Annotated in this window: 193 protein-coding genes and 3 tRNA genes (2 of these 196 cut by a window edge); 74 read left to right on the top strand and 122 right to left on the bottom strand. The window is 64.0% G+C overall.

Annotation, left to right across the window (positions count from 1 at the left end; all coding sequences use genetic code 11):
- Both O3299_RS06340 and O3299_RS06335 read right to left on the bottom strand, forming a co-directional pair.
- On the bottom strand, positions 1-1,081 hold the 5' portion of the coding sequence (locus O3299_RS06340) for a pyridoxal-dependent decarboxylase, exosortase A system-associated (protein WP_305061808.1). The gene continues 176 nt to the left of window position 1, outside the view; the window shows 1,081 of its 1,257 coding nt (coding positions 1-1,081); it begins with the start codon at positions 1,079-1,081; the stop codon falls past the left edge of the window.
- Positions 1,078-2,697, bottom strand: a complete 1,620-nt coding sequence (locus tag O3299_RS06335) for an acyl-CoA ligase (AMP-forming), exosortase A system-associated (protein WP_305061807.1) — start codon at positions 2,695-2,697, stop codon at positions 1,078-1,080. The genes O3299_RS06340 and O3299_RS06335 overlap by 4 nt, the downstream gene beginning before the upstream one ends.
- Before the next feature lie 186 nt (positions 2,698-2,883).
- Between O3299_RS06335 and O3299_RS06330 the strand changes: the two genes are divergently transcribed.
- The 6 genes from O3299_RS06330 to O3299_RS06305 are packed head-to-tail and all read left to right on the top strand — an operon-like array spanning position 2,884 to position 7,570.
- Positions 2,884-3,639, top strand: a complete 756-nt coding sequence (locus O3299_RS06330) for a GNAT family N-acetyltransferase (RefSeq protein ID WP_305061806.1) — start codon at positions 2,884-2,886, stop codon at positions 3,637-3,639.
- On the top strand, positions 3,618-3,863 hold the full coding sequence (locus O3299_RS06325) for an acyl carrier protein (RefSeq protein ID WP_099668090.1): 246 nt from the start codon (positions 3,618-3,620) through the stop codon (positions 3,861-3,863). Before O3299_RS06330 ends, O3299_RS06325 begins: the two co-directional genes overlap by 22 nt.
- Complete coding sequence (locus O3299_RS06320) at positions 3,860-4,720, top strand: hydrolase 2, exosortase A system-associated (RefSeq protein WP_305061805.1); 861 nt, start codon at positions 3,860-3,862, stop codon at positions 4,718-4,720. Before O3299_RS06325 ends, O3299_RS06320 begins: the two co-directional genes overlap by 4 nt.
- Positions 4,717-5,604, top strand: a complete 888-nt coding sequence (locus tag O3299_RS06315) for a hydrolase 1, exosortase A system-associated (protein ID WP_305061804.1) — start codon at positions 4,717-4,719, stop codon at positions 5,602-5,604. The genes O3299_RS06320 and O3299_RS06315 overlap by 4 nt, the downstream gene beginning before the upstream one ends.
- Positions 5,598-6,875, top strand: coding sequence for a glycosyltransferase (locus O3299_RS06310; protein ID WP_305061803.1), 1,278 nt, complete (start codon positions 5,598-5,600; stop codon positions 6,873-6,875). Before O3299_RS06315 ends, O3299_RS06310 begins: the two co-directional genes overlap by 7 nt.
- Complete coding sequence (locus tag O3299_RS06305; protein ID WP_289909814.1) at positions 6,872-7,570, top strand: tetratricopeptide repeat protein; 699 nt, start codon at positions 6,872-6,874, stop codon at positions 7,568-7,570. Before O3299_RS06310 ends, O3299_RS06305 begins: the two co-directional genes overlap by 4 nt.
- Here the strand turns inward: O3299_RS06305 and O3299_RS06300 are convergent.
- Genes O3299_RS06300 through purT form a run of 4 tightly spaced genes read right to left on the bottom strand, consistent with a single transcriptional unit; the run spans position 7,557 to position 10,748 of the window.
- On the bottom strand, positions 7,557-8,300 hold the full coding sequence (locus O3299_RS06300) for a hypothetical protein (RefSeq protein ID WP_305061802.1): 744 nt from the start codon (positions 8,298-8,300) through the stop codon (positions 7,557-7,559). The genes O3299_RS06305 and O3299_RS06300 overlap by 14 nt on opposite strands.
- Before the next feature lie 15 nt (positions 8,301-8,315).
- Positions 8,316-8,762: a DUF6678 family protein gene (locus O3299_RS06295; protein WP_305061801.1), complete on the bottom strand. Its 447-nt coding sequence runs from the start codon at positions 8,760-8,762 to the stop codon at positions 8,316-8,318.
- Complete coding sequence (locus tag O3299_RS06290; RefSeq protein WP_305061800.1) at positions 8,759-9,472, bottom strand: DUF6058 family natural product biosynthesis protein; 714 nt, start codon at positions 9,470-9,472, stop codon at positions 8,759-8,761. The genes O3299_RS06295 and O3299_RS06290 overlap by 4 nt, the downstream gene beginning before the upstream one ends.
- A 43-nt stretch (positions 9,473-9,515) precedes the next feature.
- Positions 9,516-10,748: a formate-dependent phosphoribosylglycinamide formyltransferase gene (gene purT, locus O3299_RS06285; protein ID WP_305061799.1), complete on the bottom strand. Its 1,233-nt coding sequence runs from the start codon at positions 10,746-10,748 to the stop codon at positions 9,516-9,518.
- 175 nt (positions 10,749-10,923) lie between these two features.
- On the opposite strand from purT, the gene O3299_RS06280 reads away from it, so the two are divergent.
- From O3299_RS06280 to O3299_RS06270, 3 genes are all read left to right on the top strand, one after another.
- Positions 10,924-11,430: a sigma-70 family RNA polymerase sigma factor gene (locus O3299_RS06280; RefSeq protein ID WP_289909806.1), complete on the top strand. Its 507-nt coding sequence runs from the start codon at positions 10,924-10,926 to the stop codon at positions 11,428-11,430.
- The gene (locus O3299_RS06275; protein ID WP_305061798.1) at positions 11,427-12,374 is read left to right on the top strand and encodes a FecR domain-containing protein; all 948 of its coding nucleotides are present in this window, start codon (positions 11,427-11,429) and stop codon (positions 12,372-12,374) included. Before O3299_RS06280 ends, O3299_RS06275 begins: the two co-directional genes overlap by 4 nt.
- Positions 12,375-12,440: 66 nt before the next feature.
- The gene (locus tag O3299_RS06270; RefSeq protein WP_305061797.1) at positions 12,441-14,936 is read left to right on the top strand and encodes a TonB-dependent siderophore receptor; all 2,496 of its coding nucleotides are present in this window, start codon (positions 12,441-12,443) and stop codon (positions 14,934-14,936) included.
- Here O3299_RS06270 and O3299_RS06265 read toward each other — a convergent pair.
- From O3299_RS06265 to O3299_RS06240, 6 genes are all read right to left on the bottom strand, one after another.
- Positions 14,933-15,430, bottom strand: a complete 498-nt coding sequence (locus O3299_RS06265; RefSeq protein ID WP_369812256.1) for a VOC family protein — start codon at positions 15,428-15,430, stop codon at positions 14,933-14,935. The genes O3299_RS06270 and O3299_RS06265 overlap by 4 nt on opposite strands.
- A 67-nt stretch (positions 15,431-15,497) precedes the next feature.
- The gene (locus O3299_RS06260; RefSeq protein WP_305061796.1) at positions 15,498-16,937 is read right to left on the bottom strand and encodes a TolC family protein; all 1,440 of its coding nucleotides are present in this window, start codon (positions 16,935-16,937) and stop codon (positions 15,498-15,500) included.
- Positions 16,927-18,270: an HlyD family type I secretion periplasmic adaptor subunit gene (locus O3299_RS06255; protein WP_305061795.1), complete on the bottom strand. Its 1,344-nt coding sequence runs from the start codon at positions 18,268-18,270 to the stop codon at positions 16,927-16,929. The genes O3299_RS06260 and O3299_RS06255 overlap by 11 nt, the downstream gene beginning before the upstream one ends.
- Positions 18,267-20,453, bottom strand: coding sequence for a type I secretion system permease/ATPase (locus tag O3299_RS06250; protein WP_305061794.1), 2,187 nt, complete (start codon positions 20,451-20,453; stop codon positions 18,267-18,269). Before O3299_RS06250 ends, O3299_RS06255 begins: the two co-directional genes overlap by 4 nt.
- Before the next feature lie 89 nt (positions 20,454-20,542).
- The gene (locus O3299_RS06245; RefSeq protein ID WP_305061793.1) at positions 20,543-23,581 is read right to left on the bottom strand and encodes a calcium-binding protein; all 3,039 of its coding nucleotides are present in this window, start codon (positions 23,579-23,581) and stop codon (positions 20,543-20,545) included.
- A 291-nt stretch (positions 23,582-23,872) separates the two neighbouring features.
- Positions 23,873-24,793, bottom strand: a complete 921-nt coding sequence (locus tag O3299_RS06240; RefSeq protein WP_305061792.1) for a LysR family transcriptional regulator — start codon at positions 24,791-24,793, stop codon at positions 23,873-23,875.
- 109 nt (positions 24,794-24,902) lie between these two features.
- On the opposite strand from O3299_RS06240, the gene O3299_RS06235 reads away from it, so the two are divergent.
- Entirely contained in the window at positions 24,903-26,396 is a 1,494-nt protein-coding gene (locus tag O3299_RS06235; RefSeq protein WP_305061791.1) for an MFS transporter, read from the top strand.
- 111 nt (positions 26,397-26,507) lie between these two features.
- Here O3299_RS06235 and O3299_RS06230 read toward each other — a convergent pair whose 3' ends face one another.
- From O3299_RS06230 to O3299_RS06220, 3 genes are all read right to left on the bottom strand, one after another.
- On the bottom strand, positions 26,508-27,044 hold the full coding sequence (locus O3299_RS06230) for a hypothetical protein (protein ID WP_305061790.1): 537 nt from the start codon (positions 27,042-27,044) through the stop codon (positions 26,508-26,510).
- Positions 27,045-27,151: 107 nt separating this feature from the next.
- Positions 27,152-28,732, bottom strand: a complete 1,581-nt coding sequence (locus tag O3299_RS06225) for a methyl-accepting chemotaxis protein (protein WP_305061789.1) — start codon at positions 28,730-28,732, stop codon at positions 27,152-27,154.
- A 266-nt stretch (positions 28,733-28,998) separates the two neighbouring features.
- Positions 28,999-29,433, bottom strand: a complete 435-nt coding sequence (locus O3299_RS06220; protein ID WP_289905097.1) for a hotdog fold thioesterase — start codon at positions 29,431-29,433, stop codon at positions 28,999-29,001.
- Positions 29,434-29,576: 143 nt separating this feature from the next.
- On the opposite strand from O3299_RS06220, the gene lpxO reads away from it, so the two are divergent.
- From lpxO to fdx, 4 genes are all read left to right on the top strand, one after another.
- Positions 29,577-30,476, top strand: coding sequence for a lipid A hydroxylase LpxO (gene lpxO / locus O3299_RS06215; RefSeq protein ID WP_099664101.1), 900 nt, complete (start codon positions 29,577-29,579; stop codon positions 30,474-30,476).
- Between the two features lie 83 nt (positions 30,477-30,559).
- Positions 30,560-30,973, top strand: a complete 414-nt coding sequence (locus O3299_RS06210; protein ID WP_305061788.1) for a DUF6331 family protein — start codon at positions 30,560-30,562, stop codon at positions 30,971-30,973.
- Between the two features lie 43 nt (positions 30,974-31,016).
- Complete coding sequence (locus tag O3299_RS06205; protein WP_099664103.1) at positions 31,017-31,649, top strand: carbonic anhydrase; 633 nt, start codon at positions 31,017-31,019, stop codon at positions 31,647-31,649.
- Between the two features lie 89 nt (positions 31,650-31,738).
- The gene (fdx, locus tag O3299_RS06200) at positions 31,739-32,071 is read left to right on the top strand and encodes an ISC system 2Fe-2S type ferredoxin (RefSeq protein WP_289905099.1); all 333 of its coding nucleotides are present in this window, start codon (positions 31,739-31,741) and stop codon (positions 32,069-32,071) included.
- A 32-nt stretch (positions 32,072-32,103) separates the two neighbouring features.
- On the opposite strand, the gene O3299_RS06195 is transcribed toward fdx, so the two are convergent.
- Positions 32,104-34,152 carry a M13 family metallopeptidase gene (locus O3299_RS06195; protein ID WP_305061787.1) on the bottom strand — a complete coding sequence of 683 codons (2,049 nt, stop codon included), beginning with the start codon at positions 34,150-34,152 and terminating at the stop codon, positions 32,104-32,106.
- A gap of 241 nt (positions 34,153-34,393) precedes the next feature.
- Here O3299_RS06195 and O3299_RS06190 point away from each other — a divergent pair, with 241 nt between their 5' ends.
- A complete protein-coding gene (locus O3299_RS06190) occupies positions 34,394-34,630 on the top strand; it encodes a hypothetical protein (protein WP_305061786.1) in 237 nt (78 codons plus the stop codon).
- Between the two features lie 8 nt (positions 34,631-34,638).
- Here the strand turns inward: O3299_RS06190 and O3299_RS06185 are convergent, their stop codons facing one another.
- From O3299_RS06185 to O3299_RS06160, 6 genes are all read right to left on the bottom strand, one after another.
- Positions 34,639-35,208, bottom strand: a complete 570-nt coding sequence (locus O3299_RS06185; RefSeq protein ID WP_305061785.1) for a DUF1439 domain-containing protein — start codon at positions 35,206-35,208, stop codon at positions 34,639-34,641.
- A gap of 218 nt (positions 35,209-35,426) precedes the next feature.
- Entirely contained in the window at positions 35,427-36,338 is a 912-nt protein-coding gene (locus tag O3299_RS06180) for a hypothetical protein (protein WP_305061784.1), read from the bottom strand.
- A 35-nt stretch (positions 36,339-36,373) separates the two neighbouring features.
- Positions 36,374-36,817: a hemerythrin domain-containing protein gene (locus O3299_RS06175; protein ID WP_289898046.1), complete on the bottom strand. Its 444-nt coding sequence runs from the start codon at positions 36,815-36,817 to the stop codon at positions 36,374-36,376.
- Between the two features lie 94 nt (positions 36,818-36,911).
- Positions 36,912-38,267 carry a PEP-CTERM-box response regulator transcription factor gene (gene prsR / locus O3299_RS06170; RefSeq protein ID WP_305061783.1) on the bottom strand — a complete coding sequence of 452 codons (1,356 nt, stop codon included), beginning with the start codon at positions 38,265-38,267 and terminating at the stop codon, positions 36,912-36,914.
- 12 nt (positions 38,268-38,279) lie between these two features.
- Positions 38,280-40,331, bottom strand: coding sequence for an XrtA/PEP-CTERM system histidine kinase PrsK (prsK, locus tag O3299_RS06165; RefSeq protein ID WP_305061782.1), 2,052 nt, complete (start codon positions 40,329-40,331; stop codon positions 38,280-38,282).
- Positions 40,328-41,716 (bottom strand): TIGR03013 family XrtA/PEP-CTERM system glycosyltransferase, encoded by a 1,389-nt coding sequence (locus tag O3299_RS06160; protein ID WP_289909780.1) that lies wholly within the window; start codon positions 41,714-41,716, stop codon positions 40,328-40,330. The genes prsK and O3299_RS06160 overlap by 4 nt, the downstream gene beginning before the upstream one ends.
- Before the next feature lie 203 nt (positions 41,717-41,919).
- Here O3299_RS06160 and nadB point away from each other — a divergent pair, with 203 nt between their 5' ends.
- The gene (gene nadB, locus O3299_RS06155; RefSeq protein WP_034748527.1) at positions 41,920-43,533 is read left to right on the top strand and encodes an L-aspartate oxidase; all 1,614 of its coding nucleotides are present in this window, start codon (positions 41,920-41,922) and stop codon (positions 43,531-43,533) included.
- 39 nt (positions 43,534-43,572) lie between these two features.
- Here nadB and O3299_RS06150 read toward each other — a convergent pair whose 3' ends face one another.
- The 6 genes from O3299_RS06150 to O3299_RS06125 are packed head-to-tail and all read right to left on the bottom strand — an operon-like array spanning position 43,573 to position 51,362.
- Positions 43,573-44,937: a toxin-antitoxin system YwqK family antitoxin gene (locus O3299_RS06150; protein WP_305061781.1), complete on the bottom strand. Its 1,365-nt coding sequence runs from the start codon at positions 44,935-44,937 to the stop codon at positions 43,573-43,575.
- An 11-nt stretch (positions 44,938-44,948) separates the two neighbouring features.
- Positions 44,949-46,202, bottom strand: a complete 1,254-nt coding sequence (locus O3299_RS06145; RefSeq protein WP_305061780.1) for a toxin-antitoxin system YwqK family antitoxin — start codon at positions 46,200-46,202, stop codon at positions 44,949-44,951.
- Positions 46,187-47,533, bottom strand: coding sequence for a toxin-antitoxin system YwqK family antitoxin (locus O3299_RS06140; protein WP_305061779.1), 1,347 nt, complete (start codon positions 47,531-47,533; stop codon positions 46,187-46,189). Before O3299_RS06140 ends, O3299_RS06145 begins: the two co-directional genes overlap by 16 nt.
- 9 nt (positions 47,534-47,542) lie before the next feature.
- Positions 47,543-49,909 (bottom strand): hypothetical protein, encoded by a 2,367-nt coding sequence (locus O3299_RS06135; protein WP_305061778.1) that lies wholly within the window; start codon positions 49,907-49,909, stop codon positions 47,543-47,545.
- Positions 49,906-50,664, bottom strand: a complete 759-nt coding sequence (locus O3299_RS06130) for a PP2C family serine/threonine-protein phosphatase (protein WP_305061777.1) — start codon at positions 50,662-50,664, stop codon at positions 49,906-49,908. The genes O3299_RS06135 and O3299_RS06130 overlap by 4 nt, the downstream gene beginning before the upstream one ends.
- A gap of 14 nt (positions 50,665-50,678) precedes the next feature.
- On the bottom strand, positions 50,679-51,362 hold the full coding sequence (locus O3299_RS06125) for a VWA domain-containing protein (RefSeq protein WP_077404035.1): 684 nt from the start codon (positions 51,360-51,362) through the stop codon (positions 50,679-50,681).
- A gap of 227 nt (positions 51,363-51,589) precedes the next feature.
- Between O3299_RS06125 and O3299_RS06120 the strand changes: the two genes are divergently transcribed.
- Positions 51,590-52,072 (top strand): hypothetical protein, encoded by a 483-nt coding sequence (locus tag O3299_RS06120; RefSeq protein ID WP_305061776.1) that lies wholly within the window; start codon positions 51,590-51,592, stop codon positions 52,070-52,072.
- A gap of 5 nt (positions 52,073-52,077) precedes the next feature.
- On the opposite strand, the gene O3299_RS06115 is transcribed toward O3299_RS06120, so the two are convergent.
- From O3299_RS06115 to O3299_RS06105, 3 genes are all read right to left on the bottom strand, one after another.
- The gene (locus O3299_RS06115; RefSeq protein ID WP_305061775.1) at positions 52,078-52,575 is read right to left on the bottom strand and encodes a DUF3304 domain-containing protein; all 498 of its coding nucleotides are present in this window, start codon (positions 52,573-52,575) and stop codon (positions 52,078-52,080) included.
- A gap of 68 nt (positions 52,576-52,643) precedes the next feature.
- Positions 52,644-53,147, bottom strand: coding sequence for a DUF3304 domain-containing protein (locus O3299_RS06110; RefSeq protein WP_305061774.1), 504 nt, complete (start codon positions 53,145-53,147; stop codon positions 52,644-52,646).
- Between the two features lie 34 nt (positions 53,148-53,181).
- Entirely contained in the window at positions 53,182-53,520 is a 339-nt protein-coding gene (locus O3299_RS06105; protein ID WP_305061773.1) for a hypothetical protein, read from the bottom strand.
- 290 nt (positions 53,521-53,810) lie between these two features.
- On the opposite strand from O3299_RS06105, the gene O3299_RS06100 reads away from it, so the two are divergent.
- The 4 genes from O3299_RS06100 (at position 53,811) to O3299_RS06085 (ending at position 56,192) form a co-directional block, all read left to right on the top strand.
- Positions 53,811-54,545, top strand: a complete 735-nt coding sequence (locus tag O3299_RS06100; protein WP_305061772.1) for a LuxR family transcriptional regulator — start codon at positions 53,811-53,813, stop codon at positions 54,543-54,545.
- 187 nt (positions 54,546-54,732) lie between these two features.
- Positions 54,733-55,182 (top strand): hypothetical protein, encoded by a 450-nt coding sequence (locus O3299_RS06095; RefSeq protein WP_143451315.1) that lies wholly within the window; start codon positions 54,733-54,735, stop codon positions 55,180-55,182.
- 26 nt (positions 55,183-55,208) lie between these two features.
- Positions 55,209-55,601, top strand: coding sequence for a hypothetical protein (locus tag O3299_RS06090; RefSeq protein ID WP_099664124.1), 393 nt, complete (start codon positions 55,209-55,211; stop codon positions 55,599-55,601).
- A gap of 63 nt (positions 55,602-55,664) precedes the next feature.
- Entirely contained in the window at positions 55,665-56,192 is a 528-nt protein-coding gene (locus O3299_RS06085; protein WP_305061771.1) for a hypothetical protein, read from the top strand.
- Positions 56,193-56,228: 36 nt separating this feature from the next.
- Here O3299_RS06085 and O3299_RS06080 read toward each other — a convergent pair whose 3' ends face one another.
- The gene (locus O3299_RS06080) at positions 56,229-56,684 is read right to left on the bottom strand and encodes a tellurite resistance TerB family protein (RefSeq protein WP_305061770.1); all 456 of its coding nucleotides are present in this window, start codon (positions 56,682-56,684) and stop codon (positions 56,229-56,231) included.
- 269 nt (positions 56,685-56,953) lie between these two features.
- Here O3299_RS06080 and O3299_RS06075 point away from each other — a divergent pair, with 269 nt between their 5' ends.
- The 3 genes from O3299_RS06075 to O3299_RS06065 all read left to right on the top strand — a co-directional run bounded on the left by O3299_RS06075 (position 56,954) and on the right by O3299_RS06065 (position 59,711).
- Complete coding sequence (locus O3299_RS06075; protein WP_305061769.1) at positions 56,954-57,760, top strand: lipid II flippase Amj family protein; 807 nt, start codon at positions 56,954-56,956, stop codon at positions 57,758-57,760.
- Positions 57,761-57,861: 101 nt separating this feature from the next.
- Positions 57,862-58,872, top strand: a complete 1,011-nt coding sequence (locus tag O3299_RS06070; RefSeq protein WP_305061768.1) for a ParA family protein — start codon at positions 57,862-57,864, stop codon at positions 58,870-58,872.
- Positions 58,869-59,711, top strand: coding sequence for an SIR2 family protein (locus O3299_RS06065; protein WP_305061767.1), 843 nt, complete (start codon positions 58,869-58,871; stop codon positions 59,709-59,711). Before O3299_RS06070 ends, O3299_RS06065 begins: the two co-directional genes overlap by 4 nt.
- A gap of 149 nt (positions 59,712-59,860) precedes the next feature.
- Here the strand turns inward: O3299_RS06065 and purL are convergent, their stop codons facing one another.
- On the bottom strand, positions 59,861-63,919 hold the full coding sequence (purL, locus tag O3299_RS06060; protein ID WP_305061766.1) for a phosphoribosylformylglycinamidine synthase: 4,059 nt from the start codon (positions 63,917-63,919) through the stop codon (positions 59,861-59,863).
- Between the two features lie 193 nt (positions 63,920-64,112).
- Complete coding sequence (locus tag O3299_RS06055; protein ID WP_305061765.1) at positions 64,113-65,177, bottom strand: diguanylate cyclase; 1,065 nt, start codon at positions 65,175-65,177, stop codon at positions 64,113-64,115.
- A gap of 348 nt (positions 65,178-65,525) precedes the next feature.
- On the opposite strand from O3299_RS06055, the gene O3299_RS06050 reads away from it, so the two are divergent.
- On the top strand, positions 65,526-67,151 hold the full coding sequence (locus O3299_RS06050; protein ID WP_099664131.1) for a response regulator: 1,626 nt from the start codon (positions 65,526-65,528) through the stop codon (positions 67,149-67,151).
- A 207-nt stretch (positions 67,152-67,358) separates the two neighbouring features.
- Here the strand turns inward: O3299_RS06050 and O3299_RS06045 are convergent, their stop codons facing one another.
- The 7 genes from O3299_RS06045 to O3299_RS06015 form a co-directional block, all read right to left on the bottom strand.
- The gene (locus tag O3299_RS06045; protein WP_305061764.1) at positions 67,359-68,453 is read right to left on the bottom strand and encodes a S41 family peptidase; all 1,095 of its coding nucleotides are present in this window, start codon (positions 68,451-68,453) and stop codon (positions 67,359-67,361) included.
- A gap of 105 nt (positions 68,454-68,558) precedes the next feature.
- The gene (locus O3299_RS06040; RefSeq protein ID WP_305061763.1) at positions 68,559-69,092 is read right to left on the bottom strand and encodes a MarR family winged helix-turn-helix transcriptional regulator; all 534 of its coding nucleotides are present in this window, start codon (positions 69,090-69,092) and stop codon (positions 68,559-68,561) included.
- 296 nt (positions 69,093-69,388) lie between these two features.
- A complete protein-coding gene (locus O3299_RS06035) occupies positions 69,389-69,691 on the bottom strand; it encodes an HNH endonuclease (RefSeq protein WP_289909750.1) in 303 nt (100 codons plus the stop codon).
- Between the two features lie 172 nt (positions 69,692-69,863).
- On the bottom strand, positions 69,864-70,571 hold the full coding sequence (locus tag O3299_RS06030) for a hypothetical protein (protein ID WP_305061762.1): 708 nt from the start codon (positions 70,569-70,571) through the stop codon (positions 69,864-69,866).
- Between the two features lie 263 nt (positions 70,572-70,834).
- The gene (locus O3299_RS06025; protein ID WP_305061760.1) at positions 70,835-71,485 is read right to left on the bottom strand and encodes a TetR/AcrR family transcriptional regulator; all 651 of its coding nucleotides are present in this window, start codon (positions 71,483-71,485) and stop codon (positions 70,835-70,837) included.
- Between the two features lie 11 nt (positions 71,486-71,496).
- Positions 71,497-73,923 carry a membrane-bound PQQ-dependent dehydrogenase, glucose/quinate/shikimate family gene (locus tag O3299_RS06020; RefSeq protein ID WP_305061759.1) on the bottom strand — a complete coding sequence of 809 codons (2,427 nt, stop codon included), beginning with the start codon at positions 73,921-73,923 and terminating at the stop codon, positions 71,497-71,499.
- 310 nt (positions 73,924-74,233) lie between these two features.
- On the bottom strand, positions 74,234-75,280 hold the full coding sequence (locus O3299_RS06015) for an NAD(P)-dependent alcohol dehydrogenase (protein WP_305051824.1): 1,047 nt from the start codon (positions 75,278-75,280) through the stop codon (positions 74,234-74,236).
- A 179-nt stretch (positions 75,281-75,459) separates the two neighbouring features.
- Between O3299_RS06015 and O3299_RS06010 the strand changes: the two genes are divergently transcribed.
- Positions 75,460-76,422: an AraC family transcriptional regulator gene (locus O3299_RS06010; RefSeq protein WP_305061758.1), complete on the top strand. Its 963-nt coding sequence runs from the start codon at positions 75,460-75,462 to the stop codon at positions 76,420-76,422.
- Here O3299_RS06010 and O3299_RS06005 read toward each other — a convergent pair.
- Complete coding sequence (locus O3299_RS06005; protein ID WP_305061757.1) at positions 76,404-79,976, bottom strand: hydantoinase B/oxoprolinase family protein; 3,573 nt, start codon at positions 79,974-79,976, stop codon at positions 76,404-76,406. The genes O3299_RS06010 and O3299_RS06005 overlap by 19 nt on opposite strands.
- Positions 79,977-80,108: 132 nt before the next feature.
- Here O3299_RS06005 and O3299_RS06000 point away from each other — a divergent pair, with 132 nt between their 5' ends.
- A complete protein-coding gene (locus O3299_RS06000) occupies positions 80,109-81,653 on the top strand; it encodes an NAD(P)H-hydrate dehydratase (RefSeq protein WP_305061756.1) in 1,545 nt (514 codons plus the stop codon).
- Between the two features lie 91 nt (positions 81,654-81,744).
- Here the strand turns inward: O3299_RS06000 and O3299_RS05995 are convergent, their stop codons facing one another.
- Positions 81,745-82,506, bottom strand: coding sequence for an ABC transporter ATP-binding protein (locus O3299_RS05995; protein ID WP_370385265.1), 762 nt, complete (start codon positions 82,504-82,506; stop codon positions 81,745-81,747).
- Here O3299_RS05995 and O3299_RS05990 point away from each other — a divergent pair.
- Entirely contained in the window at positions 82,505-83,194 is a 690-nt protein-coding gene (locus tag O3299_RS05990; protein ID WP_099664141.1) for an arylesterase, read from the top strand. The genes O3299_RS05995 and O3299_RS05990 overlap by 2 nt on opposite strands.
- 169 nt (positions 83,195-83,363) lie before the next feature.
- Here O3299_RS05990 and O3299_RS05985 read toward each other — a convergent pair whose 3' ends face one another.
- From O3299_RS05985 to O3299_RS05935, 11 genes are all read right to left on the bottom strand, one after another.
- Positions 83,364-85,289 carry a SurA N-terminal domain-containing protein gene (locus O3299_RS05985; protein ID WP_305061755.1) on the bottom strand — a complete coding sequence of 642 codons (1,926 nt, stop codon included), beginning with the start codon at positions 85,287-85,289 and terminating at the stop codon, positions 83,364-83,366.
- 411 nt (positions 85,290-85,700) lie between these two features.
- Positions 85,701-85,777, bottom strand: a tRNA-Asp gene (locus tag O3299_RS05980).
- Positions 85,778-85,794: 17 nt separating this feature from the next.
- Positions 85,795-85,871: transfer RNA gene (locus O3299_RS05975), tRNA-Asp, on the bottom strand.
- A 124-nt stretch (positions 85,872-85,995) separates the two neighbouring features.
- Complete coding sequence (locus O3299_RS05970) at positions 85,996-86,268, bottom strand: HU family DNA-binding protein (RefSeq protein ID WP_010398442.1); 273 nt, start codon at positions 86,266-86,268, stop codon at positions 85,996-85,998.
- A gap of 204 nt (positions 86,269-86,472) precedes the next feature.
- Complete coding sequence (gene lon / locus O3299_RS05965; protein ID WP_034787304.1) at positions 86,473-88,884, bottom strand: endopeptidase La; 2,412 nt, start codon at positions 88,882-88,884, stop codon at positions 86,473-86,475.
- 276 nt (positions 88,885-89,160) lie between these two features.
- On the bottom strand, positions 89,161-90,429 hold the full coding sequence (gene clpX / locus O3299_RS05960; RefSeq protein ID WP_010398446.1) for an ATP-dependent Clp protease ATP-binding subunit ClpX: 1,269 nt from the start codon (positions 90,427-90,429) through the stop codon (positions 89,161-89,163).
- A 200-nt stretch (positions 90,430-90,629) separates the two neighbouring features.
- Entirely contained in the window at positions 90,630-91,247 is a 618-nt protein-coding gene (gene clpP, locus O3299_RS05955) for an ATP-dependent Clp endopeptidase proteolytic subunit ClpP (RefSeq protein ID WP_369811567.1), read from the bottom strand.
- 207 nt (positions 91,248-91,454) lie between these two features.
- Complete coding sequence (gene tig, locus O3299_RS05950; RefSeq protein WP_077409110.1) at positions 91,455-92,795, bottom strand: trigger factor; 1,341 nt, start codon at positions 92,793-92,795, stop codon at positions 91,455-91,457.
- Between the two features lie 724 nt (positions 92,796-93,519).
- A tRNA-Leu gene (locus O3299_RS05945) sits at positions 93,520-93,602 on the bottom strand.
- A 189-nt stretch (positions 93,603-93,791) separates the two neighbouring features.
- Positions 93,792-96,890: an efflux RND transporter permease subunit gene (locus O3299_RS05940; RefSeq protein ID WP_099664143.1), complete on the bottom strand. Its 3,099-nt coding sequence runs from the start codon at positions 96,888-96,890 to the stop codon at positions 93,792-93,794.
- Complete coding sequence (locus O3299_RS05935; protein WP_099664144.1) at positions 96,887-98,050, bottom strand: efflux RND transporter periplasmic adaptor subunit; 1,164 nt, start codon at positions 98,048-98,050, stop codon at positions 96,887-96,889. The genes O3299_RS05940 and O3299_RS05935 overlap by 4 nt, the downstream gene beginning before the upstream one ends.
- 289 nt (positions 98,051-98,339) lie before the next feature.
- Between O3299_RS05935 and hpnC the strand changes: the two genes are divergently transcribed.
- The 6 genes from hpnC to O3299_RS05905 all read left to right on the top strand — a co-directional run bounded on the left by hpnC (position 98,340) and on the right by O3299_RS05905 (position 103,405).
- Positions 98,340-99,221 (top strand): squalene synthase HpnC, encoded by an 882-nt coding sequence (gene hpnC, locus O3299_RS05930; RefSeq protein ID WP_305061754.1) that lies wholly within the window; start codon positions 98,340-98,342, stop codon positions 99,219-99,221.
- A gap of 46 nt (positions 99,222-99,267) precedes the next feature.
- On the top strand, positions 99,268-100,101 hold the full coding sequence (gene hpnD, locus O3299_RS05925) for a presqualene diphosphate synthase HpnD (RefSeq protein WP_077403957.1): 834 nt from the start codon (positions 99,268-99,270) through the stop codon (positions 100,099-100,101).
- Positions 100,094-101,494: a hydroxysqualene dehydroxylase HpnE gene (hpnE, locus tag O3299_RS05920; RefSeq protein ID WP_305061753.1), complete on the top strand. Its 1,401-nt coding sequence runs from the start codon at positions 100,094-100,096 to the stop codon at positions 101,492-101,494. Before hpnD ends, hpnE begins: the two co-directional genes overlap by 8 nt.
- A 130-nt stretch (positions 101,495-101,624) precedes the next feature.
- A complete protein-coding gene (locus tag O3299_RS05915; protein WP_171985016.1) occupies positions 101,625-101,780 on the top strand; it encodes a hypothetical protein in 156 nt (51 codons plus the stop codon).
- A gap of 19 nt (positions 101,781-101,799) precedes the next feature.
- A complete protein-coding gene (locus O3299_RS05910) occupies positions 101,800-102,588 on the top strand; it encodes a DUF1700 domain-containing protein (RefSeq protein ID WP_251348914.1) in 789 nt (262 codons plus the stop codon).
- A 10-nt stretch (positions 102,589-102,598) separates the two neighbouring features.
- Positions 102,599-103,405: a head GIN domain-containing protein gene (locus tag O3299_RS05905; RefSeq protein WP_251348915.1), complete on the top strand. Its 807-nt coding sequence runs from the start codon at positions 102,599-102,601 to the stop codon at positions 103,403-103,405.
- On the opposite strand, the gene O3299_RS05900 is transcribed toward O3299_RS05905, so the two are convergent.
- Positions 103,392-104,642 (bottom strand): TIGR03862 family flavoprotein, encoded by a 1,251-nt coding sequence (locus O3299_RS05900; protein ID WP_305061752.1) that lies wholly within the window; start codon positions 104,640-104,642, stop codon positions 103,392-103,394. The two genes, O3299_RS05905 and O3299_RS05900, sit on opposite strands and share 14 nt — an antisense overlap.
- A 155-nt stretch (positions 104,643-104,797) precedes the next feature.
- Between O3299_RS05900 and O3299_RS05895 the strand changes: the two genes are divergently transcribed.
- Positions 104,798-105,040 carry a hypothetical protein gene (locus O3299_RS05895; RefSeq protein ID WP_099664150.1) on the top strand — a complete coding sequence of 81 codons (243 nt, stop codon included), beginning with the start codon at positions 104,798-104,800 and terminating at the stop codon, positions 105,038-105,040.
- A gap of 47 nt (positions 105,041-105,087) precedes the next feature.
- Here O3299_RS05895 and moaD read toward each other — a convergent pair whose 3' ends face one another.
- Genes moaD through thrC form a run of 3 tightly spaced genes read right to left on the bottom strand, consistent with a single transcriptional unit; the run spans position 105,088 to position 108,060 of the window.
- Positions 105,088-105,342, bottom strand: a complete 255-nt coding sequence (gene moaD, locus O3299_RS05890) for a molybdopterin converting factor subunit 1 (protein ID WP_305061751.1) — start codon at positions 105,340-105,342, stop codon at positions 105,088-105,090.
- 10 nt (positions 105,343-105,352) lie between these two features.
- On the bottom strand, positions 105,353-106,579 hold the full coding sequence (gene glp, locus O3299_RS05885) for a gephyrin-like molybdotransferase Glp (protein WP_305061750.1): 1,227 nt from the start codon (positions 106,577-106,579) through the stop codon (positions 105,353-105,355).
- Positions 106,579-108,060, bottom strand: a complete 1,482-nt coding sequence (thrC, locus tag O3299_RS05880; RefSeq protein WP_305061749.1) for a threonine synthase — start codon at positions 108,058-108,060, stop codon at positions 106,579-106,581. The genes glp and thrC overlap by 1 nt, the downstream gene beginning before the upstream one ends.
- 268 nt (positions 108,061-108,328) lie before the next feature.
- Here thrC and O3299_RS05875 point away from each other — a divergent pair, with 268 nt between their 5' ends.
- Entirely contained in the window at positions 108,329-109,069 is a 741-nt protein-coding gene (locus O3299_RS05875; protein WP_305061748.1) for an AAA family ATPase, read from the top strand.
- Positions 109,070-109,194: 125 nt separating this feature from the next.
- On the opposite strand, the gene O3299_RS05870 is transcribed toward O3299_RS05875, so the two are convergent.
- From O3299_RS05870 to kbl, 3 genes are read right to left on the bottom strand one after another with little or no spacing between them, the layout of a single operon-like run.
- A complete protein-coding gene (locus O3299_RS05870) occupies positions 109,195-110,595 on the bottom strand; it encodes an L-serine ammonia-lyase (protein ID WP_251348921.1) in 1,401 nt (466 codons plus the stop codon).
- Between the two features lie 48 nt (positions 110,596-110,643).
- Complete coding sequence (locus tag O3299_RS05865) at positions 110,644-111,609, bottom strand: NAD-dependent epimerase/dehydratase family protein (RefSeq protein WP_099664155.1); 966 nt, start codon at positions 111,607-111,609, stop codon at positions 110,644-110,646.
- Positions 111,610-111,629: 20 nt separating this feature from the next.
- Positions 111,630-112,856 carry a glycine C-acetyltransferase gene (gene kbl, locus O3299_RS05860; protein WP_305061747.1) on the bottom strand — a complete coding sequence of 409 codons (1,227 nt, stop codon included), beginning with the start codon at positions 112,854-112,856 and terminating at the stop codon, positions 111,630-111,632.
- A 221-nt stretch (positions 112,857-113,077) separates the two neighbouring features.
- Between kbl and O3299_RS05855 the strand changes: the two genes are divergently transcribed.
- On the top strand, positions 113,078-113,653 hold the full coding sequence (locus tag O3299_RS05855; RefSeq protein ID WP_077403922.1) for a helix-turn-helix domain-containing protein: 576 nt from the start codon (positions 113,078-113,080) through the stop codon (positions 113,651-113,653).
- A gap of 33 nt (positions 113,654-113,686) precedes the next feature.
- Here O3299_RS05855 and O3299_RS05850 read toward each other — a convergent pair whose 3' ends face one another.
- Positions 113,687-114,793 (bottom strand): PEP-CTERM sorting domain-containing protein, encoded by a 1,107-nt coding sequence (locus tag O3299_RS05850; RefSeq protein ID WP_305061746.1) that lies wholly within the window; start codon positions 114,791-114,793, stop codon positions 113,687-113,689.
- Between the two features lie 190 nt (positions 114,794-114,983).
- On the opposite strand from O3299_RS05850, the gene O3299_RS05845 reads away from it, so the two are divergent.
- The 5 genes from O3299_RS05845 to O3299_RS05825 are packed head-to-tail and all read left to right on the top strand — an operon-like array spanning position 114,984 to position 120,115.
- Positions 114,984-115,910: an STM4015 family protein gene (locus O3299_RS05845; RefSeq protein WP_305061745.1), complete on the top strand. Its 927-nt coding sequence runs from the start codon at positions 114,984-114,986 to the stop codon at positions 115,908-115,910.
- 15 nt (positions 115,911-115,925) lie between these two features.
- Positions 115,926-117,023: an STM4014 family protein gene (locus O3299_RS05840; RefSeq protein ID WP_305061744.1), complete on the top strand. Its 1,098-nt coding sequence runs from the start codon at positions 115,926-115,928 to the stop codon at positions 117,021-117,023.
- Positions 117,016-117,867: an STM4013/SEN3800 family hydrolase gene (locus O3299_RS05835; RefSeq protein ID WP_305061743.1), complete on the top strand. Its 852-nt coding sequence runs from the start codon at positions 117,016-117,018 to the stop codon at positions 117,865-117,867. The genes O3299_RS05840 and O3299_RS05835 overlap by 8 nt, the downstream gene beginning before the upstream one ends.
- Complete coding sequence (locus O3299_RS05830) at positions 117,864-119,243, top strand: STM4012 family radical SAM protein (protein WP_305061742.1); 1,380 nt, start codon at positions 117,864-117,866, stop codon at positions 119,241-119,243. Before O3299_RS05835 ends, O3299_RS05830 begins: the two co-directional genes overlap by 4 nt.
- Positions 119,237-120,115 carry an STM4011 family radical SAM protein gene (locus tag O3299_RS05825; RefSeq protein WP_305061741.1) on the top strand — a complete coding sequence of 293 codons (879 nt, stop codon included), beginning with the start codon at positions 119,237-119,239 and terminating at the stop codon, positions 120,113-120,115. Before O3299_RS05830 ends, O3299_RS05825 begins: the two co-directional genes overlap by 7 nt.
- A gap of 49 nt (positions 120,116-120,164) precedes the next feature.
- On the opposite strand, the gene O3299_RS05820 is transcribed toward O3299_RS05825, so the two are convergent.
- Complete coding sequence (locus tag O3299_RS05820) at positions 120,165-122,360, bottom strand: prolyl oligopeptidase family protein (protein WP_289909705.1); 2,196 nt, start codon at positions 122,358-122,360, stop codon at positions 120,165-120,167.
- A 412-nt stretch (positions 122,361-122,772) separates the two neighbouring features.
- Here O3299_RS05820 and O3299_RS05815 point away from each other — a divergent pair, with 412 nt between their 5' ends.
- Positions 122,773-124,560, top strand: a complete 1,788-nt coding sequence (locus tag O3299_RS05815) for a GGDEF domain-containing protein (RefSeq protein WP_289911435.1) — start codon at positions 122,773-122,775, stop codon at positions 124,558-124,560.
- Between the two features lie 44 nt (positions 124,561-124,604).
- Here O3299_RS05815 and O3299_RS05810 read toward each other — a convergent pair whose 3' ends face one another.
- The 5 genes from O3299_RS05810 to O3299_RS05790 form a co-directional block, all read right to left on the bottom strand.
- The gene (locus tag O3299_RS05810; RefSeq protein ID WP_305061740.1) at positions 124,605-125,048 is read right to left on the bottom strand and encodes a DUF6386 family protein; all 444 of its coding nucleotides are present in this window, start codon (positions 125,046-125,048) and stop codon (positions 124,605-124,607) included.
- On the bottom strand, positions 125,045-125,521 hold the full coding sequence (locus tag O3299_RS05805; RefSeq protein ID WP_251348931.1) for a DUF4262 domain-containing protein: 477 nt from the start codon (positions 125,519-125,521) through the stop codon (positions 125,045-125,047). Before O3299_RS05805 ends, O3299_RS05810 begins: the two co-directional genes overlap by 4 nt.
- 90 nt (positions 125,522-125,611) lie before the next feature.
- Entirely contained in the window at positions 125,612-127,009 is a 1,398-nt protein-coding gene (locus O3299_RS05800) for a tetratricopeptide repeat protein (protein WP_305061739.1), read from the bottom strand.
- Positions 127,010-127,184: 175 nt separating this feature from the next.
- On the bottom strand, positions 127,185-127,814 hold the full coding sequence (locus O3299_RS05795) for a PolC-type DNA polymerase III (RefSeq protein WP_171985014.1): 630 nt from the start codon (positions 127,812-127,814) through the stop codon (positions 127,185-127,187).
- 119 nt (positions 127,815-127,933) lie between these two features.
- Complete coding sequence (locus tag O3299_RS05790; protein ID WP_034781446.1) at positions 127,934-129,184, bottom strand: Hsp70 family protein; 1,251 nt, start codon at positions 129,182-129,184, stop codon at positions 127,934-127,936.
- Positions 129,185-129,363: 179 nt separating this feature from the next.
- Here O3299_RS05790 and O3299_RS05785 point away from each other — a divergent pair, with 179 nt between their 5' ends.
- Both O3299_RS05785 and O3299_RS05780 read left to right on the top strand, forming a co-directional pair.
- Positions 129,364-131,466, top strand: a complete 2,103-nt coding sequence (locus O3299_RS05785; protein WP_305061738.1) for an Ig-like domain-containing protein — start codon at positions 129,364-129,366, stop codon at positions 131,464-131,466.
- Positions 131,467-131,705: 239 nt separating this feature from the next.
- Positions 131,706-132,743 carry a LacI family DNA-binding transcriptional regulator gene (locus O3299_RS05780; RefSeq protein ID WP_257218619.1) on the top strand — a complete coding sequence of 346 codons (1,038 nt, stop codon included), beginning with the start codon at positions 131,706-131,708 and terminating at the stop codon, positions 132,741-132,743.
- A gap of 178 nt (positions 132,744-132,921) precedes the next feature.
- Here O3299_RS05780 and O3299_RS05775 read toward each other — a convergent pair whose 3' ends face one another.
- Complete coding sequence (locus tag O3299_RS05775; RefSeq protein WP_034751100.1) at positions 132,922-133,341, bottom strand: YidB family protein; 420 nt, start codon at positions 133,339-133,341, stop codon at positions 132,922-132,924.
- Between the two features lie 260 nt (positions 133,342-133,601).
- Here O3299_RS05775 and O3299_RS05770 point away from each other — a divergent pair, with 260 nt between their 5' ends.
- From O3299_RS05770 to O3299_RS05760, 3 genes are all read left to right on the top strand, one after another.
- On the top strand, positions 133,602-133,814 hold the full coding sequence (locus O3299_RS05770; protein WP_034751103.1) for a hypothetical protein: 213 nt from the start codon (positions 133,602-133,604) through the stop codon (positions 133,812-133,814).
- Positions 133,815-133,923: 109 nt separating this feature from the next.
- Positions 133,924-134,631 (top strand): hypothetical protein, encoded by a 708-nt coding sequence (locus O3299_RS05765; protein WP_305061737.1) that lies wholly within the window; start codon positions 133,924-133,926, stop codon positions 134,629-134,631.
- Between the two features lie 88 nt (positions 134,632-134,719).
- A complete protein-coding gene (locus tag O3299_RS05760; protein ID WP_305051803.1) occupies positions 134,720-135,193 on the top strand; it encodes a DUF6328 family protein in 474 nt (157 codons plus the stop codon).
- Here O3299_RS05760 and O3299_RS05755 read toward each other — a convergent pair.
- A complete protein-coding gene (locus tag O3299_RS05755) occupies positions 135,190-136,092 on the bottom strand; it encodes a LysR family transcriptional regulator (RefSeq protein ID WP_305061736.1) in 903 nt (300 codons plus the stop codon). The genes O3299_RS05760 and O3299_RS05755 overlap by 4 nt on opposite strands.
- A gap of 102 nt (positions 136,093-136,194) precedes the next feature.
- On the opposite strand from O3299_RS05755, the gene O3299_RS05750 reads away from it, so the two are divergent.
- The 3 genes from O3299_RS05750 to O3299_RS05740 all read left to right on the top strand — a co-directional run bounded on the left by O3299_RS05750 (position 136,195) and on the right by O3299_RS05740 (position 139,156).
- Positions 136,195-137,211, top strand: coding sequence for an aldo/keto reductase (locus tag O3299_RS05750; protein WP_289898103.1), 1,017 nt, complete (start codon positions 136,195-136,197; stop codon positions 137,209-137,211).
- A 16-nt stretch (positions 137,212-137,227) separates the two neighbouring features.
- Positions 137,228-137,644: an SRPBCC family protein gene (locus tag O3299_RS05745; protein WP_099664170.1), complete on the top strand. Its 417-nt coding sequence runs from the start codon at positions 137,228-137,230 to the stop codon at positions 137,642-137,644.
- Between the two features lie 294 nt (positions 137,645-137,938).
- The gene (locus O3299_RS05740; protein WP_083299622.1) at positions 137,939-139,156 is read left to right on the top strand and encodes an MFS transporter; all 1,218 of its coding nucleotides are present in this window, start codon (positions 137,939-137,941) and stop codon (positions 139,154-139,156) included.
- A 49-nt stretch (positions 139,157-139,205) separates the two neighbouring features.
- On the opposite strand, the gene O3299_RS05735 is transcribed toward O3299_RS05740, so the two are convergent.
- The 7 genes from O3299_RS05735 to O3299_RS05705 form a co-directional block, all read right to left on the bottom strand.
- Positions 139,206-139,904, bottom strand: coding sequence for an aspartate/glutamate racemase family protein (locus tag O3299_RS05735; RefSeq protein WP_305061735.1), 699 nt, complete (start codon positions 139,902-139,904; stop codon positions 139,206-139,208).
- Positions 139,905-139,971: 67 nt separating this feature from the next.
- Entirely contained in the window at positions 139,972-140,376 is a 405-nt protein-coding gene (locus O3299_RS05730) for a hypothetical protein (RefSeq protein ID WP_305061734.1), read from the bottom strand.
- 20 nt (positions 140,377-140,396) lie between these two features.
- Positions 140,397-140,567: a hypothetical protein gene (locus O3299_RS05725; RefSeq protein WP_305061733.1), complete on the bottom strand. Its 171-nt coding sequence runs from the start codon at positions 140,565-140,567 to the stop codon at positions 140,397-140,399.
- Complete coding sequence (locus tag O3299_RS05720; RefSeq protein WP_305061732.1) at positions 140,561-140,917, bottom strand: hypothetical protein; 357 nt, start codon at positions 140,915-140,917, stop codon at positions 140,561-140,563. Before O3299_RS05720 ends, O3299_RS05725 begins: the two co-directional genes overlap by 7 nt.
- Positions 140,918-141,277: 360 nt before the next feature.
- Positions 141,278-141,631 (bottom strand): hypothetical protein, encoded by a 354-nt coding sequence (locus tag O3299_RS05715; RefSeq protein ID WP_251348942.1) that lies wholly within the window; start codon positions 141,629-141,631, stop codon positions 141,278-141,280.
- Between the two features lie 524 nt (positions 141,632-142,155).
- Positions 142,156-143,691 carry an ATP-binding protein gene (locus O3299_RS05710; protein ID WP_305061731.1) on the bottom strand — a complete coding sequence of 512 codons (1,536 nt, stop codon included), beginning with the start codon at positions 143,689-143,691 and terminating at the stop codon, positions 142,156-142,158.
- Between the two features lie 11 nt (positions 143,692-143,702).
- Positions 143,703-144,533 (bottom strand): alpha/beta fold hydrolase, encoded by an 831-nt coding sequence (locus tag O3299_RS05705; RefSeq protein ID WP_305061730.1) that lies wholly within the window; start codon positions 144,531-144,533, stop codon positions 143,703-143,705.
- Between the two features lie 238 nt (positions 144,534-144,771).
- Here O3299_RS05705 and O3299_RS05700 point away from each other — a divergent pair, with 238 nt between their 5' ends.
- Together O3299_RS05700 and O3299_RS05695 are read left to right on the top strand one after the other, a co-directional pair.
- Positions 144,772-146,031 carry a PepSY domain-containing protein gene (locus tag O3299_RS05700; RefSeq protein ID WP_305051794.1) on the top strand — a complete coding sequence of 420 codons (1,260 nt, stop codon included), beginning with the start codon at positions 144,772-144,774 and terminating at the stop codon, positions 146,029-146,031.
- A gap of 322 nt (positions 146,032-146,353) precedes the next feature.
- Positions 146,354-148,657, top strand: a complete 2,304-nt coding sequence (locus tag O3299_RS05695) for a TonB-dependent receptor (RefSeq protein WP_305061729.1) — start codon at positions 146,354-146,356, stop codon at positions 148,655-148,657.
- Here O3299_RS05695 and mdcH read toward each other — a convergent pair.
- Genes mdcH through mdcA form a run of 9 tightly spaced genes read right to left on the bottom strand, consistent with a single transcriptional unit; the run spans position 148,654 to position 155,964 of the window.
- The gene (gene mdcH / locus O3299_RS05690; RefSeq protein ID WP_305061728.1) at positions 148,654-149,592 is read right to left on the bottom strand and encodes a malonate decarboxylase subunit epsilon; all 939 of its coding nucleotides are present in this window, start codon (positions 149,590-149,592) and stop codon (positions 148,654-148,656) included. The two genes, O3299_RS05695 and mdcH, sit on opposite strands and share 4 nt — an antisense overlap.
- Positions 149,589-150,206 (bottom strand): malonate decarboxylase holo-ACP synthase, encoded by a 618-nt coding sequence (locus O3299_RS05685; protein ID WP_305061727.1) that lies wholly within the window; start codon positions 150,204-150,206, stop codon positions 149,589-149,591. The genes mdcH and O3299_RS05685 overlap by 4 nt, the downstream gene beginning before the upstream one ends.
- Positions 150,206-150,970, bottom strand: coding sequence for a malonate transporter subunit MadM (gene madM / locus O3299_RS05680; RefSeq protein ID WP_305051790.1), 765 nt, complete (start codon positions 150,968-150,970; stop codon positions 150,206-150,208). The genes O3299_RS05685 and madM overlap by 1 nt, the downstream gene beginning before the upstream one ends.
- Positions 150,963-151,391 carry a malonate transporter subunit MadL gene (gene madL, locus O3299_RS05675; RefSeq protein WP_070288196.1) on the bottom strand — a complete coding sequence of 143 codons (429 nt, stop codon included), beginning with the start codon at positions 151,389-151,391 and terminating at the stop codon, positions 150,963-150,965. Before madL ends, madM begins: the two co-directional genes overlap by 8 nt.
- Before the next feature lie 54 nt (positions 151,392-151,445).
- The gene (gene mdcE, locus O3299_RS05670) at positions 151,446-152,258 is read right to left on the bottom strand and encodes a biotin-independent malonate decarboxylase subunit gamma (protein WP_305051788.1); all 813 of its coding nucleotides are present in this window, start codon (positions 152,256-152,258) and stop codon (positions 151,446-151,448) included.
- Positions 152,255-153,109, bottom strand: coding sequence for a biotin-independent malonate decarboxylase subunit beta (locus O3299_RS05665; RefSeq protein ID WP_305051787.1), 855 nt, complete (start codon positions 153,107-153,109; stop codon positions 152,255-152,257). The genes mdcE and O3299_RS05665 overlap by 4 nt, the downstream gene beginning before the upstream one ends.
- Positions 153,106-153,414: a malonate decarboxylase subunit delta gene (locus O3299_RS05660; RefSeq protein WP_305051786.1), complete on the bottom strand. Its 309-nt coding sequence runs from the start codon at positions 153,412-153,414 to the stop codon at positions 153,106-153,108. Before O3299_RS05660 ends, O3299_RS05665 begins: the two co-directional genes overlap by 4 nt.
- Positions 153,401-154,270, bottom strand: a complete 870-nt coding sequence (locus tag O3299_RS05655) for a triphosphoribosyl-dephospho-CoA synthase (RefSeq protein ID WP_305053120.1) — start codon at positions 154,268-154,270, stop codon at positions 153,401-153,403. The genes O3299_RS05660 and O3299_RS05655 overlap by 14 nt, the downstream gene beginning before the upstream one ends.
- Before the next feature lie 20 nt (positions 154,271-154,290).
- On the bottom strand, positions 154,291-155,964 hold the full coding sequence (mdcA, locus tag O3299_RS05650; RefSeq protein ID WP_099664183.1) for a malonate decarboxylase subunit alpha: 1,674 nt from the start codon (positions 155,962-155,964) through the stop codon (positions 154,291-154,293).
- Between the two features lie 119 nt (positions 155,965-156,083).
- Here mdcA and O3299_RS05645 point away from each other — a divergent pair, with 119 nt between their 5' ends.
- Entirely contained in the window at positions 156,084-157,004 is a 921-nt protein-coding gene (locus O3299_RS05645) for a LysR family transcriptional regulator (protein WP_305061726.1), read from the top strand.
- Positions 157,005-157,083: 79 nt separating this feature from the next.
- The gene (locus tag O3299_RS05640; RefSeq protein WP_251348955.1) at positions 157,084-157,797 is read left to right on the top strand and encodes a hypothetical protein; all 714 of its coding nucleotides are present in this window, start codon (positions 157,084-157,086) and stop codon (positions 157,795-157,797) included.
- Positions 157,798-157,924: 127 nt separating this feature from the next.
- Here the strand turns inward: O3299_RS05640 and O3299_RS05635 are convergent, their stop codons facing one another.
- Genes O3299_RS05635 through O3299_RS05625 form a run of 3 tightly spaced genes read right to left on the bottom strand, consistent with a single transcriptional unit; the run spans position 157,925 to position 162,795 of the window.
- Entirely contained in the window at positions 157,925-159,754 is a 1,830-nt protein-coding gene (locus tag O3299_RS05635) for a glycoside hydrolase family 15 protein (protein ID WP_305061725.1), read from the bottom strand.
- Positions 159,755-159,757: 3 nt separating this feature from the next.
- Positions 159,758-160,519 (bottom strand): trehalose-phosphatase, encoded by a 762-nt coding sequence (gene otsB / locus O3299_RS05630; RefSeq protein ID WP_305061724.1) that lies wholly within the window; start codon positions 160,517-160,519, stop codon positions 159,758-159,760.
- Positions 160,519-162,795: a trehalose-6-phosphate synthase gene (locus O3299_RS05625; protein ID WP_305061723.1), complete on the bottom strand. Its 2,277-nt coding sequence runs from the start codon at positions 162,793-162,795 to the stop codon at positions 160,519-160,521. Before O3299_RS05625 ends, otsB begins: the two co-directional genes overlap by 1 nt.
- Before the next feature lie 258 nt (positions 162,796-163,053).
- On the opposite strand from O3299_RS05625, the gene O3299_RS05620 reads away from it, so the two are divergent.
- The 3 genes from O3299_RS05620 (at position 163,054) to O3299_RS05610 (ending at position 166,826) form a co-directional block, all read left to right on the top strand.
- Positions 163,054-164,181 carry a mechanosensitive ion channel family protein gene (locus tag O3299_RS05620; protein WP_305051779.1) on the top strand — a complete coding sequence of 376 codons (1,128 nt, stop codon included), beginning with the start codon at positions 163,054-163,056 and terminating at the stop codon, positions 164,179-164,181.
- Between the two features lie 49 nt (positions 164,182-164,230).
- Positions 164,231-165,526 carry a sodium:proton antiporter gene (locus O3299_RS05615; protein WP_305061722.1) on the top strand — a complete coding sequence of 432 codons (1,296 nt, stop codon included), beginning with the start codon at positions 164,231-164,233 and terminating at the stop codon, positions 165,524-165,526.
- Positions 165,527-165,635: 109 nt separating this feature from the next.
- Complete coding sequence (locus tag O3299_RS05610; RefSeq protein WP_305061721.1) at positions 165,636-166,826, top strand: serine hydrolase; 1,191 nt, start codon at positions 165,636-165,638, stop codon at positions 166,824-166,826.
- Here the strand turns inward: O3299_RS05610 and O3299_RS05605 are convergent.
- Positions 166,823-167,206 (bottom strand): YkvA family protein, encoded by a 384-nt coding sequence (locus tag O3299_RS05605; protein ID WP_305051776.1) that lies wholly within the window; start codon positions 167,204-167,206, stop codon positions 166,823-166,825. The genes O3299_RS05610 and O3299_RS05605 overlap by 4 nt on opposite strands.
- 92 nt (positions 167,207-167,298) lie before the next feature.
- Between O3299_RS05605 and O3299_RS05600 the strand changes: the two genes are divergently transcribed.
- The gene (locus O3299_RS05600) at positions 167,299-168,348 is read left to right on the top strand and encodes a DNA topoisomerase IB (protein WP_305061720.1); all 1,050 of its coding nucleotides are present in this window, start codon (positions 167,299-167,301) and stop codon (positions 168,346-168,348) included.
- A 5-nt stretch (positions 168,349-168,353) separates the two neighbouring features.
- On the opposite strand, the gene O3299_RS05595 is transcribed toward O3299_RS05600, so the two are convergent.
- Positions 168,354-168,584, bottom strand: coding sequence for a hypothetical protein (locus tag O3299_RS05595; protein ID WP_305051774.1), 231 nt, complete (start codon positions 168,582-168,584; stop codon positions 168,354-168,356).
- Between the two features lie 264 nt (positions 168,585-168,848).
- Here O3299_RS05595 and O3299_RS05590 point away from each other — a divergent pair, with 264 nt between their 5' ends.
- Positions 168,849-172,265 (top strand): hypothetical protein, encoded by a 3,417-nt coding sequence (locus O3299_RS05590; RefSeq protein ID WP_305061719.1) that lies wholly within the window; start codon positions 168,849-168,851, stop codon positions 172,263-172,265.
- Between the two features lie 26 nt (positions 172,266-172,291).
- Here the strand turns inward: O3299_RS05590 and O3299_RS05585 are convergent, their stop codons facing one another.
- The 10 genes from O3299_RS05585 to O3299_RS05540 form a co-directional block, all read right to left on the bottom strand.
- On the bottom strand, positions 172,292-173,104 hold the full coding sequence (locus tag O3299_RS05585; protein ID WP_305061718.1) for a ferritin-like domain-containing protein: 813 nt from the start codon (positions 173,102-173,104) through the stop codon (positions 172,292-172,294).
- 43 nt (positions 173,105-173,147) lie between these two features.
- Positions 173,148-174,083, bottom strand: a complete 936-nt coding sequence (gene dsdC, locus O3299_RS05580; protein WP_305061717.1) for a DNA-binding transcriptional regulator DsdC — start codon at positions 174,081-174,083, stop codon at positions 173,148-173,150.
- Positions 174,083-175,414, bottom strand: a complete 1,332-nt coding sequence (locus tag O3299_RS05575; protein ID WP_305061716.1) for a D-serine ammonia-lyase — start codon at positions 175,412-175,414, stop codon at positions 174,083-174,085. Before O3299_RS05575 ends, dsdC begins: the two co-directional genes overlap by 1 nt.
- 120 nt (positions 175,415-175,534) lie before the next feature.
- Entirely contained in the window at positions 175,535-175,966 is a 432-nt protein-coding gene (locus O3299_RS05570) for a hypothetical protein (RefSeq protein WP_305061715.1), read from the bottom strand.
- 284 nt (positions 175,967-176,250) lie between these two features.
- The gene (locus O3299_RS05565; protein WP_305061714.1) at positions 176,251-178,338 is read right to left on the bottom strand and encodes a TonB-dependent receptor; all 2,088 of its coding nucleotides are present in this window, start codon (positions 178,336-178,338) and stop codon (positions 176,251-176,253) included.
- Positions 178,339-178,426: 88 nt separating this feature from the next.
- A complete protein-coding gene (locus tag O3299_RS05560) occupies positions 178,427-178,822 on the bottom strand; it encodes a DUF2946 domain-containing protein (protein ID WP_143451320.1) in 396 nt (131 codons plus the stop codon).
- 55 nt (positions 178,823-178,877) lie between these two features.
- Positions 178,878-179,885, bottom strand: a complete 1,008-nt coding sequence (locus tag O3299_RS05555; protein WP_305061713.1) for a PstS family phosphate ABC transporter substrate-binding protein — start codon at positions 179,883-179,885, stop codon at positions 178,878-178,880.
- Positions 179,882-180,907: a PstS family phosphate ABC transporter substrate-binding protein gene (locus O3299_RS05550; protein ID WP_305061712.1), complete on the bottom strand. Its 1,026-nt coding sequence runs from the start codon at positions 180,905-180,907 to the stop codon at positions 179,882-179,884. Before O3299_RS05550 ends, O3299_RS05555 begins: the two co-directional genes overlap by 4 nt.
- Entirely contained in the window at positions 180,897-181,592 is a 696-nt protein-coding gene (locus tag O3299_RS05545) for a hypothetical protein (RefSeq protein ID WP_305061711.1), read from the bottom strand. The genes O3299_RS05550 and O3299_RS05545 overlap by 11 nt, the downstream gene beginning before the upstream one ends.
- Entirely contained in the window at positions 181,592-183,736 is a 2,145-nt protein-coding gene (locus O3299_RS05540; protein WP_305061710.1) for a TonB-dependent siderophore receptor, read from the bottom strand. Before O3299_RS05540 ends, O3299_RS05545 begins: the two co-directional genes overlap by 1 nt.
- Before the next feature lie 255 nt (positions 183,737-183,991).
- Here O3299_RS05540 and O3299_RS05535 point away from each other — a divergent pair, with 255 nt between their 5' ends.
- The gene (locus O3299_RS05535; RefSeq protein WP_305061709.1) at positions 183,992-187,450 is read left to right on the top strand and encodes a DUF748 domain-containing protein; all 3,459 of its coding nucleotides are present in this window, start codon (positions 183,992-183,994) and stop codon (positions 187,448-187,450) included.
- A 21-nt stretch (positions 187,451-187,471) separates the two neighbouring features.
- Positions 187,472-188,563, top strand: a complete 1,092-nt coding sequence (locus O3299_RS05530; RefSeq protein ID WP_305061708.1) for a hypothetical protein — start codon at positions 187,472-187,474, stop codon at positions 188,561-188,563.
- 64 nt (positions 188,564-188,627) lie between these two features.
- Here O3299_RS05530 and O3299_RS05525 read toward each other — a convergent pair whose 3' ends face one another.
- Entirely contained in the window at positions 188,628-191,078 is a 2,451-nt protein-coding gene (locus tag O3299_RS05525; protein ID WP_305061707.1) for a membrane-bound PQQ-dependent dehydrogenase, glucose/quinate/shikimate family, read from the bottom strand.
- A 312-nt stretch (positions 191,079-191,390) separates the two neighbouring features.
- Here O3299_RS05525 and O3299_RS05520 point away from each other — a divergent pair, with 312 nt between their 5' ends.
- The 7 genes from O3299_RS05520 (at position 191,391) to O3299_RS05490 (ending at position 200,081) form a co-directional block, all read left to right on the top strand.
- On the top strand, positions 191,391-193,070 hold the full coding sequence (locus tag O3299_RS05520) for a methyl-accepting chemotaxis protein (protein WP_305061706.1): 1,680 nt from the start codon (positions 191,391-191,393) through the stop codon (positions 193,068-193,070).
- Positions 193,071-193,119: 49 nt separating this feature from the next.
- A complete protein-coding gene (locus O3299_RS05515; RefSeq protein WP_305061705.1) occupies positions 193,120-193,764 on the top strand; it encodes a hypothetical protein in 645 nt (214 codons plus the stop codon).
- Between the two features lie 139 nt (positions 193,765-193,903).
- The gene (locus O3299_RS05510; RefSeq protein WP_251348981.1) at positions 193,904-194,530 is read left to right on the top strand and encodes a response regulator; all 627 of its coding nucleotides are present in this window, start codon (positions 193,904-193,906) and stop codon (positions 194,528-194,530) included.
- 34 nt (positions 194,531-194,564) lie between these two features.
- On the top strand, positions 194,565-194,927 hold the full coding sequence (locus O3299_RS05505; protein ID WP_305061704.1) for an Hpt domain-containing protein: 363 nt from the start codon (positions 194,565-194,567) through the stop codon (positions 194,925-194,927).
- The gene (locus O3299_RS05500) at positions 194,924-196,381 is read left to right on the top strand and encodes a response regulator (protein ID WP_305061703.1); all 1,458 of its coding nucleotides are present in this window, start codon (positions 194,924-194,926) and stop codon (positions 196,379-196,381) included. The genes O3299_RS05505 and O3299_RS05500 overlap by 4 nt, the downstream gene beginning before the upstream one ends.
- Positions 196,382-196,478: 97 nt before the next feature.
- On the top strand, positions 196,479-199,922 hold the full coding sequence (locus tag O3299_RS05495) for a response regulator (protein WP_305061702.1): 3,444 nt from the start codon (positions 196,479-196,481) through the stop codon (positions 199,920-199,922).
- 33 nt (positions 199,923-199,955) lie between these two features.
- Complete coding sequence (locus O3299_RS05490; RefSeq protein WP_257218626.1) at positions 199,956-200,081, top strand: hypothetical protein; 126 nt, start codon at positions 199,956-199,958, stop codon at positions 200,079-200,081.
- Positions 200,082-200,084: 3 nt separating this feature from the next.
- On the opposite strand, the gene O3299_RS05485 is transcribed toward O3299_RS05490, so the two are convergent.
- The 9 genes from O3299_RS05485 to O3299_RS05445 all read right to left on the bottom strand — a co-directional run bounded on the left by O3299_RS05485 (position 200,085) and on the right by O3299_RS05445 (position 212,508).
- Positions 200,085-201,296, bottom strand: a complete 1,212-nt coding sequence (locus tag O3299_RS05485) for an NnrS family protein (RefSeq protein WP_305061701.1) — start codon at positions 201,294-201,296, stop codon at positions 200,085-200,087.
- 110 nt (positions 201,297-201,406) lie between these two features.
- Positions 201,407-202,069 carry a response regulator gene (locus O3299_RS05480; RefSeq protein WP_034781594.1) on the bottom strand — a complete coding sequence of 221 codons (663 nt, stop codon included), beginning with the start codon at positions 202,067-202,069 and terminating at the stop codon, positions 201,407-201,409.
- Between the two features lie 24 nt (positions 202,070-202,093).
- Positions 202,094-203,995 (bottom strand): type IV pili methyl-accepting chemotaxis transducer N-terminal domain-containing protein, encoded by a 1,902-nt coding sequence (locus O3299_RS05475; RefSeq protein WP_305061700.1) that lies wholly within the window; start codon positions 203,993-203,995, stop codon positions 202,094-202,096.
- A gap of 26 nt (positions 203,996-204,021) precedes the next feature.
- Complete coding sequence (gene moaA, locus O3299_RS05470; RefSeq protein ID WP_099664215.1) at positions 204,022-205,008, bottom strand: GTP 3',8-cyclase MoaA; 987 nt, start codon at positions 205,006-205,008, stop codon at positions 204,022-204,024.
- A gap of 88 nt (positions 205,009-205,096) precedes the next feature.
- A complete protein-coding gene (locus O3299_RS05465) occupies positions 205,097-205,843 on the bottom strand; it encodes a peptidylprolyl isomerase (RefSeq protein ID WP_305061699.1) in 747 nt (248 codons plus the stop codon).
- Between the two features lie 15 nt (positions 205,844-205,858).
- Positions 205,859-206,545: a respiratory nitrate reductase subunit gamma gene (gene narI / locus O3299_RS05460; RefSeq protein ID WP_070256335.1), complete on the bottom strand. Its 687-nt coding sequence runs from the start codon at positions 206,543-206,545 to the stop codon at positions 205,859-205,861.
- 34 nt (positions 206,546-206,579) lie between these two features.
- A complete protein-coding gene (narJ, locus tag O3299_RS05455) occupies positions 206,580-207,236 on the bottom strand; it encodes a nitrate reductase molybdenum cofactor assembly chaperone (RefSeq protein ID WP_370385297.1) in 657 nt (218 codons plus the stop codon).
- Between the two features lie 21 nt (positions 207,237-207,257).
- A complete protein-coding gene (gene narH / locus O3299_RS05450; RefSeq protein WP_305061697.1) occupies positions 207,258-208,808 on the bottom strand; it encodes a nitrate reductase subunit beta in 1,551 nt (516 codons plus the stop codon).
- A 1-nt stretch (position 208,809) separates the two neighbouring features.
- On the bottom strand, positions 208,810-212,508 hold the full coding sequence (locus O3299_RS05445; protein WP_305061696.1) for a nitrate reductase subunit alpha: 3,699 nt from the start codon (positions 212,506-212,508) through the stop codon (positions 208,810-208,812).
- A 233-nt stretch (positions 212,509-212,741) separates the two neighbouring features.
- Here O3299_RS05445 and O3299_RS05440 point away from each other — a divergent pair, with 233 nt between their 5' ends.
- Positions 212,742-213,113, top strand: a complete 372-nt coding sequence (locus O3299_RS05440) for a ribonucleotide reductase subunit alpha (protein ID WP_099393481.1) — start codon at positions 212,742-212,744, stop codon at positions 213,111-213,113.
- Here the strand turns inward: O3299_RS05440 and O3299_RS05435 are convergent.
- From O3299_RS05435 to O3299_RS05425, 3 genes are all read right to left on the bottom strand, one after another.
- Positions 213,099-213,794 (bottom strand): carbonic anhydrase, encoded by a 696-nt coding sequence (locus O3299_RS05435; protein ID WP_099664221.1) that lies wholly within the window; start codon positions 213,792-213,794, stop codon positions 213,099-213,101. The genes O3299_RS05440 and O3299_RS05435 overlap by 15 nt on opposite strands.
- A gap of 61 nt (positions 213,795-213,855) precedes the next feature.
- On the bottom strand, positions 213,856-215,241 hold the full coding sequence (locus tag O3299_RS05430; protein ID WP_305061695.1) for a NarK family nitrate/nitrite MFS transporter: 1,386 nt from the start codon (positions 215,239-215,241) through the stop codon (positions 213,856-213,858).
- Positions 215,238-216,482: a nitrate/nitrite transporter gene (locus O3299_RS05425; protein WP_305062947.1), complete on the bottom strand. Its 1,245-nt coding sequence runs from the start codon at positions 216,480-216,482 to the stop codon at positions 215,238-215,240. Before O3299_RS05425 ends, O3299_RS05430 begins: the two co-directional genes overlap by 4 nt.
- A gap of 426 nt (positions 216,483-216,908) precedes the next feature.
- On the opposite strand from O3299_RS05425, the gene O3299_RS05420 reads away from it, so the two are divergent.
- The 3 genes from O3299_RS05420 (at position 216,909) to O3299_RS05410 (ending at position 219,051) form a co-directional block, all read left to right on the top strand.
- On the top strand, positions 216,909-217,925 hold the full coding sequence (locus tag O3299_RS05420; protein ID WP_305061694.1) for a depolymerase: 1,017 nt from the start codon (positions 216,909-216,911) through the stop codon (positions 217,923-217,925).
- A 192-nt stretch (positions 217,926-218,117) separates the two neighbouring features.
- Positions 218,118-218,582, top strand: coding sequence for a GNAT family N-acetyltransferase (locus tag O3299_RS05415; protein WP_305061693.1), 465 nt, complete (start codon positions 218,118-218,120; stop codon positions 218,580-218,582).
- 91 nt (positions 218,583-218,673) lie between these two features.
- Entirely contained in the window at positions 218,674-219,051 is a 378-nt protein-coding gene (locus tag O3299_RS05410; protein ID WP_035818381.1) for a SirB2 family protein, read from the top strand.
- A gap of 4 nt (positions 219,052-219,055) precedes the next feature.
- Here O3299_RS05410 and O3299_RS05405 read toward each other — a convergent pair whose 3' ends face one another.
- From O3299_RS05405 to O3299_RS05390, 4 genes are all read right to left on the bottom strand, one after another.
- Positions 219,056-221,518 carry a TonB-dependent receptor gene (locus O3299_RS05405; RefSeq protein ID WP_305061692.1) on the bottom strand — a complete coding sequence of 821 codons (2,463 nt, stop codon included), beginning with the start codon at positions 221,516-221,518 and terminating at the stop codon, positions 219,056-219,058.
- A gap of 85 nt (positions 221,519-221,603) precedes the next feature.
- The gene (locus O3299_RS05400; protein WP_305061691.1) at positions 221,604-222,578 is read right to left on the bottom strand and encodes a FecR domain-containing protein; all 975 of its coding nucleotides are present in this window, start codon (positions 222,576-222,578) and stop codon (positions 221,604-221,606) included.
- Positions 222,578-223,090, bottom strand: a complete 513-nt coding sequence (locus O3299_RS05395) for a sigma-70 family RNA polymerase sigma factor (RefSeq protein WP_305051745.1) — start codon at positions 223,088-223,090, stop codon at positions 222,578-222,580. Before O3299_RS05395 ends, O3299_RS05400 begins: the two co-directional genes overlap by 1 nt.
- A gap of 253 nt (positions 223,091-223,343) precedes the next feature.
- Entirely contained in the window at positions 223,344-223,469 is a 126-nt protein-coding gene (locus tag O3299_RS05390) for a hypothetical protein (RefSeq protein WP_305061690.1), read from the bottom strand.
- A 9-nt stretch (positions 223,470-223,478) separates the two neighbouring features.
- Here O3299_RS05390 and O3299_RS05385 point away from each other — a divergent pair, with 9 nt between their 5' ends.
- Positions 223,479-223,850, top strand: a complete 372-nt coding sequence (locus tag O3299_RS05385; protein ID WP_305061689.1) for a hypothetical protein — start codon at positions 223,479-223,481, stop codon at positions 223,848-223,850.
- A gap of 10 nt (positions 223,851-223,860) precedes the next feature.
- Here O3299_RS05385 and O3299_RS05380 read toward each other — a convergent pair whose 3' ends face one another.
- From O3299_RS05380 to O3299_RS05365, 4 genes are all read right to left on the bottom strand, one after another.
- Positions 223,861-225,177: a DUF3472 domain-containing protein gene (locus O3299_RS05380; protein ID WP_305061688.1), complete on the bottom strand. Its 1,317-nt coding sequence runs from the start codon at positions 225,175-225,177 to the stop codon at positions 223,861-223,863.
- A gap of 127 nt (positions 225,178-225,304) precedes the next feature.
- Positions 225,305-226,696: a Gfo/Idh/MocA family protein gene (locus O3299_RS05375; protein WP_305061687.1), complete on the bottom strand. Its 1,392-nt coding sequence runs from the start codon at positions 226,694-226,696 to the stop codon at positions 225,305-225,307.
- Between the two features lie 66 nt (positions 226,697-226,762).
- Complete coding sequence (locus O3299_RS05370) at positions 226,763-229,810, bottom strand: TonB-dependent receptor (protein ID WP_305061686.1); 3,048 nt, start codon at positions 229,808-229,810, stop codon at positions 226,763-226,765.
- Between the two features lie 503 nt (positions 229,811-230,313).
- Positions 230,314-230,686 carry the 3' portion of a TonB-dependent siderophore receptor gene (locus tag O3299_RS05365; RefSeq protein WP_305061685.1) on the bottom strand. Its footprint extends 2,573 nt past the window's final position, so 373 of the gene's 2,946 nt are visible here — the last part of the coding sequence; the start codon falls outside the window, past its right edge; the stop codon is at positions 230,314-230,316.

Genomic DNA, 230,686 nt, shown 5'->3' with positions numbered 1-230,686 from the left:
CTTCGCGCGGCCCGCCCAGCAGCCGGTTGCCGATGGCGACCGGATAATTCTTGCGGATCAGCTGGCCAAAATTGCCGGACGCGGCCAGGTGATGGTGCAAGCCGCCATCCGTCACGAGAAATACCTGTCCATGCGACACCTTGCGCTCAAGCACCTTGCACACATACACGCCCGCCTCGGCCACCAGATAGCGGCCCAGTTCCAGGTTCAGGCGCGCGCCGGGCGCTTCCTGGGCCAGGATGGCGAGCTGCCGCTGCAAGCCTTCGGCCACGGGCGCCAGGTCCAGCGCCAGGTCGCCGGGAAAATACGGCACGCCGAAGCCGCCGCCGATATTCAGGGTGCGCAAGGGCGACGGCGCGCTGTCGGCCAGTTGCAGGGCCAGTTGCACGCTGAGCGCCTGCGCCTCGGCCAAGGCTGGCGCCGACAGGCTTTGCGAACCCGCGTACAGGTGGAAGCCGTGAAAATCCAGTCCCAACTGGCCGATGCGGCCCAGCAGCGCCGGCACCAGGGCCGCATCGACGCCGAACGGCTGCGCCCCGCCGCCCATGCGCATGCCCGTGCGGCGCAAGGCGAAATCGGGATTCACGCGCACGGCCACCCTGGCAGTCAGGCCCAGCCGTTCGCTGGCCAGCGCCAGGCGTTCCAGCTGGGCGCCCGATTCCACGTTGACCAGCACGCCAGCGGCCACGGCCCGCGCCAGTTCCCCATCGCTCTTGCCCGGTCCCGCAAAACTGATGCGTTCGGCCGGCATGGGCGTATCGAGCGCGGTGGCCAGTTCGCCGCCGGACGCCACGTCGATGCCGTCGACCAGCCCCGCCAGCGACTGCACCACGGCCGGCATGGGGTTGGCCTTCATGGCGTAATGCACGTGCACGCCGGCGGGCAAGGCGGCGCGCAAATCCGCCACGCGCCGCGCGATGTGCGCCCGCTCATAGGCATAGAACGGCGTGCTGCCCACCCGCTGGGCCAGCCGGCGCAGGGAAACACCGCCGATCTGCAGCATGTCGTTTTCCACTGCGAACTGGCGCAGCGGTTGGTGCGATGGCAATTCCGTATTGTTCGAGCGTATCAAGTCCTTCATGCCGCATCTCCTGATTGGACCGCATATGCATGCGCCAGTTCCCTGGCCAGCAAGGGGCGGTCGATCTTGCCGTTCGGATTGCGCGGCAACACGCCGTCGCGGATATCCACCCACAGCGGCACCATATAGCTGGGCAGGCGCGCGCGGCAGGCGGCCAGCACGCTGTCGCGCAGCAAGACGACGCCCGGCGCGGGCGTGACGAGCAAGGCGATGGCCTGGCCCAGCACGGCATGGGGCAAGCCCAGCGCGGCCGCCTCGCCCACCAGTCCGCTCGCATACACGACTTCCTCGATCTCGGCCGGGCTGACCCGGTAGCCGGAGGTCTTGATCATGTCATCGCTGCGGCCCACGAAATACAGGTAGCCGTCCGCATCGCGGCGCACCGTGTCGCCAGACCAGACGGCCAGTTCCGGCAGCACCAGGCCGCTCGTCTGGGGCGGCAGCGGCTTGAAGCGCTCGGCCGTGCGCGCCGCATCGTTCCAGTAGCCGAGCGCCACCAGCGCGCCGCGGTGCACGAGTTCGCCCGGCTCGTCCGTGTCGCACGCGCTGCCGTCCGGGCGCAGCACCAGCACTTCCGCGTTGGGGATCGCTTGCCCGATGGAATCGGGGCGCCGCTCCAGCTGTTCCGGCGCCAGATAGGTGGAGCGGAACGCTTCCGTCAAGCCATACATCAGGTACACCTGCACGCGCGGCAGCGACTGGCGCAGCCGGTCGAGCGTGGCGCGCTGCATCACGCCGCCCGAATTGGTGATGTAGCGCAAGGGCGTGGACAAGGGCCAGCTCAGCTGCGACAGCTGCACCCACAGGGGCGGCACGGCGGCCAGTCCCGTGATGGCTTCCTGCTCCACGGCTTCGACGATATCGCGCAGCAGCAGATAATTCATCAGCACGGCGCAGGCGCCGCTGGCAAACGCCGTCGTCAGCTGGCTCAGGCCGTAATCAAAACTGAGCGGCAAGACGCACAGGATGCGGTCTTGCGGCGTATTGCGCAAATAGCCCGACACGCTGAGCGCGCCCGCCAGCATGTTGCGGTGCGACAGCACCACGCCTTTCGGCCGCCCCGTGCTGCCCGAGGTATATAGAATGGCGGCCATGTCCGCGTCGATCGCCGCATGCGGCCGGGGCGCGGACGCGCCGGCGGGCACGTTGGCGGGCACATTTGCGGAAACGACGGTCCACGCCAGCACGCGCACCTTGCCCAGGCGCGATTCCGGCAGCGCTTCGCCCGTCAGCAGCACCGTGCGCAAGTCCGGGCAGCCGGCCAGCGCAGGGCCCAGCTGCGCCAGGCGTTCGCGCGACGTGACGAGGATATCCACGTTGCAATCGGCCAGGATATACGCCACCTGCTCCGGCCTGAGCAGCGGGTTGACGGGCACGAACACGCCGCCGGCCGCCGCCGCGCCAAACATGGCGCTGACGTTTTCCGGGCGTTTTTCCAGGTACACGGCCACGCGCGCGCCACGCTGCAAGCCCAGGGCCAGCAGGGTGCAGGCCGCCTTGCGCACGGATTGCGCCAGCGCGGCATAGTGCATTTCTTCTCCCTGCCACGACAGGGCCGGCGCCTGCGGCGCGCGCTGCGCCGTTTCAAAGATCAGATCGTGTATCAGTGTCGCCATCGTGTCATCCCCGGGTTGCCATGATTGCCATGCATTCCCCTATGATTCAGACAAACGGCCACAGCGGTCTTGATTTTGATCAATTAACAGTTTCAGCAACACAGCTTGAGCCGGCGCAAGACCGCCGCTGGCCGCTGCGCTCTAATGGACAGCGTTGGCTGCATAGCCGCCCCATCCATTACCGCCATGGCCCTGTCCCCGCAATTTCCCCTGCTGCAACGACTGGCCGCCAGCCTCGATCAACTGGGCTGGCGCGACAGCGCCTGGCTGGCCGTGGCGCGCTTGCTGGCGATGGCGCCGGGCGGACGCTTCACCCTGTACCGCTATCAATTCGTCGCGCAGGCCGTGGCGCCCGGCTCGCTGTGCCGCGGGCGCGGCCAGTCGATCAAGGTGACGCCCTGCCTGGCGGAAGCGGACTTGCCGCCCGGTCCAGAGCGCCGGCCCGGCGCGTTGCGCGAGCGCTACCGGCAAGGCGCGCAATGCCTGGTGGCGCGCGACGCGTCGGGCATGCTGGGCTGGATCTGGCTGCTGCGCCACGGCTGCCAGGAAGACGAGGTGCGCGCCCGCTATGCGCTGGCGTCGCAGCAGTCGTCGTGGGACCTGGACGTGTGGGTGCACCCCGAACGGCGCGGCGGCCTCGTCTTCGCGCGCCTGTGGGAAGAAGCCAACGCCGTGCTGCACGCGCAGGGCGTGCGCTGGACGTGCAGCCGCATCTCGCGCTTCAACCGCGCCTCGCTGGGCGCCCATGCGCGCCTGGGCACGCACGCGCTGGGCACTGCCACCTTTCTTCGCTGCGGGCGCTGGCAAGCGATGGCCGCCAGCCTGCCGCCGTATCTGCACCTGTCGCGCCGTCCCGACGATATTCCCTGCCTGGCCTTCGATACGTCTTCCCTGCCGCACTACCCTTCCCTGGAGCTGACATGCCGCATCTTGAAGCAGTAAAGCACATCCTCGACACGACGCTGGGCTTGAACGGGCGCGTGCTGGAAGCCCACACGCCGCTGCTGGGCAGCGTGCCGGAACTCGACTCGATGGCCGTGATCGGCGTGATCGCCGCGCTGGAAGACCATTTCGGCATCGCGGTCGCCGACGACGACATCCATGCGCGCCACTTCGCCACCGTGGGCACCCTGCACGATTTCGTGTTTGCAAAGCTGCGAGCATGAACCGCGCCGCCCTCGACGCCCTGCCGCTGCTGCCCTTCTTCCTGCCCGCCAGCGGCGGCCAGCGCTACTGCCTGCTGCACCTGCCGCCGCCGGGCCAGGCCGCGCGCGGCGGCATCCTCTACGTGCATCCGTTCGCGGAAGAGCTGAACAAGAGCCGCCACGTGGCCGCCGCGCAGGCGCGCGCCTTCGCCGCGGCCGGCTACAGCGTGCTGCAGATCGACCTGTTCGGCTGCGGCGACAGCAGCGGCGACTTTGGCGAAGCGCGCTGGGACATCTGGCACAACGACCTGCACCTGGCTTGCGCGTGGCTGGCGCAGCGCGTCGACGGCCCGTTGAGCGTATGGGGCTTGCGCCTGGGCGCCCTGCTGGCCCTCGATTTCGCCAGCCGCGCGCCGCTGCCCCTGGCGCGCTTGCTGCTGTGGCAACCGGAACTCGACGGGCGGCGCAGCATCGACCGCTTCCTGCGCCTGCGCCTGGCGTCCCACATGCTGGCCGGGGCCTCGCAGGAAGCGCCCGGCCAGGCGCGCGCCGCGCTGGCGGAAGATGAACCTGTGGAAGTGGCCGGCTACCTGCTGGCGCCCGAACTGGCGCAGGCCATCGACGGTGTCAACGCGTCGACGCTGCTGCCTTGCGTGCCCGTCTACTGGCTCGATTACCGCGCGGCGGAGCAAAAGGACGCCTGGTCGCCGCCGCTGCTGGCGCGGCAATGGCGCAAACGCGGCGCCGCCGTGCACGTGGCCAGCTTCGATGACGGCCCGTTCTGGCACAGCGGCGAGCTGCTCGCGTGCCCGCAACTGCTGTACGCCACGCGGGAACTGTGCCGCGACTGGCTCGACGAGGAAAGGTCCCCGCCATGAAGCGCGACGACAGCCGGCAGCACCCCGCGGCGCACGCCGTGCGCGAACTGGCCCTGCGCTTTCGCAGCGCAGCCGAAGACGAGGAGGCGCAGGCGCGCCTGGCCGGCATCCTCAGCCTGCCCGACGCGCCTGGCCCGCGCGGCGTCCTGATCGTCACGGGCGGGCCGCAGTACCGGATCGGCAGCCACCGCCAGTTCGTCTTGCTGGCGCGCGCGCTGGCCGCGCAAGGCTGGCCCGTGCTGCGCTTCGACTTGCGCGGCATGGGCGACAGCGAGGGCGGCGCGCGCGATTACCGCGCCGCCGGTCCCGACATCGCCGGGGCGCTGGCGCAATTCTTCGACGCCGTGCCGGCCTTGCGCGAAGTGGCGCTGTGGGGCTTGTGCGACGGCGCCACGGCCGCCGCCTGCCATGCGCCGCGCGACGCGCGCGTCAAGGCGCTGGTCTTGCTCAACCCGTGGGTGCGCAGCAGCGCCGGCCTGGCGCGCGCCACCTTGCGCCATTACTATTTGGCGCGCCTGCTGCAAGGCGATTTCTGGCGCAAGCTGGCCAAAGGCGGATTGCGGCTGGGCGCCAGCCTGGCGTCGCTGCGCCAGGTGGCGGCCGCCACGCGGGCAGCGCCAACGGGGGAAGACGACGCGCCCGCACCGGCCCTGCTGCGGGCGCTGGCGCAATTCCAGGGCAAGGTCTTGCTGATCATCAGCGGCGACGACCTGGGCGCGCGCGAGTGGCAAGCGCTGCTCGATGGCGACGCGGCGTGGCGCGCCGTGGCCGCCCGCGCGCAATGGACGCAGGCGCAGGTCGACGGCGCCAACCACACGTTTGCCAGCGCCGCCTGGCGCGGCGCGGTCGAACAGCTGTGCGCACGGTGGCTGCAGTCATGGTAACGGCCCGACCGAAACGGGTGCTGATGGTCGCCTACCATTTTCCGCCGCTGGCCGGCGGCAGCGGCATCCTGCGCACCCTGGGCTTTGCGCGCCATTTGCCCGACTGCGGCTGGCAGCCGCTCGTGCTCAGCCCCAGCGCCAGCGCGTATGCGCAACGGGGCGATACGCAGCTGGCGCAGGCCGCCACGCAAGCCACCGTGCGGCGCACCCTGGCGCTGGACGCGGCGCGCCATTTCGCCGTCGCTGGGCGCTATCCGCGCTGCCTGGCGCTGCCAGACCGCTGGAGTTCCTGGTGGCTGAGCGCCGTGCCGGCCGGCCTGCGCATGATCCGCGCCTACCGTCCCGACGCCATCTGGTCGACATACCCGATCGCCACGGCGCATTTGATCGCGCTGACCCTGCAAAAACTCAGCGGCCTGCCGTGGATCGCCGACCAGCGCGACCCGATGCTGGACGACAGCGACCCGCAGGCGCCGTATCCGCCCGAGCCGCGCCTGCACCGCATGCATGCGTGGATCGAACAGCGCATCGCGGCGCGCAGCGCGGCCATCGTCTGCACCACGCCGGGCGCCATCGCGGCGCACCAGCGGCGCCTGGCGCAGGTGGCGCGCGAGCGTTTCCACCTGATCGAGAACGGTTACGATGAAGACGGTTATGCGCATGACGGCGGCCATGAGCGCGCGGGCCGGCGCGGCCGCTTCCTGCTGCTGCACAGCGGCGTGATCTACCCGTCCGAGCGCGATCCGCAAGCGCTGTTCGAGGCCCTGGCCCGGCTGCGCCGCGACGGCGTGCTGCATGCGCGCAATTTCCAGCTGGTGCTGCGCGCCACGGGCCACGATGCGTGGCTGGCGGGCCTGCTGGCGAAATACGCCATCCTCGACCTGGTGCGCCTGGAACCCTTGCAACCGCACGGCGCGGCGCTGCAGGAAATGCAGGCCGCGGACGGCTTGCTGCTGCTGCAGGCGGCCAATTGCAACGGGCAGATTCCCGCCAAGCTGTATGAATACCTGCGCTGCCGCCGGCCCATCCTCGCGCTGACCGACGCGGCGGGCGACAGCGCGGCCAAGCTGCGCCACTGCGGCATCGACACCATCGGCCAGCTGGCCGCCAGCGGCGATTGCGCGCGCGCCCTGCTGCGCTTCCTGGAACTGGCGCGCCAAGGCCAGGCGCCGCTGGCCAGCCCCGCCGCCATCGCCCTGCAATCGCGGCAAGCCCGCAGCAACGCCCTGGCCGCCTTGCTGGACCAGGTCAGTCACAGGAGCCCGACATGAAGCATCGCCTGCTTGCCTGCACCCTCGCCGCCTGCTGCGCCCATGCCGGCGCGGCCGAATGCCCGCCCTACGTCAAACACACGCCGGGCGGCGACTACACGAGCGAGGAAGACCGTTCCGGCCTGTCCGTGGTCGAGAAATTCCATTTTTCGCGCGCCGTGGAAACGCTCACGCAAGGCATGACGACCAGCCTGGGCGGCGACATCAGCTACACGCTCGAGCACTTCCCGAATCACCACCGGGCGCTGGCGTCGATGGCAAAACTCGGCTTGCGGCTGAAAAGCGCGCAACCCGTCGGCGCCCGCTACACGGTCAACTGCTACTTCGAACGGGCGATCGCCTTCGCGCCGCACGACGTGACGGCGCGCATGGTGTATGGCAGCTACCTGCTGGCCACGGGACAGGACGCGGCGGCGCTGGAACAGCTGGACGCTGCCAGCCGCCTGGCGCCCGACCAGGCCACCATCCAGTACAACCTGGGCTTGATGTACGTGAAAAAGAAGGAGTACGACAAGGCCAGCGCGCACGCGCAAAAAGCCTACGCGCTGGGCTTTCCCTTGCCGGGCCTGAAGAACAAGCTGAAGGCGGCGGGCAAGTGGAAAGAACCGCCGCCGGCCGTCATGGAAGCCAAGGAAGCAGCGACGGCAGCGACAGAACCGGCCGTGCCGCCGGTCGAACAGCCTAGCGGGGAATGACGGCGGGCCGCCCGGCCACGCTCGCATGTCCGGTCGGCGACGCGGCCAGCGCGGCGGCCAGGTCGCGCCGCGACTGCGCCTTGTCGGCGGCATTGCCGATGTGCGCCAGTTCCGCCGGCTGCAGCACGGTGGCGGTGAGCAGCATCACTTCGCCGTACGGCGTGTCGAAGGATGGGGGAATGGTGGCCACGCCCTGGGCCAGCAGCACGCCCACCTGTTCGTTTTCGTCTTCCAGTCCCTTGGGCGCATCCTGCACGTCCAGCACCATCGACACGCTGCCGTGGCGCTGCACCAGCAAATCGATGGAACCGTGGTCGGCCACGTTCTGGCTGACCTGGTAAATCACGTCGAACAGCCACGATTGCGCCACTTCCTGGTCGTCGAAGGCGGACAGCGGCGCTTCGATGCACACTTCCAGCAGGTGGCCGCGCGGGACGAACACGTCGTCGTCATCCTCGAACGGATCGCTCAAGCCATCGCTGGCGAGAATGATCGACTCGGCGCGGCGGATCACGCGCCACGCCTGGCGCAACGATGGCCAGCGCGGGCCTCCCATGAAGGCGGGATTGACGAGGGGCGCTAGCACGTCGGCATCTACAGTGCCCAGGGTGGCGTAAAACGCGTCGCGCGCGGCGCAGGCCGCAGCCAGCATCCGCGCGCCCGCTTCCTTGCCGACGACGGCGTCGTCCGGTTGCGCTACCTGGGGAATATCGTGTTCGTTTTGAGACATGGGAATACTCTTGAATTAGTCGGCAGGTGGAAAGTCTTGGTAATTGCGGGGCAGATAACCCCAGATGCGCGCCACCCGGTCGCGCACCTCGAAATCGAAGCCGATGCGTGCCAGTTCCGGCACGATCCACACGCCATGGTCGATGATTTTCTTGGGCAGCAGCATGCCCACGTGTTCTTCCGAGTACAGGCTGATGTCGAACCATTCCACGCCCATGAACGGGAACGGCGGGTGGTAATCCCATTCCGTATCCCAGCGCGACACGTAGCCGGTGACGGAGCCGTAGCGGTAAGACGGCGCCCAATCGGGCTGCCCGCGCATGAAGGCCAGCAACGCGTTCCACTTGCAGTCGTTGGCGGCGCCGGCCAGGTTGCGCCGCGCGATGTGGCCGCGCAGCTTGCGCTTGACGTCGTCGCCGCCCGCATCGGCCTGCGGCAGGCCGTGCGTCGCTGATGCCGTCATGCGGGCGTCTCCTGCGCGTCGCTCACGCGGAGGTTCGCCCGCAAATCCTCGACCAGGCGCTTGCGGCTGCTCAAGGCGTATTCGATGGGCGAAAAAGGCATGGCGGCCGTGGCATAGGCATCGATCAGCGCATGCATCTGCTGCGCCTGCGCTAGCGAGAACAGCGTCTTGCTGCCATTCCCGCTTTGCTGCGCGAGCTTTTCCTGCAACACTTCCTTCCAGGCGATGTGCGCCTCGGACATGGGATTGGCCACGCACAGGGAAAACGTGCCGTTCAAGAAATACGTCCAGGCGCTGTCGGTGCGGGCGCGCAAGCCCTCCGCGATCGGCGCGCCCCTGTCGTCGAAACTGTCGCGCAGGCGCCAGGTCGTCAGGTTCAGGGTCGCCAGCGCGGCCCCGTAACGCGACGCAAATTGCGCCTGCAGGCGCGCTTGCGCCGTTTCCGCATCGCCGGCAACAGCTTCACGCGCCACGGCGATCCAGGCCAGCTGGGATGGCGGAAAATAGCGGCCGGCCCTGGACCCGGGCGCCGCCATGGCGCCAAAGACGAACGAGCACAGATTGCCACTGGCATCGACCACGTATGCCGGCGCGGGAACCAGGCGGGCCTGGATCAGGGCGTCGATTTCTTCCATGGTCATGGCGGCGGCGGCCGCCAGCTGCCTCTCGTCCAGATAGTGCTGCGCGAGATAATGATCGAGTTCCGTCATGCGCCGGCTTCCATGTTGATGACTGTTGTATCGGCCAACACGCTTACGGCGCCACCGGCTTGACCTTGGACGCGGCCAGCACGGCGCGCGCGCGGGCCGTGTCGATGTCGTCGGCCGTGGCCAGCGCCACGCCCATGCGGCGGCGGGCGAACGATTCCGGCTTGCCGAACAGGCGCAAGTCCGCGCCCGGCACGCTCAAGGCGTCGGCCACGCCTTCGAAGGCGATGCCTTTCGCTTCCAGCTGGCCGTAGATGACGGCCGAGGCGCCGGGCGAACGCAGCGCCACGTTGACGGGCAAGCCGAGGATGGCTTTCGCGTGCAGCTCGAATTCGCTCTGCACCTGGCTGGCCATGGTGACCATGCCCGTGTCGTGCGGACGGGGGCTCACTTCCGAGAACCACACCATGTCATCCTTGACGAACAGCTCCACGCCGAACAGGCCCAGGCCGCCCAGGTTGTCCGTCACCTTGCGCGCGATCTCGCGCGCGCGTTCGAGGGCCAGCGGCGCCATGCGGGCCGGCTGCCACGATTCCACGTAGTCGCCGTGCACCTGCAGGTGGCCGATCGGCTCGCAAAACTGCGTCTCGACCTGCCCCGAAGCACCCACGGCGCGCACCGTCAGCAGGGTGATTTCGTAATCGAAGTCGATGAAACCCTCGACGATGACCCGGCCCGTATCGACCCGGCTGCCGCTGGCCGCATACGCCCACGCCGCGTCCACCTCGGCGGCGCCATCGAGCTTGGACTGGCCCTTGCCCGACGACGACATCACGGGTTTCACCACGCACGGGAAGCCGATTTCCCGGCAGGCATCCTGCAACTCCTGCAGGCTGCTGGCGAAGCGGTACGGCGACGTCGCCACGCCCAGGGTTTCGGCGGCCAGGGTGCGGATGCCTTCGCGGTTCATCGTCAGCACGGCCGCGCGCGCGTTCGGAATGCACGTGATTTGCCCGGCCGCTTCCAGCGCCGCCAGGGTATCGGTGGCGATGGCTTCGATTTCCGGCACGATCAGATCCGGCTTTTCCAGGGCTATCAAGGCGGCCAGCGCCACGCCGTCGCTCATGTCGATCACGTGCGAGCGGTGCGCCACCGGATGGCCCGGCGCGTCCGGATAGCGGTCGACGGCGATCACTTCCACGCCCAGGCGCTGCAGCGAGATGATCACTTCCTTGCCCAGCTCACCGGAACCGAGCAGCATGACTTTGATGGCGGTGGGCGACAGCGGTGTGCCGAAGGTGCGGGGCGCGATGGTGCTGCTGGTGGTGCTAGTGGTCATGGCAGGGTCTGTAGGCGGATGGAAAGATGGCTGGGACTATAACAAATGCCGGCCCGCTTGGACAGGGTGCGCCAACCGTGCAGGCGCTGGCGGCGGCACTTGCCAGCGCCCGCAGTCAATGCAATAATTGAGAATGATTCTCAATTAACTATCGCCGACCATCGTCCCAGCCGCCATGAACCCTGCCGCACCGCCCGACCTTGCCACCCTGTACCGCGCCCACCACGGCTGGCTGCAGGGCTGGCTGCGGCATAAGCTGGGCTGCGGCGCCGATGCGGCCGACGTGGCGCACGACACCTTCCTGCGCCTGCTGCAGCGGCGCGAACGGCCGCAGCCGGCCCTGCGCGAACCGCGCGCCTACCTGACGCGCATCGCGCAAGGCCTGGTGATCGACCATTACCGGCGCCGCGACGTGGAATACGCCTACCTGCAGGCGCTGGCCGCCCTGCCCGAACAGACGGCGCCGTCGCCCGAAACGCGGTTGCTGATCATCGACACCCTGGTGCGCCTCGATACGGCGCTCGATGCCCTCAAGCCGCGCGCCAGGCAGGCCTTTTTGCTGGCCCAGCTGGACGGCTTGACGGGTCCCGCCATCGCCGCCAGGCTCGAAGTCTCGCTGGCCACCGTCGAGCGCGACCTGGCCAGCGCCTGGCGCGCCTGCTACCGCGTGTATTTCCAGTGACGGCCGCCTTGCAGGATGACCCCGTCGAACAAGCGATCGCCTGGGCCGTGCGCCTGCAGATGCACGGCGCCACGCCGGACGCCCTGCAGTCGCTGCAGCGCTGGCGCGATGCCGATCCCGGCCACGAACAGGCGTGGCAGCGCCTGGCCGCCATCGGCCATCAATTCTCGGGCTTGCCGCCGGAAGCGAGCCGCGCCACCCTCGACGCCAGCCTGGCGCGCCGCCGCCAGCGCCGCCAGGCCTTGAAAGTGCTGGCCGGCATCGGCTTTGCCGGCACGGCCGCCTGGTTCGCCATCGACACGCAGGCCGACTATCGCACGGGCACGGGGCAACGCCTGGCCGCGCGCCTGCCGGACGGCAGCTTGCTGCACCTGAATGCGGGAACGGCCGTCAGGCTGCGCTTTGACGGCAAGCAACGGCTGCTGACCTTGCTGCATGGCGAGCTGGCCGTCACCACGCAAGCCGACCCGCAGCGCCGGCCGTTTCTCGTCGACACGGGCGAAGCGCGCATGCTGGCGCTGGGCACGCGCTTCACGGTGCGCCGTCTCGGCGGCGCCGACGGCATGCTGACGCGCCTTGCCGTACAGGAACACGCGGTGCAGCTGCAGGCAGGTACAGGCGTGGCCAGTCCCGTGCTGGTGCGCGCCGGCGACAGCGTCGTGACGGATGGCGCGCGCACCTGGCGCGAGCCGGTCCATGACGATCCGGCCGCCTGGCTCGACGGCGTGATTGCCGCGCGCGACATGCCCCTGGGCCAGCTGGTGACCGAACTGGCGCGCCACCGGCACGGCTTGCTGCTGTGCGACGCCGATATCGCCAGCTTGCCCGTCTCCGGCGTCTTCCAGCTGGACGACCCCGAGCGGGCCCTGCGCGTGCTGCTGCAGACGCAGCCCATCGTGGCCGTGTACCGCACGCGCTTCTGGGTCACGCTGAAAAAAGCGTAAAAAAGATGAGGGGATCGGGCTGGCCGCACGGCATACAGCTTGATACCCCCCAACTTGATAGCGATTATGAACCACTCTTTCCTGCCCCGCCCCCAGCCATTCCCCCCGCTTCCCGCGCGATTTCCAGCCCGTTCCCGCCTGGCCGGCGCCGTCGCCAGCGCCCTGCTGCTGCTCGGCGCGCCGCCCGTCCTGGCCCAGCACAATCCGCCGCAGGCCAGCAGCGCCAGCGCCACGTACACCCTGCAGATCGCCGCCGGCCCGCTCGATGCGGCGCTGGAACAGCTGGCGCGCAAGGCGGGCCTGACGCTCACCTACCAGGCGGCCGAGGTGCGCGGCTTGCGCACGGCCGGCCTGGCCGGCAATTACAGCGCGGCGGCCGGCCTCGATGCGCTGCTGGCCGGCAGCGGCCTGGCGGCGCTGCGGCTGGCGCCCAACGATTTCGTCCTGCGCCCCCTGCCCAGGTCGGCGAACGCGGCGGCCGATGGCGCGCAGCAACTGGCCGAAATCACGGTCACGGCCGGCGGCGAGCCGGCGCTGGAAACGGAAGGCAGCGGCGCCTATGCGGCGGCGCTGGCCGGCACGGCCACGCGTTTTACCCTGTCGCCGCGCGAAACGCCGCAATCGCTGACCGTCATCACGCGCCAGCAGATGGATGACCAGGGCGTCCTGAGCCTGGCCGACGTGCTGCAGCAGACGCCGGGCGTGACCGTTTCGCACGACGATACGGAGCGCTATAACTACTATGCGCGCGGCTTCAGCCTGAACAGCTTCCAGTATGACGGCGTGCCCACCTTCGATTTCAGCACCAATTCGAACGGCCTGGGCATCCGCGACATGGCCATCTACGACCGGGTGGAAGTGGTGCGCGGCGCGAATGGCCTGATGAGCGGCGCCGGCAGCCCGGCCGGCGCCGTCAACCTGGTGCGCAAGAAACCCACGCGCCAGTTCCAGGCGTATGCGCAGGCGGGCATCGGCAGCTGGGACCGCTACCGCGCGGAAGCCGATGTCTCCGGCCCCTTGAATGCGGACGGTTCCGTGCGCGCGCGCCTGGTGGCCGCGCACCAGCAGCACGGCTCCTACATCGACTATTACCAGCAGGACAAGAGCGTGGTGTACGGCGTCATCGAGGCCGATGTGACGCCGCGCACGCGCGTGCTGGCCGGCATCGATTACCAGAAAATCGATTCGAAGGGGTCGTCGTTCGGCCAGAATCCCCTGTTTTACGCCGATGGCAGCCGCACGCGGTTCGCGCGCGCCTTCAACCCCGCCGCGCGCTGGACGGACGCGGGCAGCGCCAGCACGCGCGTGTTCGCCGCCGCCGAGCACCTGTTCGACAACGGCTGGCAAGTCAAGGCGGAAGCGAGCCACTGGAAAGGCGATACGGACCAGTTGCAGGCGAACATCATCAGCTGGGGACCGTATCCAAACCCGGCCACGGGCCTGGCCACCGTGCAGCGCGGCGCGAAAACCTATGTCATCGACAGCAATTCGCTCGATGCATATGCGACGGGACCATTCCAGTGGCTGGGCCGCCAGCATGAACTGGTGCTGGGCGTCAACGCCAGTCACCGCACGTCCGACTACCTGGCGTATGGCGGCGGCAATGTGGAAATCGATTACCGCCACTGGAACAACAACGTGCCGCTGCCGGCGAGCATGGCCGTCAGCCTGACGCAAAAATACAGCTTCAAGGAGTATGCGGCGTACGGCGCGGCCCGCTTCAAGCCGGCCGATGACCTGTCGCTGATCGTCGGCAGCCGCCTGAACAGCTACGAGCGCACGGGCGCCCTGATCTACGGCTGGGGCGGCACGGGCCGCGACGACGCGAAGGAAAAACACCGGCTGGTGCCGTATGCGGGCGCCGTCTACGACTTGAACGGCACGTATTCCGCGTATCTCAGCTATGCCAGCATCTTCGAGCCGCAATCGGTCAGCGACGCGAATGCCAGGGCGCTGCCGCCCACCACGGGGAAATCCTGGGAAAGCGGCATCAAGGGCGAGTTTTTCGAGCGCAAGCTGAACGCCAGCGTGGCCATCTTTCACATCCAGCAAGACAACCTGGCCGATTACGTGGGCACGGACGCCAACGAACGGGAAGTCTACCGGCCCATCGACGGCACCACCACGCGCGGCGTGGAGCTGGAAGTGGCGGGCCAGTTGTTGCCGGGCTGGCAAGTGCAGGCGGGCGCGACGTTCAGCCGCCCGCGCGACAAGGATGGCCAGCGCATCGATACGACGCGCCCCGAACGCAGCGTCAAGCTGGCGACCAGCTACCGCCTGGGCGGCGACTGGCGCCGCTTGAGCGTGGGCGGCAATATCAACTGGCAAGGCCGGACCTATTACCACACCGTCCTGACGGGCGACGTGCCGGCGCGCGCCGACGAAGGCAGCTTTGGCGTGGCGGGACTGATGGCGCGCTACGAGTTCGGCAAGGGGCTCAGCGCCGTGCTGAATATCAATAATGTCTTCGACAAGCGTTACTACAGTGGCTATGGCCTGTACGGCAGCGGCTACTATGGCGACCCGCGCAACGCGCAGCTGACCTTGCGGGCCAGCTTCTAACCGGCGTACGCCCGCTTGATCTCGTCAATGTCGATCTTTTTCATGCCCATCATGGCCTTCATCACCCGTCCGGCCTTGACGGGATCGGGATCGGTCAGCAGCTTGATCATGAGGGTGGGCACGATTTGCCAGGACACGCCGAACTGATCCTTGAGCCAGCTGCATTGCTGCGCTTCCGGCGGCCCCCCTTCGGACAGCAGGCGCCAGTAATGGTCGACCTCGTCCTGGGTTTCGCAGTTGACCTGGAACGAGATCGCCTCGGAAAACTGGAACAAAGGGCCGCCATTCAAGCCCGTGAACGTCTGGCCGTCCAGCTCGAAGGCCACCGTCAGCACGCTGCCCGGCTCCTGGCCGTGGATTTCCCTGCCCTCTTCGCCGTAGCGCAGGATCTGGCCGATCTTTGAATTGGGAAAGATGCCCGTATAAAACCGGGCCGCCGCCTCGGCGTTGCCGTTGAACCATAAACATGGGGTAATCTTTTGTACGCTGTGCATGATGTCTCCCTTGGCCGAAGTAGAAACACCTTCCCTGTGCGGGAAGGCCAGTGCTCCATCATAGTCACTATCGCGCCGTCGAGGCGCGCAATTTGCCGCCGCCTGTGCCGCCGCTTGCGCCCCCGTCTTGCGCGATATCGGCGCGTCCCAGCATGCCGGCGCTGGCCAGCAGGCGCAGCCGGGCCGAGCGCCATTCCGCCTGGCAACGAATGCGTTCCTGCTGCGCTTCCAGCAGCGCCGACTGCGTATTGAGCATTTCCAGGATGTCCGCCGCGCCCAGGACGAACTTGCGCTGCACGCTGGCCAGCGCGTCCTGCGCCGCGTCCAGCCACGTCTGCGCCGCGGCCAGGTTGGCCAGGGCCGTGCTCGCCTCCGCATGCGTCCTGACCAGGTCCATCAGGGTCTGCTGCTGTACTTCCTGCGCCTCCGCTTCCCTTTGCTCGGCCTGCGCCTGCGCGCCGCGCACCTTGTAGTGGCGCGCAAAACCGTCGAACAGGGGGATGTTGAGCGAGATGCCCACCAGCGTTTCGCGCGTGGAAGCGGGCGACAAGCCCTGGTTGGGGCGGCCGTTCTGGTACAGATTCGCCGTCAGGTCGATGCTGGGCCGGCCTTCCGAACGGGCCACGGCCACCCGCTCGCGCGCGGCCGCCAGCTGCGCCTGCGCCGCCACGATGGCCGGATGCCGTTCCCTGGCCAGCGCCAGCCAGGCGCTCAAGTCGTCGCGCAAGCCCCCGTTCAAGCCCGCCCCTGCGCCATCCCCGTCGTCGTCCACGAGCACCGCCGTGTCGGCCGGCAAGCCCAGCGTGTACACCAGCACGGCGCGGGCCTTGCGCTCGTCGCCGTCGGCGCGGCTGGCGCCCAGGGCCGCCTTGGCTAGCGCGCTCGTCGCCTGCAGGGTGTCGCTGTGCGAGCCCAGGCCCCGCTGCGCGCGCCGCTGCGTCGCCTGCACCGTTTCCCGAGCCAGCGCCTCGTACGCCTGCCGCATCTGCACGCTGGCGCGCGCCGTCTGCGCGTCGAAATACGCGCTGACCGTCGCCGCCAGGGTCTTTTGCAGCACGGCGTCGCGGTTGGCCAGGGCCGCATCGAGCAAGGCCTGGGCCGAACGCTGGCCCGCCGCGCGGCCACCAAAGTCGAACAGACGCCAGGACAGGCTGAGCGAACCCGTATTGCTGTCCAAGCTGCTGGAAGCCGTTCTGGCGCCGGGATAGGCCGTGCGGTCATGCACGCGGCTCAGGCTGCCATTCAGGGTGGGCAGATAGGCGGCCCTCGCCTCGCCCACGCCGGCCGCCTGCAGCCGGATGCCGGCCCAGGCGCCGTGCACCTGCGCGTTGCGGCACAGGGCCAGGTCGACGGCCGCCGGCAAGCTCAGCGGCACGCTCAATGGTACCTCGGCCTCCCAGCTGGACGGACATGGCGCGGTATTGAACTCCATCGGCTGTTGCGCCTGCGCGGGCAAGGCTCCCAGCAAGGCGGCGGCCAACAAGGCGGCGCGGCATCTAGCGTTCATGCAGCGCCTCCTTCTGGTGCTGCACCAGCGGCGAGAGCACGTATTCGATCACCCGTCGCGTGCCCGTACGGATTTCCGCGCGCACGGCCATGCCGGCCGACAGCGGCACCAATCTGCCGTCGATGACGATGGCCGGCTGCTGCAGCGTGATCCTGACGGCATAGACGAGGCCCTTCTTCTCATCCTCGATGGCGTCGCGCGACACGCTGCTGACGACGGCGGGCACGGTGCCATACTTTGTGTAGTCGAAGGCGTCGACCTTGATGGCGACCGCCTGCCCTTCCTGCACGAAGCCGGCGTCGCGGTTTTCCAGCATGGCGTCGATTTCCAGCCTGCCCTGGCGCGGCACGATCTGCATCAGCGCCTGCGCGGCCGGCACCACGCCGCCCACCGTGTGCAGCTTGAGCTGCTGCACCGTGCCGTCGACGGGGGCCGTCAAGCGCAGCAGGCTGCCGCGGGCGCCGGCGCGGCGCGCATCCTGGCCGCTGGCGGCCGCCACCCTGGCCCCTTCCGCCAGCGCGTCGTACGCATCCTTGCGCGTCTGCGCGACCAGGGCCGCCCGTTCGCTGCGGGCCGACGCCAGCTGGCCGGCCAGGTCGATGCGCGCCTGCTCCTTTTCCAGCCACGCGTGTTCGGCCACGTCGCGCGTGGCCGCCAGCGCCCGGTAGTCGCCGGCGCGCTGCACCGCCAGCGGCAGCGCCTGCGCATAGCGGGCGATTTCGCCGTCGAAATGGGCCAGCCTGGCGCGGAAACTCGCGTACTGGCCGTCCACATGCGCTTGCGCGGCGGCGACGTCGGCGGCGGAAGCCTCCGCGGGCGGCGCCAGCTTCGGCGCGCGCACGGCGTCGACGGCGGCGATCAGCGCGCGCGAGCGGGCCATTTGCAGCGCGGCCGCCACGGCGTCGCCGGCAGCCTTGTCGCGCTCCGCGTCGGGGCCGCGGCTGTCGAGCTCCACCAGCAGCTCGCCCGCTGCGACGGCTTGTCCCTCCCGCACGTGCAGGGCGCGCACGGCGGCCACGTCGACGGAAGCGATGGTCTTGGTATTGCCGGAGGGAATGATCTTGCCCGCCGCATTGACGATGATGTCGACCTTGCCGAAGACGGCCCACAGCACCACGCAGCCGACGAGCAGCATCAGCACGCGCGCCGTGAAGCGCAGCGACGGCGACACGGGCCGCTCCTGCAGCGCCAGCGCGGCCGGCAGGAAGGCTGCCTCGTCCTCGCTCAGCACGGGGCCGCCCAGGGTGGCGCGGCTGCGCCAGCTGTGCCGCAGCACCTGGCCATAGCGGGCCAGCAGTTCGCCATACGCGGCCAGGCGGTGGCCGGCGCTCATGCGGCGCTCCCGGTCGTTCCCTGCTGCAAGCCGTACAGGTGGGCATAGATGCCGTTCGGCCTGGCCAGCAGCGCCTTATGCGTGCCCAGTTCGGCCACCTGGCCCCGCTCCATGACGACGATACGGTGCGCCTCGCGCACGGCCGACAGGCGGTGCGCGATGATCAGCACGGTGCGCCCCGCGCAGATGCCGCGCATATTGTCCTGGATGATTTTTTCCGACTCGTAGTCGAGCGCGCTTGTCGCCTCGTCGAAAATCAGGATGCGGGGATTGCCGACGAGGGCGCGGGCGATGGCGATGCGCTGGCGCTGGCCGCCCGACAGGCCCGTGCCGTGCTCGCCCACCATGGTGTCGTAGCCTTCTGGCAACTCGCAGATAAAATCGTGGGCGCCTGCCAGTTTCGCCACGGCAATGACGGCGTCGATGGGCAGCGCCGGGTCGCTCAGCGCGATATTGTCGCGCACGGAACGGTTGAACAGGATGTTTTCCTGCAACACCACGCCGATCTGGCGCCGCAGCGAGGCCGTGTCGATGACGGCGATATCCTGCCCGTCGATCAGCACCCTGCCCCGTTCGGGGATGTACAGGCGCTGCGCCAGCCGCGTCAGGGTGCTCTTGCCGGAGCCGGAACGCCCGACGATGCCGATCACTTCGCCGGGCGCGATGACGATCGACACGTCGCGCAGCACCTCGGCCGCGTCGGGCCGGTAGCGGAAACCCACCTGCTGGAATTCGATGGCGCCCGCGATACGCGGCATGCGCGCCTTCTGACTGCCGCCCAGGCCGCCGGATTCCGTGCGGGCATTCAGGATATCGCCCAGCCGGCTCATGGAAATGCCCACTTGCTGGAAATCGTTCCACAGCTGCGCCAGGCGCAGGATGGGCGAAGCCACCTGCCCCGCCAGCATATTGAAGGCCACCAGCTCGCCCACCGTCATCTTTCCGTCGATGACGAGGGTGGCGCCCCACCACATGATGGCGGCCGTCACCAGCTTGCTGACGAGGGTGACGCCGCCGCTGGCCAGCATGCCGATGTTGTTCGCCGACAAGCCCGCCGACACGTAGCCGGCCAGCTGCTTTTCCCACTGCTGCTGCCAGCGGGGCTCGACGGCCATGGCCTTGACCGTGTCGACGCCGCTGATCGTTTCGACCAGGAAAGACTGGTTTTCCGCGCTGCGGTTGAATTTGTCGTTCAAGCGCCCCCGCAGCACGGGCGTGAGCAGCATCGACAGGGCCGCATACACGGGAATCGAAGCCAGCACGATCACGCTCAGCGCGGCGCTGTACCACAGCATGGCGGCGATGAAGATGAAAGAAAACAGCACGTCGAGCACCAGGGTCATGGCGTTGCCGGTAAGAAAGGAGCGTATGCTTTCCAGTTCATGGATGCGGGCCACGGAATCGCCCACGCGGCGGGCCTGGAAATACGCGATCGGCAAGGCCAGCAGGTGGCGGAACAGGCGCGCGCCCAGTTCCACGTCGATCTTGCTGCTGGTGCGCGCAAAGACATAGGTGCGTATCTGGCCCAGCACGGCCTCGAAGACGATGGCGCAGACGAGGCCGATGGCCACCACGTTCAGGGTCTGCATGGCGTGGTTGACCAGCACCTTGTCCATCACCACCTGGAAAAACAGGGGCGTGGCCAGGCCGATCAGCTGCAGCGCGAAGGAAATCAGCAATACTTCGCCCAGCAGCCGGCGGTATTTGACGATGGCGGGGATGAACCAGCTGAAGTCGAAGCGGGCCGTCTCGCCCGCGTAGCTGGCCTTGCTGGTGAAAAAGATCAGTTCGCCCGACCAGATGGCGAGGAAATCGTCGCGGCCCAGGATTTGCGGCGGCTGGCCCGGATGCTGGACGAGCACCTTGCTCACGCCGCCGTCGCCCGTGTCGACCTTGCCGAGGACAAAGAAACTGCCGTCGTGGCCGATGGCGATGGCCGGCAGCGGCGCCTGCGCCAGCCGTTCAGGCGCTTGCTGCACCAGCTTGGCCGTCAAACCCAGCTGTTTTGCGGCCAGCAGGACGGTTTGCCGCGTGAACACGGACTGGCCGAATGCGTGCTTGAGCTGGGCGCCGTCGGCAGCGATGCCATGCAGGCTGGCCATCAGCAGCAGCGACAGCAAGCCCGTGTCGGGCGCGGCAGGTTCCAGGGGGGACGTATCGTGGCGATATGAAAATGCGGTCATCGGATCATGTCAGAAATTCAATGGCGCAGCCAGGCCGGCACGTGCAAAGCCGGCCTGGCTGCGTAAGTGGTGATACGGCTAGCTAGCCGTTAGTGGGCCGCCGCCAGCTGGATCTGCGACGCCGGGCCGCCATGGGCCGACCACGGCGCCGATGCGGCCGCCGGCACGGCAAAGCCGGCCATCGCTTGCACCAGCTGCGCGGCATCCGCTTGCCAGCCGCTGAAGCCGCCCGCACTGGCTGCCTGGGTTTGTTGCGCAGCGCGCCAGTTCTGCGCCAGTACGGGCGCCAGGGTCGCGGCCGTGCCGGCAGGTAGAGTGAGCTGGCCGGCTGGCGGCGGCGTCAGGCTGGCCATCGCCTGCACCAGGTTTTGCACCTGACTGCCCAGCAAGACCCGGCCATCGGCCATGCGGAATTCCTCGATGCGCCGCTCCGCGCTCTCGTACCAGCCGGTGACGGTGATCTTGTCGCTGGTGCCGATGGTGCTCACTTCCAGAGCCGTGCCCACCTGGCGGAACCACAGCTGCTCGGCGCTGACGCCGGCCAGGAAGGACACCACGTCGCGGCTGCCCGCCTCGTTGGCCTCGTTGATCATGTCGGCGCCGTCGCCGCGGGCGAAGATATAGGTATCGTTGCCCAGCGTGCCGGCCAGGACGTCGTCGCCCTTGCCGCCCTGCAAGATATCGTTGCCCAGGGCGCCCAGCAGGGTGTTCTTCAGTTCATTGCCGATCAGCACATCATCGAACTTGCTGCCGACGACCGCGTTGAAATTGGCCACCACATCCACGCCCGGACGCGCGGCCAGTGCCGTGCCTACGGCTGCGAAGGCAACCGTCGCGCCAGCGCTTGCGTTGACGTAATTGAGCGCGTTGCCCGCACCGCCGCCGTCGAGCACGTTGCCGCCGGGGGTAGTGACGAAAAAGATGTTGTTGGTGAAGGAGCTGCCCGTCACGGTCAGGCCAGAGCCCCCGAGGCGCACATTCTCGACGTTGTCGGCCACCGTGTAGTTGACCGTGGTAAACACGGTATCGTTGCCGCCGTTGTCCCGTTCGTCGATGAAATCGCCGCCGTGGTTGACGTAATACGTGTCGTCGCCGCCCAGGCCCTGCAGCAGGTCGGCGCCGGCCGTGCCATACATGACGTCGGCATTTGCCGTGCCTGTGAAGGTTTGCCCCGTCGGCTGCGTGGGGCCGTTGAAGTGCCAGGCCTGGGCCAGCGCGGGCGCCAGGGCGGCGGCCGTGGCGGCAGGCAAGGTCAGCTGGCCCAGCGCCGGTGGCGCCAGGTACGCCATCGCCTGCACCAGCGATTGCACGTCGGCGCCGCGCAGGACGTGGCCGGCGGCCGTGCGAAATTCCTCGATGTTCGGCGCGGCCGCGTTCCAGGCGCGGATGGTGATCTTGTCCGTCGTGCCGATGGTGCTCACTTCCAGGTCCGCGCCCACCTGGCGGAACCACAGCTGGTCGATGTTCACGCCGGCCAGGAAGGCGATGGCGTCGTAGCCGGCGTCGGCGGAAAGCTCGGTGATGACGTCGGCGCCGTCGCCGCGGGCAAAGACGTAGGTATCGTCGCCCAGGCCGCCGGCCAGCGTGTCGGCACCCTGGCCGCCTTGCAAGGTGTCGTTGCCGAGGCCGCCGGACAGGCTGTTGGCCAGTTCATTGCCGATCAGCACGTCGTCATAGGCGCTGCCTGTCACGCTGGAAATATTGACCAGCACATCGCTGCCAGGCAGGAACGCGGTACTGCCGCCGATGGGAGCGATGGTCGCCGTGGCGCCCGCCCTGGAACCGGCATAGGTGGCGGAATTATTGCTGCCGATGCCATACAACAAGTTGCCGCCGGCTACGTCGACGTGAAAGACGTTACCGCTGCCGTTACCCGTCACACCCAGGCCCGCTGCGGCCAGGTGCAGTTCTTCGATGTTGGCGCCCATGGTGTAGTTGACGGTCGTGTAGACAGTGTCGCGGCCGCCACCAGGCTGTTCAGTTACCACGTCGTTGCCATGGTTGACGTAATAAATATCGTCGCCGCCCAGGCCCGCCATCACGTCGGCGCCCGCCGTGCCCTTGATGATGTCGGGGTTCGCCGTGCCGGTGAAAACGCCATTGCCGGGCTGGTTTGGTCCCTCGATGCGCCAGTTCTGCGCCAGCACGGGCGCCAGGACGGTGGCTTCGTAGACAGGCAAAGTCAGCTGGCCAGCCGGCGGCGGCGTCAGGCCCACCATCGCCTGCACCAGGTTTTGCACGTCGCCGCCCAGCAGCACGCGGCCGTCGGCCGTGCGGAATTCCTGGATGCGGGGCACGATGCCGCCGCTGAACCAGCCATTGACGGTAACCTTGTCCGTCGTGCCGATGGTGCTCACTTCCAGGTTCACGCCCACCTGGCGGAACCACAGCTGGTCGGCGCTGACGCCGGCCAGGAAGGAGACGACGTTGTGGCTGCCCCCTTCCACCATCTCGGTGATGCCGTCGGCGCCGTCGCCGCGGGCAAAGATATAGGTATCGTCCCCCTGCATGCCGACGAGCAGATCGTCGCCCTTGCCACCGCGTAAGGTATCGTTGCCCAAGCCGCCAATCAGGCCGTTCTTGAGCTCGTTGCCGGTGAGGACATCGTCGAACTTGCTGCCGGAGATGCTCATCAGGTTGACCAGCACGTCGCTGCCCGCAGGCGCCGTCAGAGGGTCATTCGCGCCCAGCAGCGTTGCCGTCACGCCCGTGCGGGAACCGACATACACGACAGAGTTGCCCGTGCCGCCGCCATCGATCCTGTTGCCACCGGCCGTATCGACGTAAAAGATATTATTGGTATTGGCGGTGCCCGTGACGGTCAGCCCGGCGGCGGTCAGGTAGACTTTCTCCACGTTCTCGGCCACCGTGTAATTGACGCTGGTGTACACGCTGTCGTTGCCGCCGTTGGCCAGTTCGACGATCACGTCGCCGCTGTCGTTGACGTAATACGTGTCGTCGCCGGCCAGGCCTTCGAGCACGTCCGCGCCCGTGGTGCCGGTCAGCACATCCGCGTTCGCCGTGCCGATGAAGCGCTGCGGTGCCGCCGCGACACTGTTCAGGTATGCCTCGATGGCGGACATGCCGTCGGCGGAGGTGGAAGTTTGCGATGCAAATTTTTCAGTCATGTTGCAGTTTCCTGTCATTAAACGTCAAAACCAAGAGTGAATATGTCGGCGCAAGCTGACATGCAAGGCAAAAGTTCCGGCCGCCTCCACTTGCAGTTCAGCGTGCACCTTCAACGGTCCGGCACTTTCGGCGCAGGGACGGCGCGCGATTGAACGCCGCCTCGCATGCACGCCGTATTGACGTTCAAGCGGGTGTAGCACTGTTATTTGTCATGCAAATGTCACACTGCATGCTGGAAGGGAGGCGGGGAAGGAAGCGCGCGGGCGCGCCCGCTGCGATGGCGTCTGGTTTCAGGCGGCTGGGGGAGAGCTCTCGCTTGACGGCCGGGCGCCGAACGTCTGGTCCTGCAGTTGCGCCACCAGGAAATCGATGAACACGCGCAAGCGCGGCGGCAAATGGCTGCTGGCCGGCCACAGCAGCCAGAATGCCGTGCGCGCCTGCGTATGCGCGTCCAGCAGCGAAACCAGTTGCCCCGCCGCCAGCTCGCGCTGCACGGCGAACGCGGGCAGGTAGGCGATGCCCTGCCCTTGCAAGGCCAGGAAGACGCGCATTTCCACGCTGTTGCACACCATGCCGGACGCCGGCTGGGCCAGCGCGTCCATCAGCGGCCACGGCTCCAGGCGGCCCGTGGCGGGAAAACGGTAGTCCAGGCGGGCGTGCCGCAGCAGCGCGGCGCCATCGGCGGGCCAGCCATGGCGCGCCAGGTAGGCAGGCGACGCCACCAGCAAGCGGCGGAACGTGCATAGTTTGCGCCGCATCAAGCTTGAATCGGCCAGCTCGCCCGTGCGCACGACGGCGTCGAAGCCGTCGCTGACGAGGTTGACCATGGCGTCGGAAAAATCGAGATCGAGTTCGATGGCGGGATAGGCTTGCATGAAAGCGCCGATGGCCGGCTCGAACAAGCCGCTGTAGCGTGGCAGGCTGATACGCAGGCGGCCGCTGGGGCCGCTGCTGGCCTCGCTCAATTCCCGCTCGGCCGCTTCCACCTCGGCCAGGATGCGCTTGCAGCGCTCGAGGAACTTTTCCCCTTCCGCCGTCAGCGCCAGGTGCCGCGTGCTGCGCTGGAACAGGCGCGCGCCCAGCCGCGCTTCCATGCGCGCCACGCTCTTGCCCACGGCCGACGAAGACAGGCCCAGCAGCCGGCCCGTGGCCGAGAAACTGCCGCTGTCGGCCACCTGTACGAACATGGCGATGCCGCCGAGACTATCCATGCGCTCCCCATTAAAGACAAATGTGTCCGATATGTTGATCAGTTTAGCCCATTTTTCTTCAATGACGGGCGCGCCATACTTGCCGCTCCTTCTATCCGAGCCCACTTCCATGCCCTCTTCCCCACGTTTGACGCTTGCCCTGCAAGTGCTGGCCGCCTGCCTGACAGGCTTGCTGATTCCTTTGTGCTTCACGGGCCCGGCCGTCGCGCTGCCCGCCCTCGGCGCCGAATTGCGCGGCAGCGCCGCCGCCCTGAACTGGGTCATCAATGCATACATCCTCAGCTATGGCAGCGCCATGATGGTGGCCGGCAGCCTGACGGACGTGCTGGGCCGGCGCCGCGTCTGGCTGGCGGGCCTGGCCCTGTTTTGCGCGGCCACCCTGGCCATCGCCATGGCCCCGTCCGTCGCGCTGGTCGCCGCGCTGCGCTTCGTGCAGGGCCTGGGCGGCGCGGCCGCGTTCGCCGCCGCCATGTCGTCGCTGGCGCCCCTGTTCCACGGCGCGGCGCGCAGCCGGGTGATGAGCGTGCTGGGCACGACGTTCGGCCTGGGCCTGGCCTTCGGCCCGCTGGCGGCCGGCGCCATGCTGGAACTGGCCCGCTGGCCCGCCATCTTTTACGCCACGGCCGCGCTGGGCGCCATCGGCGCGCTGCTGGTGCTGGCCAGCGTGCCGGCCGATGCGCCCCGTGCCCAGGGCCGGCTGGACTGGCCCGGCGCCCTCAGCTTCAGCGGCGCGCTGTCCCTGTTGACCCTGGGCATGCTGCTGGCACCCGAACATGGCTGGCGCAACGGCGCCGTGCAACTGTCCATCGCCTCGTCCGCGCTGCTGTTTTGCGTGTTTGTCGCGGTCGAACGCAGGACGGCGCGGCCCATGCTGGACTTGACCCTGTTCCGCCAGCGCCGCTTTGTCGCCGTGCAAGTGCTGGCCGCCTCGCCCGCCTTTTTGTTCATCGTGCTGATCGTCATGCTGCCGGGGCGCTTCATCGGCATCGACGGCGTGTCGCCGCTGGCGGCGGGCCGCCTGATGATCGCCCTGGCCGCGCCCCTGCTGGTCGTGCCCATGCTGGCGGCGCTGCTATTGCGCTGGTTCAAGGCCGGCACCGTGTGCGCGGCGGGATTGCTGCTGGCGGCCGCCGGACTGGCCTGGCTGGCGCAAGTGCTGGGCAACGGCGGCACCGCCGCGCTGGCGGGACCGCTGCTGCTGGTGGGCGCCGGCATCGGCTTGCCGTGGGGCTTGATGGATGGCATGGCCCTGAACGTGGTGGACACGCCGCGGGCCGGCATGGCGACGGGCATCTTCAATACCGTGCGCATCAGTGCCGATGGCGTGGCGCTGGCCCTGGCGGGCGCCGTGCTGGCCAGCCTGATCGGCGCCGCGCTGCAGCACCAGCTGCCCGCCGGCCTGCCCGTGCTGGCCGCCGCCAGCCGCGCCGCGCTCGGCGATATCCAACAGGCAACACAACTGCTGGGCGGCCACGAAGCGCTGCTGCGCGCCAGCTATGACGCGGCCTTCCGCCAGTTGCTCAATGGCCTGGCCGTGCTGGCCGTGGCGCTGGCGGCGCTGGTGCCGTATTTACTCAAGAAAAGAGAACTTCACGACGCTTGACAAAACCGTCGCGAGCGGAAGGTAGAGGTGGTCGAGAAGCGCAACCGTACTCAGGTACGGTGAGCATCGCAGGCCATCTATACCGACGCGCAGCAGGTTTGGGCAGGCGTCCTAGGCGTCCAGGCCGTAAAACACGGCAACGAGGATGGCGATATTGTTGCAGGCGCGGGAAAAAGTCGTTGTGGCGTAGGCCACGGCCACACTGGGGCCGCGGTAGCGCAGGTAGACAAAGCTGAACATGGCGCCCGACCCCAGCGCGACGATGGCGTGCAGCAAGCCGCCGCTGATGAAATGCACGATGGCCCACAGGACGGCGCCGATAAAAATGCTCAGCTGGCGGCTGGCGCCCAGGCGCCGGAGGATTTCCAGCGGCAGCAGCTGGCCGAGGAAGGTTTCCAGGATGGGGGAATAGATGACGACCCAGAACACCAGCAGGGGCAGCGACATTTCGCGCTTGAACTTGGACAAGCCCGTGTGCGCGCCCCAGTATTCAGGCGGCAACAGCCATTTGGTGAGGAACAGGATGGCAAAGCACAGCATGCAGGTGAGTAACCCCCAGCCGAGGCCGGCAAGGGCCAGCTGCAGCACGGGAGGCGCCGGGCCGTCGTCGTCCGGGCTGGAGAGATCATGGCTGCTGCGCACTTGCATGAGTAGTCCTGGCGGTGATCCAGCGCTCATTGTAGCGCGGAATACGACTGTTCGCGCATGGCTGTGGAGCGCGGCGCATGGCGCGCCGCGCTGCCGCGCTATCGGCGTCAGGCCGCCAGGCGCAACGGACCGTTGGCCGGCTTGGCCAGTTTGAAGATGCCCACTTCCTGTTCCAGCTGCGCCGCCTGCTGCTGCAATTCATGCGCGGCGGCGGCCGCCTGCTCGACCAGGGCCGCGTTTTGCTGGGTCACGCGGTCCATGTCGACGATGGCGCGGTTGACTTGCTCGATGCCGGCGCCCTGCTCCTGCGTGGCGTGGCTGATCTCGGCCATGATGCCCGTCACCCTGCCAATGCCGGCCACCACGTCATGCATGGTGACGCCGGCCTGCTCGACGAGCAAGGTTCCCGTGCCCACCTTGCTGACGGAATCGTCGATCAGCAGCTTGATTTCGCGCGCGGCGGCGCTTGACCTCTGCGCCAGGTTGCGCACTTCCGTGGCGACGACGGCAAAGCCGCGTCCCTGCTCGCCCGCGCGCGCCGCTTCCACGGCCGCGTTCAAGGCCAGGATATTCGTCTGGAAGGCGATGCTGTCGATCACGCCGATGATGTCGACGATCTTGTTCGACGAGGCATTGATCAGGCTCATGGTGTGCACGACTTCGGCCACCGCCTTGCCGCCCTGCTCCGACACCTTCGACGCTTCGCGCGCCAGGTGGTTGGCCTGCTGCGCATTGTCCGCATTCTGGCGCACGGTGGAAATCAGTTCTTCCATCGATGAGGCGACCTCTTCCAGCGAGCCGGCCTGCTGCTCCGTGCGCTGCGACAGGTCGCGGTTGCCCGAGGCGATCTCGGTCGAAGCCGTGGCGATGCTTTCCGTACCGTGGCGCACCTTGCCGACGATGGCGGCCAGGTTGTCGCGCATGGTCTTGATCGCAAACAGCAGGCTGCTGTCGTCGCCGTGGCGCGTGTGCACGTCGATGGCCAGTTCGCCGAGCGCGATGCGCCCCGCGATCGAGGCCGCATACCCCGGTTCGCCGCCCAGCTGGCGCAGCAATCCCCGCGTGATGACGGTGGCAACAAAGATGCAAATGAGCACGCTGAGGGCGGCCAGCACGCCGATCCAGCGCAGCGACTGGCCGTAGATGGCGCGCGCGGCCACGCTGGCCAGCTCCGATTCGCGCTGCACGTTTTTCAGCACGGTATCGATGTCGGCGACGATCTGGCGCCGCAGGGGGCTGCACTCCTCGACGAGGAAGGTGCCGTACTGTTCCATCTGCCCCGTGGCGCGGAACTGGCGCGGACGCTGCAATTGCTGCGCCATGGTGTTCAAGCCCGCGCTGACTTTTTCGAATTGCGGATCGCCGGCGAACCGCGGCGCCAGGCGCGCCAGCGCTTCCAGGTACAGCGCCTTCTGGCTGTCGAGGATGGCCAGCTCTTTTTCGGCGGCGGCCTGGTCATGGAAGATATACGCGTTGCGGGCGGCCAGGCCCGTCTGGTCGAGCGCTTCGCGCGCCACGTACAGCGGTTCGAGTTTTTCCAGCTGGACTTTGTCTTGCGCGTCCATGGCGCCGGAGATGGCGCCGATGCGCAGCAGCGCGAAAGCCGCCAGCACCAGCATGAATACCACCAGCAGCCCGAAGCCTGCGCTCAGGCGCGCGCCTATCGTCAAACGATTGAATGACATCATTGTTGTTATTGCCCTGTAAATAAAGTTGATTGTTGCTGGTTATTTAAAAACCAGCGATCTGCTCGCCGTCGTGTTGCCTTTCCTGCATGGCGCAGGATGGGTCTCTAACTGGCGTTTTTTGGGCAGTCAGCTTCTAATTTCGGGCAATGCAGGCGCGCGGGACATACCCTGCGCCATACAACAGCACACTGAATTATAAGCGAACAGCGTTATGGATGATTCCACGCGCTCACTTTTAATGCCTTGACGCATATCAAAAAAGACAATTAACGCTGGCCTGGCGTATCGATGACGGCCATGGTGATGCGCGAGATGCAGCACAGCTTGCCGTCGTCGTCGGTGATGCGGATTTCCCAGACCTGGCTGGTGCGGCCCCGGTGGATCGGCGTGGCGCGCCCCGTCACCTGGCCGCCGCGCACGCCGCGCACGTGGTTGGCATTGATTTCCTGGCCCACGCTCACTTGCCGGCTGGAATCGAGGCAGGCATTCGCGGCCATGCTGCCCAGGGTTTCGGCCAGCAGCACGGAAGCGCCGCCATGCAGCAGTTTAAAAGGCTGCATGGTGCGGTGGTCGACGGGCATGGTCGCTTCGATCCAGTCGGGGCCGAAGGCGCTAAATTCGATGCCCAGGTGGCGCATGGCCGTGCCTTCGCTGGCGGCGTTGAGGGTGGCCAGGTCGAGCGGTGCGTGCCAGATTTCCATCGTTACCTCATATCAGTGGGGAGAACAGCCATTGTAGGACAGAGCGCTGCCGCGCGCCGCTTCATCTTTCCTTCACCGTGGCACGGGGTGGCGCCGGCATTAACTGGTTATAATTGCCCCATTCTTAAAAAACGAGGTTGTGTATGAAGTGGGCCTTGCTGGGCATTTTTGTGTTTTCTGTTTTACATATTCATTTTCGTGGCAAGGTGCGCCTGCCGTTCCGCCGCCAGATCTTCGATCACTCCTCGTTCATGGCGCCGCTGAACCTGTTCATGCACACCTTTTCCAAGGTGCCGGCCACGCCCTATTTAGCCGTCGAGCAATTCCCGGAACTGGCGCCGCTGCAGCAGAACTGGCAGATCATCCGCGATGAAGCGCTGCGCATGCAGGAAATGAAAAAAATCAAGGCTGCTGAAAAGAACAATGACGTGGGCTTCAATTCCTTCTTCAAGTATGGCTGGAAGCGTTTCTACCTGAAATGGTATGACGCGAACCACCCGTCGGCGCAACAGATGTGCCCGCAAACCTATGCGCTGCTGCAATCGATTCCCTCGATCAAGGCGGCCATGTTCGCGGAACTGCCGCAGGGTGGCAAGCTCAACCCGCACCGCGACCCGTTCGCCGGCTCCCTGCGCTACCACCTGGGCTTGCAGACGCCGAACGACGACCGCTGCTTCATCGATGTCGATGGCGAGCGCCACAGCTGGCGCGACGGCCAGGCCGTGATGTTCGATGAAACGTATATCCACTGGGCCCGCAACGACGCCGACAGCGACCGCATCATCCTGTTCTGCGACATCGAGCGCCCGATGCGCTACCGCTGGGCGCAAGCGCTGAACCGCTGGCTGGGCCGCACCCTGATGACGGCCGCCGCCTCGCCAAACGAGCTGGGCGACCAGGTGGGCGGCGTGAGCAAGCTGTTCCAGATTTCCTGGACCATGGGCCAGTACCGCCGCCGCTTCAAGGCGTGGAACAAGACGGCGTACCAGGTCACCCGCGTGGCCCTCGTCGTGGGCGTGATCGCGCTGATCTACTTTATCTAGATGCCGGCATCGCCTGTTTGACAAAAACCGCCTTCGGGCGGTTTTTTTTATAATGCGATGCCACTCACCAGGAAAATCTGAAAATGACCGAACGCGACCGCCAGTACGATATCCAGATCGGCGACGATGCATGGATCGAGTTCATCCGCCTTGACGGCCGCTATGACCAGGCCATCGACATCGATGCCCTGCTGGACGGCCTGTGGCCGCTGATCTGCCGCCTGGAAACCTATTGCGTGGCCGGCTGTTGCGGCATGGATGCCTTCGATTTCACGCCCGAAGGTATCGCTGCGGCGCTGGTAGACCTTGACCGCGCGCAACTGCACGGCGCCTGCGCGCAAGCCCGCAACGCCGTGGCAGCGGCCGCCAGCGACGTCTTCACGAGCAACACGCTGAACCACATGGCCGACAAACGCGTGTTCCTGCAATTGCTCGAGCATGTCGAGCGCTGCACGGCGTCCCCTGAAACGGGCCGGCCGGCAAGCCAGCCGCGCTGACATAGGCGATAATACGGGTTCACACCACTCTCTTCTCTTATTTATGCGCGACATCATTGCCGGATTTCTACGTTTCCAGAAGGAAGTCTTTCCTGAACGCCGAGAGCTGTTCAAGACATTGGCCACGGGACAGACGCCCAAGGCCTTGTTCATTTCCTGCTCCGACAGCCGGATGGTGCCGGAACTGGTGACGCAGCGCGAGCCTGGCGAACTGTTTGTGATCCGCAACGCGGGCAATATCGTGCCCTCGTTCGGCCCGGAACCGGGCGGCGTGAGCGCGTCCGTCGAATTTGCCGTGGCGGCCCTGAATGTGACGGACATCGTCATTTGCGGCCATTCCGATTGCGGCGCGATGAAAGCCATCGCCACTTGCACCTGCCTCGATCACATGCCGGCAGTCAAGAACTGGCTGCGACACTCTGACGCGGCGCGCATGATCAATGAATCGATCGAGCATGCGACGGAACAGGACCGCATCGACGGCATGGTGCGCGCCAATGTCGTGGCGCAACTCAACAACATCCGCACCCACCCCTCGGTGGCGCTGGGCATCACGCAAAAGCGCCTGACCCTGCATGGCTGGGTGTATGACATCGAAAATGGCTCGCTCGATGCGCTCGACGAGTCCACCGGCCAGTTTGTCCCGCTCGCGGAACATCCGGCCTCGAAGCTGTAGGCGCAAGCCATCCCCGTCAGGCGCAACATTGCGCTTGACCTTGTCCAGACGGGAAGGTGCAAGGTAGCGATACTCAAGGAGATTATCGTATGCCAACCATCACCGTATTACCCCATCCCGAGCTGGCCCCCGAAGGCGCCGTGTTTGACGCGCCGCAAAACATGAGCATTTGCGACGCCTTGCTGCTCAACAAGATCGACATGGAACACGCGTGCGGCCAGGTGGGCGCCTGTTCCACCTGCCACGTGGTCGTGGTGCAGGGTTTCGACTCGCTCAACGAACTTGGCGACAATGAAGAAGACATGCTCGACCAGGCCTGGGGCTTGCAGCCCCATTCGCGCCTGTCTTGCCAGGCGCGCATGGCGCAGGAAGACCTGACGCTTGAACTGCCCAGGTACACGCTCAACCACGCCAAGGAATAGTCCCCGGCGCGCTTGCCCAACGCCCTACCTGATTACCACATGATCACGCGCTGCTCGGGCGGCAGATACATCGGGTCGCCCGGCTTGATGCCGAACGCTTCGTAAAAGCCGGGCTGATTCTTGACCGTGCCCTTGGCGCGGAATTCGCCCGGCGAATGGGGGTCGCTCTTGATCTGCGCAATGGCCGCCTCCGGACGCAATTTCGCGCGCCATTTCTGCGCAAAGCCGATGTACAGGCGCTGTTCGCCCGTCAAGCCATCGATGACGGGCGACGGCTTGCCGCCGAGCGAACGCTGGTACGCCTTGTAGGTGATCGACAGGCCGGAATTGTCGCCGATGTTTTCGCCCAGGGTGAGTTCGCCGTTGATGTGGTAGCCAGGCACGGGGCTGTAGGCGCCGTATTGCTTGACGAGCCCGGCCGCCAGCGCCTTGAAGGCCGCGCGGTCCTCCGCCGTCCACCAGTTGCGCAAACGGCCCTTGGCGTCGTATTGGCTGCCCGAATCGTCGAAGGCATGGCTGATTTCATGGCCGAAGGTGATGCCGAGCAAGCCGTAATTGACGGCGTCTTCCGCTTTCACGTTGAAGAACGGCGGCTGCAAAATGGCGGCCGGGATCGTGATCGCGTTGAGGGCCGGGCTGTAGCTGGCGTTGACGGTTTGCGGCGTCATCGACCATTCGTCGCGGTCCACCGGCTTGCCCAGCTTGGCCAGGTTTTGCTGGCGGCTCCACGCGCGCGCGGCGCGCACGTTGGCGATCAGGTCGTTCGGCTGCGTCTTCATGCTGCCGTAGTCGCGCCAGGTAGCGGGATAGGCGATCTTCGGCTTCAGGGCGGCCAGCTTGAGCTGGGCTTCCTTCTTGGTTTCCGGGCCCATCCAGTCCAGCTGCTCGATGCCATCCTTGAACGAGGCGACGAAATTGTCGAACATGGCCATCACGCGGGGCCGGGTTTCCGGCGGCAAATACATTTCCACGTAGCGCTTGCCGACGGCGTCGCTGATGGCGTTATCCGTGAAGCGCAGCGCCAGCTGCCACTGCGGTTCGCTTTGCGGCACGCCGCGCAGCACCGTGCCATCAAAGGCGAAGCGTTCCTTGACAGTGGCGCTATCCAGGTAGGAGGCATAGCTTTCGATGATGCGCCAGTTCAGGTAGCTCTTCCACGCTTCCAGCGGCACGGCGGCCACCGTCTCGGCAAAACCTGTCATGAAGCTGGGCTGGCGCACCACGGCCGAGGCGGCTTTCGGCGCCAGGCCGGCAGCCGTAAAGTAGGCGTTCCAGTCGAAGGCCGGCGCCAGCGCCGCGAATTTGTCGAAATCGACGCGGTTGTACGATTTGACGGGGTCGCGCATCTGCACGCGCGTCCACTGCACCGCCGCCAGGCGCGTTTCGAGGTCGAGGATTTGCGCCGCGTGCGCGCCGGCGGCCTTGTCGCCGCTCATGGCCAGCATGGTTTCGACGTGCTTGAGGTATTTGGCGCGCACGGCTTGCAGCTTGGCGTCGTCATCCTTCAGGTAGTAATCGCGGTCAGGCAAGCCCAGGCCGGACTGGCTGATGTTGACCGTGTAGCGCTCGGGGTCTTGCGCATCGGGCGCCACGTAGGCGGAAAACGGCGTGGCAACGCCATTGCCTTGCAGGTAAGCCAGCAGTACCGGCAAGTCCTTCTTGTCTTTCACGCCAGCCACGCGGGCCAGCTCGGCGCGCAGCGGCTTGAAGCCGGCCGCATTGCGCGCCTTGTCGTTCATGAAACTCGTGTACAGGTCGGCGATCTTGTGCGCCTCGCTGCCGGGCTTGCCGGGGTTCTTGACGGTGGCGTCGATCAGGCCGCGCAACTGGCCCTGCGCGATTTCGCGCAATTCGATATACGTGCCCCAGACGGATTTGTCGGCCGGGATGTCCGTATTGCGGGTCCAGACGCCGTTGACGTAGCCGTAGAAGTCGTCACGGGGGCTGACTGCCGGGTCCAGGGTTTTCAGATCGATGCCGGAGACGGGTGCGGCGGCGGTAGCGCCTTGCTGGGCGTGCAGCGACGGCGAAGACAAGGCGAACAAGGCGCAGCAGGCGGCGCTGATAAGCGAACGTTTCACGAAGATTCCTTTAATTGTTTTGACTTCATGTTGGGGAACATGCTGTATCCAGGCATGAGAGGCCGGATTATAGTCGGCATGCTTGTGGGGAAACAATGTCGGTTGAACAATCCTGATGATCCGATGTGCGTTGCAGCACGCCTCGCGCCCGCGCCGATGATCGGCAAATGTTACCATCTGGCAATAGCCATACCTGTCGCTCACCACCTTTTTTGCCTGGCTCTTGGACTGGAGAAGTTTGATGCAGGAATGCAGATTCAATATTTTCGGCATGCTGATTGCCGTCCGGGGGCATCAAGGAGCATGGCGCGCCTTCTATCTCGGCGCGGAAGGCAAGCGCCGGCCCGCCGATTTCATCATTCCCGACGATATTCAAGGCGATGCGTTATGCGAATACCTGGCGGACCTGTTCCATGAAGAGGCGACGCCGCGCAACAACACGGCCACGCAAATCACCACGCCCGCGTTCCAGGCCTAGCTACTTTCTTATTTCACCGGTTCGAACGTCACCGTCAACCCGTTGCCCGTGGTCCGGATCTGCGTGGGCACGAATTGCACGCCCGCATAGCGCAATTCGTCCGGCTTGAAGGTGTAGATCGGCGTTTCGTGCATGAGCTGGTCGGCCACCAGGCTGGCCACCTTGGCGAACTGGCGCTGCTGCGACTCGTCCATGCCGTCGATGGTCACCTTGTCCACGCTCGCTTCGCTCAGGTAGACGGCGTTGCGCTGGGGGTCGAGCACGAGGCGGCCCGACATGGCCAGGCTGCCGCGCCAGCTTTGGCGTATGAATGGCGGCAAGACGCTGGCGTCCACGCTGAGAGCGACTCTTTCGCGCTCGGGCTGCAGCGACAATTGCGGATGCGTCAGCTTGACGTCCAGCACGGACAGCACCCGTTTATCGATGGGAAAGCGGCGCTCCAGGCCTTGCTGCATCTTGCTCAGCGACACATTCACGTCGCGCGGGCCGATCAGGGTGGAGCACGCGGCCAGCGCGCTGCAAGCCAAGGCGGCGATGGCGGCGATTTTCAGCAAGGGACGAAAGGCGGTCACGTTCATGGATAGTCTCGGTGGAAAGATGGCGCCATATTACACATGCGCCCGCTTTCACGCAAAAACCGGCGCCCGCCTTGCAGCGGGCGCCGGTTCAGATGTTTGCCGTGTCAGCGCACGAACAGGGCGATCAGTATGACGATGGGCAATGGAATGCCCAGCAACAGCAAGAGGATGGAACGCATGGCAGTCTCCTGGATTGAATTGGTGGATTAATCGGTGAATTAAATGGTCACATGGCGCAGCACGCGCTCATGGTCGCGCTGGCGGCCGCCAAACGTGGCGGCCAGGCTGGCCACGAAAGCACCCAGCAGCAAGGCGACGAACATCCACAGCGCCGTGTGGGCGCCGGCCTTGCGCGCCGTATCGGCCGCTTGCTGTGCCTGCGCCTTGGCGTCGGCGGCAGCCTTGGCGGCGCGGCCGTAGACGGCGTCGACGCGCGCTTCCGCCTCCGCCTGCGTCAAGCCCGTGCGGCTGGCGACGACCTGGCCCAGGTAGGCGCGGTCATCGGCGGCCAGGCTGCCCGTGGACAGGCCGGTGGCGAAGATCTTGCCGATTTCGCCGCGCTGTCCGGTAGCCACGCTGCCCGCTTCGCCCGCCCCGGCCGCCGGAGTGGCGCGCAGCAGCATGTCCGAGTAGTAATCAAGCGGATTGGCACTGCTGCCCTCGCCCGCCTTGGCGCCTGCCGCTGCTGCGCCCGCCCCTACGGCCGGGCCAACTGCCGCCGCCACGCCGCTGCCCGCATCGATGGCGCCGCTCAGCACGGCGCGCGTGCCGCCGGCCAGCACTGCCACGGTGATCAGGGTGGCCACGGCCCAGGCCAGCAAACCGTGCGCCGTATCGCGGAAATGCACTTCATCCGTGTGGATGGAGCTCCATTTCACACGCAGGCGGCCCGCCATGTAGCCGCCGATGCCGGACGCGGCCAGTTGCATGAAGGCCAGCCAGGCGATGGTCGACACGCCGATGGCCGTCGCATTGAACGACCACGGCGACACGGACGACAGGCCCAGGCCCACGCCGAGGATCAGCAGGATGAAGGACAAGGCGGCCGCAGCGGCAGCGCCCGCCAGCACGGCGCCCCAGGAGACGCCCGGATTGTTCAAGTCCGAGACGGACAGTTGTGTAGCTTGCATGAAATTCTCCCTTGGTTGTTGATTGTTTAAGCCGTTCAGGCGGCGACGCCCGTCAGCTGTTCCTTGCGCGCGGCCATTTCCTTGCCCAGCGCGTCCAGGTCGACGGCCGTGTGGCGCACCTTGGGAAACATGTCGCCCTCTTCTTCCTTGACGTGGTGCTCGATCTGTTCGGAAAGCACCTTGACCTTGGCGTCGTACAGGTCGTCGGCAGGGTCCATCGCTTCGATCTGCGCGATGAGTTCCTTGGCGCTCGCGTGCTCGACGACGGCTTCATCCATCAGATCGCCATCGTGGATGGGGCGGCGCACGGCCGGGTAAAAGATTTCTTCTTCCAGCTGCGTGTGCACGGTCAATTCCTGACAGATCTGATCGGCCAGCTTTTTCTTGGTGGCAAATGAGCGGTCGCTCAAGCCTTCATATTGTGCAAACAAAGCCTTCACAGCCTTATGGTCCTGCATCAATAAACTGATCGCGTTCATGGCGCCTCCTCGTTGTGGATGAGGCAAGGATGCGCCACGGCGGCGCCAGCGTATGTGCGACGCCTTACACAATCTTGATTTTTAATACATTCGCCTACTTGATGCCGTGGTGACCCATCAGGTCGTACAGGGTGGGCCGGCTCACGCCCAGCAGCTCGGCCGCCTTGGCGATATTGCCGTCGGCCCGCGCCAGCGCGCGCACCATCACCCTGTATTCGGCCCCTTCGCGGGCCTGGCGCAGGTTCAGCGGCTCGTCCGGGGGCGCCGCCCAGGCGCTGGCGGGCAAGCCCAGGTCGTCGGCGGCGATCTGCGGCCCGTCGCACATGATGACGGCCCGCTTGATGCAGTTTTCCACTTCGCGCACATTGCCGGGCCAGCCATAGCTTTCGATCAGCTGCAGCGCGCCCGCGCTGAAATGCAGGTTGCTGCGGCCCTCGCTGGCGCAGAACTTGTTCTTGAAATGTTGCGCCAGCAAGGTGCAATCTCCGGCCCGCTCGCGCAAGGGCGGAATGCGCAAGACGATTTCGCTGAGGCGGTAAAACAGGTCTTCGCGGAAGCGTCCCTGTTCCGCCAGCACTTTCAGGTCCTGGTGCGTGGCGCACACGATGCGCACGTCGACGGCGATCTCGGCGCGGCCGCCTACCCTTTCGATGACCCGCTCCTGCAGGAAGCGCAGCAATTTCGCCTGTAGCGGCATCGGCATGTCGCCGATTTCATCGAGAAAGAAAGTGCCGCCGTGGGCCAGTTCGATCTTGCCCAGGGTTTGCCGCGCCGCGCCCGTGAACGCGCCCCGCTCATAGCCGAACAGCTCGCTTTCCAGCAGGTTTTCCGGGATGGCCGCGCAATTGATGGCAACGAAACGCTGCGCATGGCGGCTCGACAGCGCATGCAGTCCCCGCGCGATCAGCTCCTTGCCGCTACCCGAATCGCCCAGCAGCATCACGCTGGCCGACGAGGGCGCCACTTTTTCCACGTTGCGGCACAGTTTCAGCATGCCGGGATCGCGGCTGACGATGCCGGCCAGGGGAGAATCGGCCTGCGTCTGCAGCATGCGGCGGTTTTCCTGCTGCATCGCGTGCAAGTAAAACGCGCGCGCGATGACCAGGCCCAGCATGTCGGCCTCGAACGGTTTCTGGTGGAAATCGTAGGCGCCCAGCGCGATGGCCTTCAAGGCATGCGCGCGCTCCTGGTTGCCCGACAGGATGATGACTTTCGTGTCCGGCGCCAGCGCGAGGATTTGCTGCAAGGTGGCCAGGCCTTCCGTGGCGCCGTCCGGATCGGGCGGCAAGCCCAGGTCCATCGTCACCACGGCCGGCTGGTGGCGCCGCACGAGCGCCAGCGCCGCCTCGCGCTCGCCCGCCAGCAAGACGTCATAGCCGTCAAAGCTCCAGTGCAACTGCTTTTGCAGGCCGGGATCGTCTTCGATGACCAGCAGTTTTTGTTTGCCCATGGCACTCCTTTGCTATGCCGCGTGCAGCGGCAGGATCACGCGAAACGTTGTGCCCACTTGCGGCTCGCTGCGCACTTCCAGGCTGCCGCCCACTTCGCGCAGGTATTCGCGGCTTTCGAACACGCCGATGCCCATGCCCGCCGTCTTGGTCGTGTCGAACGGTGTAAATAGACGTTCGCGGATGAATTGTTCGCTCATGCCCTGCCCCGTATCGTCGAGCTCGACGACGGCCGTATGCTGCACGCGCCGCAAGCGCACGGCCACCTTGCCGTCGCTGGCCGTGGCCTCGATGGCGTTCTGGATCAAATGGCCCAGCACCCGCTCCAGCCGCGCGCGGTTGGCCAGCACCGTCAGTTCGCCATCGACGATTTCCAGGCACGGCGCCGGCGCCAGGCTGGCCTTGGCCGCCACGGCCTGGCGCAGCAAGCCGTCCAGCAGCAGCGGCGCCGGCGCTTCCGGCGCTTCGCCGCGCGCCAGTTTCTGCAGCAAGGTCTTCATTTTCTGCACGGAATGGTCCAAAGTGCCCAGCATGTCTTCCTGGAAGGCGGGATTGGCGCGGTGCTTTTCCGCATTGCTCAGTAACAGGGAGAGTTGAAACACCAGGTTCTTCAAGTCGTGCACGATGAAGGTGGACATGCGGTTGAACGAATCGAACTGGCGCGCCACCGTCAGGGTGGCGAGCGATTCGCGGTGCGCCAGGTAGCTGGCGGCTTGGCTGCCGGCAATTTTCAGCACGTCGCGGATTTCCCAGTTGAGGCCGATGCGCGTGCGGGGCCGCGCCAGCGCGACAAAGGCGAACAGCTGGCCATGCAGCATCAAGGGCACCAGCAGCCACACGTCGGGCAGCGCCAGCAGCGCGGGCGGCAACGGCAAGCCGCCGTACTGGTCCGGACTCTGCACCCAGTCGGGCACGTCGATCACCCATTGTCTTGCTTCCAGGAACTGGCACAGGGGGCCGGACGCCGGCTCGCTCCACGTGCCCGGCGGCCAGTTCCAGCTGGCCGCCGGCGCGAACTGGCCCTGCTCGCGCAAGATCCACAGCGCGCCGGCGCGGCTTTCCACCAGCTGCGCCATGGCCTGTATCGTGCGTTCGCCCAGGTCCGGCCCGTCTTCGGACAGCGCGCGCGTAAACCGCAGCCATTCCTCGCGGTAATCGAAGATGGCATTGTAGAAATGCTTGTTGATCGTCACCTTCAGCTTGGCGCGCAAGCTGCCCGAAAACAGCACGCCCGCCAGCAGCAAGGCCGCGCCGCCCAGGTAAGCCATTTGCATCAAGGAACCCCAGGTGCCGCCGAAGTAGCGCAAATAATAGGCGCTGGCCGCCATGGCCAGCAAATAGATGGCCGAGCCCAGCAAGGCGGCCGAGCGGTACAGCATCTGGCGCGACACGGACAAGCCCAGCGCCCAGCCCGGATTGCGCGCAGCCGAGACAGCCAGCAGGGGCGCGCACAGGGCGTCGACGATGCCGCGCGCGGCCCAGATGTCGTCGTTGACCGCCCGAAACAGCAAGGCGTCGCTGTACAGATAGAAATCGTAGGCGAACAGGCCACCGACACCGAGGCACGCAAACTTGATGCCCCAGCGTTTCAAGGGCGGCGTATTGCGGTACCACTGTTCCACCAGCAACATGCCCAGCACGGCCAGCAGCAAACGGCAGACACTGGCGATGAATCGCGCCGGCAAAGGCAGCGCCAGCCAGGACGAGGCCATGGAGAGCAGCCAGGGCGCCAGCGCCGTGAGGGCGATGCCGGCCAGCACCAGGCGCAAACGGGGCCGCGCCGGTTCGATCAGCAGCAGCAAGAACACCAGCCAGGCCAGGGTGCGCAGCAGTTCCAGCGCATCGCCGGCCAGCGCCGCGCGCTGCCCCAGCAGCACCAGCACGACCGTGCCCGTCGCCCAGCCGCCCGTCGCCAGGCAGGCGACCAGCAAGGCGCGCACGTTTTGCCGCGCGCGCCAGTTGCTGATGAGCAGCAGCGCCAGCACGAAGAAGGCCAGCGACGCCAGGCCATGGCTGAGGGCCGCCGCATCGGCCGCCGCCAGCCAGTCCGACTGCGCCCGCATCATCGGCTGCCCTTGCCAAACAGCACCACCTGCACCGTGTCGAGCAAGATCAGCAAGTCGAGGAACAGGCTATTGTTTTTCACATAATACAGATCATATTGCAGTTTTTTGACGGCATCGTCGACGGAGGCGCCATATTGATAGCGCACCTGCGCCAGGCCCGTGATGCCCGGTTTGATGCTGTGACGAATGTTGTAGTACGGTACCTGCTGCTTCAATTGTTCGACAAAGTAGGCGCGCTCGGGCCGCGGTCCCACGAAACTCATCTCGCCGCGAAACACATTGAGCATCTGCGGCAGCTCGTCGATGCGCAGCTTGCGGATCAGCTTGCCCACGCGCGTGATGCGCGCATCGTTGTCCAGCGCCCAAATGGGCTTGCCATCGCGCTCCGCGTCGCAGCGCATGCTGCGAAATTTCAGCACATTGAAGGGCAAGCCGTCGCGCCCCACCCGCTCTTGCTGGTAAAACACGGGGCCGCCGTCTTCCAGGCGGATGCACACGGCCGTCGCCAGCATCACGGGCAGCGCCGCCAGGCAGATGACGCCGCTGGCGGCCAGGTCGAACAGCCGCTTCGAGGCGGCGCGGAAAAAACTCTGGTCGAAGCCGCCGCCATAGATCAGATAGCTCGGTTGCAATGAATCGATGCGGATCTGGCACGCTTCGCGCTCGAAAAACGTGGCCGCGTCGATCACCTTGACGCCGCCCAGCGCGCATTCCAGTAGTTGCTTGGCAGGAAACGCACCATTGCGCCGGTCGCTGACGGAAACGACGATTTCATGCGCCGCATGGCGCTGGGCCATGGCCAGCAGCGACGGTTCCGCCGGCAGCAAGGCCGAAGCCGGCACGCAGCATTGCTCGCCAGCCACGTCGATGCAGCCGACGACCGTAAACTGGTGGAAACCGATCTTGCTCGCCGCCAAGTCCATGCATTCGCGCGCCAGCGCCCCGCCGCCCACCAGGATCAGCCGTCCCTCCATCAGCGCCGATTGCGAGGATTTGAACACCACCAGGCGCGCCAGCAGCACGCCGATGGCGCCCAGGCCGAAGATCAGCACGCTGCCGCGCCCGAAATGCAAGGAAGGAATAAAGCGGATCAAGACGCTGAGCACGGCAAAACCCAGCGCGAACGACGGCAGGATGCGCAGCAGGGTGTTGCGGATGTCTTCGCGCGAGCGGTGCTGGTACATGCCCAGCGCGCTCATGCTGAAAACGATGACCAGGGCAAAGATCGAGGACGACAAATACACCTCGCTCGCTCGCACGAGGCGGCTGCCGTCCGCCAGCCACAGCAGCGACGTCAGAGTGGCCGACAGCAGCAGGATCAGGATTTCCAGCAACAGCAAGATAAACGCTGTTTTCGAGACGTAATGGCTGAAGATGCGGATCATGGGGCCTCCTGCGGCAAAGGCGACACGCCGCGCTCATGGCGGCCTGCTGCTCTCCTGCCATCATGGCGAACTGTTCCACGAAGACATTGATACGCCACAAGCTACGGCCCCAGCTATCTTTCACTGGCAGAATTTATCTCAACACATTACCGATTGATGTGAAATGGACTATAGTATGCTTCCCCTGAAAAAAGATAAATGTCATGAAATTTGATGTAGCGATTGTCGGCAGTGGCCTGGCGGGTTTATCGGTTGCACTGCATTTAGCTGAGACGCGCACTGTCGCGATCATTTCCAAACGCGCGCTGCTCGATGGCGCCAGCAACTGGGCGCAAGGCGGGATCGCGGCCGTGCTGGACTCGGGCGACAGCCACCAGCAGCACATCGAAGACACCCTGATCGCGGGCGGCGGCCTGTGCGACGAGAGCGCCACGCGCTACATCGTCGAGCACGGCCGCGAAGCCATCGAATGGCTGATCGAGCAAGGCGTGCCGTTTACGCGCGACGCCACGGCCGAGCTGGGTTTCCACCTGACCCGCGAAGGCGGACACAGCCAGCGCCGCATCATCCACGCGGCCGATGCCACCGGGCACGCCGTGCAAGTGACCCTGGAAGAAAAGGTGCGCGCCCACCCGAACATCAGCCTGTTCGAACACCATTGCGCCATCGACCTGATCACTTCCGACAAGCTGGGCATGAAACCCACCCAGCGCAACGCGCAACCGCATTGCCACGGCCTGTATGTGCAGGATGAGCAAACGGGGAAAGTCCTCACCTTTGCCGCCGAGCACACCGTGCTGGCGACGGGCGGTGCCGGCAAGGTGTATTTATATACCACCAACCCGGACACGGCCAGCGGCGACGGCATCGCCATGGCCTGGCGCGCCGGCTGCCGCGTGTCGAACATGGAATTCATCCAGTTCCACCCCACGTGCCTGTACCACCCGTACGCAAAATCCTTCCTGATCACCGAAGCCATCCGTGGCGAAGGGGGATTGCTGAAACTGCCGCCCGAAGCGGGCGCGGCGGCTGGCACGCGCTTCATGCTGGCCCACGATGAGCGGGCCGAACTGGCGCCGCGCGACGTGGTGGCGCGCGCCATCGACTTCGAGATCAAGAAACGGGGCCTCGATTACGTGCACCTGGACATCAGCCACAAGCCGGCCGAATTCCTCATCGAACACTTCCCCACCATCTATGCGCGCTGCCTGGAACTGGGCATCGACATCACCAAGCAGCCTATCCCCATCGTGCCCGCCGCCCACTACACGTGCGGCGGCGTCGTGACGGATCTGTCCGGCCGCGCCGACTTGCCGGGCCTGTACGCCGTGGGCGAGACGGCGTGCACGGGCTTGCATGGCGCGAACCGCCTCGCGTCGAATTCCTTGCTGGAATGCATCGTCATCGGCCGCGCCTGCGCGCAGGATATCGAAAGCAAGGAAAAGCTGGGCACGCCGTATCTGCCCGACTGGGATGAAAGCCGCGTCACGGATGCGGATGAGGAGGTGGTGATTTCGCACAACTGGGACGAGCTGCGCCGCTTCATGTGGAATTACGTGGGCATCGTGCGCACGACCAAGCGCCTGGAACGGGCCCAGCACCGCATCGCCCTGCTGAAGGAAGAAATCGACGAGTACTACCGCAACTTCCGCATCACCCACGATTTGCTGGAACTGCGCAACCTCGTCGACGTGGCCTCGATGATCGTCAACAGCGCCCTGTCCCGCCGCGAAAGCCGCGGCCTGCACTTCAGCCGCGATTATCCGGAAACGTTACCGAAGGCCATCGCCAGCGTGCTGACGCCGCCGCACCGCTAACCGTGGCTGGAATGCGCGCCGGACTGGTACCGGCGCGCATTATTCTTCCGGCATCTCAAACTCGATCCCATCCTCCGTGTACGACATCTTGGCCGACTCGCCCGTACACTTACCCTTCGGCTCGTCCGCCACATAGCGGCACTCGCTTTCCACGCTGCCATCTTCCCGCCAGTGCCGGGTCCAGCCCTGGCGCTCGCCATCCACGTACTCGATCAGCTGCCGCGGCTTGCCATCGGCATACCAGGAACGCAAGGCGCCCTCCTCGCGGCCGCCCGCGTTCCATAGTTTGTGCACGATCAATACGCCGGCCCGGCTGAAGCGTTGTTCGCTGCGCAACACAAAGTGATCGATGTGCGTGCGCTTGCTGGCGACTTTGCCGTCCGGGTAATATTCGACGCTCTCGCCGACAGGCTTGCCGTCCACGTAGGTGGCAGTGCGCTGCACCTTGCCATCCGGAAAATATCCGGTGCTCGGTCCCGTCATGACGCCGTTGTCATGCTGGCTGCGGCTTTCCACGGCGCCGTCCGGATAGAACCGCAGCAATTCGCCATCCGTCCGGCCCTTGACCTGGGTCGTGCGCGTTTTCAGCTTGCCGTCCTCGTCGAACGTTTCCATCACACCATCTGCGCGGGCGCCGTTGCGGTAGGTGCGCGACGCGATCTGCTTGCCATTCTGGTGAAAAGTCTGTTCCTCCCCGTCCTGCACGCCATTGCGCCACCTAATACGCATGGAAACCTTGCCTTCCGGGTAATACAGAGTCTGCACACCCTCCTGCACGCCGCGCCCATCCCGCTCCATCTGCATCTCGACTTGTCCATGCGGGTAATACATGCTGTAGTTGCCCACCAGCTTGCCGCGCAGGTAATCGGGAGCGTTGACATGGCCAATCAGCCGCTTCGGTTCGCCTTCGCGCACATGATAGATCGCGACTTGCCAGGTGCCGGGCGTCTTGCCGGGCGGCAGCGGCAGGACCAGCGCATAGCGCGCCTCTTCCATCACCTCGCCGCGCGACAGGTTGTGGTTCAGGTAGAGCCGCGCCTTGCCGTCGGCACAGTGCGCATCGCAGCCGCGCAGCATGTGGATGACGGGAATGGCCTCGGCCTTGGTCCGCTCGGGCGCCGGGCAGGCGCGCAAGCGCACGAGCAAGGGATTCCTGTCGCGTATCATGTTGGCCAGCTCGGCCTTCATGACGCCATACTGCTCCTCGTTCAGTCCGACCGACGCCGCATCCATGCGCAGCTGCCTGCCGCCGCAGCCCGTGTCCTCGTCCACGGTCAGGATATCGCCGCCGCCGGGCGCGGCCGTGATCGCCGTGACCACTTGCCGCTGCACGATCTCTGCGTGGACCAGCGCCGGCAACAGCAGCATGGCGCCAAGCAGGCGTTTCAATTCAGTGCGCGCCATGCTTGCTCCTTTCATAATGTTTCCGGAGATGGCTGCGCCATTCCGCACTCGCCCTGGGCCTTGCCAGCCACATACAGGCATTCGCTTTTCACGCTGCCATCGTCATGCCATGCGCGGATCGTCCCCTGCAGGCGCTCCTGTGGATCCCATGCTTCTTCAAGGATCAGCACGCCCTGCTCATTGAAGCTGCGGGCGCTGCGCCGCTTGCCGTCATCGCCGTATGTGAGCTTGCTGGCCAGTTTTCCATTCGGGTGATATTCGAGAGCATCGCCGGTGGCCTTATCATTGACTCGCGTGACCGTGCTGCGTACGCTGCCATCGGGATAGTATTCGGTGCACAGGCCGTTGAGCATGCCATCGCCGGCTTGCGCGCGGCTGGCAACCTTGCCATCAGGGAAAAAGGTAATGATTTCACCTTCCAGCTTGCCGTTCCGCAAGGTTTGGCGCGCAACCAGATTGCCTTCCTCGTCAAACGCCTCGAACGGCCCGTCGACCTGCATGCCGTCGCGGTAGGTGAACGCTTCCAAAAGCTTCCCCGTAGCATGAAACGTTTCATGCACGCCCTCTTGCAAGCCGTGACGCCATGCACCGCGTGTTTCCGGGAGACCATCGGGATAGAAGCTGCTGCTCAAGCCATCCTTGCGGCCCTGCGCATCCAGTCCCACCTGCTTTTCGATCTTGCCATCGTCGTAATAGGCGGTATAGGCGCCCACCGGCTTGCCCGACACAAAATCGGCCGCATCGAACTGGGCCGACATGCGCGGTTTCTGCTCATCCACTGCGTGAACAATCTCCACCTGCCACGCACCGGATAATTTTCCTGGCGGCAAGGGCAACACCAGCATATAAGGTGCCAGCCGTTTTTCTTGCGGGACCAGATGTTCATCCAGGTACAGGCGCGCCTTGCCGTCGGCGCAAGCACCGGGCTGGCAAGCCGACAGCTTGCGCACCAGCGGAAGGGCCGCATCGCCCGTCGCGCCCACCACCGGGCACCGGGCCAATGTGACGAGCATCGGCGTCTTGTCGCGGATACGCCTGACCAGCGTGGCCCTCAACGCCGCATACGCGTCCCCCTTCGCCAGCTCCCCTTCCTCCATGCGCAGCTGCCTGCCGCCGCAGCCCGTGTCCTCGTCCACGGTCAGGATATCGCCGCCGCCGGGCGTGGCCGTGATCGCCGTGACCACTTGCCGCTGCACGATCTCGGCATGAACCAGCGCCGGCAACAGCAGCATGGCGCCAAACAAATGTTTCAAAGTGCGCGCCATGCCTGCTCCTTGCGCTGCAGTTCCGGCGCTGGCGGCGCTTCCCCGCATGCGCCCTGGGCCTTGCCGGCCACATACTGGCACTCGCCCTTCAAGCTGCCATCCTCGTGCCAGCTGCGGCTCCAGCCGTCGCGCCGGTCGTTCACGTACTCGATGGCTTGCTCGGGCTTGCCATTTTCATACCACGAGCGCGACGTGCCCTGCTCGCGCAATTGCGCATCCCACCGTCTTTCCAGCACCAGCACGCCCTGCGGGCTGTAGCGCCGGACGCTCAGCAGTCCGCCTTCGTCGCCATATTGCTGGCGGGATTGCACCTTGCCGTCGGGATAGAACTCCAGCGCTTCCCCTACGGGCAAATCGTTGACCTGCGTCATGGTGGCGCGCACGGCGCCATCGGGATAGTATTCCGCGCTGCGGCCATTGAACTTGCCCTTGCTCACTTGCGTGCGGCCGGCTACTTTTCCATCCGGGAAATACGAGAGCAGTTCGCCTTCCATGCGGCCATCGCGCAGCACGTAACTGGTGCTCAGCTTGCCATTCGCGTCAAACGTCTGCACGGGGCCGTCCACGCGCTGTCCCTTGCGGTACACGCTGGCCTCGCGCAGCTGGCCCGTGGCGTGATATTGCTGGTGCGTGCCCTCCGGCAAGCCATGGCGCCAGTTGCCACGCGATTCCAGGCTGCCATCCGCACGATACAGGCTGGTGACGCCATCCTGCCGTCCCTGTCCATCCTGCGCCACCTGTTTCTCGATTTTTCCATCCGGGTAATACGTGACATAGCCGCCCACCAGCTCGCCCTGCGCATAGTCGGCGCGGTTGATCTGGCCCGACAGGCGCAGCTTGCCGCCCGCCACGCTGACAATCTCCACCTTCCATGTGCCTGGCAGCTTGCCTTTCGGCAAGGGCAACAGCAGCACGTTGGGCGCGTTTTCCTGCTCGACGGGGTAGAAACGCTCGTGCAGGTACAGTCGCGCCCGGCCATCGGCGCAGGCGGCTGGCGTGCAGGCGGCGATCTGGCGCACGATGGGCACGCTCGCATCCTCCGGGCATTTTTTCACGGTGACGAGCATGGGCGTCCTGGCGCGCATGCGTTCAGCAAGCCGGACTTTCAGCGCCTCGTACGGCGCCTCGTCGAGGTTCACCGAGCGCGCATCCATGCGTATCTGCTTGCCGCCGCAAGCCGTCTTGCCGGCAATAGTGAACACATCGCCGCCTTCGCTATCCGGCTCGCTGGCCATCGCTGTCACCACCAGGCGCTGCACGATTTCCGCCTGCGCCGTGGCTGAATACAGCAAGGAAGCGCCCAGCACGGCGCATATCATCTTGATTTTCATGCTATTCCTTTAATTTTCCGCCGTGACGGCGACACCGCCCGGCACGAAGCTGACCCGGCCATCGCGGTAACGCACCAGCACCACCACCTTGGCATCCATCAATTGACCGTGCTGCACGGCCGGCAGATAGGTCCAGCGCTGCACGCTATCGAGCAGCGCCTTGTTGAGCATGGGTTCCATCGGCAATTCCGCTGACGCAAGCGTCAGGCTGCCGTCGGCGGCAATCGACAGGATCAAGCGGTTTTCGCCCGTCGCGTGCTTTGCATCGAGCACGCCGTAGTCGACCGTCGTCATCGTCTCGCGCTGCACGCCGCCAACCTGGTCCCGCAGGGGCGGCATGGCCTGGAGTTTTTGCGCCAGCAGCGCGCCATCGGCCAGCGTCTTGTCCCAGCGTTTCTGGTAGGCGCCCGGTTGGGCCAGGCGCAATACCCTGGCGGTCAGGTCCATGCGCTGCATGGTGCGCGCAACGCCATTGTCGGCCGGCTCGCCCGGGTCGGCCGGCAAGGCGTTCTGCACGGCATAACGGTAAGCCGTCAACCGCGCCAGCGCCACCAGATTGACGGCATCGCGCTCGTCGCCACCGCGCAGCTGTGCAGCCGCCGCGATGCCCAGCCAGGCCGTGCCATCGGTCGGGCGCGCCCACACGGCTTGCTCGAAGTACTGGCGCGCCGCCTGCGGTTCGTTCACGCTCAGGTGCATGCGGCCCATGGCCGCCGCCACCAGATGGTCGCGCGGGTTGGCTTGCAGCAGATCAAGATAGTTGGCGACCAGCGCCGGCTGATAGCCAGGCACCCAACCCAGGCCTTCCAGCAACGAGGCGCGCAGCTGTGCCTGCGTGCGGTCGCCGCCGTAGCCGGACTGCTTTTCTTCGCCGGCCCGGTACAGCAGTTGCAAGCCGCGCGTGACGGCGTCATCGTCGCCCTTGGTGACGGCTTGCGACAGGCTGCGCACGGCCTTGCGCGCATCGGACGGCTGGAAACCTGCCGCCTTGCGCGGGCGCCAGCGAAATACTTCCAGGCCGGCCGCCTGGTCGGCCTGCGCCTGCAAGTTGGCCTTGTCCTTGACTTCATCGGACGACGAGGTCCAGGCCGTAAAGCCGATCAGGAACAGCACGATCAAGAGCACCACCACGGCCCAGCCCTTGCCCGTGATGCCGCCGCCCGCGTTGCCCGCCACATTGCCGGCCACATTGCCAGCCCAATTCGCAGCGGGAATGGCGACGGGCGCCTGCCCCGGCGCCGTGCGGCGCGCGCTGCGCTGCGGCGGCGGCTGTTGCAGTTGCATCTGCTGCGCCTGCACGGAGGCTTGCGCGGCCGCACCGATGACCTTGTCGCGCGCGCATGCCGCGCAGCCCAGGCCCGCAAAATGCTGGTGTTCGGGATGCGCGGCACACACGACGAGCTTGCCGCCGCTGCGCTGCGCATAGCCGCGCAGCAACTGCGCCCAGTCGGCCGCCGCGGGCCGCTGGGGTGTTGGCGACTGGGAAAACGCGCGGTCGAACATGGCGCGCAATTCGGGCGGCATCAGCGCATGGCCGCTGGTGGCGTTCGGCGCCAACTGCTTGTGGCGCTTTACGCCGTACGCATAGCAGCCGTCGCGGATGCGGCCGGGAATGTCGGTCGCCACTTGCGCATTGCCGGGCCGCCCGCTGTACGGGTGGATGCCGAAGTTGAGCAACTGGAAGATGATGACGGCCAGGGCGAAGCGGTCTTGCGCCATTTCCGTGCCCGCCGGCATGCCCTTGCGCTGGAATTCCGGCGCCAGGTAGTCGGCAGTGAATTGCTCGGCAGGAAATCGCTCCGCATGGCCCTGGATGCTGAAACCGTCGCAATCGAGCATGGCGATGTACAGCGAATCGCGGTAGAAGCGCAGGTTCACAGGTTTCAGATCGACCACGTAATGCTGCTGCTGGTGCAGCGCATCGATGACGGCGGCCAGGTTGGCGGCCAGGGTCAGCTTGGGACCGAGTCCCGTGGGCAATCCTGCCGCGCGCGCCTGGCGCTCCTGCATGATCTGTTCCAGCTCGGCCGTCTGCGCCATGTCCAGCAAGGGCATGACGAAACCGGCAAAGCCGCCCTGACCGTCGAACACGGCCGCTTGCGGCCAGGCGATCTGGACGTAGCGCTTGCCGTTTTCCACTTGATCGGGCAGCTCGGGCGACAATTCCAGCATCGCTTCGAGCTTGCGCCGGTTGGCGGCCCGGTCCAGGTGCGGGTGGTATAGCTTGACAACCTGCGCGGGTGCGCCCGGCAACAGGTACACGCTGCCCGCGCCGCCGCTCTTGACGAGTTTGCCCAAGATCAAACTGCGCACTTTATCCAGCCAGATTTTTCCACCCGGACTCAGGCCGGGTGTCACGCCTTGCTTCCGGCTCATGCGCGCAAGGCCAGCAGCAGGGTCTTGTCGTCGCCCGTGATCTGGTGCGTGCGCGGGTCGGCCAGGGTGGACGCCAGCGCCGTATTGCCCAGCTCGATACTTTCGACCGTGCGCAGATAGCCTTGCACGGCATCCATGAACGGCGCGTACAGGCCCCCATTGTTCTTGCTCATGGCAAAAGGCATGCAGCCATCCGACATCAGCACCACGCCGCGCGCGGACCGGGGAATCGGCAGCAGGCGCAGTTGTTCGCGCCAGCGCTCGCCCGACAGAAAATAGGTTTCGTTGGCGTATTCGCCGTTGGCAGGCAGCGAGATCAGTTCGCCGCCACCGCCCAGTTGCGCCACGCCCAGACCGTCGCCCAGGTGGAAGAAGAAGCCAGCATCTTGCCCCATGACCACGCCGACGACGGTGGCAGCGTAGTCGTCGAGGGTGGCGTTGGCGGCGCGGGCGATGTCGTCCAGCGCGGCGCGGATCTGCGCCAGGGTGGCCGCCAGCGCGCCGTCATGCAAATCCTGCACGGTGGCGCCCTGCTCCAGCCGTCCGGCCAGCGCCTGCACGGTTTGCGTTGCGACAAACTGCGCGCCCTGCTCGCTGAGCCTGGCCGAACCGGCGCCATCGCAGACGATGGCGACCAGCACGTCGTTCACGACGGCGTGCGCGTGCGCATCCTGGCAAGCGATGTCTTTATCCAGGTGCGCCTTGCCCGTGACGGAGGCGCCGAACACGCGCCAGATATTCTGTACTGCAGTCATGGATCAGCGGGCTTTCACGTATTCACGACCGACCAGCCGTCCGTCGAGGCCAGCTGGGCCTGCGCACCGGGACGCGATTGCGACACCACTTGCATGCTGGCGCTCAGCCACAGGAACAGTTCGCGGAACTGCAAGCCCTTCAGCTGCTTCACGCCCCGTTCACCGCGGCTGGAGAATTCGCCCAGGGAATCGATATTTGCATGGTCGCCCACGGCGATGGGGAAGATCGCCACTTTATTCGCCTGCTCGGCCGCGCGCGCCTGTTCGGCGCCATGCTGCCAGCGGTCCGTCGGTTCGCCGTCGGACATCAAAAACAGCCACGGCCGCGTGTACGCCACGCCCGCCTGGCGGAAACGCTGCTTTTCCTGCTCGATTTCCGCCAGCGCCAGTTCCACGGCCGCGCCGGTCGGCGTGGTGCCGTTCGCTTCAAGACGAGGCGCCGTGAAATCCATGGCGTCGCACCAGTTGCTGGCGACGACAGCCTCATCGTGGGCGCCATACTGAATCACCAGGATGCGCACGCGCTTGGCGGCGATCACGTCGGATTTCAATTCCTGTTCCAGCAAGGCCAGGCCTTCGTTCAGCAGCGAGACGGGTTCGCCATCCATGCTGCCGGAGCAGTCCAGCACGAGCACCAGCGGCGTGCGTTGTTCGGTATTGTCGACCAGGGCGACGTCGGGGATCATTATGGAAGTCATGTAATTTTGATAGAGTTGCGAAATAGCCTAGCCCCGAAGCTTACCCTATGGATATGTTTTCCATGCGTCCGATTGCTTGGGATTGCGCCATGCGCTATCAAAGTGATAATTTTCAGGGATTTTTTCACCCCTCCCCCAACGCGCGCCCGGCGAACTTGCTCTGAAAGCAACAACCTCGTACACTGCGCCATTCAGGTCTCCCGGCAACGGCCACATAAGCAAACTTGATGATGATACCGATCGCCAGCCTGGAAGCGCTGGAAGAATTCCTGGGAGAAAAACTGGACCCGTACGATGCTGGGCCGCCAATCGCGCATCCGGGGCTGCGGCTGTCGCAGGTGTGCAGGCAGGTGGCGCTGGACATCCGCAACGGCAACGCCACTGCCGTGCGCGTCGCCGTCCTGATACTGACAAAAGATCCTGGCATGCCTTTCGGCAAGATTATCAAGAGCGGCTTCGCCAGAGCGTTAAAGCAACGTGCCGACCTGCTGTCCGAGATGCAACGACGTGGTTTGATCGCGAAAACCTGCGAGTTGCTCAGTCTCGCATTCTGTCCGCGCGAAACAGAAGATTATTGCAAATTAATCAAAAAATTTGATCCGGGCGAGTTGCTCGCGGGGATAGAGCATGTCCGCGTCACGGACGCGAAATCGCGGATGCTGCTGCAAAGCCTGATAGCCGACGGTGCGCGACGTACAGCCGCAAGTTAGCAGCACTATTCCCAGATGATTTCCAAGGGCACGCCCGGCTCCAGCTCCGCCTCCTTGCCGGAAAGCGGATATTTTCGATGCCCCAGCGAGTATTTGGTCACGAAGACTTTATAGCTGCCATCGTGAAGAAAATGCACGACGAACCGGCCCGCATCGCCAGCCGCATACATCGGCACCGGCACGGTTTGCTCCACGCGGATATCCTTGCCGTTTTTTACCGTATACATGACAACGGCCGCCTGCATCCCCGGCTTCCATGCCGCCGGTATCGAAAGGCAGCAAGTGTCTCCTCCGCCACCCTCGCCAGGAGCAAGATAACCGGCCTCCGCCGACGAACCATCGGCCAGTGTCACCATATAACTGCCGACGCCATGCTCGCCATGGTTGTAGGCCGTCAGGCTCACGGCGATTTGTCGTTCACTCCTCGCACAGCCGGCATTCAAAAGCGACAAGACCATGCACACGAAGCAGGCGGCATATTTACTTTTCGAGAAAAATATCATTTAGCCCTCAATCCAGCCAGTTATGACAGGGAATTTCATGTGCATGCAACCTCTGCCACGCAGCGTCTTCACTCCCAGATAATTTCAATGGGAACGCCGCGCTCCAATTGTGCCTCTGTTCCGGAAAGCGGGTATTTACGATGGCCGAGCAGGTATCGGGTGACAAACACCTTGTATTTGCCGTTGCGCAGAAAATGCACGACGAACCGGCCAGCATCGGCGGGAGCATACTTCGGCACCGCCACGGTTTGCTCCACGCGGATATCCTTGCCGTTCTTGATGGTATACATGACGATATTTGCCGTCATTCCCGCTTGCCACACGCGGGGAATGGACAGGCAGCACGTCAATCCACCGCCACCCTGGCCAGCGTCCAGATAGCCCGCCCCCGCAGTGGCGCCGTTCTGCAAGGTCACCTCATAGCTTCCCACCCCGTGATCGGTATGGTTGTAGCCGCTCAAATTCACCGTCAGTTCCCCGCTTTCCTTGCCCTGCGCGGTATGCGGCAAGGCCGTAAACAGCCACAGGAAGCCGATCAGCAGCGCTTTCATCGAAAGAAAATTCTTGACCATGGGATACCCTCGGCAATCGCGTATGAATGACACGTCAATTCTGCATTGTTATCACGCCTCGACGATTGCCTATTTGCGTCTGCCGGTCGAGGTCATCGATTCCCGCATCGAGCGCGCGCTGCTGGTATTTGGCAACAAAAGCATTGAGCACGCGCGGCGGCGTGTCATTCGTTTCATCCGTGATCACGCGCCGCAGATGACTGACCAGGTTGGCGGTATCGGCAGGCTTGACCTTGACTTGCCGCGCACCGCTGGAGGCGGGCGGCGCCGCCTTGTCGGCAGCCTGCGCCATGGAGTTGCCACCGATAAACGCCAGCGCCGCGCACAGGGCCAGCGCCGGGAACGTCGTCGGGTAAGGCTGGCTTGGCTGCATAAGAACTTTCGCTAAGTGAATGGCATGCGACTCCCCCCCATGCCTGGAATTTATATTTTTGACAATTTTTTATTGTATCGGGGAATTTTTTATCCAGGAGCACGATTGCATCGGCGGCGCCGCATTGCGGTGGCGCCGCGTATGTACTATCTTGATAGTTGCCCAGGACAGATGGCAGCGACCCGCCCCTCCTCACAAAGGTGGGGCGGATCGCTGCGCAACACCGCCCTTACCCAGTTCCGCACCTGCACGCCTGCGGCACACTGATGTAATCAGGATTGGGGGCAAGCATGCACACAGGGACAGTCACCGCGGATGTGAGCAAACTGATCGGCGCCATGTACGACTCGGCCTGCGGCACGGGCGACTGGCCGCAGCTCGACAACGCTGGACTGAACGGCCAGCAATGGCAGGAGCTCCTGCCGCATCTGCAACGCGCACTGTGCCTGCAGCAGCGCCTGCGCGAGGCGCAACTGGCCAGCCACTGCGCGCTGGCGGCGCTCGACGCCATGGGCGCGGCCGTGCTGGTGCTCGATGGCAACCTCGCCTTGCGTTTCGCCACCCCCGCCGGACACGCCCTGCATGCGGCGCAACTGGAACACGCGGCCCCGCCCGCCCTGGTGCGCGCCGTGCGCCTGGTGATCGCCAGCGCCGGCGGCACAGCCCAATGCCAGTCGCTGCGCCTGCCGCGCAAGCAGCAAGCGCCGCTGGCCCTGACTGTCACCCCGCTTGCCGATTGCCAGCCCACCTGCGCCCTGCTGATCGCGCGCGACCCCACGAAAACGTGCACGTCCGTCCCTGCCTTGCGCCAACTGTTTGACTTGACGCAAGCCGAGGCGCAAGTGGGCAAGGCGCTGGCGCAGGGGGCCACCATCGAAGAAATCGCCGCGCAGGGCGGCATCAGCGTCAACACCGTCAAGACGCATCTGCACCACACCTATTTAAAGACGGATACCCGGCGCCAGGGCGAGCTGATCGCCCTGATCCACGGCGCCACGGCGCACCTGGCCGTACTCGATGCATGAGGCCGTGTCATCCGATCGGATGATGCGCGGCGCATGTTGCCTGCCTACACTGGCAAGACCGGCAGCCCGCGCCTTGCCAGTGTGACAGCAGCGCTTGCGGACCAGCCGGTGCGGTTTCCCTGTCACCCACATCAACATCGCCGCGCCGGCAGCGGGACGGCACCACAGTTCAAGGATGGGTAAAGAAATGAAAACATGGATCTTGGCCGGCACCCTGGGCGTCTGCGCCCTGCTGGCAAATGCGCAAACGCTTCCTGACAGCCAGACCGTCGTCGTTCCCGGCGGACGCCTGCACACGATCGAATTGCCTGCACACAAACATTTCATGAGTGCGGAAAGTTTTGCCCCGTTCCGCGGCGGCTATGAATTGTCGAACGGACAAGTGCTCTACCTGCGCAATGCGGGCAGCATCGGCGCCATGATGTATGCGCGCATCGATAACCAGGAAGAACACCGCATCATCGCCACCGGCAGCGACAGCTTCGTGGCGCTCGACCAGCAGCTGGCCATGCGCATCGACTTGCGCGACGACGGCAGCGTGGGCGGTGAAGTGCTGATGCGGGTACCGGCCGAAAAACTGGCCAGCGGCGAGATTGTGCCCGCCCATGTGCAAAGCATGAGCCTGGCATCGCGTTAGGGCGGCATGCCGCATGGGTGACAGCCATGAGCAAACAGTACTCTGTGCAACAGCAAAACGCACTGATCCAGGCCGCCATCAAGCAGACGGCGGCCTGGTGGCGTGCCCGCCCCCTGCCCGACGCCTTGCGCCAGTGCGCGGCCAGCCATGGCGTGGCGCTGGGCACGGCCCTCATGCTCGACCTGAAACTGGCCTGCCCCGGCATGCCCGCCGTGTACGGCAAGCTGCTGAGCGCCGATGGCCACTTCATTCATTTCGAGATGGACCTCGACGACGACTTGCGCCCCCTGCCCGGCAGCGTGGCGTGGGACGACATCAGCGCCGGCTACGACCTGGCCGCGCACAAGCGGGGCACGGGCGTCGGCTATGGCGTGCTGTGCAAGAAGGTGTTGCAGGAATTGAATCGCGGCGCGTGCTAGCGGAACCGCCGCCGGCGCATGCTATGATCGGCGCCCCGTTCATGAGATAAATGGCAACGCTACATGCAGCATCCATCCGGCAACAACCCGATCCCGGCGCTGCTGCGCCGCGTCCTGCGCCTGCTGGCCTGGCCCTTGCTGGCCCTCGTCAGCGCCGCCTGCACCAGCACCACGCGCCATCCTGCCAGCGAGCCCACGCAAGTCATCCTGCGCTTTACCTTTGACGATGGCAAGCCGATGCGGCATGAAGATCACATGGTCATGGCGCGCCAGGAAACGTATACCAAGTACTGCAGCAAGATAGGCAGCACCACTGTCTGCGATGTCGGCATCGATATACTGTATGCAAGCGCCGACGCGCCGCTCGATGCCACTGGCGAAGTGCGCGTCACCCTGCGTTCGACCGGCCCCATCGGCGACCTGCCGACCGAACGCTGCATCAATGGCAAGTCCTACCTCTTTAATTCCGGCGACTGGATACGCGGTCCGTTTCACCATGGGCAGGTGATCGAGATCCGCTACAAGATAAGTCCATTGAAGATGGCATGCCCGAGGTCGGAGAGCGCGCCGCCGTGGTGGGACAAGGATTAAGCTAGCCAGCCCCAGCCGGGGCCGGCCGGCTGGCGGTTACTGCAGCTCGAACTCCGCCGGAGTCAAGCCCAGCTCGCGCGCGATCTTGCCGGCCACGCGTTGCTCGTTGGCATCGAAATTGCCGTCCGACGAGGCGACGGCGATGATCATGCGCACCAGCAGGCGCGACGCCTCCACATTCGACTTCATCTTGCCCAGCGCCTGATACGCCTTGGCTTCGCCGATATCCTTGTCGAACTCCAGTTGGCCGACATAGTCCTGGAAAGCCTTGATCACGTCCGTGGTGCTAAACACCGACAGCGCATCATTGCTTTCAATAAACTTCACCATCTTCTGCTTCTCTTCCGCACTGACGCTGCCGTCCGCCATGGCGATCAAGGCCGAGCCTGCCATCGCGGCATTCAGGAAATCCTTGTTCTTGTACTTCAGGGCCTCGGTTTTCAGTTCGCTGGCTTTGGTCTTCAGTTTGGACAGAAAGGAATCGAAACTCATGGTGTACCTCCGGTTTGGTTGGTGCATATCGAGCGGCAAGACATGCCGCCACCAGGGATAGTTGAGGGTGCAAGCTTGAAATACAAGCAAGGGACGAGCAACAAGCACGCCACTGAGCGCGCCGCGTTCGCCGATCGCCATGCCTTGCCCTGAAAAACAACTGCAATCCAACACCAATTGAGCCACACACAAAGTTAAATAATTTGCAGTTGAAAAATAAGTAACTTCATGGCAGCATGGAATTACATTTTCTTCACTGCAAGGTTGTGATGGACAAGCAATTGCTGTTGATTTGTGCACTGACGTTCATCATCCACATCATCGGCACCCTCGCCTATTCCGTGCGCATCGCCGGCATCCGTACGCGGCGCATCGCCGTATCCCTGGCCCTGTTCAGCATTTTGATGCTGCTGTCGCGCACTTCGAATTCCTTCCTCGGGCCATTCCTCGCCAAGCGCGTGGAAACAGGCATCGACCAGCATGTTGCCGCCAGCACGCTATTGGGCGACTTCCGCTGGCTGCTGTTCTCCGCCAGTCTGGCGACGATACTGGGCGCGATACTGATCCCCACCTTCCAGCGCGCCTTTTGCCGCGCCGTCGAACACTTCCAAGTGCACAGGTCGGTACCGAAACTGCTGCTGCACGCCGTCTTCAAGGGCGGCTTGTCCTACCTCAAGACCTCCGCCAGCCTGCCCAAGCCCGCCAACGTCACGGGCCTGCGCGAAAAATCCGGCGTCTCCATCTCCATGACCGCCATGAACGTCATCGCCACCGCCCTGTGGACGGTGGGCGTCTTCGCGGCGTTGTACGCGGGCGTGCTCGACCCGAGCGTGCGCGTCACCTCCAGCACCCTGTCCTCGATCATCAACGGCGGCGCCACCATCATGATGGCCGTCTTCATCGACCCGCACATGTCAGGTATGACCGATGACGTCATCGAAGGCAAGATCGAAGAATCGCAATTCAGACGGGCGGTGGTGTGGCTGGTGGGCAGCCGGCTGGCGGGCACGCTGATTGCGCAGTTTTTGCTGGTGCCGTCGGCGGTAGTGATTGTGGGGGTGGCGAAGAATTTGTAAAAAGAACCTGCGCATTATCATGCAAAATGAAATTTTATGTAAATCACATAAGCAAAAAATATTCAAAAAATATTTACAACCAATAAAAAAATGGAAATCATATGATTAGCATCGCATTTTTCAACAACAAAGGCGGCGTCGGCAAGACAACCCTCCTCTGCAACCTGGCATCATTTATTGCAAAAAATAGAAATAAAAGAGTTTTGATAATTGATGCTGACCCCCAAAGTAACTCCACAGCATATCTTATCCCAGAAGCCGATCTAGATGAATATTTCTTAAAATACGATGCAATTAATCTTTTTGCATACTACGAAACAATAGCACGTGGAAAAGGACTCCCAACAAATGATCCATTTATAATAAAATCAGAAAGATTTGGCGTTGACATAGTGCCTGGACATCCAAAATTCGCATTGCGAGAAGATTTATTGTCAAAAGATTGGGGCGAAGGACTTCAGGGATTGGAGCGCGGATTACAGACCACCTTCACGTTCAAACATTTACTAAAGCAAGTCAGCAAAAATTATGATTATGTCTTCATCGACATGGGGCCATCTTTGGGCGCAATAAATAGGTCAATTCTATTAGCCGCGGATTATTTTCTAACTCCGATGTCCGCAGACTTATTTAGCCTCCTTGCCATAGAAAATATTATCGTATCATTAAAAACATGGCGAAATGAATTACAAGACGCATTAAAGAACTACCAACATAAAAATGGAGCCTCATATGTAATGGATGGCGAAGAGATTGATTGGAAAGTTCGATATATTGGTTTTGTGATGCAACAGTACAAAACAAAGTCTGTTCGAGGGGAACTCCGGCCAGTTAAGTCTTATGAAAGTCTATTACAAAAATCACGACCTGAATTAGAACGACTTGAAAATGAATTCGGATTTTCCTCATATGAGACCGCTGCACTAGGTCAAATACCAAACCTCTATAGTCTTATTCCGTTATCTCAATTAGCTCACGCCCCCATATTTGAACTTGGCAAAGAGGACGGCGTTGTCGGAGCACACTTCGCAGCTGTAGATGATGCGAAAATAATGTATGCCGGGATTGCAGATAGGCTAATTAGCCGTGTGAATATGGGAGAAGTAAAATGATCACATGGCCGCAACGTCTCACTACAGACTTAAGTATGGAACGAGTTGTACTTTTTATAGGTTCTGGAGTATCAAGAAATTCCTTAGGAAAAGATGGAAAAACAAGACCAAAGACATGGCACTTATTCCTTGAGGAAGCTGCAAAACAACGAGGCATTATTGATAAGATAAAGCCATACTTGGAGGCAAGAGATTACTTGACTGCACTTGATGTTCTTCGTTATGGCATGAGGCAAGAGGATTACGCTGCACTCTTAAGACAAGAATATCAAGAGCCTGCTTATGAACCGGCCGCAATACATGATGCAATATACAGGCTCAATTGCAAGATTGTATTAACTCCAAACTTCGACAAAATTTATGACGTATTTGTTGGCGGAAAGTCAAGAGGAACTATAGATGTAAAGGAATATCACTGCCCTGAAATTGCCGAATTCATCCGAGGAGATCGTCAAGTTGTCATAAAGGTTCATGGTTCGGTTGATGCTCACAAACAGATGATTTTTGGAAGAAAAGATTATGCAAAAGCAAGGGTTGAGCACTCTCATTTTTATGACGTCCTAAAGGCGCTTATACTCACACACACATTTCTTTTTATTGGTTGTGGAATTGATGACCCAGATATACGATTGGTTTTAGAAGATCTCAATTTTGGCTCAGTTGGATCTCGTGGTCATTACTTTATTGCCGCAAAAGACACAATAAATCAAGACATGAAGAATGTTTTAGCTGACACTATGAATCTTAAAATAATAGAATATGATTTCGATCCAAAAATACAAGATCATTCTGCACTTACAACTTCAATACAAGAACTAGCAACATCATTGGGACTGTAGAAAGATCGGTGAAAAATACGTCTTTCATCTATTAATAAAATATACTATCAACAACATCAAAAAAAAACCGCTGTCTCCCGACAGCGGCTTTCTCATTCCTACCCCAGCAGCAGCGCCTGAACTCCAGCACTGCCCTGCAAGCGAGCTAATTACCCCACAAACTTCCGCGCATTCCTGAACATGCGCATCCACGGCGAATCCTCGCCCCATGCTTCAGGGTGGTAGGACTGCTGCACGCTCCGGAACACGCGCTCCGCGTGCGGCATCAGCACGGTGAAGCGGCCGTCCGGCGTGGTGACGGAGGTGATGCCTTCCGGCGAGCCGTTCGGGTTGTACGGATACGCTTCGGTGGCGGCGCCCTTGTTGTCGACAAAGCGCATGGCTTTGGTGACCTGGGTGATGTCGCCCGTTTGCGAGAAGTCGGCGTAGCCTTCGCCGTGGGCGATGGCGATGCCGGCTTGGGTGCCGGCCATGCCGTTGAAGAAGATCGATGGGGAATCCATCACTTCGACCATGGCAAAGCGGCCTTCGAATTTCTCCGACTTGTTGCGCGTGAATTTAGGCCAGGCGTGGGCGCCGGGGATGATGGATTTCAAATTGCTCATCATCTGACAACCGTTGCAGATACCGAGGCCAAAACTGTCCGTGCGGTTGAAGAAGCGCGCGAACTGTTCCGCCAGGCTGGCGTTGAACAGGATGGTTTTCGCCCAGCCTTCGCCCGCGCCCAGCACGTCGCCGTACGAGAAGCCGCCCACGGCGATGACGCCCTGGAAGTCGTCCAGCTTGACGCGGCCGGCAATCAGGTCGCTCATGTGCACGTCGACAGCCGTGAAGCCTGCCTGGTGCATCACGTAGGCCGTCTCGATGTGCGAGTTGACGCCCTGCTCGCGCAGGATAGCGACGCGCGGACGCACGCCGGTGGCGATGAATGGCGCGGCGATGTTCTCGTTCTGGTCGAAGGTGACGATAGGCGACATGCCCGGATCTTGCACGTCCAGCAGGCGGTCGTATTCGGCGTCCGCGCAGGCCGGATTGTCGCGCAGGCGGGCGATGCGCCAGCTCGTTTCGCTCCACAGGCGGTGCAGGTCGGCGCGCGGCTGGGTGTAGATCAGCTTGGCGTCGCGCGTGAATTCGATCACGTCGCGGTCGTTCAATTTGCCGATGATATGGCTGCAGGCGCCCAGGTTGAAGGTGCGCAGCACGTCCATGACGAGCGACTTTTCTTCGGCGCGCACCTGGATGACGGCGCCCAGCTCTTCGCTGAACAGGGCGCGCAGGGTCAGTTCGTTGCGGCGTTCCGCTACCTGGCCGGTCCAGTTCTTGGCGTCGCCCCAGTCGCTCGAGTGCTCGCCTTCCATGGTCAGCATGTCCAGGTTGACGGACATGCCCGTGTGGCCAGCGAAGGCCATTTCCGTCAGGGTGGCGTACAGGCCGCCGTCCGAACGGTCATGGTAGGCCAGCAGCTTGTCGTCGCTATTGAGCTTTTGAATGGCGGCGAAGAAGCCTTTCAAGTCTTCCGCGCTGTCCACGTCCGGCGTTTCATTGCCCAGCTGGCCCATGACTTGCGCCAGCGCCGAGGCGCCCAGGCGGTTCTTGCCGCGGCCCAGGTCGATCAAGATCAAGGACGTGTCGCCCTTGTCCGTCTTCAGCTGCGGCGTAAGCGACTTGCGCACGTCCGTCACCGGCGCGAACGAGGAAACGATCAGGGACACTGGCGAGGTGACGGATTTCGCCGCGCCCGTGCTCTCGTCTTTCCACGTCGTGCGCATCGACAGCGAATCCTTGCCGACAGGGATGCTGATGCCCAGCGCCGGGCACAGGTCCATGCCGACCGCTTTTACCGTGTCGTACAGGGCTGCGTCCTGGCCAGGCTGGCCGCAGGCGGCCATCCAGTTGGCGGACAGCTTGATGTCGGAGATGTCGCCGATGGCTGCTGCGGCGATGTTGGTGACGGCTTCGCCCACGGCCATGCGGCCCGAGGCGGCGGCGTCGATGACGGCCAGCGGCGTGCGTTCGCCCATGGCCATCGCTTCGCCCAGGTAACCTTCAAAGCTCATGGTGGTGACGGCGCAATCGGCCACCGGCACTTGCCATGGTCCCACCATCTGGTCGCGCACGGTCATGCCGCCCACGCTGCGGTCGCCGATGGTGATGAGGAAGGATTTGTCGGCCACGGTCGGCAGCAGCAGCACTTTTTGCGCTACATCAACCAGGTCCATGCCCGTCAAGTCGATGGCAGGGAAATCGTTGGCCACGTGGACCACGTCGCGCTGCATCTTCGGCGGCTTGCCCAGCAAGACGTCCATCGGCATGTCGACCGGCTCGTTACCGAGTTCCGGGTCGATCAGCTTCAATTGACGCTCTTCGGTGGCCACGCCCACGGCGGCGAACAGGCAGCGTTCGCGTTCGCACATGGCCTTGAACAGCGGCAGGCTTTCCGGCGCGATGGCCAGAACGTAGCGTTCCTGCGACTCATTGCTCCAGATTTCCTTCGGCGCCATGCCCGATTCTTCCAGCGGCACTTTGCGCAGGTCGAAAATCGCGCCGCGCTTGGCGTCGTTGGTGATTTCCGGGAAGGCGTTCGACAAACCGCCCGCACCCACGTCGTGGATGGAGATGATCGGGTTGTCCGCGCCCATTTGCCAGCAGGCGTTGATGACTTCCTGGGCGCGGCGTTCCATTTCCGGATTGCCGCGCTGGACGGAGTCGAAGTCCAGGTCGGCCGTGTTGCTGCCGGTGGTCATCGACGAAGCGGCGCTGCCGCCCATGCCGATGCGCATGCCCGGGCCACCCAGCTGCACCAGCAGGCTGCCGACGGGGATGTCGTTCTTGTGCGTGTGCTGCGCCGAGATATTGCCGATGCCGCCAGCGATCATGATCGGCTTGTGGTAGCCGAAGACGGCGTCCGGTGCGCCAGCTTCTTGCGCGCCGACGTTCTGTTCATACGTGCGGAAGTAGCCGCCCAGGACAGGACGGCCGAATTCGTTCGAGAACGCGGCGCCGCCCAATGGGCCTTCGATCATGATCTGCAGGGGCGAAGCGATGCGTTCCGGTTTGCCGTATTGATCTGCATGATCTGCATCAATACGCGCGGCCAATGGCGCCGTCACGGAAGCGGCCGTTTCCCAGCTGCGCACGGCATCCGGCAGCGACAAGTTCGATACCGTAAAACCCGTCAAACCGGCTTTCGGCTTGGCGCCGCGGCCCGTCGCGCCTTCGTCGCGGATCTCGCCGCCCGCGCCCGTGGAGGCGCCGGGGAATGGAGAGATGGCCGTCGGATGGTTATGCGTTTCCACCTTCATCAAGGTGTGCGTCAATTCCGTCGACGCCGCGTATTCGTGCTTGTCGCCGCGCGGGTAGAAGCGCGACACGGTGGCGCCTTCCATGATGGACGAGTTGTCGCTGTAGGCGACGACGGTGCCTTTCGGCTGCAGTTCATGCGTGTTCTTGATCATGCCGAACAGGGACTTGGGCTGCGCCACGCCGTCGATGGTCCAGTCGGCGTTGAAGATCTTGTGGCGGCAATGCTCGCTGTTCGCCTGCGCGAACATCATCAGTTCCACGTCCGTCGGGTTGCGGCCGGCCTTGGTGAAGGCGGCGTCCAGGTAGTCGATCTCGTCTTCCGACATCGCCAGGCCCAGTTCCGTGTTCGCCGTTTCCAGTGCGCGCTTGCCCTGCCCCAACAAGTCGATCGATTCCAATGGGCGTGCTTCCAGGGTGCGGAACAGGTCCTTGGCGTCGTCCGCGCTGCGCAGCACGGATTCCGTCATGCGGTCGTGCAGCAGGTCGGCCACGGCCTGTACCTGCTCGTCCGTCAATTTGCCGGCGCCGATGGCGCTGCCCAGGATGCCCGATTTCAGGTTGATGCGGAAAGCGATGCCGCGTTCGACGCGCTTGATGTGCGCCATGCCGCAGTTGTGCGCGATGTCGGTGGCTTTCGAAGCCCACGGCGAAATCGTGCCGAAACGGGGGATGACGAAGAATTCTTCGGCAGCGCCTTCCGTATTGTCAGCGTGGGCCGGCTCGCCGTACGTCAGCAAGGCGCCAAGGCGCGTGCTGTCGTCGTTGCTGAGAGGCGCGCTGGCATCGATGAAATGGACATAGCGTGCTTGCACGGCAACAATCGCAGGCGAAACGGCTTGCAGTTGGCTTAACAGACGGTGGCTACGGAAATGGGACAGGGCATTGGAACCCGGCAGTATCAACATGATTGGAAGGTGGTTGATGCAGCGTGGCTGCGGGTTAAAGGTAGGTATGACAATATCTTTCGTACGGCAAATTTCCTTTGCGCGCATTATACCCGTTTTACCCCTGCCTTATGACCGGAACTTGGGCCTTTGCCACCCTTTTGCCCCGCACAGCGGCCATTTATGACGCGACAACAACACCGTCAGCCGACGATCAGGCGATCACGTAGCGGTTCTTGCCCTGCCGCTTGGCCAGGTACAGCGCCTCGTCGGCCAGCCGGTAGCTGTGGCCCAGTTCCTTGTCCCGGTCCAGCTCGGCCACGCCCACGCTGATCGACACAAACTGTGCCGCATGGAAAGCCTGGCTGACGGCCTCGACCAAGGCGCCGGCAAAGGCGCGTGCAGCGTCGCGGTCGCCCGCGTAGACGATGCCGAACTCCTCGCCGCCCAGGCGCCCGCACAGATGGCCTTGCGCCTTGTCGGCGATGATGGCGGCCGTGCGCACCAGCACCTCGTCGCCCGCATCGTGGCCCTGCTGGTCGTTGATGATCTTGAAATCGTCGATATCGATCATCAGGAAGTACAGCATGCCGCCGTGCGGCGCGCCATGCATCTGCTGGGCGCGCTGCGTGAACATGCGGCGGTTATTGAGGCCCGTCAAGCCGTCCTGGAAGGCCAGCCGCGTCAATTCCACCTTGGAGTGATAGTTGCGCAGGCGCAATAAACTGAAGCTGACATTCAGCGCCAGCCCGAACAGCACGCTGACGGCGATCATCAGCGGCGCCCAGGATTCGTCGGGCAAGCCCGCGTTCACCGGATACAGGCCGTGGCCCACGTTCCACCACACGCCGGCCACGACGGCCAGGTAACTGAGGCCGCCATTGAAGATGGAGGCGATGGCCAGGGTCATGAAGACGCCCACCGGCAAGACCCAGAAACTGGCGTGCTGGACGGCGTCGGCCATGGTGCGCAAGCCGAAGGTCAGGGTCAGCACGGCGCAGGCGCCCGTAATGGTCAGCACGGGCAAGGTGGTGCAGCGGTAGCGCACGATCAGGCTCGTCAGCATGCCCAGCAGCGCCAGCACGGCGTGCGAAAAGTTCGGATGATAGGGATCGGGCATCAGCAGCCAGGCCAGGCTGTAGGCGATGATGCCCAGCAGCTGCGTCACCATGCCGACCCGGTGCAATTCCGCGAAATACGTGTGCTGCTGCTCGCTGTTGCCGCCAAAAGCGAGGGGGACGGCAATGCGCCGCAAGAAAGAAAGGTCAGGAACACGCATACGGGTATCGACACCACAAAGAGAAAAAGCGCCCGGTACAGCCTTGCGCATGCCTGGCCGCAAGATTGCGCGGCATCCAACATTAGTTGTAATTAGGATACTATCATGCTAGTCAACTATGTGCTGGAATATACGGCTCCGGCGCCCGCGCGCAGGGCAACGGCGCCATGAAATACAACGCCGCGCGCCAGCGGATGTATCCTGCGCCCTGCCCCGCGCCCGATTGCATGCATTTTGCTGGCAGTGTCGGGCGCCTTTGCAGTATGCTGATAAAAAACAATACTGCCAGGCAGAGACATATAAGAAGAGTTCCCGCAAATGACCGAACAGATGAACGAGAGCTGAACAATGCCAGAAACTAGCGACTTATCTGTCCTGATCGTCGACCCGAACCCCAGCATGCGGGGCAATCTGCACAATATGCTGAACCAGGCGGCCATCACCAAGGTGGAATATGCCGTCAATTCCGGCACGGCCATCCGCTTGCTGACGAAGAAACCGTTCGACATCATCCTGTGCGAATACGATCTTGGTAGTGGCACGGATGGCCAGGATGGCCAGCAATTGCTGGAAGACTTGCGCCACCACAAGCTGATCGGCCTGTGGACGATCTTCATCATGCTGACTTCCGAAGCCATCCACAGCAAGGTGATCAGCGCGGCCGAACTGACCCCGTCCGACTACATATTAAAGCCGTTCACCGTCGACGTGCTGAGCGGACGCATCGCGCGCGCCATCGAGCGGCGCGCCATGTTCCTGCCCACGTATCAACTGATCGACAAGGGCGACTTGCGCGAAGCCGTGAAAAGCTGCCGCGCGGCCGAGCTGCAGCATCCGCGCCTGGCGGCCGATTTCACCCGCCTGCGCGCCGAGCTGCACCTCACCCTGGGCGAATGGAAGGAAGCGGAGCAGCTGTACGCCGACATGCTGGCCACGCGCCCCATGGCCTGGGCCCACCTGGGACTGGCGCGCACCCTGTTCGAGCAGCAGCGCCACGAAGAGGCGCAGGATGCGCTGCTGGAACTGGTGGAAATCTATCCCCGCTTCATGGCCGCCTACGACTTGCTGGCGAAAAACCACGAAGCCATGGGCCAGCAGCTGCAGGCCAAGAAAATCCTCGAGGATGCGGTGGCCATCTCGCCGCACATGGTGCGCCGCCTGCGCCACCTGGGCGGCATCGCGTATGACACGGGCGACATCGGCGCGGCCGAACGGGCGTATAAGCAGGTGGTGACGAAAGCGAAGTACTCCGAATTCCGCGATCCGGAAGACCACGTCAACCTGGTGAAGACGCTGGTAAAGAAAGGCGATGCGCCGCAGGCGAGCGGCGTGCTGCGCGACATGGAGCGCTCGCTGCGCGGCGGCGCCAACGTGGAAGCGTGCCGCGCCATCTCGGCCGCCATGCTGCATGAATTGTCGGGCAACGACATCGCCGCCGCCAGCGAACTGCAGCTGGCCGCCGCCGCCCTGGATACGGCGCGGGGCCTGTCGACGCAGCTGAAGGTGGGTCTGGTGCAAAGCTGCCTGAAGAACAACCTGGAACAGGCGGCGTCCGACGTCATGATGAAGCTCGTCAACGAAGCGGACAGCGAAGTGACGATGGAAGCGGCCGTGGACGTGTTTGAAAAGGCGGGCCGCCATGATCTGGCGCAAGGCATGGGCCAGCAGATCACGAACCAGGTGCAGGAACTGATGCAGGATGCGGCCAGCAAGTCGGAAAGCGGAGAGCTCAAGGGCGCCGTCTTCGTGCTGCGCCAGGCCCTGCGCAAGACGCCTGGCAACCTGCCCGTGCTGTTCGCCTCCGTCGACGCCATCTTGCGCCAGCTCAATATGCTGGGCTGGGAAGCCCCGCTGGCCGAACAGGCGCAGCACCAGATGCAGGTGATCCGCAAGATCGACCCCAAGCATCCGAAGCTGGAGTCGCTCAAGCAGCAGTATGCGGCCACGCAGCACAAATATGGTATTGCGACCTGAGTGGAGGGACGCGCGGCAAACCTGCTGTGCAGCCCACTCTCGGGTCGGCGTTGCTCGCCGTACTAAAGTACGGCTGCGCTGCTCAACCCGACATTGGGCTTGCTCGCTACGGTTTCCAGAGGCGTCGTGACGTGCGTTGGCGTCAAAAACGCGCAGGTCGGATTAGCGAGCTGCGCGCTTCTTCGCGGCCATGTCCGGCGGCTTGTATCAAGGCTCTCCCCTGAGCGTGTAGACCGGCTTCTCGGATTCGCCTTTTTCCGCCATCGCAAGCACGCGCTGCAGTTCCTTGCGCTCGCTGCCCTCCTTGGCCGATGACACCAGGTTGCGCAGGATGGCGACATGCGCCGCCTGCAGCGCCTGCGCCGCGGGCACGGCGATGTCCGGCTTCACGCCGACGTGCTCCCAGTTGGTTTTGGTGACGACATTGGTCGTGCGCGCGGTCGGGATCGAGACGATGATGTCCTGCCCCAGGTTGTACCAGCTCACGGGATTGGAGCCGCCGCCAGTGGTTTCCCCGACCACCGTGCCGCGCTTTTGCGCCTGGATGCCATAGGAGAAGTCCTCTCCGGCGGAAAACGTGCGGGCCGATGTCAGCACGTACACGGGCTTGTCGTAACGCTGCGCGACCGTCTTCACGGTCCAGAACTGCCGCGTCAGACCGGTCGGGCGATCGTACATGTCGATCAGGTGGCGCTCGTCGCCGAGCGGGAAGAAATGACTCATCAGGTAAGCCACGCTGGCCGGGCTGCCGCCGCCGTTGCGGCGCAGGTCGAGGATCAGCGCATCCGTCCCCGCCATGAGCGACATCGCCGCCGTGTACGCCGCGCCGACGTATTCCGGGCCGCCGAAGCCGCGCAGCTCGATATAGCCGACGTTGCCGGGAAGGCGTTCGATCTTCTCGATGTCATAGCCGCGCCGCGCGGTCTGGTCGCGCCACTCGTCCGTCTTGGCGCGGCTAGGCAGCTCGGGGTTGGCGCTGCGCTCGCGAAGGCCTTCGTACACTGCGGTGCCGAAATGCAAGTCGCCGCTCAATTCCCGCAAGTCCTTTGCCAGCGCAGCACTGAACGCCTGGGTGTTGGCGGCGCTCGCATAGCCTCCTTCGGCATTTTTCCTGGCGATCGCAGTGCCGACCCGTTCGGCCACGGCCGGTTCGATGTAGTTCGCGTTCATTTTCGCGACCAATGTCTGCACGATCGCCGCGCGGCCGGACACGTTCAACGCGGTGTCCGCCGCCGCAAAAGCTTGAAACGACACCAGCGTACCCAATACGACAGCTGCGACAAATTTCTTGCTACCTGACATACATTCCTCCAAGTTGGACTGCGAAGCGATTGATCGTTATGTGAAAAATACGCGTGATGCCCCCAGGCGCGTCATCGAAGCGGCGCCTGGGCAGGCATGCCTGCATCATTCGGGTTGATCGTCCAGGTGTGGCCGTGCCTGCGCCGGAGCGGTATCGAGCTGCGGCCCGCCGTCGCGCAGGCGCTGCAAGTTGGCGTCGCGGATGCGCGCGCCGAAGGAGCGTGTCTCGAGTACGGTGATCGCCTGTCCGAGGCAGGCGGACAAGGGAAACGCCAGTTCCGCATCGAGGCTGTCGGCCGCCGATTTGGTCGCCTGCCAGCACACGCGCAGGCGCGGCAGCAGCGTTTCGCCAGCGGCGCTGAGGCGCACCACGCGCTGCCTGCCGTCTGCGCCGCCGGCGGCCACCGTCAACAGGCCTTTTTTCACCATCAGGGCCACCGTCTGCGTCGCGGCCGGCTGCGTGAGGCCGGCCAGGGCCGCCAGCTCGCCGATGGTCGCGCTAGCCTGCTCGGCCAGCACCCGCATCACCGGTGTGTAGCGCGGCCGGTAATCCAGCCCCGCGTCCACGTAGGCTTGCTCGACCGCGCCGTCCAGCAGTTCGATGAGATGTCGTAATTGTGTGCCGAGTCCAGGTTTCATGGAACCATGGTAGCACCATTTACATAAGAGCTTATATAAATATTTTACATATTTGAAAACGCTTGCGGCGGGCCGTCGCCGGAGGCTGCCGCGTGGAACTCAGGAAGATGAGAGACGAGATGAGGTGAAAAACGGATGGATGGCGTCTGGGGCCAACGGGGGCATCCACGCCCTGACGGATGGCGAAGGATGCCCTGCCCGACCGGGTGGGCCTCAGCAGCGCGCCAGCTACTGCGCGCTACAGGTCATCGCTTGCATTTACGCCAGGTTGTAAGCTGTTTTCAAGAGCGCGATTGTCAGCGCGGCAATTTATACCGTATCAGCAGCGTAGGTCCCTTGCCGCCGGATGGCGTCAGCAGTATCTCGTCACCGGGCAGCATCTCTTCATACATCACCGTGCAACAGGTCGGCATCGAGTGGCCGCGCGCCGGATAGACACCGACATCGGTGTGCAGGGTTGCAGCGCGCACGTCCACGCTGGTCTTGCCGGCCTTTCCCTCTTCTTGCAGCAGTTTGCGCAATGCGGTGACGAAGTCCCCTTTGCTGAGCCTGGCAGGCGTCTGGCTGGCTTGCGGGCGCGCGGTTGCGTCGTTTTTCATGGCAGTTTCTTTCAGTGTATACATTCCCGCCACTATATCATCCGCCCCCTGGCGGCATCAGGCCAAAATAGACGCCAGCCCTGGCCGCTTAAGCTCTGCTGATGGTGCGCTCCGGCGGAACTCGCAGGCAGGTGACTCTTATTTCTTTCCGAGGCAGGTGCAACAGGCCGGCTTAGCTAAAGTCCAACATGATTAAAATAGTACTCGATGGAGTGTCGTAGAACATCAAAAGCTTATCTGCTCCATGGTCCCGATAGCGATACCCAACCAATATCCCAATTAATCGATATCGCTGCCCCTGTTCGTTTAGCGGATGAGTGAAGTTGACGCCATTAACCGTCTCGTCCTCGCGCATCATCCGAGATGGCCTGAATCCCCATTTAGCCACCTCATCAGGCAAGGAGAGATCGTTGGTCCAGTTGCCGGCCAGGGCATTTCCTCCAAAAGCGACGCCCCAACCAAAGCTGTCAGATTGCCTATTCATGAGACCCTGCTCATGCCATGCGCGCCTACGCTCGGCATAGCTTTTGTTGGCCTCCCCGTACCAAAAATCAGCCTCCACATCATGCTCCCGATTAATCGCAAAATAGCGCCAATCCCCGGCGAATCGATACTTTGATCCTATCCGAACGAACTTAATCCATGCTTCGCCACAGTGAGGACCGTAGTAATCCGTGCTGCCTTCGCCCAAAGCACCATCATACGGCTCTATGGGCAAGACGAAGTGGAACTGCCCGGTCCACGTAGGGTCGACCTGTGCTGCGGGTATGGTTAGAATAGGATGGAACACTTTCAGATGGAGCCCGACGTCTTCCATAAAGACGTCGTCTGGATCAGGATAGGGCACGAATCCGGGAGGGACTACTAAATTTTGAGCCATTGATGATGCAACCTTATGTAAATAGTGACTTACATAAGCCAGACGTTTCTCGGAGATGGAAACCGCATTTATTTTGCATCATTATGCAGAAATATTTTTTAGATTGCGACGGGTTCACACGACACCGCAGAACTGCTCATCAACATCGCCGAAAGGCGGCCAACCGCATCCCGGTCGCGCAGATCGGATTAACAGGGCCGCCGATGCACGCAAGCGCGTCATCCGAATACCACCGGCCAACAGACTATTCTCGGATTACGATCCTAGCAAGCCGACTCCGCCTTGCGCGCCACCCTTGCCACCACCAGTTCGATCAGCTCCGCGATCAGGGGCCGGAACGTGGCCGCATTGCCGCCCTGCCCCAGCATGACGGTGCGCGTGGTCAGGTGCGAAAAGACGGCGTCGAACAAAATTTGCGGCAGGTTGGAAAACGAGGTGTCGGGCGCGATGCGGCCCTGGGCGCGCTGCTGCTCCAGCAGGCGCAAGATCAGCGCATGCCACACTTGCGGGCCGTGTTCGTACCAGGTCAGGCCGACGGCCGGCACGGCGGCCGCGCCCGTGACGACGAGGCGGTAGAAATCCACGTGGCGGGGGCTGGTGACGACGGCCACCAGTTCATCGAGGATCAGCTGCAAGCCCTGTTCCAGGCCCGCTTGCGAGGTATCGAGGCGGCGCAGGTCGATGATGAAATCGGCGCACAGGTATTCGACCACCGCCACCAGCAGCTCCTGCTTGCTGCCGAAGTAGCGGTAGGCCGTGGCCTTCGAGCCGCCCGCCTCGGCCACGATGGCGTCCATGCTGACGCCGTCGTAGCCGGAGGCGAGGAAGAGGTCCGCCGCCGCCACCAGCAGCTTGCGCCGCCGCTCCTCGCTTCGGGTACTCGGGGAAGCTGGAACGGTGCGCAACTGGGGCATGAAGCAAACTCTTACTGTGTCTTGGGAAGCGCGTATGCTATCACGTAATCTCCCCGGTCCGGGCTCTGGCGGGCGCCGCCCGCCGCCACCACGACATACTGGCGGCCCGACTTGGGCGACACATACGTCATCGGCGTGCCTTGCGACCCCACGGGCATGCGCGCCTTCCACACTTCACGTCCCGTGGCGATGTCCATGGCGCGCAAATAATAATCCTGCGTGCCCGCATAAAACACGAGGCCCGACGCCGTGCTCACGCCGCCGCCCAGGGTGGGCATGCCCAGCGGGATGGGCAGCCGCGCGCGCACGCCGTTGATGACGGCGTCCTGCACCGTGCCGGCCGGACGCTCCCACACTTTCGTGCGGGTCTTGAGGTCGATGGCGGCAAACACGCCCCACGGCGGGCTTTGGCAAGGTATGCCCAGCGGCGAATTGAAGGCCTTGTGGTCGATGACGAAGGGCGTGCCATCCATCGGATAGGTGCTGCCCACGCCGTGGCCCGACGTCAGCTTGGCCACGTCCACCGTTTCGCGCGGCACCAGCCTGACCACTTGCGGCATGCGGATATCGTTGACGAACATATAGCCATTGCTTTCATCGACGGCCGCGCCGCCCCAGTTGAAGCCGCCGTAGTAGCCTGGATAAATCAAGGTCTCTTGCGTGCTTGGCGCCGTGAACTCCCCTTTGTAATTGAGCTTGCGGAAGCTGATGCGGCACGCCAGCTGGTCGAAGAAGGTGGCGCCCCACATGTCGCGCTCCGTGAGGGTTTCCGCGCCGAGGGCCGGCATGCCGGTGGAATATGGCTGCGTCTTTGCCACCCAGTCGCCGGCCGCATGCTCCTGCGGCACTGGCTTTTCCACCACGTCGGCAATCGGCTTGCCCGTGCGGCGGTCCAGCATGAAGATCTGTCCCCGCTTGGTCAGCTGCACCAGCGCGGGAACCTTGCCGCCCTTGCCGTCCGGGACGTCGTACAGGGCCGGCTGCGCGGCCACGTCGTAGTCCCAGATATCGTGGTGGACGGTTTGATACGTCCACCGTTCGCGGCCCGTGGCCATGTCGAGGGCGACGATGGCCGACGCGTATTTTTCCGTCAGTGGCGGGCGCTTGCCGCCCCAGAAGTCCGGCTGCTCGTTCCCCGTCGGCAGGTAGACGAGGCCCAGTTCATCGTCGAAGGCCGGGGTCGACCACATGTTCGGCGTGCTGCGCGTGTAGGTCTGCCCTTCCGGCGGCAGCTTGGTGATGGCCGGATTGCCCAGGTCCCAGGCCCACACCAGTTCCCCCGTGTCGGCGCTGTACGCGCGCACGACGCCCGACGGTTCGTCGGTGGAGCGGCCGTCGAAGACCCAGCCGCCGAGGATGATCAGGTTGCGCGCCACCGTGGGCGCGGACGTGTAGGCGTAGTACGGCACGTTCATTTTCACCTTGCCCAGGCCGACGGTGAGGTCGACGGAACCCTTGTCGCCGAAGCCCTCGCACTGCTTGCCCGTCTGCGCGTCAATCTCGATCAGGCGCGCATCCATGGTCACTTGCACGATGCGCCTGGCGCACGCGCCCGCCGCTGGCGCGCCGGCCGCCTGCATGCCCTCGAAACGGAACGGCTTTGTCACTTTGGCCGGCTCGTAATAGCCGACACCGCGGCAGCGGTTCCACGTCTTCGTGTTGGCCGGCTTCGGATCGAAGGTCCAGCGCTCCTTGCCCGTGTCCGCGTCCAGCGCGATGACCTTGCTGGTCGGCGTACACGTATAGATGGTGTCGCCGATCTGCAGCGGCGTATTCTGCGATTCCGACGCGCCCTCGGCCAGCTCGCCCGTGCGGTAACTCCACGCCACTTGCAGCTGGCCGACATTCTGCTGGTCGATCTGCGTGTACGGCGCGAAGCGCGTGCCTTTCGGCCCATGGCCATAATGCGCCCAGTTGGCGCTGCCGTCATTGACGGGCGTCACGGCATCCTGCTGCGGCTGCGCGGTGGCTTCCAGCACGCCGTGCGGCTGGAACATGGAGGCAAAGCCGGCCACCAGCACGACGGCAAACAGGGCCGCGAAGCCGCGCGACTGGCCGCTGTGGCCACGGCCTGCCAGCCACGGATGCAGCAAGGCGGCCACGAGGCCGATGACGAGGAATGGCGCCAAACGCGGCACCATGGGCCAGAAGGCGAAGCCGATTTCCCACACGGCCCACAGCAAGGTGGCCAGCACCAACGCAGCGACCACGCCACTGGCCAGCGGTTTGCGGCGCCAATACAGCACGCCCGCCAATATTAAACCGAGACCGGCCAGCAAGTAATACCAGGAACCGCCGAGGGTAATCAGTTCGATGCCGCCCGCCGCCAGGGCCAGGCCGGAAAATCCGAGAAAAACGCCAAAAACCGCCAGGGCAATGCGCTTGCCCCTGGAGACCGCCGGGATCGCCGTCGCTCCATTCTTTGTTGAAGTGTCCATTTTTTATCCATGACGCCTCCCCTGCCCAGGCCAACATGCGGGGATGGCTGATTTTTTAAATCTACGTAGTGAAACTGTACTGTACGGTTTCATTTTATGCCGATTTTTGACGCAAGGAAAGAAAAATTGACAAGGGAGCTTGATTTTTGGCGGGGATGGGATGGCGCTGCGACGTCGGCATGCCGGTTTTGACGTTTAAACAAATACCGTTGGAACGCCCGAAAAACGCCCAGGGCTAGGCGCCGCGTCGAAGACAGTACGAATAGTACGGCGAGACGCGGCAACAACGCCCTGGGCGTTTTCTCGGGTGTTACAAAGATGCCATGTCGATCACGAAGCGGTAGCGTACATCGCTCTTCACGACGCGCTCGAACGCCTCATTGATATCCTGGATGCGGATGATCTCGATGTCCGACACGATGTTGTGCTTGCCGCAGAAATCCAGCATTTCCTGGGTTTCCTTGATCGAGCCGATCATGGAGCCGGACAGGCTGCGGCGGGCGCCCACCAGGCCGAAGGCGCTGATCGGCGGCACGGCGCCGTCGGGAATGCCGACGATGACCATGCTGCCATCGACCTTCAGCAGGTTGATGTACTGGTTCCAGTCGATGGACGCGCCCACGGTGCAGATGATCAGGTCGAAGGTGCCGGCCAGTTTGCTGAACGTTTCCGCGTCGTTGGTGGCGTAGTAGTGATCGGCGCCCAGGCGCAGGCCGTCTTCGCGCTTCGACAGGGTCTGGCTCAGCACCGTCACTTCGGCGCCCATGGCGTGGGCGATCTTCACGCCCATGTGGCCCAGGCCGCCCATGCCCAGGATGGCGACCTGCTTGCCGGGGCCGGCCTTCCAGTGGTTCAGCGGCGAGTACAGGGTGATGCCGGCGCACAGCAGCGGCGCGGCCGCGTCCAGCGGCAGGTTGTCGGGAATCGACAGCACATAGCCTTCCTTGACGACGATGCTGTCCGAGTAGCCGCCCTGCGTGGCCGTCTTGCCGTCCGCTTCGACGCCGTTGTAGGTCTGGATCAGGCCGGGCATATACTGTTCCAGGTCCACGTTGCGCGTCTTGCAAGTGGTGCAGGAGTCGACGAAGCAGCCCACGCCCACGTGGTCGCCCACCTTGAACTTGCTGACGTTGGCGCCGACGGCCGTGACGATGCCGGCGATTTCATGGCCGGGCACCATCGGGAAGGCGGCGCCGCCCCATTCGTCGCGCGCCTGGTGGATGTCGGAATGGCACACGCCGCAGTATTTGATCGAGATGGCCACGTCGTCTTCGCGCGGGGCGCGGCGCTCGAACGTGAACGGTTGCAGTGCGGAGGTCGGGCCCAGTGCGGCGTAGCCTTTGGCGATGGTGGTCATGAAAACTCCTGTATCTATATGTGTGTAACGAGGGGGAACGCGTGCCATGCATGCGATTGCACAAGTGTGCCCGAGAAGCCGCCCCGCCGTTACCGCGATCCTGCAAGACCTTTGCACGATCCTCCAAATCTGCGTAAGATCAGCCCCTGCCCTCCCTCGCCTGACGCATACTGCCACCCATGCCTACCTTACTCCTGCCCCAAGATGAAATCGCCGCCCTGATCAGCCGCCACGCGCCGCGCACGGGCGATTACGCGACGGCCATCGGCAACCTCACCTTCCACCGCCAGTCGTCCGTCACGGAGTCGCTGTTCCATGCGGCGCGCCCCAGCGTGGCCATCATCGCGCAAGGAGCGAAGGACGTCACCCTGGGCACGGAAACTTTCCATTACAGCCGCATGCAGTATCTGCTGACGTCCGTCGACCTGCCGGTGCAGGTGCGCGTGGTGGAAGCGAGCGTGGACAAGCCGCACCTGTGCGTGGTGCTGGGCATCGACATCGCCGACGTGGCCGCGCTGCTCGATAGCGAAAGCGCCGGCGACAGCGCCGCGCAGCAGAAAATCCTGCCCGCCGCGCGCGGCATATCCGTGAGCGACGTGTCGCCCGAGCTGCTCGACGCCATGCTGCGCCTCGTGCGCCTGCTCGACAAGCCGGGGGAAATCGCCGCGCTGGCGCCCCTGATCCGCCGCGAGCTGACCTACCGCCTGCTCAATGGCCCCGTGGGTGCCCGCCTGCGCCACATGGCGCTGGCCAGCAGCCAGTCGCACCAGGTGGGGCAAGCCATCGACTGGATCAAGCACCATTACGCGCAGCCGCTGCGCATCGAGCACCTGGCCGGCATGGCGAACATGAGCATGTCGTCGCTGCACCACCACTTCAAGGCGATCACCGCCATGACGCCGATGCAGTACCAGAAGCTGCTGCGGCTGCAGGAAGCGCGGCGATTGATGCTGGTCGAGCAGATCGACGCGGGCACGGCCGGCTACCGGGTCGGCTACGCCAGCGAATCGCAGTTCAGCCGCGAATACAGCCGCCAGTTCGGCCGCGCGCCCATGCGCGACGTGGGCCAGGTGCGCGCGCAGCTGAGCGGCGCCGGGGCAGCCAGCGCCGGTGCCGACCTGGCCTATTCCGTCTTGCCGTAGCCGCCGCCGCCCGGCGTTTCGATGACGAACACGTCGCCCGCCCGCATGTCCGTCTTGCCGATATGCGCCAGGTGCTCGATGCTGCCGTCAGCCCGTTCCACGTAGTTGCGCCCCAGCGCGCCCGCCTCGCCGCCAGCCATGCCGAACGGCGGAATCATCCGGTTGTTCGACAGGATCGCCGCCGTCATCGGCTCCAGGAAGCGCACCCGGCGCACGCCGCCATTGCCGCCGTGCCAGCGCCCCACTCCGCCCGAACCTGGGCGGATGCTGTAGCTGTCCAGGCGCACGGGGAAGCGCCACTCGAGAATTTCCGGGTCCGTCAGGCGCGAATTGGTCATGTTCGTCTGCACCACGTCCGTGCCGTCGAAGCCGGGGCCGGCGCCCGAGCCACCCGATATCGTCTCGTAATACTGGTATTTGGCGCTGCCGAACGTGAAATTGTTCATCGTCCCCTGCGAGGCGGCCATGGCCCCCAGCGCGCCATACAGGGCATTCGTGATGCAGGTCGAGGTTTCCACGTTGCCCGAAACGACGGAGGCAGGATACCGCGGGTTGAGCATGGAGCCGGGCGGGATGATCACGGCCAAGGGTTTCAGACAGCCGGCATTCAGGGGAATCGCGTCGTCGACGAGGGTGCGGAACACGTACAGCACGGCCGCCATGCAGACGGCGGACGGCGCATTGAAGTTGTTCGGCAACTGGCTTGAGGTCCCCGTGAAATCGATGACGGCGCTGCGCTGCGCCACGTCGACCTTGATCGCCACCTGGATGCGCGCGCCGTTGTCCAGGTCCAGCGCGTAGCTGCCATCCTTCAGGGTCGTGATGACCCGGCGCACGGCTTCCTCGGCATTGTCCTGCACGTGGCCCATGTAGGCTTGCACCACGGCCAAGCCGAAATGCGCGACCATGTTATGCAGTTCTTCGGCCCCCTTCTGGTTGGCCGCCACCTGGGCGCGCAGGTCGGCCAGATTTTGCCGCGGATTGCGGGCCGGCCAGCTGGCGCCCGCCAGCAGGGACAGTGTTTCCGCCTCGCGCATCACGCCCGTGGCGCCGTCGACCAGCTTGAAATTGTCGATCAACACGCCCTCTTCCTCGATGCGCGTGGAGTCCGGCGGCATGGAACCGGGCGTGGTGCCGCCGATGTCCGCATGGTGGCCGCGCGAGCCGACGTAGAACAGGATGGATTCCCCCTCTGCATCGAAGACGGGCGAAATCACCGTCACGTCGGGTAGATGCGTGCCGCCGTGGTACGGGTCGTTCAACATGAAGACATCGCCCGGCCGCATGGCACCCGCATTGCGCGTCATGACGGTGCGGATGCTCTCGCCCATGGAACCGAGGTGCACGGGCATGTGCGGCGCATTGGCGATCAAGTGGCCTTGCGCATCGAAGATGGCGCAGCTGAAATCGAGCCGCTCCTTGATGTTGACGGAATGGGCCGTATTTTGCAGGCGCAAGCCCATCTGCTCGGCGATCGACATGAACAGGTTGTTGAATATTTCCAGCATCACGGGGTCGGCATCAGTCCCGATGGCGCGCCGCTCTGGCAAGGCCACGACCCTGCGCAAGATCAAATGGCCATGCGCCGTCACTTGCGCGCGCCAGCCCAGCTCAATGACGGTGGTGGCGTTGGCGTCGCTGACGATGGCCGGGCCGTCGATGGCATCACCCGGGCGCAGGCTGTCCGCCGCATACAGGCCGCTGTCGCGCCATGCACCGGCGCAGTACATGGCCACCGTCTGCACGGGCGCCAGCGCGCCAGCGCGGGCCGCATACGCCGGCGCGGCCACTTGCGGCGCATCGGATGCACCGATGGCTTCCACGGAAATGGCTTCGACGATCAAGGCGCGCGCCGGCATCAGGAAGGAAAAGCGTTTTTTGTACGACGCTTCGAACTGCGCCTGCATGCTGGCCACCGTATCGAACAGCACGACGAGGGCCAAATCCGTGCCTTCGTAGCGCAGGTGCACGCGGTGCACGAGCGCGATGCGCTCGCCTGCCACGCCCTGGCGCAGCAAGTCGCCCCGCGCCTGCTCTCCCAGTGCGGCGAAATCGCGCACCAGGTCGGCCCCCAGTGTCGCTTCGATGGCCCGCTCGCGCATGGCGCTCTGGTCGGCCAGGCCCATGCCGTAGGCCGACATCACGCCGGCCAGGCTGTGGATGAACACCGTGCGCATGCCCAGCGCGTCGGCCACCAGGCAGGCGTGCTGGCCGCCCGCGCCACCAAAGCTGGTGAGCGTATATTCGGTGATGTCGTGGCCGCGCTGCACGGAAATCTGCTTGATGGCGTTGGCCATATTGCCCACGGCGATGGCGACATAGCCTTCGGCCACCTCCTCCGGCGTGGCATTGACCGTGCGCGCCAGCGCTTCGAACTGGGCGCGCACCGTGGCCGCGTCCAGCGCTTCATCGGCATCGGGGCCGAAGACGCGGGGGAAGAACGCGGGCTGCAGCTTGCCCAGCATGACGTTGCAGTCGGTGACGGCCAGCGGGCCGCCGCGCCGGTAGCTGGCGGGGCCCGGATTGGCGCCCGCGCTGTCCGGCCCCACCTTGTAGCGGGCGCCGTCGAAATGCAGCAGGGAGCCGCCGCCCGCGGCCACCGTATGGATGCTCATCATGGGCGCGCGCATGCGCACGCCGGCGATCTGCGTCTCGAACACGCGTTCGAACTCGCCCGCGTAATGCGACACGTCCGTCGAAGTGCCGCCCATGTCGAAGCCGATGACCTTGTCGAAACCGGCCAGCGCGCTGGCGCGCACCATGCCGACGATGCCGCCGGCGGGACCGGACAAGATGCTGTCCTTGCCCTGGAAGGCGCGCGCATCCGTCAAGCCGCCGTTCGACTGCATGAATTGCAGGTGCACGCCGGGCAGCTCCATCGCCAGCTGGTCGACATAGCGGCGCAGGATCGGCGACAGATAGGCGTCGACCACGGTGGTGTCGCCACGCGCCACCAGTTTCATCATGGGGCTGACCTCATGCGACACGGACACCTGCGTAAAACCGGCTTCGCGCGCCAGCTGCGCCACCCGCGCCTCGTGCGCGTGATGGCGGTAGCCGTGCATCAGCACGATGGCGATGGCGCGCACGCCGCGCGCATGGGCTTGCGCCAGCGCGGCCTGCGCGGCCGCCTCGTCAAGCGGCGTGACGACGTCGCCGTGGGCGCCCACCCTTTCATCGATCTCGATCACGTCACCATACAGCAGTTCGGGCAGGATGATCTTGCGCGCGAACAATTGCGGGCGGTTCTGGTAGGCGATGCGCAAGGCGTCGCGAAAACCGCGCGTGATGGCCAGCACGGTGGGTTCGCCCTTGCGTTCGAGCAGCGCATTCGTGGCGACCGTCGTGCCCATCTTGATGGCGCCCACCTGCTCCACGGGCAGCGGCGCACCGGGCGCAAGGCCCATCAGCCGGCGCATGCCCGCCAGCGCCGCGTCGCGGTACTGGCCCGGATTTTCCGACAGCAGCTTGCAGGTGGCCAGGCTGCCATCGGGACGGCGCGCCACGATGTCCGTAAAGGTGCCGCCACGGTCGATCCAGAATTGCCAGTCCATCGCCTTGCCCCCGCTCTTATGTGAGATGGCTATTGTAGCCGCCAAACAGGCGCGCATTTCAGGCGTGCGCGCCTTGCCTTTCGCCCGCATCGGCCTTATGTTGAAGACATGCTGACTAACGGAACACGCGCCATGCCCCTGATCGACTCTGCAACACCGCTGTACTCCATCGCCGAACTGCGCGCCATCGAACAGGCGGCCATGCGCGACTTGCCGCAAGGGCTGCTGATGCAGCGCGCGGGCCAGGCGGCCGCCAGTGCCGCCCTGAAGCTGCTGCACGCCCAGGAAGATGGCGGCGATGCGGGCCACCGGCGCGTACTGGTGCTGGCCGGCCCCGGCGACAACGGCGGCGACGCGCTGGAAGCGGCCGCGCACCTGGCCGGCAGCGGCACCGAGGTGCTCGTCTGGCTGGCGCCCGCGGCGACAGCCACGTCGCCCGAGCGCGAACAGGCGCTGAGCCGCGCGCGCAACAGCGCCGCGCGCTGCATGGATGCGGCAACCAGCACGGCGTCGGCTGCCGTGGGCGCCGCGCCGTGGCACCTCGTCATCGATGGCCTGTTCGGCATCGGCGCATCGCGTCCCCTGGACGGCGAATGCCGCGACGTGGTCCAGCTGGTGAACCAGCTGGACTGCCCCGTGCTGGCGCTCGACGTGCCCAGCGGCCTGCACGCGGACACGGGCGCCATCGACGGCGTCGCCATCCGCGCCACGCATACGCTCACCTTCATCGGCGACAAGCCTGGCCTGCACACGGCAAATGGCCGCGACCATGCGGGCGAAGTGGAAGTGGCCGCGCTGGCCATCGCCCCTGCCCTGCTGCCCGCGGCGAAGGCGCAGCTGGGCGGCCTGCACCTGTTCGCCCGCCAGCTGCAGCCGCGCCGGCAAAACACGCACAAGGGCAGCTACGGCAGCGTGGCCATCATCGGCGGCGCGCAAGGCATGGCCGGCGCGCCCATCCTGGCCGCTCGCACGGCCCTGCATGCGGGCGCGGGACGGGTGTATCTCGCCTTTCCCGACGCGCCGCCCGCGTTCGACAGCGGCCAGCCGGAACTCATGTGCCGGCACGCCCGGGACGTGGATTTCTCGGGCCTGCACTTCGCCGCGCTGGTGGCGGGCCCCGGCCTCGGCGACAAGGCCGGCACGGTGGAGCTGCTGCTGCGGGCGTTCGACAGCGACAGCCCCCTGCTGCTGGACGCCGATGCGCTGAACCTGATGGCGGCTGAGCCGGAACTGCAATCGGCGCTGGCCGTGCGCACGGGTGCGGGGGCGACGATATTGACCCCGCATCCGCTGGAAGCGGCGCGCCTGCTCGACATGACGGTGACCGAAGTGCAAGCCGACCGCCTGGGCGCGGCGCGCCAGCTGGCCACGCAGCTGGGCGTCATCGTCGTCTTGAAAGGGTCGGGCACGGTGATCGCCGCGCCCGACGGCCAGGTCGTCGTCAACAACACGGGCGGCCCCGCGCTGGCGACGGCCGGCACGGGCGACGTCCTGACGGGCCTGTGCGGCAGCCTGCTGGCACAGGGCTGGCCGGAATGGGAAGCGGCGCTGGGCGCCGTCTGGCTGCACGGCGCGGCGGCCGATGCGCTGGTGGCCGCAGGCAGCGGCCCCATCGGGTTGACGGCGGGGGAATTGATACCGGCGATACGCAAGTTGATCAATGCCTTGTCGGCGTAATAACGACGTATTACAAGGAATGTCACCACGCCTGACAGCAAGTAGGTCGGATTAGCGCGTCAGCGCGTAATCCGACAATCAGCAGCACCAATCACACCAGCCTGCCCGCCGCAATCGTAATCGTGCGCCCGCAACGGGCCGCGATCGAACTATCATGCGTGACGAGCACGAGGGTAGAGCCCCGCTCGCGGTTCAGCTCGAACATCAGCTGGATCACGGCTTCGCCCGTGGCAGCGTCCAGGCTGCCCGTCGGCTCGTCGGCGAACAACAGCGGCGGCTCCGTGACGAAGGCGCGGGCCAGCGCCACGCGCTGCTGCTCGCCGCCGGACAGGTATTTCGGATAGTGTTTCAGGCGGCTGCCCAGGTTCACCCTGCCCAGCATGGCTTGCGCCTTTTCCTTCGCGTCCGGGTCGCCGCGCAATTCCAGCGGCAGCATGACGTTTTCCAGCGCCGTCAGATGGGCCAGCAGCTGGAAGGACTGGAACACGAAGCCGAGCTTTTCCTTGCGGAAACCGGCGCGGCCATCTTCGTCGAGGGCGAAGATATCGGTGCCGTCGAGCATGACCTTGCCCTCGCTGGGCGTGTCCAGTCCCGCCAGCAAGCCCAGCAAGGTAGACTTGCCGGAACCGGAGGCGCCGACGATGGCCAGCGTCTCGGCCGTTTGCACGGTAAAATCGACTTGATGCAGGATGGTCAGCTCACCATCGGCATCGGGTACGCGCTTGGCCAGCTGGACCACTTCGATGGCCGGCCGGGCATTTTGGCTGTTTTGACTGTTAGGTGCGGCGGGCCGCTGGGCCGCTGCTTCTGACGGGAGAAAACTGGTGGAAGTCGCTTTAGGGAATTCGGGCATGCTGATCTATCTTAAAAAATTTCGTGAACAAATAAGTGTCGAGGGCGGCAACCGCCTGCGGCGGCGCACCCTGTCCTTGCTTCCTGCGGCAGCCCTGCTCCTGGTGTCAGGCATGACGAACGCCTATTCTGCACCAAAAACGCTGCTGGTGCTCGGCGATAGCCTGTCGGCCGAGTATGGGCTGGCACGGGGCACGGGGTGGGTGGCGCTGCTGGAACAGCGGCTGCAAGCGCAAAAGAACGACACGCGCATCGTCAACGCCAGCATCAGCGGCGAGACCACCAGCGGCGGCCGCGCGCGCCTGCCCGCCCTGCTGGCGAAGCACCAGCCCGACGTCGTGCTGATCGAACTGGGCGCCAACGACGGCTTGCGCGGCTTGCCCGTGGCGGCCGCCGAAGCGAATCTGCGCGCCATGGGCGAGGCGGCCAAAAAATCGGGTGCGCAGGTGGTGCTGGTGGGCATGCGCATGCCGCCCAACTATGGCCGCGCCTACGGCGAGCAGTTCTATGGCGTGTACGGCAAGCTGGCAAAGGAATGGAAGGCGCCTTTGGTCCCCTTCATGTTCGAAGGCATCGCCGACCAGCCTCAGCTGTTCCAGGCCGACCGCATGCATCCGAATGCCAAGGCGCATCCGACGATTCTGAAAAATATCTGGCCGCAACTGGCGCCGTTGCTGAAAGCCAAGTAAGCCAGTTGTTGACGTTACCTCTAGCCCGAGGCAAAAATCCGGGGTCAGACCCGGCGGGTCTGACCCCAGCTCTACGCTGATGGTCATGCTCAGTTCATTGGCACGCACATTCCGCAGACAAAAAAATAGCCGCTCGAGAGCGGCTATTTTTATGCGTGGAAACTAAATCTTACGGTGCTTCCGGCGCTGCGGCGGCTGGGGCGGTGAGCGGTTTGACGATCTTCACCTTGGCCTTGGCTTTCAGGTACTCAACGTAATCGAACATTTCCTGTTGCGCCAGGATGCCGCCGATCTGGTCTTTCTCTTGCTGGCGGCGGGCAGCGTCCACTTGCGCCGGCTGCTGCACCTTGCCGATGCGGTAGATGCCGTAGCCCAGGGCTGGCAGATCCACGCCCACATAGGCTGGCAGCTTGCTCGTGTCGGCCTTCATGACTTGCGCGATGGCGGCACGGTTGATGCCGTCCAGCTTGCTGCGAGATACCCATTGCGCCGCGCCGAAGCCCGTCGCATCGCCCGACGCCTTCAAGGCGGCCAGCTTGGTCTCGCCCGCCTTCTTGGCCAGCTTTTCCGCTTCTTCCAGGGTCACGCGCTGACGGATCATCGCTTCAACTTCGGCCAGCGGACGCTTCGTTGCCGGCTTGAATTCCACCACGCGGCCAGCGATCAGCACGTTAGGTGCGACGGTCACGGCTTCCGTGTTGCGCTTGTCTTTCAGCGAATCGTTCGAGAAGATGGCGGCCAGGAACTTGGCGTTGTTGAACGGCGCCTTGCCCAGTGCCGGCGACGGCGTGCGCGACAGGTTGGCGACGCTTTCCACTTTCAGTTTCAGCTTGTCGGCCACCGGCTTCAGGCTGTCCGATTGCTCGTAGACCGTGTTGGTGAACGTTTCCGCCATTTCCGAGTATTTCTTGGCAGCAAATTGCTTGCGCAGGTCGGCCGTGATTTCGCCGCGCACTTCATCGAGCGCACGCACGTGCTGCGGCTTGAGCGAGGTGACGGTCAGGATGTGGAAGCCGAAATCGGAAGCGACGACATCGCTGATTTCGCCTTGCTTGAGTTTCGAAACAGCGCTCAGCAGCGGTGCTGGCAAGCCATCCTTGCCGATCACGCCCAGGTCGCCGCCCTGTTCCGCGGAGGCCGGGTCTTCCGACTTGGCTTTCGCCACGGCGGCAAAGCTGGCAGGCGCCTTGCGCACGTCAGCCAGGATGGCTTCAGCCTTGGCCTTGGCGGCTGCCTTGTCGGCGGCCGAGGCGTCTTTCTTGACGGCTACGAGGATGTGGCTGGCCTGGCGCGCTTCTTCCGTCGTGTAGGCTTTCTGGTTCTTCGCGTAGTAGCCGGTCACGTCGGCGTCGGTCACGTCGACTTGCTCGCCGGCGGCGCTGTCGTCCAGCACGACGTATTCGATCTTGGCTTGTTCCGGGATTTCGAAGAACTTGCTGTTCTTGTCATAGAACGCCTTGATCATGGCGTCCGTCACTTTGACTTCCGACACGTACTGGGCGATCGGCAACAGCAGTTCCTGCACTTCACGCTCTTCCGAGGTGATGTCGGACAGGCGCTTGGACACGGTGTTCGGCGCGAAGGCGGTGCCTTGCACGGCGCCGGCCAGTTGCTGCAGGGCCAGGTCGCTGCGGCGGCGCGCATCGTACATCTGCGGCGTCATGCCCTGGGCAGCCAGCATGGCCTTGTAGCGTTCCAGGTCGAATTTACCGTCCGGCAAGGTCAAGCCTGGGATTTCCAGCACTTCCTTTTGCAGCACGGCATCGCTGATGACGAGGTGGCTACGGCCCACTTCGGCGGCCACGGCGCGCTCGGCGATCAGGTTGTCGAGGATGCTCTGGCGCGCTTCCGGCGTGTCAAACATTTTTTGGTCGAACTGCTCGCCCATCATCTGGCGATAGCGGTCGATCTGCTGGCGTTGCGCTTCTTCATATTGCTGCTGCGTAACGACCTGGTCGCCGACCTTGGCGATGGTGTTCGCGCCATCGCCGAAGCTTTGGTAGCCGCTGATACCGACCAGTGCAAAAGACGGGACGATGACCAGCATCAGGAGAAACTGCATCAAGCGTCGATGGGTACGAATAAATTCAAACATGGTCAGCCAATTCGGGATGAGTGGATCACTATAAAAAAAGGCGAACATGCGTTCGCCTTGATTTCTTCGGCGGAATGGACGGGACAGATGTCCACTTCCCCTTTAGATTCAACAACTTGGCGCTGGAACTAAAGCAGGATTCTGACGCCCAAGCCATTATCTCCTGATTCTACAATGCCCATAGCGCTATAGCAAGAGTAAATCAGGGCGCGCGCCCTGCCCTGGCGCCGCCTGGATGGCAAGGCGCCGGACTCGGGCATTTAACCCGATGCAGCTTAAAGGGGATTTAAACGCCGGCGTTTTTATTCAACACGGCAGGCGGGAATTTTAAAAAGCAGGCGCGCCGAGATAATCTGGCGCTGGAAAAGAAAAACCCGCGCTACTTATTCAGCAGCGCGGGCTTCTATATTCTGGCGGAGCGGACGGGACTCGAACCCGCGACCCCCGACGTGACAGGCCGGTATTCTAACCAACTGAACTACCACTCCTTAAGAGCGTATTTTTTTGGCGGAGCGGACGGGACTCGAACCCGCGACCTCCGACGTGACAGGCCGGCATTCTAACCAACTGAACTACCACTCCGAAAAATACACAGTACTACTTGCATTTGTATCCAGGATCGCCATTCAAGAACGTCGATCCTGAAATCGCGGCACCCGGAGGCGCCGCCAAATGTTTCCGGTGATTGTCACCTCACCGAAGTCCGTTAGTTTACAGCATCCTTCAAAGCTTTACCAGCTTTAAATTTTGGAACTTTTGCTGCTTCGATCGTGATCGCTTCTTTGGTACGCGGATTGCGGCCGGTACGCTCAGCGCGTTCGCTGACCGAGAAAGTGCCAAAACCAACCAGCGTCACGCTGTCGTTGTTTTTCAAAGTTTCCGTCACGCCGCCGATAACAGCGTCGAGTGCGCGCGCAGCGGCGGCTTTGGAAATGTCAGCTTTTTCAGCAATGTGGTCGATCAATTCAGTCTTGTTCACTAGCATCCCCAATTACAAAGGTATAAAACGTTTACCGTATCGTTGCGGCACTTTTGGCACCACAGCTGTCCGGCGAAAAAAATGTGCAGGCGTATTAAACAAGCCACACTGTATATGTGTCAAGCGCTTTGGGGGCGCAATTCACGTTTCAATATAAAACAAGCGCTCTAAAAGCGCTTGTTTGGGGAAAACAAGGGTAAAACGTTAGTGTTTTACTACCTCACCGGCCGCGTCAGGCTTGGCCGCGGCGGCCGTGACAGCCTCCACCGCAGCGACGTCCGCCAACGCTTCAGGCATGCGTTCGAGGGCGATTTCCAGCACTTTGTCGATCCAGCGCACCGGCACGATCTCCAGTTTGTTCTTGACGTTGTCCGGAATATCGGCCAGGTCTTTCACGTTTTGCTCTGGAATCAGGACCGTCTTGATGCCGCCGCGATGGGCCGCCAGCAACTTTTCCTTCAAGCCGCCGATCGGCAATACTTCGCCGCGCAAGGTGATCTCGCCCGTCATCGCCACGTCGGCGCGCACGGGAATGCCCGTGAAGACCGACACCATCGCCACCGTCATGGCCGCGCCAGCCGAAGGACCGTCCTTCGGTGTCGCGCCTTCCGGCACGTGGATGTGGATGTCGCTCTTCTCGAACACGTCCGCCTTGATGCCCAGGCGCTGTGCCCGGCTGCGCACCACCGTGCGGGCTGCCTCGATCGACTCTTTCATGACGTCGCCCAGGGTACCCGTGCGGATGATGCCGCCCTTGCCCGGCATCGACACGGCTTCGATGGTCAGCAGATCGCCGCCCACTTCCGTCCATGCCAGACCGACCACCTGGCCTACCTGGTTTTCTTTCTCTGCGACACCGAAATCATAGCGGCGCACGCCGAGGAATTTATCCAGGTTCTTCGAGTTGACGATGACTTTCTTGTCGGATTTCTTCAGCAGCAGCATCTTGACCACCTTGCGGCAGATCTTCGACACTTCCCGCTCGAGCGAACGCACACCGGCTTCCCGCGTGTAGTAGCGGATGATGTCGCGCAGCGCCGACTCGGCCACCGAGATTTCCTCTTCCTTCAAGCCATTGTTCTTGATCTGCTTCGGCAGCAGGTAACGCTGCGCGATGCTGGTCTTTTCATCTTCCGTGTAACCGGACAGACGGATCACTTCCATGCGGTCGAGCAAGGCTGGCGGAATGTTGTACGAGTTCGACGTCGCCACGAACATCACGTCGGACAAGTCGAAATCGACTTCGATGTAATGGTCGGAGAACGTGTGGTTCTGTTCCGGGTCGAGCACTTCCAGCAGGGCCGACGACGGGTCGCCACGGAAATCGGCGCCCATCTTGTCGACTTCATCGAGCAGGAACAAGGGATTGCGCACGCCGACCTTCGACAGCGATTGCAATATCTTGCCCGGCATCGAGCCGATGTAGGTGCGACGGTGGCCGCGGATTTCCGCTTCGTCGCGCACGCCGCCCAGGGCCATGCGCACGAACTTGCGGTTCGTCGCGCGGGCGATGGACTGGCCCAGCGAGGTTTTACCGACGCCCGGAGGGCCGACGAAGCACAGGATAGGCGCCTTGAGCTTGTCGACGCGCTGTTGCACCGCGAGGTATTCCAGGATGCGTTCCTTGACCTTGTCGAGGCCGTAGTGGTCGCCTTCGAGCACTTTTTCCGCGTTCGCCAGGTCGTTATTGACCTTGGATTTCTTTTTCCAAGGTAAGTTGACGAGGGTGTCGATGTAGTTGCGCACGACGGTGGCTTCGGCCGACATCGGCGACATCAGCTTGAGCTTTTTCAACTCGTTGGTAGCCTTGTCGAGCGCTTCCTTCGGCATTTTGGCCGAAGCGACTTTTTTCTCCAGCTCGTCGAGGTCGGCACCATCTTCGCCCTCGCCCAGTTCTTTCTGGATCGCCTTGACCTGTTCGTTCAGGTAGTACTCGCGCTGCGACTTTTCCATCTGGCGCTTCACGCGGCCGCGGATGCGCTTTTCCACCTGCAGGATGTCGAGTTCGCCTTCGAGCTGGCCCAGCAGGTGCTCGAGGCGCTTGGCCACGCTGAAAATTTCCAGGATGACTTGTTTTTGCTCAAGTTTCAGGGGCAAGTGCGCGGCCACCGTGTCGGCCAGGCGGCCGGCATCGTCGATGCCCGACAGGGAAGCGAGGATTTCCGGCGGGATTTTTTTGTTGAGTTTGACGTACTGGTCGAACTGCTGCACGATCGCGCGGCGCATGGCTTCGACTTCCGACTCGTCGCCCGGCTCGGACTCGAGCGGCGTCAGGTCGGCGATGAAGTGCGTCGGGGCATCGCTGATGTGGTTGATACGGGCACGCTGCGCGCCTTCGACCAGCACCTTGACGGTGCCATCGGGCAGCTTCAGCATTTGCAGAATATTGGCAACGCAGCCAATTTCATAGATATCCGAAGGAGACGGCTCGTCCTTCGCGGCTGCTTTTTGAGCGGCAAGCATGATGCTCTTGCCCTGCTCCATCGCAGCTTCCAGCGCCTTGATCGACTTTGGACGGCCAACGAACAGCGGTATCACCATATGCGGGAAAACGACGACATCCCGCAACGGCAATAACGGCAGTTGAGTTTGCTCAGTTAATTTGGAAGTTGTCATGGCGTACCTTATAGAAAGCGTGTTTACGATGTTGGCGCTCGCTGCCAAAACACAAGACCGGCGAGAATAAATAATTCTGTGAAACAAACATTTTTCTGTTTATTTCGCAAAACACACCCGCATGACGGTAATAAATGCAGTTTTCACAGTAAAAAAGCCACGCGCAGCTAAGCGCCGCGAGTGGCTTTCCGATTGAAGCCTGCACTCATTGATTTAAATTGTACTGCCATGCATTAAGGAATCAAAACCCTTTTTATGCATTTGTCTCGGCAGTTTTCAATTTTCTCCGGAGGCTTTGGCAGTCTCTTGATAAATCAACAAAGGTTTGGCGCCGCTGGTGATGGTATTTTCGTCGATGACGACCTTCACCACATTTTGTTCGCTCGGCAGTTCGTACATGACGTCCAGCAAAGCATGTTCCAGGATGGAACGCAGGCCACGGGCACCGGTCTTGCGCGCCAGCGCTTTCTTGGCGATCGCATGCAGGGCGGCCGGACGAATCTCCAGTTCCGCGCCTTCCATCTCGAGCAGCTTCGAATACTGCTTGATCAGCGCATTCTTCGGCTCGACAAGGATCTGGATCAGCGCCTCTTCCGTCAATTCCGCCAGGGTGGCGATGACGGGCAGACGGCCCACCAGTTCCGGGATCAGGCCGAATTTCACCAGGTCTTCCGGCTCCGCTTGCAGCATCAGTTCGCTGGCCGAGCTTTGCGACTTGCTGCGCACCGTGGCCGAGAAGCCGATGCCGCTCTTTTCGGAACGGTTGGCGATCACTTTCGACAGGCCGTCGAAGGCGCCGCCGCAGATGAACATGATGTTGGTCGTGTCGATCTGCACGAAATCCTGGTTCGGATGCTTGCGGCCGCCTTGTGGCGGCACGGAAGCCATCGTGCCTTCGATGAGTTTCAGCAAGGCTTGCTGCACGCCCTCGCCCGACACGTCGCGCGTGATGGACGGATTGTCGGACTTGCGCGAAATCTTGTCGATTTCATCGATGTAGACGATGCCGCGCTGGGCTTTCTCGACGTCATAGTTGCAGCTTTGCAGCAGCTTCTGGATGATGTTTTCCACGTCTTCACCCACGTAACCGGCTTCGGTCAGGGTGGTGGCGTCGGCGATCACGAACGGCACGTTGAGCATGCGCGCCAGGGTCTGCGCCAGCAGGGTCTTGCCCGAGCCGGTAGGACCGACCAGCAAGATGTTGCTCTTGGCCAGTTCGATGTCGTCTTTCTTGCCCAGGTGCTTGAGGCGTTTGTAATGGTTGTACACCGCCACCGACAGGATGCGCTTGGCAGTCTGCTGGCCGATCACGTACTGATCGAGCAAGGCGGCAATTTCTTGCGGCGTCGGCAGGTCGGATTTGGTACCGGTCACCGTCTCGATGCTCGACGTTTCATCACGGATGATGTCGTTGCACAGGTCGATGCACTCGTCGCAAATGAATACGGACGGGCCGGCGATGAGTTTCTTCACCTCGTGCTGGCTTTTGCCGCAGAACGAGCAATACAGTAATTTTTCGCCGCTAGAGGATTTTTTGTCTGACATAAGGCATTTTGGTTGGAACTGCATTAACAATATTGCAAAATCGCAAGCCGGATGATGGTTGCCGCCCGTTAAGGCAACTCCCCATGGCGCAAGTCAACAACGTGCACAAGCTCCATGCTACCCGAAATAAAAGCGAAACGCCCGAACGTTTGAGCGCCCGGGCGTTTACTTACGTACTTAGCAATACCGGTAGGGGCTCATCAAGCGCGGCTGGTCAACACTTTGTCGATCAAACCATACTCAACGGCCTCGTCGGCGGACATGAAACGGTCGCGGTCGGTGTCCTTGGCGATCTGTTCGATCGTCTGGCCCGTGCGCTCGGCCATGATGCCGTTCAAGCGGGTGCGCAGGTAAAGGATTTCCTTTGCCTGGATCTCGATGTCGGACGCCATGCCTTGCGAACCACCGGACGGCTGGTGAATCATGATGCGCGAGTTCGGCAGCGAGAAACGCTTGCCCTTGGCGCCAGCGGCCAGCAGGAAAGCGCCCATCGAAGCAGCCATGCCCGTGCACAGGGTCGAGACGTCCGGCTTGATGAACTGCATGGTGTCGTAGATGGCCATGCCGGCCGAGACCGAACCACCTGGCGAGTTGATGTAGAGCGAGATTTCCTTTTCCGGATTTTCGCTTTCCAGGAACAGCAGCTGGGCGACAACCAGGTTGGCCATCTGGTCATTGACCGGGCCGACCATGAAAATCAAGCGTTCCTTCAGCAGGCGCGAGTAAATATCATACGAGCGCTCGCCGCGACCGCTTTGTTCCACCACCATCGGCACCAGGCCGAGCATCTCTGTGTCCAGCGCTGGGTTACGGTTCATACCTGTCATTTCATTTCCTTGTGAAGCAGTTAGGGGATGCTACCACCACCTTGGAACACCGGACAAAACCTACTGCGCGTCGCGATTTGCGGCCTCCGATGCTCACTGTGCATTCGCACAGCTCCGCTTCTCAGCCACAACTCCCATCCGCTCGCTACGGTTCTATCAGGTGTTAAAAGCGATCATGGCATCCCAATACCAACTGGTTTACGCTTGTGCGTTGCTTCCCATCAGTTCGTCGAAAGCAACTGCTTTCGTCGTGACTTTCGACAGGCCCAACACGTAAGTGACGACGTTTTCTTCCAATACAAGGGCTTCGATCTCACCCAGACGACGACGGTCGCTGTAGTAGTACTTCAGCACTTCGCGTGGATCTTCGTAGCTTTGGGCGAAATCTTCGATTTGCGCCTTGACTTGCTCAGGCGTAGCTTGCAGCTTGTTGTCGCCCACCAGTTGCGACAGGATCAGGCCCAGGCGTACGCGACGCTCGGCTTTGTCTGCGAACAGTTCTGCTGGGAAAGGCACGTCCTTGACGTTCATGCCGCGCTGCGCCATGTCCTGGCGGGTCATTTCAGCCAGGCGCTCGGAATCCTGAGCGATCAGCGTTTTTGGCACTTCCAGCTCAGCAACTTTGATCAGCGCGTCCATGACGGCTTCCTTGTTGCGTGCTTTCACGCGGCCAGCGACTTCGCGTTGCAGGTTGACTTTGATGTCTTCGCGCATTTTGGCCAGGTCGCCATCGGCAACGCCCAGCGATTTGGCGAATTCAGCATCGACTTCCGGCAGGTGCGCCCATTCCAGCTTTTGCAGGGTGATGGTGAACGAAGCGGTTTTGCCGGCTACGTCCTTGCCGTGGTAGTCCTCTGGGAACGACAATGGGAAAGTCTTCGACTCGCCCACTTTCAGGCCCAGGGTCGCTGCTTCGAATTCTGGCAGCATGCGGCCTTCGCCCAGCACGAAAGCGTAGCCTTCAGCTTTGCCGCCTGGGAATTCAACGCCGTCGATCGAGCCGACGAAGTCGACGGTCACGCGGTCGCCGTTGGCAGCGATCGGCTCACCGCCGTCGCCGTGTTCGCCAGCTTCGCCCTTGGTGTGGAAGTGCACGCGCTGCTTGCGCAGGATGTCGATGGTCTTGTCGATTTCGGCTTCCGACACGTCGGCTTGCACGGTTTCGATTTCAACGGCCGTCAGGTCGCCGATGGCGACTTCCGGATACACTTCGAACGTTGCGTCGAAAGCCAGCTGGCCTTCGGCTGCTTCTTCTTTCGGCACGATGTTCGGGAAACCGGCCACGCGCAGATTGTTTTCGTTGGCGGCGTCGTTGAACGCGCGGCCGACTTTGTCATTCAGCACTTCGGATTCAATTTGGTAGCCGTATTGTGCTGCGACCATTTTCAACGGCACTTTGCCCGGACGGAAGCCCGGTGCCTTAGCCGTACGGGCTTGCACTTTCAGGCGCTTCTCAACTTCCGTGCGGACGTCCGTCAGCGGGAAGGAGATCGTGATACGACGTTCGAGTTTGCCCAAGGTTTCGACTGCAGTTGCCATGTAAAAAATCGTCCAAAAAATAAACACTGTTGGTGCGAGAAAAGAAGACCCGACCCCTTGCGCCATCACTGGCGGCAAGACATGGGTCCAGCTTCACTCGCTCGCATATATCATCTGTAAAAGTACTGCAAACAGGACAATGGACCTGGTCTACCCGGCTGAGGGAAAACCCGCACCAGGCACCAAACAATCCGCCGCTTCCAGTACTGCGACAGGGCTCCGAGCGTCCAGCCTTGCTTCTAAGTAAATGCAGGGCCGGCCATCATTCGGTAAAGCGTGGCATTATAACAAAGGACTTCGGGAAAGTGGCTGGCTTTGCAGCGCGGCCACAGAGGATACCAGCGGCGGCGAACGAGTCGCCACAGCCTGGGGGTGCCCTGTCTTTACTCTTGCCCCGGCATTCTTTGTTTCGCCAGAGACAGGCTTTCCAGCCTGCTTCGTTCATTAGTATATGCGAACTGGCGCCCCGTCCGAAACAAAGAAATGCGCTCATAGCGAAGATTTCGGGCAAAAAACCTTTGATTTATCTCAATTTGGCCATTTTTCAGGCAAATCGCCGCCCATACCCCGCCCTATCCTGCCGTGCCGGGCGAAAAATAGCGCGATGGAAGACGCATCCCATGACGAAAACACGGGAAGAACGGGAAGAAAAACCGGAAGATGCCTGCACGAGGCCGAAGAACAACTTGATGGTGCTGCACGTCCGGGCTGGAACAACCCGGATTGGTGCGGATGGGGAGACTCGAACTCCCAAGCCGAAGCACTGGCTTCTAAGACCAGCGTGTCTACCAATTCCACCACATCCGCATTTTTTCACTACCAGCAACAGACTGCCGCCGCGCAGACTGTCGTCTGCGCCTCCCTGATTTTAACAACTCGGGAGCGATCTGGCTACCGCAGACTCAACGAGCAAGCCCTCGGTAAAGCAAAGGCGGCATTCTACTGGATTTCCCAGAGGAATGCCGCCTTTTTTTGCCTATGCCCTGGCGCTGGCGGCTAGCCTTCTTTTGCGGTCGCCGGCGCCGGCTTCTTGACCCGGAACCAGGCCGCATACAGGGCCGGCAGGAACAGCAGAGTCAAGGCCGTCGCCAGGATCAGGCCGCCCATGATGGCCACCGCCATCGGCCCCCAGAACACGGAGCGCGACAACGGGATCATGGCCAGCGCGGCGGCGGCGGCCGTCAGCACGATGGGACGGCAGCGGCGCACGGCCGAGTCGATGATGGCGTCCCATGGTGCCGAACCATCGCGGATGTCTTGCTCGATCTGGTCGACGAGGATCACCGAGTTGCGGATGATCATGCCGAACAGCGCAATGACGCCCAGGTTGGCCACGAAACCCAGCGGGCGGTGCAGCAGCAGCAAGGCAAAGGCGGCGCCCGCCACGCCCAGCGGCCCCGTCAGGAACACCAGCAGGGAACGCGAGAAACTGTGCAGCTGCAGCATCAGCAAGGTGAAGATGATGAAGATAGCCAGCGGCAAGTTCGCCGAGATCGACGCTTCCGCCTCGCCGCTGTCGGCCGCCACGCCCTTCACATTGATGCGATAGCCGGCCGGCAACTTGGCCCGCAAGGCGTCCAGCTGCGGCGCCAGCTGCGTCGACACGGTGGCGCCCTGGATGCCGTCGATCACGTCCGACTGCACCGTAATGGCCCATTCACGCTTGTCGCGCCAGACGACACCCGGTTCCCACACAAAATGCGCACGGGCCAGCTGCGAGATGGGCACGGACTTGCCCGTCGCCGTTGGAATATTCGTGTCATTCAACACGGAAATCGTCGCCCGCTCTTCCAGCGGCTGGCGCACCTGGATATCGATCAGCTTATTGTCTTCGCGGAACTGGCCGATGACCGTGCCCGACAGGATCGTATTGGCCGCCTGCATCACCGTTTTCGACGTGACGCCCAGCGCGCGCATCTTGTCCTGGTCCAGGTCCAGGCGCAATACTTTCACCGACTCATTCCAGTTGTCGTTCACGCCCAGGGTGTTCGGATTGGCGCGCATGATGTCCTTGACCTGGTCGGCGATGGCGCGCACACCGGCCACTTCCGGTCCCGTGACGCGAAATTGCACGGGATACGGCACGGGCGGCCCGTTCGGCAACAGTTTGACGCGGCCCCGCACTTCCGGGAAATCTTTCTTGAAGACATCGACGATTTGCTGGCGCAAGCGTTCGCGGTCAGCCAGGCTCTTCGGCAAGACCACCACTTGTGACACGTTGGTCTGCGGGAAGATCTGGTCCAGCGGCAAGTAGAAACGGGGGCTGCCCGTGCCGACATAGCTGGTGACGCTTTCCACGCCGTCGAGCTTGCCCACGAAGGCTTCGAATTTCTTCACCTGCTTTTCATTCGCGGCAAACGTCGTGCCTTCGGGCGACCACAACTCCACCATCAGTTCGGGACGGCTGGAATCGGGGAAGAATTGCTTTTCAATAAAGTTAAAGCCGTAAATGCCCAGCGCAAAGATAGCCAGGGTGGCGGCAATCGTCGTCTTGCGCCATTCCACGCACCAGGTGACGGCGCGGCGGAAGCGGCGGAAGTTCGGCGTATCGAACAATTCATGGTCGTTATGCGCGTGCGGTTTGACTTTCAGCAAGACATAGCCGATGTAGGGCGTGAAGACGACGGCCACCACCCACGAGATGATCAGGGCCAGCGCATTGACGGAGAACAAGGAGAACGTGTATTCGCCGGCGGCCGACTTGGCCAGGCCGATGGGCAAAAAGCCCGCCACCGTGATCAGGGTACCCGTCAGCATGGGCATGGCCGTCGACGTATAGGCGAACGTGGCCGCGTCGAAACGCGACATGCCCTCTTCCATCTTGCGCACCATCATCTCGACGGCAATGATGGCGTCATCGACCAGCAATCCCAGCGCGATGATCAGGGCGCCCAGCGAAATCTTGTGCAAGTCGATGTCGAGCAGGCGCATGAACAGGAAGGTGACGGCCAGCACCAGCGGAATGGTCAGCGCCACCACCAGGCCTGGACGCACGTCGATGCGCAGCGGTTTCGTGTGCAAGCCCAGCGCGACAAAGCTGACTGCCAGCACGATCAGGATGGCTTCGACCAGGGTATGCACGAACTCGCCCACGGAAGCGGACACGGCTTCCGGCTGGTTCGACACGCGCTGCAGTTCTATGCCGACCGGCAACTCGCTCTTCATGCGCGTGACCGTTGCCTGCAAGGCCTTGCCCATGTCGATGATATTGCCGCCCTTTTCCATCGACACGCCCAGGCCGATCACTTCCTTGCCGTTGAAACGCATCTTGTCCTTCGGCGGATCGATGAGTTCACGTTTCACGGTAGCAAAATCACCGAGGCGGAAGGTGGTGCCGTTGGCGCGCAGTTCCAGGTTTTCCAGGTCCTTGACGGTCAGCATGGCGCCCGTCACGCGCACTTGCAGATTGTCCGTCGGCGTCACCAGCACGCCCGTGGCGTTGATGCTGTTTTGCGCGGACAGTTGCTGCACGATGGCGTCGAAAGGAATGCCCAGCTGGGCAAATTTCTTGTGCGAAAAGACGATATTGATCTTTTCATCCTGCACGCCGAACAGTTCCACCTTCGATACCTGTCCCACGGCCAGCAGTTCCTGGCGTACCTTGTCCGCGTAATCCTTCATTTCCGCGTAGGTAAAACCGTCGCCGGACAGGGCGAAGATGGAGCCATACGTGTCGCCGAACTCGTCATTGAAGAACGGGCCCACGACGCCGGCCGGCAAGGTGCCCTGGATGTCGCCGATCTTCTTGCGCACCTGGTACCAGGCGGCGGCCGTTTCCTTGGGCGGCGCCGATTCGCGCAGTTCCAGCAGGATCAGGGTTTCGCCCGGCTTCGAATAGCTGGTGATTTCGTCGATGTACGGCGTTTCCTGCAGCTTCTTTTCCAGCTTGTCCGTCACCTGCTCGGCCATCTGCAAGGCCGTGGCGCCGGGCCAGTACGCTTGCAGCACCATGGCGCGGAAAGTAAACGGAGGATCTTCATCCTGGCCCAGGCTGGCGTAGCTGAGCATGCCGCCGATCAGCAGCACGGCCATCAAGTAACGCGTCAGCGGGATGTGTTCGAGCGCCCAGCGCGACAGATTGAAGCCGCCCTTCATTTGACCGCACCCACGCTGACGGCGGCGGCACCGGCGGCAGGCTTGCTGGCCAGTTCGGCGCCGAGGATGGTCACTTTCTGGCCCGGCTTGAGCAGGTTGACGCCGGCCGTGACCACGGTCTGGCCCGCCTTCACGCCCGAAGTCAGCAGCAGCTCATTGCCCGCCACGCCGCCCACTGTCACCGGCACCAGCTTCACGGCGCCGTTTTCCACCACCCACACGGAACTTTGCGATTTCTCATTGAACAGGGCCGTCAGCGGTACCTTGATCTGCGGCGTGGCCGTCTGCGAGGCGAACTGCACCACGGCCGTCATGCCCAGGCGCGCCTGCGGCGCGTCCGGGATGCTGACCTTGGCGATATAGGTGCGCGTGGCGGCATCGGCCACGGGCGACACTTCGCGTATCTTGCCCGGCAAGCCCTGCTTCGGGTCGGCCCACAGGCGCACCACCACATCCTTGACGCCGCGCAAGGTCTCGACCTTGTCTTCAGGAATGCCGATCACGACTTCCTTCTCGCCGCTCTTCGCCACTTGCACGACGGGCGCGCCGGGCGCCACCACCTGCCCCACTTCGGCCTCGATGCGCGTGACGACGCCATCGACGTCGGCCAGCAAGCTGGCATAGCCGGACTGGTTTGCCTGGCCACGGTACAGGGCCTGGGCCGCTTCCACGTTCGCCTGCGCCGCCTTGTAGGTGGCATCCTTGCCGTCAAGCACGGCCTGGCTGACGAAATTTTTCTCGCGCAAGTCCTGGTAGCGCTTCAATTCCGCGCGCGCCAGGTCGCGGCTCGTTTCCGCGCTGACGAGCGAAGCCTTGGCCTGCGCCTGCGACAGCTGCAGGTCGGCAGGGTCGAGCTGCATCAGCACTTGCCCCTTCCTGACGCTGGCGCCCACGTCCACCTTGCGCGCGACGATCTTGCCGCCCACGCGGAAGCCCAGCTGCGATACGACACGGGGCACGACCTCGCCCGACAGCTCGGCACTCACGTCAACATTACTGCTAGACAATACGATCGCGCGCACGGGGCGCACGTCTTCCACTTTGACGGCAGGCTTGGAACAAGCCGCCAGGGTCAGCGCCAGGGCGGCGGCGGCAATCAGCCGCAGGGCGGGAAGTGCGGGAGCGCCGGTCTCGCGGCGCAGGGTTTTCAGGGCAAACAAGGTATTTTCCTTTACTATGCGGGCTGCAATATTTTTATGCGGAGAAACTTTTTGCTTGTCCTTTGGGCCAAGCCAAACTTTTTCGCACGCGATATCCTTAAATTTGTGACAATATCAGCTTGGTCATCGCGGGGAGCGATTTTCCCCTAATGACTTTCTGGTTATTAATTATAATCGTGCGTAAAAGTTTTTAGTGACTTTTGCGTCATTAATCTTGAGACGTACAACGTCCGGCCCCATTCCAGCGTGTGAAGGTGCCGGACAAACGCAAGACTAGAGAAGTGTGTTCATGCCTGTAGACCATTACGAAAATTTTCCTGTTGCATCATTTTTACTGCCGCGCCGCCTGGTGCCCGCCGTCGAAGCCATCTATGCCTTCGCCCGCAGCGCCGACGACCTGGCCGATGAGGGCGACGCCACGCCGGCCCAGCGCCTGGCGGCCCTGCACGCCTATGAAGAAGCACTGGGCCGCATGGACCGCCACGAAGGCCATGCCGGCGAGAACGCCGCCATGTTCGAGCGCCTGGCCGCCGTCATCGCCAAACACCAGCTGCCGCTGAAGCCGTTCTACGATCTGTTGTCGGCATTTAAACAGGATGTGGAAACGACGCGCTACGCCAGCTATGACGATGTGCTCGATTACTGCGCCCGCTCGGCCAACCCCGTGGGGCTGCTGATGCTGCACCTGTATGGCGCGGCCGATGAAGAGAATGTACGCGATTCCGATGCGATATGTTCAGCTTTGCAACTAATTAATTTCTTGCAAGACGTCGCCATCGACCAGCAAAAAGAGCGCATCTACCTGCCGATGGAAGACTTGAGCCGCTTTGCCGTCTCCGCCGCCGCCTTCGAGCGGCCCGAGGCGCACGGCAAGTGGAGCGCCCTGATGCGCTTCGAAGTGGCCCGCACGCGCGCCCTGATGCTGTCCGGCGCGCCGCTGGCCCTGCGCTTGCGCGGGCGCATCGGCTGGGAATTGCGCCTGGTGGTGCAAGGCGGCTTGCGCATCCTCGAATGCATCGAAGCCGTCAATTACGACGTGTTCCGGCGCCGTCCCAAGCTGGAGAAACGCGACTGGGTGATCATTTTCTGGCGCGCCCTGCGCATGTCGCGCAAAAGCTTGCATCAAGAGACACAAGTAAAAACGGCTTTTCCCCCGTCGCCCACTCTGTAAGACGATAGAATAGCGGCTTCGATCTGCAACCCTTGCTCTTTTGACTATGTCTCCCGACGAATACTGCCAACAAAAGGCCGCCCAGAGCGGCTCCAGCTTCTACTACAGCTTCCTGTTCCTGCCCGCCGAGCGCCGCAAGGCCATCACGGCCCTGTACGCCTTCTGCCGCGAAGTCGATGACACGGTCGATGAATGCACGGACGAAGCCGTGGCACGCACCAAGCTGGTCTGGTGGCGCAAGGAAGTCAAGGCCATGTACGAGGGCATCCCCACGCATCCCGTGATGCGCGCGCTGGAACCGCATCTGGCCGTGTATCAACTGGAAGAAAAGCATTTGCAGGCCATCATCGACGGCATGGAAATGGACTTGAACCAGACCCGCTACCTCGATTACCAGGCCATGAGCCGCTATTGCTGGCATGTGGCCAGCGTGGTGGGTATCTTGTCGGCCAGCATCTTTGGCGCGACCCGCCCGGAAACCCTGCTGTACGCGGAAAAACTGGGCCATGCCTTTCAGCTGACCAACATCATCCGCGACGTGGGCGAAGATGCGCGCAAGGGGCGCATCTATTTGCCGATCAGCGAATTGCAGCAATTCAATGTGACGGCGGCCGACTTGCTGAACGCGCGCCACAGCGAAAACTTTGAAAACCTCATGCGTTTCCAGGTGGCGCGCGCGCAAAAGGCGTATGACGAAGCTTTCGCGCTGTTGCCAGCCGAGGATCGCCGCGCCCAGCGTCCGGGCCTGATCATGGCCGCCATCTACCGCACCCTGCTCAACGAAGTCGAGCGCGACGGCTACCACGTGCTGAAACAGCGCATCTCGCTCACGCCGATCCGCAAACTGTGGCTGGCCTGGAAGACCTGGGTTCGTGGCTAAGCCTATCGTGAAGCAACGCTACGCCGTCATCGGCGCCGGCTGGGCCGGTTGCGCGGCGGCCATGGAACTGGCGCGCGCCGGTCACCCGGTGACCGTCTTCGAGGCGGCGCGCACCCTGGGCGGACGGGCGCGCCGCGTCGAGAGGGAAAACACCGTGCTCGACAACGGCCAGCATATCTTGCTGGGCGCCTACACGGAAACCTTGCGCCTGATCAAACTGGCGGGCCAAGACCCGGACGAACTGATCCTCACGCTGCCCCTGCAGATGCGCTATCCGGCCGGGTCCGGGGGCATGGATTTCATCGCCCCCCGCCTGCCCGCGCCGCTGCACCTGGTCTGGGCCCTGCTGCGCGCCACGGGACTATTGCGCGCCGACAAACTGGCCCTGATGCGCTTTTCCACCGCCATGCGGACGATGGGTTGGCAGCTGTACAACGATTGCACGGTCAGCGAATTGCTGCAGCGCTTCGACCAGACGGACACTTTGTGCCGGCTGATGTGGCACCCGCTGTGCCTGGCCGCATTGAATACCCCGCCCGAGCGCGCCTCGGCCCGCGTCTTCCTCAACGTGCTGCGCGATAGCCTGGGCGCCAGCCGCCGCCGCGCCTCGGACATGCTGGTCCCGAAGGCGGACCTGAGCAGTGTCTTGCCAGACGCGGCCGCCCGCTATGTGGAACAACATGGCGGTGCAGTGCGCACGGGCGCCAAGGTGGCCGCCCTGCAGGCGCTGCCCGACGGCCGCTGGCGGCTCGATGACGGCGTCGACGATGGAGATATCTTTGACGGCGTCATCGTCGCCACCTCGTCCGTGCAAGCGGCCGGCCTGCTGCAAGGCTTGCAGGACGCGCGCCTCGATGACGTTATTGCCAAAATGCAAGCCTTCACGCCGGAAGCGATCAGTACCTGCTACCTGCAATACGACGCCTCGGTGCGCCTGGACTTGCCGTTCTACGCCCTCGTCGATACGCCGGCGAACCGGCACTGGGGCCAGTTCGTCTTCGACCGGGGCCAGCTCGACAGCAAACAGGCCGGCTTGCTGGCCGTCGTCATCAGCGCTTCCGGCCCTGCCGCCGAGCAAGGTCACGGGCCGCTGGCGCAAGCCATCGCGGCGCAGCTGGCGCAGGTGTTGCAGCGCCCTGCCCTGGCCCAGCCCCTGTGGACCCAGCTGATCACGGAAAAGCGCGCCACGTTCGCCTGCACGCCGGACCTGGCGCGCCCCGGCAACGCCAGCGGCGTGCCGGGCTTGCTGCTGGCCGGCGACTACACGGCGAATGATGACCGCACGCAAGACTATCCGGCCACCATCGAGGCAGCCGTGCGCAGCGGCGTGGCGGCCGTGCGCAGCGGCGTGGCGGCCGCCAAGGTCGTCACCACGGGCAAGGCGGCAAAGTAGACTTGACGGTGCATCCTCCCCTGGCGTCGCTCGCCCCCGCGAAATTGCATTCTGTCGCACCGCGCTGGTGCGCTCGCGTGCGCTTGGGTACAGTCTGATCATCGACAACGGCCATGCCACGGGGAATACCATGCACACTACCTTGCACTTGAAAAACAGCTTGAAAGCCCTGGCGCTGCTGGCGGGTGTGGTGCTGGCCACCTTGATCGTCATGCAGGTACAGCAGGCGCCACAGGCACCGTTGCTGCTGAGCCAGGCAAGTATGTTGCTGCCGGCCATGGGCTGAAGCGGCGGACAGGAAGAATATGATGAACAAGCAAGATTATCTCGACGCGCTGCGGCGCGCACTGGCAGGCTTGCCACCGGACCTGGTGGCCAAGACCCTCGATTATTACGAACAGACCTTCATCGAAGGCGCTGCGGCCGGCCGCAGCGAGCACGAAATCGCCGACGACCTGGGCGACCCGAAAAAAATCGCCCTCACCTTGCGCAGCAGCACCCATCGCCAGGCTTTCGAGCAAAAGAAAACGCCCGTCAACCTGCTGCGCCTGCTCGTCTCGCTGGTGGGCCTGGCCATCTTCAACCTGTTCATGGTCGTGCCTGCCGCCGTCTACGCGGCCCTGCTGGCCACCCTGTACGCCGTCGGCCTGAGCTTTTACCTGGCCGGCATCGCCATCACGGCCAGCGGCTTATCCGGCGCCAACGAACTGGTGCTCGACGGCCCCCTGCGCCACGTCTTCATCCATGACGATGACGGCGGCGAAGGCGGCGAACGGCGCGAAACGCGCATCACCATCGGCGACACGGGCATCGAAGTCGACCACGTGCCCGGCCCCGTCAAAGCCGAGTCCGCACCCGAGGCACCGGGCGCCTCATCGCGCATGATGGAGCGGGCCGAAGCGCTGGCCGGCGGCGGCATCCGCATCTCCACCGACATGGACCGCGATGCGCGCACCACGCAAACCGTGTTTGGCGTGGGCATGCTGCTCGGCGGCATCGCCATCTTCCTGCTCAGTCTGGTCGTAACGCGCTACACCTTGATCGGCATCAAGCGCTACGTTGCCATGAATGTTTCCCTGCTCAAAGGTCACTAGAAAGGCTGCCATGAAACGCTTGCTCAAAGTTGGCCTGTCCATGCTCTTGCTGGCACTGGTCCTGATCGCCATGTCGTATGCGGCGCTGCGCGCCAAGGGAATCAGCAATCCCAGCAGCGCTGCCGGCCGCGCCGTGCGCAGCGAAACGCGCCCGATTTCCGCCGATATCACCAGCATCGACCTGGCCGGCCCCATCGACCTGGTGCTGCGCCGCGGCGCCACGCCATCGCTGAAGGTCAGCGGCGAACAGCGTTTGCTGTCGAACGTCGACACCACGCAGGATGGCACGACCGTGCATATCGGCCCGAAAGGCATGCTGTTCCACCATCGCCAGCCGCTGCAGGTGGAACTGGTGCTGCCGGCCCTCGTGCGCGTCGAAGTGCACGGCAATGGCGACAGCAAGATCACGGGCTTTTCCGGCGACAGTTTCATCCTGGAATTGACGGGTTCCGGCGACGTCAGTTTCACGGGACGCTACAAGCAGGTACAAGCCACCGTCAACGGCAGCGGCGACCTCGACATCAATGCCGGCAACAGCGACAGCGTGGTGCTGGAAATGGTGGGCTCCGGGCGCATCGCCGCCAGCGGCAACACGAAATTCCTGCGCGCCGACCTCAGCGGTTCAGGCGACATCGATGCCGAGCACCTGGCCGCCGACAAGGCCAGCGTCAGCCTGCAAGGCTCGGGCACGAGCACCGTCTTCGTGCGCGACGCCGCCAACCTGACCCTGCGCGGCAGCGGCGACATCCACGTCCACGGCAACCCGCGCCAGCGCGAGACGCAGAAAAGCGGCTCGGGCGAAATTACTTGGCACTAACGTTCTCTTCCAGCCATGCCACGGCCTGCTCGCCGGCCGCCTTGCCTTGCGCCAGGCAGGCCGTCAGCAGGTAGCCGCCCGTCGGCGCTTCCCAGTCCAGCATTTCCCCCGCCAGGAACACGCCCGGCATGGCGCGCAGCATGCTGCCGTCGATGCCTTCGAAGTCCACGCCGCCGGCGCTGCTGATGGCTTCATCGATGGGGCGCGGACGCTGCAAGGTGACGGGCAGCAGCTTGATGGCGGCGGCCAGCTTGGCTTCGTCGGCAAAGTCTGCCGCGCTCAGGCATTCGCGCAGCAAGCCCGATTTCACGCCCTTGATGCCCAGGCGGCTGTTCAGGTGGCTGGACATGGAGCGGGCGCCGCGCGGGCGCGTCACTTCTTCGAACACGCGTTCATGACTGTGGTCGGGCGCCAGGTCGAGCCAGATGGTGGTGCTGCCCTCGGCGGCGATCTGCTCGCGCAGCGCGGCCGACAGCGCGTAGATCAGGCTGCCCTCGACGCCGCCCGCCGTGATGACGAACTGGCCCTGGCGCTTGATCGTCAAGCCATCGATATCGCGCGCCGTGATGGCCACGGTGGCCAGCGGCTCGCCCGCATGACGGCTGCGGAAATACTCGCTCCAGTCCACGTCGAAGCCGCAATTGGCCGGCGCCAGGGGCGTCACGGCCACGCCGCGCCCTTGCAGCAGCGGCACCCAGGCGCCGTCCGATCCCAGCCGCGCCCAGCTGCCGCCGCCCAGCGCCAGGATCACGGCGTCGAAAGCGAATAGCCGTTCGCCATCCGGCGTGGCGAAGGCCAGCTGGCCGTCTTGCCAGCCCGTCCAGCGGTGGCGCATGTGAAATTGCACGCCCGCTTCGCGCAGGCGGTGCAGCCACGCGCGCAGCAAGGGCGCCGCCTTCATGTCGGTCGGGAAGACGCGGTTCGAGGAGCCGACAAAGGTTTCCACGCCCAGGCCGTGCACCCAGTCGCGCACCTTTTGCGGGCCGAACTGGTCCAGCGCCGGTTTCACCCGGTGCGCTTGCCTGGCGTAGCGCGAGACAAAGGCCTGGTAGCCCTCCGCATGCGTGATATTCATGCCGCCCCGCCCCGCCAGCAGGAATTTGCGGCCGACGGATGGCATGGCGTCGAACAGCTCTACCCTGGCTCCCTGGTCGGTGGCCGCCTGGGCGGCCATCAGGCCGGCGGGGCCGCCGCCGATGACGGCGATGTGAAACGGAGGGGAACTGGTTTGGGTCATGGCGAGCTGGAAAGACGGTGAAAACCCCGGCATTTTAGTCGAGATAAGGCCGGCGGATGGCAAGAAGGCCGAAAAATGATGCATACTGCGCGGACATGCTGCAGCGATCGGCACTTCGACTTCACGAGACAACGCGACGACAAGAGGAGAAACACATGGGCGCAGGATTCTGGATTTCCCGTTATTTGCTGGCCAGTTCGATTTTATTCATCATCCTGACGGTGGTCGAGTACAGCAAGGGCACCACCAGCCGCGCCGACATCCTCAGCGCGCTGGCCTGGTCGCTGGTGGCGTCAGCCATCTTCATCGGCTCGAAATACTGGCGCTACAAGAAAGCCATCGCCTGCGCCACCTGCGGCGATACCACGGCCAGCAAGCCGAAAACCAAGGCGCCATGAAAAAACGGCCACTTCGATGAAGTGGCCGTTTCATTTGGCGCGCAGGATCAGCCGCCCGTCACGGGCGGGAAGAACGCCACTTCGTCGCCGTCGCCTGTCACGGTATCGGCATCGCACATCACCTGATTATGCGCCACGCGCAGCGCGCGGCCCTGCGCCAGCGCATATTCCCAGTTGCCGCCGCGCGCGATCAGCAGGGCCCGCACCTCGCCCACCGTCAGCGGCCCGGCCACTTCCAGTGCTTCCTGGCCCGTGCCCACCAGCTCGCGCACGCTGGCAAAAAATCGCAGATTGATCTTCATCAAGACTTCCTTAGTACAGCAATTCGTTAAACGGGATAAACCGCAGCATGTCGCCGCGCGCGATCGACAGCCCCGGCGGGCAATCGATCAAGCCGTCGCCCCACACGGTGGACGTCAGCACGCCCGAACTCTGGTTGGCGAACAGTTCCAGCTCGCCTTCGTCATTGACTTTGGCGCGCAGGAATTCGTTGCGCTTGTCCGCCTTCAGGCGTTCAAACGCGGCCGGCAGCTTGTAGCTGCGCGGCGCCAGGCTCCCCGCCACGCCCTGCAGGCGCAGGATGAACGGGCGCACGAACAGCAGGAAGGTGACGAAGCTGGAGACGGGATTGCCGGGCAAGCCGACAAAGAACGCGTCCTGCACTTCGCCGAAGGCCAAGGGTTTACCCGGCTTGACGGCGATCTGCCACATGTTCAGCCGCCCTTCCGCTTCCACGGCCGGCTTGATATGGTCTTCCTCGCCCACGGACACGCCGCCCGAAGTGATGATCAAATCATTGCCCTGGGCCGCCTGGCGCAGCACGGCGCGCGTCGCTTCCAGGCTGTCGGGCACGATGCCCAGGTCCGTGATCTCGCAGCCCAAATTTTCCAGCAGGCCGCGCAAGGTAAAACGGTTCGAGTTGTAGACGGCGCCCGGCACCAAAGGCTCGCCGGGCATGGCCAGCTCGTCGCCCGTGAAGAACACGGCCACGCGCAGCTTGCGCAGCACCGGCACTTGCGCCAGGCCCACCGAGGCGGCCAGGCCCATTTCCTGGCTGCGCAGGCGCCGGCCGGCGCCGAGGATTTCGCCGCCGGCGCGGATATCCTCGCCCTGGCGCCGCACCCATTCGCCGGCGTGCGGCACGTGGTTGACCGTCACCACGCCATCGAGCACGCTGCACTGCTCCTGCATCACGACGCAGTCGGCGCCGTCCGGAATCAGGGCGCCCGTGAAGATGCGCGCCGCCGTCCCCGGCTGCAGGGGCTGACCCACGTGGCCGGCCGCGATGCGCTGCGACACGGGCAGGCTGGCCGCGCCGCTGGCGCAATCCTGCGCGCGCACGGCGTAGCCATCCATCTGCGTGTTGTCGCGCTCGGGCACGTTCAGGGTCGACGTTTGCGCGGCCGCCAGCACGCGGCCGTTGGCGCGCATGGTGTCGACCAGCTCGACGTCGGCCACCGGGCGCGCCGCGCCCAGCATGAAGGCTTGCGCCTCGGCCACCGACAGCATGGGTTTACGTACAGTGCTCGCGTCTGTCATCACAGCCCCGTATTGGCGGCGATGTACGCCTTCATTTTTTCCACGTCCGCATCCATCACGACGAACTTTTGCGGCAAGTCTTCGATGTTTTCGAAGCCGGCCGGGCGCTCCGCGTCCACGCCCAGCGCTTCGAGGATGGTTTCGTTGAACTTGGCCGCCAGCGCCGTTTCCAGCACGATCATCGGCACGTTCGGTTCCAGGTGCTCGCGCGCCACCTTGATGCCGTCGGCCGTGTGCGTGTCGATGGTGATGCCATAGTCGTCGGCCACGTCGCGGATGGTGTCGAGGCGGTCCTGGTGCGTGGACTTGCCCGACTTGAAGCCATATTTGGCCACCAGCTTGAACTCGTCGCCATCGCTGCCCGGCTTGCCGGACAAGTCGAAGCCGCCGTGCGTTTCCACTTTCGTGAACAGCGCGCGCACGCGCCCGCTGTCGCGGCCCACCAGGTCGTAGACGAAGCGCTCGAAGTTCGACGCTTTCGAGATATCCATCGACGGGCTGCTCGTGTGGTACGTTTCGGCGGACTTGCGCACGCGGTAGACGCCCGTGCGGAAGAATTCGTCAAGCACGTCGTTTTCATTCGTCGCGGCCACCAGTTTCGAGATGGGCAGCCCCATCATGCGGGCGATGTGGCCGGCGCAGATATTGCCGAAGTTGCCAGACGGCACCGTGAACGACACTTTCTGCTCGTTGCTGGTGGTGGCCGCCAGGTAGCCGCGGAAGTAATACACGACCTGCGCCACGACGCGCGCCCAGTTGATGGAGTTGACGGTGCCGATCTTTTGTTTCGCCTTGAACGGCAAGTCGTTCGACACTGCTTTGACCATGTCCTGGCAATCGTCGAACACGCCTTCGACGGCGATGTTGTAGATGTTCGGATCTTGCAGGCTGAACATTTGCGCCGTCTGGAAGGCGCTCATTTTCTTGTGCGGCGACAACATGAAGACGCGGATGCCCTGCTTGCCGCGCATCGCGTATTCGGCCGCGCTGCCCGTGTCGCCCGACGTGGCGCCGAAGATATTGAGTTCGGCGTCGTGCTTGGCCAGCGTGTATTCGAACAGGTTGCCCAGCAGCTGCATGGCCATGTCCTTGAAGGCCAGGGTCGGGCCGTTCGACAGGGCCTGCAGCATCAGGGTGGTCGATCCGCCCTTGACGACGTTTTCTTCCAGCACGCGCAGCGGCGTGATGTCGGCCGCGTTTTCGCCGGCGCGGGCGTTCTTGTAGACTGCCTTGGTATAGGTTTTCGCCGTCAATGCCTTCAGGTCCGCGGCCGGGATATCGGTGGCGAACTTCTTCAGGATTTCGTAGGCCAGGTCGGCATACGACAATGTGCGCCAGGCGTTGAGCTCGGCACCAGTGACTTGCGGGTAGTGTTCAGGGAGATACAGTCCGCCATCGGGGGCCAGGCCGCCCAGGAGGATGTCGGAGAATTGCTGCGGATTCATTGGCGCTTTATCAGCGCGGGTAGACACGTAGTGCATAGATTTGAAGAGTCCAGTTGAGCTGAGTGCGGTTGATCATGAATGGCAGCGGATATTATAGTGCCAGCCGCCGTCCAAGGCGAATCGCGTGGCGCACGCCGGTTGCCGGCGTGACAATTGGAGAGCCATGCTGTTGTCAAACCACACATAATGCTTGAGATCAAGGCAGGTGGACATGGCCTGTGTGCGCACTGGCGCGCGCCGCCAATTTGCGCCACACTGCAGCTGTTACCCCGGAGCGGGGCCACTATGGAGTCGAAAACCGGCCATGTCGCTGAGTAAAAAACCGTATTTGCAAAGCGCCGCGCTGCGCCCTGACGCCGTCGTCGACCTGGACCACTATCCGTTCACCATTCCCGCCATCCGCGATTTCGTGCACATGGACTTCCACCGCGACGTGACGTTTTTCGTGGGCGAGAATGGCAGCGGCAAGTCGACCATGCTCGAAGCGCTGGCCGTGGCCCTCGGTTTCGGCAAGGATGGCGGCACGCGCAACGTGCGCATCGCCCTGCCGTCGGACGCGGAATCGGGCTTGCATGCGCACTTGCGCCTGAGCAAGAGCTATAAAAAACCCGAGGACAGCTATTTCCTGCGCGCCGAAAGCTTTTTCAACGTCGCCACCTACATGGACGACATGCCGGAATACCTGGCCAGCTACGGCGGCAAGTCGCTGCACGCGCAATCGCACGGCGAGGCATTCATGGCCACCCTGATCAACAAACTGCGGGGAAAAGGCTTGTACCTGTTGGACGAACCCGAGGCGGCCCTGTCGCCCAGCCGCCAGATGGCGGCATTGTCCGTGATCCACCAGCTGGTGCAGGACGACTCGCAATTGATCATCGCCACCCATTCGCCCATCCTGCTGGCCTATCCGAATGCGAAAATCCTCAGTTTTACGGGCGGCGGCATCCACGAAGTGGCGTATGAAGACACGGAACACTACGCCGTGACGCGCGATTTCCTGAATAACTACCCGAGAAGGCTGGAGCAGCTGTTTGAGGAGGAGTGAGGGTGATGGCTTGCTGCCATGGTGATGTCGGCTTACGCCTGTTTGAGGAGGAGTGATGCCATAAGGCGCAGCGGAAATCTGGGTCAGACGGGGACGCCGAGTCCCGGCGGGTCTGACCCCGGCACTTAGCAGGCTGCATGGTTGACGGTGATTACATGCACGGCCAGCCCGCCCAAGGACGTTTCCTTGTACTTGTCCTGCATGTCCGCGCCTGTCTGGCGCATGGTTTCGATGACTTCGTCGAGGCTGACAAAGTGCGTGCCGTCGCCCTTCAGCGCCAGCGAGGCGGCCGTGATGGCTTTCACGGCGCCCATGCCGTTGCGCTCGATGCAGGGAATCTGCACCAGGCCGCCGATCGGGTCGCACGTCATGCCCAGGTGGTGTTCGATGCCGATTTCGGCCGCGTTTTCAATTTGTTCATTGGTGCCGCCCAGGGCCGCCACCAGGCCGGCCGCCGCCATGGCGCAGGCCACGCCCACTTCACCCTGGCAACCCACTTCGGCGCCCGAGATCGAGGCATTGCGTTTGCACAACATGCCGATGGCGGCCGCCGTCAGCATGAAGCGGCGCACGCCGCCGACCGGGTCGCTGGGACGGCAATCCTGCGCGTAGTAGCGCAGCACGGCCGGAATGATGCCGGCGGCGCCGTTGGTCGGCGCCGTCACCACGCGGCCGCCCGCCGCGTTTTCCTCGTTGACGGCCATTGCGTACAGGCTGACCAGGTGCACGGCGTCGTGCGGCAAGTCGTTGGCGCGGTTATCGGATGCTTTCGCTTCCTGCGCCAATCGCCACAATTTTGCGGCGCGGCGCTTCACGTTCAAGCCGCCCGGCAGGTTGCCCGTCGTTTCCAGGCCGTGCGCGATGCAGTCGCGCATGACGTGCCAGATACGGTCCAGGCCCTCGTTCAATTCATCGTCGCTGCGCTTGACGCATTCGTTCGCGCGCAGCATTTCCGGGATCGACAGGCCGCTTTCCACGCCGTGCGCCAGCAACTGCTCCATGGTGTCGAAAGGGAAGACGACCCGCGCGCTGGCGGCCGACTCCACGGCCGCTTCGGCTTGCGCCTCGCCCGCTTCGCGGATAAAACCGCCGCCGATCGAGTAATACACCTTGTCGACCCGGCTGCCGTCCGCCAGTTTCACGGTAAAGCGCATGCCGTTCGGATGTTCGGGCAGGGATTCGCTCTTGTGCCAGATCAAGCCCGTGGCGGCCGTAAACGGCACCACGTGCGTGCCCAGCAAGGCAATCTCGCCGGCCGCCTCGATGGCGGCCAGCTTGGTGTCGACGGCATCGGGCGCCACGTCTTGCGGCGTCTCGCCCATCAGGCCCAGAATGACGGCTTTGTCAGTCGCATGGCCCACGCCCGTCAGCGCCAGCGAGCCATACAGGGCCGCCTCGACGCCCACTACCTGGTCCAGCGGACCGTATTCGACCAGAAAACGCCGCGCCGCCACCATCGGCCCCACAGTGTGGGAACTCGACGGCCCGATGCCGATCTTAAACAGGTCAAATACGCTCATGTCCATGTAGTGTCTCTTTATATTAGTATGTTTTTATGCAAGCGGGTTCGTACTTCAGGCAGCCTTGGCCGCATGGCCCACATCGACATTGGCCAGCATGTCCGTGACCATCTGCTCGACGCCGATCTGCGCCTTCCAGCCCCAGTCGGCGCTGGCCTTGCTGTCGTCCAGGCTTTGCGGCCAGCTGTCGGCGATGGCCTGGCGGCTGTCCGGCTTGTAGCTGATCTTGAAGTCCGGGACCATGCGCACGATGGCCTTGGCCAGCTGCTCGGGGTTGAACGACACGCCGGCCACGTTGTACGAGGAGCGGATCTTGATTTGGGCCACAGGCGCATCCATCAGTTCGATGGTGGCGCGGATGGCGTCGGGCATGTAAATCATCGGCAAAGTGGTGTTCGCATCGAGGAAGCAGTCATAGCGCTCGCCGCGCAAGGCCGCATGGAAGATGGCGATGGCGTAATCGGTGGTGCCGCCGCCCGGAGGCGATTTGTAGCTGATGATGCCCGGGTAGCGGATGCTGCGCACGTCCACGCCGTACTTGTTGAAGTAGTACTCGCACAGACGCTCGCCGGCCAGCTTGCTGATGCCGTACATCGAGGTCGGGTCCATCACCGTCATTTGCGGCGTGTTCACCTGCGGCGTGTTCGGGCCGAAGGCGGCGATCGACGACGGCCAGAAGATGCGCAGCGGCTTGCCCGCTTCGCCCCGCTCGCGCGCCAGCTCCAGGATATTGAGCAAGCCGTCCATGTTCAGGCTCCACGCCTTCAACGGCGCCGCTTCGCCCGTGGCCGACAGCATGGCCGCCAGCTGGTACACCTGGGTGATGCCTTCGTCGGCGATGATCTTCGCCAGGCCGTCCTTGTCCAGCACATTCAATTGCGCATAGCGCTTGGCCTGGTACAGATTATTCGTGCCGATGTCGCTGGCGATGACGTTGTCCGCGCCGTGCTGCTGCGCCAGTGCGCCCACCAGTTCACTACCGATTTGGCCGTTTGCGCCAATGACTAAGATGCGTTCCATGCTATTTTCCTGAATTCTTGTTAGTTGGTAGTGGTCGTGGCGGTCAGCAAACCGAGTTCCTTGCCAGCCTGCTCGAAGGCGGCCAGCACTTGCACCAGCTGTTCGCGGGTGTGGGCGGCCGACAGCTGAACGCGCACCCTGGCCTGGCCCATCGGCACGACCGGGTAGAAGAAGCCCGTCACCAGCACGCCCAGTTCATACAGGCGGGCGGCGAATTTCTGCGCCACGGGAGCGTCGAACAGCATCACGGGAACGACGGGATGGGTGCCCGGCTTGATGGTGAAGCCGATGCGTTCGATCTCGCTGCGGAAGAAAGCCGTGTTTTCATGCAGGCGGTCGCGCAGTTCCGTCGACTTGGCCAGGCGCTCCAGCACCGACAGCGAAGCGCCGGCAATCGATGGCGCCAGGGTGTTCGAGAACAGATAAGGGCGCGATTTCTGGCGCAGGGTGTCGATGACTTCCTTGCGCGCCGACGTGAAACCGCCCATGGCGCCGCCCAGGGCCTTGCCCAGGGTGCCCGTGATGATGTCGATGCGGCCCATCACATTGTGGTGTTCGTGCGTGCCGCGGCCCGTCGCGCCCATGAAACCGGAAGCGTGGCATTCGTCGATCATCACCAGCGCGCCGTACTGGTCGGCCAGGTCGCAGATCTTGTCGAGTTGCGCGATCGTGCCATCCATCGAGAATACGCCGTCCGTGACGATGACTTTATGGCGCTTGCCGGCGGCGACGGCCGCTTTCAGCTGCACTTCCAGGTCGGCCATGTCGTTGTGGGCGTAGCGGTAGCGGCCAGCCTTGCACAGGCGGATGCCGTCGATGATGGAAGCGTGGTTCAGCGCATCCGAGATGATGGCGTCGTTTTCATCGAACAGGGGCTCGAACACGCCGCCGTTGGCGTCGAATGCCGCCGCGTACAAAATCGTGTCTTCCGTGCCCAGAAAAGCGGAAATCGCCTGTTCCAGCTCTTTATGCACGGTTTGCGTGCCGCAAATGAAGCGCACGGACGACAGGCCGTAGCCATACTTTTGCGTGGCGGCAATAGACGCTTCCTGCGTCTGCACGTCGCCGGACAGGCCCAGGTAGTTGTTCGCACACATATTGATCAGGGTACGGCCATCGTCGCACACCACTTCAGCGCCCTGGCGCGAGGCGATCACGCGCTCGGGCTTGTACAAGCCCTGTTGGCGCAGTTGATCGAGATTCTGTTGCAGACCGCTGAAAAAGGTGTTCTTCGCTTGCTCGCTCATGATGATCCTTGTGTGTCCCTGTTGTATGTGTGCTATCCGGGTGAGCTCAGTTGCCATAGGGAAAAGCGTCCGCTTGACCGGTGCGCGCACAATGCTGTACCGTGAAGCGCTGTTTGAAGTCTACACGTTTCCGTGTTTTTCCTCAAAATCCACTATTTCGAACTGAAATTCAATATAGTGGATATTACCCAAGCCTTTTGAACTTTGCAAGCCACCTGCCGATGAAAACCAGCGTTTCGACCAATTCTCCGCCCGAAGTGGGCGCCACCCTGCAACGGCTGCGCCTTGCGCGCGGCCTGACACTGGAGGATTTGTCGCGCATCGCGGGCGTCTCGAAGTCCATGCTGTCGCAGATCGAGCGCGAAAAGGCCAATCCCACCATCGCCATCACGTGGCGCCTGGCCAACGCCCTGGGCGTGCAGATCGGCGAATTGCTGTCCAGCGCGGAAAAAGCCGTGGAAACCATCCGCATCACGGACGCCCACGAAACCCCCACCCTGCCCGGCGACCACGCGGGCTACGTGCTGCGCATCCTGGGGCCGATGGAACTGGCCGGCAAATATGAATGGTATGAGGTGACCCTGGCGCCGGGCGGCGAACTGGCGTCGCAGCCGCACGATCCGGGTACCACCGAGCATTTGACGGTGATCCATGGCAACCTGGAACTGGAAGTGGGAACGGCGAAGAAAAAGGTCAAGAATGGCGGCACGGCCAGATATCCGGCGGACTTGCCGCATACGATACGCAACCTGGGCAAGACGGAAGGAAAAGCGCTGCTGGTGGTGATCCACCGCTAGTGGCCACCAGCAACGCGGCGTACGGCTCCGGCGTCAGGCCTGGCGCTGACGTCTTCTGCTGACAAAGCCGAGCAATGCCAGGCCGCCCAGCAACATGCCATAGGTTTCAGGCTCCGGCACGGCGCTGAGCGGGTCGAGGCGGATCACTTCACAAAAGCGGTCGTTGCAGCGGCTGGCGGCGATCTGGCCAGCCTCGTTGATGCCATTGACTTGCAGATTGCGCCAGCCTTCCATGCCATCGACCAGGTCGGCCAGCATATAGGTGTTGCCATTCATATTGATAATGGATTCCGCACCTGAAAGGCTGATGCCCACCACGTTCCCTTTGCCATCGATCCCGAGCGCTTCCGACATGGAGTTGATCCCGCTCCAGCTGCCGTCCACCATCTTGAAGGCGCGGTAGGGAACCGGCCAGGGGGCATTGCGGAAGTACTGGTTGAACACGATTTCCCCTGCATTGTTAATCCCTCGCATATTCACCTCGGCGTCTCTGATCGTGGGCGTGATGTCTCTCATCACACCATTCTCATAGAGATAACCGTGCTGCTTGCCGCCGGCCGTCAAGGAGTTGCCGACGATGACCCCATGATCATTGATTGCTGAAACACCACTCCAGGCGCCGCCCAGCGTACCGAGGGGAGTAATGCCCGATGCGGAATCGTACAGATAGGCGTTGGTGCTGCTGGCCTTGGTCTGGCTGTCGACCACGGTGGCGCCAAACGCGACTTTCCCCGACGCATTAACTTGACCGCCCCACGACACCTGGCCGGGAATATCCAGCGACGTCAGAGTGTTGCCCGACTGCAGTTGCATGTGCAAGGTGCCATCGGCGGCGGTGGAGCGCAGCAGCAAGTCTCCTGCAATATTGCCGCCACGCAGCATATTCGTTGCCTGAGCCGCAGGCACGGCCGTCACTGCCGAGCCTGAGGTGCCGTACCACATGTCCACGCCATTCAGCTGAACATAGCCATACAGTTCGCCCAGCGCCGTGATGCCGCCCCACTGCAAACGGCCAGTCGAGGGGAGCGCAAACGTTGTCGAAGAGAAAATCGGTGCAGGTGCAGGCAGGATTTGTGCAAACGCCGTCGTTGTCGCAGCGCTCAACAGCAAGAAACACAGGGTTTTATGTATCGGTTTCATTGTCAATTTTCCAATAAAATTAACAAGATAATCGATAATATAAAAAAGGTAAACCTTTTTGACAACTTTGATGCAAGATAAGCATTGATGGCTCCCCTTGCAGCGGCCAGCAGTGTGCAATAAGCCCTTATGCCCATGCTAAGATTTCGGACTAGACAAGATTTCCACTGCCCTTCATGGAGCCTTACCGATGACGATTTCCGACAGCACCACCACCTTCCACAACAAGAAAGTCGTCCAGTACGACCCTGACCTGCCCTTCGACGCCTCGCCCGACATCGTCTACCGCCTGTCGCTCGAGTACGACGACAAGCGCAAGATGGACGAGCTGATCGCCGGCTTCCTCGCCAAGGCGGACCGGAACGCGCTCGCAGCGCTGATCATCGGCATGTGGGGCGATCCGTACGAATCGGGCGCCGACGAAGTGATCGCCGCGCTGATCGCCCACGCGCCGCAACTGCCCAATGTGCGCGCCCTGTTCATCGGCGACATGACGTACGAGGAATGCGAAATCTCGTGGATCGTGCAAGGCAGCTACAAGCCCCTGCTGGACGCCTTCCCGCAGCTGGAAGAATTGCGCATCCGCGGCGGCAATGAGCTCGTCATCGAACCGTTCGCGCACCAGCACCTGCGCCGCTTCACCATCGAAACGGGCGGCCTCGATCAAAAGATCGCCGAAGCGCTGGCGCAATCGAGCATGCCGCAGCTGGAACACCTGGAACTGTGGCTGGGCACCGAGGAATACGGCTTCTCGGGCGACGTCGACCTGTACCGCAAGGTGCTGGCGCAGCTGACCGTGCCGACCCTGCGCTACCTGGGCTTGCGCGACGCGGAAATCGCCGATGACCTGGCCGTGTGGCTGGCGGAAGAGCCGCTGGTGGCGCAGCTCGACACGCTCGACCTGTCGCTGGGCACCATCGGCGACCTGGGCGCCGTGGCCGTACTCAATCACACGCAGCTGGGCAAGCTGAAACGCCTGGACCTGTCGCACCATTACATCTCGGAAGAAAACCAGGCCAAGCTGAAGGCGCTGCCCTTCGAGGTGGTGCTGGACGACCCGCAGGAAGCGGACGAAGACGACGGCGAAAGCTACCGCTACGTGGCCGTGGGCGAATAAGCGGAGTCTTTTCCTTTGGCTACACCCCTCATCCTGCTGGCCAGCGCCGGCAGCAAGCGCGTGCGCCTGATGCAGGCGGCGCGCGCGCAACTGCGCCTGCCGCCCGCGCAGGTGCTGGAATGGCGCGACTGGCTGGCGCGGCCGGCGCTGCTGGCAGACGCCTTGCGCCAGCCCGGCCTGTTGAAGATCGAGCCGCCCGGCGACGATCCTTCTGCCCATTTTCTCTTGCTGCAGGCGGGCTGGCGGCGGCTGGACCGCGCCCCCGCGCGTGCGCCCGAACATGGCGAGCTGCTGGCCATGGATGCGTGGTTTGCGGGCTTTGCCAGCGCCATGCAAGACCTGGCGGGGCAACTGGCGGCTTTGCCGGCAATACGCGTCTTCAATGCGCCGGCCGAGATTGTCCGCATGACGGACAAGCTGGCCTGCCAGCGCCACCTGGCCGCGCACGGCGTCGCCATTCCCGCCCTGCTCGGCCCCGTGCATGGCTACGAGCACCTGCAAGCGCTGCTGCGCCAGCATGACCTCGACCGCGTGTATCTGAAGCCGCGCTACGGCTCGTCCGCGTCCGGCGTCGTCGCCTACCGCAGGAACAAGGCGGGACGCCAGCAAGCCACCACCTCGGCCGCCCTGCAGCATGGGGATGGCGCGGCGCGCCTGTTCAATGTCAAGCGCATGGCGCGCTATGACACGCAGCACGACATCGCCGCCCTCGTCGACGCGCTGGCCGCCCAGGAGCTGTATGCGGAAACGTGGCTGAACAAGCCGCGCTGCGGCGACAGCCACTACGACCTGCGCGTCGTGACCCTGGCGGGCCAGCCCGCGCACCGGGTGGCGCGCATCGGACGGCACATGATGACCAATCTGCACCTCGACAACCGGCGCGGCGAGGCATCCGGCCTCTTGAACGCAGCCGACCTGGCGGCACTGGAAGCGGCTGCCGCCCAGGCCGCGCGCGCCTTCCCCGCCAGCCATGTGACGGGCTACGACCTCGTCGTGCGCCAGGGCCAGGCCCACGTGCTGGAAGCGAACGCCTTCGGCGACCTGCTGCCAGGCCTGCTGTGGCAAGGCGCGGACACCTATGCGGCGCAATTGACGCAACTGACACATGCTTAAAGATACACCGGACACACCGGCCATCCCCGACATGCACGCCATCGTCGGCAGCCACGATATCGTCTTCCTCACGCTCGACACCCTGCGCTTTGACGTGGCCCAAGCCCTGTACGAGGCGGGTGAATTGCCCGTGCTGGGACGTTTTTTACCGCCGGGCGGCTGGGAACGGCGCCACTCGCCCGCCACGTTCACCTATGCCGCGCACCAGGCCTTCTTCGCGGGCTTTTTGCCCACGCCGGCCGCGCCGGGCCGCCATCCGCGCCTGTTCGCCAGCGCGTTTGCGGGCAGCGAAACAACGTCGCCCGACACGTTTACCTTCGCGGAAGCGGACCTTCCCGCCGCGCTGGCCGCGCGCGGCTACCGCACCATCTGCATCGGCGGCGTGGGCTTCTTCAACAGGCAAACGGCGCTGGGCACGGTGCTGCCGTCGCTGTTCCAGGAAAGCCACTGGAGCGCGGGCATGGGCGTGGCCAGCCGCCATTCGACGCAAAAGCAGGTGGCGCTGGCCATAGCCCGCCTGGCGGATGGCGATCAGCGCACTTTTTTGTTCATCAACGTGGCCGCCCTGCACACACCGAACCGCGCCTACCTGCCCGGCTGCCGCGCCGATTGCCTGGACAGCCACGCGGCAGCCCTGCGCTATGTCGACGGGGCGCTGGCGCCCCTGTTTGCCGCCTGCGCCGCGCGCGCGCCCACGTTCGCCATCGTCTGCTCGGATCACGGCAGCGCCTATGGCGAAGATGGCTACCGCGGCCACCGCATCGCCCACGACAGCGTGTGGAACGTGCCGTATGCGCACTTCTTCATCGTCCCCGATACACCTCCCAAGGAGTCCCCACCGTGAACCCAGCCGAACAACCTGGCACCCTGGCGCAGCGCATGCGCCACACGCCCTATCAGGCGTATTCGTATTCGTATCCGCACAAGGCGGCCTACCGCGCCTTGCCGCAGGCGGCGCCGCTGGCGCCCCTGTGGGCGCGGCAAGACCGCTCCGCCCTGTTCGCGTACATCCATATTCCGTTTTGCGAGATGCGCTGCGGCTTTTGCAACCTGTTCGCCATGGCCCGCCCCAGCGCCGACATGGTCGAACGCTACGTGCGGCAAGTGCTGGTGCAGATGCGCGCACTGGCCGGCGCGCTGGGCGAACGGCGCTTCGCCCGCTTCGCGCTGGGCGGCGGCACGCCCACCTATCTGTCGCCAGACCAGCTGGATACCTTGCTGTGCGGCGCGCGCGACATCCTCGGCATCGATTTGCAGGCCACGCCGGCCGGCATCGAAGCGTCGCCCGAAACCATCACGGCCGAGCGCCTGGCCGTCTGCCGCGCGCACGGCATCGACCGCGTCAGCCTGGGCATCCAGAGCTTTGCCGCCGGCGAGATGCGCGCGCTGGCGCGTCCCCAGCAAAACGCCACCGTCCATCACGCCATCGGCCTGATACGCGCGGCCGGATTTCCCACCCTGAACCTGGACCTGATCTACGGCATCGCGGGGCAAACCGTCGCCAGCCTGCTGGCGTCCATCGACAGCGCGCTGGCCTTCCGGCCCGAGGAAATCTATCTGTATCCGCTGTACGTGCGCGAGCAAACGGGCCTTGGCAAGATCGCGCGGCGCAAAGGCGCCGATACGCTGAACCCCATCATGCTGGCGCAGGACGGCGACAGCCGGCTGGCACTGTACGCGGCCGCGCGCGACCATTTGCGCGCGCAAGGCTATGAACAGGTATCGATGCGCATGTTCCGCGCTCCCCATGCGCCGGAACAAAACGGTCCCTCGTACTGCTGCCAGAATGACGGCATGGTGGGCCTGGGCGCGGGCGCGCGCTCCTACACGGCCAGCCTGCATTATTCGAGCGAATACGCGGTGGCACGGACAGAGACCATCGGCATCATCGACAACTACCTGGCGCTGGACGAAGTAAGCTTCGCGCAGGCCGAACACGGCTACGTGCTGGGCGAGGAAGAACAGCGCCGGCGCTACGTGATCCAGTCGCTGCTGACGGAACCGGGCCTGGACCGCGACGCCTACACGGCGCGCTTCGGCACGCGCTGCGAAATGGATCTGCCGCAGCTGGCCGAACTGCACGCGCTTGAGCTGGTGCAGGAGGATGGTCCGCTGCTGCGCCTCAATGACCGGGGCTACAGCTACGCCGACACCATCGGCCCGTGGCTGGCCTCCGAGACGGTGCGCGCGCTGATGGCGCAAGAGGGCCAGGCGTGCTGACAACGCAGCCTGGCACTTTGTCCCTGCTGTACCGGGGCACGCTGGCGAGCTGCAATTACGCCTGCGGCTACTGCCCGTTTGCCAAGAAGCGCGACAGCCGCGCCGCGCTGGCCCGCGACGCGTGCGAAGTGGCGCGTTTTACGGATTGGATTGCGCGGCAAACGCGCCCCATCGGCGTGCTGTTCACCCCCTGGGGCGAAGCGCTGGTGCGGCGCCACTACCGCGCGGCCATGCAAACCCTGGCCGCACTGCCGCACGTGCGCCAGGTGGCGCTGCAAACGAATCTGTCCGGCCCCCTGAACTGGCTGCAGGGGATGGATGGACTGGAAAAGATCGGCCTGTGGTGCACCTACCACCCGGACCAGACGACGCTGGCCCGCTTTCTCGAACGCTGCGCGCGCCTGGACGCCATGGGCGTGCGCTATTCCGTCGGCGTCGTGGCGATGAACGAGCACCTGGACGCCATCCGCGCCCTGCGCGCAGCCCTGCCCGCGCACGTCTACCTGTGGCTGAACGCGTATGACCGGCGTGGTCCCGGCTACTACGCGGTGGAAGACCTGGCCTGGCTGGACGCCGTCGACCCGTGGTTCGCGCAAAACCGGCGCCCTTCGCCCTCGCGCGGCAAGCCCTGTCTGGCGGGCGAGGCGTCGCTGTCCGTCGATGGCGACGGCGAGCTGGCGCGCTGCCATTTCGTGCCCGAGCGCCTGGGCAACCTGTACACGGACGACCTGGCGGACCTGCTGCAAGAGAAATCCTGCCCGCGCTTCAAGTGCGATTGCTATATCGGCTATGCGCAGCGCAAGGATTTGCCGTTCCAGTCCACGTTTGGCAACGGCGTGCTGGCGCGCATCGCGCCTTTGCACCAGACGTAAAAAAGCGCGGGCCAACGGCACCCGCGCTTTTTACCTGAACACTACCTGTTTACTGCGCCGCCACTTTCGCCGGCTCCGCCACTACCGGCGTCATCTTCAGCGAACGGCTGAGGAAGCCCCAGCGATCGGCCACTTCTTCGATCTGCTTGGTCGTCGGCTTGCCGGCGCCGTGGCCGGCCTTGCTGTCGATGCGGATCAGCACGGGCGCCGCGCCGCCTTGCGCTGCCTGGGCAGCGGCGGCGAACTTGAAGCTGTGGGCAGGCACGACGCGGTCGTCGTGGTCGGCCGTCGTGATCATGGTGGCTGGATAGCAACCGCCCGCCTTCAGGTTGTGCAGCGGCGAGTATTTCACCAGCGCCTTGAACTGTTCGGCATCGTCCGACGAACCGTAGTCAGGCACCCAGCCCCAGCCCACGGTGAACTTGTGGAAGCGCAACATGTCAAGCACGCCCACCTGCGGGATCGCCGCGGCGAACAGGTCGGGACGCTGCGTCATGGCCGCGCCCACCAGCAGGCCGCCATTGCTGCCGCCGCCGATGGCCAGCTTCGATGGCGAAGTGACCTTGTTGTCCACCAGCCATTGCGCCGCGCCAATAAAGTCGTCGAACACGTTTTGCTTGTTCAGCTTGGTGCCAGCCTGGTGCCAGGCTTCGCCGTATTCGCCGCCGCCGCGCAGGTTGGCCATCACGTAGACGCCGCCCATTTCCACCCAGGCAAGATTTGCCACGGAGAAGCTCGGTGTCAGCGAAATATTGAAGCCGCCATAGCCGTACAGATAGGTCGGGTTGGAACCGTCGAGCTTCATGCCTTTTTTCGAGACGATGAACATCGGCACCTTGGTGCCGTCGCGGCTGGTGAAGAATTGCTGGCGCGTTTCAAAGGCGTTCGGGTCGAAATCGACCTTCGGCTGGCGGTACACGCTGCTCTTGCCCGATTTCATGTCGTAGCGGTAGATGGTCGCTGGCGTCGTGAAACTGGTAAACGAGTAGAACGTTTCCGTGTCGCCACGCTTGCCCGCAAAGCCGCCGGCCGAACCGATGCCCGGCAAGGCCACTTCGCGCACCAGCTTGCCGTTCAGGTCGACGATCTTGATTTGCGTTTGCGCATCTTTCAAGTAATCGAGCACCAGCTGGTTGTTGATCAGGTTGACGGCAACGAGGGTTTCCGCGCTTTGCGGCACGATTTCCTTCCAGTCGGAGGGCAGCGGTTTGCGCGTGTCGATGGCGATCACGCGCGATTTCGGCGCCTTGTTATCCGTCTTGAAGAAGAACACGGGGCCGTCATTGTCGATGAACGAGTACGATGCATCGAACGCTTCCAGCAAGCCCACCACCTTGGCGTTCTTTTGGCGCAGGTCCTTGTAAAAAATGCGGTTCTTGCGTTCCGTGCCTTGCGTGGCCGTGATGATCAGGTAATTGCCGTCGTCGCTGACGGTGCTGCCGCCAAACGCCCATTCCTTCTGGTCGGGACGGTCGAAGACGAGCACGTCGTCGCTTTGCGGCGTGCCGATTTTATGGAAATACAATTTCTGGAAGTAATTGATATCGGCCAGCTTGGTCGCTTCGTTCGGCGCGTCATAGCGGCTGTAGAAGAAACCGGTGTTGTCCTTGGTCCACGAAGCGCCGGAGAACTTGGCCCACTTGATGTGGTCCGTCAAGTCCTTGCCCGATTCGATGTCGCGCACCTTCCACTCGTTCCAGTCTGAACCGGACGCGGACGTGGCATACGCCAGGTACTTGCCGTTCGGGCTGATCGAAGTGCCGGCCAGCGCCACCGTGCCATCCGTGGACAGGGTGTTCGGGTCCAGCAGCAGACGCGGCTCGTCCGTCAGTTTTTTCACCGTGTACAGCACGGCCTGGTTCTGCAAGCCGTCATTGCGGCTGTAGAAGTAACGGCCGCCCTGCTTCGTTGGCGTAGAGAAACGCTCATAATTCCACAGCTTGGTCAGGCGCTGCTTGATCGCGGCGCGCTCCGGGATGGTGCCCAGGTACGATTGCGTCAGCTTGTTTTGCGCCGCAACCCACTCGCCTGTCTCGGCGCTGTTGGCATCTTCCAGCCAGCGGTACGGATCGGCGATGGTGGTGCCGAAATAGCTGTCTTGCTGGTCGACTTTTTTGCTGACCGGATACGTCACGGGTGCGCCATCGCCGGCCGGGCACGATGGCATCGCGGCGCTTTGCGCCAGGGCATTGCCACCGAAGGCGGCCATCAAGCTGAATATGAGGGTTGCACTACGTAATTGCATGGGTTGTTGTCTCATTGTTGGATGTCGAGGAAAGCAGGCCGCCTGCATGCGCGGCGGCTGCCCATATTGACTTTCGCCAAGAGAAATCATAGCGCGGATTGCCACTTTTAAAGCACAGTTATCCGGTGGATTTACCGTCTTTTGTTTGGGGAATTTACATGAATGACCATGATAAATCTCGCTTTCGCCGGAATCGGCAAACTGACGTTCATGCAAGAAACATTATCAAAAACAAAGTCGTTTCATCAAGCCGTCATAAATCTTCTTTACTATCGGCAACATGTTCATGGCCCGTCCAGAGGCCGTGCCGCCACATCCGCCTATGCACACTCTCGCCCTCCCCACCGCCACCGCCGCGCCGCCCGGCGCGGTGCCATCGAATGTGGCTTACCTGAAGCCGCCATCGGTATCCATGAGCATCGAAGGGACGGATGCCTTGCACGAGATCATTGCGGGCCGCAAGCTCAGCGCGCTGTTCCAGCCCATCATCCACATGCACAGCGGCGACATCATCGGCTACGAAGGCTTGATACGGGGGCCGTCCGACAGCCCATTGCACGCGCCGATGAATCTGTTCAAGGTGGCGCGCGCGCATGACCTGACCCTGGAAGTGGAGCACCTGTGCCGGCAAGTGGTGCTCGAACGCTTCGCCGAACTGCAACTGCCGGGCAAGCTGTTTCTCAATGTCAGCCCCGAATGCCTGTTGCTGCGCAATGCCCGCCATGGCGAGACCCTGGAATACATCGAGCACATCGGCATCAATCCGGACCGCGTCATCATCGAGCTGACGGAAAACCAGCCCACGTATGACTACGAGCTGATGCGCGAAGCGGTGCTGCATTACCGCAACATGGGTTTCCAGATCGCCATCGACGACCTGGGCGAGGGTTTTTCCAGCCTGCGCCTGTGGTCGGAACTGCGCCCGGAATACGTGAAAATCGACATGCATTTCATCCAGGGCATCAATAATGACCCTGTGAAACTGCAGTTCGTGCGCTCGATCCAGGAAATCGCGGAGAAATCGGGCACCCTGGTGATCGCCGAAGGCATCGAAGCGCAGACGGAATTGCTGGTCTTGCGCGACCTAGGCGTGGCGTTCGGACAAGGCTATCACCTGGGCCGGCCCAACGCGGTGCCGGCGCGCGCCCTGCCGGCCGAAGTGGTGCAGGCGCTGGGACGCAACGGCGTGGCCGTGTATCCGCAGCGCAGCAGCCTGGAAAAGAATGGCGCCAGCATCCGCAAGCTGCTGCACCGCGTGGCGGCCGTTTCGCCCGAGAAAAACAATAACGAGGTGTACGATATTTTCCTGAAAGACCCGAAGCTGATGATCATTCCCGTCGTCGACGATGGCGTGCCGCTGGGCCTGATCAGCCGCTTCGAGATGATCGACCACTTCGCCCGTCCCTACCAGCGCGAACTGTATGGCAAGAAATCGTGCAGCCTGTTCATGGATGCCACGCCCCTGATCGCCGACCACGAGACGAGCTTGCAGGAACTCAGCTACACCATGGTGCAATCGAGCGCCCACCATCTGTTCAACGGTTTCATCATTACCGAACACGGCCGCTACCTGGGCATGGGCACGGGACACGACCTGATGCGCGAAATCACGCAGATGCAGATCAACGCGGCCCGCTATGCCAACCCGCTCACGCAACTGCCCGGCAACGTGCCCATCAACGAGCATATCGACCGCCTGCTGCACAGCGGCAGCCGCTTCTGGGTCTGCTATTGCGACCTCGACCACTTCAAGCCTTTCAACGACGTGTACGGCTACCGCAAGGGCGACGACGTGATCCAGCTGACGGGAGAAATCCTCAGCAGCCACTGCGACCCGAACCGCGACTTCATCGGCCACATCGGCGGCGACGATTTCATGATCCTGTTCCAGAGCGAAGACTGGGAAGCGCGCTGCCAGGCCATGCTGGACGACTTCGCGGCCGCCATCCTCGCCTATTACAGCACCAGCGATTGCGAACGGGGCGGCTACATCAGCGAAGACCGGCAAGGCAAGAAAGTGTTTTATTCCCTGATCAGCCTATCCCTGGGCGTCATCAAGGTCGAGGCGCACCAGTATTACACGCACCACCAGATTGCCACGCAGGCGGCGGAAGCGAAGAAGCAGGCGAAGAAAATCCACGGCAACAGCCTGTTCCTGGACCGGCGGCAAGGCGCGGGCGCGGCGCGCATGGATGCGTAACCAGGGGCACTAGTCAAAGCTGGACGGCGGCAGGCCAGGCGCGCTCAAATACGCACGAGGTCGCCAAACGCATTGCTGCTGCGGGCATCGGGCACGAATGCCAGGCTGATGCGTGCCTCATCGCGGCGCGCCAGTAGACGGTAACTGCCCGCAGGCACGTCGACGAACAGGCCGCCATATGCCGTGTCCGGTTCCAGGCCGCCGCCGGTGACGTCTTCCCCGGCGCCGATGAAGACGCGGCCGGAGACCACGGCCAGATGCACGACCACATGCGGCTCGGCAAGTTCGGCGTGCAAGGCGATGTCATACGCGCCGTCGCCGCCGACGTTGAAAAACGCTACCTGCCCCGCGTTCACGGCCGCCAGTTCCGCACTGGGAATACTCCACCAGTCGCAGTCATCTTCCAGCTTGTGGCGCAAGAGGGCCGGGTCGAACACGCACAGGGTGGCCGTGCCGGTCACAATGCTGACGGAGGGGCCTGCCGTCATGCCGCCAGCGGCGCCGGTCCCAGCAGCGGCTGGCTTTCCACGTACTGCGCACTGGCTTGCGCCTGCCATGGAAAATGGCCATCGCGCGACGGCCAGACGATCTGGTACACGGTAAACTCGTCACCCTGGTAATACCAGCGCGCATAGCCGACATAGTTGCGGTATTGCTCGACGGGCACGCGCACGAAGGCGCACTGATGGCCCTTCAGCAAGACGTCCGTGGTGGCCGTGAAATCCGTGATGGCGCCGCTGCGCGCGGCGTCCAGCGCCACGTCGAGTATCTGGTGGGCCACGGCCCGCGGCAAGCCCATGATGAGAAATTCGGGCTGGCCAAAGCTGTGGCAGGCGCCTATCGTGAAGGCGTAGCCGGGGCCCTCTTCATCGGCACTGATATGCACGCCATGCCAGCCATGCGTGGCGATGTCGTCGATGACTTTTTGCTCGGATGCATCCTCGCCTGCCTGCCTTACCATGTTCCGCCTTTCACTGTGCCAAAAACCACGCCGCCTTCGCGACATTCCTGCCAGCAATTATCGCACGCAGCCCGCGTCCGCGCCCACGCTTCAGTCGCGCGGTGGCCGTGGCGACCGCGGCGGGGAACGCACCTGGTGCCATTGCCGCATGCGCTGCTGCGCCTCTTGCAGCTGTGCCGGCTCCAGCCTGGAGGCAGCCGCTTCCCGCGCCCTGGCCGCCCCGCTATCGCCGCCCTCGGCCGCCAGCGCCAGCCACATATAGCCGCAAACGGGATCCTTCTCCACGCCGCGCCCGCTGTTGTACATGCCGCCCAGGTTGTACTGCGCCAGCGCATGGCCCTGGCCGGCCGCGCGCGCATACCATTGCACGGCCAGGCCATCGTCTTGCGGCACGCCGTGACCGCTTGCATACATGACGCCCAGGTTGTTTTGCGCGCTGGCATCGCCCTGCTCGGCCGCCGTGCGGTACCAGCGCACGGCGCACACCTCGTCGCGCTCCACGCCCTGGCCATTCGCATACATCACGCCCAGGTTGAACTGCGCATTCGACGCGCCCTGGGCCGCCGCCCTGGCATACCAGTCCAGCGCCTGGCGCAGGTCGCGCGCGACGCCCCGCCCGCCTGCAAACATGCCGCCCAGATTGTATTGCGCCATGCAGTGACCTTGCAGGGCGGCACGCCGGTACCAGACGACGGCGCGCGCCTCGTCCTTGTCCACGCCCTGCCCCCGCGCCAGCATCAGGCCCAGGTTGAACTGGGCGTCGGCGTCATCCTGCTCGGCCGCCCGCTGCAGCCAGGCGTAGGCGCGCAGCTGATCGGGCGCCACGCCCAGGCCTTCCGCATACGCCACGCCAAGTTGCCGCTGCGCCACGGCCAGGCCCTGGGCGGCGGCCTGGCGGAACCAGGCCAGCGCCTGCGTATCGCTTTGCGCCACGCCCTGGCCCCGCTTGTAGACGAGCCCCAGGTTCAGCTGCGCCTGCGCATCGCCCTGCAAGGCTGCCTTGCGGAACCACGCCAGGGCCAGCGCATCGTTCTTTTTCGCGCCCAGGCCTTGCGCATAGGCTTCGCCCAGCAAGGATTGCGCGCTGGCCACGCCCTGTTCGGAGGCGCGGTAAAACCATGCCAGGGCCAGTTCATCGCTCTGCAGCACGCCCCGTCCCTTGCGGTACATCTGTCCCAGGTTTTGCTGGGCCGAGGCATCGCCCTGCGCAGCCGCGCGGCGAAACCACAGCACGGCGTCCTCGTCGCTCTGCGCCACGCCACGGCCGTGGTAATACAGGGCGCCCAGGTGGTTTTGCGCGAACGCCAGCCCTTGCAGCGCGGCCAGCCGTAGCCAGACAAAGGCGCGCGCATCGTCCTGCGCCACGCCTTCGCCCTTCTTGTACATCAATCCCAGATTGAACTGGGCGTAGGCATTGCCCTGCTCGGCAGCCGTGCGGAACCAGATATACGCCTCGTGGCTATCTCTGGCAGTATGGTGCTTGTCCATGTGCGCCCCCATCCACATTGCGCTTGCTGGCAGCACGCGCAAAACGGCGGCCCAGGGCGGCGAAATCATGTGTTGCTTAAATTTTAAATTCGATGCGGGGGAAGGACTTGAGCAGGCTCAAACGAAATAACAAAATTATATCGTTTTGATGAGCCCGCTTAGGCAGGCATGGCGCTCAGCGGCGGGATGGGTGTTTTTGCAGGAATTGCGGTACCTTGGCGGCGGCCAGCTTGTTCAGCGACACGAGCAAGTCCGCGTCGACGTCGGCGATGCCATAGCTGCTGCGCAAATGGCGGCCGATATGGATCAGCACCTGGGCCGCCACTTCCGCATCGGATTCGGCCCTGTGGGCAGCGCTCTTGAAGGCGATGCCCAGCTGGCTGGACAGCAAGCCCAGCTTGTAGCTGGCCATGCCGGGAAACACGCGGCGCGACAGTTTTAATGAACACACGAGCGACTGGTGCGCCGGTGTCAGGTTCAGCCTGGCGCTTTCCGCGCGCAGGAATTTTTCATCGAAGCTGGCATTGTGCGCCGACAAGGCATCGCTGCCGATAAAATCCAGCAGCTGCGGCACCACCTCAGCCACGGGCGGCGCCTTGTCCACCATCGCTTGCGTGATGCCCGTCAAGCCCGTGATGAACGAGGGGATGCGCGCATTGCAGTTGATCAGGGTCACATAACGGTCCGTGATCTGCCCGCCCTCGATGCGCAGCGCCGCCACTTCCGTGATGCGGTCGCCCATGTCGGGCGACAATCCGGTCGTCTCGAAGTCGATCATGACGATCGGTTTGTCAAACACATTCATGGGGCGCTCTTTCGTGGGTGCAACAGTGGGGGTATCGATAAAATGCGCAGGGCAAGGCGCCGTGTCGCAGACAGTACACCAGTACGGCAAGACGCGGCAACGCCGCCATGCACATTTTATCAACCAAATTTACGCACGGCGTCCAGCGCCAAACCCGCACCGATACTGCCGAACAGATCACCCTCGACCTTGCGCGCGGCCGGCACCAGGGCTGCGATCTTTTCACGCAGCAAGCGCACGCCGCTCGAACCGCCCGTGAAGAACACGGTGTCGACGGCTTCCGGCGCCACGCCCGCGTCGCGCAGCAGACGCAGCACGGTTTCTTCCACGGAACCGCACAGGTGGCCGATGGCCTCGTCGAACTGCGTGCGTTTGAGCAACAGACTCTGCGCGGGCGACAGGCGGTCCAGTTCCAGCTGCACTTCGGCCGCGTCGGACAGGGCAATCTTGCCCTCTTCGACTTTCATGGCCAGCCAGTGGCCGGCGCGCTCGTCGATCAGCTTTTGCAAACGGCCCATCTTGTCTTGCTCACGCGCATCGCGGCACACGTCGGCCAGCTGCACCCAGATCTTCTTCGTGTACGCCAGGTTGATCGTGTGCCAGGTCGCCAGGTTGAAATAATAGCTGGACGGCACTTCGCTATTGTTATGCAGGCGGCTGCCATAGCCCAGCAGAGGCATGACGGACGACAGGCTCAGGTATTTATCGAAATCCGTGCCGCCGATGTGCACGCCGCCGGTGGCGAGGATGTCGTCGCGCCGCTCGGTTTTCTTCGCCCGTTCCGGCGACAGGCGCACCAACGAAAAGTCGGACGTACCGCCGCCGATGTCGGCGATCAGCACCAGTTCTTCCTTGTCGATTTGCGACTCGTAGTCGAACGCGGCGGCAATCGGCTCGAACTGGAACGCGACGTCCTTGAAACCGACGGAGCGGGCCACTTCGGCCAGGGTATCCTGCGCCAGCTGGTCGGCTTGCGCATTGTCGTCGATAAAGAAGACTGGACGGCCGAACACGGCGGACGAGAATTCGCGGCCGGCGGACTGCTCGGCGCGGCGTTTCACTTCGCCAATGAATTGCGCCAGCAACATGCGAAATGGCAAGGCGCGGCCACCCACTTCCGTCTGGCCATCGATGAGGCTCGTGCCCAGCAAGCTTTTCAGCGAGCGCATCAAGCGCCCCTCGTAACCGGCCAGATAGCCGGCCAGCGCCGCGCGGCCAAAACTGACTTCCTCGTCTTCCGCATTGAAGAAGACGACGGACGGTAAGGTCGTCTTGCCATCTTCCAGGCCGAGCATGGTGCTCTGCCCGGGACGTGCCCAGCCTACCGTGGAATTTGACGTGCCGAAATCGACGCCGCAAGCATTGGCCATGTCGACCCTTCCCTGAATAAAGGGGCGTTATGTTATCAGAAGGCAGGCTATTGCACCAGCAAAACCCATTCGACGGGGTCAACAGCATAAACTTGCTTTGCATCAAGTAGCGGCCGCGCGCAAAAGCTACTCTTGGGAAATGAATGCCGAGCAACTCGGCCAGCTCCCGGAGACCCATCGTGCCCCTCGCCCGCCTGCGCCACCCGCGCCGCCTGCCCGCTGCTTTGCTGCCTGCTACCGTGCTGGCGGCCTTCCTCGTTTCCCTGGCCGGCTGCGGCGGCGGTTCCGCCGATACCCAGGCCGGCGCCGGCTGCTCGCTGCACAGCACGGCAGGCTGCGGCGGCAGCCCGCCGCCCACCGTGCCGCCCGTGAAGCCGCCGGTCACCCCGCCCGTGACGCCCCCCGTGATTCCTCCCGTCACGCCGCCCGAGCCGGCCAGCCTGGCCAGCGCCGTCAACCTGGTCTTTTCCAGCACGGAACTGGCCTCGGCGGGATTGGCCGGCAGCGAAGTGGCCGTCACGGCCCTCGTCAAGGATGGCGCCAATCTCGCCTTGCCAAACGCAAAGATTTCCTTTGCCGCCGATTCCGGCATCCTCGGCAGCGTCGACGCCGTGACGGACAAGAACGGCCAGGCGCGCGCCCTGCTGGGCACGGGCGGCGCCAACAGCAACCGCAGCATCACCGTGACGGCGACTGTCGGCGTGCGCAGCAGCAAGGGCACGGTGGCCGTGACGGGCAGCAGCGTGGAAGTGCTGGGGCCGGCCGCCCTGATGCTGGGCCAGGGCGCCGACCTCACCGTCACCGTGCGCGACTCGGCGCGCAAACCCGTGGCCGGCGCCGCCATCGCCTACAGCACGGGCGCGGGCAACGGCGTGCGCGTCAAGGATGGGGGCGCGGCGCTCAGCAATGCGCAAGGCCAGCTGGTGCTGCGCCTGACCGCTGGCAGCCTGGGCAAGGATGCCGTGTCCATCAGCGCGCTGGGCGCCGCCGCCACGCAAGCGTATGCCGTGGCCGGCAGCGACCTGCGCCTGAGTCCGGCCGTGGGCCAGGACGCCAGCGGCGCGGACGTGCTGCCGGAAGTGGCGACCCTGGCGTGCCAGCCCATCGACGCGCGCTATGACAAGGCGGGCGTGCCGCAAGCGGGCAGCGCCAGCCTGTCGACCTCGCGCGGCAGCCTGTTCAGCGACAGCGCCTGCAGCCAGGCCTTGCCTGCCAGTTTGATTTTTAGCAATGGCAACTTGCCGCGCAGCTATGTGCAATCGGCCAACGCGGGCGTGGCCACCCTCACGGCCGCCGTGGCGGGCGGCCCCTCGGCCCAGACGCGGCTGGAATTCGTCGCGCCCCTGAGCGGCGCCAGCAAGCTGGCCGTGCAAGCGGACCCTGCAGTGCTGCGCGCGAATACGACCACTTCGGCGGCATCGGCCGACAACGTCAGCACAAGTATCAGCACAATCAGCGCCGTGGTGCGCGATGGCGCGGCCAACAACCTGGTCAAGAACGCGCCCGTGCTGTTTTCCATCTTGAGCGACCCCAGCGGCGGCTACCTGCGGCAGGCGGGCCGGGTGCTGACGGGCAGCGATGGCCTGGCGCGCGCCGTGTTTGTGGCGGGGCCAGCCGACAGCGGCCGCGACGGCGTGCTGATCCAGGCCCGCATCGAAGGCGCGCCGCAAGCGGCGGCCACGGCCCTCGTGCGCCTGACGGTGGCGCGGCAAGCGCTGTCGATCAAGCTGGGCACGGGCAGCCTGCTGCGCGAATATTCACCCAGCGTGCTGCAGAAGGACTTTGCCGTGTTCGTGTCCGACAGCGCCGGCAATGCCGTGCCGGGCGTCGCCATCACGGCCGCCGCCTGGCCCAGCCGCTATGCCAAGGGATCTTACGTGTGGCAGGCGGACAAGCCCGAGTTCCCCGACACAGGCGTCTGGCGCCTGGCCCTGCCCCTCTACAGCTGCGCCAATGAAGACGTCTTGCGCAACGGCATCTTTGACGCCGCCTACGACCGCAACGGCAATGGCGTGCTCGATCCGGGCATCCCCCTGACCGTCAGCGCCAGCGGCCTGAGCGACGCGCTGGGCATGGCCACCGTCACCGTCAGCTATCCGCGCAACTATGGTTCCTGGGTGCACGTGGCCCTGACCGTGCGCGGGACCGTCAGCGGCACGGAAGCGAGCGCCACGGCGGAATGGCCATTACCCACGCTGGCCAGCGATTTCAGCGCGCGCCGCGTGGACCCGCCGGGACGCCTCAGCCCCTATGGCAGCGGGCCCTGCGACAGCGCCGATTGAGGAGCAAGCATACCACTTGCCATTCAGTCATATTTTTTGCAACATGAACAAGAAAACAGTCTTGCCATGCGGCAATCTTTTACGCTATGCTCATTCTGCCCGCCCAGGCCGCCACAAGCGGCCGGGCCTGCAGGAATACTTTGAGACAGGTTGCTTGCCAGACCAATATGCGAAAAAAGAATACTGTAGCCCGGACACCCAGCACCGCCAGCCGCGCCATACCGGGCGCCGGACGGCGCGTGACCTCGTATGACGTGGCCTTGCTGGCCGGCGTGTCGCAATCGGCCGTGTCGCGCTGCTTCAAGCCGGGCGCCAGCATCTCGCAAGCCACCCACGCCAAGGTCATGCAGGCGGCCATCAGCCTCGACTACATCCCCAACGCGGCCGCGCGCAGCCTGATCACGCGCCGCTCGAACCTGGTGGCCGTCATCATTTCCAACCTGGCCAATCTGTACTATCCGCAAGTATTGTCCGACCTGAGCCAGCACATCGCCCGCCAGGGCAAGCGCCTGTTATTGTTTACCCTGGAGCGCGAAGCGGATATCGGCAAGGCCCTCAGCGATGTGTGGCAATACCAGGTCGACGGCGCCGTCGTGGCCGCCTGCCTGTCGGATGAGCAGATGGCCGAATTCGGCCGGCGCGACGTGCCCCTGGTGCTGTTCAACCGCAGCCCGCGCGAGCACGCCGTGCACGCCGTGCTGTGCGACCAGGGCGAAGCGGCGCGCCTGCTCGTCTCGCGCCTGGCCGAAGCGGGCCACCGCCAGTTCGCCATCATCGACGGCCCCGGCGATTCGGCCGTCGCGCAGGAGCGCAAGGCCGGCATGCTGGACCGGCTGCTGACCCTGGGCTTGCCCGCGCCCATCGTCGTCAGCGGCAACTACGACTACGCCAGCGGCGGACGGGGCTTGCGCAAGGTCATCGACCGCCTGGGCCGTGTGCCGGACGCCGTCATTTGCGGCAATGACATCATGGCCATCGGCTGCCTGGACACGGCGCGCCACCAGATGGGCATCCAGGTGCCGCTGCAAATGTCGGTGGCCGGCTTCGACGCGCTGGAAGCGTCCGGCTGGCTCAGCTACGACATCACCACCCTGCGCCAGCCCGTGCAAAAGATGGCCGCCGATGCCGTCGCCATGCTGGGCGAGCTGATGGAACGGCGCGGCGGCAGCGCCGAGCGGAGACGGTATTGCTCGTATCTGGTGGAAGGGAGTACGGCCAGACTGACCAGCGAACCGGCGTATATGGCGCAGCGCCTGGGAATAATGGCCGCCGCCTGAAAAACGCCCGTGGCGTTGTTGCCGGGGTTACTCTTGTCCTTCGCCGTACTCGCGTACTGTCTTCGGGGCGGCGCCTAGCCACAGGCGTTTTTCCGACGTTAACTCTGATCCCCCAGAAACCTTGCACATAAAAAAACCTCGCATCGCTGCGAGGTTTTTCACTTGCAAGACCAGGGAATCAACCGAAGATCTTGCCCTTGAGCATATTCAAGCCCTGGCTGACGAGGTCGTTGCCTTCCGGCACCTGACCGTCCGGGGTCAGCTTGTCGATCAGCTGGGGCAGCAAGGCTGCCAGGCCGCCCGAGGCCGCGTCCGGGGCGACGCCCGCTTTTTCAGCGATCTGGGTGATCGTGTCGCTGCCCAGCGCATCCTTGATCTGTTCGCCGGAGACGGGTGCATTGGCGCCCGTGCCGATCCAGCTGGCCACCTGGTCGCCCAGGCCGCTTTCCTGGAATTTCTGCAGCAGGCCGGGCAAGCCGCCATGCTGGTTGACCAGGTCCATCACGCTGGCCATCAATCCCGATGGGGCTTCCCCGTCAGCACTTTTATTGCCCAAAGCGCTCATCGCCTGTCCTGCAAGTTGATCTAGCAAACTCATCGTATTCTCCTGAACGCTATCGATTGGTGCCGCGTGACCGCGGTGTCCGGCATGGCGCAGACCATTCTCCGCCATGGAAATCATTATACTATGAATAATAACAGTGACATAATTACAATCTCAAGGCGAACGCACAGACGGCCTCACTGTCGAGGCGCCCACCTCCATCATATTTAGTTCAGCACAACTTGCAAGCGTAAATTGACGGTTCTCAAAAACGTGTAGAATTAATTTTCCCACTTACTGAGGAGTATCAACACATGAACATCAATAAAGCGGTAGACAAGGCTTACGAAAAAAAGACGTTCAAGGAAATCGCTGATGCACCCGTCGATGCGCTGCAAGGCGTGAGCGAGAAGGATGCGGAGCTGCTCAAGCAGGCATTCAATATCAAGACCGTGCGCGACCTGGCAAACCTGAAATACTCGAAGTGGGCGCGCGCCATCGTCACCCTGGCCGATACGGAAGAATAGACCGGGCCATGCCTCAGGCATCCCCGTCAGCACAGCCCGCCCCAACCGGCGGGTTTTTTGCTTCAGGCCGGCGGGCGGCTGGCAAGCCGATAGCCGCGCGGAGGCGCCATTGGCCACGCCGCTGACCCTGCCCGGCATCTGCTGGCCCCTGCACGCGAGCACGGGCCGTCTTGCCGTCACCACGTCCCACATCACGGGCCATTTTCGCGCCGGCGCGGGACTGGACGCCATCATCGTGTGCGATCTGCTGCCCGCTGGAAAATTTCGCAATGGCGCGGCGCGCCAATGGTGCCGCACGCACCAGTGCTACTGGGGCACGCAAGCCGATCTGGCCGCCTGCCCATCCACGCAGCCCATGCAGTGCCGCCAGCACGCCCGCCCCATGGGCTATGTGCTGTATCCGGAATTGTTCGACCCCACGCAATTCCACGCCAGCACCCTGCGCCTGGGCAATGATGGCCTGCTGCAACTGCGCGCCCGGGCCAATGACGGCGGCGCCCTGTTCAGCCGCGACCTGCCAGCCCTGACCATCGACTGCCGCGCCCTGCCCGGCCTGTTTCCTCCCGACATAGTGCAACTGAATGTCACGCCGCCCGCCGCGCAGGCGTTCGCCGCCGCCTTGCAGGCTGGCGCGCCGCTGGGCTGCAGCGACTGCGCCCGCTGCGGCCACCCGCACCTGGACCTGGGCGACTTCGCGCTGGCGCCGCACCGGCGCCACAGTTGCGGCCATTGCGGCCACGACGCCTCGCACAGTCCCACGGCCATCGTCTCGACGCCCTTGTGGCGGCTGCGCCAACGCTACCCGCACTGGTTCTGACGCAATGCTTCCGAAGGTGCGCCCGCCCACAGTCGGCCCGGCCGCCTGTGCGTAGACTGGCCCCATCGCCACCAACAGGAATAGCGCCATGCCGCACACCCCGCCACATGACGACAATAATCAAGCAGGCGAGGAAGGCGACTTGTCCGACCTGCTCAGCGAATTGCGCATCCTCTTGCCGGGCGCGCAGATGCTGACGGCCTTCCTCATCATCCTGCCCTTCAACGGCGGCTTCGCGAAGATCGTGCAGGCGGAAAAAATCGTCTTCCTGCTGACGTTTTTCCTATCCATGACCAGCCTGGTGCTGCTCAGCGCGCCAGCCATCCAGCACCGCGTGATGCGCCCCCTGCAAGACCGCGAGCGTTTCAAGCGCGTGGCCGACCGCATCATGATGTGCGGCGCCTTTTCCCTGGCGCTGGCGTTCATCCTCGGCACCAATCTGGTGATGTCGGAAGTGTTCGGCCACGTCGCAGGCATCGTCGCCTGCGTGCTGATGGGCACGCTCATCATTTGCATGTGGTGGTGGCTGCCCTTGCACTTGAAGCACGGCAAAAAGATTTAAGCGGCCACGCCCGCCTGCTGCAGCAAGGTTTCCCGGAAAATCCCCACCAGCGGACGCAGATTGACCTTGTGCCAGGCCAGCCACAATGGCGTGCGGTAGCTGAACCACGGCAATTCCCTCACGACGACGCCGGCCGGCGCGTGCTGGCGCAGGCTGTGCTGGATCATGGCCATGCCCAGTCCGGCCGCCACCAGGCCCAGCGCCGTCAGCGGCTCTGTTGCTTCCATGCGGATATCGGGCGTAAAACCGGCGCGCGCGCAGGCGGCGATGAAGTTATCGTGTTTCAGCACGCTTTCCTTGTGCAGCACGGCGATCCACTCCTGGCCCGCCAGGTCGTCCGGGGTCAGCTGGGCCTTGGCCGCCAGCGGATGCGTCGCGGGCAAGGCCAGCAGCATGGGGTCGCTCAGCACTTGCGCGCAATCGAGGTCCGCGTCGTTCGGCAGCGGCGGCTCGCACAGCAGCGCGATATCAAGGCTGCGCTGGCGCAAGCCCTCGATCTGCTCGGCCGAATGCAGGTTGTACAGGGCCACGTGCACTTGCGGCCGCGTGGAGCGCAAGGCGCGCAGCCCCTCCGGCAAGACGCCCGCATGCATGGCGTTTTCGATGTAGCCTATGCACAGGCCCCCCTCGTCGCCGCGCCCCAGGCGTTTCGCCAGCGCTTCCAGGCGGTTCCCGTGGGTAATGAACGCGCGCGCTTCGGCCAGGAAGGTGTGGCCGTCGCGCGTCAGGCGGATGCGCTGGGCGCTGCGCTCGAACAGGGTCAGGCCCAGCCGGTCTTCGAGCTGGGCGATCTGCCGGCTCAGCGGCGACTGGGAAATATGCAGGCGCTCGGCGGCCCGCCCCACGTGTTCTTCCTCGGCGACGGCGATGAAGTATTGCAATTGGCGTATGTCCAGCATGTCAGACCTTTCAGGACTCAAGTTACGCCAATTATGTCTTGGACAGGCTTAACTTGTCCAGCTATTCTGTCTGCACTGACTCACTCATTGAAGGAAAACACCATGACAATCAAACACTTACTGACAGGCAAATTGGGTTTCGGCACGGCGCCGCTGGGCAATATGTTCCGCAACATTCCGGAACAGGAAGCGCTGGCGACCGTCGACGCGGCCTGGGAATCGGGCATCCGCTACTTCGACACGGCCCCGTTCTACGGCGCCGGCCTGGCCGAGTTGCGCCTGGGCGCCGCCCTGAAGCAGCGCCGCCGCGACGATTACGTGCTCAGCACCAAGGTCGGCCGGCTCATCCTCGACGAACTGGAAGACCCGGCCGCCCGCGAACTGGGCGAAAAAGGGGGCTTGTTCGAATTTGGCCGCAAGAACAAGATCGTCGATGACTACTCGGCCGACGCCACCCTGCGTTCGATCGAAGACAGTTTGAAACGTCTGGATACGGACCGCCTCGATATCGTCTGGGTGCACGACATCGCCCAGGATTTCCACGGCGACAACTGGCTGGCGCAATTCGAGATTGCCCGCACGGGCGCCTTCCGCGTGCTGACCCGCTTGCGCGAAGAAGGCGTCATCAAGGCCTGGGGCGTGGGCGTCAACAAGGTGGAACCGCTGGAACTGACCCTGGACCTGGCGGAAGCCCAGCCGGACGCCTTCTTGCTGGCCGGCCGCTACACCCTGCTCGACCATGAACGTGCGCTGCAGCGCCTGATGCCGGCCGCGGCAAAACAGAACGTCGACATCGTCGTGGGCGGCCCCTACAGCTCGGGCATCCTGGCCGGCGGCGCGCACTTCGAATACCAGAAGGCTTCGCCCGAAATCATTGCCAAAGTAGAACGTATCAAGGCGATTGCTGCGCGCCACGGCGTCAGCGTCAAGGCTGCCGCCCTGCAATTTTCCTTGGCCAATCCGGCCGTGGCTGCCGTGATTCCCGGCGCCAGCCGTCCGGAACGCCTGGCCGAAGACCAGCAAGCGTTACACGCCGTCATCCCCGCCGCCTTCTGGCACGACATGCGCGCCGAGCAACTCGTGTCGCCATTCGCCCCGCTGCCAACCGGCGCCAACTAATAGATAAGGAATGCAGATGGCACACACCACCACCTCGATCGACATCGCCGCCACGCCGGCGCAAGTATGGCAACTGATCGGCGGCTTCAATGCCCTGCCCGACTGGCTGCCCTATATTCCCAGCAGCACCTTGAGCGCAGGGGGCCGCATCCGCCACCTGGCCAACCCGGCCGGCGACGTCATCGTCGAGCAACTGGAAGCGTACGACAACACGGCGCGCAGCTACAGCTATTCCATCCTGCAGGCGCCGTTTCCCGCCGCCGATTACCTGTCGACCCTGAAAGTGGAACCACTTGCCGGCAGCGATGGCGCGCGGGTCACCTGGTCGGGCCGCTTCACGCCCGTGGGCGTGAGCGAGCAGGAAGTGACGGACCTGTTCCACGGCATTTATGTGGCGGGACTGGAAGCGCTGCAGCAATCGTTAGCGAAGTAATACGCAAGGAAGACCATTTCCGCCACAGCCAGGCTTTCTTCGCTCTCCCTGTGGCGGAATCGCGCCGATTCCGTGTTATCGTTAACAACAAGAGCAATCGCTGTTGTGTGCAGTGCAGCAGATTTTAGCCGGCGCCCTGCAGAGCTTGCCCGAATCTCTTACAATGTTGTCTTTGGGCAGCTCTTCTAGCCCGAAAATACCGGCCATCCGTCGACTCTGGTGGCGCATTGCCACCTCCGGCTGGGCTACTGCGCGCCCCTCCGCCCTGTCATTCTTTACCCAACTAACAAGAACATGCACGCCTCCGTAGATCCCCTGATTCCGCGCGTCACCGCGCCTTTTGGCGCTGGATACGCCGACCTGGCCCTGGCCATCGGCGGCCTCGCCATCGGCACGGGCGAGTTCGCCTCCATGAGCATCCTGCCCGTGGTGGCCGACGACCTGGGCACGACCTTGCCGCAGATGAGCCACATGATCAGCGCCTACGCGCTGGGCGTGGTCATCGGCGCGCCCCTGATCACCATCTTCCTGGCGCGCATGCCGCGCCGCCTGATGCTGATCTGTCTGATGCTGATGTTCGCTGGCGGCAACTTGCTCAGCGCCATCGCCCCAAATTATGGCTTGCTGGTGGTGGCCCGCTTCGTGGCCGGCATTCCGCACGGCGCCTACTTTGGCGTGGCGGCGCTGGTGGCGGCCGCGCTGGCCGAACCGGACCGGCGCGGCCAGGCCGTGGCCCGCGTCCTGATGGGCTTGACCGTGGCGAATATCTTCGGCGTGCCGCTGGCAACCTACATCGGCCAGACCCTCGGCTGGCGCTCGGCCTTCCTGCTCGTCGCCGCGCTGGGTTTGCTGACCATGCTGATGGTGCGCATCTTCGTGCCCATGGTGGCCGCCGGCGATTCCAGCCCGCGCCGCGAACTGGGCGTGTTCCGCCGCCTGCAAGTGTGGCTGACCCTGCTGATGGTGGCGATCGGCTTCGGCGGCATGTTCGCCGTCTACACGTTTATTACGCCAACCCTGCTGGAAGTGACGAAAGTGTCGCCGCTCGTCATTTCCATCTTGCTGGCCATCATCGGCATCGGCATGACGGTGGGTAATCTGATCGGCGGCTGGCTGGCCGACCGCTCGCGCCTGTGGACCATCTTCGGCGTGCTGCTGTGGAACGTGGCCGCGCTGGCCGCCTTTACTTATACCAGCAGCAATGTCTGGTTGACGGCGATCAACCTGTTCGCCATCGGCGCCGGCATCGCCGTCGCCCCGGCCGTGCAGACGCGCTTGATGGACGTGGCCGGCGACGCGCAAACCGTGGCGGCCGCCCTCAACCATTCCGCCTTCAACATCGCCAACGCCCTGGGCGCCTGGGCCGGCGGCATCGCCATCGCCATGGGCATGGGTTTGCGCTCGACGGGCTGGGTGGGCGCCATGCTGGCCTGCGGCGGCATCGTCGTTCTCGGCATCTCCGTGCTGGTGGAAAACCGCAGCCGGAATGTGAGCGGCGCGCAGCCGGCTTGATGCTGACGAGAGCGGCAGCCTGCCCAGGCAGCCGCTCTGTTGCCAGCGCTTAATCTTCGATGGCAAACGCCACCGCCGCCTCGCAATGAATGGCCGTGGTATTAAATAGCGGCAAGTCCACATCGCCCTGCTGGATCAGCAGCGGTATCTCCGTACATCCCAAAATCACGCCCTGCACGCCTTGCCGCCGCAGTTTCTCGATGATGGCGAGGAAAATCTTCCGGCTGGCGTCGGTAAAGATATTCTGCACCAGTTCCGTATAGATCAGGTCGTGGAGGATGTCCTGGTCGGCCGCCTCGGGTGTCACCGTGGTGATACCGCGCTGCTCCAGCGCATCGTGATAAAAGCGGCCCGCCATCGTCTGCTTGACGCCAAGCAAACCCACCTTGCGTATGCCCGACTGCTGCACCCGCTTTGCCGTTTCCTCGACGATACTGATAAAAGGCAAGCCGATCCGCGGCACGACGGCCGGCGCGAAACGGTGCGCGCCATTCGCGCACAGCAGGAAGAAGTCCGCGCCCATGTCTCGCAGGCGCTGCCCTTCCCCGACAAGGAATTGCTCAATGGCATGGGAATCGGGCTGCGCTGCGTGCGCGACGAAATCGGCCTGGTCCATGCTGACCAGCATGATGCGCGCGCTGTGTGCTGGCCCGATGCGCGCCACCAGCATTTCATTGAGAAGCCGGTAGTACTCGAGGGTCGAAGCCCAGCCGATGCCGCCAAGTAAACCGATAGTCTTGTTTTGCACATTATTCCCAGCGAAAAGAATTGCGCAAATTATACGATAGCGGCCGCCCGCCACGCGCATGCCGACCTTAGGCGTCGATCCACGCAAACAGCGCCTTGTCCGGCGTGGCGGATTGATGCCAGATCGATTGCAACTCCATCGGAAATCCGGCCAGATCGAAGGGATTGACATCCAGCCCGGCCCATGGCGCCGTCTGCGCCCATGCCACCGCGATATCGGCCAAGTCGTCGGCCGTCAGCCGCTCGAGAACCTGCCCCATGGCATGCGCAAACACGTAAAGCTCACGCCCCGGGATAGACACGGGCCTGATGGCAGGCGCTTCCGAGTGGGTCAGCAATTGCCCCAGCGACGCAAAATCTAGTTCGCCGGGCAAGGCAATGCCCGTGACGGGAAAGGAATCGAAGGCATCCTGCCAGCTGGCACATGCGTGCATCTCGGCGTCGGAACAGACAAAAATATCGATTTTTTTCATATTGCAGCCATTTGGCACAATCAAACGCTTGCCGCATCATGTTGGCTGGATGTCTCGCGGCTGTATTCGCGCTCGAACGCGGCCAGGCTATCCGCCTGCGCCCACAGGCTGGCGATATAGCGGAATTCATCCTCGAATGGCTGCTCGAAATCGGCTACATCCGTCGCATACTCGCAATTGCGGCTCAGCATGACCAGCCAGTCGGGATAATCGAGCGCCGGGTACAGGCGGGTAAAGATGGCATCGAGCGACGCCGCGCTTCCCGGCCCGCCAGGTAGGCGGCGCGCAGTTCGACGATGTATTTTCCGGCCAGGAATTGTTCACTGAGCCGCTGCGCTCCCCGGTAGCGCGCGATGATGGCCTCGGCCAGCGGCAGCACCTCGTCGCGGCCCTGGGCGCTGGCCAGCAGCACGACTTCCAGGTCGTCGCCTTCCTGGTCGAGGCGCAAGCGCTCCACGGCCCAGTCCACGCAGCGGTCCGTCGGGCCATCGCCATGGCGCAGCTGAAAGCATTCCAGCTCAAGTTCCGTCAATTGTTCCATTGTTATTTTTCCCGTGCGCATAAATGGACGTCAATGCACATAATGATTCGACTCCGGCCCGGCCAATTGCCATAAACGGCGAACGGTGCCCGGCACGCGGAACGAAGAGTATGGCTGGCATATTATACGACGGACAGTGGAAAGCCCGTGCCGGATAATGAGCGGGAGGAATGGGAACGCTTCGATAGAAAAGAGAGGGAGGAGCGATTAATTACACTGCCGCATAGCGGGGAATTTATTCGGGACAGGAAAAAAACGATTCACAAAAATGGAAAATCCAGGTTTATCTGGAAAGTATTCATTTAAAGAAACATCAAAACAGGCCATGCGCGCGGCATGCCGAACATGGCCCTTGCCCGATTATTGCGGATTCGACGCCACGATGAATGGATCGAAGGTCAGCAGAGTATTGCCCGCCAACAACAAGGTTATCGTATATTGCACATTGCTGCCTTTGGCATTGACGCGGCCACCCCATACGGTGCTGTCATATTGCGGGTAAGGCGCCGGATTGATCATGCCGCTGGTGATGGCGGTGCCATCGAAGTTGTGGATGGAAACTTGTTCGGCCGGGTCCAGCGAGCTCACGTTCCAGACGATGGTGTCGCCGTTCTTGCACGTTGTCACCAGTTCATTGCCGCCTTCGTTGCCATTGCCCGAGTAGCCGGTCGTATCGACCATGAAGACATACTTGCTCAGATTTTTTTGTGCCACTGCCTGACCAACATTGACCGCTACCAGTACATTAATTGTTGCCATGATTTTACCCCTATTTGGAATGGAATTAAACATTACAACTATCCTTTGTGCGATGAAATAATGAAGACCCATTCAGGTTTCCGGCAGCGCTCGCGGCGTAATCGGACTCCATCACTGGTGCATAAAAATACGCGAAATGTATCGATTTAAAATACACAAAATATATCAATAAATCACCAAATCTATCGATAAGATAATACGTCTGATGACCAATGATGTTTTTTGCCCCCCATTACCGCAACCACGAAGTGAGGATATTTCGTTTATTTTCGCAAGTCAAATTATTTTTAATAATATTTAAAATCTATCCATTAATAACATTTAATTTTTAAATGAAATTTCTTTTATTTATAACATTGAAATTCCGTGTTTGATTTACCGCAAACAATAGAGGTATATCAACGGAAACAGATAATGAAAAGAAAGAAAACAGGGGATGTGATGGGCGCCGCAGGCGGGCAGGATGGCGCTACGGCAACTCAGCTCGTTTGCAGCATCTTCTGCAGCACCGCATCGAGCTCATAAAAATCCACGGGCTTGGTCAGATGTAAATCAAAGCCCGCGTCGGACGCCATCTGGCGGTCCTTGTCCTGACCCCAGCCCGTGACGGCCACGAGGATGGCGTCCTTGCCGCAGGGCTGGCTGCGCAACAGTCTCGCCACGTCGTAGCCATTCATGTGCGGCAAGCCGATGTCGAGCAAGATCACTTGCGGCATGAAAACTTGTGCCGCTGCCATGCCCGCCGCGCCGTCGTAGGCCGTGCGCACGTCATAGCCGAGGATGTCAAGCGCCAGCGCCAGGCTTTCGGCCGCGTCGGCGCTGTCATCGATCACCAGCACCTTGCCTTCGCGCGTGCCGGCCAGCAAGCGGCGGTTGGGTTCGGGCGGCGCCTGCAAGGGTACGGCAGGCAGCGGCAGGCGCAAGGCGAAGGTGCTGCCCTGCCCCACGCCATCGCTGTGCGCGCTGATGCTGCCGCCATGCAACTCGGCCAGGCCGCGCACGAGAGACAGGCCGATGCCCAGGCCGCCCTGGGCCCGCGACAGGGCCGGTTCCAGCTGCGAAAACAGGTCGAATACCGTGTCCAGGTGCTCGGGCGCAATGCCGATGCCCGAATCGCGCACGCTGATGTGCACGTCGTTGTCCGTGCATGCCACTTCCAGCCCGATGACGCCGTTGGCGGGCGTGTACTTGATGGCGTTCGTCAGCAGGTTGGCGATCATCTGTCCCAGGCGCGTGGCATCGGCGTCGAGCCAGATGGCTTGCGGCCATTGCTCCACGAGCACCTTGTGGCCGGATTGCACCGCCAACTCCGCCACGCTGTGCAGGGCCGCCTCCACCACGGGCGCCAGTTCCACGCTGGCGCGGCGCAGTTCCAAACGCCCCTGCGTGATGCGCGACACTTCCATCAAATCGTCGACCAGGTGCGTCATGTGCCCCACTTGCCGGCCCAGCACGTCGCGGGCCCAGCGCAGCTGCGGGTCGTCCAGTTGCGCCAGGCGCAACACTTCCAGCACGTTGCGCATGGGCGCCAGCGGATTGCGCAACTCGTGCGCCAGGGTCGCCAGGAACTCGTCCTTGCGCCGGTCGGCGGCCGCCAGCTGCTCGTTGAGCTCGCCAGCCTCCTTGCGCGCCAGCTGCAACTGCTGTTCATACTTGCGCCGGTCGCTGGCGACAAACACGGCGATCTCGTCATAACGCACGCCATCATGTTCGCGGCGCACGGCGTTGAACAGCATGGGGATGGACTGCCCCTGGCGCTGGCGCATGTCGAGCAGGATTTCCGACACGCTGCCCTGCACCTGCATCAGCGGCAGCCAATGCGTCTGGTGGAATACGCGCCCGCCGATGGTCAGCAAGTCCTGCAGTTTCTTTTTCCCGAGCAACTCCCCGGCGCCATAGCCGAGCCAGCCGCAAAAGGTGGCGTTCGCCTGCACGATGGTGCCGTCGGCCGTGCACAGCAGCAAGCCGCAAGCTGCGTGCTGGAACAGGGTAGCGGCGTCAGGCAAGGAAGGCATCGTGTCGCGCATTACAGGTGTTGGCCGTCGAGAAAGTGGCGGATGGCGCGGTAGCTGGCGTCGGGCACGCTCATGTGCGGACAATGGCCCACATTTTCGAGCACGTGCAGGGTGCTGTGCGGCAACATTTCACGCAAGTACACACCCACGCAAGGTGGCGCGATGAAGTCGTCGCTGCATTGCACGATCAGGGTCGGCGTGCTGTTCTGCGGCAAGACGGCGCGGTGGTCGGACAAGAACGTGGCTTGCGCGAAATGCCGGGCGATGACGGGGTCGGTGCGGCAAAAACTGTTCGCCAGGTCTTGCCCCAGCGCCGGCTGCCCTGGCGCGCCCATGATGGCAGGCGCCATGCCGGCGGACCAGCCCAGGTAATTGCTGTCCATGGCATCGAGCAAGTCGTCGATATCGGCACGGCTGAAGCCGCCCCGGTAGCCGGCCGCCGCATCGTCGACATAGCATGGCGACGGCGCCAGCATGACTTGCGCGGCGAACAACTCCGGCTCGGCGATGCTGGCCAGCAAGGCGCTCATGGCGCTGACGGAATGGCCGATGCAAATGACGGGGCCGCCGCCGACGACATGGATGACCTGGCGCAAATCGGCGCCATGCGCGTCGAGCCGCGCGTAGCTATCGAAATCATAGGCACTGAGGTCGGAAGCGCCGCTGCCGACCAGGTCGAACAGCACGGTGCGGTAGCGCGCACGAAACAGCGGCTCCAGGTAACGCCACATGGTTTGGTCGCAGCCAAAGCCATGCATGAACACCATGGTGGCAGCGGCGCCCGCCTGTGGCGCACTGCTGCATTCGCGAATGCGGACATTGTTCCGGTCTTCTATGCGCATGCCGCCTCAGCCTTGAATATTTCCATGTGGAATGTAAATTAACTTCTTGCTAGCATCTTAGCATGCGCCATTTGACCCTGGGCAACACCATTGGCGCTGGACAAACGCCACGCCACGGCGGATAATGAGAACGATTCCCATTATCAAAATAGCAGGCGTGTGCCTGGCTTTTCCCTGTGCGCCCCCGTGGCGCCTGCTGGCGGCAACAAGCCGGTTTTATGTTGAAGGTTTGTACCGCATGCGCGCTTTCTGGACTGTCATACACCGCTGGGCCGGCCTGACCATCGCCCTCTTCCTCATCGTCGCGGGCCTCACGGGCGCCGTCACGTCGTGGGACCACGAACTGGACGAATGGCTCAACGCCGACATCATGGACACGCCGGGCCGCGGCCCCCTGCAGTTGCCGTTTGCGCTGGCGCAAAAAGTCGCCGCCGCCGACCCGCGCGTGGAAGTCAATTACATGACCCTGGGCCTGGAAGAAGGCCATGCAGGGGCCTTCATGGTGCGTCCGTTGACGGACCCGGCCACGAACAAGCCGTTCGTGCTCGACTACAACACCGTCTACATCGACCCCGTCACGGCGCAGATCACGGGCACGCGCGATTCGACCGCCATTTCCCTGTCGCGCCGCAGCCTGATGCCATTTTTGCGCCACCTGCATTACAGCCTGCACGTGCCCGCCTTCTGGGGTACGGACCGCTGGGGTTACTGGCTGATGGGCACGGTAGCCCTGGTGTGGCTGCTCGACAGCATGGTGGCGTTTTATCTGACCACGCCGCGTCGCCTGCGACCGCGCGCGCAGGACGAGGCGCCGCGCCACCGCGACGCCGCCAGCTGGTGGCAGCGGTGGAAACCGTCGTGGGTGCTGCGCTGGGCGGCCGGCGGCTACAAGCTCAATTTCGATCTGCACCGCGCGGGCGGACTGTGGGTATGGCCCGCCATCATCGTCGTCGCGTTTACCTCGTTCTCGCTGAACCTGTACCGCGAAGTGTTTTATCCCGTCATGTCGCTCGTGTCCACCACCACGCCGGGACCGTACGAAACGCAGGTGCCGGCGCCCTACGGCACGTATATCACGCCCGCAATCGGCTTCGAGCAAGCGGTGGAGATTGCCAAAAAGCAAGCCGCGCAGCGCGGCATCACGGCGCCCATCGGCGGCATTTATTATGGCGGCAATTATTCGTTCTACAACGTCTCGTTCTTCGATCCGGCCGACGAATTCGGCGCGGCCGGCATGGGCCTGTCGAACCTGTATGTCGACGGCATGGACGGCAGCATCATCGGCCAGCACAAGCCGTGGGAAGGCACGGCCGCCGACGTCTTCGTGCAACTGCAATTCCCCCTGCACTCGGGCCGCATCCTCGGCTTGCCGGGACGCATACTGATGTCCTGCATGGGCCTGATGGTGGCCATGCTGTCCGTGACGGGCATCGTCATCTGGGAAAGAAAACGGCGCGCGCGCCGGCTGCAGGCGAAAAAGCCAGCGAACTTCACCTGAAGCAGCGACTCCATCACGGCGCAGGCGGACCAATGCAGTCTGCGCCGCACACCTTGCCAGCGGCCTGATCACGCGCAACGCGCAAGAGCAGCACACCTCCCCCCTTTCCAACCCAGTAGCCGGCACATGCCGGCTGCCTGCGCTGCGCAGCTTCCGTGCGCCAGTCCGCCGACGCCATCAAATGCAGTTTACTTGCAATAGCATCAGGCGCAAGCTATTATTGCAACTCAATTGCATTTATACCTTCACGCCGGGCCTGCGTCCAGCACCACCTTCCGCCTTTTTAGAAAGTCCTATGCGCCATCACGTATTCGCAGCTGCCATGCTGTCCACTGCCCCGCTCGCTTACGCGGCGGACGACGTCACCCTGCAAACCATCAAGGTCCGGGCTGACCGGCCTTCCAGCATCGACAGCGTCGTCCTCGTCGAGAATACGCAAGCCCAGAACCGGACCCTGGGCGGCATGCTCGAGCATGTCTCGGGCGTGCAAAGCAGCGCCTTCGGGCCGAATGCGGGCGCGCCGGTGATACGCAGCCTGAGCGGCAGCCGCGTGCAGATCCTCGAAGATGGCCAGTCCATCCTCGGCATGAATGCGCTCAGCGGCGACATCAACATCCCTTTCGATCCGCTGTTCGCGCGCAGCGTGACGGTGAACAAATCGTCCGATAGCGTGCGTTTCGGCGGCAATGCCATCGGCGGCAGCGTCGACGTCGATTCCGGCATCGTTTCCAGGAAGATGGAGGACAAGCAAAAGGACGTGGAGTTGATCCTGCGCAAAGGCTTTAACGATGCCGACGCGCAAGGCTTGCGCGCAAACTTCAACGATGGCAAGCGCTTCTCGACGAATCTGCAACTGTCCTTCCAGAAGATCGGGCATTACGATATTCCCGGCAACAGCAAGGCCGGCGCGTGCAACAGCCAGCTCTTCCCTGCAACCGGCGGTGTCAACACCTTCCTGGCCGACAGTTGCCAGAAGGAAGCGCGCATCCAGCAAATCTACAACAAGGCGTCGCAACCGTTTATCGACCAGTTCATGAAGGAAAATCCGGACTGGGCGGACGGTGATTTTTCCTTCTACACCAATAATCCCACCTCCGTCTGGCAGCGCAAGACCTACGTCAATCCGGCCAATCCAGCCTACGTACCGGGTACGCCGTCGATGACCCAGAGCAAGATCAACAAGGACGTCACCCCCGATTACCACGGCACCCTGGGCAACAGCCATGCCAGCAATGCCCACTTTGCCGTCGGCACCACCTACTTTTTCGACCAGGGCTACGTGGCCGTCAGCCTCGACTCCAAGGAAAGCGAGTATGGCGTGCCGGGCTTTTCCATGGAAAACAAGTCGTTCGGGGCGAATTATGACGAGGGCTTGCCCGTCGGCGTCGTGATCAAGCAGGATAGATATGCGCTGGAAGCCCGGCTGTCCAGCCCCGTTGCGTATCTTGAAAGCGTGCAACTGCGCATGTCACGCCTGAACAATGCGTCGGGAGAGCGCCTGGGTTCCACCAAGGCGAACGATTACCAATTCGACACGAATCAAGCCGAGCTTCTGCTGGCGCACCGGCGCGCAGGCCCCTTGAGCGGCATGCTGGGCTTGAGCCACAAGGCCAGGGATATCGCCGGCAGCGGGCCGCAGCTGTACCTTCCCGACGCGAGCACGGTCAGCCGCGCGCTGTTCCTCAAGGAAAGCCTCGATGTCGACTGGGCCACCTTCGACGCGGGCTTGCGCCATGAAAAAGTGGAGCACGAGATCCGCAAGAGCGGCTTCAAGACGTCGAGGAATGCGGGCAACTCCCGACTCGAGGACAGGTCATTCAGCCTGAACAGCTATAGCCTGGGCGCCTCGGCCAAGCTTGGCCAGCTGTTCGGCGCGAAGCTGCGCTATTCATCGTCGGAAAGAGCGCCCGACGTCAATGAATTATATGCAAGCAACCGCCACTATTCGATCATGACCCAGGAAGAAGGCAACCAGAACCTGAAGGCCGAGCGCGCGAAGAATACCGAGCTCACCGGCCTGTTCGCCAACCGCGGCTTCCAGCTGTCGGCCACCGGTTACGTCATGAAGTACGAGAACTATCTCTACCTTGGCCACTCGGGCGCCCAGATGGCCAATCGCCTGCCCTTGAAGTACTGGAAGCAGACGGATACGACGGTGAGGGGCTTCGAGATCGACGCCTCCCAGGCCGTGCAGCTTGGCAGCTACGGAAAACTGAACCTGTCCGCATTTGCCGACCTCGTCAAGAACAAGGCGGACAATCCGGACAAGCTGCGCGCGCACAACGACGGGGCATACCTGCCCAATATGCCCACCAACCGCTATGGCGCGAATGCACAGTGGGAAAACAAGGGGTGGAAGGCCAGGCTGTCCGGCACCCGGTATGACAAGCAAAAGTACCTGGGCAAGAGTGTCAGCGAGGAAGTGCCGCTCGACGGCTACACCATGGTGAACTTCCAGGTGAGCCGCGCCCTGCAGGTAGCCAATTCGCCGTTTGCAGGCCTCGACGTGTTTATCAGCGGCAGCAACCTGCTCGATGCGGATGCCAGACCGCACAATTCTCCACTGAAATACATCGCGCCCTTGCCGGGCCGTGGCTTTCAAGTTGGCTTGAGCGCCAGGCTTTAAGGCACGCTGCCGTTGCGCTCCCGCCGCACCAGCGCCAGCACGCTGTCGCCCCGGTTGCCTTCGCAGCAGACGGCCACGCCGTCCGTGAAATCGGGCGCCGTCAGCCGCGTCAGGACGCTGCCCGGCGGCATTTCCAGCGCCAGCCGGGCGCCCCGCTCCCACGCCAGGCGTACGGTACTGGTCCACTGTACGCGCCGCGCCATGTTGGCGGCCAGGCTGTCGCGGATGCGGGCCGGGTCGAACAGCGCGCGCGCCGCGCTGCTGCTCAGGTAGACGAGCGAGGGACGGCGCACGGTCACGCCCTCAAAAACGGCGGCCATGTCGATCGCCGCGCCTTCCAGCAGCGGGCAATGCGACGGCACGCTGATGGCCAGGCGCTTGGCCTTGCTGGCGCCCTGCGCCAGGGCCAGCGCCATCACGGCTTGCAAGGCGGGCTCGCTGCCGGCAATGGCGATCTGGCGCGGCGCATTCAGGTTGGCGACATACACGGGGTTCGCGGCGCCATGCACTTGTGCCAGCAACGATTCGAGTTGCGCCAGATCAAGTCCGATGATGGCCGCCATGCCGTAGCCGGCCGGATACGCCCGTTCCATCAACTCACCGCGCCGGGCCACGAGGCGCACGGCATCCGCATAATCGAGCGCGCCGGCGACGACGGCCGCCGCATACTCGCCGATGGAAAAGCCGGCCACCATGTCGGGCAGCGCGCCGCGCGCCGCCAGCGAACGCGCCATCGCCACGCCCGCGATCAGCAGGCACAGTTGCACGGCCCGCGTCGAGGCCAGCGCTTCGGCCGTGTCCAGCGCCAGGGAATCTTGGCCCAGCACTTCAGCCGCTTCGGCCAGGGCCGCCGCCACGGCCGCATCGTCGGGCAGCGCATGCAGCATGCCGGGATATTGGGCGCCCTGGCCGGAAAAGGTAAACAATACGCTCATGCACGCTCCCAGGGCGTGGCCGTCAGCACGGGACCGTGGTCCGTTTTCAGCAAGACCCTGCCCCGGCCCGCCGCCCATTCCGCATACGCAAAGCCGCCATGGCCCGTGTCGATCTGCAGATCCAGCCGGCACGCCGTGACCGTGGCGGCGATGGCGCGCAGGGCGTCGGCCTGCGCGGCGTCCGGCGGCGCGGCGATGCGCAGCACGAGATCGAGGTCGCTGTCGGCGCGCAGCACGGGCAAGCCGCTCGCCAGGGCGAAGCCCACGCCGCCCGTCGGGCCCCAGGCCCAGCCCGTGGCGTCGAGCAGCGGCGCCACCAGCCGCAGCGCATCGAGCGCAGTACAGTCAAAACCGGACGGCGGGGTGTGCGCCAGCTGCGCCAGCATTTCCGGCGTCACGCGGCGCAGAACGGCGGAAGACTCCACTTCGCACGCATGCCGTTCGCTGCGCAGCCGACCGCGCAAGCCCACGGGGATGCGTCCGGGCGCGCTGCTGGCGCGCCGCACCACCAGCGGCGCCGCCTGCAGCCAGGTTGCGTCGGCCCAGGCGGGCAAGCATGCGTCGTCCGGCAGGCCGGACACCCACAGCAAGTCATGCGCGCGCCTGGCGTCCATCAAGCCACCACCGCCTTGACGGCGAAGAACAGCAGCGATGGTCCCAGCAAGCAGCCCAGGCCCGTATGAAACGTGGCCACCAGCGCGCCATACGGCACCAGCTTGCGGTCGGTGGCGGCCAGGCCGGCCGACACGCCGCTGACGGTGCCGGCCAGGCCGCCGAAGACCATCGCCGAACGGGGCGTTTTCAGGCGCAAAAAGCGCGCAGCGGCGGGCGTGCCCACCATCACCAGGATGGCCTTGATGAGGCCTGCCGCGATACTGAGCGCCATGACGTCCGAGCTGGCGCCGATGGCCGCGCCCGTGACGGGGCCGACGATGTACGTGACGGCGCCGGCGCCGATGGTGGTCATGCTGACGGCGTCCGAATAGCCAAACGCGTAGGCGACGCCGGCGCCGACGAGGAAAGGCAGCACCACGCCCAGCAGCAGCGCCACGACGCCGATCAGGCCAGCCTTGCGCGCTTCCGTCGCCTGCACCTCGAAGGCCGTGGCGACGATGGCGAAGTCGCGCAGCATGGCGCCGCCCATCAGGCCGATGCCGCCGAACAGCGACAAATCGGCCAGGCCCTTGTGGCCGCCGCTATGCACGCCGCCCCAGTACGCGAGGCCCAGGCCGATCACGATGGCGATGGCCGAGCCGTGCACGCGGCCCAGGGTCAGGTATTTCGACAGCGTCACCGAGACAAGCATGATCAGGCCGACGAAGGCGAAGGCCGTCACCAGGCCATTGTGGATGGCGGCTTTTTCAAAGATTTCAAGCATGACGGTGCTCCTTCATCAGCATCGAGTCGGCTTGCACGCGGTCGGCTTCGGCGGCAGCGATGGCAGCGGGGCTTTCCGACCGGTTAATCAACGAAATCACGGCGCCGCACACGAGCACGGAACCGATGGCGGCCAGCACGGCCACGGGCCCGCCGCGCAGGGCTGCGACCACGTCCTGCTGCGCCGCCATGGCCACCACCACGGGAATATACATGGCGCCCCAGTATTCGACGCCCCGCTCCGTCATCTGCGGCAGCCACGCGCGGCGCTGCATGTAGAGCCGGGCGCAGATCAAGAGCAGCATGGCGATGCCCACGCCGCCCACGTTGGTCTTGACGCCCATCAGCTGCCCGAGCAGGTCGCCCAGGAAGATGCCGAGCAAATGGCACAGTGCCAGCAATGCGGTTCCGTAAATGATCATGATTGTCTCCGTTATAGGAATAGGAATGACTTGATGTCTTCTCTGTTGTTGCACCTACCACTGCTGCCCCAGCACCTCCCTGACTCTTGCCGACGCCTGGCGGTGCGGCGCGCCCAGGCGGCTGGCCAGTCCCCGCTCCGGATCGGCGCGGATATCGGCCAGCGCCGCCTGCAGGCTGGCGCGCACTTGCGCCAGATCAAGCTCCGACGGCCCGTCCGGCTGCGCCACCCGCAAGGTTTGCCACAACAGGCCCAGGGTGGCGTAGTTCCTGATGTCGTAGGCCATGGGCGCGATGGTGGCGGCCAGCGCTTCGAGCGCTGCCACGGTGCGCAGGGTGATGCGCGCGGCCGACGCCTTGCCCATCGCGTGCACCATCACTTGCGGGTCGTCGAGCGCGATCAGCCGGTTGGCCTGGTAGCCGTGGGCGAGGAAGGCGCCCGACATGGCCTTGCCGACGATCAGGCCGATCACGGGATGGCCCGCCAGGCGCGCCTCGGCATACGCGCCCGCCGCGCCGGCCAGCGCCTGGTGGATGCCATACGCTTCTTCGCGCCTGCCGTAGGCCTGGCTGGCCACGTCGATGACGGCGACGATGGGCCGTTTCACCGCCAGGTCGCGGTCCTCGGCAAGCACCTGCTGCACGGCGCGCGCCAGCTGCCACGCCTCGACCAGGCCGATTTCACCCGTGCGGGCGCGCGTAAAACGGTTGTCCGGATCGGGCAGCACGGCGAGGTAGCGCGCCGCTTCGCCCGCCAGCGGCGCGTCGACCACTCGCACCGAGGGCGGATAGCCGTCCAGCGGCGCAGCGTTGTTCGTGAGTGCCGCCAGCCAGACGGCGCCGCGGCTCGTGTCGGTAATGGCGTTCATGCTGCTGCTCCTTTGCTGTAGATCAAACGTACGGCTTCCGGCGTGGCTTGCGGGCCGGCGTCGACTTGCGCCAGGCGGGCCAGGTAGCCTTCCGCCTGGTCGCTGCGGTGCTGCGCCGGCACGCCGCGCGCGAACAATGCAGCCACGGTGGCGCGCATCTGCGCCGTGTCGTCTTCCACATAGGCGTCGGCCAGGCCGCTCTTAAAACGCTGCTCGCCGCCCGTCAGGCTCCAGATGAAGGGCTTGTTGCGCGAGTCGAATTCGTCCACGCCCGCCTCCTGCTCGATCACGGCCGGGCCGTTGAGACCCAGGCGCGCCTCGCGCGTGACGACCAGGTAGCTGCACAGGCCCGCCGCGATCGACATGCCGCCGTAGCAGCCCACGGTGCCGGCCGTGATGCCGATCACGGGCTGGTAGCGGCGCAAGTCGACGATGGCCGCATGGATGTCGGCAATCGCTGCCAGACCCAGGTTGGCTTCCTGCAGGCGCACGCCGCCCGTTTCGAACAGGATCACGGCCCGCGTCGGCACGCCGTTGCGGTTGTCGCGCGCCGCCAGTTCCAGCGCGCCGGCGATCTTCGCGCCGCCCACTTCGCCCATGCTGCCGCCCTGGTAGGCGCCTTCGATGGCCAGCACCACGGCCGGCTGGCCGTCGAACAGGCCCTTGGCCACCACCACGCCGTCATCCGCCTGCGCCGTCACGCCTTGTTTCGGCAGCCAGGGCGAAGCGATGCCGCAGAACGGATCGAGCAGTTCGCGCATGCTGCCAGAGTCCAGCAAGGCCTTGGCCCGGCTGCGCGCGCCCCGCTCGATGAAGCTGTCGCGCTCCAGCAATTGTTGCAATGTGCTCATGCCGCCCTCCCCGCTTGCAATTCTTCGTACGCTTGCTCGATGCGCATGCGCACCACGCCCGGCGTGGCGCCGCAATCGTTGATGACGATGGCCGCCGCCGGCAGCGGCTCGCCGCCGAAGACGCGCTGCAACAGCGCATCCCACACGGCGCCCTTGCCATCGACGGAGGTGTTGACGACGATGCGGGTCACGCCATCGTCGCCCGGCTGCAGCAGCACTTCCAGGTCGCCCGAACCGACGACGCCGGCCAGGGCGCGCCCCGCCACCGCTGGCCCGGCCGGGAATGTATAGTCACGCGTTTCCATGCGCTTCTCCTTCTGTCAATCGATCGAGGAACAGGGTGGCCGCCAGCAAGTCCGCCGCGCCGCCCGGCGACACGCCGCGATCCAGCGCCACCGCTTCCAGCGCCAGCAGCGCCTCGGTGCCGGCAGCCGTGGCCGCGCCGCCGGCGGCCAGCACCCGCGCCGCACCCGTTTGCAGTGCCAGCAAGGCCGCCTCGCCGCCGCGCGACAGCACGCAGGTGTCGTCCAGGCAGCGGAGAATGGCCAGCAAGGCGTTCAGGCGCGCCGTCGTCTCGCTGTCGCCGCGCAAGCGCGAGGCGTGCAAAGCGGGCAGTCCCGCACCCGTCACCAGGGGGAAACCGGCGCGGGCCTGGCCCCGTGCACCATCGACCTGATACTGGCGGCACGCCAGCTCGCCCTTGTTGCCGGTGGCGCCAGGCGCGCCACGGTCGTGCAAGCGGGCCAGCGCGCCGGCCCGCGCCGCCACGGCTTGCGGCGCCAGCGACGCGCCGCGCGCGCCCTGCTGCGCCGCCGCCGTCACCAGCAGGCCCAGCGCCCAGATGGCGCCCCGGTGCGTGTTCACGCCACCCGTGGCTGCCAGCATCAGCGCTTCGCCGTCGCGGCCGATGGCGCCGATGCGCTGGCGCAGGTCGTCGTCATCGTCACTTTCCCAGCCTGCCTGCGCCATGGCGGCAAACACGGGCTGCAGCACGCAGGCCGAGTGGCACATCAGGGCCCAGTTCAAGTCGGCGTGGGCGCCACGGCTGCGCAAATCGACGAGGCCCGGTTTCGGCGTCAGGGTCACTTCATCGAGCAGCGCCTGCAGCACTTGGCGCGCCAGGGCCGCAGGGCGTACCTGCACCGGCACTGTCGTCATCATTGTGGTCATCATTGTCATCATTACCAGCTCCTGAATTTGGCGGGTGGTTGATACAGGCCGTCGGACCATTCGACCAGGTCGGCGATGCTTTTCGCGGCCAGCAGCGAGCGGTTCGCCGCTCCCCGCTGCACGCCGATATCCTCGGGCAGCGCGATCAGGCCGTCGGCGCGCAGTTTCGCCGTCGTCTTCGGGTCGTGGCGCAGGCCGATGGGCGTCACGCCGGCCACCGCCGCCAGCATGGCCTTGCGTTCGTCGAGCGAGCGGGCCTTGTACAGGTAGGCGATGCCCTCTTCCGTCAGCACGTGGGTGACGTCGTCGCCATAGATCATCACGGGCGCGAGCGGCATGCCGCTGGCCTGGCCCACGGCCACGGCGTCGAGCGATTCGACGATGGTCGGCTGACCGCCGTCCTGGAACGTTTCGACCATCTGCACCACCAGCTTCTTGCCGCGCGCGAGCGGGTCGTCCGTCTCGATCAGGTCCAGCCAGGCGGGCGTCGGATGGCGACGGCCGTGCGGATCGTGGCCCATGTTGGGCGCGCCGCCGAAACCGGCCAGGCGGCCGTTGGTGACGGTGGACGAATTGCCCAGGCCATCCATCTGCAGGGTGGCGCCGATGAACAGGTCGACCGCATACTGGCCCGCCAGCTGGCACAGGGCGCGGTTCGAGCGCATGGAGCCGTCGCGGCCCGTGAAGAACACGTCGGGCCGGGCGGCCGCATAGCCTTCCATGCCCAGCTCCGCGCCGAAGCAGTGCACGCTCTCGACCCAGCCCGTCTCGATGGCGGGAATCAGGGTGGGATGCGGGTTGAGCACCCAGTTGCGGCAAATCTTGCCCTTCAAGCCCAGCTGCTCGCCATAGGTGGGCAAAATCAGTTCGATGGCGGCCGTATTGAAACCGATGCCGTGATTGAGCGACTGCACCTGGTGTTTTTCATACACGCCGCGGATCGCCATCATGGCCATCAGCACGTGCACGGGCTTGATGACGCGCGGGTCGCGGGTAAACAAGGGTTCGATGAAGAACGGCTTGTCGGACTGCACGACGAAATCGATCCACGAGCCGGGCACATCGACCCGGGGCAAGTCGCTCACGTCGTCGACGATCTGGTTCACCTGGGCGATGACGATGCCGTCGCGAAAGGCGGCCGATTCGACCAGGGTGGGCGTGTCCTCGGTGCTGGGGCCCGTGTACAGATTGCCCTGGCGGTCGGCCATGTAGCCGGCCACCATGACGACGTTGGGCGTCAGGTCGACGAACAGGCGCGCATACAGCTCGATATACGTGTGGATGGCACCCACTTCCAGCAAGCCATCCTGCAGGAATTGCGCGATGCGCAGGCTTTGCGTGCCGGCAAACGAAAAATCGAGCTTGCGGGCGATGCCCCGCTCGAACAAGTCCAGGTGCTCGGGCAGGCTGACGCTGGGCATGATCAGGTGCAGATGGTGGATCTTGTCGGGGTTGACCTGGGTCAACATGCGGGCGAGAAAGTCGGCTTGCTTCTGGTTATTTCCTTCAAGAACGACGCGGTCGCCCGGCGCAAGCAGCGCTTCGAGCACGGCGACCATGTCGCCCTGTTGCAGCACGGGGCCGCTCGCGTACTGGCGCACGGCTTCCAGGCGGCGGCGCTTCTCGGTGCGCCGCGTGTCCCATTGTTTTTGCCGCTGCGCTGGCGCTGCTGTGGCGGTTGACATCTTGCCTCCGGAATGAGCTATCGAACCCCGACGATAGAACGAAAGCGCAACCGCGACAATCAACCTGCTACCATGTTCATTACCCTGAAGTTAATGAACTGCCATAAAAGAGGCTAGCCATGGCCATCAACGAAGAAATCACCTTGAAAAAGCTGGAAGTGTTTCTCAGCTTTATGGAATTGAACAACCTGGCGCGGGTGGCCGATGCGCTGGGCCAGAGCACCGTCAGCGTGCACCGCGCCCTGCATTCGCTGGAAGACGGCTTGCGCTGCCCCCTGTTCAAGCGCGAGGGCCGCAGCCTGATCCCCCTGCATGCGGCCTACACCTTTGCCGAATCGGCGCGGCGCGCGCTGGCCGAGTGCGAGGAAGGCGTGCGCAAGGTGCGCGAAATGTCGGGCATCAACCCCGTGCGCCTGAAGATCGGCTCGCTGTATTCCTTGACCCTGCACTGCATCCCGCAACTGGTGATCGCCCTGAAGCTGCGCCGGCCGGGCCTGGACATCGACCTGACTCTGGGCTCGAACCGCGACCTGCTGCAAAGCCTGGCCGATGGCAGGCTGGACGCCATCATCGTCGGCGTCCAGGAAGACGAACAGCATGCGGGCCTGGTGGCCGTGCCCCTGTTCCAGGACGACATCTTCCTGGCCGCGCCGCTGGCCTCACCCTATGCCGGGGCCGCTTCCGTGGACTTGCAGCAGTTGCGCGACGACAAATTCGTCACGCTCAACGAGGGATTCGTCACCTCGCAAAGCTTCAACCATGCATTCGAGCTGGCGGGATTTGTGCCCGACACGGCCATGCGCGTGGGCGACATCTTCTCCCTGATCAACCTGGTGAGCGGCGGCATCGGCTACAGCCTGCTGCCCGGCAGAGTGCGCGCCTTCAGCTCGCGCATCGAACTGCTGCCCCTGGACGCCCGCTACGGCTCGCACCAGCAGATTACCCTGCTGATGCTGAGCAGCCGCGAGCGCGACCCGAATCTGCTGGCGCTGGCGGCGGAATGCAGGTTGTATGGGCGTAGAGACGAGGTCGGTAATTGAAAAGTCGTTATATTAACTGACTACCAATTCACCAGCAGAAAATTAATTACTTTTCAATATTCTGAGGATACTGATTTTAATGCATATGCACACAGACACGGTTTACGGGAAAAAAATTAAAGCTCAGGGACGTCGCTTCCTCAGCACATACGACATTTCCGGGATAACTATAGAAAAATGGAAATTTGAAAATTGCGCATTCGGATATAACAGTATTCCATTTTCAAAAAAACGTGATTCGATCAGGAATAGTGAACTAATCGACTGCAAGCTATCCAAATGCCTGATGGGGCCGGCAGAGATACACACCACTCGAATATGCGATCTTTCAGGCGACATGTTAATTTGCTGGGGTACCCTCTTCGATCAAGTTGTGCTTGAAGGAAAAATAAGCCCATTAATTTTGCACGGCCTTCCAAATTCAAATCCCGATGTAACTATTAAAGAAGCGCATCATTCGAAAGCAAAGAATTTTTACGCAGTCGTCCCATGGGCTCTGGACATTTCAGAAGCGAAATTTGAGGATTTTTCGATTCGTACGGGAGCTATCCCTTTGTCGCTGGTGCGCCGAGACATAAATAGTCAGTTTCTGGTAAGAAACGTTGAAGAACGATTATCGCGCTCGAATATTGATGCGTTACCTGTATCTCGCTACACAAAGGTTGTACTTGAAATAATGACTGATGAAGGTTTGGATGAAACGCTACTTGTGGCACCAAAACTAGATAAGCCCCTTTATAGTCAGGTGTTACATGACGCAGAGGTTTTGGCAAAAAACGGGTTACTTGTTTAAGCACCAATGTTCACATAGTCACTTTAATAAATGAATCCGGCTGCGTTCCTTCATCTTTTGAGATGACGACGGAGATAGGCTGCACCTTGTCTTGGTCAAGCTAATCCCATCGCCAATTCTTCCACTATTAAATCGCGCTATCCCACGGCGCCGACAACCTCACCGCACAATTGATGAGACCCACCATCGAATACGTCTGCGGGAAATTCCCCCACATCTCCCCCGTCACGGGATGCGTATCTTCCGACAGCAAACCCAGGTGGTTGCGCGCCAGCAGCATGGTCTCGAAAATCTTGCGGGCCTCGTCTTTCCTGCCGATGCGCGCCAGGGCGTCGATGCGCCAGAAGGTGCAGATGTTGAAGGCTGTTTCCGGTTTGCCGAAGTCGTCGGGCGCTTCGTAGCGGCGCATGTAGGGGCCGTCGCACAAGGATGCCTCCAGCGCGTCGACTGTCGCGATGAAACGGGGGTCCATGGGGTCGATGAAGTTGACTTCCGCCATCAAGAGCACGGAGGCGTCCAGGTCGCGTCCGCCCAGGCTTTCCGCGAAGGCTAGGCGCTCCTCGCTCCACGCTTCGCGCAGCAGGCGTTCGCGGATCAGCACGGCGCGACTGTTCCAGTGGTCGGCGCGGTCGTCCAAGCCCAGCTTGTGCGCGACCTTGGCCAGGCGGTCGCAGGCGGCCCAGCTCATCAGCATCGACGAGGTGTGGACCCTCGCCCGCGTGCGCAGCTCCCACATGCCCGCGTCCGGCTCCGCGTGCAATCTGAATGCCTGGTCGCCCACGGCTTCCAGCGCGGCAAACTCGGCTTTTCCCGCCCGGTGGAACAATCGGTGGTCGAGGAAGGCCTGCGCCGCGCCTAATACAATGTTGCCGTAGACATCGTGCTGGAAGTGTTCCTGCGCCTGGTTGCCGACGCGCACGGGGCCGTTGCCCCGGTAGCCGGGCAAGTGGTCGAGCATGGATTCGGGCAACTGCTCTTCCAGGCCGATGCCGTACAGGGGCTGGATGTGGCCGCCCTTCGAGCGGGCGACGATATTCGTCAGCCAGCGCAGATATTCCTCCATGGTGCCCACTTCCGACAGGCTGTTCAATGCCCGCACGACAAAGAAGGCGTCGCGCAGCCAGCAATAGCGGTAATCCCAGTTGCGGCTGCTGCCGGGCGCTTCCGGGATGCTGGTGGTCATGGCGGCGATGATGGCGCCCGTATCTTCATATAAAGACAGTTTTAATGTGATGGCGGCGCGGATCACCACGTCCTGCCATTCCAGGGGCACGGCCAGGCGCCGCGTGTAGGTGCGCCAATAATTGATGGTTTCCTTTTCGAAGATGCGCGCCGTTTCGTCGATGCCGCCGGCCAGGGTTTCATCAGGCCCCAGCAGGAAGTTGGCCGTGCCGCCCAGCACGAAATACGTTTCGCTCAGTACATAGTTGAGCGACACATCGGTGTTCAGGCGCAAGGTCTGTTCCGGTCCCACGTAGCGGATGTGGTGGCTGCCCTGCGTGATCTGCGGCGCCAGTTTGCCCCAGTCGTAGCGGGGGCGCAGGCGCACGCGGATGCGCACGGCGTGGTCGAGCGGACGGACCCGGCGTATCAGCATCAGCGGGCGGAACATGCGGTCGCGGCTGAGGAATCGGGGCGCGAAATCCGTGATTTCCACGCCGCGCCCCTGCGTATCGTACAGCCGCGTGCGCAGCACGGCCGTATTCGGTTCGTAGACTTGCTCGCTGCGCGCGAAGTTTTCGATGTCGATGGCCCACACGCTGCCGTTTTCAGTGTCGTCCAGCAAGCGGTTGAAGACGGGATCGCCGTCGAAACGGGGCAGGCACGACCAGACGACCTGCCCCGCCTGGTCGATCAGGGCGCTGAAGGCGCAATTGCCCACCACGCCGCAGTTGAGGGACGCTGGCGCGGACGCGCCGCCGGGGGTGTCATCAGCTTGTTCATGGGATATGGTCATCGGCTACTCCTTGAAAGGGGATACGGACGCGGCCAGCAGCGCGGCGCGCAAGGCGCGCGGGCTGGCCAGGCGCAGGGTGGCGGCGCTGGGGCCGCTGCCCACTTTCACGCCCTGCCCGCCTGCTTGTTGAACAAAGGCAAAGCCTGCCTCATCGGTGGTGTCGTCGCCCGCGAACACAGGCCGGCGGCCGGCGAACGGGGTTTCCTGCATGAAGGCGGCGATGGCGCCGCCCTTGTCCGTGGCGGACGGCTTGGCTTCCAGGACCATTTTGCCATGCAATAGCAATACCCCCGGGCACGCTTGCACGGCCGCCGTCATTTCTTGCATGCACAGTTGCTCGAGTTCCGGCGCCAGCCGGTAATGCAGGGCCACGGCGCCCCGCTTGCGTTCCACCAGCAAGCCGGGGTACGTCGCCGCCAGCGCCTGCGCGCGCGCCAGCACGGGCGACACGTCGGGCGTGGCCGCCACGCTGAACGTGCCATCGGCGCCGCGCCGCTCCACGCCATGCACGCCCGCCACCGGCAACACCAATGGCGCCAGCATGGCGTCGATCTGCGCCACGGGACGCCCGGAAATGAGGGCCAGCGCGCCGCCGTGACGTTCGGCCAGCAGCGCCAGCGCCTCAATGACGCCCGCTTCCAGGCGCACGCCGTCGGGCGTGGGCGCCAGGTCGACCAGGGTGCCGTCGAAGTCGAGGAAAACGGCTGTGCCGGGCGTACCCAGCAGTTGCAGCAAGGCTGCGCTGTCGTCAGGGGTCTCGACCATCAGATCATCCCCTTGCGCCGCTTGATGCGGCTGTGGGCATCGATCTTGGTCATGACCTTGTCGCGCTGGCGCAAACGGGCCGCGTCCAGCAGCATGCGCCCGGCCCAGCGGTACACATTGAAATGTTTCACGCGGGCCCGCATGCTCTTCATGCGCTCGCGCTGTTCCACGGGCGGCATCACGAGGGCGCGGTACAGGGCGTCCGCGCCCTGCTCGATGTGATACGGGTTGATGATCAGCGCTTCGTGCAGCTCCCGTGCCGCGCCCGTGAATTGACTTAAAACAAGTACGCCCAGCTCGTCGTCGCGCGCGGCGATGAATTCCTTGGCCACCAGATTCATGCCGTCATGCAAGCTTGTCACCATGCACACTTCCGAGGCGCGGAAATAGCGCTGCAAATCGTCCTGGCCGTGGTGCTCGGCTTTCAGCAGGATGGGCACATAATCTCCGCTGCCGAAACGGCGGTTGATGCGTTCGACCATCTTGCGCACCCTGGCGTCAAAACTTTGATATTCATCAAGCGAAGCGCGGCTGGGGGCGGCGATTTGCACAAAAGTAAAATTGCCCACCATGCCAGGCTGCTGTTCCAGCATGCGCTCGACGGCCTGGAAACGCTCGACGATGCCTTTCGTGTAATCGAGGCGGTCCACGCCGATGCCCAGCAAGTGGTCTTGGGCCACGCCCAGCTCGCTGCGGATCTGTGCGCGGCAGGTGGCCACGTCGGGCTGCGCCGGGTCGTCCTCGGGCCAGGCGATGGAAATCGGGTAATCCTCGACCTGCGTCATCTCGCCGCCATACGAAATGGTCGACGCTTCCGGCTCGATGCGGGTTTCCAGGTAGCGGTCCACCGTTTCGAGGAAATTCTTGCGGTGGAATGGCGTGTGGAAGCCGAGGATGGTGCTGCCCAGCAAGCCGTCGAGGATTTCTTCGCGCCAGGGGCAAATGCCGAACGATTCGGAATTCGGCCAGGGGATATGCCAGAACGTGATGATCGTCGCCTTCGGCAAGGCTTCACGCACCATGCGCGGCAGCAAGGCAAAGTGGTAATCCTGCACCAGCACGACAGGATTGTCCGTCTTCGCTTCGGCGATCACGGCGTCGGCGAAGCGGCGGTTGACCTTCACGTATTGCTCCCAGTCGGACGAGCGGAACACGGGGCGCACGTGGGCAATATGGCACAGCGGCCACATGCCCTCATTGGCGAAACCATAATAATAGCCCTGCTCTTCCTCTTCCGTCAGCCATACGCGGCGCAAGGTATAGCTGGGATTGTCGGGCGGCACGGGAACATGGTCGAGTTTATCCACCGTCTCGCGGTCGGCGGAACCGGCGCCATGCGCGATCCACGTGCCGGAACAGGCGCGCATCACGGCTTCCACGGCCGTCACCAGGCCGCTGGCCGGGCGCTGCACGCGTATGCCGCCGCTGCCATCGTCCGTTTTCGTGTGGATATACGGCTCGCGGTTCGACACGACCAGCACTTGATCTCCCTGCAAATCGGCTTCCAGCAAGGCGCGCAGCTTGTCCGGCGTCCAGTCGGACGACCAGCCGTTGTCGCCCTGGCGTTCCAGATGGTATTCCTGCAGCAATTCGCGCAAATCGCCGATCAGCGGCTGCATTTCCGGCGGCGGCGCGGGCGCGGCGGCGGGAGCGGCGGCGTCCACGGCCCCATTACTTTTCGGTAACAATTCGCCCCGCAGAATATCTTTCACGGCCGACAGCCAGCCGCGCCAGCTCAAATGGGCCACGAACACGGTCATCAGGGAAATCAGTACGGCCAGCACGGCCAGGAAGGCAAAGATGAAACGCTTGGTATCCGTATTGCGGCGCTCGACAAAGCTCATGTCCTGCACCAGCACCAGCCGTCCCAGCTGGGACGCATCCTGCATGACGGGGGTTTCGCTGAGGTGGACTTGGCCTTGCGGCAATTGCGCCAGGGATTTGTACAGGCCGCCCGTGGGAGGCGTGCTCCAGCAGCCGATGGAGCTTGGGTATTGCGCGGACTGGTACAGCAAGTGGCCTGCATTGTCGCAAAAGCCGATGGCGATCAGGCGTTCGTCGCGCGTGGCGCCCTGGAACAGTTCTTTGACGCGCGTGGCGTCTTGCGCTGGCAGGTATTCGGTGAGCGAGGGCCGGAGGGTTCCAGCGAGCAATTCTGCCCGGCTGTCGAGGTCGCGCACATACCAGCGCAGGGTGATGTTGTCGAGCAGGGGTACCACGATATAAGCAAACAATCCCAGCACCAGGGCCAGTGGCAGGATGAAGCGCAAGGACATTCGGAGTGATCGTACTATCATCGTTTTCCTTTGCAAAAACAAAAAGCATGGCAAGTATGACTATGTTTCCACTGCGGCGACGCCCGTTTGCTTTCCGTAGCGAAACGTCAACGTGGCATGGCGCAGCGCAGCAATTTCTTCCAGTATCCACCTTGACGCAGGTCTTATCCGTACGGCAACGCACGCCCCCGTTACGCCATCTGCCCGTAAAATACCGCTTCCGACATCCATTTCACTAAAAACAAGGAGTTTTCGCCTATGGATCTCAGCACGTTCCACTCGCTGATGGGAGGCCCGCTGCGCTCGGCGCTGACCGTGCTCGTTTCCGCCCTGCTCGTCACGGTGGTCGCCATCGGCGTGCACCGGGCCGGCATTGGTTTACTGAAAAGGCTGGCCAATGGCCGCCCGTTCACCACCAACGCCACGCGCGTGGCCTTCCGCGCCAGCCAGCTGTGCGTGATCGTCTTCGGCCTGCGCATGGTGCTGGCCGGCGCGCCCGACGACACGCCGGGCTTGCTGGCCATGTCGCATCTCGCCAGCGTGGCGCTGATCATCGCGCTGACCTGGCTGGCCATGCAATGCATCCAGGCCCTGTCCATCACGATTTCCGAAGTCAACCCCGTCGACGTGGCCGACAACCTGCGCGCGCGCCGCCTGATCACGCAAGCCCGCGTGCTCACGCGCAGCGCGCACGCCATCGTCGTCATCCTGGGCCTGGCCTTCGTGCTGCTGACCTTGCCCGGCGCGCGGCAGATCGGCGCCAGCCTGCTCGCGTCGGCCGGCGTGGCGGGCCTGGTGGCCGGTATCGCCGCCCGTCCCGTGCTCGGCAATTTCATTGCTGGGCTGCAAATTGCGTTTTCGCAACCCATCCGCATCGACGACGTGCTGATCGTCAATGGCGAATGGGGCAAGGTCGAGGAAATCAAGGGCACGTATGTGGTCGTGCGCGTGTGGGACGAGCGCCGCCTGATCGTGCCGCTGCAATGGTTCATAGAAAATCCGTTCGAGAACTGGACGCACAGCTCGTCCACCCTGCTGGGCACGGTGTTCCTGTGGCTCGATTTCAGCATCCCGCTCGAACCGCTGCGCGCGGAACTGACGCGCATCTGCGAGTCCGCCGCGCAATGGGATGGCCGCGTCTGCACCGTGCAGGCGACGGATTCGAACGAGCGGGCCGTGCGCGTGCGCTTCCTCGTCAGTGCGGCAGATTCGGGCCTCGCTTTCGAGCTGCGCTGCATCGTGCGCGAGCAGATGCTGGCCTTTATCACGGCTAATTATCCGCACGGCTTGCCCCGCTTGCGCTCCACGCACGACCCCATCGAGCTGCACGCCATGCAGGCGCAGAACGACAGCGTGTCGCTGTACAAGGCGCAGCACAAGGCTTGAAAAACCTGCGGCGCGCTGCCCTTCCCCGCGCGCCGCTAGAATAAGACGCATGAGCACCACCGCCTGGTTCATCCTGATCGGCTGCCTGATGCTGGCGCGTGGCCTGGGCGCCGACGGCATCGCGCGCCTGCCCTTGACCTCGGCCATGGCTTACCTGGGCGTGGGCCTGCTGCTGGGCCCCATGTTCCTCGGCCTGTTTGCCTTCGACCTGGTGCGGCAGGCGCCCCTGCTGGAAACCCTGACGGAAATCGCCGTCCTCATCTCCCTGTTTTCCGCCGGCGTCAAGATGCCCGTGCCGTTCAGCCTGGCGCGCTGGCTGCCGTCGCTGCGCCTGGCGTGGCTATCGATGGCCATTTCCGTGGCCCTGGTGGCGGCCTTTGCATGCCTGGTGCTGGGCCTGCCCCTGGGCGCGGGCGTGCTGCTGGGCGCCATCCTCGCGCCCACCGATCCCGTGCTGGCCACGGACGTGCAGCTGCGCCATGCGGGCGACAGCGAGCAATTGCGCTTCATCCTGACCAGCGAAGCGGGCATGAACGATGGCAGCGGCTTTCCTTTCGTCATGCTGGGCCTCGGTTTGCTGGGCTTGCATGAGCTGGGTCCCCATGGCGCCACCTGGCTGTGGCGCGATTTGCTCTGGGCCAGCGCGGGCGCCATCGCCCTGGGTGCGGCCGGCGGCGCGCTGCTGGCCTGGCTGGCCTGGCAAGTGCGCGCCAAGGAACCGAAACACGCGATGCTGGACGACCTGGCGGCCCTGGGCTTGATCGCCTGCGTGTACGGCGTGGCCACCTGGCTGCACGCGTGGGGCTTCTTGGCCGTGTTCTTTGCCGGCGTGGCCCTGCGCCAGACGGAACTGCGGCTGGCCGGCGCGCCGAAAGACCGGCAAGGCTTGCTGCAAGCGCGGGAAACCCACGCCGCGTCCGCCGCCAGGCCGCACGACGGCGAGGTGACGCTGACCGTCAGCGGCGAATCGCTCGTCTTCAAGGAACACCTGGAACGCCTGTCCGAACTGACCCTGGTGCTGTTGCTGGGCGGCGCCGTCACGGCCGCCGCCTGGCGCTGGCAGGCGTGGAGCGTGGCGCTGTTCCTGCTGCTGGTGGCGCGCCCGGCCAGCGTGATGCTCGGCTTGCTCGCTTCGGGCACCAGCGTGCGCCTGCGCGGGCTGGCCGCCTGGTTCGGCGTGCGCGGCATCGGCTCGCTGTACTACCTCAGCTATGCCATCGCGCATGGCTTGCCGCGCGGGCTGGCGCGCGACCTGGCCGACATCACCCTGGTCGTCGTCATCCTGTCCATCGTCGCGCACGGCTTAACGGTCAAGCCCCTGCTGGAACGCTATTGGCGCAAATAGGCACCAGTCGGCCCACTTTGTCATTGGTTCAAAGCAATGTTTTGTCAATCGCCCCTATGTCGGGCGGAAATGTTGTTAAGATAATTAAAAATGGCAAAAGAGAGAATCAATGAAACGACGAAGCGTGCTGGGACTGGGCGTCTCACTGGCCCTGCTGCAAACGGGCTGCGCCACCGATCCGGCCAGGCTGGCGTGGGAAACGGAATTTGACGGCTTCATGCGCGATGGACTGGCCCGCACGGAAACGCCGGGCATGGGCGTGGCCGTGGTGCGCGGCGAACAGACCATCTTCGCGCGCGGCTATGGCTGGGCCGACATCCAGGCCGGCAAGAAGGCCGATGCCAGCACGGTGTTCCATGTCGCGTCCGTCAGCAAGCTTGTCACGGCCGCGGCCGTCATGATGCTGCTGGAACAGGGCGCCTTCCAGCTGGACGACAAGGTGGCGGCCTACCTGGACTTCCCGCTCATGCACCCGAAGTTTCCCGACGTGCCCATCACCTTTCGCCATCTGCTCAGCCACACCTCGGGCATTTCCGACGCCGTGTACGAAAAGACGACGGCGTTTGCCGTGCAGGGCGACCCGCGATTACCGCTGCGCGACTTCGTCAAGGGCTATCTGTCGCGCGGCGGCGCCTGGTACGACGCGGATGTGTCGTTTGCGGCACGGCCCGGCACGGAATGGCGCTACAGCAATGTCGGCATCGCCCTGCTCGGCTATCTGGTGGGCCGCTTGAATCCCGATGGCCTCGACGCCTTTACGCACGAGCACCTGTTCGAACCGCTGGGCATGGACCATACGGCGTGGAGCCTGGCCGGCTTGCCGCGGCGCGCCGTCGTCGCCCAGCCGTATGTGCACAAGGAGCCGGGCCTGCAAGTGCTGCCGCCCGTCGGCTATCCGGACTGGCCGGCCGGACTGCTGCGCAGCTCGGCGCATGACTTCGCCCGCTTCCTGGCCATTTTCAGCAATGGCGGCCGGGTCGATGGCCACCGCTACCTGCAGGACGCCACCCTGCAACTGTTTTTCGCCCCGCAAGCGGCCCCCGTCGTGCCCGCCGATTCATCCGTGCGCCAGGCCTTGGTGTGGCTGCTGCGCGACGTCGACGGCAAGCCGCTGGCCACGCACAGCGGCGGCGACCCGGGCGCCGCGTCCGTCGTCTGCGTCGACCGTGCCAGCAAGACGGCCGTGCTGGCCTTTGCCAACGTCAGCGCGGACAAGGAATTTCGTTCATTCCAGAAAGAAGTCGTGCTGCGCCTGCTGGCCCATGGCGGCAGCGGCGCGCCGGCGGCAAAGAAAGCCTAGGCGCCGAACCAGCCGCGCAGTTTCTCGGCGGCCCGTTCCTTGACGTCGGCCGTGATGTAGGTGGCGACCGTGGCGACGGCCGCCGCCAGCACGGCCAGGTCATCCGCATAGCCGACGACGGGCGTGATGTCGGGAATCGCGTCGATGGGCGAAATGAAATAGCCGAGCGCGCCGTAGATGGCCGTCTTGGCCCACAGGGGGGTGTTCGGCTGCTGCGCCGCGTAGTACAGCCACAGGGCTTTTTCGATGACTTCGCGCCCCGCCGTCCTGGCAAACTTGACGACCTTGTCCCAGAAGCTGTCATCCGTGTATTTCTTTTCATACTGCTTGTCGGCCTGGGGGGCGTGGTCTTCTTCCAGATTCTTTTTTCTGCCAAACATCTGCTGCTCCTGTCTGCCGCGCACGGCGTTACGAATGCGCACCTTAGCATAACGGCGCGCCGGGCGCGCGGCGTGCAAGGTAAGCTAGCGTCATGGAAATATCCGCCACCACCACGGCCCGCGCCGCCGGCCTGCGCTACACGGGCGACCACCAGCGCGGCATCGCCCGCCTGGGCAAGCCCGGCAAATTCCGCTACCGCGACGGGGACGGCCAGTTCCTGCGCGATGCCGCCGCCTTGACGCGCATCAAGGCACTGGCCATACCGCCCGCCTGGACGGACGTGTGGATCTGCCCGCACGCGACGGGACACCTGCAGGCGACGGGGCGCGATGCGCGGGGCCGCAAGCAATACCGCTACCATGCGCGCTGGCGCCAGGTGCGCGATGAAGTGAAGTACGAGCGCATGCTCAGCTTTGGCCGCGCCCTGCCCGCCATCCGCGCCGCCGTCGCGCGCGGCATGCAGCTGCCCGGCTTGCCCCGTGAAAAAGTGCTGGCCACCATCGTGCACTTGCTGGAATTGACGATGATGCGCATCGGCAACGAAGAATATGCGCGCACCAATAAATCATTTGGCCTGACGACCCTGCGCACGCGCCACGTGCAGCTCGACGGCAGCGCCGTGGCCTTCCGCTTCAAGGGCAAGAGCGGCGTGCGCCACGATATCCGCCTGAGCGACCGGCGCCTGGCCAGGGTGCTGCAGCGCATGCGCGAGCTACCGGGGCAGGAACTGTTTCAATATATCGATGAAGATGGCGCGCGCCACGGCGTCGATTCGGGCGACGTCAACGATTACCTGCGCGAAGTGACGGGCGAAGACTACACGGCCAAGGATTTCCGCACCTGGTCCGGCACCCTACTGGCCGCGCTGGCCCTGCAGGCGTTCGAACAGGTTGATTCCGAGGCGCAAGCGAAGAAAAACATCGTGCAGGCGATCGAGTCGGTGGCAAAAAAACTGGGCAACACGCCGACGATCTGCCGCAAGTGCTATGTGCACCCGGCCGTGCTGGAATCGTATCTGGATGGCAGCTTATGGGAAGGCATGCGCGCGCGGGCGCGGCAGCAATTACAGGATGGCTTACAGGCGCTGGCGCCGGAAGAAGCGGCCGTGCTGGCCTTGCTGCAGCAGCGGCTGCAGGCCTGACCCCATCAAGCCTGGCGGGCCGGCTGGGGCTGGCACTGGGCCGACAGTGTGAGGGCGTCGCTGCGGCAGACGGGCAAGGCGCCGTGGCCTGCATCGCGCGCCACGGGCGCCGGGGCGGCATCGTCCGTCCGCGCCTCGTCCGTATTCATCAAGGTGGCCGCCAGGGTCGAGAAAGTAAACAGGCAGATCAGCAGGAACGGCTTGTTCACGTGGATGGACTGGACTGGCTTTTGCATCGCATACTCCGTCGGACTGGTTGGCTGTTGCAGCATGAACATCATCATCGCGTGTTTCCGCAAGGCATACAATCAGACAGTTTCGACAAGATAAGTAGGATAGCGCTGACAGGCTCAGCCATAAAAATCCGTGTCGGCGGATTTGACACCGGCGCCACCCCGCCTCAACCAAGCCCTTGTTTTTACAGCATATTTTGTACGGGAACGCTTCCTGCTTGACCTCTTGCCTGGGCACGCTTGGCGCCAGTCAACGGGGGAACGATCATGGGTTTTATCAAACAGGCGCTGCTGGCGCTGCTGCTGTGCGCCATGTCCGCCGCGCACGCCACCCACATCGGCTACACGGCAACCGCGCTGGGTGGCACGCAGTGGCGCTACGACTATACCGTCAGCAATACCACCCTGGGCGTGCCCATCGGGGAATTCACCTTGTTCTTCAACGTGGGCCAGTACGCCAACCTGCACAACGTTTCCACGGCGCCCGGCTGGGACGTGCTGCTGGTGCAGCCCGATCCCGCCATCCCCGCCAGCGGCTACCTCGACGCGCTGGCGCTGGCCGGCGGCATCAATCCCGGCGCCACGGCCACGGGCTTTTCCGTCACCTTCGACTACCTGGGCGCGGGCAGCCCCGGCGCCCAGCCGTTTTCCATCCTCGACCCCGTTTCCTTCATCGAACTCGACTCCGGCAGCACGCAGCCGGCCGCCATCACCCTGCCCTCCACGCCCTGGCTGCTGCTGGCCGGCGTGCTGGCCATGCTGTGCCTGCGGCGCCGGCAGCTGGCCGCCGCCGCGCTGGCCTCATTGCTGGCGCTGAGCCTGTGCGCGTGCGGCGGTTCGAACGATCCGACGCAGCCGCCTACGCCGAAAGTCATGCTGGCGGCGGATGCGGATACGCTGGGGCCGGACACGGCTGCGCCTCTGGAGGCCAGCGCGGACGCCGGCCAGGCTGCCGGCCCCTTCACGGTGACGGCACTGCGCAAGGTGGGCGAACAGCGCATCAACCGCCGCATCTACGAATACACGTTCCGCATCAGCATCCGCAACAATGGCAGCGAAGCGGCAAGCAACGTGCGCGCCGTCCTGGCCAGCGTGCCCGCCGGCGCCAGCATCGTGGACGACAGCGTGCTGGCCGGCGGCATGGACGCGGGCGCGACGGTCACTCCCGACGACACCATCACCCTGCGCATCGACCGCACGCGTCCATTCGAGCTTGGCGGCCTGGCGTGGAACATCACGTCCGGCGCCAGCGTGGCGCTCGACCCCGTGCGACCGGCACAGGTGGTCAGCCTGCCGCTGGCCGAACTGGGCTTTCCCGCCGGCGCCGACAAGGTCGCGGTCAGCGGCGCCGTGACGGACGTGCTGCTGAAAGATGGCAGCCTGCGCTTTTCCACCCCGGGCGACACGGGCGAAGACCAGCACGCGCAGTTTTTTGTCACCAAGGGCAACATCGTCACCACCCTCGAGCTGCTGATCCAGAGCGAGCTGCCGACCGCCCTGCAAGTGTATGTCGAGCCGCTCGAGAACGGCTCGCTGCCGCCCGCGCCGCCGAAGCTGGCCATCGGCGGCCTGGGGCAGAACAATACGCTGCAGCCCGGCGGCCTCTCCTTCCGCCTCGAGGGCGTGGCGCCGATGAACCTGCGCAACGACAGCGGCGGCTTCCTGGCGGCGCAGAGCGGCGCGACGGTGGCCATCCATTCCTACTGGGTCTTTCATGCGGACACGGGCAGCTTCAGCATCAGCGCCACGGCCATGCAGCAACTGCTGAACGTGCTGCCGGCCGGCGCGCTGCAGCTGCACCTGAATTTTGTCACGCAGGATGGCGAATTTGCCGTGTCGTACGCGCTCACCGTCATCAAGGCCGCCACCGTGCTGCAGGGCCAGATGCGCACGCCGGCAGGCGGCAACGCCAGCGGCCTGGCCGGCAAGAAAATCTTGCTCACTGGCTATAACTTCCACCTGCGCCGCGTGGCCGTGATCGACGCAGCGGGCGCCTTCCATTTCGACGGCGTCATTCCCGACACCTACCAGCTGACCCTGAACGACCTCGACCATCCGAATGTCGTCGGCATCAGCACGGCCATCTTCCCCACCAGCACCATCGTCAACGTCAACATCACCTACCCGTATGCCGCCGGCCCCGGCTTGCAGGCGGCGACGGCGCCATGGACCGCCGCAGCCGTGACGCAGGATGGCGCCGCGCCGCCGGTGCGGCAAGCGGCGCAGGCCATGGCCGCGCCGGCGCCGGCCACGCCGCAGGACGAGGACAACACCCAGTCCTTCACCGCCACGGCCGGCCCGCAAAACCAGACCGTCGTGCGTCCCTTCAGCTACACGGTACCGAAAGGCACGCAGGACGTGGGCGTAAAAATCACCGTCAGGACGGCGGAATATCCCACCTACACGACCCAGCAAAGCCAGTACAACGACACCTGGTCCTACGTCGTGGTCGGCTTGCCGGGCGTCGACCTGGCAAGCATGGGCGCCGTCAACCAGTCGCACTTCACGCAGGGTACTACCGTCAGGACGGAATGCGTGGATGTCAGCCAGCAAACCAGGGCGGGGCCGCTCGTCATCACGGGCGCCGTCAGCGCCACGAATATCGGCGACAGCCTGCTGGCCACGCTCACCACGGTGGAACTGAGCCTGGCCTGCAAGGGCTTGAAGATCACGCGGGCGCGCTTGTTCCCCATCAATGCGGACCTGCATCCCGTGCTGCAGCCGCGCAATCTCACGCACAACCTCCCCGGCCCCTACGTGTCCGTGCCGCAGAACACGCCCGACCGGCACACCATCTCCCTGGAAGTGCGCTATTCGCCGGAGCGGGTCAACTTGACCGAAGTGAATATCGGCATGTCGGCCGATGGCGCCAACCCCGCCTTCAGCACGGTCAATCTGCTCGACCAGGCCAACATCCGCGGCAAGGACAGGATCACCTTCCCGCGCCTGAAGCTGCCCGACTTCCCGGGGCCGAAAATCGACAGGAAAGCCGTGCTCACCGTCCGCATGAAGGGACGCGTCGGCAATGCCAACGCCGTGTCGGACCCCGCGGAAGGGGGGCAGGTGGAGCTCAAGGGCGACACGGCGTTCATCCCGCTGTATCTTGCCCACAACGAAGCGGCGCTGGCGAAGCGGCGCTACGGGCCGCGCGATGACGGCGGCGACTCGTGGGCCACGCGCCTGACCATCGCCTGGCTGGCGGGAAAACCCTACCGTTTCAACGATATCAGCGGCCAGCACGTGACACAGGAGGCGTCAGGCCGCTCCATCCTCGACCACGACGGCCACAGCGATGGGCAGCAGATCGACATGCGCTACGCGGATGGCGCGGGCGGCTACTCGGACGAGCTGGGCGGCCTGGGCAATGGCGCCGCCATTTTGCAGCTGATCAACGATGCGGAAGCGGAAGTGGCGGCCGGCTTGCCGAAAAAGCCGAAACTGGCCAGGCTGGGCGCGTGGATCACGGCCAACCGGGCCATGCTGACCCTGGAAGCGGGCGCCGCCAGCACGCGCGTCGTCTACATCGGCCACCGCTTCATCAAGCTGGCCCTCATCGACGGCTGTTTCGCCAGCCCGCCGCACGCGCGGATACCGGGCGTGCCGGTGTGGACCAAACCCCTCAAGGTGAGCATCGACCCGTCCCACTTGCACCACTGGCATCTGAGCATGACGGCCCATCCTTGAACAGCCGAGCTGCGGCCCGGACGTGTTCAGGCAGGCAAGTCGGACAGTTCCAGCTCCGAAAACCCCGCCCGGCGCCGCGCTTCCAGGTTGAACGGGCCGCGCAGGGTGGGCGCTTCGTAGCGCAACGCCAGCTCGGCATAGGTGGCGCGCAATTCCAGCCCCCGCTGATCGCACAGGTAGCCGTACCAGCGGTTGCCGATCTCGACGTGCCCCACTTCATCGCGCAGGATGATGTCGAGGATGGCGGCGGCGGCCATGTCGCCCGCCTGCGCCAGCTTGGCGCGCAGCGGCGGAATCGCGTCCAGGCCCCGTGCTTCCAGGGTCCGCGGCACCAGCGCCATGCGCGCCAGCACGTCGCCGCGCGTCTTGTCGACCATTTCCCACAGGCTGTCGTGGCCGGGAAAGTCGCCATACGTGTGGCCCAGCACCTGCAGGTGCGCCTGCAGCATGGCGAAATGCGTCGCTTCCTCTTTCGCCACGCGCAGCCAGTCCGTGTAGTACTCGGCCGGCAAATCAGGGAAGCGCCACAAGGCGTCGAGTGCCAGGTTCATCGCATTGAATTCGATGTGCGCCAAAGCGTGAACGAGCATGGCGCGTCCTTCCGGCGTGATCATCGAGCGCCGTCCCACCAGGCGCGGCGGCACCAGTTCCGGACGCGCGGGCCGGCCCGGCACGGCGCCGGATGGCGCCAGCGGCGCCTTGACGTCCAGCGCCAGCCCGGCTGCGGCCATGGCCGCCACCATCGCCACCTTCGTCGCCGGGTCCGGTTCGAGCAGGCAAGCGAGCGCAAACGTGCGCAATTCCGCTGGCGCGGTGGAGGTCGATGGGGGCAGTGGCATGGCGGTTCTTCCGGGCAGGTTCTTCAACAAGGCGCGCAGTGTATCAAATTGCCTGCCCCACGAGCCAGTCGGACAGCGCCTGCACTCTGGCTGGCAGCGGTGTGCGCGCGGCGTGCACGAGGTAATACGCCTGCGGGCTGGCCAAGTTGAATCCGCCAAACGGCAGGATCAGCTGGCCGCTGACCAGCCACGGCTGCACCAGCTGGCGCCGGCCCATGGCCACGCCCGCGTGGTGGATGGCCGCCTGCGCGCACAGGTCGGCGCGGTCGAAGCGCAGGCTGCGCGCGGGCAAGTTCACGCCGGATGCCTGCCCGTCCAGCCACAGGCGCCACTCGGCATCGGGCGCGCAGGCGGGCCAGGCCAGGGTGTCGTGCAGCACCGTCGCGCCAGGCAAGTTGTGTGGCGCATCGAGCAAGCCGTGCTCGCGCGCATACTGCGGGCTGCAGACGGGCGCCAGCCATTCATCCATCAGCTTGCGCGATACGAGGCCGGGAAAGTGGCCGTCGCCATAGTGCAAGGCCAGGTCGACCTGGCCGGCGCGAAAGTCGACGGCGTCATTGCCCACACGCAAGTCGATCGACACGTCCGGATACTGTGCAGCGAAGCCCGCCAGGCGCCGCACCAGCCAGCATTGCGCGACCGACGGGCGCGCATGCACGGTGACGCTGCCCGCCAGCGCATCGCCGCCGGCAAGGGCCGCATGCAGGCTGTCCCAGCCCGTTTGCAGGGCCGCGAAGATGCGCTCGCCGTCTTGCGTCAGTCTGACCTGGCGCGTCAGGCGTTCGAACAAGCGCAGACCCAGCCCCGCTTCCAGCCGCGCGATGCGGTGGCTGACGGCGCTGGGCGTGAGCGCCAGTTCCTGCGCGGCCAGCGCGAAACTGGCATGGCGCGCCGCCACGAGAAAGGTGTGCAGGTTGGCGAACTGGCTGGCCGTGAGCGTGACCCCAAGCGTGGCCCTGATCGGCGCGCCGGCCGGCATCAAGCGGCTCCGGCCGCCAGCAAGGCGCGGCCGCGCGCCACGTAGGCGGTCATCTCCTGCTCCGGCACCATGCTGCCGCCCGTGCCCCACACCAGATGCGTGGCCGTTTCCAGGTGCTGCTGGTATTGCGGCGCGGCCAGGACGGGCTGGATGCCGGCGAAACCGGCCACGGCGGACGGTTCCAAACGCAAGCCTTGCGTTTGCTCAAGCGTCGCCAGCAAGCGGTACAGTCCTTCATCGCTGACGGTGGCGTAGCCGTCGATCAGCCGCTGCATGGCGCGTCCGACGAAACCGGACGGGCGTCCCACGGCCAGGCCATCGGCGGCCGTGACATTGTCGATACCGATTTCCTGCACGCTGATTCCCTCGTGCAAGCCCGTGTGCACGCCCAGCAGCATGCACGGCGAGTGGGTCGGTTCGACGAAGACGCAGTGAACGGCATCGCCAAAGGCCAGTTTCAAGCCGAAGGCCACCCCGCCGGGGCCGCCGCCCACGCCGCACGGCAAGTACACGAACAGGGGGTGGGCCGCATCGACCGCGACGCCGCTTGCGGCGAACTGGGCTTTCAGGCGCTGGCCCGCCACCGCGTAGCCGAGAAACAGGTCGTGCGAGTTTTCATCGTCGACGAAGTGGCAGGTCGGGTCGTTCTCCGCCTGCCTGCGCCCCGCTTCCACGGCCACGCTGTAGTCGGTCGCGTATTCGACGACGGTGACGCCGTGGCTGCGCAACTTGTCCTTCTTCCATTGCCGCGCGTCGGCGGACATGTGCACGGTGGCGCGAAAGCCCAGGCGCGCGCTCATGATGCCGATCGACAAGCCCAGATTGCCCGTGGAGCCGACGGCGATCGCATACTGGCCAAAGAAGGCGCGCACGGCGTCGCTGGCCAGCACGCCGTAATCATCGCCCTCCTTCAGCAAGCCGGCGTCGAGCGCCAGCATTTCCGCATGCTTCAGCACTTCATAGATGCCGCCGCGCGCCTTGATGGAACCGGAAATGGGCAAATGGCTATCCTGCTTGAGCCATAGCTGACCGCTCGTCATGCCTGACGCCAAACCCAGCGCCGCCTGCATGGCGGGCAGCGGCACGACGGGCGACTCGATGACGCCGCCGCTGGCCTGCGTTTCCGGAAACGCCTTGGCCAGATATGGCGCAAAGCGCGCCAGGCGCGCGCTGGCCTGCGCCACATCGTCCGCCGTCAAGCCCACGTCGTGCAAGGCCTCGGCCGCCGGCGCAATGCGGGGATTGAACCAGCTCAAGGGCTGCAAGGCCATCAGTTCTGTAATCAGGGGAAATTTTTCGCACAGCGCGGCGATGGCGGAAGTGGGCAACATGGCAACCTCGTGAAGGAACAAGCCATGATTAGACCGCATCCGGGCGCTGCTGGCAAAGGATGGTTGATCAGCCAACAGGTGACGGGAGGTCACCTGTGATGCCGCAACAGAAAAACAAGGCTATTTTCCAGGAGCAAGCGCCCTGGATTTTCTGCTGCTCAAGAACGATGCAATAAACACGGCTGGAAAACAGGCCAGCCACAGATAGCATCCGGCGCCGAATCCCAGCACCGCGTAAGAACCATTATCACTAGGAATTTCTTTAATGCCAAAGGTGGTCAGTGCCAGCACAAAGCCAAAAAAAACGGCCAGCATCGCGGCACTGGGCTTCTCTTTCGAAAAATACATGGCAAAAATAAGCAGCGGATTGGCAAACCAGGCAAAACTGCCGGCCAGCGGCCCTAGCCAGCCGAGCAATAACACGCCCCCGCCCAGCAAGACTTCGTGGGAGTCCACGATTGCCGTTAAAAACAGGGATGCCACATATGCAACAACGCTCAGGGACAGCACGATGGCGGTGGCATCTTCGCCGAGTATTTTTTGATATTTCACAGGTTTCCGATGGCACGAACGGGAGTAGCAGGACGACGATGAATTAACCAGGAAAAGTAATCCCCTTACGGCTTTAGCGGCACGGCACCCACTTCCGACCACCCCCGCAAGCCTCGCCATCGCCCGCCTGTGCGGCAAACGCCGAAAACCGGACGCCATGCAGCATAACAAATTACCAAGAAGAAACATGCGCACATTGTCACAAGCACCTGGCCAGCGCCGATGCGGCGCATACGGCAGACGCCTTCCCCTCCCGCGTCGGCAACGGGAAGGCGCCATTGCTGTTAGAACTTCAGCTGCAGCCCCAGATCAATCGACCGGCCCTCGGCCGGCAAGGCTTGCAGCGCGCCGCCGTTCGCCTTCAAGCCCGACAGGTACACGCCGCCCAGCGGGTCCGCGTAGGCGCGGTTGAACAGGTTACTCACGCCCGCGCTCAGGCTCGCCATCTTGCCCAGCGCCACGCTGCTGCGCAGGTTGACGAGGGCATAGCCGCCCGTTTCCGGTTCGAAGCGGCGCGCATCGACCTTGTCCTTGCGGGCCACGATCTTCGTTTCGATGCGGTTGCTCCAGGCGCCCAGCTTGTGCTCGACGGCCAGCAAGGCGTTGAACGGTATCATGCGGTACAGGTCGCCGCCATCGCTGCGCTTGCCCCGCGTATAAGCGGCATTGCCCGTCGCCATGAAACGGCCCCAGCGGGCACTGCTGGCCAGCGGCAGTTGCCACGCCACATTGGCGCCGTACAGCTTGGCGTCGTGGTTGGCAAAGCGCAGCAAGTTGCCATTCGCGCCCATTTTCATGTACGGATGGAAAGACGCCAGCACGTCGACATCGATGTAATTGTCGACCTTGCTGTAATAGGGGTTGACGCGCACGAACCAGCCCTCCTCGCCACCGCCATGCCAGTCGGCCGTCAATGCTGCCGTGTAAGCCGTCTCCGGCTTGAGGTCGATATTGCCCACATAGCCATTGCCATCGCCAAACCAGTTGGTCATGGTCATGGCCATCGAACCGCGGCCCCAGGAATAACGCTCGTACAGATTGGGCGAGCGTACCTTGCGCGCCAGCGCGAATTCATAGCTGCTGGCCGCATCGGGCGTGAAGGTGGCTTGCGCCGAGGCATCGATATTCGTGTCGCGCTGGCTGCGGCTGCGCGCATTGAAAGCCTTCGCGGCCATCAGGTCCGGCATGTTCATCATGTTGGTGCCGTACGATTGCACGTCGCCCGTGTCCATGCGCACGGATTCGCCGCGCACGCCCAGCACGCTGGTCCAGCGCGCATCGTGGCGCGTTTCCAGTTCGCCAAACAGCACGGTGCGGTCGCGCTTGCCGTCATTGATGTTCAGGTAGGTGCGCGGACCCATCATCATGGAGCCGGGCACGGCCGGCCAGTAGTCGTCGAGGCGGAAGCCGTGCCACTCCTGGCCCAGGCGCAACTCGCCGGCAGCCGTCGGCAAGCTGGCCATCAGCGCATAGCCCGTGTTGCGTCCATGCGTAAGCATCGGCATCGAGCCCTTGCGCTCGCTGCTGAAGAAGCCCATCTCATGGTCCGTCTGCTGCCAGTAGGCGCGCGCGTCCAGCACGCCCCAGCCGAATTCGCCCTTGTAAGCGAGATTGGCGAACTGGCCGTGGTTGTCCGTCATGTCCATGTACTGGTTGGGAAAACCCTGGTACGGGATGTGCTGCACGCCGGCGCGCAGGGTCAGCTGCTGGCCCTGGCCTTTCGCCGCCAGCACGATGGACTGGTTGATGCTCTCGAACATGCTGGCCAGCACCGTGTTGCCACGGCCGTCTTCATAGCTGTGGCCGCGCGTGTAAGCGCCGCTGTAGCCGACGCTCAAGGTGTCGCTGGCGGCCGACGCATTCACGCTGGTCGCCACGCTGTTGTTGACGCTGCGTCCCGAGACGGCAAAGCTGCCTTGCGTCAGCAAGCCTGCGCCGGGCCGGGCGAACACGGGCGCGTTCGACTGCACCTCGATGGTGCCGGCGATGCTGTCGCCGCCCGCGCTGACGGGCGTCACGCCCGCGATCAGGCGGATGCGCTGCACTTGTTGCGGATCAATGTAGGACAGCGGCGCATTCATATGATTGGCACAGGCGGACGTCAGTTCCATGCCGTCGATGCGGATCTTGATACGGTCATCCGCGAAACCATTGACTACCGGCAAGCCGGACACGCCGCCTCCGGCCGCCACGCTGTAGCCGGGGGTGCTCGACAGCATCAACGCCGTGTCGGCGGCAGGACGGTAGCCGTCGCCTATGGCCGTGACGATGACTTTCATTTCGGGCAACACGGTGGTGCCGGCTTCGGTACGCGTTTGCGCCACGGCAGGCATGGCGATGGCGAGGGAAATCAATAACGGTAAATGTTTCATGGTGCTGCTTTCATTTTCTGTATGGGCAAGACGAACAGGCGCCAGCGCACGAGGGGTGCGAGGCAAGGCCGTTCAGGGAAAGGACAGATCAGAAAGCGGCGGGCGGGCCACGGGGCTGGACGGGCGTCCAGGCGAACAGGGGCGTGGCGGATTGGTAGAACAACTCGGGCAGCAAGCCCGTGATCAGTTCGCCGGAAGCGAGCACGAGGGAGGTGGGCGGTATCGCCAGGGTGTCGGCATGCATGCTGCAGCACGGGCAATCGCCCATGCGCATGCCGCCCTTGGCGGGATCGGGCGTGTCCGTGGACAATTTCACGGGCAGCATGTTCATGCCGCCCGCCACCGAGCAAATCTCGAAGCTGGGGACGGCCTGGCCGCTGGCGACCGTGAACGCGCGCGACAAGGTGGGGGCGAGCGCTGCCATGAGGATGGCGAGGCACGCGATCCACAGGACGACGACGGCGCGGCCTTGGCGAATAAACATGGCGGCATTATAGCGGCCGCCCTGCCCTGCAGCCAGCCATGTGGTCAAAGAAACTTTACAAAGCGTCCAGTTTCTTGATCTCGGCCTGCAAGTCCTGTTCGCTGAGCGGCAAGTAACCCTCTTCGCTATCTTGCTGGGCCAGAATGATGGCTTGTCCCTGCGGCGACAGGGCCAGCTGCAAGTACGCTTTCACCAGCGGATCGAGCCCCTTCCCCGGCGCGCGGTTCACGTACAGCTGCACGGGCATGGTCAGCGGGTAATTGCCGGCGCGCACGGTGGCCTTGTCGGGACCGTAGTATGGCGCGCCCTTGGCCGCCGCCAGCGGCAGCACGCGCACCTGGTCCGAGATGGGCGCCGCATTGACCCAGCCCAGCACGGCGATGCCATAGCGGTCGGCGGCCACGGCGCGGATCACGGCTTCGCGCGAGGCCAGCGCCTCGTACCTGGCGGCAAACGGACGCTTGCCGAAACGCGCATGGCGCAAGCCCGTGGCGAAGCCGCCATCGTCGCGCAAGCCGTAGGCGTGGATGCGGCGCGGCGCCCAATCCCCTGTCGCGCCCAGCTGCGACCACAGGTTGGCGTCGCCTCCCGGTGCGCCTGCCGTGAATACCTGGCCCAGCTGTTCCATCGTCAAGCCCGCCAAGGGGTTGTCGCGGTGCACGTACACGGCGGGCGGCGTCTTGGCCGGCGGACGGGGACCGTGGCCGTTGTAGCCGATGCGCACGGGAGTGGCGTCGTAACCGAAGACTTGCCGGAAGGCCGCCTGGTCGCCCGGCCACATGTCGCGCGTCAGCGGCGCAAACGCCGTGGCGCCCGCCGTCAGCGCGGGCATGCCGGCCGACGAGCCTTCCATGTGCAGGCTGAAGCGCACCTGCGGATGCTGGCGCGTAAACAGCGCGTTCAACTGCGTCATCACTTCTTCCAGGCCATCATTGCCGACGATGGCCACCGTGCCGTCACGGTTCACATAGGTTTGCGCGGGATCAACGGCCAGGGGCGCGGCCTGCACGGCGGACACCAGCACGCAGCAAGCGGCCAGTGCGGTCTTGTTCAACGGCGTCATTCGAGTTTCTCCAGTTCAGCCCTGGTTTGCGCGGCCGTCAGGGGCAGATAGCCGCCCGGCTGCGCGGCGATGATGGCCTGTCCTTCGCGCGACAGCACCAGGCGCAGGTATTCCTTTGCCAGCGGATCGACGGCCTGGCCCGGCAAGCGGCGCACGTACAGGTACACGTAGCGGCCGTACGGATAGCGTTGCGCCACCACTTCCTCGTCCGTGCCCGTCGTCGCCCGGCCATCCGCGCCCACGATGGCCACCTGGCGCAGCTGCGGGTGCTGCACAGCTAGCGCGGCCACGCCGATGCCGGCCGGGTCTTGCGCGATGCGGCCCGTGATGGCGGCCGTGTTGCCCAGCTCTTCGTGATTGAGTGCCAGCGCCCTGCCCTGGAAATGTTCACGCTGCAAGTAGTCGCCAAAGCCCGTGTACGCGGCCGTGCCGTACGGGTGAATCGCGCGCTCGCGCCATTCGCCGCTCAAGCCCAGCTGTCCCCAGCGGCTGAAGTCGCCGCCTGGATTGCCGACAGATAAAATTTGCGATACTTGCGCCGCCGTCAGCCGCGTCAAGGGATTGGCGCGGTTCACGTACACGGCCAGGGACGTGGCCAGGTGCTCGCCCGGCGTGGACGCCGTGTGCGCGATGCGGATTTCCAGCGCGTCGCGCCCCACGATCTTGCGGTATGGCACCAGCTCGATGGGATTGATGGCGCGGCCCATGGCGCCGAACAACAGCTTGTCGTGCATCAATAGCGGCACGGCGCTGCTGGTGCCCTTGCCGTCAAACCCCAGGACGATGCCCGGGTGGCTGGCCGCAAACAGGGCATTCCACTGGCCAACGACGGAAGCCACGTGTTCGGCGCCGCCTATCATGGCCGCGCCCGTCTTGCGGTCCAGGTAACCGGCCGTGGCCGGCACCTTGACGGGCTGCGGCACGTAGGCGGGCAAGGCGGGGTCGAGTGCGGCTGCGCCCGCTGCCGATGCGGACATGGCCAGCATCAGCGCCGCCAGCGGCAAGGATGGGCTATTTGCCATCGCTGGCCCAGTCCACGGCCGCGTCGAACAGGCGCAGGCCGGCCGGCGACAGATTCGTGAAGGTTTCATTGTCGAGGAAGAAGCTGACCCGGCGGGCAGGCGCCAGGCTGTCGTAATCCATGGTGGCGCCCTTTTCATAGCCGAAGATGGCAGCTTTTTCCGGTTCGCCATAGATGGTGGCGATGGTCGTCGCGCCCAGGCCAGGCTTGCCCCAGCTCATGGTGGCTTGCTTTTGATAAATATCTACCGTGCCGGCCGGCAAGCCGCCCGCCAGCGCGTGGGGAGCGTTGACCAGCCACACATAGCGCGACTTTTCCACCGTGCCATAGTCCACGCCGGCCCGCTTGCCCGTCATCGACAGGTCGTCATACAAATCGTTTTCCCACGTCAGCACGGGCACCGTGACGTTGCGGTAGGCACCCAGCAAGTCGCGGCCCCGGATGGTCGACGACAGGATCACCAGGTCCTTGCCCTGCGCGCCGGACACGGGCGCGTACTGGCTGTGCAGCGTGACGGCATAGCCGCGCGATTCCAGATGTTCCTTGATTTTCTGGTCAAAAGGCAGGCTCTTGCCTTCCAGGCGCACCACCAGCAGCACCTGCTTGCCAGGTGCGGTCTGCGCCGCCTGCACATGCAAGGTGCCTGCCAGCAGTGCCGCCGCCAGCGCGGCTTTGACGAGACGCATCACAGGTCCACCTTCATGCTCAGCTTGATGGCGCGCGGCGCACCGGACGCCAGACGCGTGCCTGCGCCAGCCCAGTAACGCTTGTCGGCCGCATTTTCCACGTTCAACTGCCAGACGACGGCTTTGTGCATGACCGTGCTGGCATAGCGGGCGCCGGCGCTGAACAAGGTCACACCGCCCAGGAATGCCTGGTTCAGGTCGTTGACGGGACGGGCGCTGTAGTAATACGCGCCGCCATTGACGGACAGGCCAGGCACGGCGTCGAACGCGTAGGCGAGGAAGGCGCTGGCCGTGCGTTTCGACGCGTTTTCCGGCGCCTTGCCGTTGTAGTCGGCGTTGATGTGCTCGAATTTCGGGTCGAGGAACTGGGCCGAGGTTTGCCACGACAGCTGGCGCGTCAGCTTGCCCTGGGTCGACAGTTCCAGGCCGCGGTAGCGCTGTTCGCCATCCGAAGTGAACACATTGCTGCTGTTGGTGTAATAGCCGGGACGCGTGATGTCGAACAGCGCGGCCGACACCAGGGTGCCGCCCGGCGTCAGCCAGCGCGCGCCCAGTTCCTTCTGTTTGCTCACGCCAGGCGCCATCTTGACATTCTGGTTGACGGTGCCCGTCGGGCCCGTCTCGCCCTCTTCCAGGCCCCGCGCCGACGAGGCGTAGAACGAAATCGCCGGCGTCAGCTTGTAGACCAGCGACACCATGGGCGTCGTCTTGCTGACGTCATAGTGGCTGGCGCCCTGGTCGCTTTGATAGCTGGTGCGGCGCACGCCGATGACGCTTTGCCACTGCGGGCTGAAGAGCATGCGGTCGAGCGCATACAGGCCCGTGTCGCGCGTGTCCAGCGCGGCCGTCGTCGGCGAAGTCGGTTTGGGACCGAACACGACATTCGTCACGGGCACGGGGTTGTACAGGTTTTGCGAGGCGATCGTGTAATTGCTCTGGTAAATAGGGTCTTGCGACTTGTCCGTGCGCGAGGCGCCCAGGGTCAGTTCATGGGCAATGAAACCCGTATTGAAAGTGCCGGCCAGTTCCGCGCGCAGCAAGTCCGACGCCGTCACGTGATGCTGCATATTGCCCGTGATGCGGCCCGCTCCCGTGGCCAGCGCCGCCGCATTGTTCAGGCGGAAAATGGCCAGGCGGCGGTCGCGCGCCGTTTCCGAGTGACCCGCCTCGACCGTCAGGGCCCAGCCATCCGTGATGGCGTAGTCGGCGCGCAATTGCGCATTTTTCGTCTGCGCCTCGAAATTCGACCAGTCGGGGCCGATCAGCTTGCGCGGGTCGACGGCGCGCGGCAAGGTGATCACGCCTTTCACGGCGGCCGGCAAGGCTACGCCCGCCTGCTCCGTCACCCGGCGGCGGTCGTATTCCAGGTCCGCTTTCAGCAGCAGTTTGTTCGTCACGCGCCAGTCCAGCGCCGTGGAAATGAAGCTGCGGTTGCCGTTGCCCACATTATCCAGATAAGAACCCAGGGTGCCGCCAGCGGCGTTGATGCGCACGCCGAATTCCTGCTCCGCGCCAAAGCGGCGGCCGATGTCGATATTCGCCACGGCACTGCCACGGTCATCGAGGCTCAGGCCCATGCTCGTGACGGGCTTGCTGCCGGCGCGCTTGGTGACGAAGTTGACCACGCCAGCCGGCGAGGTGAAACCGTAATACAGGGCAGAAGCGCCCTTCAGCACTTCCACGCGCTCCTTGTTTTCCATGGGTACTTGCGAAAAGTTCATGATGGGCAACGAGCCATTGAGGCGGTAATTCGTGCGGTTTTCCACGGCGATGCCGCGCACCACCAGTTGATCCCAGGTATCGCCGCCGTTTTGCTGACGCGTCACGCCCGCCGTATTGCGCACGGCGTCATACAGGCCGGACACGGCTTGCTGCTCCAGCAATTCGCGCGTGATCACGTTGACGGTCGATGGCACGTCCATGATGTTGGCGCCACGGAAGCTGCCCGCCTCGGTGGTGGTCGGCACCAGGCCTTGCGCGCGCGCACCCGTCACCTGCACCGCCTGCATGACTTTCTCATCGCCAGCCGTCAAGTCGTCCTGGCCGTTGGCGCCATTGGCGGCGCAGGCCGTGTGGGAAGCGAAAGCCAGCGACAAGGCTGCGGCCACTGGAAGTAGTTGCAAGGAAGGAAAAGCTGCGCGCATATAAACGGGTCTTTCAACAGAGAACAGTGATAGAAGGAAACTTCAAGTTACCGCGCATAATATCCGTAACGAGAATCATTCGCAATAAATAAGTGACAATTCGTGAGAATCAGAGAATTTCATAAGATAAACAGTCCGCCAGGCCGCCTGTTATCACTTGAACACGTTTGGATTTTGCAGACACAGCCGCAAAGAGGCATACTGACAGTCACGGCGTGCAAGATGTGCCGCCCAACAAGATCAAAAGGTAAGTTCGTGAATACAATCGACAACAAAAGCGTGCAGACGAAAACATTTCGCTGGAAACGCTGGCAGCGCTGGGCCGTTGGCACAGGCTGCGCCCTGGCCGCCTACAGCGCGGCCGGCTTCTGGCTGGTGCCCTACGTCATCAAGCACCAGCTGCCCAAATTTGCCGAGAAAGAACTCGCGCGCCAGGCCAGCATCGCCGACGTGCGCTTCAACCCGTTTACCCTGCGCCTGGAAGCGGACCAGGTCGCCTTCAAGGAAGCGGCCGGCGCGGATGGCAAGGGCGGCGCACCGCTGCTGTCCATCGGCGCCCTGGCCGTGCAGCTGGAATGGAAATCCATCGTGCGCCGCGCCTGGAGCCTGGCGGAAATCCGCATCACGGCGCCGCAAGCCCAGCTGACGATCACGCCGGAAGGCAAGTTCAACCTGGCCGAAGTGCTGGCCACCTGGCAACGCAACCATCCGGAAAAAAGCGAAGGCGGCATGCCGCGCCTCGTCATCGCCCACTTTGCGCTGGAACAAGGCAAAGTGGATTGGCACGACCAGAAGGCGGGCTATGCGGACAACTTCACGCCCATTAACTTTACGCTCGACAATATTTCGACCCTGCCCGACGCCAACGGCAGCTACAGCCTCAGCGCAGACGCGGCGCGCGGCGGCAAGCTGCACTGGCGCGGCACGGCCTCGCTCAGCCCGATCCGGGGTGAAGGCGAACTGATACTGAACGACGCTTCCCTGCCCGGCCTGGCCGCGTATCTGAAAGCCTATACGCGCGCCACGGTCACGAGCGGACAATTGTCGGCGCGCCTGCCCTACGCCTTTTCCTATGCGGACGGCAAGCTGGAAGCGAGCGTCAAAGGCGCGGGCCTGGCCCTGCACGACTTGGCGCTGGTGCGCGACGGCAAGGGAGAAGCATTTACTTCGCTCAATACTTTGGGCGTCGCCGGCGTGAACGTGGACCTGGCGCGCCAGAGCGTCACCGTGGATAAAATCAACTTGTATGGCGGCAAGGTGGCCGTACGCCGCGACAGCAAGGGCGAGATCGACGTGGCGAACCTGATGCTGCAGGGTAATCCCGCGCCTACCGCCACCGCGCCAGCCGCACCAGCCAAGCCTGGCAAATGGAAGGTGGACTTGAAACAGCTGGCGCTGGCCAATGTGGACGTGTCCGCCATCGATGAAACCGTCTCGCCAGCCTTGCAGCTGAGCGCGAAACAATTGCAACTGCAGCTGCAACTGGGCTTGCAGCAAAGTCCAGCGGGCATGGCTACCGTGATCGACGGCGCGAGCTTCAGCCTGGCCGACCTCGCCATGCAGCGGGGCGCGCAAACGCCGTTCAAGCTGGCCCAATTGGGCTTTACGGAAGGCAAGATCGACCTGGCGGCGCATGCCGTGCACCTGGGCGCCGTGACGGCCAGCGGCGCGCAGATCGACCTGGCGCGCAACCGCCAGGGCGAATTTGCGATTGCGCAAAAGCTGCCCGTGTTTGCCTCCGGCAAAACCGACCCGGCCAAGGATGCGCCATCCGCGCCGTGGTCCACCAAAGTAGACAAGGTAGAGCTGAGCAAGTTCGGCGCCCGTTTCGATGATGCGGGCACGGGTATCAAGGGTAATCTGCAGGATGCCAGATTGTCCCTGCACAACGTCAGCAACGATATGCAGCAGGCGCTGCCGTTCGAGCTGGGCGTGGGCCTGCGCGAAGGCGGCGTGCTCACTGCCAACGGCAAGTTCGTGCCGGGCACGGGCGCCGTCGATGCGCAATTGAATTTGAAACAGCTGACCCTGGCCCCCGTGCAACCCTTGCTGGCGCAACATCTGAAACTGAAGCTGGCGGGCGGCTCGCTCTCCGGCAGCGGCCGCCTGACGACGGGCGGCGGCGCGCCGAAAGCGCCGAAAGTACGCTATGTGGGCGGCGTGGACATCGCCGGCCTCGTGCTCAATGAAACGGATGGCAAGCGCTTTGCCTCGTGGAAAAGCGTGCGCGCCGACAAGCTGACGGCCAGCGTGGGCCCCGATTTTGTCGACATCCCCGAATTGCGCGTGGTCGAACCGAACGCCCAGCTGATCATCGAAAACGACCGCAGCCTGAACGCGCAGCGCTTGCTGGTGAAAGCGCCGGAACCGGCCGCGCCCGCACCCGCGGCGTCGGCCACCGCCACGCCGGCCGCCGATGCCGCCTTCCCCGTGCGCGTGCGCCGCGTGCGCCTGCAGAATGCCAAGCTGGACTTTGCCGACCTGAGCTTGCGGCCCCAGTTCGCCGCGAAGATATATGAATTGAATGGCGTCGTCACGGGCCTGTCGACGAAGCGCGATGCGCGCAGCCAGATCGAACTCGACGGCCGCATCGACGAATTCGGCCTGGCCCGCGTGCGTGGTCAATTAAATCCGTTCGCCCCGACCGACAATACGGACTTGAACGTGGTGTTCAAGAACGTCGACATGGTGTCCGCTTCGCCGTACACGATGAAGTTCGCCGGCTACAAAGTGGCTGAAGGCAAGATTTCGCTGGACTTGCAATACAAGGTGCGCAACCGCCAGCTGGACGGCACCAACCAGATCGTGCTCGACAAGCTGACCCTGGGCGAGCGCATCGACAGCCCGGACGCCTTGAAACTGCCGTTGGAACTGGCGCTGGCCATCCTCAAGGATAGCGACGGGCGCATCGACCTGGGCTTGCCCGTGTCGGGCGACATGAACGACCCGCAATTCAGCTATGGCGCCCTGATCTGGAAAGCCGTGGGCAATGTGCTGACGAAAATCGTCACGGCGCCGTTCCGCGCGCTGGGCAACTTGCTGGGCATCAGCGCCGACAAGCTCGAAGCCATCGATTTCGATGCGGGCAGCGCCGTGCTGCTGCCGCCGGAACGGGAAAAGCTCAAGCAGGTGGCACAAATCCTCGCCAAGCGCGAACAGCTGAAGCTGGCCGTGCCGGGCCAGTACAGCGACACGGATGCGGCCGCCCTGCGCGCCCAGGCCGTGCGCCGCGCCGTCGCCGCCAAGGCCGGCATCAAGCTGGAAGCGGGCGAGGAACCGGGACCGTTGAACCTGGGCGAACGCAAGATACGGGGCGCCCTGCGCGACCTGTACGGCGAACGCTTCGGCAAGGCTGAGCTGGACAAGCAGAAAAAGGCGGCGGAATCGGCCGTACCAGCCACAGCGGCGGCAGCCTCCGCTCCGGCGGCGGCCAAGATCCCCGTCTTGCAACGCCTGGGCAAACTGATCGAGGGCGAGCCGCAAGTGGCCGATACGGGCGCCTTCTATAACGGCTTGCGCGAGCAACTGGAAGCCAAACAGCCCCTGCCTGCCGACGCCTTGAGCAAGCTGGGCGCCCAGCGCAGCGCAGCCATCCTGGCGGCCCTGCAGCAGGACGGCACGCCGGCGGCCAGGGTCAGCGCGGGCGTGCCGGAAAAAACGGATGCCGCGCCGGGCAAGCTGGTGGGATTGAAGCTGGGACTGGCCACGCAATAAGACACGGAGATAATCTGACGCATGAAAAACCTCGACAAGGTAACGCCCTATGCATCGTCTGTTATACAGGGCGACTTGTGTACCATGACAACGCTCGTCGCTGAAACACAGGTATCGGCAAAAGACAGCATTGCATTTGCTGAAAAGACGCTGCTGGCGAACTATGTATACGGGAAAAATGGCACGTACAAGCTGATTTATACGGTGGTCGGGATTGATGGCAATATCGACAACTACATCGAGGATGACGGCATCTTGCCGACACTGTTCCTGAGTCCGGATCAGGAAAACTATGTGTCCGTCATCCCCTATCATCCTGACAAGGAACTGGAAATCAGCATTCCCATCTTTGATCGTGAAGACGTGGAAATACCGAAGGGCAGCCGTCCATTTACAGGAACCTTCATTGGAACAACGGAAACCTGTTCGATATTTCACGATGTGGATTTCTACGCCAACAAACCTGACAAAATATTGGCCATCGAATTTATCAATGGAAAACTAAAAAAGAAAAACAATATCAAGATCCCATTGCCCGCAAATAACAGAATCAGCATTGCCAACAAGGCGATTCATTTGCTGGCCAATGAAGACAGCCTGCTGCTGCACCGGGAGCTTGATGAAAAAGGCAATGTGATTCGCCATCGCGAAATCGACTCGGATGGCGTCTATGGTTTGCAGATATTAAGCGCTTCCTTCGATGGGAATTCTTATCTGCTGGCGCAGGAAAAAGACAAGCTCGTTATCCAGAAAATAGATGAGAATGGTGCAAGTGCCGTCATTGAATTGGTGGATTTTGCTGACCCATTGTTCAACACATGGCAACCGGTCAACATCGCCGACGACACTTTCATCACCCGCTTCAATAGCGAGTTTGGAAATGGCTGGCTGACCACGAAAAATGATCAGTTATTGGAAATCTTCTATAGCAAAGATGAGCAAGGCTACAGGAACTTGCTGACCAACGAGCTTTTGTCTATACCCCGTGACAACTTGATCATTTCAAGCATCAACAAGACGAGCGATCGTGCTTATGCGGTAGTGCTCTACCCGATGGCAGACGATAACGCGGGCAATGCCGAACTGATCGTCTTGAATCGCCGCTTGCAATAAGGTCGAACGCTTCAATGGCAGCGCATCCGCGGCATGGCCGGTCCATGCCGCGGATGCGTAGCGCTTACTTCGCTTTCCCCGCCTCCTTCACCGCCTCGTCCGGCAAGGCAAACGCCACCAGGCTGTCGCCCATCTTCGTGCCCAGCGAACCGTGGCCGCCGGCCATCACCACCACATATTGCTTGCCCGTCTTGTCGGAGACATAACTCATCGGCGTAGCCTGGCCGCCGGCCGGCAGCCGGGCTTTCCATACGGTCTTGCCGTTGCGCACGTCGTAGCCGCGGATGTAGTAGTCGAGCGTGCTGCTGAGGAAAGCCACGCCGCCGCCCGTGGTGCTGATGCCGCCCAGGCTGGGCACGCCCAGCGGCAAGGCGATGGGCACGGGAGCGCTGTCGCGCGTGGTGCCGTTCTTGTGCATCCACACTTTTTTCATGGTGCGCAAGTCGACGGCGGCGATATAGCCCCAGGGCGGCGCCTGGCATGGGAAGCCCAGCGGCGACAGGAAGGGCTTGATTTCCACGGCGAATGGCACGCCCGTCTGCGGCTGCAAGCCCATTTCCGTGCCCGTTCCGCCCGGCGCATTGGCTTGCGCGCGCGGCACCAGGCGTTCCAGGAAGCCCATGTAGTCGGGGTTGACCAGCAGCAGCTGACGCACGGGATCGACGGCCGCCCCGCCCCACTCGAAGATGCCGAGCGGACCGGGCGAGATGATGGCGCCCTTGATCTTGCCTTCGGCCACCGTTTGCGGCGTGAACGGCCCTTCATAGCGGTGCTGGCGGAAGATGATGCGGCACGCCAGCTGGTCGAACGGCGTCGTGCCCCACATATCCGTTTCGCTGATGTTTTTCTCGGGCAAGAAAGTGAGGGCCGAGAATGGCTGCGTGGGCGACAGCTTGTCGCCGGGGGCCGCGTTGGCCGTCGGCACGGGTTTTTCCGGCGCCGGCACGACCAGGCTGCCGTCGCGCCGGTCGATCACGTAGATGTCGCCCCGTTTCGTCGTGGCCACCACGGACGGTACCTTGCCTTTCGGCGTGTCGATGTCGACCAGGGTCGGTTGGCCGCCGATATCCATGTCCCAGATGTCGTGGTGCACGGTCTGGTAGACCCAGCGCACCTTGCCCGTCGCCAGGTCGAGCGCGACGATGGCGCTGTTGTATTTCTCGCCATGGGGGTTGCGGTTGCCGCCCCACGTATCGGGCGTTTCGTTGCCCATCGGAATGTAGACCATGCCCAGCTTTTCATCCACGCTGGACACGCCCCAGGAATTCGGCGAATTGTTGGTGTAGGTTTTCCCCTCGGCAATCGGCGCCGTGTCGTCCGGGTTCGAGGCATCCCAGTTCCACATCAGCTTGCCCGTGACGGGGTCGTAGCCGCGGATCACGCCAGACGGCTCCTCGGTGGAAAAATTGTCGGTCACGCTGGCGGCCATCACCACCACATTTTGCGCCACGGCCGGCGGCGACGTCGGCATCAGGAAGCCCCGCTTCTTCATGCCCATGCCGTGGTACAGGCCGATGACGCCATTTTCGCCAAAGCTCTTGCACGCTTCGCCCGTATCGGCATTGACGGCGATCAAGGTCGCATCCATGGTGGGCGCGAAGATGCGGCGCGGGCATTCCATGCCGGCCGCTTCCGGCGCCGGGCTGTCCTTGGCGCGGCCCGCGTTGACGTCCCAGTAGGCGACGCCGCGGCAAATCATGTGCTGGTAGCTGGACGCGTCGCGGTTGATCTTCGGATCGTGGCGCCAGAGCTCCTTGCCCGTGTCCGGGTCCAGCGCGATGACGATGTTATGCGGCGTGCACAGGTACAGCATGCCGTTCACTTTCAGCGGCGTGACTTCGTTGGCGATCTCGCCCGGATCCGTCGGCCCCTTGAAGTCGCCCGTGTTGTAGACCCACGCCTGTTTCAGCTGCGCCGCGTTGGCCGGCGTGATCTGCGCGGCCGGCGCATAGCGGTCGCCATAGCCGGAGCGGCCATACGCGGCCCAGTCGTTGGGCGCCACGCCGGGCGCGAAATCGCCTGCGGGCACGGCGGCCATGTTCTCGGCCGGCACTTCGCCATGCAAAGTGTAGTAATCCTGGAACAGCGAGAACACGCCCACGGCAGCCGTCACCACAACGGCCGCCAGCAGTGCGCTCTTGCCCGCGTCGCGCGGCTTTGCGCCCGCGATCAGCGGCGGATCGAGGCGGCGGTCGATGAACGGCAGCAGCAGCCAGACGGCGGCGGCGAACCAGATATCGAGGCGCGGCAGCAATTGCCACCAGTCGAACTTCACTTCGATCACGGACCAGATCAGGGTGCCGAACAGCAGCAGCGCAAGGAAGAGCTGGGCGCTGCGCCGCCTTTTCCACACGAGCGCACCGGCAACTATCATGCCGATACCCGCCACGACGTAATACCAGGAACCGCCGAGGCTGACGAGCCAGGCGCCGCCGCCAACGAGCGCCAGGCCCAGCAAGATAAAGATGACTGCGGTGATGACAAGCAAGGGTCCAGGCCGGGCAGAGGCAGTCATGATGCTCCTTTACAAGAGTCAGTCGGCGGCACGCGCCTGCGCACCGTATTTGATGGCAATCAATGAAATTACATTTTTTCACTAATTGACAAAGCGTGCCACACGCCAGAACGCCCGCCGCGTGCCGTGTGGCTTTTTATACACGACATGCGCGTTCAGCCATCTTCCGCGATGCGATTTTGATGAAAAACATAAATTAAAATAGATAAACAACAAATTTCTCGAATAAAACAAATTTTTGGCGTAAAATGAAAAAACTCATCCAGGCAAAGTATTTTTCTTGAATTTCACTTCATTGGAGCGGCGCCCATCATGACCATCGCTAAACGGCTGTACGTCTTGATCCTTTCCGTCGTCCTGGGACTGGCCGCCCTGGCGGGCTTTGGCATCTACCAGATGGACCGCGTGTACACGGCGGCCAGCTATGCCACCGTCAACACGGTTCCCAGCCTGCTGACCCTGAACCGGGCATTCGTGCCGTTCACGCAGATGCGCACGGCCGTCTGGCAGCACATGGCCAGCAAGGACGCCGCCAGGCGCGACAAGCTGGAAGCGGGCATCAACGAGGCGCGCGCGGCGGTCGGCAAGGCGCTCGACCAGTATGAAAAGGAAAACATTTCAGATGAGCAAGACAAGGCGCTGCTGGCCACGGACCGTGCCGTGCTGCTGCGCTACGACGCCGTGCGCGACAAGGTGCTGGCGCTGTCGAAGGCGGGCGAACTCGACGCCGCACGCGACTTGCTGATGGAAAGCCAGCCCCTGATCAAGGAACTGGTCGACGCCCTCGCCGCCCATCACCGCTACAACGAAACCCTGGCCGCCAGGGGGGCTGCCGACGGCGCCGCGGCCGCGGCCAGCGCGCGCTGGATTTCCTGCAGCCTGGCCCTGGCCGTGACGGCCCTGGTGGCCGGCATGGGCCTGCTGCTGGCGCGGCGCATCGCCGCCTCGCTGGCCGATGCCATCGGCGTGGCCCGCACCATCGCAAGCGGCGACCTCAGCGTGCAGGTCAGCGCCGCCTCGCACGACGAGGTGGGCCAGCTGATGACGGCCCTGGCGGAGATGAGCGGCAGCCTGGTGCGCATCGTGGCCGAAGTGCGTGCCGGCACGGACACCATCGGCACGGCGTCAAGCGAGATCGCGGCGGGCAACCTGGACCTGTCGGCGCGCACGGAGCAGCAGGCCGGCTCGCTGGAAGAAACCGCGTCGGCCATGGAAGAATTGACGGCCACCGTGCGGCAGAATGCGGACAACGCCCGCCAAGCCCGGCAAATGGCCGTCAGCGCCTCGGACCAGGCGCAGCGGGGCGGGCAAGTGATGGGCGACGTGATACGCACCATGCAAGCGATCGACAGCTCGTCCGCCAAGATCGCCGACATCATCGGCGTCATCGACGGCATCGCCTTCCAGACCAATATCCTGGCCCTGAATGCAGCAGTGGAAGCGGCGCGCGCCGGGGAACAGGGACGCGGCTTTGCCGTCGTGGCAAGCGAAGTGCGCAACCTGGCGCACCGTTCGGCGGCGGCCGCCAAGGAAATCAAGGCACTCATCGGCGACTCCGTGCAACAGGTGCAACAAGGCGGCAAGCTGGTCCAGCAGGCCGGCGCGACCATGACGGAAGTGGTCGACACGGTACGCAGCGTCACCGGCATCGTCAGCGAAATCTCGGCCGCCAGCGTGGAGCAAAGCACGGGCATCGAGGAAATCAACCGCGCCATCGCGCAGATGGATGAAGTCACGCAGCAGAATGCGGCCCTGGTCGAGGAAGCGGCGGCGGCATCGCAATCGCTGCAGGAGCAGGCGGCCAAGCTGGCCGACGTGGTGGGCACCTTCAAGCTGGCGCAAGGGCAAGCCGGCGCGGCGCCCCGCGCGCCTGCCGCCCGGCGGCCCGCGCAGCACAAGGCCACGCTCAGGCTGGTCGCCACGCGCCACGCGGGCCAGGCCAGGAACACGGCGCCGGCCGCCGCCGATGCCGGCGATTGGGAAGTATTTTAGGTCCGTCCTCACGCAGGATCACGCGCATCGTCCGCACTGGAGCACCGCCATGAACGCCTTTCTCTCCATCCACCCCTTCCTGCGCTGCGAAGACCTGTCGCTGATGCGCCCGGCGCTGGCGCTGGCAGGCTTGCTGTTGCTGCTGGCCGCCCTGCTCTGGCGCCGCACCCGCTGGCGCCAGGCCGGCCGCGCGCCAGCGGCCGGCGCCAGCACGCCGTCCGACCTGCATCAACTGCTGCAGATGCGCAAAGCGGCCCCGCCGGCCAGGGGGGCTGACAGCGCACCGCCGCCGCAAGCGCCCAGGGCGCCGGGCGCGCCGCCATTCGAACTGGCCCGCCTGGACGCCATGTTCGGCCACGACCGGCGCCTGCAGGGCGAGATTCTGGCCCTGTTCGTGGCCGAGACGCGCGACCGCCTCGCCGGCATCGCCCATGCGCTGCGCTGCGAGCGGTCCGCCCCGGCGCGCGTGCTGGCGCAGGAAATTCTCGACGGCAGCCTGGCCATGGGCCTGCTCCCCTTGCAGGCGCTGGCGCGCCAGGCCGTGCATGCGGGCTTTGCCAACGATATCGGCGCGCTGCGCCGCCTGCATGCGGAACTGCTGATGGCGCTCGACACGCTGTCGCAAGCCGTCACGGCCCTGCAAACGGGCGCGGTGCTGGCAGAGGAGCGCAGCGGCGCAGGCAGCCGGTCATGAGCGCGCAGCGCCGTGGCGCGCCTGCCCGGCCCTGAACCAGCCAGGTTTTTATTGAATTCATCTAATTCGTTAAAATTGATTTTTTGAGCGCGATTGCGTATCATCTCCTTCAACTTCATCCGCGACCAGACAGCACATCATGCACACTGCAGACGTTTGCACTACCCAAAAGGCCGCCGAAATCCTCGGCATCTCGGTGACATCCGTGCAGCAACTGGTCGAGGCCGGCGTGATCGAAGCCTGGAAGACCAAGGGCGGCCACCGGCGCATTCCCCTTGCGGCCGTCGAAGCCTACAAGGGTAATCCCGGCCAGCCGGGCCAGGACCAGCGCGCCGCACGCGCCAACCGCCCCGCCCCGTCGGGCCGCCCGCCGTCCATCCTCGTCATCGAAGACAATCCGATCGAACGGGCGCTGTATGAAAAGCAGATCGGTTCCTGGGGCTTGCAGGCGGACTTGCGCTTTTGCGAAAACGGCTACCAGGCGCTGATGGAAATCGCCCGCGACCAGCCCGACATCCTGTTGGCCGACATCATCATGGAAGGCATCGACGGCTACGAGGTGATCCGCACCATCCTGGCCGACCCGCTGCTGGCGGACATGCACATCGCCATGCTGTCGAGCCTGACGCCGGAGGAACTGCAAGAACGGGGCGGCGTGCCGCCCGGCGTGGTATTTTTTGCCAAGCCCGTCAATTACGACGAACTGCGCGGCTATCTGCGCGCCTGCTGCGCCGGCCATGCGCGGCGCAACAGCCTGGCCGCCTAGCCGGCCACCGCCTTCCCCCCGCCACGGAGCCGCCATGCCAGCCTATCGCCACATCGATCCTGCCGTGCTGTTCCAGGCCACCGGGCGCGACCTGGAGATGTTCCGCGCCCTGTCGCAGACCTACCTCGATACGGCGCCGGCCATGTTTGCCCGCGTCGAGCTGGCCGTGCGCGGCGGTACGGCGCAAGCCATCGTGCACAGCTGCCATACCTTGCGCGGCACCGTCGTCCTGCTGGGCGCAAGCGCCCTGGCGGCGCGCCTGGCGGCACTCGAGCAGCTGGTGCGCCACCAGGGCGTGCCGGCAGCAGGCTGGCTCGATGAGACGGCGGCGCTGGTCGGCGCCGTGGAGCAGGAGGTACGCCGCAGCATGCTCGACTACACGGGCGCGCAGGCATGAACGCGCGCCAGGCCGCCCTGCGCCTGGTGTACCGCTATCGGCCGCGCACCACGGCAGCCGTCGTGGGCCTGGTGCTGGTGGGCCTGCTGGCGCTGCGCATCGCCGTCTCCGGCGTGCTGCTGCACCGCGAAGCCGTCGATGACTGGAAACAGGACTTGTCCAAGCTGTCGCTGCTGCTGGCGGAAAACACGGCGCAGAGCATGACGGCGGCCAGGCTGGTGCTCGACGGCGTCAGCGGCGACATCGATGCCGCCGCCCCCGCGGACGCGCAAGCGCTGGCTGCCGCCGTCGGCACCCCGGCCATGCAGCAGATGCTGCGACACAAGATCGGCGGCGTGCCGCAGGTGGACGGGGTATCCATCATCGGCGGCGATGCCAAGGTGCTGGCCTTCAGCCGCGCCTTTCCCGCGCCGCCCCTCCGCCTCGACGAGCGCGATTACTTCGAGTATCACCGGCGCCACCCGGACGGCGGCATGCATGTCAGCGCGCCCGTGCAAAACAAGGGCGATGGCGCCTGGACCTTTTATATCAGCCGGCGCATCAGCGGCACGGACGGCCACTTTCTGGGCGTGGTGCTGGTGGGCCTGTCGTGCGACTTCTTCAGCAAATTCTTCCAGAACACCAGCATCGGTGAACACACGGCCTTTTCCCTGTACCGCAGCGACTACACGCTGCTGGCCCGCTGGCCGGCCGTACCCGCCATGATGGGCAAACGCAACCTGACGGGCAGCACCTACCGCCTGCTGGAACAGGGCAAGACCGATGGCGTGCTGCAGGTGGACTCGCCGCGCGCGGCCGACCAGGGGCGCGCGGTCGACCGCCTGGCCGCCATACGGCTGGTGCGCGACTATCCGCTGGCCATCAACGTGACCGTGACGGACGACGTCTACCTGGCGGGCTGGCGGCGCATGCTGCTCACCATGGGCGGCGCGGCCGTCGTCAGCCTGCTCGTGCTGGCCGCGGCCGTCGCGCTGATCCTGGCCCTGCTGCGGCGCCAGGAGCGCGACGCGGCCACGGTGCTGGCGCTGCAGGAGCGCGCGGCACCAGCGGATGCCGCCAAGCCGCCGGAACAAGCGTCGGGCGCGCGCATCCTGCTGGTCGAGGATACGGCGCTGAACCGCCAGCTGGTGTGCCTGCAGCTGGGCACCTGCGGCTACGCCATCGACACGGCGGAGAACGGCGCGCTGGGCCTGCAAGCGCTGGCCGAACAACAGTACGACCTGGTCCTGATGGATTGCATGATGCCCGTCATGGACGGCTACCAGGCGTGCCAGGCCCTGCGCACCCGCGAAGCGGCCAGCGGCGCGCCGCGCCTGCCCGTCATCGCCCTCACGGCCGGCGCCACGGACGACGACCGGCAGCGCTGCGCGGCGGCCGGCATGGACGATTACCTGTCCAAGCCCTTCACGGCCGCCCAGTTGCGCGCCATGGTGGAACGCTGGCTGGCGCGCTAGCCTCCGCCTGCCGCCTGGCGGCAAATTGGCCACACTATCACCTGCGTAGTCATGCGCAAAAGTTGTTCTCCCTGCATATCGGGTATAGCATCGCCACATGACCTATCACACAGACGCGGCGGCAGTGCACAGGCGATTGATCGAATGGCTGTTTTTGCTCCTCGGGCTGCTGATCGTGGCTGCCGCCCTCGCCTACGCGCACCTGGCCGAAGCGTCGCGGCACGATGCGGCCGAGCGCGAAAGGCTCAGCGTGCTGACGGCGCTGCTGGCAAAAAATATCGAAGTCGACCTGGCGTCGACCAACCTGGTGCTCGACGGCGTGATCCGCGACTACCTTGCCGCCGGCACCGCGCCCGACGCCGGGCAAGCGCTGCCCCGGCGCCTGGCCGCGCTGGTCGACGCCATGCCGGGCGTGCGCACCATGCTGGTCATCGATGCCGGCGGCAAGCCGGTCGCCACCAACATCCCGGAACTGGCCGGCCAGGATTTTTCGCGCCGCGGCTACTTCCAGACGGCGCGCGACGCCCCCGATGCGCGCATGCTGTACATCTCGGCGCCTTTCCTGTCCTTCAAGCGGGACCTGGTCATCACGGCGGCGCGCATGGTGCAGGACCGGCAAGGCCGCTTTGCCGGCGTCGTCGTGGCCACCTTCGACCCCGACTATTTCACGGCCAAGTTCCGCACCGCCATGTATGCGGCCGACGTCTGGGCCGTGGTCGTGCATGGAGACGGCCGGCAATTCCTGAACTATCCGCCCAGGAACGCCAATGGCGGCAATGTGGACGCGCCCGGCAGCTTCCTGCGGCGCTTTCGCGACAGCGGCTTTCAGGCGGGCGTGCTGAGCGGCGTCGAGATTGCCGGCGCCGGCGGGTCCGCCTCCCCCCGCGTCATGGCGATGGCAACCATCGCCCCCGCCACGCTGCACATGGACCGCGCCCTGATCATCGGCCTGAGCCGCGAAGAAGCGGCCATCGCCGCCCCGCTGCGGCGCCAGGCGTTGGGCTACGTGCTCGGCTTTGCCATGCTGGCGCTGGCCGCGGCCAGCCTGCTGTTCTGGAGCCAGCGGCGGCGCCGACAGCAGGCGGCCTGGCAGGTGGAACAGGAAAGGGAACGCCAGGCCATGCAAGCCGTGTCCGACAGCGAAACGCGCTTTCGCACCCTGATCGAAGATGCGCCCGTGGCGATCGCCATCCTGCGCCATGGGCGCTTCGTGTATTCCAATCCGCGCTACCGCCACCTGCATGGCTATGCGCCCGAGGATGACCTGAGCGGCCTGGCCTGGCGCACCATGCTCACGGCCGACTCGCAAGTGGCGCTGGCAAGCAACGAGACGCTGATCGAGGCCGATTCGGCCAGCGAACAGGTGTTTGAAGCCGTCGGCCTGGACAAGCAGGGCCGGCCCGTGCCCACCCTCAAGACCAGCACGCGCGTGATGCTCAAGGATGGGCCGGCCACCTTGATCTTTGCCCAGGATATTTCCGCGCAAAAGCAGGCCGAGGCGGCCATGCTGCTGGCGCGCGACGGGGCCGAAGCGGCCAACCGCAGCAAGGCGGAATTCCTCGCCAACATGAGCCATGAAATCCGCTCGCCGCTGAACGCCATCCTCGGCATGGCCTGGCTGCTGGAAAGGGGCCGCCTGGATGAAGAGGGACTGTTGATGACGCGCAAGATCCGCGCCGCAGGCCAATCCCTGCTGGGCATCATCAACGACGTGCTGGACGTCTCGAAAATCGAGGCCGGCCACATGCGCATCGAGCAGGCGCCGTTCCGCCTGGCCGAAGTGATCGAAAAGATTGCCGCCAGCATGGGCGTTGCCGCGCACGACAAGCCGATTGAGGTGCGGATCGGGCCGCTGCCCGACGGCATCGACCACATGCTGGGCGACGCGCTGCGGCTGGAGCAAGTGCTGGTCAACCTGGGCAGCAATGCCATCAAGTTCACGCCACAGGGCACGGTCGAGCTGCTGAGCACGCTGGACAGCCGCGACGGCGACGCCGCCGTGCTGCGCTTTTGCGTGCGCGACACGGGCATCGGCATCGCCCCCGAGGTGCAGGAAGCGATCTTTTCCGCCTTCGCCCAAGCCGACAGTTCCACCACGCGCCGCTTCGGCGGCACGGGACTGGGCCTGACCATCTGCCGCCAGCTGGTCCGCCTGATGGGCGGCACCCTGCAGCTGAAAAGCGGCCTGGGCCAGGGCAGCGAATTCAGTTTCACGGTGCCCCTGCAATTGATGCCCGCCAAAGCCCTGTCCTCACCCGACATGCAGGGCCTGCATGTCTTGCTGGCCGACGACAACGCCGGCACGCGCGAGGCGGTGGACGCCGCGGCGCGCGGCCTGGGCTGGAGCGTGCATGCCGTGTCCGGCGGCCAGGCGGCACTCGATTATGCGCTGGCCTGCGCCGAGGGCGAGCGGCCCGGCGTCGTGGTGCTGGCCGCGCGCATGCCGGACCTGGACGGCGAAGCGACGGCGCGCGCGCTGCGCGAATACTTGCCGCCGCAGGACTGCCCCGTCGTCATCCTGGCCGCCAGCGGCGCGCCGGCAATGGCGCCGGCACGGCGGCGCACCGACCCGGTCTATGCCGCCGATGCCATCCTCAACGAGCCGGTGACCGCTTCCAGCCTGTACAACGCGGCGATGGCTGCGCGCCAGCAGCGGGCCAGAGATGCCGGCCTGGACGCCAGTCTGGTTCCGCTGGAAGAGCGCCAGCTGGCCGGCGTGCGCGTGCTGGTGGTCGACGACAGCGAAATCAACCGCGACGTGGTCAGGCATATCCTGTGCGACCAGGGCGCCGTGCCCTCGTTCGCCTGCGACGGCCAGCAGGCGCTGGACTGGCTGCTGGCCCACCCCGCCGACGTCGACATCGTGCTGATGGATGTGCAGATGCCCGTCATGGATGGCTTGCAGGCGACGCGCGCGCTGCGCCAGTTGCCGCAGTTCCAGGACTTGCCCGTGGTGGCGCTGACGGCCGGCGCCTTCCAGACGCAGCGCACGGCGGCACTGGAAGCGGGCGTGAACCATTTCATCAGCAAACCGTTCGACGTGCCGCAGACCATCGCCCTGGTCGCGCGCGCGCACCGGCGTCATGCGCAAGGGCTGCCTGCCCTGCCGCCTGTCACGGCCGAAATGGCAATGACCGAGCCGCCGGCCGGCGCGGCGCCCGCGATCGACCTGGCGCAAGGGATGGCGCAGTGGCTCGATGAAGCACCCTACCGCCAGCACTTGTTGTGTTTTAGCAACACCTACGGCGACACGGTCGGCGCCATGCGGGCCCTGCTGGCGGCCGATGCGCGCGGCGACGCGGCCGCGCTGGCGCACAAGCTGGCCGGCGAGGCGGGCAGCCTGGCCCTGCCCGCCACCCTGCATGCGGCCCGGCATGCCGAACAGCTGCTGCACGCCGGCGACGATGCGGCCGCCGCGCTCGACACACTGGAGCAGGCGCTGGCGCACGCCATCGAGGCCGTCGCGACCTTTACGGCACGGACGCCGCCGTCCGACCAGGCGGCAGTACCAGAAACGCAACATGGCCAGGCATGCCAATGATAAACTTGCCAATATGAAAATTTGGGAGACGCCATGATCTGGTGCAGGGATTTACTGCTGAGAGCCTTGATGCTGGGCCTGCTGCTATTCGTCGTGGGCGAATCGCTGTCCTACTGGACGCCGGAAATCAGGAAACTGCTGGCCTGGCGCCCTTTCTGACGCTTAGCCTTCGCGGCCATCCACCCTGGCGCGCCACAGGTACGGCGCATACACGCACGCATACAGGCCAAAGGCCAGCGACCAGCAGGCGCCCGCTGCCAGCAGCAGCGGCATGGCCAGCGTTGCGGGACCGACGGCGGCCAGCAGGCGCGCCAGCGCGCCCAGCTGGATCAGCCAATACATCGCCGCTTCCGCCCTGCCGCCTTTCAACGGGCGGCCCGTGTGACCCAGGGTGGTGCGCGTCATCATGCCGATGATCAGGCCCGCCATCGAGCCCACCGTCAGCGCGTGAAACGCGGCGCTGGCCGGCAGCAGGCCCAGGCTGGCGGCCGCCAGCAGCGCGAAGCCGATGCCTATCCACGCATACGACAGGTGCAGTATCCACAGCAGCGGCACGCCCAGGGTGCGCTGCGGCTGCCAGGCCAGCAGGTTGGTCAGCGAGACGCCGGCAGCACAGAAAGCCAGCGGCGCCGTCAGCCAGGCTGGCGCGCCGGCCAGCCATGCGATCGCGGCCGCCGCCATGCAGGCCACGGCGATCAAGGCCCGCCGCGGACTGGCCACGGGCGTGCTGCCAGGCGCGCCATTGCGGGTAAACATGGGGATCACGCGCGCGCCGATCACCGATTCGATCAGCACGATGATGAGGATGGCCGCCTGCACGGGCAGGAACAGCGACAGCGGCAGCCAGCCCAGTACGGCCGCGTGGAACAGGCCATTGGCCAGCGCCAGCAGGGCCAGCAAGCCGACGAGGAACAGGTTGCGCGTATTGCCCGAGCGGCGCAGCACCCGATACAGGGGCCAGGCGGCCAGCGGCAGGAACAGCCAGTCGACCAGCGCCGTCAGCAGGCTTGGCCCGCACAGCATTGCCACGCGCCCCGCCAGCCACAGCGCCGCCAGCGCCATCAACGGCGCGCCATGCGGCGTGGGCAAGCCCGTCCAGTTGCGCCCCGCCGTGTACAGGAAACCCACGACGACGGCCAGCGCGAAGCCGAACACCATTTCATGCATATGCCAGCCCAGCCCCACGTGCAAGCCGCCCGCCAGCACGCCGAAGTAGCTGGCCAGCCACAGGGGAATGCTGATGGCCGCAAACACGGCCGCCAGCAGGTAAAACGGGCGGAAACCCAGTTGCCAGACGGCGTGGCCGGCATGCCAGGGCGCCGCGCCGGGGGCGGCGGGAGAAGGAGATGGTTCGCTGATCGGGGTGATGGCCATGATGGGTTCGCATTTAAAGATATATTCAATATACTACTTTAAAAGCGCAGCTGCCGCCATCGGCAAAAGGATTAGACGGCTAGCCCGCAAGGACTAGCCGCCGGCGCAGGCTACTTGCCCTGGCGGTGTTCGACCGCGTACACGGCCGCCTGCACGCGGCTGGTGAGGTTGAGTTTTTTCAGCACGTTCTGCACATGGATCTTGACCGTGCTTTCAGCCAGGTCCAGCGTGCGGGCGATGCCCTTGTTGCTCTCGCCGCGCGACAGGCAGTCGATGATCTCCTTTTCGCGCGGCGTGAGCTTGTCGAGTTCCGACACGGGCTCCTCGCGCCGCGTGCCCGCCTGCAGCTGCGCCACCAGCTTGCCCGTCATGGCTTCGGCGATGACGACTTCGCCGGCGGCGGCGCGGCGGATGGCGCGTACCAGGTAATCGGCGTCGATATTCTTGATCAGGTAGCCGCAGGCGCCCGCGCGCAGGGCCGTCGCCAGGTCTTCCGCGTCTTCGGACACGGTCAGCATGACGATGGCCGTGTCCGGGCAATCGTGCTGCATCAGCTGCAGCGCTTCCACGCCGGACATGCCGGCCATGTTCAGGTCCAGCAGCACCACGTCGGGCTGCAACTGGATGGCGCGCTTGATGCCTTCCACGCCATCGGCCGCCTCGCCCACGACGGAAAAGTCCGTATGCCGCTGCAGCAGCGAGCGTATGCCGCTGCGGAACAGCGCGTGGTCGTCCACCAGCATGACGGTGATCGGTTTATCGGGTGTCTCCATTTTTTTGTACTTTCAGGTGGTTACTTAGGCGGCGCGGCGCTGTTCGCGCGACAAATGCAGTTCGACGGTGGTGCCGCCGCCAGGACAGGCGTGCACGTCGAACGTGGCGTCGATGCGCTGCGCGCGCTCGCGCATGATATGGATGCCGACATGGCTGTCGCCCTTTTCCAGCACGGCGCAAGCGTCGAAGCCGACGCCATTGTCGCTGATCGTCAAGGTAAAGTCCTGGTGGTCGGCGAGGCGCACCTCGACGTGGCTGGCCTGGGCGTGCTTGCGGATGTTCGACAGCGCTTCCTGCACGATGAATAATAACTGCAATTGCTGCTCGCGGGGGAATGGCGCGCCGTCGACATCGGCCAGCAGCTCGGCGTCGATGCCCGTCTGGCGGCGGAATTTGTCCACCGCGGCGCGCAGGGAGCCGATCAGGTCATCTTCCATCAGGCGGCTGCGGAAATTGGCCAGCAGTTCGCGCACGTCTTCATAGCTTTCCTTCACGCCCGCATGCAGGGCCGGCACGATGCCCGCCACCTCGTCGAAACGGGCGTTGCGCACGGAGTCGTCGAGCATCTGCACTTGCAGGTTGAGGAAATTGAGGCTTTGCGCGATGCTGTCGTGCAGCCCCTGCGCCACCAGGTTGCGCTCTTCGGAAATGGCCATTTCGCGTTCGCGCGCAGCCAGGCGCAGGTTTTCCAGCGCGATGCCCAGCAACTGGCCCAGCGTTTCCAGCAAGGCCAGCTCGCGCGCGGAAAACACGCGCGCATGGCGGAAATGCAGGTTGAAAAAGCCCAGGTGCTGTTCATGCGCGTGGATGTGGAAAACGGAGACGGTGGCAAAGCCCTCGCGGTGGCAGCGCAGCTCGTGCGCCTTGTCGATGCGGCGCATGTCGTGCACCTTCGCCACCTTCATCTCGACGGCCGTGCCACACAGGCAGTCGCCCACCTTCAGGCAATGCTCGGACGCCACCAGTTCTTCGGACAGGCCGTGGTGCACCACCATGTGCAGGTTGCCCCGCTCGGCGTCGAGCACGCGCACGGTGGAGCCGTCGGCCTCGAAATAGTCGACGATGCGCTGCATGAAACCGCCGCAGATGTCTTCCAGCGGCTGCGGGCGCTGCAGGAAGGCGGCGCTTTCGTACAGCAGCGCCAGTTCGCGGTTGCGGTATTCCAGCGTGGCCGTCTTGCTGCGCACGCCCTCTTCCAGGTTGCCGTACAGCGCCTGCAGGCGGTCGGCCATCTGGTTGAAGCCACTGGCCAGCTGGCCGAATTCGTCATTGCTCTCCACTGCCAGGCGCACGCTGAAGTCGCGTTCCTTCATGCGCTGCATGCCCAGCCGCAGGCGCGTGACGGGTTCGATGATCAGCATGAACATCAGGTAAATCATGCTCACCGTGCCGATGACGGCCATCCCGACCAGGATCAGTTGCGAGGCGCGCAGCCAGAAGGTGCGCTGTTCGCTATCGTGTTCGATCAGGCGCACCAGCTGGTCGACCTGGCCGACGAAGGTATCGGCGTCATGCTCGAACTGGCGCGCGCGCACGCTGGAATCGGCGGCCAGGGCGGCCGGACGCAGGGCGCCGCGCCAGACGGTGCCGATGCGCTCGAATTCGGATTTGATGGCGCTGCTGGGCGGCAGGAACAAGGGGCGCTGCGGGTCGCCATGGCCGATCTTGGCCAGGGTCTCGTCGATCAGCAGCACTTGCTGGCGCGCCTGCTCGCCCGCATCGCTGGCAAGCAAAAGGGTCAGGCGGTAAGTCTGCATGCGCAGCCGGCCCGTCTCGTTGATGGCGGCCGAACTGCCTTCGAGTTGCCACGACAGGAACAGGGTGCAGCCGATGGCACTCAGGGCCAGCACCAGCATGAGCAGCAGCGCGCCGACGATCTTGGTCGACAGCTTCTGCCAGGAGGAAAACATCGCTTTAAATTTCATACACCCTTTACTTGGCACCGCCCCGTTCAGCCTCCGGTTTGGGCCATAAAACGGATAATCTTGTCCGGCTGCGTGTTGAAATCATGCTGCTGCGGCTTGAGTTCGATGGCGGCGCGGATCGCCGCCTCGATCTCCGCATCCGTGGCCCCGCCGCGCAGCATGGGGCCAAGGGCGAATTTTTCTTCCTGGCCCAGGCACAGGTACAGGGTACCATCGACGGACAGGCGCACGCGGTTGCAGGTGGCGCAAAAGTGCTGCGACATGGGCGTGATGAAGCCGATGCTCGAGCGTCCATCAGGGGTCGCCATATAGCGCGCCGGCCCGCCACCGAGCTCCATCGCCTGCGGCACCAGGCCAAAGCGGGCCGCCAGGCGCTCGCGCACGGGACCGAGCGGCATGTAGCGGGCATTGCGGCCCGTGCTGCCCATCGGCATGGCTTCGATCAGGCGCAGGATGAACTGCTGCTCGATGCAGAAGGCCGCCATGGCCTCGATCTGGCTGTCATTGACGCCGCGCATGGCCACCATATTGATCTTGATCGGATCGAAACCGGCCCCCTTGCCCGCCATCAGGCCGTCCAGAATCGGCTGCAGGCTGTCGCGCCCCGTGATCTGCTGCATGCAGGCGCGGTCCAGGGAGTCCAGGCTGACGTTGATGCGGTCCACGCCGGCCGCGCGCAGGGCCACGGCATGCTTGCCCAGCTGCGTGGCATTCGTCGACAGCGACAGGTCCTGCAAGCCGGGCAGCGCGGACAGCCTCTGCGCCAGCTCCGGCAGGTTACGCCGCAACAGGGGCTCGCCGCCCGTCAGGCGCACGCGGCGCGTGCCGAGGCGCACAAAAATACCCAGCAGGCGCTCGATCTCGTCGAACGTCAGCCAGTCCTTCGGCTCTTCGAAACCGCGAAAGCCCTTGGGCATGCAATAACTGCAACGCAAATCGCAGCGGTCGGTGACGGACAGCCGCACATAATCGATCGAACGGCCAAAACGGTCCTGCAATTTGACGCTACCCATGATGCTACTCCTGTTTCTTCCTTGATTGTAAAGGCTGGGGCACGATCTGGCTGTGCCCCAGAAGGCCTAGCGGCCTACGCCTTCCGGTCTATTGCACTAACGGACTGGCTGTGCCTTCCAGCTCGATACCGGCGATCTCCGCGCGCCCCACCAGCAAGTGCAGATACTGGTGCACGGCGCGCTGCCACGCGGCCCGCGACAGGCGGTCGGCGATCTGCGCCTGCACCGCCTCGTAAGCGATGGCCTGGCCTTCGACCCGGCGCAGCACCTGCACGATGTGGTAGCCGAAGCGCGTTTCCAGCAAATGGCCGGCCAGCGCACCCTCTTCCAGGCGGAAAAGCAGCGCGTCGAACTCCGGCACGCTCTGGCCCGGCGACAGCTGGCCCAGGTTGCCCCCCAGAGCGCCCGAGGGGCAGTTCGAATACTGCGCCGCCAGTTCGCCGAAGCGCTCGGGCGCCAGTTTCAGGGCGTCAAGCACGGCTTGCGCCGTCGTGCGCAGCAGCTCCAGCGGCGCCTCGGGCGTCACCTGGAACAGGATGTGGCGCGCCTCGACCAGCGCCCCGCGGCTAAACAGCTGCGGGCGCTGCGCATAAAAGGTGCGGCAAGCCGCATCGTCGGCGGGCGGCACGCGCACTTCCTGCGCGAACAGCGCTTCGATGCGGTCGTCAAGGCTGCCGCCCTGCACGCCGAGGCGTTCGACCTCGTCTTGCAGCAGCCGGCGCAGCACCAGTTCATGCACGGCCTGTTTCAGCGGATTGCCGGCGCCGTCGTGATGCGGCAATTCCTGCGCGATGTCGGCATCGTCGATATCGATGCCATTGACGGAGATTCCCATGATGTAGCTCCTTTCTTAACGGCGGCGCACCAGTTGATAGGCGCGGCCAAGATAGCCGATGGCGCCAAAGCCGCTCCACACGTGCACCAGGCGGGTGAACGGGAAGATAACGAACAACGACATGCCCATGAACAGGTGCAGCTTGAACACCAGCGGCGCATCGACGATGAAGCTGGCCGCGTCGCCGCGGAAAGTCACGATGTGCTGCGCCCAGTTCATCAGCAAGACCATCATGTGGCCATCCATGTGCGAAGCCGAGACGAAGATCGACGACAGGCCCAGCAGCAAGGTCAGCAATATCCACACCATCACCAGCTTGTCGCCGGCCGTGGTGACGGCACGCAGCCGTTCATTGCCGAAGCGGCGCGCCAGCAGGATCAGGATGCCGACCAGGCACAGGCCGCCCATCACGCCGCCGGCCGCCATGGCCACGCCCTGCTTCAGGCTGTGCGACACGCCCAGCGTATCCCACACCCATACGGGGGTGAGCAAGCCGGCCGCATGGCCGAACAGCAGGCCGATGATGCCGATGTGGAACAGAATATTGCCCAGGCGCAGGCTGCCGCGGTGCAGCAACTGGCTGGAATCGGACTTCCACGTGTATTGCTCGCGGTCGAAACGGATCAGGCTACCCAGGAAAAAGATGGCCAGCGCGATGTATGGATAAATGCCATACACAAATTGATGCAAGTAATTACTCATGATGTACTCTCCTCATGCGGGCGCAGGCGGCCAGTTAAGCGGCGCGCCGCGGCTGCGGGTGAAAATGCACGGGATGGACGCCGCCCGCGACCTGGCCCTGACCCTGGCGCAGCAACGGCTCGACGCCGTCCGCACCGGGACCGAAGGTTTCCAGCGCTTCATCCATGTCGCGCACCGGCGGTTCGGCCAGCATTTCGGCCGCCACGGGGCTCAGGCGTTCTAGCAAGGTGAAGATGGGCGCATACGGGCTGCCGTTGGCCGTCAGCTTGCGGCCGATGTGCGCCAGCACGTGGACGGCGTCGCCCAGCAGCGGCGCCGAAGCCGCCTCGTCGAGCTGTGCCAGGAACTCCAGGAACAGGGGCACGAAGTCGGGCAAGTCGTCGCCCACCATTTGCAGGCCGTGGCGCTTGTATTCCTCCATCAGGTCGACCATGGCCTGGCCCCGGTCGCGCGATTCGCCGTGGATATGCTCGAACAGGTGCAGCGAGTGCGACGGATTGCGGTCGAACGTGGCCACGTACTGCTGCTGCAGGTCGATCAGGCTGCTGCTTTCCAGGTGCGCCAGCAAGGGCTGCAGCAGCGCGTGCTGTTCCGGCTCGGCGGCCATCGCCGCGTCCAGTTGCGGCAGGTGCGCGATCAGCTCGGGCTCCGGATACAGCAGCAGACGCGAGAGGATGTGATAATGGTTCATCGGGTTGTTCATATCGATTCCTTAAGCGCCAGGCGCCGTTTTGCGCGACTTCGGCATCTGCATGAAGATGGCCGAACCGTGTTTTTTCTTGCCGAACAAGGTAGGCTCGCTGACTCCGTCCGAGCAGCCGTTGCCGAAGCTGAAACCGCAGGAACCCTTCTCGTTGAAGCTGTCCTCGGCCATTTCCTTGTGGCTGCTGGGGATGACGAAGCGGTCTTCGTAATTGGCGATGGCCATGATGTGGTACATGTCCTCCACCTGCGCCTTGGTCAAGCCCACCTGCTTCAATACCGTGAGGTTTTCCACCTTCTCGACGGTCTTGCTGCGCATGTAGGCACGCATGGCCAGCATGCGGTCCAGCGCCGAAACGATGGGCGGCTGGTCGCCGGCCGTCAGCAGATTGGCCAGGTACTGCACGGGAATGCGCAGGCTTTGCGTATCCGGCAGCATGCCGTTCACGCCCAGCTTGCCCGATTCGGCGGCCGCCTGGATCGGCGACAGCGGCGGCACGTACCACACCATCGGCAAGGTGCGGTATTCCGGATGCAGCGGGAACGCCACTTTCCACTCGACGGCCATCTTGTAGACGGGCGACTTGACGGCAGCTTCCAGCCACAGGTCGGGAATGCCCTGGCGGCGCGCCTCGGCGATGATGGCCGGATCGTGCGGATCGAGGAACAGATCGAGCTGCGCCTGGTACAGGTCCTGCTCCTGCGGCACGGAGGCGGCAGCCTCGATCCTGTCGGCGTCATACAGCAGCACGCCCAGGTAGCGGATGCGGCCCACGCACGTTTCCGAGCACACGGTCGGCTGGCCCGCTTCGATGCGGGGGAAGCAGAACGTGCACTTCTCCGCCTTGCCGGACGACCAGTTGTAGTAAATCTTCTTGTACGGGCAACCGGAGATGCACATGCGCCAGCCGCGGCACTTGTCCTGGTCGATCAGCACGATGCCGTCGTCTTCGCGCTTGTACACGGAGCCGGACGGGCAAGACGCCACGCACGTCGGGTTCAGGCAATGCTCGCACAGGCGCGGCAAGTACATCATGAAGGTGTTTTCGAACGTGCCGTACATCTCCTTCTGCATGTTGTCGAACAGTTTATCTTTGCTGCGCTGGGCGAATTCCCCGCCCAGGTCATCTTCCCAATTCGGACCCCACTCGATTTTCTCCATCTTTTTCCCCGTCAGCACGGAGATGGGACGGGCCGTCGGCGGCGTCTGCGACAGCGGCGCGCTTTGCAGGTGCTCGTAGTCGTAGGTGAACGGCTCGTAGTACTCGTCGATGGCGGGCAGGTTCGGGTTGGCGAAGATATTCGCCAGGATTTTCAGACGGCTGCCCTGGCGCGGCTCGATCTTGCCCGCGTCCGTGCGGCGCCAGCCGCCATTCCACTTGTCCTGGTTTTCCCACTGCTTCGGATAGCCGATGCCTGGCTTGGTTTCCACGTTGTTGAACCATGCGTACTCGACGCCGTCACGGCTGGTCCACACGTTCTTGCAGGTGACGGAACAAGTGTGGCAGCCAATGCACTTGTCCAGGTTCAGCACCATGCCGATTTGCGCTCTGATTTTCATACTATGCTCCTTCTTCCTGCAACGGGCCTTCGAGCCAGTCGACCTTGTTCATCTTGCGCACCAATACGAATTCATCGCGGTTGGAGCCCACCGTGCCGTAGTAATTGAAACCGTACGCCAGTTGTGCGTAGCCGCCGATCATGTGCGTCGGTTTGGGCACGGCGCGCGTCACCGAGTTATGGATGCCGCCCCGCTTGCCCGTCATCTCCGCGCCAGGCACGTTGATGATCTTTTCCTGGGCGTGGTACATCATCGTCATGCCGGCCGGGATGCGCTGGCTGACGATGGCACGCGCCGTCAGGCTGCCATTCACGTTGAACACTTCGATCCAGTCGTTGTCGACGATGCCTGCCGTCTGCGCATCGGTTTCCGACAGCCACACGTGCGGTCCGCCGCGCGACAGGGTCAGCATGCGCAGGTTGTCCGAATACGTGGAGTGGATGCCCCACTTCTGGTGCGGTGTCAAAAAGTTCAGCGCCAGTTCCTTGTTGCCGTTCGGCTTGGTGCCCAGCAGCGCTTCCGTCGTCTTCGTGTTGATGGCCGGCTTGTACACGCACAGCCCCTCGCCAAAATCGCGCATCCACAGGTGATCCTGGTAGAACTGCTGGCGGCCCGTCAGGGTGCGCCATGGGATCAGTTCATGCACGTTGGTATAGCCGGCCGTGTAGCTGACTTCTTCGCTTTCCAGGCCCGACCAGGTGGGCGAGGAAATGATCTTGCGCGGCTGCGCCTGCACATCGCGGAAGCGGATGCTGTCATGCTCGCGCGGCAGCGCCAGGTGGGTATGCTCGCGTCCCGTGATGGCGGACAGCGCGGCCCAGGCTTTCACGGCCACGTGGCCATTCGTTTCCGGCGCCAGCGACAGGATCATTTCGGCCGCATCGATGGCCGTATCGAGGCGTGGCTGGCCCTTCGACACACCCTCGTCGAGCACCGTGCGGTTCACGCCGCGCAGTACCTCGACTTCATGTCCCGTTTTCCAGGAAATGCCCTTGCCGCCGTTGCCGATGGTTTCCAGCAGCGGGCCGATCGAGGTGAATTTCTTGTAGACGTCGCGGTAATTGCGCTCGACCACCGTCATGTTCGGCATGGTCTTGCCGGGAATGGCGTCGCATTCGCCCGCGCGCCAATCCTTGGGATCGAATGGCTGGCCAAGTTCGCCCGGGGTGTCGTGCATCAGCGGCGTGAGGATGATGTCTTGCTGGGTGCCCAGCAGCTCGCCGCCGATTTCCGAGAATTTCTCGGCGATGCCCTTGTAGATTTCCCAGTCCGATTTCGATTGCCACAAGGGTTGCACGGCTTCCGACAAGGGGTGAATAAACGGATGCATGTCCGACGTGTTCAAGTCGTCCTTTTCATACCAGGTGGCCGTCGGCAGCACCACGTCGCCGTACAGGCACGTGGTCGACATGCGGAAGTCCAGCACCACCAGCAGATCGAGCTTGCCTTCGGCGGCCGGGCGCACTTTCACCTGCTTCGGCGTGAGGCAGTCGCCCTCGTCGCTGAGCAGGCCGTTCTGCGTGCCGAGCAGGTATTTCAGGAAGTACTCGTGACCCTTGCCCGAGCTGCCGAGGATATTCGAGCGCCAGACGAACATATTGCGCGGGAAGTTGGCCGGGTTGTCCGGGTCGTCGCACGAAAATTGCAGCTGGCCCGCCTTGATCTGGTCGAGCGCATATGCGGCCGGCGCCTGCCCTGCCGCCTTCGCGGCCTTGGCCACTTCCAGCGGATTGGTTTGCAGCTGCGGCGCCGATGGCAGCCAGCCCATGCGCTCGGCCTTGGCGTTATAGTCGAGCAGGGTCAGGTCGCCCGTGCCCCCGGCCGCCGATGGCGAGGCGATGTCGCCCGTTTCCAGCTTTTCATGGCGCCACTGGCTCGTGTGGGCATAGAAGAACGAGGTGCCGTTCATCTGGCGCATCGGGCGCACCCAGTCCTGGGCGAAGGCCAAAGGCGTCCAGCCCGTTTGCGGACGCAGTTTTTCCTGGCCCACGTAATGGGCCCAGCCGCCGCCCGACTGGCCGATACAGCCGCACATCATCAGCATGTTGATGATGCCGCGATAGGTCATGTCCATGTGGTACCAGTGATTCAGGCCGGCGCCCACGATGACCATGCTCTTGCCGCGCGTCTGGTCCGCGTTTTCCGCGAACTGGCGTGCCACGGTGATGACGTCGGCGCGCTTCACGCCAGTGTGCTTTTCCTGCCATGCGGGGGTGTACGGCACGTCGTCGTCATAGCTTTCGGCCACGTTTTCGCCGCCCAGGCCACGGTCGATGCCGTAGTTGGCCAGGGTCAGGTCAAACACAGTGGTCACCAGGCCCGTGCTGCCGTCGGCCAGGCGGATGGTTTTCACCGGCACCTTGCGCAGCAGCATGTCGGACGCATCCTTGCCGCCGAAGTAGGCAAAGCCCACTTCCGTGACGGCGTCGCTGTCGTTGATCATGGAGAGCATTGGCACGATGGGCGCGCCGCTGCCGCCCGCCTTCTGTTCCAGGTTCCACTTGCCCGACTCACCCCAGCGGAAGCCGATGGAGCCGGCCGGCGCGGTGATCGCACCCGTGGTTTCATCGATGACGAGGGTTTTCCATTCCGGATTGTTGGTTTCGTCGAGGTTGTTGTCCAGGTGCGAAGCGCGCAGGAAGTAGTCGGGCACCAGGGTGCCGTTATGCTCCTTGAGCAGGACCAGCATCGGGAAGTCCGTGTACTGGCGCGCATAGTCGCGGAAGTAGGCGCTCTGCCCTTCCGAGTGGAATTCCTTGAGGATGACGTGGCCCATGGCCAGCGCCAGCGCGGCATCCGTGCCCTGCTTGGGCGCCAGCCAGATGTCGCCGAACTTCACCATTTCGCCGTAATCGGGCGAGATGGCCACGGTTTTCGTGCCCTTGTAGCGCACTTCCGTGTAGAAGTGGGCGTCCGGCGTGCGCGTCATCGGCACGTTCGAGCCCCACACCATCAGATAGGTCGAGTTATACCAGTCGGCCGATTCCGGCACGTCCGTCTGTTCGCCCCACACTTGCGGGCTGGCCGGCGGCAAGTCGCAGTACCAGTCATAGAAGCTCAGGGCCACGCCGCCGATCAGCGACAGGTAGCGCGTGCCGGAGGCATAGCTGACCATGGACATGGCGGGAATCGGCGAAAAACCGACGACGCGGTCCGGGCCGTATTTCTTGATCGTCAGCGCATTCGCGGCGGCGATGATTTCATTCGATTCGTCCCACGTGGCGCGCACGAAGCCGCCCAGGCCGCGGATGGACTTGTACTGCTGCGAGCGCACGGGGTCCTGGCTGATCCAGTCCCAGGCCGTGACGGGGTCCATGGTCTTGCGCGCTTCGCGCCACATTTCCATCAGGCGGCCACGCACCATCGGGTATTTCACGCGCTGCGCCGAATACACGTACCAGGAATAGCTGGCGCCGCGCGGACAGCCGCGCGGTTCGTGGTTGGGCAGGTCAGGCCGCGTGCGCGGGTAATCGGTTTGCTGGGTTTCCCAGGTGATCAGGCCATTCTTGACATACACCTTCCAGCTGCACGAGCCGGTACAGTTCACGCCATGCGTGGAGCGCACGATCTTGTCGTGCTGCCAACGCTGGCGGTAGGCGTTTTCCCAGGTACGGTCTTCATCGACCACGGTGCCATGGCCGTTTGAAAACGGCTCGGCGGGCTTGCTAAAAAATTTCAGGCGGTCCAGAAAGTGACTCATGCTACCTCCACATTGCGCCGCAGACAGCGGCGCCAGGTCTTAAAAAACGCTGCAAGCAGGATGGCTCAAGCGTCGATACAAACAGTCTATCGATGCGCCGTGCCCGGCGATATTGGCAAGAAGTCGGTTTCCGGCACCAGGAATGCATAGATGGGTAGTCACTATTGCCTATGGGCGGCAAGGCGGCGCTGCGGTATACCTGTCGTCATCGTTCAACACAGAGAAAGAGCACCATGTCGATTACCGATTACGCCAGCCTGCTGCGCAGCGCACGCAACCAGGAACAGCCGCAACGCCTGCTGTTCACCTTTACCCAGGCGCAGGCCCAGCCTGGCGGCCAGGGCAAGTCCCTCACGCCCGTGATGTGCGCCGACAAGCTGCCCGAGGAACTGGACAGCTTCGAGACATTGAAGGAGGAGTCGAAACAGATGCAGACGCACTGGGACGTGGTCTTCGTGGCGGGACTGGCGGGCCAGGACGGCCAGCCGCCGGCGGCGCAGGAATGCGAAGCGCCCCTGCGCGCCATGGTGACGGCCATCGAGCAAGGCCGCATCGACAGCCTGCTGGCGTTTGACCGCAGCGGGGATTTGTTACGTTTTAGCTGAATCCGGCCAAGGGCGCTCGTGCAAATGCCGCGCGCGCTCTATCGGACACACCAGCGGCAAAAACTGCTGCTGGCGCGCCGAATACGCCATCAGCGCCCCGCTGTCGATGTCGAAATACCATCCATGCAATTTCAATAATCCCTGCTCCACCCGCCGTTTCAGCCATGGGTAGGTGAGCAGGTTGTCCAGCGACTGCAGGATGCTGGCCAGTTCGCACGCGTGGTGCTGTTCTACCGACGAACGGTGCGCCAGTTCGCGCCGTACGCGTTGCGCCACCGGTTCGGCGATGCGCATCCACTGTCCCACGAAGTCCGTTTCCTGGCCTTCCGCGCGCGGCTGCGGTTCCAGCAGCGCGCGGATGCCGCCGCAGCGCGCATGCCCGAGCACGATGACCCTGGCCACTTCCAGCTTGCAGACGGCAAACTCGATGGCCGAACTGACGCCGGGCGGCGCGTCGGGCGTGCACGGCGGCACCAGGTTGGCGATATTGCGCACGACGAACATGTCGCCCGGATCGCTGCCCGTCAGCAGCATGGGATCGACCCGCGAATCGCAGCAGCCGATCAGCAAGGTCGAGGGCCGCTGCCCGTCGCGCAGGCTGTCGTACAAGGTTTGCGGCTCGCTGAAATACTGCTGCTGAAACAGGCTGAAGCCGTTGACGAATTTTTCCAGTTCTTCCATGACTACCTCTTACTGAATACAACGCCCGGCAAGCAGGACTTGCCAGGCATTCTGACGCTAACTAGCAAGGCATCGGTGCGTTCTTGCGCGCATAGCACCACCAGGTGATCACGATGCAGCTGACATAAAAGCCGATGAAGCACCACAGGGCCGCGTCGGGGCTGCCCGTCAGCGAGATCGAGGTGCCATAGCTTTTCGGGATGAAGAAGGCGCCATACGCGGCCACGGCCGAGGTGAAACCCAGGACGGCAGCGCCTTCCTTGTTGGCGTCGACGATGGCTTGCTCCTGCTCCGCCTTGCCCTTGCCGGCGGCCGCGCGCTGGTGTTCCGTCAAGAAGATCACGGGGATCATGCGGAAGGTCGATGCATTGCCGATACCGGTGCCGGCAAACAGCAGCATGAACATCCAGAAGAAACCGGTAAAGCTTCCACCCACGCCGGATTGCGGCATGAAGTACAGCACGCCCAGCACAGCGCCGATCATCAGCAGGAACGACCACAGGGTGACGCGGGCGCCGCCCAATTTGTCGGAAATCACGCCGCCGGCCACGCGCGCCAGCGCACCGACCAGTGGGCCGAGGAAGGCGTAATCGAGCGGGTTCACGTCGGGGAATTGGATCTTGATCAGCAGCGGAAACGCGGCCGAATAACCGATGAAGGAGCCGAAGGTGCCCGTGTACAGCCAGCACATGAGCCAGTTGTGCTTACGCTTGAAGATCACGGCCTGTTCGGAAAACGAGGCCTTCGCCGACGCCAGGTCATTCATGCCGAACCAGGCCAGCAAGGTACTCAAGGCGATGAACGGCACCCAGATGAAGCCCGCGTTTTGCAGCCACATGTCCTTGCTCACGCCATTCTTGACCCAGGTGAGCGATTCGCCGCCCCAGGCGCCGAAGACGGCGAAGGTGATCACCAGCGGCACGACGAACTGCACCACCGACACGCCCAGGTTGCCCAGGCCAGCATTCATGCCCAGCGCGAAGCCCTTGCTCGCCTTCGGATAGAAAAAGCTGATGTTGGCCATCGACGAGGCGAAATTGCCGCCGCCGAAGCCGCACAGCAGCGCCAGGATCAGCATGGTCGGATAGCCCGTGTTCACGTCCTGCACGGCCAGGCCGATGCCGATGGCGGGAATCAGCAGGGATCCCGTGGAAATGGCCGTCCAGCGCCGGCCGCCGAAGATCGGCACCATGAACGAATAAAAGATGCGCAAGGTGGCGCCGGACAGGCCCGGCAAGGCCGTCAGCCAGAACAGCTGGTTGTTACTGTAGGTGAAGCCGATGTTGGGCAAGTTGACCACCACCACGCTCCACACCATCCACACGGCGAACGCCAGCAGCAGCGCGGGAATCGAGATCCACAGATTGCGCGCGGCTGTGGCCTTGCCTGTCGATTGCCAGAAACTGGGAGTCTCAGGCTCCCAGGTGTTAATCATATAGCGGCTCATGCTTTTGCTCCTGCAGGTTGAGGGATAGGTGCCGCGCGCAGCGACTTGAACGAGAAATGCATCCAGACGAGGGAAACGCAGACGGTGCCGTACAAGAGCATGAAGGAGCTCGAACGCACGCCGGTGAGGTCCACCAGGGCACCGAACATCACGGGCAGGATGAAGCCACCGAGACCGCCGGCCAGGCCGACCACGCCCGAGACGGCGCCGATGTTGTCGGAAAAATCATCGCCGATGAACTTGAAGACGGATGCCTTGCCCACGGCCATGGCGATGCCGACGATGAACAGCAGCACGGTGAACCACAGCGGCGACAGGCCGATATGGAAGGCCAGCGGACCCGTGACGGTTTCCACCACCATCTGGGTTTGCGGATACGACAGCAGGAAGAAGCACACCCAGCACACCCACATCACGGCCCAGGTGACTTTCGCCGCACCGTATTTGTCGGAGATCCAGCCGCCCACGGCGCGCAGCACGCCGCCCGGCAGCGAGAAGCAGGCGGCCAGCAGCGCCGCGTGCTTCAGGTCGAAGCCGTATTCGGCCACGTAATACTTCGTCATCCACAGCGCCAGCGCCACGTAGCCGCCGAACACCACCGAGTAATACTGGCAGTAGCGCCACACGCGGGGATCCTTCAGCACCTTCATCTGCGCCGAAAAGCTCTCGCCCGACGGCGCCAGATGCGATTTGTCCGAGTACGAAAACAGCCAGAAGATGATGGCAGTGGCCAGCATGGTGACCGCATACACCTTGGGCAGCATTTGCCAGCCGAAAGCGGCGACGATGCCGGGCGCGACGAACTTGGTCAGCGCGGAACCGGAGTTGCCGGCGCCGAAGATGCCCATCGCCAGGCCGCGGCGCTCCTTTTCATACCAGCGCGCCACGTAGGGCGTGCCGACGGAAAACGAACCGCCCGCCAGGCCCACGAACATACCCAGCACGAGGAAATGCCAGTAGGCGGTGGCGTAGGAGATCAGGTAGATCGGCACCACGCTGGCCAGCATCAGCCAGAAGAAGACGCGGCGTCCGCCGTATTTGTCCGTCCAGATGCCCAGGGGCACGCGCACGAGAGAACCCGTCAGCACGGGCATGGCGGCCAGCAGGCCGAATTGTGTTTCAGTTAAGCCCAGGCTGGTCTTGATGGGAATGCCCAGTACGGCAAACATCATCCAGACTGCAAAGCAGATGGTAAATGCGAAGGTGCTGCTGACCAACACGGAAAACTGCTTGCGCCGCATGCCGGGTTCGACTGCCTTGTTACTACTGTTGTTCTTAGTGCCATCTAGGGTAGCCACGATGTTTCTCCATGAATGCACTGGCCGTCTGGCCAGCCGTCCCGACCAGCTTACGTGGCAGAGGGGAAAGGCACTATCGGTCACAGGGTGATTCTGGAAAGGCAATCTGGATAGCCGTATCGGCAAAAGTGACTAGACAGGGAGGCGCCGCACTAGGCTGAACGGCAGGCCAGGCTCGTGCGGACCGTCGCCCTGCCCAGCCTGGAAAAGCAGGCCCGCGGGCAGTCCAATTCCCGCCACGCCTTGATCTGCATCAAGAACATGAAATTGCCTGGCGAAACCGCCTTGCCGCATCACCGCTCTATCCTATTCGCCTCCCGCCGCCTGCATTCCCCAGTAGCGGCAAGAGCTTCACCAAGAGGAGTTACCATGAAGATATTCTTTTTCACTATCCTGTTGCTACTTTTACAGGCGCTCCCGGCATCGCCACGCGCCAGCGGAAGGCTGCCCGCGCTGGCCGCCAGCCAGTCGCAAACTTCCGTTTCCGGTCTTTCCGCAGGCGCATTCATGGCTGTGCAATACCAGGTCGCCTATTCGGGATCGGTGATCGGCGCGGGCATCGTCGCCGGGGGGCCGTATTACTGTGCCACCGGCATGGCCACACGTACCGCACTGTGCATGGGCTGGATGAGTCCTCTTGAACCGTGGCCGCAGCGAATGCTGCTCGCGGCCGAATATTTCGCCACCATGGGCCTGATCGACCCGCTCGACAACTTGAGGCACGAGCGGATCTACATATTCAGCGGCCTGAATGACAAAGTCGTGGTACCGCCCCTGGTCGACGCTACGGCCGTTTTTTTCAGGGATGCCGGCGTTCCCGCCGAAAATATGCTGTACATCAAGAATGTTCCTGCTGGACATGCCATGATATCGCCATCGTATGGCGGCGACTGCGCCACGAATGGGGACCAGTACATCAACCACTGCGAGGTCGACGGCGCGGCATATGACCAGCCTGGCGCGATACTCAAGCACATCTATGGCGACTTGAATCCGCCGGTGCGCAAGCGCACGGACAAGGCGAAAAGCTTCAATCAGCGCGAATTTTCCATGGGCTGGACCAGCCTGGATGCCGATGCCCATGTGTATATCCCCGCCATCTGCCTGCGCGAGCCCGGCTGCCGTATCCATGTGGCATTTCATGGTTGCGAGCAGACCCAGGCGGATGTGGCCGATGCCTTTTATGAAAAAACCGGCTATAACGATTGGGCTGACAGTAATAAAATCATCATCCTGTATCCGCAGCTGCGGCGTGTCGGCATCCTCAACCCCCTCGGATGCTGGGACTGGATCGGCTATACGGGGCAGAACTACGCGTTCCGCTCGGGAGCGCAGATGTCCGCCGTGCATGCGATGCTGACGCGGCTGATGTCCGCCCCGGACTGAGCGCGGATGATTGCCGCCCGCTTCTTCGTCCGGGCGGCAAGGCGCAAACCCGTCGGCGCCTCATGCGATTTGCCGGCGTGTTTGCCGGCGTGGCGAGAAAGACGCATGATGATGGCAGCGGCCTGCATGACCGCGCATGCCCGCTGGGCGATATCGACAAGGGAAAACCCGACTGGAAAGGAGCATTCGTTGATGTATTACGCAGGAAACAGCGCCGCACAGGGTGACGAGAGCACCGTGCTGGTCCGCACTGCAAGACCCGAAGAGATCGACGCCATGCTCGCCTGCGATGCCTATGCGCAGGCGCACCCGGAGCGTGGCGATGCCGTGCGCGACGCCGTCGGCAAGGGGCAGTGCCTGGTCGCCCTGCACGCGGGCCAGGTGGCCGGCTATGTCCTCACGCACGACGACTTCTTCGGCTACGGCTTCGTCTCGCTGGTGATGGTCGCCGCCGGGCAGCAGCGGCGCGGCGTGGGCTTGCGCCTGCTGGCGGCGGCCGAAAGTGCCTGCCATACGGCCAAGCTGTTCACCTCGACGAACCAGTCCAACAGCGCCGCGCAACGGCTGTTCGCCAGCGCGGGCTTCGTGCGCAGCGGCCAGATTGACCATCTCGACGAGGGAGACCCGGAGCTGGTGTACGTGAAATGGTGCCGCTGATCGATCGCGCCTCATCCCGACGACATATGGCGCGGCGCGGCAAAGGCGGCTATGCTGGCGCCATCGTCAATCAACGCCGACAACATCACGCATGGATTATCTGAGCCTCAAGCATTTCCACATGGGTTGCGCCGCCGCCAGCGGCTTTCTTTTCCTCTTGCGCGGCGCGTGGATGCTGCGCGCCTCGCCCGCCTTGCAGCAGCGCTGGGTGAAGATATTGCCGCACCTGGTCGACACAGCCCTGCTGGCCAGCGCCATCACCCTGGCCGTGTGGAGCGGCCAGTCGCCGGGCAGCCAGCCGTGGCTGGCCGCCAAGCTGTGCGCGCTGGTGGCTTACATCGTGCTGGGCACCATCGCCCTGAAACGCGGCAAGACGCCTGCCGTGCGCGGCGCCGCCTTCGCGCTCGCCGTGCTGGTATTCGCCTACATCATCGCCGTGGCCGTGACCAAACAGGCCTGGCCACTCTGATACATCAGAAGAGGTAGCGCAGCGTGACGCTGGCATTGCGCGGCGCGCCCCAGTAACCCTGGTTGTACATGCCAAGCTGGCTGTAGTAATGCTTGTCGAACAGGTTGTTGACGTTCGCCTGCAGCGACAGCTGGCGCGACAGCGCGTACTTCGCCATCAGGCTGGCCACGGCGTAACCCCCCTGCTCCACGCGTTCCGTGCCCTTCGGCCCGGTGGCGTCGCGGTAGGCGCCGCTCTGCCAGTTCACGCCGCCGCCCACCGATAACGCGCGCCAGTCGCCAGGCATCTGGTAAGTGGAAAACACGCGCGCCAGCGTCTGCGGCACATAGCTGTTCAGGCGCGCGCCCATGTTGTCCTCGGCCGCCGCGTGCGACACGCTGGCCGAGACGTTCCAACCCTGCGCCAGCTCGCCCGAGACATCCAGTTCCACGCCCTTGCTGGTGGTGCCGGCCGCCGCGTAATACGCCTGCGTCAGCGAATTGCCAACAAAATGCCCCGTGTCCTCCTGCGCCAGGCCGTCTTGCGCGATGCGGAACACGGCCAGCGCCGCGTTCAATCGGCCGCCGAAATACTCGCCCTTCACGCCCGCTTCCACATTCTTGCCCTGCACGGGATCGAGGTAGCGGCCGAGCCGGTCCTGATAGCCCTGCGGCTTGAATATCTTGCTGTAGCTGGTGTACAGCGCATGCTGCGCGTCGATATCCCACACCAGGCCCGCATACGGCGTGACGGCATGCTTGGCATAGGCGTAGCTGCCGCCCCAGTCATCGACGTGGTCCGCCTTGTAGCGGCTGTAGCGCGCGCCGACGATCAGTTTCAAGGGATCGGCCAGCGAAAAGCGCGCCGTACCGTAGATGCCGCGCTGCTGCACCGTGTCGAGCAACTGCCAGCGCGAGAAACTCGGCGTGTTCCAGTCCGGCTCCGGCGCCACGCCCTGCCACTGGTAGAAATTGCCGTAATCGACGCTGCTGCCGGCAATACCCGGATTGCTGGAGAACTGGTTGCTGCCCGAGACGCCGAACGCCAGGTCGTGCGTGCGCCCCAGCAGTTGCACGGGGCCCTGCACATAGGCGTCGACGCTGTCCTGGCGCCGCGTGCCCGAGTAAAACCCGGCGTAGCCCGTCACGCCTTGCCCCGTGACCTTGTCCGGCCAGGTATTCGCGAAAAGCTCGGCAGCCGAATAATTGCCCCAGCCGTGATTCAGCATGGCCGTCAGGTTCCAGCCCTTGCCCAGGTCCTGCTCCAGGCGCAAAAAGGCCGTCTGGCTGGTGCTGAACCAGCGGCTCCAGGTGGTTGCCGTGGTGGCGGAACGGGGCAAGGTGGCCCGTTCGCCATCCGCATACCACAGCGGCAAGCCGCCATACATGCCGCCGCGCGGGCGATTATCCTGGTACTCATAGCCGGCAATCAGCACGCTGCCGGGCGCCAGGTCCGCTTCCACGGTGGCATACGCCATGGCCTTCTTGGCGTGATACAGGCGCACATACGATTCGCTGTCCTGGTAGCTGGCCACGACACGCCCGCGCACCTTGCCATCGCTGCTCAATGGCGAGGAGACGTCAGCGCTGGCGCGCGCATTGTGCCAGGAACCCAGGCTCAGGGCAGCATTCCCGGCGAGCTGACTCGATGACGCGCGCTTGCGCACCAGGTTGATGGTGGCCGACGGCTCGCCCGCGCCCGTCAGCAGGCCCGTGGCGCCGCGCACGATCTCGACCCGGTCGTAGGCCGTCATGTCCAGGGTGCTGTCACCCACACTGAACGCATTGTCGACCGTGGTGGGAATACCGTCATACTGGTAGCTGGCGATGGAAAAGCCGCGCGCGAAGAACGAGGTGCGGTCGCTGTCGTAGCGGTTGATGGCCACGCCGGCCGCGTTTTGCAGCACCTCTTCCACCGTTTGCAGGTTCTGGTCATCCATCTGCTGGCGCGTGACCACGCTGACGGCTTGCGGCGTCTCGCGCACGGACAGGCCCAGGCGCGTGGCCGAGCGCATGGTCTGCGTCGTATACGAACCGCTGCCTTCCGTCGCGCCGTTCGCATCAAAGCTGGCGCTGACCTTCATCTCGGGCATGGTCTGGCCGCCATCGGCCGCCGCCACGTCGAGCACATAACCGCCGTTCGCCTGCGGTACGGCGCGCAAGCCCGAGCCGGCGACGATGGCGCTCAGCGCTTGCGGCACGCTGTAACTGCCCGCCAGGCCGGCGCTGCGCTTGCCCGCCACGGCGGCGGCCTGGTAGGAAATCATGGTGCCCGTCTCCTGGCCAAAGCGCACCAGCACCTGTTCCAGGGTACCGGCGGGTATCGCCAGCTCGATGCGCGCCGCATTGGCTGCCTGCGCAAGGGGTGCGGCGGCCGAGGCGCCGCCGGCGGCGAGCAGCCACAGGGCGTGGCTGACGGCCAGCGCCGCCACGCTGCGGCGGCATGTGCTGGAAATGGAAGAGGCGTAAATAGGTGTTGTGCTGGGCATGCGGACTGTTTTCCTGAAAGTGAATGAAGGGTTCACTCGCTATGTCACGCGAAAATCGAAAACCCCTCACTTTTTCGGAAAATAATCACGGGTGCTTCCGATGCGGCACCACGCTCACCCAGAAGCGCGTGCTCTGGCGCACGTCGACGGGCAAGGTGCGCGTCAGCATGTCGAGCACTTGCGTCGTGTCGGCCAGCGGATAGATGCCCGACACGCGCAGGTGGGCGATGGCCGGATCGCAGGCCAGGCGCCCTTGGCGATAGCGGGCCAGCTCGCCGACAAAATCGGCCAGCGGCATGTCGTGCGCCACCAGCATGCCGGCCGTCCACGCATCCGCACCGGCAGGCAAGGTTTGCACGCTACCGATCTGCGCCGCCGTGAAGCTGGCTTGCTGGCCGGCCTGCAGCCTGCGTACGGCGGCGGGCGCCTGTTCCGGCAGAATATCGACGGCGCCCGCGAACACACCCAGGTGCGTGCGTCCCCCTTCCGCGCGCACGGCAAAACGCGTGCCCACGGGCTGCAAGCGGCCTTGCGCCGTGCGCACGAAAAAGGGACGGCCAGCCGCATCGCGCGCCGTACTGACCATGATCTCGCCTTTTAACAAGGTCACCAGGCGCTGGCCCGCATCGTAGCGCACGTCGATGCTGGACGCCGTGTTGAGCGCGATGCGCGTGCCGTCTGCCAGCACGAGGTGGCGCAGCTCGCCCGTGCCGGTGCGGTAATCGGCCAGCCAGAAGGCCGCCTGTTCGTCGCCGCCCGCCAGCCAGGCGCCGCCGCCCACGGCCAGCAGCGCCAGCAGCTTGAGCGACTGCCGGCGCGCCGCGTTGGCCTGCGCATGCGCGGGCTTGCGCGCCAGGGTGCCGTGCGCCAGCGGCGCGGGCAAGGCACGCATGCGCGCCATGCAGCCTTCCACGTGCTGCCAGGCCTGCTCGTTTTCCGGGTCGCTGCCGCGCCAAGTGCGCCAGGCCTGCTCCACTTCGGGCGTGGCGTCTCCGGCCTGCAAGCGCACCAGCCATTCGACAGCCTGCAGGCTGGCCGCTTCCGGCCTCAGGGCGCCCATCACGGCGCCGACGGGGAAAAGAAGCACTGGTGCATGGCTTTGACCAGGTGGCGCTGCACGGTGGCCAGCGAGATGTTCAGTTCCAGCGCAATGGCCGCCTGCGGCATGCCGTCGAGCTGCGACAGCAGAAAAGCGCGGCGCACGGCGGGCGCCAGGCCGTCGAGGCGGCGGTCGATGTCGAACAGGGCTTCGAGCAGGATCGCCTGCGCCTCGGGATCGGGCGCGCACTGCGCGGGCAGGCTGGCCAGGGTTTCCAGGTAGGCCGCTTCCAGGTCGCGGCGGCGGTACAGATTGCCCAGCACGCCCTTGGCCACGGTGGTGAGGAAGGCGCGCGGCTCGCGCGCGGCGATGGCCTCGTCACGGTTCAGCAGGCGCATGAAGGTGTCGTGCGCCACGTCGGCCGCGTCAAACGCGTTGCCCAGCTTGTGCCGCAGCCAGCCTTGCAGCCAGCGGTGGTGATCGTGGTACAGGCTGCCCACCTCCTGGTGAACGCCGGGTTGGGCTGCCGACACGTTGCATGCTCCCTGGGTCGCAAATAATAATGATTCGCATTCTATATCTAGGCGGTGCTGCGGCGCAAGCGGCCTGCAAATGCCAGTTTGACGCGACTCTTTCCAAAATTGCCAGGCTGACCACGTCCACCGGCGCAGTGCACGGTGCAAGTTCTACCGGGCGCGCCTCGGCACGCGGCAATGATAGTATTGACAACATCACCGAGCCGGCCATCCTGGCCTGGCGTCCCTCCATTGAAAGGCAAACATACTGTTATCTGAACTGCTGACCAAACTGACCTGCGGTGACCTGGAAGGCGAGGAACTCGACGCGGCCGTCACCGCCATCACCAACGCGCCGTCCGCGCCACGCGACGAGTGGATCGACAGCGATGCGCATGCATACGCGGTGGCGCTCCTCTGGCACCTGGCTGGCTATACGGCGTCGGGCGACAAGCTCGATGAGCTGCACGAACAGATACAGGACATGTTCGACGAATTCCCCGACTTTCCGTACGCAATGCTCGAGGGAGGCGACGGTAGCGCGCTGCCCTATTTCGAGTGGCTGGACACGGAACTGGCGCAGCGCGCCGTGGACGAAGGCGGCTATGACCTGATCCAGATCGACGGCAACGGCACCGACCAGATGGATGCGCTGGTCGTGTACCGGCGCGATACAAACGACATCATCCAGGCGGCGGCATTGATGGGAGTGACGATAGGCCGCCCGCTCACCTACTATCGCGGCATCGAAGCGATGGTGGGCAAGCGGCCGGGGTAAGGATCAACGCCTATTGCATCGGCAAGGCCGCTACATCGACGGCTGGTGCCTGCCCCGTCGTGGGCCGCGTGAAGTTCTGGCTGGTTTTCACGTAGTCGGCAAAGAAGCCGCCGTTACGCAGGTAAAACTTGCCGTTTTCCAGGCCGCCCGCGTAATCCATGCGCTGCGCATTGGTGGCCGTGGCGTCGCCCGTGAACCTCCCCGCCGTCACTTCCGACCAGGCGCCTGAAACGTTCCTCGCCCACTGGTTGCCGAACTGGACGCGGCGCTCCGTATAGCCCAGAGTATCGATGAAGTTCTCGAGGAAAGAATGCAAGCCCGTCAAATACGTGGAAATCGCCGGGCGCTTCCAGGTGGCGATGTAGCGCCACTTGCCCGTCTCGGGCGCGTAGAACCAGGCCGAGTAATCGCTGCCGCCCTTGCCGTCCGGCCGCGCGCGCGTGATGAAGCGGTAGGTGGTGCCGGCCGCCCAGTTGTACGACAAATAGGTCTGGCCGCCCGTGCCTTCGCCGCCGAACGCGTTATCGACCACGCCGGCGCCCTTGCTGACCAGGGTGGTCTTCGCGCCATTGTCGGCGTCCCACACGGAAAACAGGATCCAGCGCTCGCTGGTCGATTTCACCTGGATGCCCATATAGCCCTGGCCAAAGCCGTTGGCCATGAAGTAGGAGCCGATGGCGTCCTGGCCCTTGGGGATCGTCATCTCGTTATAAAAATACTCGGTATTGGCCGGCACCGTGTAACCCATGTGCACGGACGGGCCGCGCCGCGACCAGTAGTAATTGGCCGGGTCGTTAGCGTAATTAAGCGCCGCGTTCGCAGTCACCTTCAACGCGGCGACGTCGCCAAACGTGGCTTTTGCGCGCGTCAACCCCTGCAAGTCCACCTTCACATAGCCGGCCGCCGGCACATTGACCGTGCCCACGGCATAGGTCTTGCGGGCCTTGCCGGCCAGCTTGACGTCGAACGGCGCGCCATTGATCTTCACGCGGATGGTGCTGTTGCCGCCATCGGCCAGGCTGGCGTCGAGCGCCACCTGGACGGGGCCCGCGCCGGCCACGCGGAAATACGTGCTGGCGACGGCATCGGGATTGCTCCAGCCGGCCAGGCCATGTTCGCCGATGACGGCGCCCTTGTCTCCGTTGGTGATGAAGGCATTGCCGGCCAGTTCCACGGTGGCGGGCGTGACCGCTGTGGCCACGCCCGTAGCCAGCAAGGCGGTGCCGCCCATGTCCGGGGTAGCGGTGGCAGTGGCGCCGCCGCAGGCTGCCAGCAGCAAGGGCATGGCGGGAAGAACTGCGCAGAGTAATGCACTTCTGTGTTTCATCAACGTCTCCTGGTGGTACGGCGTGCAACAGGCGCAAGAAGTCCTGCGGCGTGCGCCGCGGTTGAAAAACGGATCGGGACAGAAAAAACCCGCTACGGCGGCAGGCGCGGTAGCGGGGGGATGGAGCTTAGTACTTGCCGTCGAGGGCGAAGATCGGCTTGCGCGATTTCCACTGTCCGCCCGTGAAGTCGGGGAAGTCCAGGGTCTGGAAGTTGGCGGCGATCGATTGCTCGGACAGGGGTGTGATGGCGCTCCACGTCACGGCATCGTAGATATCGATCGGCATCGGCGCATTGGCCTTCAGGGCTTCGACAAAGGCGTGGATGACGAAGAAGTCCATGCCGCCGTGGCCCGCGCCTTCCGCCTGCGCCGCATACTTGCGCCATACCGGGTGCTCATACTTGTCCTGGTAAGCCTTGAAGTCATCCCACTGGTGCGGCTTGCTGACGCCCTCGATATGGATGGCATTGTTCAAGTCCATCCACAGGCCGTCCGTGCCTTGCACGCGGAAGCCCAGCGAATACGGGCGCGGCAGGCTCGTATCGTGCTGCAGGATGATGGTTTCGCCGTTTTCGCACGCCAGGGTGGTGGTGACCACGTCGCCCAGCTTGAATTTCACCTTGGCGTTCGCATGCTGCGCGCCGCCCGGCTGCTTGACGATGTAGTCGTGCAAGCCGCGCGCCTTGGTAGCGAAGGCGTTGATGCGCGTAAAACGGTTACCGCGGTTGATGTTGGTATACATGGCGCACGGGCCGATGCCGTGGCTTGGATACAGCTCGCCATTGCGCTCGACCGAGTGCTGCGTGCGCCAATGGGCTTCCGACCAGCCTTTTTCGCCGAATTCCACGCCGCCGCCATACGGCTTGGCTGGATTGCCGCTGTTGAATTTGACGGCGCGCAAATCGTGCTGGTAGCCGCCCTGCAGGTGCAGCAGTTCGCCGAACAGGCCCGCGCGCACCATCTGCAGCGCAGCCATCACGTCGCGGCGGTAGCACACGTTCTCCAGCAACATGTACGGCGTGCCCGTTTTCAGCTGGGTGTTCAGGACATCCCAGTGGTCTTGCAGGGTGATGCCGGCCACCACTTCGCAACCGACGGGTATCTTCGCCTGCATGGCGGCGATCGCCATGGGCGCATGGAATTCCCACGGCGTGGCGATGATCACGCCATCGAGGCCACCCGCGTCCAGCATGCGCTTGTAGGCTTTCTGGTCGCGGTCTTCGCCATACGTGCGCGGACGGGGCTTGCCGGCTTTGGCTACCTGGCCCAGCGCGTGTTTCAGCATGATCGGCTCGATATCGCACAGGGCGACCACTTCCACGTCGTCGCGGCGCACCAGTTCAGCCAGCAGCACCTGGCCGCGCATGCCCGTGCCGATCACGCCCAGGCGGACCTTGTCGCGGCCTGCCACGGGGGTGGCGTTGGCGTCGCCGGGCAGCAGTGCGCTGCCGGCCATGGCGCCACCGGCCAGCGCGGCGCTGGCGGAGAGGAAATTGCGTCGATTGATTTGTGTTGTCATTGGTCTCTACTCGCTTCCATTGGTAATGTTCGTCGCCGGCCCGCCATACAGCGGACCGGCTGCAGTTTAATAGGTGTATTCAGCCGTGAAGCGCACCGAACGCGGCGCCGTACGTCCATCGACCTGCAGGTAATTGCGGGAGATGGCGCCATGGTCTTCGCGCGTTTCGGTGTAGCGGGTCACGGTCTGGCTGTTGAACACATTGAAGACGTCCACTTTCAGGCTCAGGCCCTTGACGGCGCTGGGAGTATAGGCCACATTCATGTCCAGCTGGGCTTGCCACGGCAGGCGGCCCTGGCTGCCGCGCGGCGCCGGCTTGCCGTTGCAATAGAAGTAGGAATCATCATAATCTTTCTCGAACCTCAGGTTATCGGGCAGCGCGCCGATGCAGTTGCGCGGTGCGCCCGAGGTCAGCGACAGGTTGGCGCCCACCATCACGTCCAGGATGACCTGCATGAAACCGTAGGCCTTGAAGGCGTGGCGATGGTCGCCCGGCAGGTAGCCATACGCGTTGTACATCAGTTCCTTGTGGTCGTCGCTGACCGTCAGGCCCACGTCGCCGCCGCCGATGCTGTCCGTCTGGCCTTCCATATTGCCCTTCAGGCCGGACAAGGTGTAGGTCAGCTTGCCGTACCAGCCGTTCGTGTACGGGTGCTCGATGAACATGTTCAAGGCGCGGTAGGTGCGCGATGGCAGCGGGTTGCCCCACTCCGCCGCCGAAATATCCACGCGGCGCAGGCCCTTGCCATCGTCAAAGTCCACCATCAGGCTGTTGTCGCGGCCAGGGTTGATGATGGCGCACTGGAAGCCGCTCCATTTGCCCGTGTCGACGCCGTTGCGCGTGGCCCAGGCTTGCAGCGGACGCTCGTCGCAGACGTCGTCGTTGGTGTCGTTCAGCTTGCGGTACAGAAAGCTGGCGCCCACCACCAGCTTCTTGCTCAGGGCGCGTTCGAAGCCCAGCGAGAATTCATCCTGCGACAGCGGCTTCAGGCCCACGGCCGTCACCTCGCGCGCGTCGCGGCTCTGACCATACGCGTTGTTGGCCGAATACGGCTTGCTGATGGCGTGCAGGCCCGTCGGCGCGCCCGTGACGGGATCGACGCCCGTGTAGGTGAACATCTCGCTGGTGGCCAGGAAGGGGCTGGCCATGTTGCTCGACAAATTCGATGGCACCGGCAGGTGGTAGCGACCGCCGTTGGCGAAGAATTTCAGGGTGCCGTCGCCCAGGTAATCCCAGGTGGCGCCCACGCGCGGGGCGATCATGTTGCGCTGCGAAATGAAGGCCACGCCATCGGTGCTGTAGTTGGTAAACTGTTCGCGGCGCAGGCCCAGGTCCAGCAGCACCCGTTCCGTGACCTGGTAGTGATCCTGGATGTACTGCGCCGATTGCACGCTGGTCGGACGCGCCAGGTTGGCGTTCAATTCCTTGCTGACGTAATAGCCGTCCTTGCCGTAGCCGTTGCCCTGGGCCGGCGTTTCAAAGGCGCCGTTGATCAGGAGCGTCGGATCCTTGACCTTCTGGTACTTCCAGCGGTAGCCGCCGGCCAGGCTCAGGCCCACTTTCGATTCCACGTCGATGCGGTCGATGCCGCCGCGCAGCGAATGCTTGCCCAGCTTGTATTCCAGGTCCAGGCGCTTGGCTTTCTGGCGGTCTTCCGACGACGGGTCGACCAGAGTACCGGTCACCATTTGCGGATTGGTGTACGTCAGGCCAGGCACCTGGGTCGATTCATTCGACGACGTTTGCGCCAGCAGCGGATTGTAGCCTTCCGGGGTACGGCGGTGCGAAGTGCGCGACTGCCCCATCATCGCCGTCACCGTCAGGTTGTCCGTCAGGTAGCCCGTGTACTTGAAGATGTCGACATTCGCGCCCGGCGCGGCCGACGAGCCGCAGCAGTTGATGGTGGTCTCGCTCCCGCCGCCAGCCACGTTGTTGCGTTTCAAGGTGGCATAGTCAAAACCATAGCTCTGGCTGTCCGTAGTCGTGCGGTCATACAGCTTGGTATATTCAAAGTGATGGTCGTCCGTCAGGTTGTAGTCCAGCTTGGCCATCATGCGGTCAACCTTGCTCTTGCTCTCGCGCCAGCCGTTCGGCAGCACCTTGTCCACCAAGTCGTCGCGCGCACCGGCGACGGCGCCGCCGTCCGTGCGCGTCTGTTCCAGCGCCACGAAGGCGAACAGCTTGTTCTTGATCAGCGGTCCGCTGCCGTACAAGCCGACCACCTTGCTGGTGCTGCCGTTATCGCGGTTCCAGTACTTCAAGGTGCCATCCGTCTCCGGATTGGCGCCCGTGTTCGGGTAGTACCGGTTTTCCGTCGTGCCCTTCAGCGAGCGGGGGATGATGGAGACCTTGCCGCCGAATTCGACCTTGTTGCCGCCGCTCTTGGTGGTGATGTTGATCACGCCGCCCGTCGAGCGGCCGAACTCCGAGCCGTAGCCGCCCGACAGCACCTGCAGGTTGGAGATCGCGCCAAACGGCAGCTCCGACGCGCCCACCTGGGTCAGGAGGTTGGTGATGGGGAAGCCGTTGACGTAGAACGCGTTTTCGGACTGGCCCGAGCCGCCGATCGACGGTGCATTGCCATACACGCTGTTGGTGCCGCGCGCCACGCCCGGCGTCAGCTGCACGATGGAGGCGACATCGTTGCCGACCGGCAGCGCCTTCAATTCCTTGGCCGTGAAGATCACGCCATTGTTGGTGTTCGACACGTCGATCGGATTGCGCGACGCCTTCACCACGACGGTCTGCTCCTGGCCCACGGGGCCAGCCGCGCTGGCCGGGCCGAAGTTCGCTTCCGCGCCGGCGCCGATCAGGGCCTCGACTTCCTGCGACGCTTCCACCGAACCGGCACGCAGCACGCGCACCGCATAGCGGCCTGGCGGCATGGAGTTGGCCACATAGCGGCCCGACGTATCCGGCGTCAGGCTGCGCTGCACGCCCGTCGCCAGGTTTTCCAGCACCACGGTGGCGCCGGCCGGCGCGCTCACTTCGCCGAAAATGGTACTCGTGGCGTTCGACTGTGCCCAGGCCTGGCCTGGCACGCCGGCCGCCAGTGCGATCACGATCGCGGCGGCGCGGCTGATGTCGCGCAATTTGAGTCGGGTGCTATGCATGATGTCTCTCCGTCTATATCGAGGGTTATGCGCGCCCTCCCCGCTCCAGGGCGGAGTCGGGGGAACGCAATTTTTATGGCGGTCGTCGGCCGGTGCAACCAGGCAGTTGCACCTTTCGGGAAATCAGTCCGCATCGGCTGATTTTCGTTTTCTTGGGATTACTTTAAAAAGAAAAATAAGTATCGTCAACAAAAAGAAAGTTAAAACGGTAATTTATCGCTCAATCGAGCAAATAAATGCAATTTATCTTTCGATTTAATCTGTTGAGCGTAAAATAACTTTCGTTATCGTGGTATGGCAGATACACGCGTCTGCAAGAAGGTGGCAAACAGAGGACGATACGTGCGGGAATCAGGGGAGGAAAACACGAAAGACGACAGGGCAAACGTCTTTCGCTTACGTTTATCTTTCGTATTGTGCATTTCGGAACATTGTCTTTTCTTTTCCATGGCAAAACCCCGGGCCGCCACAGGCAGGCTGGCGGGCCGGGGCAGTGTCACGCCTTAAAAGAACTTGTAGCTGGCCGACAGGGCAAATTGGCGGCCGAACAGATCCTGGCTATGGTTGTAGCCTTCCCAGCCGTTCGGGTCGTAGTACGGCTGCTTGTTGAAGGCGTTTTTCACGTTCAGGCCCACGTCCAGGTGCTTGATCGGCTTCCAGCTGAACGCCAGGTTCACCGTCGTGTACGACGGCGCCCCCTTGCACTGGCCGGCCGGCAGCGCCACGGAGGCGGCGGTGCAGTTTTCCGGCGTGTTGTCCTTGTCCCAGGGGCCATACGCCCAGCGCGTCTTGCCCGAGTAGTTGATGAAGACACTGCTGACGAAGTTGCGGTAGCTCCAGTCGGCGTTGACGGTGGCGCGGTAGCGCGGCGAATCG

Source organism: Janthinobacterium sp. SUN176 (genome assembly GCF_030587335.1).
GTDB lineage: Bacteria > Pseudomonadota > Gammaproteobacteria > Burkholderiales > Burkholderiaceae_D > Janthinobacterium > Janthinobacterium kumbetense.
The sequence above is the reverse complement of the archived record's forward strand: the minus strand, read 5'-3'. Positions and strand labels throughout refer to the sequence as shown.

Excerpts from the sequence above, each read along its gene's own strand:
- O3299_RS05745 (WP_099664170.1), top strand. The coding sequence starts at position 137,228 with ATGGCACACACCACCACCTCGATCGACATCGCCGCCACGCCGGCGCAA.
- O3299_RS05640 (WP_251348955.1), top strand. The coding sequence starts at position 157,084 with ATGCATATGCACACAGACACGGTTTACGGGAAAAAAATTAAAGCTCAG.
- O3299_RS05760 (WP_305051803.1), top strand. The coding sequence starts at position 134,720 with ATGCCGCACACCCCGCCACATGACGACAATAATCAAGCAGGCGAGGAA.
- lon (WP_034787304.1), bottom strand. The coding sequence starts at position 88,884 with ATGACAACTTCCAAATTAACTGAGCAAACTCAACTGCCGTTATTGCCG.
- O3299_RS05985 (WP_305061755.1), bottom strand. The coding sequence starts at position 85,289 with ATGTTTGAATTTATTCGTACCCATCGACGCTTGATGCAGTTTCTCCTG.
- O3299_RS05530 (WP_305061708.1), top strand. The coding sequence starts at position 187,472 with ATGAAAAACCTCGACAAGGTAACGCCCTATGCATCGTCTGTTATACAG.
- O3299_RS05625 (WP_305061723.1), bottom strand. The coding sequence starts at position 162,795 with ATGTCCTTGCGCTTCATCCTGCCACTGGCCCTGGTGCTGGGATTGTTT.
- O3299_RS05790 (WP_034781446.1), bottom strand. The coding sequence starts at position 129,184 with ATGGCCAATGCTTGCGGCGTCGATTTCGGCACGTCAAATTCCACGGTA.
- mdcH (WP_305061728.1), bottom strand. The coding sequence starts at position 149,592 with ATGAGCGTATTGTTTACCTTTTCCGGCCAGGGCGCCCAATATCCCGGC.
- O3299_RS05805 (WP_251348931.1), bottom strand. The coding sequence starts at position 125,521 with ATGGTAAGGCAGGCAGGCGAGGATGCATCCGAGCAAAAAGTCATCGAC.
- O3299_RS05705 (WP_305061730.1), bottom strand. The coding sequence starts at position 144,533 with ATGCGCATAGAAGACCGGAACAATGTCCGCATTCGCGAATGCAGCAGT.
- moaD (WP_305061751.1), bottom strand. The coding sequence starts at position 105,342 with ATGAAGATCAATCTGCGATTTTTTGCCAGCGTGCGCGAGCTGGTGGGC.
- O3299_RS05655 (WP_305053120.1), bottom strand. The coding sequence starts at position 154,270 with ATGATGACGACAGTGCCGGTGCAGGTACGCCCTGCGGCCCTGGCGCGC.
- narJ (WP_370385297.1), bottom strand. The coding sequence starts at position 207,236 with ATGAACCATTATCACATCCTCTCGCGTCTGCTGCTGTATCCGGAGCCC.
- O3299_RS06090 (WP_099664124.1), top strand. The coding sequence starts at position 55,209 with ATGAGCAAACAGTACTCTGTGCAACAGCAAAACGCACTGATCCAGGCC.
- O3299_RS05600 (WP_305061720.1), top strand. The coding sequence starts at position 167,299 with ATGGAAATATCCGCCACCACCACGGCCCGCGCCGCCGGCCTGCGCTAC.
- O3299_RS06225 (WP_305061789.1), bottom strand. The coding sequence starts at position 28,732 with ATGATGTCATTCAATCGTTTGACGATAGGCGCGCGCCTGAGCGCAGGC.
- O3299_RS06110 (WP_305061774.1), bottom strand. The coding sequence starts at position 53,147 with ATGGTCAAGAATTTTCTTTCGATGAAAGCGCTGCTGATCGGCTTCCTG.
- O3299_RS06125 (WP_077404035.1), bottom strand. The coding sequence starts at position 51,362 with ATGACTTCCATAATGATCCCCGACGTCGCCCTGGTCGACAATACCGAA.
- O3299_RS05725 (WP_305061733.1), bottom strand. The coding sequence starts at position 140,567 with ATGCTGAGCCGCAATTGCGAGTATGCGACGGATGTAGCCGATTTCGAG.
- O3299_RS06245 (WP_305061793.1), bottom strand. The coding sequence starts at position 23,581 with ATGACTGAAAAATTTGCATCGCAAACTTCCACCTCCGCCGACGGCATG.
- O3299_RS06210 (WP_305061788.1), top strand. The coding sequence starts at position 30,560 with ATGACCGAACGCGACCGCCAGTACGATATCCAGATCGGCGACGATGCA.
- dsdC (WP_305061717.1), bottom strand. The coding sequence starts at position 174,083 with ATGCCGGCCGGCGCGCCGATCAGGGCCACGCTTGGGGTCACGCTCACG.
- O3299_RS06075 (WP_305061769.1), top strand. The coding sequence starts at position 56,954 with ATGGACAAGCAATTGCTGTTGATTTGTGCACTGACGTTCATCATCCAC.
- O3299_RS05710 (WP_305061731.1), bottom strand. The coding sequence starts at position 143,691 with ATGCCTTCCTTGCCTGACGCCGCTACCCTGTTCCAGCACGCAGCTTGC.
- O3299_RS05695 (WP_305061729.1), top strand. The coding sequence starts at position 146,354 with ATGCTGTCCACTGCCCCGCTCGCTTACGCGGCGGACGACGTCACCCTG.
- O3299_RS05755 (WP_305061736.1), bottom strand. The coding sequence starts at position 136,092 with ATGCTGGACATACGCCAATTGCAATACTTCATCGCCGTCGCCGAGGAA.
- O3299_RS06005 (WP_305061757.1), bottom strand. The coding sequence starts at position 79,976 with ATGGACTGGCAATTCTGGATCGACCGTGGCGGCACCTTTACGGACATC.
- O3299_RS05700 (WP_305051794.1), top strand. The coding sequence starts at position 144,772 with ATGCGCGCTTTCTGGACTGTCATACACCGCTGGGCCGGCCTGACCATC.
- O3299_RS06305 (WP_289909814.1), top strand. The coding sequence starts at position 6,872 with ATGAAGCATCGCCTGCTTGCCTGCACCCTCGCCGCCTGCTGCGCCCAT.
- mdcA (WP_099664183.1), bottom strand. The coding sequence starts at position 155,964 with ATGTCAACCGCCACAGCAGCGCCAGCGCAGCGGCAAAAACAATGGGAC.
- O3299_RS05895 (WP_099664150.1), top strand. The coding sequence starts at position 104,798 with ATGGGCGCAGGATTCTGGATTTCCCGTTATTTGCTGGCCAGTTCGATT.
- O3299_RS05400 (WP_305061691.1), bottom strand. The coding sequence starts at position 222,578 with ATGGGCGCCCTGAGGCCGGAAGCGGCCAGCCTGCAGGCTGTCGAATGG.
- O3299_RS06175 (WP_289898046.1), bottom strand. The coding sequence starts at position 36,817 with ATGAACGCGATCAGTTTATTGATGCAGGACCATAAGGCTGTGAAGGCT.
- O3299_RS05485 (WP_305061701.1), bottom strand. The coding sequence starts at position 201,296 with ATGGCCATCACCCCGATCAGCGAACCATCTCCTTCTCCCGCCGCCCCC.
- O3299_RS05390 (WP_305061690.1), bottom strand. The coding sequence starts at position 223,469 with ATGCGCATCGCTGTCGATCCACTCGTCGCGTGGCGCGGACGGCGCGTT.
- O3299_RS06120 (WP_305061776.1), top strand. The coding sequence starts at position 51,590 with ATGATGATACCGATCGCCAGCCTGGAAGCGCTGGAAGAATTCCTGGGA.
- O3299_RS05810 (WP_305061740.1), bottom strand. The coding sequence starts at position 125,048 with ATGACGGCAGGCCCCTCCGTCAGCATTGTGACCGGCACGGCCACCCTG.
- O3299_RS05375 (WP_305061687.1), bottom strand. The coding sequence starts at position 226,696 with ATGACAACACAAATCAATCGACGCAATTTCCTCTCCGCCAGCGCCGCG.
- O3299_RS05940 (WP_099664143.1), bottom strand. The coding sequence starts at position 96,890 with ATGAAGGGCGGCTTCAATCTGTCGCGCTGGGCGCTCGAACACATCCCG.
- O3299_RS05520 (WP_305061706.1), top strand. The coding sequence starts at position 191,391 with ATGACCATCGCTAAACGGCTGTACGTCTTGATCCTTTCCGTCGTCCTG.
- thrC (WP_305061749.1), bottom strand. The coding sequence starts at position 108,060 with ATGCACTACGTGTCTACCCGCGCTGATAAAGCGCCAATGAATCCGCAG.
- O3299_RS06150 (WP_305061781.1), bottom strand. The coding sequence starts at position 44,937 with ATGGCGCGCACTGAATTGAAACGCCTGCTTGGCGCCATGCTGCTGTTG.
- O3299_RS06015 (WP_305051824.1), bottom strand. The coding sequence starts at position 75,280 with ATGACCACCATCGCCAAAGGCTACGCCGCACTGGGCCCGACCTCCGCA.
- clpP (WP_369811567.1), bottom strand. The coding sequence starts at position 91,247 with ATGAACCGTAACCCAGCGCTGGACACAGAGATGCTCGGCCTGGTGCCG.
- O3299_RS05815 (WP_289911435.1), top strand. The coding sequence starts at position 122,773 with ATGAGCATCGAAGGGACGGATGCCTTGCACGAGATCATTGCGGGCCGC.
- O3299_RS05415 (WP_305061693.1), top strand. The coding sequence starts at position 218,118 with ATGTATTACGCAGGAAACAGCGCCGCACAGGGTGACGAGAGCACCGTG.
- O3299_RS06325 (WP_099668090.1), top strand. The coding sequence starts at position 3,618 with ATGCCGCATCTTGAAGCAGTAAAGCACATCCTCGACACGACGCTGGGC.
- O3299_RS05990 (WP_099664141.1), top strand. The coding sequence starts at position 82,505 with ATGCTGATCTATCTTAAAAAATTTCGTGAACAAATAAGTGTCGAGGGC.
- O3299_RS05590 (WP_305061719.1), top strand. The coding sequence starts at position 168,849 with ATGGGTTTTATCAAACAGGCGCTGCTGGCGCTGCTGCTGTGCGCCATG.
- mdcE (WP_305051788.1), bottom strand. The coding sequence starts at position 152,258 with ATGAACGCCATTACCGACACGAGCCGCGGCGCCGTCTGGCTGGCGGCA.
- O3299_RS06220 (WP_289905097.1), bottom strand. The coding sequence starts at position 29,433 with ATGGAAATCTGGCACGCACCGCTCGACCTGGCCACCCTCAACGCCGCC.
- O3299_RS05875 (WP_305061748.1), top strand. The coding sequence starts at position 108,329 with ATGTCGCTGAGTAAAAAACCGTATTTGCAAAGCGCCGCGCTGCGCCCT.
- O3299_RS05635 (WP_305061725.1), bottom strand. The coding sequence starts at position 159,754 with ATGACCATATCCCATGAACAAGCTGATGACACCCCCGGCGGCGCGTCC.
- O3299_RS06320 (WP_305061805.1), top strand. The coding sequence starts at position 3,860 with ATGAACCGCGCCGCCCTCGACGCCCTGCCGCTGCTGCCCTTCTTCCTG.
- O3299_RS06260 (WP_305061796.1), bottom strand. The coding sequence starts at position 16,937 with ATGAACGCTAGATGCCGCGCCGCCTTGTTGGCCGCCGCCTTGCTGGGA.
- O3299_RS06080 (WP_305061770.1), bottom strand. The coding sequence starts at position 56,684 with ATGAGTTTCGATTCCTTTCTGTCCAAACTGAAGACCAAAGCCAGCGAA.
- O3299_RS05900 (WP_305061752.1), bottom strand. The coding sequence starts at position 104,642 with ATGACCCAAACCAGTTCCCCTCCGTTTCACATCGCCGTCATCGGCGGC.
- O3299_RS05445 (WP_305061696.1), bottom strand. The coding sequence starts at position 212,508 with ATGAGTCACTTTCTGGACCGCCTGAAATTTTTTAGCAAGCCCGCCGAG.
- O3299_RS05620 (WP_305051779.1), top strand. The coding sequence starts at position 163,054 with ATGGATCTCAGCACGTTCCACTCGCTGATGGGAGGCCCGCTGCGCTCG.
- O3299_RS06160 (WP_289909780.1), bottom strand. The coding sequence starts at position 41,716 with ATGATCCGCATCTTCAGCCATTACGTCTCGAAAACAGCGTTTATCTTG.
- O3299_RS05495 (WP_305061702.1), top strand. The coding sequence starts at position 196,479 with ATGACCTATCACACAGACGCGGCGGCAGTGCACAGGCGATTGATCGAA.
- O3299_RS06265 (WP_369812256.1), bottom strand. The coding sequence starts at position 15,430 with ATGCACAGCGTACAAAAGATTACCCCATGTTTATGGTTCAACGGCAAC.
- prsK (WP_305061782.1), bottom strand. The coding sequence starts at position 40,331 with ATGATGCGGGCGCAGTCGGACTGGCTGGCGGCGGCCGATGCGGCGGCC.
- O3299_RS06235 (WP_305061791.1), top strand. The coding sequence starts at position 24,903 with ATGCCCTCTTCCCCACGTTTGACGCTTGCCCTGCAAGTGCTGGCCGCC.
- O3299_RS05720 (WP_305061732.1), bottom strand. The coding sequence starts at position 140,917 with ATGGAACAATTGACGGAACTTGAGCTGGAATGCTTTCAGCTGCGCCAT.
- O3299_RS06035 (WP_289909750.1), bottom strand. The coding sequence starts at position 69,691 with ATGAAAAACGACGCAACCGCGCGCCCGCAAGCCAGCCAGACGCCTGCC.
- O3299_RS06065 (WP_305061767.1), top strand. The coding sequence starts at position 58,869 with ATGATCACATGGCCGCAACGTCTCACTACAGACTTAAGTATGGAACGA.
- O3299_RS05480 (WP_034781594.1), bottom strand. The coding sequence starts at position 202,069 with ATGGAGACACCCGATAAACCGATCACCGTCATGCTGGTGGACGACCAC.
- O3299_RS05430 (WP_305061695.1), bottom strand. The coding sequence starts at position 215,241 with ATGAGCCGCTATATGATTAACACCTGGGAGCCTGAGACTCCCAGTTTC.
- O3299_RS05770 (WP_034751103.1), top strand. The coding sequence starts at position 133,602 with ATGAACATCAATAAAGCGGTAGACAAGGCTTACGAAAAAAAGACGTTC.
- O3299_RS06130 (WP_305061777.1), bottom strand. The coding sequence starts at position 50,664 with ATGACTGCAGTACAGAATATCTGGCGCGTGTTCGGCGCCTCCGTCACG.
- O3299_RS05910 (WP_251348914.1), top strand. The coding sequence starts at position 101,800 with ATGATGAACAAGCAAGATTATCTCGACGCGCTGCGGCGCGCACTGGCA.
- O3299_RS05835 (WP_305061743.1), top strand. The coding sequence starts at position 117,016 with ATGCTTAAAGATACACCGGACACACCGGCCATCCCCGACATGCACGCC.
- O3299_RS05660 (WP_305051786.1), bottom strand. The coding sequence starts at position 153,414 with ATGGAAACGCGTGACTATACATTCCCGGCCGGGCCAGCGGTGGCGGGG.
- O3299_RS06205 (WP_099664103.1), top strand. The coding sequence starts at position 31,017 with ATGCGCGACATCATTGCCGGATTTCTACGTTTCCAGAAGGAAGTCTTT.
- nadB (WP_034748527.1), top strand. The coding sequence starts at position 41,920 with ATGAAATTTGATGTAGCGATTGTCGGCAGTGGCCTGGCGGGTTTATCG.
- O3299_RS06025 (WP_305061760.1), bottom strand. The coding sequence starts at position 71,485 with ATGCCCCAGTTGCGCACCGTTCCAGCTTCCCCGAGTACCCGAAGCGAG.
- moaA (WP_099664215.1), bottom strand. The coding sequence starts at position 205,008 with ATGGGTAGCGTCAAATTGCAGGACCGTTTTGGCCGTTCGATCGATTAT.
- O3299_RS05995 (WP_370385265.1), bottom strand. The coding sequence starts at position 82,506 with ATGCCCGAATTCCCTAAAGCGACTTCCACCAGTTTTCTCCCGTCAGAA.
- otsB (WP_305061724.1), bottom strand. The coding sequence starts at position 160,519 with ATGGTCGAGACCCCTGACGACAGCGCAGCCTTGCTGCAACTGCTGGGT.
- O3299_RS05490 (WP_257218626.1), top strand. The coding sequence starts at position 199,956 with ATGATCTGGTGCAGGGATTTACTGCTGAGAGCCTTGATGCTGGGCCTG.
- O3299_RS06230 (WP_305061790.1), bottom strand. The coding sequence starts at position 27,044 with ATGCAAGTGCGCAGCAGCCATGATCTCTCCAGCCCGGACGACGACGGC.
- purL (WP_305061766.1), bottom strand. The coding sequence starts at position 63,919 with ATGTTGATACTGCCGGGTTCCAATGCCCTGTCCCATTTCCGTAGCCAC.
- O3299_RS06190 (WP_305061786.1), top strand. The coding sequence starts at position 34,394 with ATGCAGGAATGCAGATTCAATATTTTCGGCATGCTGATTGCCGTCCGG.
- narI (WP_070256335.1), bottom strand. The coding sequence starts at position 206,545 with ATGAGTAATTACTTGCATCAATTTGTGTATGGCATTTATCCATACATC.
- kbl (WP_305061747.1), bottom strand. The coding sequence starts at position 112,856 with ATGAGCGAGCAAGCGAAGAACACCTTTTTCAGCGGTCTGCAACAGAAT.
- O3299_RS06290 (WP_305061800.1), bottom strand. The coding sequence starts at position 9,472 with ATGACGGAACTCGATCATTATCTCGCGCAGCACTATCTGGACGAGAGG.
- O3299_RS06105 (WP_305061773.1), bottom strand. The coding sequence starts at position 53,520 with ATGCAGCCAAGCCAGCCTTACCCGACGACGTTCCCGGCGCTGGCCCTG.
- O3299_RS05475 (WP_305061700.1), bottom strand. The coding sequence starts at position 203,995 with ATGAAATTTAAAGCGATGTTTTCCTCCTGGCAGAAGCTGTCGACCAAG.
- glp (WP_305061750.1), bottom strand. The coding sequence starts at position 106,579 with ATGACAGACGCGAGCACTGTACGTAAACCCATGCTGTCGGTGGCCGAG.
- O3299_RS05820 (WP_289909705.1), bottom strand. The coding sequence starts at position 122,360 with ATGCAATTACGTAGTGCAACCCTCATATTCAGCTTGATGGCCGCCTTC.
- O3299_RS05575 (WP_305061716.1), bottom strand. The coding sequence starts at position 175,414 with ATGTTGCCCACTTCCGCCATCGCCGCGCTGTGCGAAAAATTTCCCCTG.
- narH (WP_305061697.1), bottom strand. The coding sequence starts at position 208,808 with ATGAAAATCAGAGCGCAAATCGGCATGGTGCTGAACCTGGACAAGTGC.
- O3299_RS06250 (WP_305061794.1), bottom strand. The coding sequence starts at position 20,453 with ATGACCGCATTTTCATATCGCCACGATACGTCCCCCCTGGAACCTGCC.
- O3299_RS06020 (WP_305061759.1), bottom strand. The coding sequence starts at position 73,923 with ATGGACACTTCAACAAAGAATGGAGCGACGGCGATCCCGGCGGTCTCC.
- O3299_RS05915 (WP_171985016.1), top strand. The coding sequence starts at position 101,625 with ATGCACACTACCTTGCACTTGAAAAACAGCTTGAAAGCCCTGGCGCTG.
- O3299_RS06315 (WP_305061804.1), top strand. The coding sequence starts at position 4,717 with ATGAAGCGCGACGACAGCCGGCAGCACCCCGCGGCGCACGCCGTGCGC.
- lpxO (WP_099664101.1), top strand. The coding sequence starts at position 29,577 with ATGAAGTGGGCCTTGCTGGGCATTTTTGTGTTTTCTGTTTTACATATT.
- O3299_RS05465 (WP_305061699.1), bottom strand. The coding sequence starts at position 205,843 with ATGGGAATCTCCGTCAATGGCATCGATATCGACGATGCCGACATCGCG.
- O3299_RS06030 (WP_305061762.1), bottom strand. The coding sequence starts at position 70,571 with ATGGCTCAAAATTTAGTAGTCCCTCCCGGATTCGTGCCCTATCCTGAT.
- O3299_RS06295 (WP_305061801.1), bottom strand. The coding sequence starts at position 8,762 with ATGACGGCATCAGCGACGCACGGCCTGCCGCAGGCCGATGCGGGCGGC.
- clpX (WP_010398446.1), bottom strand. The coding sequence starts at position 90,429 with ATGTCAGACAAAAAATCCTCTAGCGGCGAAAAATTACTGTATTGCTCG.
- O3299_RS06045 (WP_305061764.1), bottom strand. The coding sequence starts at position 68,453 with ATGTCAGGTAGCAAGAAATTTGTCGCAGCTGTCGTATTGGGTACGCTG.
- O3299_RS05545 (WP_305061711.1), bottom strand. The coding sequence starts at position 181,592 with ATGCGTCTCGTCAAAGCCGCGCTGGCGGCGGCACTGCTGGCAGGCACC.
- O3299_RS05865 (WP_099664155.1), bottom strand. The coding sequence starts at position 111,609 with ATGGAACGCATCTTAGTCATTGGCGCAAACGGCCAAATCGGTAGTGAA.
- O3299_RS05560 (WP_143451320.1), bottom strand. The coding sequence starts at position 178,822 with ATGTTTATTCGCCAAGGCCGCGCCGTCGTCGTCCTGTGGATCGCGTGC.
- O3299_RS05595 (WP_305051774.1), bottom strand. The coding sequence starts at position 168,584 with ATGCAAAAGCCAGTCCAGTCCATCCACGTGAACAAGCCGTTCCTGCTG.
- O3299_RS05510 (WP_251348981.1), top strand. The coding sequence starts at position 193,904 with ATGCACACTGCAGACGTTTGCACTACCCAAAAGGCCGCCGAAATCCTC.
- O3299_RS05405 (WP_305061692.1), bottom strand. The coding sequence starts at position 221,518 with ATGCCCAGCACAACACCTATTTACGCCTCTTCCATTTCCAGCACATGC.
- O3299_RS06140 (WP_305061779.1), bottom strand. The coding sequence starts at position 47,533 with ATGAAAATCAAGATGATATGCGCCGTGCTGGGCGCTTCCTTGCTGTAT.
- O3299_RS05740 (WP_083299622.1), top strand. The coding sequence starts at position 137,939 with ATGCACGCCTCCGTAGATCCCCTGATTCCGCGCGTCACCGCGCCTTTT.
- O3299_RS06180 (WP_305061784.1), bottom strand. The coding sequence starts at position 36,338 with ATGCAAGCTACACAACTGTCCGTCTCGGACTTGAACAATCCGGGCGTC.
- O3299_RS06255 (WP_305061795.1), bottom strand. The coding sequence starts at position 18,270 with ATGAGCGCCGGCCACCGCCTGGCCGCGTATGGCGAACTGCTGGCCCGC.
- tig (WP_077409110.1), bottom strand. The coding sequence starts at position 92,795 with ATGGCAACTGCAGTCGAAACCTTGGGCAAACTCGAACGTCGTATCACG.
- O3299_RS05585 (WP_305061718.1), bottom strand. The coding sequence starts at position 173,104 with ATGCCACTGCCCCCATCGACCTCCACCGCGCCAGCGGAATTGCGCACG.
- O3299_RS05505 (WP_305061704.1), top strand. The coding sequence starts at position 194,565 with ATGCCAGCCTATCGCCACATCGATCCTGCCGTGCTGTTCCAGGCCACC.
- O3299_RS06115 (WP_305061775.1), bottom strand. The coding sequence starts at position 52,575 with ATGATATTTTTCTCGAAAAGTAAATATGCCGCCTGCTTCGTGTGCATG.
- madM (WP_305051790.1), bottom strand. The coding sequence starts at position 150,970 with ATGCTTGAAATCTTTGAAAAAGCCGCCATCCACAATGGCCTGGTGACG.
- O3299_RS06145 (WP_305061780.1), bottom strand. The coding sequence starts at position 46,202 with ATGGCGCGCACTTTGAAACATTTGTTTGGCGCCATGCTGCTGTTGCCG.
- O3299_RS06135 (WP_305061778.1), bottom strand. The coding sequence starts at position 49,909 with ATGAGCCGGAAGCAAGGCGTGACACCCGGCCTGAGTCCGGGTGGAAAA.
- O3299_RS05870 (WP_251348921.1), bottom strand. The coding sequence starts at position 110,595 with ATGGACATGAGCGTATTTGACCTGTTTAAGATCGGCATCGGGCCGTCG.
- O3299_RS05795 (WP_171985014.1), bottom strand. The coding sequence starts at position 127,814 with ATGAATGTGTTTGACAAACCGATCGTCATGATCGACTTCGAGACGACC.
- O3299_RS06300 (WP_305061802.1), bottom strand. The coding sequence starts at position 8,300 with ATGTCTCAAAACGAACACGATATTCCCCAGGTAGCGCAACCGGACGAC.
- O3299_RS05850 (WP_305061746.1), bottom strand. The coding sequence starts at position 114,793 with ATGAAACCGATACATAAAACCCTGTGTTTCTTGCTGTTGAGCGCTGCG.
- O3299_RS06070 (WP_305061768.1), top strand. The coding sequence starts at position 57,862 with ATGATTAGCATCGCATTTTTCAACAACAAAGGCGGCGTCGGCAAGACA.
- O3299_RS06310 (WP_305061803.1), top strand. The coding sequence starts at position 5,598 with ATGGTAACGGCCCGACCGAAACGGGTGCTGATGGTCGCCTACCATTTT.
- O3299_RS05550 (WP_305061712.1), bottom strand. The coding sequence starts at position 180,907 with ATGGCAAATAGCCCATCCTTGCCGCTGGCGGCGCTGATGCTGGCCATG.
- O3299_RS06055 (WP_305061765.1), bottom strand. The coding sequence starts at position 65,177 with ATGCGTGTTCCTGACCTTTCTTTCTTGCGGCGCATTGCCGTCCCCCTC.
- O3299_RS05605 (WP_305051776.1), bottom strand. The coding sequence starts at position 167,206 with ATGTTTGGCAGAAAAAAGAATCTGGAAGAAGACCACGCCCCCCAGGCC.
- O3299_RS05515 (WP_305061705.1), top strand. The coding sequence starts at position 193,120 with ATGAACGCCTTTCTCTCCATCCACCCCTTCCTGCGCTGCGAAGACCTG.
- O3299_RS06330 (WP_305061806.1), top strand. The coding sequence starts at position 2,884 with ATGGCCCTGTCCCCGCAATTTCCCCTGCTGCAACGACTGGCCGCCAGC.
- O3299_RS05685 (WP_305061727.1), bottom strand. The coding sequence starts at position 150,206 with ATGGACGCCAGGCGCGCGCATGACTTGCTGTGGGTGTCCGGCCTGCCG.
- O3299_RS05440 (WP_099393481.1), top strand. The coding sequence starts at position 212,742 with ATGTCGATTACCGATTACGCCAGCCTGCTGCGCAGCGCACGCAACCAG.
- O3299_RS05500 (WP_305061703.1), top strand. The coding sequence starts at position 194,924 with ATGAACGCGCGCCAGGCCGCCCTGCGCCTGGTGTACCGCTATCGGCCG.
- O3299_RS06270 (WP_305061797.1), top strand. The coding sequence starts at position 12,441 with ATGAACCACTCTTTCCTGCCCCGCCCCCAGCCATTCCCCCCGCTTCCC.
- O3299_RS05750 (WP_289898103.1), top strand. The coding sequence starts at position 136,195 with ATGACAATCAAACACTTACTGACAGGCAAATTGGGTTTCGGCACGGCG.
- O3299_RS06240 (WP_305061792.1), bottom strand. The coding sequence starts at position 24,793 with ATGGATAGTCTCGGCGGCATCGCCATGTTCGTACAGGTGGCCGACAGC.
- prsR (WP_305061783.1), bottom strand. The coding sequence starts at position 38,267 with ATGGGCAAACAAAAACTGCTGGTCATCGAAGACGATCCCGGCCTGCAA.
- O3299_RS05425 (WP_305062947.1), bottom strand. The coding sequence starts at position 216,482 with ATGCGGCGCAAGCAGTTTTCCGTGTTGGTCAGCAGCACCTTCGCATTT.
- O3299_RS05610 (WP_305061721.1), top strand. The coding sequence starts at position 165,636 with ATGAAACGACGAAGCGTGCTGGGACTGGGCGTCTCACTGGCCCTGCTG.
- O3299_RS06100 (WP_305061772.1), top strand. The coding sequence starts at position 53,811 with ATGCACACAGGGACAGTCACCGCGGATGTGAGCAAACTGATCGGCGCC.
- O3299_RS06095 (WP_143451315.1), top strand. The coding sequence starts at position 54,733 with ATGAAAACATGGATCTTGGCCGGCACCCTGGGCGTCTGCGCCCTGCTG.
- O3299_RS06085 (WP_305061771.1), top strand. The coding sequence starts at position 55,665 with ATGCAGCATCCATCCGGCAACAACCCGATCCCGGCGCTGCTGCGCCGC.
- O3299_RS05540 (WP_305061710.1), bottom strand. The coding sequence starts at position 183,736 with ATGCGCGCAGCTTTTCCTTCCTTGCAACTACTTCCAGTGGCCGCAGCC.
- O3299_RS05565 (WP_305061714.1), bottom strand. The coding sequence starts at position 178,338 with ATGAAACATTTACCGTTATTGATTTCCCTCGCCATCGCCATGCCTGCC.
- O3299_RS05775 (WP_034751100.1), bottom strand. The coding sequence starts at position 133,341 with ATGAGTTTGCTAGATCAACTTGCAGGACAGGCGATGAGCGCTTTGGGC.
- purT (WP_305061799.1), bottom strand. The coding sequence starts at position 10,748 with ATGACCACTAGCACCACCAGCAGCACCATCGCGCCCCGCACCTTCGGC.
- hpnD (WP_077403957.1), top strand. The coding sequence starts at position 99,268 with ATGTCTCCCGACGAATACTGCCAACAAAAGGCCGCCCAGAGCGGCTCC.
- O3299_RS05555 (WP_305061713.1), bottom strand. The coding sequence starts at position 179,885 with ATGACGCCGTTGAACAAGACCGCACTGGCCGCTTGCTGCGTGCTGGTG.
- fdx (WP_289905099.1), top strand. The coding sequence starts at position 31,739 with ATGCCAACCATCACCGTATTACCCCATCCCGAGCTGGCCCCCGAAGGC.
- O3299_RS06040 (WP_305061763.1), bottom strand. The coding sequence starts at position 69,092 with ATGAAACCTGGACTCGGCACACAATTACGACATCTCATCGAACTGCTG.
- O3299_RS05370 (WP_305061686.1), bottom strand. The coding sequence starts at position 229,810 with ATGCATAGCACCCGACTCAAATTGCGCGACATCAGCCGCGCCGCCGCG.
- O3299_RS06010 (WP_305061758.1), top strand. The coding sequence starts at position 75,460 with ATGCCTACCTTACTCCTGCCCCAAGATGAAATCGCCGCCCTGATCAGC.
- O3299_RS05730 (WP_305061734.1), bottom strand. The coding sequence starts at position 140,376 with ATGAAAAAAATCGATATTTTTGTCTGTTCCGACGCCGAGATGCACGCA.
- O3299_RS05435 (WP_099664221.1), bottom strand. The coding sequence starts at position 213,794 with ATGGAAGAACTGGAAAAATTCGTCAACGGCTTCAGCCTGTTTCAGCAG.
- O3299_RS06185 (WP_305061785.1), bottom strand. The coding sequence starts at position 35,208 with ATGAACGTGACCGCCTTTCGTCCCTTGCTGAAAATCGCCGCCATCGCC.
- O3299_RS06000 (WP_305061756.1), top strand. The coding sequence starts at position 80,109 with ATGCCCCTGATCGACTCTGCAACACCGCTGTACTCCATCGCCGAACTG.
- O3299_RS05845 (WP_305061745.1), top strand. The coding sequence starts at position 114,984 with ATGACGATTTCCGACAGCACCACCACCTTCCACAACAAGAAAGTCGTC.
- O3299_RS05800 (WP_305061739.1), bottom strand. The coding sequence starts at position 127,009 with ATGGACAAGCACCATACTGCCAGAGATAGCCACGAGGCGTATATCTGG.
- madL (WP_070288196.1), bottom strand. The coding sequence starts at position 151,391 with ATGATCATTTACGGAACCGCATTGCTGGCACTGTGCCATTTGCTCGGC.
- O3299_RS06280 (WP_289909806.1), top strand. The coding sequence starts at position 10,924 with ATGAACCCTGCCGCACCGCCCGACCTTGCCACCCTGTACCGCGCCCAC.
- O3299_RS05410 (WP_035818381.1), top strand. The coding sequence starts at position 218,674 with ATGGATTATCTGAGCCTCAAGCATTTCCACATGGGTTGCGCCGCCGCC.
- O3299_RS05855 (WP_077403922.1), top strand. The coding sequence starts at position 113,078 with ATGAAAACCAGCGTTTCGACCAATTCTCCGCCCGAAGTGGGCGCCACC.
- O3299_RS05615 (WP_305061722.1), top strand. The coding sequence starts at position 164,231 with ATGAGCACCACCGCCTGGTTCATCCTGATCGGCTGCCTGATGCTGGCG.
- O3299_RS06335 (WP_305061807.1), bottom strand. The coding sequence starts at position 2,697 with ATGGCGACACTGATACACGATCTGATCTTTGAAACGGCGCAGCGCGCG.
- O3299_RS05645 (WP_305061726.1), top strand. The coding sequence starts at position 156,084 with ATGGCCATCAACGAAGAAATCACCTTGAAAAAGCTGGAAGTGTTTCTC.
- O3299_RS05905 (WP_251348915.1), top strand. The coding sequence starts at position 102,599 with ATGAAACGCTTGCTCAAAGTTGGCCTGTCCATGCTCTTGCTGGCACTG.
- O3299_RS05665 (WP_305051787.1), bottom strand. The coding sequence starts at position 153,109 with ATGAGCACATTGCAACAATTGCTGGAGCGCGACAGCTTCATCGAGCGG.
- O3299_RS05380 (WP_305061688.1), bottom strand. The coding sequence starts at position 225,177 with ATGAAACACAGAAGTGCATTACTCTGCGCAGTTCTTCCCGCCATGCCC.
- O3299_RS06050 (WP_099664131.1), top strand. The coding sequence starts at position 65,526 with ATGCCAGAAACTAGCGACTTATCTGTCCTGATCGTCGACCCGAACCCC.
- O3299_RS05525 (WP_305061707.1), bottom strand. The coding sequence starts at position 191,078 with ATGACTGCCTCTGCCCGGCCTGGACCCTTGCTTGTCATCACCGCAGTC.
- O3299_RS05420 (WP_305061694.1), top strand. The coding sequence starts at position 216,909 with ATGAAGATATTCTTTTTCACTATCCTGTTGCTACTTTTACAGGCGCTC.
- hpnC (WP_305061754.1), top strand. The coding sequence starts at position 98,340 with ATGCCTGTAGACCATTACGAAAATTTTCCTGTTGCATCATTTTTACTG.